This window comes from Pseudophaeobacter arcticus DSM 23566 (genome assembly GCF_000473205.1).
Classification (GTDB): Bacteria; Pseudomonadota; Alphaproteobacteria; order Rhodobacterales; family Rhodobacteraceae; genus Pseudophaeobacter; species Pseudophaeobacter arcticus.
On the sequence record NZ_KI421507.1, the window covers coordinates 3,521,922 to 3,746,166 of the forward strand.

At 58.9% G+C, this 224,245-nt stretch carries 224 protein-coding genes, 1 tRNA gene and 1 pseudogene (2 of these 226 only partly in view); 120 read left to right on the top strand and 106 right to left on the bottom strand.

Features of this window, described 5'->3' with window-relative positions; translation table 11 throughout:
• On the bottom strand, positions 1-294 hold the 5' end (the start) of the coding sequence (locus tag ARCT_RS0121495) for an N-formylglutamate amidohydrolase (RefSeq protein ID WP_027241911.1). Its footprint begins 573 nt before the window's first position; the window shows 294 of its 867 coding nt (coding positions 1-294); its start codon is at positions 292-294; the stop codon falls past the left edge of the window.
• Positions 295-451: 157 nt separating this feature from the next.
• On the opposite strand from ARCT_RS0121495, the gene ARCT_RS0121500 reads away from it, so the two are divergent.
• The 6 genes from ARCT_RS0121500 (at position 452) to ARCT_RS0121525 (ending at position 4,216) form a co-directional block, all read left to right on the top strand.
• Positions 452-526, top strand: a tRNA-Val gene (locus ARCT_RS0121500).
• An 80-nt stretch (positions 527-606) separates the two neighbouring features.
• Positions 607-732 carry a type B 50S ribosomal protein L36 gene (ykgO, locus tag ARCT_RS0121505; protein WP_008205324.1) on the top strand — a complete coding sequence of 42 codons (126 nt, stop codon included), beginning with the start codon at positions 607-609 and terminating at the stop codon, positions 730-732.
• 285 nt (positions 733-1,017) lie between these two features.
• Positions 1,018-2,034 carry a Fe(3+) ABC transporter substrate-binding protein gene (locus ARCT_RS0121510; protein ID WP_027241912.1) on the top strand — a complete coding sequence of 339 codons (1,017 nt, stop codon included), beginning with the start codon at positions 1,018-1,020 and terminating at the stop codon, positions 2,032-2,034.
• Between the two features lie 114 nt (positions 2,035-2,148).
• Complete coding sequence (locus tag ARCT_RS0121515) at positions 2,149-2,697, top strand: helix-turn-helix domain-containing protein (protein WP_027241913.1); 549 nt, start codon at positions 2,149-2,151, stop codon at positions 2,695-2,697.
• The gene (locus ARCT_RS0121520) at positions 2,694-3,239 is read left to right on the top strand and encodes a GNAT family N-acetyltransferase (protein WP_027241914.1); all 546 of its coding nucleotides are present in this window, start codon (positions 2,694-2,696) and stop codon (positions 3,237-3,239) included. The genes ARCT_RS0121515 and ARCT_RS0121520 overlap by 4 nt, the downstream gene beginning before the upstream one ends.
• A 113-nt stretch (positions 3,240-3,352) precedes the next feature.
• Positions 3,353-4,216: a CobW family GTP-binding protein gene (locus ARCT_RS0121525; RefSeq protein ID WP_027241915.1), complete on the top strand. Its 864-nt coding sequence runs from the start codon at positions 3,353-3,355 to the stop codon at positions 4,214-4,216.
• Between the two features lie 19 nt (positions 4,217-4,235).
• Here ARCT_RS0121525 and ARCT_RS0121530 read toward each other — a convergent pair whose 3' ends face one another.
• The 8 genes from ARCT_RS0121530 to ARCT_RS0121565 form a co-directional block, all read right to left on the bottom strand.
• Positions 4,236-5,912, bottom strand: a complete 1,677-nt coding sequence (locus tag ARCT_RS0121530) for an ABC transporter permease (protein WP_027241916.1) — start codon at positions 5,910-5,912, stop codon at positions 4,236-4,238.
• 227 nt (positions 5,913-6,139) lie between these two features.
• Positions 6,140-7,357, bottom strand: a complete 1,218-nt coding sequence (locus ARCT_RS0121535; RefSeq protein ID WP_027241917.1) for a phenylacetate--CoA ligase family protein — start codon at positions 7,355-7,357, stop codon at positions 6,140-6,142.
• Positions 7,358-7,375: 18 nt separating this feature from the next.
• Entirely contained in the window at positions 7,376-8,212 is an 837-nt protein-coding gene (locus tag ARCT_RS0121540) for an ABC transporter ATP-binding protein (protein ID WP_027241918.1), read from the bottom strand.
• Positions 8,213-8,342: 130 nt separating this feature from the next.
• On the bottom strand, positions 8,343-9,626 hold the full coding sequence (locus tag ARCT_RS0121545; protein WP_027241919.1) for an ABC transporter substrate-binding protein: 1,284 nt from the start codon (positions 9,624-9,626) through the stop codon (positions 8,343-8,345).
• Positions 9,627-9,725: 99 nt separating this feature from the next.
• Positions 9,726-10,802, bottom strand: a complete 1,077-nt coding sequence (locus ARCT_RS0121550; RefSeq protein WP_027241920.1) for a branched-chain amino acid ABC transporter permease — start codon at positions 10,800-10,802, stop codon at positions 9,726-9,728.
• A 3-nt stretch (positions 10,803-10,805) separates the two neighbouring features.
• On the bottom strand, positions 10,806-11,060 hold the full coding sequence (locus ARCT_RS0121555; RefSeq protein ID WP_036785291.1) for a hypothetical protein: 255 nt from the start codon (positions 11,058-11,060) through the stop codon (positions 10,806-10,808).
• Positions 11,061-11,171: 111 nt separating this feature from the next.
• On the bottom strand, positions 11,172-12,167 hold the full coding sequence (locus ARCT_RS0121560) for a branched-chain amino acid ABC transporter permease (protein WP_027241922.1): 996 nt from the start codon (positions 12,165-12,167) through the stop codon (positions 11,172-11,174).
• A 29-nt stretch (positions 12,168-12,196) separates the two neighbouring features.
• Entirely contained in the window at positions 12,197-13,015 is an 819-nt protein-coding gene (locus ARCT_RS0121565; protein WP_027241923.1) for an ABC transporter ATP-binding protein, read from the bottom strand.
• An 88-nt stretch (positions 13,016-13,103) separates the two neighbouring features.
• On the opposite strand from ARCT_RS0121565, the gene ARCT_RS0121570 reads away from it, so the two are divergent.
• Positions 13,104-13,289, top strand: a complete 186-nt coding sequence (locus ARCT_RS0121570) for a hypothetical protein (RefSeq protein ID WP_027241924.1) — start codon at positions 13,104-13,106, stop codon at positions 13,287-13,289.
• Positions 13,290-13,342: 53 nt separating this feature from the next.
• On the opposite strand, the gene ARCT_RS0121575 is transcribed toward ARCT_RS0121570, so the two are convergent.
• Positions 13,343-15,307 (bottom strand): AMP-binding protein, encoded by a 1,965-nt coding sequence (locus ARCT_RS0121575; RefSeq protein ID WP_027241925.1) that lies wholly within the window; start codon positions 15,305-15,307, stop codon positions 13,343-13,345.
• Positions 15,308-15,581: 274 nt separating this feature from the next.
• Here ARCT_RS0121575 and ARCT_RS0121580 point away from each other — a divergent pair, with 274 nt between their 5' ends.
• The 4 genes from ARCT_RS0121580 (at position 15,582) to ARCT_RS0121595 (ending at position 20,893) form a co-directional block, all read left to right on the top strand.
• On the top strand, positions 15,582-17,885 hold the full coding sequence (locus ARCT_RS0121580; RefSeq protein ID WP_027241926.1) for a caspase family protein: 2,304 nt from the start codon (positions 15,582-15,584) through the stop codon (positions 17,883-17,885).
• 68 nt (positions 17,886-17,953) lie between these two features.
• Positions 17,954-19,855, top strand: a complete 1,902-nt coding sequence (locus ARCT_RS0121585; RefSeq protein WP_027241927.1) for a hybrid sensor histidine kinase/response regulator — start codon at positions 17,954-17,956, stop codon at positions 19,853-19,855.
• Entirely contained in the window at positions 19,852-20,556 is a 705-nt protein-coding gene (locus ARCT_RS0121590) for a response regulator transcription factor (protein WP_027241928.1), read from the top strand. Before ARCT_RS0121585 ends, ARCT_RS0121590 begins: the two co-directional genes overlap by 4 nt.
• Before the next feature lie 109 nt (positions 20,557-20,665).
• Positions 20,666-20,893 carry a WGR domain-containing protein gene (locus ARCT_RS0121595; protein ID WP_027241929.1) on the top strand — a complete coding sequence of 76 codons (228 nt, stop codon included), beginning with the start codon at positions 20,666-20,668 and terminating at the stop codon, positions 20,891-20,893.
• A 19-nt stretch (positions 20,894-20,912) separates the two neighbouring features.
• Here ARCT_RS0121595 and ARCT_RS0121600 read toward each other — a convergent pair whose 3' ends face one another.
• Positions 20,913-22,106 carry a hydantoinase/carbamoylase family amidase gene (locus ARCT_RS0121600; RefSeq protein ID WP_027241930.1) on the bottom strand — a complete coding sequence of 398 codons (1,194 nt, stop codon included), beginning with the start codon at positions 22,104-22,106 and terminating at the stop codon, positions 20,913-20,915.
• A gap of 308 nt (positions 22,107-22,414) precedes the next feature.
• Between ARCT_RS0121600 and ARCT_RS0121605 the strand changes: the two genes are divergently transcribed.
• The 8 genes from ARCT_RS0121605 to ARCT_RS0121640 all read left to right on the top strand — a co-directional run bounded on the left by ARCT_RS0121605 (position 22,415) and on the right by ARCT_RS0121640 (position 29,098).
• Complete coding sequence (locus tag ARCT_RS0121605) at positions 22,415-23,065, top strand: histidine phosphatase family protein (protein WP_027241931.1); 651 nt, start codon at positions 22,415-22,417, stop codon at positions 23,063-23,065.
• Between the two features lie 74 nt (positions 23,066-23,139).
• Positions 23,140-23,754, top strand: a complete 615-nt coding sequence (locus tag ARCT_RS0121610) for a glutathione S-transferase family protein (protein ID WP_027241932.1) — start codon at positions 23,140-23,142, stop codon at positions 23,752-23,754.
• 11 nt (positions 23,755-23,765) lie between these two features.
• Positions 23,766-24,818, top strand: coding sequence for a saccharopine dehydrogenase (locus ARCT_RS0121615; RefSeq protein ID WP_027241933.1), 1,053 nt, complete (start codon positions 23,766-23,768; stop codon positions 24,816-24,818).
• On the top strand, positions 24,818-25,066 hold the full coding sequence (locus ARCT_RS0121620; protein ID WP_027241934.1) for a SemiSWEET family sugar transporter: 249 nt from the start codon (positions 24,818-24,820) through the stop codon (positions 25,064-25,066). Before ARCT_RS0121615 ends, ARCT_RS0121620 begins: the two co-directional genes overlap by 1 nt.
• A gap of 12 nt (positions 25,067-25,078) precedes the next feature.
• Entirely contained in the window at positions 25,079-26,221 is a 1,143-nt protein-coding gene (locus ARCT_RS0121625; protein WP_027241935.1) for a saccharopine dehydrogenase family protein, read from the top strand.
• A gap of 149 nt (positions 26,222-26,370) precedes the next feature.
• Positions 26,371-26,964: a Crp/Fnr family transcriptional regulator gene (locus ARCT_RS0121630; RefSeq protein ID WP_027241936.1), complete on the top strand. Its 594-nt coding sequence runs from the start codon at positions 26,371-26,373 to the stop codon at positions 26,962-26,964.
• Between the two features lie 88 nt (positions 26,965-27,052).
• Positions 27,053-27,244: a YgaP family membrane protein gene (locus ARCT_RS0121635; RefSeq protein WP_027241937.1), complete on the top strand. Its 192-nt coding sequence runs from the start codon at positions 27,053-27,055 to the stop codon at positions 27,242-27,244.
• Positions 27,245-27,466: 222 nt separating this feature from the next.
• A complete protein-coding gene (locus tag ARCT_RS0121640) occupies positions 27,467-29,098 on the top strand; it encodes a U32 family peptidase (RefSeq protein WP_240476361.1) in 1,632 nt (543 codons plus the stop codon).
• A gap of 108 nt (positions 29,099-29,206) precedes the next feature.
• On the opposite strand, the gene ARCT_RS0121645 is transcribed toward ARCT_RS0121640, so the two are convergent.
• From ARCT_RS0121645 to ARCT_RS0121680, 8 genes are all read right to left on the bottom strand, one after another.
• Complete coding sequence (locus tag ARCT_RS0121645) at positions 29,207-29,530, bottom strand: DUF3775 domain-containing protein (protein ID WP_027241939.1); 324 nt, start codon at positions 29,528-29,530, stop codon at positions 29,207-29,209.
• Between the two features lie 106 nt (positions 29,531-29,636).
• Positions 29,637-30,923 (bottom strand): adenylate/guanylate cyclase domain-containing protein, encoded by a 1,287-nt coding sequence (locus ARCT_RS0121650; RefSeq protein WP_027241940.1) that lies wholly within the window; start codon positions 30,921-30,923, stop codon positions 29,637-29,639.
• On the bottom strand, positions 30,920-32,134 hold the full coding sequence (locus tag ARCT_RS0121655; RefSeq protein ID WP_027241941.1) for a DNA recombination protein RmuC: 1,215 nt from the start codon (positions 32,132-32,134) through the stop codon (positions 30,920-30,922). Before ARCT_RS0121655 ends, ARCT_RS0121650 begins: the two co-directional genes overlap by 4 nt.
• A complete protein-coding gene (mutL, locus tag ARCT_RS0121660) occupies positions 32,134-34,053 on the bottom strand; it encodes a DNA mismatch repair endonuclease MutL (RefSeq protein WP_027241942.1) in 1,920 nt (639 codons plus the stop codon). The genes ARCT_RS0121655 and mutL overlap by 1 nt, the downstream gene beginning before the upstream one ends.
• A 122-nt stretch (positions 34,054-34,175) precedes the next feature.
• Positions 34,176-35,105, bottom strand: a complete 930-nt coding sequence (locus tag ARCT_RS0121665; protein WP_027241943.1) for a metal ABC transporter permease — start codon at positions 35,103-35,105, stop codon at positions 34,176-34,178.
• The gene (locus ARCT_RS0121670; protein ID WP_027241944.1) at positions 35,102-36,307 is read right to left on the bottom strand and encodes a metal ABC transporter permease; all 1,206 of its coding nucleotides are present in this window, start codon (positions 36,305-36,307) and stop codon (positions 35,102-35,104) included. The genes ARCT_RS0121665 and ARCT_RS0121670 overlap by 4 nt, the downstream gene beginning before the upstream one ends.
• Positions 36,308-36,319: 12 nt before the next feature.
• Positions 36,320-37,138 (bottom strand): metal ABC transporter ATP-binding protein, encoded by an 819-nt coding sequence (locus ARCT_RS0121675; protein ID WP_027241945.1) that lies wholly within the window; start codon positions 37,136-37,138, stop codon positions 36,320-36,322.
• Between the two features lie 2 nt (positions 37,139-37,140).
• Positions 37,141-38,109 carry a metal ABC transporter solute-binding protein, Zn/Mn family gene (locus tag ARCT_RS0121680; RefSeq protein ID WP_027241946.1) on the bottom strand — a complete coding sequence of 323 codons (969 nt, stop codon included), beginning with the start codon at positions 38,107-38,109 and terminating at the stop codon, positions 37,141-37,143.
• 202 nt (positions 38,110-38,311) lie between these two features.
• Between ARCT_RS0121680 and deoC the strand changes: the two genes are divergently transcribed.
• Genes deoC through ARCT_RS0121690 form a run of 3 tightly spaced genes read left to right on the top strand, consistent with a single transcriptional unit; the run spans position 38,312 to position 41,902 of the window.
• Entirely contained in the window at positions 38,312-39,301 is a 990-nt protein-coding gene (deoC, locus tag ARCT_RS0121685; RefSeq protein WP_027241947.1) for a deoxyribose-phosphate aldolase, read from the top strand.
• Positions 39,288-39,563 (top strand): DUF1272 domain-containing protein, encoded by a 276-nt coding sequence (locus tag ARCT_RS27695; protein ID WP_240476362.1) that lies wholly within the window; start codon positions 39,288-39,290, stop codon positions 39,561-39,563. Before deoC ends, ARCT_RS27695 begins: the two co-directional genes overlap by 14 nt.
• Complete coding sequence (locus ARCT_RS0121690) at positions 39,560-41,902, top strand: aldehyde dehydrogenase family protein (protein ID WP_027241948.1); 2,343 nt, start codon at positions 39,560-39,562, stop codon at positions 41,900-41,902. The genes ARCT_RS27695 and ARCT_RS0121690 overlap by 4 nt, the downstream gene beginning before the upstream one ends.
• 126 nt (positions 41,903-42,028) lie before the next feature.
• Here the strand turns inward: ARCT_RS0121690 and ARCT_RS0121695 are convergent, their stop codons facing one another.
• From ARCT_RS0121695 to ARCT_RS0121725, 7 genes are all read right to left on the bottom strand, one after another.
• Positions 42,029-43,351, bottom strand: a complete 1,323-nt coding sequence (locus ARCT_RS0121695) for a M16 family metallopeptidase (RefSeq protein ID WP_379575498.1) — start codon at positions 43,349-43,351, stop codon at positions 42,029-42,031.
• Positions 43,351-44,715 carry a M16 family metallopeptidase gene (locus tag ARCT_RS0121700; protein ID WP_027241950.1) on the bottom strand — a complete coding sequence of 455 codons (1,365 nt, stop codon included), beginning with the start codon at positions 44,713-44,715 and terminating at the stop codon, positions 43,351-43,353. Before ARCT_RS0121700 ends, ARCT_RS0121695 begins: the two co-directional genes overlap by 1 nt.
• A gap of 363 nt (positions 44,716-45,078) precedes the next feature.
• Positions 45,079-45,600, bottom strand: coding sequence for a DUF3035 domain-containing protein (locus ARCT_RS0121705; protein WP_027241951.1), 522 nt, complete (start codon positions 45,598-45,600; stop codon positions 45,079-45,081).
• A 55-nt stretch (positions 45,601-45,655) separates the two neighbouring features.
• Positions 45,656-46,141: a signal peptidase II gene (lspA, locus tag ARCT_RS0121710; RefSeq protein ID WP_027241952.1), complete on the bottom strand. Its 486-nt coding sequence runs from the start codon at positions 46,139-46,141 to the stop codon at positions 45,656-45,658.
• 18 nt (positions 46,142-46,159) lie between these two features.
• Positions 46,160-47,749 (bottom strand): bifunctional phosphoribosylaminoimidazolecarboxamide formyltransferase/IMP cyclohydrolase, encoded by a 1,590-nt coding sequence (gene purH / locus ARCT_RS0121715; protein WP_027241953.1) that lies wholly within the window; start codon positions 47,747-47,749, stop codon positions 46,160-46,162.
• Between the two features lie 31 nt (positions 47,750-47,780).
• Positions 47,781-49,535, bottom strand: coding sequence for a heparinase II/III family protein (locus ARCT_RS0121720; RefSeq protein ID WP_027241954.1), 1,755 nt, complete (start codon positions 49,533-49,535; stop codon positions 47,781-47,783).
• A 106-nt stretch (positions 49,536-49,641) separates the two neighbouring features.
• Positions 49,642-50,904, bottom strand: a complete 1,263-nt coding sequence (locus tag ARCT_RS0121725) for an RsmB/NOP family class I SAM-dependent RNA methyltransferase (RefSeq protein ID WP_027241955.1) — start codon at positions 50,902-50,904, stop codon at positions 49,642-49,644.
• Between the two features lie 115 nt (positions 50,905-51,019).
• Between ARCT_RS0121725 and ARCT_RS0121730 the strand changes: the two genes are divergently transcribed.
• Complete coding sequence (locus tag ARCT_RS0121730; protein ID WP_027241956.1) at positions 51,020-51,232, top strand: DUF1674 domain-containing protein; 213 nt, start codon at positions 51,020-51,022, stop codon at positions 51,230-51,232.
• A gap of 28 nt (positions 51,233-51,260) precedes the next feature.
• Positions 51,261-51,605, top strand: coding sequence for a putative quinol monooxygenase (locus tag ARCT_RS0121735; RefSeq protein WP_027241957.1), 345 nt, complete (start codon positions 51,261-51,263; stop codon positions 51,603-51,605).
• A 138-nt stretch (positions 51,606-51,743) separates the two neighbouring features.
• Here the strand turns inward: ARCT_RS0121735 and dapB are convergent, their stop codons facing one another.
• Positions 51,744-52,553, bottom strand: coding sequence for a 4-hydroxy-tetrahydrodipicolinate reductase (dapB, locus tag ARCT_RS0121740; protein ID WP_027241958.1), 810 nt, complete (start codon positions 52,551-52,553; stop codon positions 51,744-51,746).
• Between the two features lie 110 nt (positions 52,554-52,663).
• Between dapB and rbfA the strand changes: the two genes are divergently transcribed.
• From rbfA to ARCT_RS28155, 8 genes are all read left to right on the top strand, one after another.
• Positions 52,664-53,059, top strand: a complete 396-nt coding sequence (gene rbfA / locus ARCT_RS0121745) for a 30S ribosome-binding factor RbfA (protein WP_027241959.1) — start codon at positions 52,664-52,666, stop codon at positions 53,057-53,059.
• Positions 53,060-53,103: 44 nt separating this feature from the next.
• Positions 53,104-53,823: a phosphodiester glycosidase family protein gene (locus ARCT_RS0121750; protein WP_154665417.1), complete on the top strand. Its 720-nt coding sequence runs from the start codon at positions 53,104-53,106 to the stop codon at positions 53,821-53,823.
• A gap of 150 nt (positions 53,824-53,973) precedes the next feature.
• The gene (truB, locus tag ARCT_RS0121755) at positions 53,974-54,888 is read left to right on the top strand and encodes a tRNA pseudouridine(55) synthase TruB (protein WP_027241961.1); all 915 of its coding nucleotides are present in this window, start codon (positions 53,974-53,976) and stop codon (positions 54,886-54,888) included.
• Between the two features lie 81 nt (positions 54,889-54,969).
• Positions 54,970-55,476: a DUF1643 domain-containing protein gene (locus ARCT_RS0121760; RefSeq protein ID WP_027241962.1), complete on the top strand. Its 507-nt coding sequence runs from the start codon at positions 54,970-54,972 to the stop codon at positions 55,474-55,476.
• 128 nt (positions 55,477-55,604) lie between these two features.
• Positions 55,605-56,768: a calcium-binding protein gene (locus ARCT_RS0121765; protein ID WP_240476363.1), complete on the top strand. Its 1,164-nt coding sequence runs from the start codon at positions 55,605-55,607 to the stop codon at positions 56,766-56,768.
• A 376-nt stretch (positions 56,769-57,144) separates the two neighbouring features.
• Entirely contained in the window at positions 57,145-57,414 is a 270-nt protein-coding gene (gene rpsO / locus ARCT_RS0121775) for a 30S ribosomal protein S15 (RefSeq protein WP_027241964.1), read from the top strand.
• A 135-nt stretch (positions 57,415-57,549) separates the two neighbouring features.
• Positions 57,550-57,855 (top strand): DUF6525 family protein, encoded by a 306-nt coding sequence (locus tag ARCT_RS26720; protein ID WP_051360946.1) that lies wholly within the window; start codon positions 57,550-57,552, stop codon positions 57,853-57,855.
• A 169-nt stretch (positions 57,856-58,024) separates the two neighbouring features.
• Complete coding sequence (locus ARCT_RS28155) at positions 58,025-58,192, top strand: hypothetical protein (RefSeq protein WP_154665419.1); 168 nt, start codon at positions 58,025-58,027, stop codon at positions 58,190-58,192.
• A 102-nt stretch (positions 58,193-58,294) separates the two neighbouring features.
• Here the strand turns inward: ARCT_RS28155 and ARCT_RS0121790 are convergent, their stop codons facing one another.
• The gene (locus tag ARCT_RS0121790; protein ID WP_027241965.1) at positions 58,295-59,650 is read right to left on the bottom strand and encodes a pyridoxal phosphate-dependent decarboxylase family protein; all 1,356 of its coding nucleotides are present in this window, start codon (positions 59,648-59,650) and stop codon (positions 58,295-58,297) included.
• A gap of 58 nt (positions 59,651-59,708) precedes the next feature.
• Here ARCT_RS0121790 and ARCT_RS0121795 point away from each other — a divergent pair, with 58 nt between their 5' ends.
• The gene (locus ARCT_RS0121795) at positions 59,709-60,035 is read left to right on the top strand and encodes an ArsR/SmtB family transcription factor (protein WP_027241966.1); all 327 of its coding nucleotides are present in this window, start codon (positions 59,709-59,711) and stop codon (positions 60,033-60,035) included.
• Here ARCT_RS0121795 and ARCT_RS0121800 read toward each other — a convergent pair.
• Positions 60,032-60,460: a PACE efflux transporter gene (locus tag ARCT_RS0121800; RefSeq protein WP_027241967.1), complete on the bottom strand. Its 429-nt coding sequence runs from the start codon at positions 60,458-60,460 to the stop codon at positions 60,032-60,034. The two genes, ARCT_RS0121795 and ARCT_RS0121800, sit on opposite strands and share 4 nt — an antisense overlap.
• 306 nt (positions 60,461-60,766) lie before the next feature.
• Here ARCT_RS0121800 and pnp point away from each other — a divergent pair, with 306 nt between their 5' ends.
• On the top strand, positions 60,767-62,899 hold the full coding sequence (gene pnp, locus ARCT_RS0121805) for a polyribonucleotide nucleotidyltransferase (protein ID WP_027241968.1): 2,133 nt from the start codon (positions 60,767-60,769) through the stop codon (positions 62,897-62,899).
• Positions 62,900-63,023: 124 nt separating this feature from the next.
• Here pnp and ARCT_RS28160 read toward each other — a convergent pair whose 3' ends face one another.
• Positions 63,024-63,164, bottom strand: coding sequence for a hypothetical protein (locus ARCT_RS28160; RefSeq protein WP_154665420.1), 141 nt, complete (start codon positions 63,162-63,164; stop codon positions 63,024-63,026).
• 158 nt (positions 63,165-63,322) lie between these two features.
• Here ARCT_RS28160 and ARCT_RS26725 point away from each other — a divergent pair, with 158 nt between their 5' ends.
• Entirely contained in the window at positions 63,323-64,072 is a 750-nt protein-coding gene (locus ARCT_RS26725) for a glycosyltransferase family 25 protein (RefSeq protein ID WP_051360948.1), read from the top strand.
• Between the two features lie 19 nt (positions 64,073-64,091).
• Here ARCT_RS26725 and ARCT_RS0121820 read toward each other — a convergent pair whose 3' ends face one another.
• Positions 64,092-64,751: an FkbM family methyltransferase gene (locus tag ARCT_RS0121820; RefSeq protein WP_027241969.1), complete on the bottom strand. Its 660-nt coding sequence runs from the start codon at positions 64,749-64,751 to the stop codon at positions 64,092-64,094.
• Positions 64,752-64,969: 218 nt separating this feature from the next.
• Complete coding sequence (locus tag ARCT_RS0121825; protein WP_027241970.1) at positions 64,970-65,623, bottom strand: peroxiredoxin; 654 nt, start codon at positions 65,621-65,623, stop codon at positions 64,970-64,972.
• Positions 65,624-65,898: 275 nt separating this feature from the next.
• Between ARCT_RS0121825 and ARCT_RS0121830 the strand changes: the two genes are divergently transcribed.
• Positions 65,899-67,338 (top strand): aldehyde dehydrogenase family protein, encoded by a 1,440-nt coding sequence (locus ARCT_RS0121830; protein WP_027241971.1) that lies wholly within the window; start codon positions 65,899-65,901, stop codon positions 67,336-67,338.
• 366 nt (positions 67,339-67,704) lie between these two features.
• Here ARCT_RS0121830 and ARCT_RS0121835 read toward each other — a convergent pair whose 3' ends face one another.
• Positions 67,705-68,157 carry a glyoxalase superfamily protein gene (locus ARCT_RS0121835; RefSeq protein ID WP_027241972.1) on the bottom strand — a complete coding sequence of 151 codons (453 nt, stop codon included), beginning with the start codon at positions 68,155-68,157 and terminating at the stop codon, positions 67,705-67,707.
• A 286-nt stretch (positions 68,158-68,443) separates the two neighbouring features.
• On the opposite strand from ARCT_RS0121835, the gene ARCT_RS0121840 reads away from it, so the two are divergent.
• Positions 68,444-68,980, top strand: coding sequence for a VOC family protein (locus ARCT_RS0121840; protein WP_154665421.1), 537 nt, complete (start codon positions 68,444-68,446; stop codon positions 68,978-68,980).
• A 110-nt stretch (positions 68,981-69,090) separates the two neighbouring features.
• Positions 69,091-69,939, top strand: a complete 849-nt coding sequence (locus ARCT_RS0121845) for an alpha-1,2-fucosyltransferase (RefSeq protein WP_027241974.1) — start codon at positions 69,091-69,093, stop codon at positions 69,937-69,939.
• A 36-nt stretch (positions 69,940-69,975) separates the two neighbouring features.
• Here ARCT_RS0121845 and ARCT_RS0121850 read toward each other — a convergent pair whose 3' ends face one another.
• On the bottom strand, positions 69,976-70,629 hold the full coding sequence (locus ARCT_RS0121850; RefSeq protein ID WP_027241975.1) for an RluA family pseudouridine synthase: 654 nt from the start codon (positions 70,627-70,629) through the stop codon (positions 69,976-69,978).
• A gap of 158 nt (positions 70,630-70,787) precedes the next feature.
• On the opposite strand from ARCT_RS0121850, the gene ARCT_RS0121855 reads away from it, so the two are divergent.
• Positions 70,788-71,198: a nuclear transport factor 2 family protein gene (locus ARCT_RS0121855; RefSeq protein WP_027241976.1), complete on the top strand. Its 411-nt coding sequence runs from the start codon at positions 70,788-70,790 to the stop codon at positions 71,196-71,198.
• A 70-nt stretch (positions 71,199-71,268) separates the two neighbouring features.
• Here ARCT_RS0121855 and rarD read toward each other — a convergent pair whose 3' ends face one another.
• The 5 genes from rarD to ARCT_RS0121880 all read right to left on the bottom strand — a co-directional run bounded on the left by rarD (position 71,269) and on the right by ARCT_RS0121880 (position 76,463).
• Positions 71,269-72,174 (bottom strand): EamA family transporter RarD, encoded by a 906-nt coding sequence (rarD, locus tag ARCT_RS0121860; protein ID WP_027241977.1) that lies wholly within the window; start codon positions 72,172-72,174, stop codon positions 71,269-71,271.
• Between the two features lie 115 nt (positions 72,175-72,289).
• Positions 72,290-73,084 carry an IclR family transcriptional regulator gene (locus ARCT_RS0121865; protein WP_027241978.1) on the bottom strand — a complete coding sequence of 265 codons (795 nt, stop codon included), beginning with the start codon at positions 73,082-73,084 and terminating at the stop codon, positions 72,290-72,292.
• 10 nt (positions 73,085-73,094) lie between these two features.
• On the bottom strand, positions 73,095-74,453 hold the full coding sequence (locus tag ARCT_RS0121870) for a TRAP transporter large permease (RefSeq protein ID WP_027241979.1): 1,359 nt from the start codon (positions 74,451-74,453) through the stop codon (positions 73,095-73,097).
• Positions 74,453-75,121, bottom strand: a complete 669-nt coding sequence (locus ARCT_RS0121875; RefSeq protein WP_027241980.1) for a TRAP transporter small permease — start codon at positions 75,119-75,121, stop codon at positions 74,453-74,455. The genes ARCT_RS0121870 and ARCT_RS0121875 overlap by 1 nt, the downstream gene beginning before the upstream one ends.
• A gap of 109 nt (positions 75,122-75,230) precedes the next feature.
• Positions 75,231-76,463: a TRAP transporter substrate-binding protein gene (locus ARCT_RS0121880; protein WP_027241981.1), complete on the bottom strand. Its 1,233-nt coding sequence runs from the start codon at positions 76,461-76,463 to the stop codon at positions 75,231-75,233.
• A 110-nt stretch (positions 76,464-76,573) separates the two neighbouring features.
• Between ARCT_RS0121880 and ARCT_RS0121885 the strand changes: the two genes are divergently transcribed.
• The gene (locus ARCT_RS0121885; protein ID WP_027241982.1) at positions 76,574-78,178 is read left to right on the top strand and encodes a GMC family oxidoreductase; all 1,605 of its coding nucleotides are present in this window, start codon (positions 76,574-76,576) and stop codon (positions 78,176-78,178) included.
• Positions 78,179-78,237: 59 nt separating this feature from the next.
• Here ARCT_RS0121885 and gyrB read toward each other — a convergent pair whose 3' ends face one another.
• From gyrB to mutM, 8 genes are all read right to left on the bottom strand, one after another.
• Complete coding sequence (gyrB, locus tag ARCT_RS0121890; RefSeq protein WP_027241983.1) at positions 78,238-80,655, bottom strand: DNA topoisomerase (ATP-hydrolyzing) subunit B; 2,418 nt, start codon at positions 80,653-80,655, stop codon at positions 78,238-78,240.
• A gap of 144 nt (positions 80,656-80,799) precedes the next feature.
• On the bottom strand, positions 80,800-81,420 hold the full coding sequence (locus tag ARCT_RS0121895) for a LysE family translocator (RefSeq protein WP_027241984.1): 621 nt from the start codon (positions 81,418-81,420) through the stop codon (positions 80,800-80,802).
• Positions 81,417-82,514, bottom strand: a complete 1,098-nt coding sequence (gene recF / locus ARCT_RS0121900) for a DNA replication/repair protein RecF (RefSeq protein ID WP_027241985.1) — start codon at positions 82,512-82,514, stop codon at positions 81,417-81,419. The genes ARCT_RS0121895 and recF overlap by 4 nt, the downstream gene beginning before the upstream one ends.
• Positions 82,515-82,670: 156 nt before the next feature.
• The gene (dnaN, locus tag ARCT_RS0121905) at positions 82,671-83,792 is read right to left on the bottom strand and encodes a DNA polymerase III subunit beta (RefSeq protein WP_027241986.1); all 1,122 of its coding nucleotides are present in this window, start codon (positions 83,790-83,792) and stop codon (positions 82,671-82,673) included.
• A 370-nt stretch (positions 83,793-84,162) separates the two neighbouring features.
• Positions 84,163-85,620 carry a chromosomal replication initiator protein DnaA gene (gene dnaA, locus ARCT_RS0121910; protein ID WP_027241987.1) on the bottom strand — a complete coding sequence of 486 codons (1,458 nt, stop codon included), beginning with the start codon at positions 85,618-85,620 and terminating at the stop codon, positions 84,163-84,165.
• Between the two features lie 566 nt (positions 85,621-86,186).
• Complete coding sequence (gene rpsT, locus ARCT_RS0121915) at positions 86,187-86,450, bottom strand: 30S ribosomal protein S20 (protein ID WP_009810156.1); 264 nt, start codon at positions 86,448-86,450, stop codon at positions 86,187-86,189.
• A gap of 271 nt (positions 86,451-86,721) precedes the next feature.
• Positions 86,722-87,498, bottom strand: a complete 777-nt coding sequence (locus ARCT_RS0121920) for an enoyl-CoA hydratase (protein ID WP_027241988.1) — start codon at positions 87,496-87,498, stop codon at positions 86,722-86,724.
• A 63-nt stretch (positions 87,499-87,561) separates the two neighbouring features.
• A complete protein-coding gene (gene mutM / locus ARCT_RS0121925) occupies positions 87,562-88,413 on the bottom strand; it encodes a bifunctional DNA-formamidopyrimidine glycosylase/DNA-(apurinic or apyrimidinic site) lyase (protein ID WP_027241989.1) in 852 nt (283 codons plus the stop codon).
• 236 nt (positions 88,414-88,649) lie between these two features.
• On the opposite strand from mutM, the gene ubiE reads away from it, so the two are divergent.
• Together ubiE and ubiB are read left to right on the top strand one after the other, a co-directional pair.
• Positions 88,650-89,402, top strand: a complete 753-nt coding sequence (gene ubiE / locus ARCT_RS0121930; protein WP_027241990.1) for a bifunctional demethylmenaquinone methyltransferase/2-methoxy-6-polyprenyl-1,4-benzoquinol methylase UbiE — start codon at positions 88,650-88,652, stop codon at positions 89,400-89,402.
• 3 nt (positions 89,403-89,405) lie between these two features.
• Positions 89,406-90,935, top strand: coding sequence for a 2-polyprenylphenol 6-hydroxylase (gene ubiB, locus ARCT_RS0121935; RefSeq protein ID WP_027241991.1), 1,530 nt, complete (start codon positions 89,406-89,408; stop codon positions 90,933-90,935).
• A 112-nt stretch (positions 90,936-91,047) separates the two neighbouring features.
• Here ubiB and ARCT_RS0121940 read toward each other — a convergent pair whose 3' ends face one another.
• Positions 91,048-92,223, bottom strand: coding sequence for an acetyl-CoA C-acyltransferase family protein (locus ARCT_RS0121940; RefSeq protein ID WP_027241992.1), 1,176 nt, complete (start codon positions 92,221-92,223; stop codon positions 91,048-91,050).
• Between the two features lie 122 nt (positions 92,224-92,345).
• Between ARCT_RS0121940 and ARCT_RS0121945 the strand changes: the two genes are divergently transcribed.
• From ARCT_RS0121945 to tdh, 3 genes are all read left to right on the top strand, one after another.
• A complete protein-coding gene (locus ARCT_RS0121945) occupies positions 92,346-92,912 on the top strand; it encodes a helix-turn-helix domain-containing protein (RefSeq protein WP_027241993.1) in 567 nt (188 codons plus the stop codon).
• Between the two features lie 280 nt (positions 92,913-93,192).
• Entirely contained in the window at positions 93,193-94,395 is a 1,203-nt protein-coding gene (locus tag ARCT_RS0121950) for a glycine C-acetyltransferase (RefSeq protein WP_027241994.1), read from the top strand.
• On the top strand, positions 94,392-95,450 hold the full coding sequence (gene tdh / locus ARCT_RS0121955) for an L-threonine 3-dehydrogenase (protein WP_027241995.1): 1,059 nt from the start codon (positions 94,392-94,394) through the stop codon (positions 95,448-95,450). Before ARCT_RS0121950 ends, tdh begins: the two co-directional genes overlap by 4 nt.
• A gap of 163 nt (positions 95,451-95,613) precedes the next feature.
• On the opposite strand, the gene ARCT_RS0121960 is transcribed toward tdh, so the two are convergent.
• The gene (locus tag ARCT_RS0121960; RefSeq protein ID WP_027241996.1) at positions 95,614-96,345 is read right to left on the bottom strand and encodes a metallophosphoesterase family protein; all 732 of its coding nucleotides are present in this window, start codon (positions 96,343-96,345) and stop codon (positions 95,614-95,616) included.
• A 156-nt stretch (positions 96,346-96,501) separates the two neighbouring features.
• Here ARCT_RS0121960 and ARCT_RS0121965 point away from each other — a divergent pair, with 156 nt between their 5' ends.
• Positions 96,502-98,100: a hypothetical protein gene (locus ARCT_RS0121965; RefSeq protein WP_027241997.1), complete on the top strand. Its 1,599-nt coding sequence runs from the start codon at positions 96,502-96,504 to the stop codon at positions 98,098-98,100.
• A 67-nt stretch (positions 98,101-98,167) separates the two neighbouring features.
• Here the strand turns inward: ARCT_RS0121965 and serA are convergent, their stop codons facing one another.
• The gene (gene serA, locus ARCT_RS0121970) at positions 98,168-99,763 is read right to left on the bottom strand and encodes a phosphoglycerate dehydrogenase (protein WP_027241998.1); all 1,596 of its coding nucleotides are present in this window, start codon (positions 99,761-99,763) and stop codon (positions 98,168-98,170) included.
• Between the two features lie 156 nt (positions 99,764-99,919).
• Positions 99,920-101,065 (bottom strand): phosphoserine transaminase, encoded by a 1,146-nt coding sequence (locus ARCT_RS0121975; RefSeq protein ID WP_027241999.1) that lies wholly within the window; start codon positions 101,063-101,065, stop codon positions 99,920-99,922.
• 256 nt (positions 101,066-101,321) lie between these two features.
• Here ARCT_RS0121975 and ARCT_RS0121980 point away from each other — a divergent pair, with 256 nt between their 5' ends.
• The 3 genes from ARCT_RS0121980 (at position 101,322) to ARCT_RS0121990 (ending at position 103,652) form a co-directional block, all read left to right on the top strand.
• The gene (locus ARCT_RS0121980; RefSeq protein ID WP_036785319.1) at positions 101,322-101,777 is read left to right on the top strand and encodes a hypothetical protein; all 456 of its coding nucleotides are present in this window, start codon (positions 101,322-101,324) and stop codon (positions 101,775-101,777) included.
• Between the two features lie 234 nt (positions 101,778-102,011).
• Positions 102,012-102,887, top strand: coding sequence for a phosphoserine phosphatase SerB (gene serB / locus ARCT_RS0121985; protein WP_027242001.1), 876 nt, complete (start codon positions 102,012-102,014; stop codon positions 102,885-102,887).
• Positions 102,888-102,893: 6 nt separating this feature from the next.
• Positions 102,894-103,652, top strand: coding sequence for a TSUP family transporter (locus ARCT_RS0121990; RefSeq protein ID WP_027242002.1), 759 nt, complete (start codon positions 102,894-102,896; stop codon positions 103,650-103,652).
• A gap of 167 nt (positions 103,653-103,819) precedes the next feature.
• Here the strand turns inward: ARCT_RS0121990 and ARCT_RS0121995 are convergent, their stop codons facing one another.
• Complete coding sequence (locus ARCT_RS0121995) at positions 103,820-104,818, bottom strand: asparaginase (RefSeq protein ID WP_027242003.1); 999 nt, start codon at positions 104,816-104,818, stop codon at positions 103,820-103,822.
• Positions 104,819-104,989: 171 nt separating this feature from the next.
• Here ARCT_RS0121995 and ARCT_RS0122000 point away from each other — a divergent pair, with 171 nt between their 5' ends.
• From ARCT_RS0122000 to ARCT_RS0122010, 3 genes are all read left to right on the top strand, one after another.
• Complete coding sequence (locus tag ARCT_RS0122000; RefSeq protein WP_027242004.1) at positions 104,990-105,523, top strand: invasion associated locus B family protein; 534 nt, start codon at positions 104,990-104,992, stop codon at positions 105,521-105,523.
• A 218-nt stretch (positions 105,524-105,741) separates the two neighbouring features.
• Positions 105,742-106,929 (top strand): 23S rRNA (adenine(2503)-C(2))-methyltransferase RlmN, encoded by a 1,188-nt coding sequence (rlmN, locus tag ARCT_RS0122005; protein ID WP_027242005.1) that lies wholly within the window; start codon positions 105,742-105,744, stop codon positions 106,927-106,929.
• A 263-nt stretch (positions 106,930-107,192) separates the two neighbouring features.
• On the top strand, positions 107,193-107,414 hold the full coding sequence (locus tag ARCT_RS0122010) for a hypothetical protein (protein WP_051360950.1): 222 nt from the start codon (positions 107,193-107,195) through the stop codon (positions 107,412-107,414).
• A gap of 47 nt (positions 107,415-107,461) precedes the next feature.
• Here the strand turns inward: ARCT_RS0122010 and ARCT_RS0122015 are convergent, their stop codons facing one another.
• Entirely contained in the window at positions 107,462-108,310 is an 849-nt protein-coding gene (locus tag ARCT_RS0122015) for an LOG family protein (RefSeq protein ID WP_027242007.1), read from the bottom strand.
• 172 nt (positions 108,311-108,482) lie between these two features.
• Between ARCT_RS0122015 and ARCT_RS0122025 the strand changes: the two genes are divergently transcribed.
• The 3 genes from ARCT_RS0122025 to dapD all read left to right on the top strand — a co-directional run bounded on the left by ARCT_RS0122025 (position 108,483) and on the right by dapD (position 110,998).
• Complete coding sequence (locus ARCT_RS0122025) at positions 108,483-109,415, top strand: threonine/serine dehydratase (RefSeq protein ID WP_027242008.1); 933 nt, start codon at positions 108,483-108,485, stop codon at positions 109,413-109,415.
• A gap of 38 nt (positions 109,416-109,453) precedes the next feature.
• Complete coding sequence (locus ARCT_RS0122030) at positions 109,454-110,053, top strand: GntR family transcriptional regulator (RefSeq protein ID WP_027242009.1); 600 nt, start codon at positions 109,454-109,456, stop codon at positions 110,051-110,053.
• A 117-nt stretch (positions 110,054-110,170) separates the two neighbouring features.
• Complete coding sequence (dapD, locus tag ARCT_RS0122035) at positions 110,171-110,998, top strand: 2,3,4,5-tetrahydropyridine-2,6-dicarboxylate N-succinyltransferase (protein WP_027242010.1); 828 nt, start codon at positions 110,171-110,173, stop codon at positions 110,996-110,998.
• Positions 110,999-111,111: 113 nt separating this feature from the next.
• On the opposite strand, the gene ARCT_RS0122040 is transcribed toward dapD, so the two are convergent.
• Positions 111,112-111,657, bottom strand: a complete 546-nt coding sequence (locus ARCT_RS0122040; protein ID WP_027242011.1) for a HutD/Ves family protein — start codon at positions 111,655-111,657, stop codon at positions 111,112-111,114.
• Positions 111,658-111,775: 118 nt separating this feature from the next.
• On the opposite strand from ARCT_RS0122040, the gene ARCT_RS0122045 reads away from it, so the two are divergent.
• On the top strand, positions 111,776-112,123 hold the full coding sequence (locus tag ARCT_RS0122045) for a hypothetical protein (RefSeq protein WP_027242012.1): 348 nt from the start codon (positions 111,776-111,778) through the stop codon (positions 112,121-112,123).
• Positions 112,124-112,173: 50 nt separating this feature from the next.
• On the opposite strand, the gene ARCT_RS0122050 is transcribed toward ARCT_RS0122045, so the two are convergent.
• From ARCT_RS0122050 to ARCT_RS0122060, 3 genes are all read right to left on the bottom strand, one after another.
• Positions 112,174-113,229 carry a transporter substrate-binding domain-containing protein gene (locus ARCT_RS0122050; protein WP_051360952.1) on the bottom strand — a complete coding sequence of 352 codons (1,056 nt, stop codon included), beginning with the start codon at positions 113,227-113,229 and terminating at the stop codon, positions 112,174-112,176.
• A gap of 78 nt (positions 113,230-113,307) precedes the next feature.
• Positions 113,308-114,405 carry a Hint domain-containing protein gene (locus ARCT_RS0122055; protein ID WP_027242014.1) on the bottom strand — a complete coding sequence of 366 codons (1,098 nt, stop codon included), beginning with the start codon at positions 114,403-114,405 and terminating at the stop codon, positions 113,308-113,310.
• A 4-nt stretch (positions 114,406-114,409) separates the two neighbouring features.
• A complete protein-coding gene (locus tag ARCT_RS0122060) occupies positions 114,410-115,981 on the bottom strand; it encodes a Hint domain-containing protein (protein ID WP_027242015.1) in 1,572 nt (523 codons plus the stop codon).
• 199 nt (positions 115,982-116,180) lie between these two features.
• Here ARCT_RS0122060 and ARCT_RS28165 point away from each other — a divergent pair, with 199 nt between their 5' ends.
• The 5 genes from ARCT_RS28165 (at position 116,181) to rnr (ending at position 120,865) form a co-directional block, all read left to right on the top strand.
• The gene (locus ARCT_RS28165) at positions 116,181-116,333 is read left to right on the top strand and encodes a hypothetical protein (RefSeq protein WP_154665422.1); all 153 of its coding nucleotides are present in this window, start codon (positions 116,181-116,183) and stop codon (positions 116,331-116,333) included.
• Between the two features lie 28 nt (positions 116,334-116,361).
• On the top strand, positions 116,362-117,507 hold the full coding sequence (dapE, locus tag ARCT_RS0122065) for a succinyl-diaminopimelate desuccinylase (RefSeq protein ID WP_027242016.1): 1,146 nt from the start codon (positions 116,362-116,364) through the stop codon (positions 117,505-117,507).
• Positions 117,504-117,929 (top strand): GNAT family N-acetyltransferase, encoded by a 426-nt coding sequence (locus tag ARCT_RS0122070; protein WP_027242017.1) that lies wholly within the window; start codon positions 117,504-117,506, stop codon positions 117,927-117,929. The genes dapE and ARCT_RS0122070 overlap by 4 nt, the downstream gene beginning before the upstream one ends.
• Positions 117,926-118,504: a TIGR04282 family arsenosugar biosynthesis glycosyltransferase gene (locus tag ARCT_RS0122075; RefSeq protein ID WP_027242018.1), complete on the top strand. Its 579-nt coding sequence runs from the start codon at positions 117,926-117,928 to the stop codon at positions 118,502-118,504. Before ARCT_RS0122070 ends, ARCT_RS0122075 begins: the two co-directional genes overlap by 4 nt.
• Before the next feature lie 66 nt (positions 118,505-118,570).
• Positions 118,571-120,865: a ribonuclease R gene (gene rnr / locus ARCT_RS0122080; RefSeq protein WP_027242019.1), complete on the top strand. Its 2,295-nt coding sequence runs from the start codon at positions 118,571-118,573 to the stop codon at positions 120,863-120,865.
• 302 nt (positions 120,866-121,167) lie between these two features.
• Here rnr and ARCT_RS28710 read toward each other — a convergent pair.
• The 6 genes and pseudogenes from ARCT_RS28710 to ARCT_RS0122110 all read right to left on the bottom strand — a co-directional run.
• A pseudogene (locus ARCT_RS28710) lies at positions 121,168-122,013 on the bottom strand (ABC transporter permease); the annotation flags it as partial.
• Between the two features lie 15 nt (positions 122,014-122,028).
• Positions 122,029-123,300, bottom strand: a complete 1,272-nt coding sequence (locus ARCT_RS28715; protein WP_027242021.1) for an ABC transporter permease — start codon at positions 123,298-123,300, stop codon at positions 122,029-122,031.
• Between the two features lie 91 nt (positions 123,301-123,391).
• Positions 123,392-124,498, bottom strand: a complete 1,107-nt coding sequence (locus ARCT_RS0122095; RefSeq protein WP_027242022.1) for an extracellular solute-binding protein — start codon at positions 124,496-124,498, stop codon at positions 123,392-123,394.
• An 87-nt stretch (positions 124,499-124,585) separates the two neighbouring features.
• Positions 124,586-125,686 (bottom strand): ABC transporter ATP-binding protein, encoded by a 1,101-nt coding sequence (locus tag ARCT_RS0122100; RefSeq protein WP_027242023.1) that lies wholly within the window; start codon positions 125,684-125,686, stop codon positions 124,586-124,588.
• Between the two features lie 296 nt (positions 125,687-125,982).
• Positions 125,983-127,377, bottom strand: a complete 1,395-nt coding sequence (locus ARCT_RS0122105) for an aspartate aminotransferase family protein (protein WP_027242024.1) — start codon at positions 127,375-127,377, stop codon at positions 125,983-125,985.
• 66 nt (positions 127,378-127,443) lie between these two features.
• Positions 127,444-128,133 (bottom strand): GntR family transcriptional regulator, encoded by a 690-nt coding sequence (locus ARCT_RS0122110; RefSeq protein ID WP_027242025.1) that lies wholly within the window; start codon positions 128,131-128,133, stop codon positions 127,444-127,446.
• 145 nt (positions 128,134-128,278) lie between these two features.
• On the opposite strand from ARCT_RS0122110, the gene ARCT_RS0122115 reads away from it, so the two are divergent.
• From ARCT_RS0122115 to ARCT_RS0122135, 5 genes are all read left to right on the top strand, one after another.
• On the top strand, positions 128,279-129,364 hold the full coding sequence (locus ARCT_RS0122115) for a polyamine ABC transporter substrate-binding protein (RefSeq protein WP_027242026.1): 1,086 nt from the start codon (positions 128,279-128,281) through the stop codon (positions 129,362-129,364).
• Between the two features lie 114 nt (positions 129,365-129,478).
• Positions 129,479-130,606: an ABC transporter ATP-binding protein gene (locus ARCT_RS0122120; protein ID WP_027242027.1), complete on the top strand. Its 1,128-nt coding sequence runs from the start codon at positions 129,479-129,481 to the stop codon at positions 130,604-130,606.
• A complete protein-coding gene (locus ARCT_RS0122125) occupies positions 130,606-131,487 on the top strand; it encodes an ABC transporter permease subunit (protein ID WP_027242028.1) in 882 nt (293 codons plus the stop codon). The genes ARCT_RS0122120 and ARCT_RS0122125 overlap by 1 nt, the downstream gene beginning before the upstream one ends.
• Positions 131,484-132,299, top strand: a complete 816-nt coding sequence (locus tag ARCT_RS0122130) for an ABC transporter permease (protein ID WP_027242029.1) — start codon at positions 131,484-131,486, stop codon at positions 132,297-132,299. Before ARCT_RS0122125 ends, ARCT_RS0122130 begins: the two co-directional genes overlap by 4 nt.
• Positions 132,299-133,618, top strand: coding sequence for an NAD(P)/FAD-dependent oxidoreductase (locus ARCT_RS0122135; RefSeq protein ID WP_027242030.1), 1,320 nt, complete (start codon positions 132,299-132,301; stop codon positions 133,616-133,618). Before ARCT_RS0122130 ends, ARCT_RS0122135 begins: the two co-directional genes overlap by 1 nt.
• Here the strand turns inward: ARCT_RS0122135 and ARCT_RS0122140 are convergent.
• From ARCT_RS0122140 to fliK, 3 genes are all read right to left on the bottom strand, one after another.
• Positions 133,591-134,451, bottom strand: a complete 861-nt coding sequence (locus ARCT_RS0122140) for a phosphotransferase family protein (protein ID WP_084300928.1) — start codon at positions 134,449-134,451, stop codon at positions 133,591-133,593. The two genes, ARCT_RS0122135 and ARCT_RS0122140, sit on opposite strands and share 28 nt — an antisense overlap.
• Before the next feature lie 90 nt (positions 134,452-134,541).
• A complete protein-coding gene (locus ARCT_RS0122145) occupies positions 134,542-135,246 on the bottom strand; it encodes a flagellar hook capping FlgD N-terminal domain-containing protein (protein WP_027242032.1) in 705 nt (234 codons plus the stop codon).
• A 3-nt stretch (positions 135,247-135,249) separates the two neighbouring features.
• Positions 135,250-137,130 (bottom strand): flagellar hook-length control protein FliK, encoded by a 1,881-nt coding sequence (fliK, locus tag ARCT_RS0122150; protein ID WP_027242033.1) that lies wholly within the window; start codon positions 137,128-137,130, stop codon positions 135,250-135,252.
• A 130-nt stretch (positions 137,131-137,260) separates the two neighbouring features.
• On the opposite strand from fliK, the gene ARCT_RS0122155 reads away from it, so the two are divergent.
• The 6 genes from ARCT_RS0122155 (at position 137,261) to ARCT_RS0122180 (ending at position 140,657) form a co-directional block, all read left to right on the top strand.
• Positions 137,261-137,557 carry a rod-binding protein gene (locus ARCT_RS0122155; RefSeq protein ID WP_027242034.1) on the top strand — a complete coding sequence of 99 codons (297 nt, stop codon included), beginning with the start codon at positions 137,261-137,263 and terminating at the stop codon, positions 137,555-137,557.
• Positions 137,550-137,930, top strand: coding sequence for a flagellar biosynthesis protein FlgN (locus ARCT_RS0122160; RefSeq protein WP_036785329.1), 381 nt, complete (start codon positions 137,550-137,552; stop codon positions 137,928-137,930). The genes ARCT_RS0122155 and ARCT_RS0122160 overlap by 8 nt, the downstream gene beginning before the upstream one ends.
• A 226-nt stretch (positions 137,931-138,156) precedes the next feature.
• The gene (locus tag ARCT_RS0122165) at positions 138,157-138,981 is read left to right on the top strand and encodes a flagellin N-terminal helical domain-containing protein (protein ID WP_027242036.1); all 825 of its coding nucleotides are present in this window, start codon (positions 138,157-138,159) and stop codon (positions 138,979-138,981) included.
• Between the two features lie 79 nt (positions 138,982-139,060).
• Positions 139,061-139,447, top strand: coding sequence for a flagellar biosynthesis regulator FlaF (gene flaF / locus ARCT_RS0122170; protein WP_027242037.1), 387 nt, complete (start codon positions 139,061-139,063; stop codon positions 139,445-139,447).
• Positions 139,448-139,449: 2 nt separating this feature from the next.
• Entirely contained in the window at positions 139,450-139,854 is a 405-nt protein-coding gene (flbT, locus tag ARCT_RS0122175) for a flagellar biosynthesis repressor FlbT (protein WP_027242038.1), read from the top strand.
• Positions 139,788-140,657 carry a DUF1217 domain-containing protein gene (locus ARCT_RS0122180; protein ID WP_240476364.1) on the top strand — a complete coding sequence of 290 codons (870 nt, stop codon included), beginning with the start codon at positions 139,788-139,790 and terminating at the stop codon, positions 140,655-140,657. The genes flbT and ARCT_RS0122180 overlap by 67 nt, the downstream gene beginning before the upstream one ends.
• 190 nt (positions 140,658-140,847) lie before the next feature.
• Here the strand turns inward: ARCT_RS0122180 and ARCT_RS0122185 are convergent, their stop codons facing one another.
• Complete coding sequence (locus ARCT_RS0122185) at positions 140,848-142,176, bottom strand: FliI/YscN family ATPase (protein ID WP_027242040.1); 1,329 nt, start codon at positions 142,174-142,176, stop codon at positions 140,848-140,850.
• Between the two features lie 88 nt (positions 142,177-142,264).
• Between ARCT_RS0122185 and ARCT_RS0122190 the strand changes: the two genes are divergently transcribed.
• The 9 genes from ARCT_RS0122190 to ARCT_RS0122230 are packed head-to-tail and all read left to right on the top strand — an operon-like array spanning position 142,265 to position 146,865.
• The gene (locus tag ARCT_RS0122190; RefSeq protein WP_027242041.1) at positions 142,265-142,651 is read left to right on the top strand and encodes a FlgB family protein; all 387 of its coding nucleotides are present in this window, start codon (positions 142,265-142,267) and stop codon (positions 142,649-142,651) included.
• A gap of 14 nt (positions 142,652-142,665) precedes the next feature.
• Complete coding sequence (flgC, locus tag ARCT_RS0122195; protein ID WP_027242042.1) at positions 142,666-143,058, top strand: flagellar basal body rod protein FlgC; 393 nt, start codon at positions 142,666-142,668, stop codon at positions 143,056-143,058.
• Between the two features lie 23 nt (positions 143,059-143,081).
• Positions 143,082-143,381: a flagellar hook-basal body complex protein FliE gene (gene fliE / locus ARCT_RS0122200; RefSeq protein WP_027242043.1), complete on the top strand. Its 300-nt coding sequence runs from the start codon at positions 143,082-143,084 to the stop codon at positions 143,379-143,381.
• Between the two features lie 4 nt (positions 143,382-143,385).
• The gene (locus tag ARCT_RS0122205; protein ID WP_027242044.1) at positions 143,386-143,658 is read left to right on the top strand and encodes a flagellar biosynthetic protein FliQ; all 273 of its coding nucleotides are present in this window, start codon (positions 143,386-143,388) and stop codon (positions 143,656-143,658) included.
• Complete coding sequence (locus ARCT_RS0122210; protein WP_027242045.1) at positions 143,658-144,371, top strand: flagellar hook-basal body complex protein; 714 nt, start codon at positions 143,658-143,660, stop codon at positions 144,369-144,371. Before ARCT_RS0122205 ends, ARCT_RS0122210 begins: the two co-directional genes overlap by 1 nt.
• A gap of 13 nt (positions 144,372-144,384) precedes the next feature.
• Positions 144,385-145,170: a flagellar basal-body rod protein FlgG gene (flgG, locus tag ARCT_RS0122215; protein WP_027242046.1), complete on the top strand. Its 786-nt coding sequence runs from the start codon at positions 144,385-144,387 to the stop codon at positions 145,168-145,170.
• A complete protein-coding gene (gene flgA / locus ARCT_RS0122220) occupies positions 145,170-145,586 on the top strand; it encodes a flagellar basal body P-ring formation chaperone FlgA (protein ID WP_027242047.1) in 417 nt (138 codons plus the stop codon). Before flgG ends, flgA begins: the two co-directional genes overlap by 1 nt.
• Positions 145,587-145,591: 5 nt before the next feature.
• Entirely contained in the window at positions 145,592-146,326 is a 735-nt protein-coding gene (gene flgH, locus ARCT_RS0122225; protein WP_379575500.1) for a flagellar basal body L-ring protein FlgH, read from the top strand.
• 8 nt (positions 146,327-146,334) lie between these two features.
• Positions 146,335-146,865 (top strand): flagellar basal body-associated FliL family protein, encoded by a 531-nt coding sequence (locus tag ARCT_RS0122230; RefSeq protein WP_027242049.1) that lies wholly within the window; start codon positions 146,335-146,337, stop codon positions 146,863-146,865.
• A gap of 93 nt (positions 146,866-146,958) precedes the next feature.
• On the opposite strand, the gene ARCT_RS0122235 is transcribed toward ARCT_RS0122230, so the two are convergent.
• Positions 146,959-147,876: a DMT family transporter gene (locus ARCT_RS0122235; RefSeq protein WP_027242050.1), complete on the bottom strand. Its 918-nt coding sequence runs from the start codon at positions 147,874-147,876 to the stop codon at positions 146,959-146,961.
• A gap of 70 nt (positions 147,877-147,946) precedes the next feature.
• Between ARCT_RS0122235 and ARCT_RS28515 the strand changes: the two genes are divergently transcribed.
• Together ARCT_RS28515 and ARCT_RS26730 are read left to right on the top strand one after the other, a co-directional pair.
• On the top strand, positions 147,947-148,285 hold the full coding sequence (locus tag ARCT_RS28515; protein ID WP_205855543.1) for a LysR family transcriptional regulator: 339 nt from the start codon (positions 147,947-147,949) through the stop codon (positions 148,283-148,285).
• Positions 148,215-148,850 carry a LysR substrate-binding domain-containing protein gene (locus ARCT_RS26730; RefSeq protein ID WP_205855544.1) on the top strand — a complete coding sequence of 212 codons (636 nt, stop codon included), beginning with the start codon at positions 148,215-148,217 and terminating at the stop codon, positions 148,848-148,850. Before ARCT_RS28515 ends, ARCT_RS26730 begins: the two co-directional genes overlap by 71 nt.
• Positions 148,851-149,000: 150 nt before the next feature.
• On the opposite strand, the gene ARCT_RS0122245 is transcribed toward ARCT_RS26730, so the two are convergent.
• The 9 genes from ARCT_RS0122245 to ARCT_RS0122285 all read right to left on the bottom strand — a co-directional run bounded on the left by ARCT_RS0122245 (position 149,001) and on the right by ARCT_RS0122285 (position 158,966).
• Positions 149,001-149,405, bottom strand: a complete 405-nt coding sequence (locus ARCT_RS0122245; protein ID WP_027242051.1) for a hypothetical protein — start codon at positions 149,403-149,405, stop codon at positions 149,001-149,003.
• Positions 149,405-150,487: a flagellar type III secretion system protein FlhB gene (flhB, locus tag ARCT_RS0122250; protein ID WP_027242052.1), complete on the bottom strand. Its 1,083-nt coding sequence runs from the start codon at positions 150,485-150,487 to the stop codon at positions 149,405-149,407. Before flhB ends, ARCT_RS0122245 begins: the two co-directional genes overlap by 1 nt.
• Entirely contained in the window at positions 150,484-151,263 is a 780-nt protein-coding gene (locus ARCT_RS0122255) for a flagellar biosynthetic protein FliR (RefSeq protein ID WP_027242053.1), read from the bottom strand. The genes flhB and ARCT_RS0122255 overlap by 4 nt, the downstream gene beginning before the upstream one ends.
• Positions 151,260-153,359 (bottom strand): flagellar biosynthesis protein FlhA, encoded by a 2,100-nt coding sequence (flhA, locus tag ARCT_RS0122260; protein ID WP_051360954.1) that lies wholly within the window; start codon positions 153,357-153,359, stop codon positions 151,260-151,262. The genes ARCT_RS0122255 and flhA overlap by 4 nt, the downstream gene beginning before the upstream one ends.
• Before the next feature lie 457 nt (positions 153,360-153,816).
• A complete protein-coding gene (locus ARCT_RS0122265) occupies positions 153,817-156,387 on the bottom strand; it encodes a hypothetical protein (RefSeq protein ID WP_205855545.1) in 2,571 nt (856 codons plus the stop codon).
• Complete coding sequence (gene motA / locus ARCT_RS0122270) at positions 156,384-157,253, bottom strand: flagellar motor stator protein MotA (RefSeq protein WP_027242056.1); 870 nt, start codon at positions 157,251-157,253, stop codon at positions 156,384-156,386. Before motA ends, ARCT_RS0122265 begins: the two co-directional genes overlap by 4 nt.
• Before the next feature lie 76 nt (positions 157,254-157,329).
• The gene (locus ARCT_RS0122275) at positions 157,330-157,959 is read right to left on the bottom strand and encodes a MotE family protein (RefSeq protein ID WP_036785334.1); all 630 of its coding nucleotides are present in this window, start codon (positions 157,957-157,959) and stop codon (positions 157,330-157,332) included.
• Complete coding sequence (locus ARCT_RS0122280) at positions 157,959-158,432, bottom strand: hypothetical protein (RefSeq protein WP_027242058.1); 474 nt, start codon at positions 158,430-158,432, stop codon at positions 157,959-157,961. Before ARCT_RS0122280 ends, ARCT_RS0122275 begins: the two co-directional genes overlap by 1 nt.
• A gap of 9 nt (positions 158,433-158,441) precedes the next feature.
• On the bottom strand, positions 158,442-158,966 hold the full coding sequence (locus tag ARCT_RS0122285; RefSeq protein WP_027242059.1) for a flagellar basal body-associated FliL family protein: 525 nt from the start codon (positions 158,964-158,966) through the stop codon (positions 158,442-158,444).
• A gap of 119 nt (positions 158,967-159,085) precedes the next feature.
• On the opposite strand from ARCT_RS0122285, the gene fliF reads away from it, so the two are divergent.
• The 5 genes from fliF (at position 159,086) to ARCT_RS26735 (ending at position 162,900) form a co-directional block, all read left to right on the top strand.
• Positions 159,086-160,756: a flagellar basal-body MS-ring/collar protein FliF gene (gene fliF / locus ARCT_RS0122290; protein ID WP_027242060.1), complete on the top strand. Its 1,671-nt coding sequence runs from the start codon at positions 159,086-159,088 to the stop codon at positions 160,754-160,756.
• A complete protein-coding gene (locus ARCT_RS0122295) occupies positions 160,756-161,358 on the top strand; it encodes a FliH/SctL family protein (protein WP_027242061.1) in 603 nt (200 codons plus the stop codon). The genes fliF and ARCT_RS0122295 overlap by 1 nt, the downstream gene beginning before the upstream one ends.
• Complete coding sequence (locus tag ARCT_RS0122300; protein ID WP_027242062.1) at positions 161,351-161,647, top strand: FliM/FliN family flagellar motor switch protein; 297 nt, start codon at positions 161,351-161,353, stop codon at positions 161,645-161,647. Before ARCT_RS0122295 ends, ARCT_RS0122300 begins: the two co-directional genes overlap by 8 nt.
• The gene (gene fliP / locus ARCT_RS0122305) at positions 161,644-162,387 is read left to right on the top strand and encodes a flagellar type III secretion system pore protein FliP (RefSeq protein ID WP_027242063.1); all 744 of its coding nucleotides are present in this window, start codon (positions 161,644-161,646) and stop codon (positions 162,385-162,387) included. The genes ARCT_RS0122300 and fliP overlap by 4 nt, the downstream gene beginning before the upstream one ends.
• 159 nt (positions 162,388-162,546) lie before the next feature.
• Positions 162,547-162,900 carry a LysE family translocator gene (locus tag ARCT_RS26735; protein WP_051360957.1) on the top strand — a complete coding sequence of 118 codons (354 nt, stop codon included), beginning with the start codon at positions 162,547-162,549 and terminating at the stop codon, positions 162,898-162,900.
• Between the two features lie 108 nt (positions 162,901-163,008).
• Here the strand turns inward: ARCT_RS26735 and ARCT_RS0122315 are convergent, their stop codons facing one another.
• From ARCT_RS0122315 to ARCT_RS0122360, 10 genes are all read right to left on the bottom strand, one after another.
• Positions 163,009-164,109: a flagellar basal body P-ring protein FlgI gene (locus tag ARCT_RS0122315; protein WP_379575446.1), complete on the bottom strand. Its 1,101-nt coding sequence runs from the start codon at positions 164,107-164,109 to the stop codon at positions 163,009-163,011.
• A gap of 2 nt (positions 164,110-164,111) precedes the next feature.
• Complete coding sequence (locus ARCT_RS0122320; RefSeq protein WP_027242065.1) at positions 164,112-165,116, bottom strand: flagellin; 1,005 nt, start codon at positions 165,114-165,116, stop codon at positions 164,112-164,114.
• A 3-nt stretch (positions 165,117-165,119) separates the two neighbouring features.
• Positions 165,120-166,565, bottom strand: a complete 1,446-nt coding sequence (gene flgK / locus ARCT_RS0122325) for a flagellar hook-associated protein FlgK (protein WP_027242066.1) — start codon at positions 166,563-166,565, stop codon at positions 165,120-165,122.
• 43 nt (positions 166,566-166,608) lie between these two features.
• Positions 166,609-167,910 carry a flagellar hook protein FlgE gene (locus ARCT_RS0122330; protein ID WP_027242067.1) on the bottom strand — a complete coding sequence of 434 codons (1,302 nt, stop codon included), beginning with the start codon at positions 167,908-167,910 and terminating at the stop codon, positions 166,609-166,611.
• A 124-nt stretch (positions 167,911-168,034) separates the two neighbouring features.
• On the bottom strand, positions 168,035-168,868 hold the full coding sequence (locus tag ARCT_RS0122335; RefSeq protein ID WP_027242068.1) for a flagellar motor protein MotB: 834 nt from the start codon (positions 168,866-168,868) through the stop codon (positions 168,035-168,037).
• A gap of 205 nt (positions 168,869-169,073) precedes the next feature.
• Positions 169,074-170,693, bottom strand: a complete 1,620-nt coding sequence (locus ARCT_RS0122340; protein WP_027242069.1) for a long-chain-fatty-acid--CoA ligase — start codon at positions 170,691-170,693, stop codon at positions 169,074-169,076.
• A 19-nt stretch (positions 170,694-170,712) separates the two neighbouring features.
• Positions 170,713-172,335: a GMC family oxidoreductase gene (locus tag ARCT_RS0122345; RefSeq protein ID WP_027242070.1), complete on the bottom strand. Its 1,623-nt coding sequence runs from the start codon at positions 172,333-172,335 to the stop codon at positions 170,713-170,715.
• Positions 172,336-172,509: 174 nt separating this feature from the next.
• Positions 172,510-174,012, bottom strand: coding sequence for a heme biosynthesis protein HemY (locus tag ARCT_RS0122350; RefSeq protein ID WP_027242071.1), 1,503 nt, complete (start codon positions 174,010-174,012; stop codon positions 172,510-172,512).
• A gap of 10 nt (positions 174,013-174,022) precedes the next feature.
• The gene (locus ARCT_RS0122355) at positions 174,023-175,327 is read right to left on the bottom strand and encodes a COG4223 family protein (protein WP_027242072.1); all 1,305 of its coding nucleotides are present in this window, start codon (positions 175,325-175,327) and stop codon (positions 174,023-174,025) included.
• Positions 175,328-175,381: 54 nt separating this feature from the next.
• A complete protein-coding gene (locus ARCT_RS0122360; protein ID WP_051360960.1) occupies positions 175,382-176,146 on the bottom strand; it encodes a uroporphyrinogen-III synthase in 765 nt (254 codons plus the stop codon).
• Between the two features lie 75 nt (positions 176,147-176,221).
• Between ARCT_RS0122360 and tsaD the strand changes: the two genes are divergently transcribed.
• The 5 genes from tsaD (at position 176,222) to ARCT_RS0122385 (ending at position 179,439) form a co-directional block, all read left to right on the top strand.
• Entirely contained in the window at positions 176,222-177,319 is a 1,098-nt protein-coding gene (tsaD, locus tag ARCT_RS0122365; RefSeq protein WP_027242074.1) for a tRNA (adenosine(37)-N6)-threonylcarbamoyltransferase complex transferase subunit TsaD, read from the top strand.
• Positions 177,316-178,278: an NAD(P)H-dependent glycerol-3-phosphate dehydrogenase gene (locus ARCT_RS0122370; protein WP_027242075.1), complete on the top strand. Its 963-nt coding sequence runs from the start codon at positions 177,316-177,318 to the stop codon at positions 178,276-178,278. Before tsaD ends, ARCT_RS0122370 begins: the two co-directional genes overlap by 4 nt.
• A gap of 1 nt (position 178,279) precedes the next feature.
• The gene (locus ARCT_RS0122375) at positions 178,280-178,552 is read left to right on the top strand and encodes a YciI family protein (protein WP_027242076.1); all 273 of its coding nucleotides are present in this window, start codon (positions 178,280-178,282) and stop codon (positions 178,550-178,552) included.
• Positions 178,552-178,974, top strand: a complete 423-nt coding sequence (locus ARCT_RS0122380; protein WP_027242077.1) for an EVE domain-containing protein — start codon at positions 178,552-178,554, stop codon at positions 178,972-178,974. The genes ARCT_RS0122375 and ARCT_RS0122380 overlap by 1 nt, the downstream gene beginning before the upstream one ends.
• Positions 178,975-179,043: 69 nt before the next feature.
• Positions 179,044-179,439 (top strand): DUF1761 domain-containing protein, encoded by a 396-nt coding sequence (locus ARCT_RS0122385; RefSeq protein ID WP_027242078.1) that lies wholly within the window; start codon positions 179,044-179,046, stop codon positions 179,437-179,439.
• 337 nt (positions 179,440-179,776) lie between these two features.
• On the opposite strand, the gene ARCT_RS0122395 is transcribed toward ARCT_RS0122385, so the two are convergent.
• From ARCT_RS0122395 to ARCT_RS0122410, 3 genes are all read right to left on the bottom strand, one after another.
• Complete coding sequence (locus tag ARCT_RS0122395) at positions 179,777-180,118, bottom strand: DUF2853 family protein (protein WP_027242079.1); 342 nt, start codon at positions 180,116-180,118, stop codon at positions 179,777-179,779.
• Between the two features lie 348 nt (positions 180,119-180,466).
• The gene (ahcY, locus tag ARCT_RS0122405; RefSeq protein ID WP_027242081.1) at positions 180,467-181,858 is read right to left on the bottom strand and encodes an adenosylhomocysteinase; all 1,392 of its coding nucleotides are present in this window, start codon (positions 181,856-181,858) and stop codon (positions 180,467-180,469) included.
• 119 nt (positions 181,859-181,977) lie between these two features.
• Positions 181,978-182,292 (bottom strand): hypothetical protein, encoded by a 315-nt coding sequence (locus ARCT_RS0122410; RefSeq protein ID WP_027242082.1) that lies wholly within the window; start codon positions 182,290-182,292, stop codon positions 181,978-181,980.
• 269 nt (positions 182,293-182,561) lie between these two features.
• Between ARCT_RS0122410 and ARCT_RS0122420 the strand changes: the two genes are divergently transcribed.
• Positions 182,562-183,158, top strand: coding sequence for an HD domain-containing protein (locus ARCT_RS0122420; RefSeq protein WP_027242084.1), 597 nt, complete (start codon positions 182,562-182,564; stop codon positions 183,156-183,158).
• A 48-nt stretch (positions 183,159-183,206) separates the two neighbouring features.
• Here the strand turns inward: ARCT_RS0122420 and ARCT_RS0122425 are convergent, their stop codons facing one another.
• From ARCT_RS0122425 to ARCT_RS0122435, 3 genes are all read right to left on the bottom strand, one after another.
• A complete protein-coding gene (locus tag ARCT_RS0122425) occupies positions 183,207-184,358 on the bottom strand; it encodes a glycosyltransferase family 61 protein (RefSeq protein WP_027242085.1) in 1,152 nt (383 codons plus the stop codon).
• An 8-nt stretch (positions 184,359-184,366) separates the two neighbouring features.
• Positions 184,367-184,921 (bottom strand): ActR/PrrA/RegA family redox response regulator transcription factor, encoded by a 555-nt coding sequence (locus ARCT_RS0122430; protein WP_027242086.1) that lies wholly within the window; start codon positions 184,919-184,921, stop codon positions 184,367-184,369.
• Positions 184,922-185,016: 95 nt separating this feature from the next.
• Complete coding sequence (locus ARCT_RS0122435; RefSeq protein WP_027242087.1) at positions 185,017-185,634, bottom strand: SCO family protein; 618 nt, start codon at positions 185,632-185,634, stop codon at positions 185,017-185,019.
• 141 nt (positions 185,635-185,775) lie between these two features.
• On the opposite strand from ARCT_RS0122435, the gene regB reads away from it, so the two are divergent.
• From regB to ARCT_RS0122495, 11 genes are all read left to right on the top strand, one after another.
• A complete protein-coding gene (gene regB / locus ARCT_RS0122440) occupies positions 185,776-187,167 on the top strand; it encodes a sensor histidine kinase RegB (RefSeq protein WP_027242088.1) in 1,392 nt (463 codons plus the stop codon).
• Between the two features lie 89 nt (positions 187,168-187,256).
• Complete coding sequence (locus tag ARCT_RS0122445; protein ID WP_027242089.1) at positions 187,257-188,813, top strand: PAS-domain containing protein; 1,557 nt, start codon at positions 187,257-187,259, stop codon at positions 188,811-188,813.
• A 110-nt stretch (positions 188,814-188,923) separates the two neighbouring features.
• Positions 188,924-189,457 (top strand): tRNA (adenosine(37)-N6)-threonylcarbamoyltransferase complex ATPase subunit type 1 TsaE, encoded by a 534-nt coding sequence (tsaE, locus tag ARCT_RS0122455; protein ID WP_084300929.1) that lies wholly within the window; start codon positions 188,924-188,926, stop codon positions 189,455-189,457.
• Positions 189,444-190,451, top strand: a complete 1,008-nt coding sequence (locus tag ARCT_RS0122460) for an aminoglycoside phosphotransferase family protein (protein ID WP_027242091.1) — start codon at positions 189,444-189,446, stop codon at positions 190,449-190,451. The genes tsaE and ARCT_RS0122460 overlap by 14 nt, the downstream gene beginning before the upstream one ends.
• The gene (locus tag ARCT_RS0122465) at positions 190,451-191,158 is read left to right on the top strand and encodes a nucleotidyltransferase family protein (RefSeq protein WP_240476365.1); all 708 of its coding nucleotides are present in this window, start codon (positions 190,451-190,453) and stop codon (positions 191,156-191,158) included. The genes ARCT_RS0122460 and ARCT_RS0122465 overlap by 1 nt, the downstream gene beginning before the upstream one ends.
• Complete coding sequence (gene addB, locus ARCT_RS0122470; protein ID WP_205855546.1) at positions 191,145-194,102, top strand: double-strand break repair protein AddB; 2,958 nt, start codon at positions 191,145-191,147, stop codon at positions 194,100-194,102. Before ARCT_RS0122465 ends, addB begins: the two co-directional genes overlap by 14 nt.
• Positions 194,099-197,467, top strand: a complete 3,369-nt coding sequence (addA, locus tag ARCT_RS0122475; protein WP_027242094.1) for a double-strand break repair helicase AddA — start codon at positions 194,099-194,101, stop codon at positions 197,465-197,467. The genes addB and addA overlap by 4 nt, the downstream gene beginning before the upstream one ends.
• A 62-nt stretch (positions 197,468-197,529) precedes the next feature.
• On the top strand, positions 197,530-197,850 hold the full coding sequence (gene trxA, locus ARCT_RS0122480) for a thioredoxin (protein ID WP_027242095.1): 321 nt from the start codon (positions 197,530-197,532) through the stop codon (positions 197,848-197,850).
• A 70-nt stretch (positions 197,851-197,920) separates the two neighbouring features.
• Entirely contained in the window at positions 197,921-198,139 is a 219-nt protein-coding gene (locus ARCT_RS0122485) for a DUF6500 family protein (RefSeq protein ID WP_027242096.1), read from the top strand.
• A gap of 160 nt (positions 198,140-198,299) precedes the next feature.
• The gene (locus tag ARCT_RS0122490; RefSeq protein WP_027242097.1) at positions 198,300-198,650 is read left to right on the top strand and encodes a Lin0512 family protein; all 351 of its coding nucleotides are present in this window, start codon (positions 198,300-198,302) and stop codon (positions 198,648-198,650) included.
• Complete coding sequence (locus ARCT_RS0122495) at positions 198,647-199,012, top strand: Lin0512 family protein (protein ID WP_027242098.1); 366 nt, start codon at positions 198,647-198,649, stop codon at positions 199,010-199,012. Before ARCT_RS0122490 ends, ARCT_RS0122495 begins: the two co-directional genes overlap by 4 nt.
• Before the next feature lie 69 nt (positions 199,013-199,081).
• On the opposite strand, the gene ARCT_RS0122500 is transcribed toward ARCT_RS0122495, so the two are convergent.
• Positions 199,082-199,273: a DUF1127 domain-containing protein gene (locus ARCT_RS0122500; RefSeq protein WP_027242099.1), complete on the bottom strand. Its 192-nt coding sequence runs from the start codon at positions 199,271-199,273 to the stop codon at positions 199,082-199,084.
• A 257-nt stretch (positions 199,274-199,530) separates the two neighbouring features.
• Between ARCT_RS0122500 and hslV the strand changes: the two genes are divergently transcribed.
• The 4 genes from hslV to ARCT_RS26740 all read left to right on the top strand — a co-directional run bounded on the left by hslV (position 199,531) and on the right by ARCT_RS26740 (position 203,751).
• Complete coding sequence (hslV, locus tag ARCT_RS0122505) at positions 199,531-200,121, top strand: ATP-dependent protease subunit HslV (protein WP_027242100.1); 591 nt, start codon at positions 199,531-199,533, stop codon at positions 200,119-200,121.
• 1 nt (position 200,122) lies between these two features.
• Positions 200,123-201,193 carry a hypothetical protein gene (locus ARCT_RS0122510; protein ID WP_027242101.1) on the top strand — a complete coding sequence of 357 codons (1,071 nt, stop codon included), beginning with the start codon at positions 200,123-200,125 and terminating at the stop codon, positions 201,191-201,193.
• Positions 201,194-201,206: 13 nt separating this feature from the next.
• Positions 201,207-202,520 (top strand): ATP-dependent protease ATPase subunit HslU, encoded by a 1,314-nt coding sequence (hslU, locus tag ARCT_RS0122515; RefSeq protein ID WP_027242102.1) that lies wholly within the window; start codon positions 201,207-201,209, stop codon positions 202,518-202,520.
• 106 nt (positions 202,521-202,626) lie between these two features.
• Complete coding sequence (locus tag ARCT_RS26740; protein WP_036785342.1) at positions 202,627-203,751, top strand: alpha/beta hydrolase; 1,125 nt, start codon at positions 202,627-202,629, stop codon at positions 203,749-203,751.
• 10 nt (positions 203,752-203,761) lie between these two features.
• Here ARCT_RS26740 and ARCT_RS0122525 read toward each other — a convergent pair whose 3' ends face one another.
• The 3 genes from ARCT_RS0122525 to ARCT_RS0122535 are packed head-to-tail and all read right to left on the bottom strand — an operon-like array spanning position 203,762 to position 206,090.
• Positions 203,762-204,361 (bottom strand): Smr/MutS family protein, encoded by a 600-nt coding sequence (locus ARCT_RS0122525; RefSeq protein ID WP_027242103.1) that lies wholly within the window; start codon positions 204,359-204,361, stop codon positions 203,762-203,764.
• Positions 204,361-205,437: a murein transglycosylase A gene (mltA, locus tag ARCT_RS0122530; protein ID WP_027242104.1), complete on the bottom strand. Its 1,077-nt coding sequence runs from the start codon at positions 205,435-205,437 to the stop codon at positions 204,361-204,363. The genes ARCT_RS0122525 and mltA overlap by 1 nt, the downstream gene beginning before the upstream one ends.
• Positions 205,434-206,090: a Tim44/TimA family putative adaptor protein gene (locus ARCT_RS0122535; protein ID WP_027242105.1), complete on the bottom strand. Its 657-nt coding sequence runs from the start codon at positions 206,088-206,090 to the stop codon at positions 205,434-205,436. The genes mltA and ARCT_RS0122535 overlap by 4 nt, the downstream gene beginning before the upstream one ends.
• 116 nt (positions 206,091-206,206) lie before the next feature.
• On the opposite strand from ARCT_RS0122535, the gene ARCT_RS0122540 reads away from it, so the two are divergent.
• The gene (locus ARCT_RS0122540) at positions 206,207-206,737 is read left to right on the top strand and encodes an FxsA family protein (RefSeq protein WP_027242106.1); all 531 of its coding nucleotides are present in this window, start codon (positions 206,207-206,209) and stop codon (positions 206,735-206,737) included.
• A gap of 90 nt (positions 206,738-206,827) precedes the next feature.
• The gene (secB, locus tag ARCT_RS0122545) at positions 206,828-207,313 is read left to right on the top strand and encodes a protein-export chaperone SecB (RefSeq protein ID WP_027242107.1); all 486 of its coding nucleotides are present in this window, start codon (positions 206,828-206,830) and stop codon (positions 207,311-207,313) included.
• A 76-nt stretch (positions 207,314-207,389) separates the two neighbouring features.
• On the opposite strand, the gene dnaQ is transcribed toward secB, so the two are convergent.
• From dnaQ to ARCT_RS0122565, 4 genes are read right to left on the bottom strand one after another with little or no spacing between them, the layout of a single operon-like run.
• Positions 207,390-208,118 (bottom strand): DNA polymerase III subunit epsilon, encoded by a 729-nt coding sequence (gene dnaQ / locus ARCT_RS0122550; RefSeq protein ID WP_027242108.1) that lies wholly within the window; start codon positions 208,116-208,118, stop codon positions 207,390-207,392.
• Positions 208,111-208,734: a dephospho-CoA kinase gene (gene coaE, locus ARCT_RS26745; protein WP_051360961.1), complete on the bottom strand. Its 624-nt coding sequence runs from the start codon at positions 208,732-208,734 to the stop codon at positions 208,111-208,113. Before coaE ends, dnaQ begins: the two co-directional genes overlap by 8 nt.
• On the bottom strand, positions 208,731-209,564 hold the full coding sequence (locus tag ARCT_RS0122560; RefSeq protein WP_027242109.1) for a shikimate dehydrogenase: 834 nt from the start codon (positions 209,562-209,564) through the stop codon (positions 208,731-208,733). Before ARCT_RS0122560 ends, coaE begins: the two co-directional genes overlap by 4 nt.
• Positions 209,561-210,160, bottom strand: a complete 600-nt coding sequence (locus ARCT_RS0122565; RefSeq protein ID WP_027242110.1) for a Maf family protein — start codon at positions 210,158-210,160, stop codon at positions 209,561-209,563. Before ARCT_RS0122565 ends, ARCT_RS0122560 begins: the two co-directional genes overlap by 4 nt.
• Before the next feature lie 411 nt (positions 210,161-210,571).
• Between ARCT_RS0122565 and ARCT_RS0122575 the strand changes: the two genes are divergently transcribed.
• From ARCT_RS0122575 to ARCT_RS0122605, 7 genes are all read left to right on the top strand, one after another.
• Entirely contained in the window at positions 210,572-211,027 is a 456-nt protein-coding gene (locus tag ARCT_RS0122575; RefSeq protein WP_027242111.1) for a CopD family protein, read from the top strand.
• 185 nt (positions 211,028-211,212) lie between these two features.
• Positions 211,213-212,484 carry a transcription termination factor Rho gene (gene rho / locus ARCT_RS0122580; protein WP_027242112.1) on the top strand — a complete coding sequence of 424 codons (1,272 nt, stop codon included), beginning with the start codon at positions 211,213-211,215 and terminating at the stop codon, positions 212,482-212,484.
• Positions 212,485-212,516: 32 nt separating this feature from the next.
• The gene (gene mnmE / locus ARCT_RS0122585; RefSeq protein WP_027242113.1) at positions 212,517-213,803 is read left to right on the top strand and encodes a tRNA uridine-5-carboxymethylaminomethyl(34) synthesis GTPase MnmE; all 1,287 of its coding nucleotides are present in this window, start codon (positions 212,517-212,519) and stop codon (positions 213,801-213,803) included.
• A 12-nt stretch (positions 213,804-213,815) separates the two neighbouring features.
• Entirely contained in the window at positions 213,816-215,690 is a 1,875-nt protein-coding gene (gene mnmG, locus ARCT_RS0122590; protein ID WP_027242114.1) for a tRNA uridine-5-carboxymethylaminomethyl(34) synthesis enzyme MnmG, read from the top strand.
• Positions 215,687-216,307, top strand: coding sequence for a 16S rRNA (guanine(527)-N(7))-methyltransferase RsmG (rsmG, locus tag ARCT_RS0122595; RefSeq protein ID WP_027242115.1), 621 nt, complete (start codon positions 215,687-215,689; stop codon positions 216,305-216,307). The genes mnmG and rsmG overlap by 4 nt, the downstream gene beginning before the upstream one ends.
• Positions 216,300-217,109 carry a ParA family protein gene (locus ARCT_RS0122600; RefSeq protein WP_027242116.1) on the top strand — a complete coding sequence of 270 codons (810 nt, stop codon included), beginning with the start codon at positions 216,300-216,302 and terminating at the stop codon, positions 217,107-217,109. Before rsmG ends, ARCT_RS0122600 begins: the two co-directional genes overlap by 8 nt.
• Before the next feature lie 14 nt (positions 217,110-217,123).
• The gene (locus ARCT_RS0122605) at positions 217,124-218,020 is read left to right on the top strand and encodes a ParB/RepB/Spo0J family partition protein (RefSeq protein WP_027242117.1); all 897 of its coding nucleotides are present in this window, start codon (positions 217,124-217,126) and stop codon (positions 218,018-218,020) included.
• Here the strand turns inward: ARCT_RS0122605 and ARCT_RS0122610 are convergent, their stop codons facing one another.
• Genes ARCT_RS0122610 through rph form a run of 4 tightly spaced genes read right to left on the bottom strand, consistent with a single transcriptional unit; the run spans position 218,021 to position 220,870 of the window.
• Entirely contained in the window at positions 218,021-218,374 is a 354-nt protein-coding gene (locus ARCT_RS0122610) for a YbaN family protein (protein ID WP_027242118.1), read from the bottom strand.
• Between the two features lie 24 nt (positions 218,375-218,398).
• Positions 218,399-219,553 (bottom strand): radical SAM family heme chaperone HemW, encoded by a 1,155-nt coding sequence (hemW, locus tag ARCT_RS0122615; RefSeq protein ID WP_027242119.1) that lies wholly within the window; start codon positions 219,551-219,553, stop codon positions 218,399-218,401.
• The gene (gene rdgB / locus ARCT_RS0122620) at positions 219,546-220,160 is read right to left on the bottom strand and encodes an RdgB/HAM1 family non-canonical purine NTP pyrophosphatase (protein ID WP_027242120.1); all 615 of its coding nucleotides are present in this window, start codon (positions 220,158-220,160) and stop codon (positions 219,546-219,548) included. The genes hemW and rdgB overlap by 8 nt, the downstream gene beginning before the upstream one ends.
• Positions 220,157-220,870, bottom strand: a complete 714-nt coding sequence (rph, locus tag ARCT_RS0122625; protein ID WP_027242121.1) for a ribonuclease PH — start codon at positions 220,868-220,870, stop codon at positions 220,157-220,159. Before rph ends, rdgB begins: the two co-directional genes overlap by 4 nt.
• A 142-nt stretch (positions 220,871-221,012) precedes the next feature.
• Between rph and hrcA the strand changes: the two genes are divergently transcribed.
• A complete protein-coding gene (gene hrcA, locus ARCT_RS0122630) occupies positions 221,013-222,080 on the top strand; it encodes a heat-inducible transcriptional repressor HrcA (RefSeq protein ID WP_027242122.1) in 1,068 nt (355 codons plus the stop codon).
• 11 nt (positions 222,081-222,091) lie between these two features.
• Positions 222,092-222,652, top strand: coding sequence for a nucleotide exchange factor GrpE (locus ARCT_RS0122635; protein ID WP_027242123.1), 561 nt, complete (start codon positions 222,092-222,094; stop codon positions 222,650-222,652).
• 108 nt (positions 222,653-222,760) lie between these two features.
• On the opposite strand, the gene mutS is transcribed toward ARCT_RS0122635, so the two are convergent.
• Positions 222,761-224,245, bottom strand: the 3' portion of a protein-coding gene (mutS, locus tag ARCT_RS0122640; RefSeq protein WP_205855567.1) for a DNA mismatch repair protein MutS. It continues 1,134 nt past the right edge of the window; 1,485 of the gene's 2,619 nt are visible here — the last part of the coding sequence; its start codon lies beyond the right edge, outside the window — the gene reads right to left on this strand; the stop codon is at positions 222,761-222,763.

Consider the following 224,245-nt stretch of genomic DNA (forward strand, 5'->3'; position numbering starts at 1 on the left):
CGGTCCCCGGCGCGACACCCCCTCGATCAGGGCCGGATCCAGCTCTTCTATGGCACGATTGAGATCCAGAAAGGCGCGCGGCTTATGTGCCGTAAGCAAAGGCGCCCCGAATCTGGTAACATCCGCAAAAAGCTGATCGACAAAGGCATCTTCCGAGCTGCGAATCTGCTGGGCATCTAGAATAGAGGTCTGCAAAAAGGCAGAATCGTAGTCGGATCCGCTATGAGGCGAGGCAAAAACCACCGATGACGTCAGTTCAACCGGCGAAAAAACGGAAAATGCTTGCTTTGACATAGGTGCGTCTGCCCTTGGTTTCTTGAAATCACCATAGAGCGAAAATTCTAGCATCAAAAGCTCTTGCACCCCTTCGCGACTCTGATTATAGACCCCTTCACCGGCGCGGTTCTCCGCGTCCCATTCATTTTGGGACAGGGGGGCGCAAGGGTTTCATGGGCGCTTAGCTCAGCGGTAGAGCACTTCGTTGACATCGAAGGGGTCACAAGTTCGAACCTTGTAGTGCCCACCATGAATTAACTGTTTTGGCCAATCGGTCAGGACATCCGCAAACCTAGGCGCTGGTTCGCGCCGCAGAACAGGAGAATGACTATGAAAGTCAAGAACTCGCTCCGCTCGCTCAAGAACCGGCACCGTGATTGCCGCATTGTGCGTCGCAAGGGCCGCGTATACGTGATCAACAAGACACAGCCGCGCTTCAAAGCACGCCAGGGCTGAGACTAAGATCTCGCTCTCATCGAAAGAACCGCATCCTCGGATGCGGTTTTTTTGTGTTTGGACAATGCCATGCCTTCACTTGTCCTATCTTCACCTCGTCACGCTTTCACTTGCGTCCTTTCCCTGCCGTAACGGGCGGGTGCAGCTCCTGCAGGGTATCTGTCTGGAATTTTTCTGATGGTTTTTGTCAGTTTTTGCTTTCCTTCTCTGGTTTTTTCTATAATTGACAAAATCAGTCGGAAACTCCGCAGACCCAACGCGGACTATTTGTAGATCGGAATCGCCATGTTGAAAGCCACAACCATCCTTGCAGGCGCTCTTGCAGCTGCCGTTGCAACCTCCGCCGCAGCCGAAGGTGAGTTGAACCTCTATTCTTCACGTCACTATGACACCGACGAGCGCCTCTATTCCGATTTTGAGGAAGCCACCGGCATCACCATCAACCGGATCGAAGGCAAAGCAGATGAGCTGATCGCCCGCATGTCCGCCGAAGGCGCCAATTCTCCTGCCGATATCCTGCTGACCGTGGATACCTCGCGGCTCGCACGTGCCAAAAATGCAGGCATCTTGCAGCCCGTCGACAGTGCGATTCTGGAAGCCAGGGTTCCCAGCTACATCCAGGATAGCGACAACCAGTGGTTTGGCTTCTCGCAGCGCGCCCGGATCATCTTTTATGACAAAAACGATGTCGCCAACCCGCCGCGCACCTATCTGGATCTCGCCGATCCGGCCTACAAAGGTCAAATCTGCATCCGCTCCTCGAGCAACACCTACAACCAGACTTTGCTGGCTTCTATCGTGACCCACCACGGCGCCGAAAAGGCTGCTGAATGGGCCAAGGGCGTTGTCGCCAATATGGCCCGCGCGCCCCAGGGCGGTGACACCGACCAAATGCGCGGTATCGTTTCTGGTGAATGCGAAATTGCGGTTGGCAACAGCTACTATTTTGCCCGTTCGATCCGTAAGAACGTCAAGGGCCTGTCCGACAGCCGTGACATGATCGGCTGGATCTTCCCCTCGCAGGATGCCGAAGGTGCACACATGAACCTTTCTGGTGCGGGCGTTGCAGTCCATGCGCCAAACCGCGACAACGCCGTGAAGTTCCTGGAATATCTCGCCTCGGATCAGGCGCAGCAGTATTTCTCGGCGGGCAACGACGAATATCCCGCCGTTCCCGGTGTTGGCCTGGCGCCAAGCATCGCCGCGCTGGGGCACTTCAAACCTGATGATGTGAACCTGTCAGAGGTCGCCAAGAACATCCCCGAAGCGCAAAAAATCTTTGACCAGGCCGGCTGGGAATAAACCCCCTCCGCTGAATGCAATGCACCCGGAGCAGATAGACCTGCTCCGGGTGTTTTTTTCTTGCGCGAATCTCAAATATGGGAATTATTCTCTAATTGTAGATGGGTGAAACAGATGAACAACTTTAACAGCCGTCTGGCCAACCGGCTGGCGTCACTCAGACAGGACAGGGGCTGGTCATTGGACCAGTTGGCCGAGGCAAGCGGTATCAGCCGGGCCAGCCTGTCCCGGTTGGAGAAGGGCGAGGTCAGCCCCACCGCCGAAAGTCTCGGCCAGCTGTGTGCCGCCTATGCGCTGCCAATGTCCCGGCTGATGATGCAGGTCGAAGACAGCCATGCGCCGCTGGTAACCGCCGCGCAACAACAGCTATGGCGCGACCCAACCACCGGGTTTGAGCGGCGACAAATCTCGCCTCCAGCGCCCACTTTGGCTGGCGAGGTCATTGCGGGCTATTTGCCGCCCGAACAGACCATCACCTATGAATCTCCGTCGCGTCCTGGCCTGGAACATCACCTGATCCTGCAACAGGGGGCGCTGCAGCTTACCCTCTCCGGGAAAACCCATGCGCTGCAGGCCGGCGATTGCCTGCGCTATCACCTGACCGGATCATCCCAATTTTCATCAGGCCCCCAGGGGGCCCGCTACATTCTGGTGCTGATATGACAATCGAAATACGCCCGGTGACAGCTGCCGAACTACATAGCCTGACGGACGCGCTGGCCGAAATCCTATGGGCCTGCGTCCAGGCCGGTGCCAGCGTCAGCTTTGTCCTGCCGTTTTCGCACCCAGACGCCGCCCGGTTCTGGAGCGATCAGATCTTTCCAGCGGTGCAGCGCGGCGACATCATCCTCTTTGGCGCCTTTGTTGACGGCGAGCTGCAAGGCACCGCGCAGCTGGCGGTCGCCCAGCCTCCCAATCAGCAGCACCGGGCAGATGTGGCCAAATTGCTTGTCCACCCCAAGGCCCGTCGCGGCGGGCTGGGCCGGGCGCTGATGCTGGCCTTGGAGACCGAGGCCCAGCATCACGGCAAGACGCTGTTGGTTCTGGACACCCGCTCTGGCGATCCTTCGCAACGGCTTTATGAAAGCCTCGGCTATCAGGTTGCCGGTGCCATCCCCGGATATTGCCGCAACCCCAGCGCCGATGTTTTTGAAGCCACCACCTATCTGTACAAGGTCTTGGACCCGGCGGCTATCGCCCCCTAGACCCGGTCCTGCCTGCTGGCCTATAGCTGCAGGAATTCTACTGACTGGCTGGAGGGTCCTATGGTTCAGATCACGGTGGTACCCCTACAGGATGCTCTCTCAGGAGGCGCGCGATGACTCGCCTGCCTGTCACCGTGCTCAGCGGCTATCTGGGCGCGGGGAAAACCACCCTGATCAATCGCCTGCTGGCCGAAGACCACGGGTTGCGGCTGATGGTTGTGGTGAATGATTTTGGCGCGGTGAACATTGATGATGCCCTGATCAAAGCCGAAGAGGGCGAGACCCTGGCGCTGACCAATGGCTGTGTCTGCTGCAGCATGGATCAGGATCTGCAGATGGCGCTGCGCAAGATCGCCCTGCAGGCCGACCGACCGGATCATATCCTGATCGAGGCCAGCGGCGTGTCAGATCCTTCTGCGATCGCGGCCACCATCCAAAACATCCCCGACCTCAGCTATGGCGGTATCGTCTCATTGGTGGATGGCAAAAACGCCCCTGACCTGTTGGCCGACCCGGCCGTCGCAGGCCTGGTGCGTCAACAAATCAGCAGCGCCGACCTGGTGCTGGTGAGCAAAACCAACGCGCTTGACGCGGATCTTCAGGCGCAGCTTTCCCAGATCGGAGCGCGTGGTTTGCGCCTGTTGGATGCGACGCCATTGGCTGATCTGCTGTTTGATGTGCTGCCTTTGCCGCAAAGCCGCAGCAGAGCCACAGCGCATCCGGCCTTTACCACCTGGCAATTTTACAGCGAAACGCCCCTTGATCGCCGCGCTCTGGGGGACAAGCTGGCAGCGCGTCCACAGGGGCTTTACCGGATGAAGGGGTTTGTGCTGACCACCGGCGGCGCCTATGCGCTGCATATTGTCGGCCAGAACGTCGAGGCCAGGCGCTGCGACGCGACCCAGACCCAGCTGGTGGCCCTGGGGCCAAAGGATCAGATCAGCCGGGATCAGATCGAAGCCTGGTGGACCAGCTGAGGGGGCGCTTGGGCTTTCCCTAGCGCCGTCCCACCTGGCGACAGATCAGGATCACCGGCAACAGCCCAATTGCAACAATCACCAGCGACGGCACCGCCGCGCCTTCCAGCCGCTCATCCGAGGCCAATCGGTAGGCCTGCACCGCCAGGGTGTCATAGTTGAAAGGCCGCATGATCAGGGTGGCCGGCAGCTCCTTCATCACATCGACAAAGACAATCAGCAGGGCGGTCAGCAAACTGGGGGTGAGCATCGGCAGGTGCACCCGGCGCAGCATCCCCAAGGGCCCCTGCCCCAAAGAGCGCGCCGCCAAATCCATATTGGCATGAACGGTAGACTGGCCGCTTTCATAGGCGCCAAGCGCCGCCGCCAGAAAGCGCACCATATAGGCCGCCACCAACAGCCAGATCGAGCCGGAAATCAACAGCCCGGTGCGGATCTCAAAATTGGCCCGCATCCAGGCGTCCAGCGCATTGTCAAAGGCGGCAAAAGGCACCATCAGCCCCACCGCAATCACCCCGCCGGGAACCGCGTAGCCCAACCGGGAAATATAGGCCGCCGTCGAGGAGGCCCGCCCGGGGCGCAGCCGCAGGTAGAATCCCAGACAGATCGCCGCCAGTACCGTCAGCAACGCAGCCAGTGTCGCCAGGGTGAGGGAGTTCTGCAAAAAGGCCAGATAGCGGCTGCTGAACAGGTTTTGTTCGGACTGTAGCCCCATATTGAACAGGATAATGACGGGCAGCAAAAAGCCCAGACAGACCGGCAGAGCACAGAGCACCCAGGCACCGGCAGACTGCCAGCCTTTGAGCTCAGCCGGGGGCATCGCCGCGTGCTGTTTGCCAGCCTGATGATAGCGCGCCTTGCCACGGGTCGAGCGCTCCACCACGGCCAGCGCCAGCGCAAAACTCAGCAAGCACAGCGCCAATTGCGCCGCCCCGGCCCGGTCCCCCATGGAAAACCAGCTGGTGTAGATCCCCGTGGCAAAGGTCTGCACGCCAAAATAGGACACGGTGCCAAAATCCGCGATGGTCTCCATCACCGTCAGCAATACGCCCGACGCAATTGCCGGACGCGCCATTGGCAGGCTCACCAGCCAGAAGGCCTGAAAGGCGTTCTTTCCCAACGCCCGCGCCGCCAGAAAGGCACCGCCGCTTTGCTGCAGAAAGGCTGCCCGCGCCAACAGATAGACATAGGGGTACAGCACCAGCACCAGCATCACCGCTGCCCCCCCCAGCGAACGGATCTCGGGGAACCAGTAATCGCGCGGCCCCCAGCCGGTCACCTGACGCAAACTGGTCTGTACGATGCCAGGGTGGTCCAGGACAAAGGTATAGGCATAGGCCAGAACATAGGCCGGAAAGGCCAGTGGCAGGACCAGCGCGATTTCAAACAGCCGCACGCCGGGAAACCGCGTCATGGTGACCAGCCAGGCGGCGCCAACACCAATCCCCAGGGTCCCGACCGAGACCAGCGCCACCAGCCCAAAGGTGGTCAGCGCATAGCCGGTCAACACCGTATCGACCAGATGCCGCACCGTATCCGTACCGCCGGTCAGCGCCGCCAGAGCAACCGCAACCATCGGCAGGATGCAGGCCAGCGCCACAGTCCAGGCGAGAAAGGAAAACACCTCGGTTCCCGAGCGTCGCCCACGGCGGTTGCCCTTTGGGGCGTATTCTTCAGTCTCGCTCACGGCAGTCATTCTTCCGGCTCTTAGCTGTCAATTGGCTCTGCCCCCCTTATGCGATCATTTTGGTCAGAAACTCCAGCAGGAAACCAAACGCGGCAGGATCTGCACCGCAGGGCTTTGGGGTCTGAGCAAAAAATCCCCCCGACGGCCGTCTGGCGCATCGGGGGGAAAGGACACCAACAAAAGCGGTGCGGGGATAGGGGAGCCCAGCGTCAGGCGGCCTGGTGCGGGTGTATGGGTTAGTCGTAGCTGCGCTGGTCCTCGATCACCAAGCCGTCCTTGGGCAGAGCACCAGGGGCAACAACTTCGATCTTGCCCTTCATCTTCAGCACTTCGATAACTGACTTACCAAAGGTGATCTCATCGCCGGCATTGGCCTCGATCTGCACCGTCATGGTGTCCATCTCGCCATCACGGGCAGCAATCACACGGGCCTTGACGATCTCATCATGCTTTGCAACCAGGGCCGCGACCTGTTCGGGACGGACAAACATGCCCTTGATCTTGGTTGTCTGATCCGCGCGGCCCATCCAGCCCTTGATCCGCAGATTGGTCCGCCCACAGGGGGAGACACCAGGCAGGATGGCCGACAAATCACCCGTGGCAAACCGGACCAGCGGATAGTCTGGATTGAGCGTAGTCACCACCACCTCGCCCACTTCACCGGGCGCAACAGGGGTGCCAGTGCCGGGCGTGACGATCTCGACGATGACGTTTTCATCAACAATCATGCCATCCATCGCGGCGCTCTCATAGGCGATATTGCCGAGATCCGCAGTGGCGTAGCTTTGCAAGCAGGTGATGCCGCGATCAGCATATTCCTGACGCAGCGACGGAAACAGCGCACCGCCACCAACAGCGGCCTTGGTAAAGCCCAGCGTCACCCCCATGGCTTCGGCCTTGTCGAGAATGACTTTCAAATAGTCAGGTGTGCCCGCATAGGCAGTGGCCCCCACATCCCGTGCGGCTGTCACCTGCAGCTCGGTCTGGCCAGTGCCGGCCGGTAGAACCGCAGCGCCAACAGCGCGGGCGCCGTTTTCAAAGATCATGCCCGCAGGCGTCAGATGGTAGCCAAAGCAGTTCTGCACCACATCGCCCTGACCGATACCAACCGCATGCAGGAACCGTCCCATGCGCCACCAGTCGTGATCGACGCCGCCCGGCTCATAGATCGGACCCGGAGATTGGAAAATATGGGCAAAACCAGAGGCCGGTTTCACAGTAAACCCACCAAAAGGCGCATTGCCGCCCTGAGCCTTGCTGAGGTCAGATTTGCGCAGCACCGGCAGCGCCGCCAGATCAGCAGCCGAGGTAATACTGCCGGCCTCAATCCCGCTCAGGCTGTCCGCGTAACCCGGGGCCGTTTGGGCTAGCGCAATCTGTCCCGGCAAAGCGGCTGCAAGATCACTGGCGCGTTGGTCATCGGACCGCGTTTCTAGGGTATCAAAATAGGTCATTTGTTCACCATCACTCCCTTAGCTCAACCACCGCTTACGACGGCGATACGAACGCACATCCCGAAAGCTTTTGCGGCCCTCATCGGACATGCCAAGGTAGAACTCTTTTACATCGGGGTTTTCGCGCAGTTCGGCAGCAGGGCCATCCATCACCACCCGACCGGATTCCAGAATATAGCCATAGTGGGCATAGCGCAGTGCCACATTGGTGTTCTGTTCAGCCAGAAGGAAGGTCACGCCTTCCTGTTCGTTGATGGTTTTTACGATCTCAAAGATCTGTTCCACCAGCTGTGGTGCCAGCCCCATCGAGGGCTCATCCAGCAGGATGGTTTCAGGGCGGCTCATCAGGGCGCGGCCCATGGCCACCATCTGCTGTTCCCCGCCCGAGGTATAGCCCGCCTGGCTTTTGCGGCGTTCTTTCAAGCGTGGGAAATAGGTATAAACCATTTCAAGATCTTGCTGGATCTTCGCGCCCCGGTCTGTCCGGGTATAGGCGCCAGTCAGCAGGTTTTCTTCAACCGTCAGGTGCTCAAAGCAATGGCGGCCCTCCATCACCTGGATCACGCCGTTGCGCACCAGTTCAGCAGGGTCTGCATCGTGAACATTCTTGCCACGGTATTTTACCGATCCCTTGGTCACCTCGCCACGTTCAGAGCGCAGCAGGTTAGAGATCGCCTTGAGCGTTGTTGTCTTTCCGGCACCGTTGCCGCCCAAAAGCGCGGTAATGCCGCCTTTGGGAACATTGAGGCTGACGCCTTTCAGCACCAGGATCACGTGATTGTAGATCACCTCGATATTGTTGACCTCTAGCAGGGTCTCGGCCTGCACATCAGTGGTGTTGGCTGCATCCAGCATCAAAGCTTGTCCTCATACGGTCCAGGGCGCTTTTGTTGGCGCATCCGGGTCTGGTCGGTGTGGCGCGGCAGCCAGGCCGCCGCGCCGGATTAAGGCCCGACCCCACGCAGATGTGGGATCGGATTAGTCTTTAGTTACACTGAGGCTCGATGTTGTTTTCAGTCGCATAGGAGGCAGAGTCGGCCTCGATCAGCGGCTTGATCACCTCATCGTCGGTTTTCTGGAAGTCAGCAATCAGGCTCCAGGTTTTGGACTCCGCATCCCACTGGGTCACACCAACAAGACCAGGGCCACCGTGGTTTTCACAGGACACGTTGAACGACGGACCAAAGTAAGGCATGCCAAGCGCCGACATCCGGGCTTCGGGCATTTCCAGAGCTTCCATGCCATCGCGCATCATCGCAGGGGTGATGTTAGCTGTGCCGTGGATTTCCTGAGCGGTTTTGGCGGCTTCAACGGCCAACATCGCCGCGTAAAGACCACGGTTATACAGCACGTTGCCGATCTGATCGCCAGCACCGGCGGCCTTACCTGTATCAACAACATATTTCTGGATGTCGTCAAATACCGGGAAGTCACGGCCAACATTGTGGAACGTCACTGCTTTGTAGCCATCGGCAGCTGCACCCGCAGACAGAACGTCATGCTCGGCACCGGACCACCATACACCAATGAAGTTTTCCATTGGGAAACGGATGTTTGCGGCTTCCTGGATAGCAACCTGGTTCATCACGCCCCAGCCCCACATCAGGACAAAGTCAGGACGCTCGCGGCGGATCTGCAGCCACTGGGATTTCTGCTCCTGACCAGGGTGGTCAACGGGCAGGGTGGTCAGCTCAAAACCGTGCTTTGCAGCCAGCTCTTCCAGGGTGCGGATAGGCTCTTTACCATAGGCGGAGTTGTGGAAAACCAGGGCAATTTTCTTGCCTTTCAGGTCGCCACCGTTTTCATCCAGCAGATAGTTGATGATACCCGAGGCGCCGTCCCAGTAGTTGGCAGGGTAGTTGAACACGTTGCCAAAGACATTGCCATTGGCAGCCGAGGTCCGGCCATAGCCCATGGTGTGAAGAGGGATGCCGTCAGCCGCAGTTTTTGGGATCAGCTGATAGGTAATACCGGTGGAGAGCGGTTGATACACCAGGGCGCCTTCGCCTTTGGTGGATTCGTAGCATTCCACACCTTTTTCGGTGTTATAGCCGGTTTCGCATTCGATCAGCTTGGTCATCACGCCGCCGATACCGCCATCACGCTCGTTTACGAGGGTGAAGTAGTCAGCGTAACCATCCGCAAACGGGATACCGCTCGCAGCATAGGGCCCGGTACGATAGCTCAGCGATGGGAACACCAGATCCGCCATTGCCGGACCCGCAGCCATCATGGCGCCCAGCGCCAGAGTGGTAAGTTTCATTTTCATCGGTATTCTTCCTCCCTTGGTCTCATCCGATAGTCGTCTTGGGTAGGCGGGGCTGTAATATTGATCTTGTCCCCGCCGCTCTTCTCGAACCTTGCCGCGTTAGTGCGGGAAGGGCCATAGCCTCAGTTTCTCTTTTGCGACGCGCCAGAGCTGCGCCAGCCCATGTGGTTCCACGATCAGGAAAAACACGATCAGCGCCCCGACGATCACCAGCTGGAAGTGGGCCACGATATCAGTGGGCCACCCCAGCACATCCACGCCAACCACCTTCAGGATTACCGGCAGCAGGACCAGAAAGGCCGCGCCGGCAAAGGAGCCAAAGATCGAGCCCAAGCCGCCAATGATCACCATGAACAAGACCTGGAACGACTTGGTGATGCCAAAGGCCTCACCCACTTCTACCGCGCCGAGGTACAGCGCAAAGAACAGCGCGCCAGAGATGCCGATAAAGAAACCCGACACGGCAAAGGCTGTCAGTTTCGCCTTCAGCGGGTTCACCCCGATGATTTCGGCTGCGATGTCCATGTCGCGGATCGCCATCCAGCTGCGGCCAACGGTGCCGCGTGTCAGGTTGCGGGCAACCAGGGCACAGAGGGTCAGGAAGACTAGGCAGAACAGATAGGTTGCCCAGGCAGGTGCATTGGGGCCGGTGATCATAATGCCAAAGACATCACGCTCTGGCGCATTGATTTGGCCAGAGGCGGAGTAGTTGTAGAACCATGGCACCCGGTTGAACAACCAGACCAGGAAGAACTGCGCCGCCAGTGTCGCCACCGCCAGATAAAAGCCCTTGATACGCAGGCTTGGCAGGCCAAACACCACGCAGACCAGACCGGTCACACCGCCCGCCAGCAAAACATGTACAAACATGCTCACGTCGGGAAAGACGGTCATCAGCTTGTAACAGGCATAGGCCCCTACCGCCATAAAACCACCGGTCCCGAGGCTCACCTGCCCAGCGTAGCCAACCAGGACATTGAGGCCGATCGCAGCGATCGAATAGATCAGAAACGGCAGCAAAATGGCGCTGGCCCAGTAGTCGTTGATAAGGAAAGGAACGACCAGAAAGGCAATGAGCAGCACAAAGTAATACCGATAGCGATCAAACTTGATCGGGAAGGTCTGGCTGTCCTGTTCATAAGAGACTTTGAAGTCTCCGGCTTCGCGATAGAACATGCGTTAGATGCTCCCCTGTTGGTGCGCGCGATTACGATCCGCTGCGCTCATTTGATTGGATTTTTTTGCATATCCGCTCAACTCAGCCGAACGGGCCAGGCGCAGATAGGCAATGATGCCGGTAAAAAGACCCGCCGCAGCCAACAGCGCCGAGGTGACAACCTGAGCTTCGGAAAAACCACCGGCGCTGATGGCCAGGTATCCAAAGGCCCAGAAACCGGACCAGGCAATCACGTTGATGATGGCTATGAGCTTCATCCTGCATGTTCTCCTAATTTACGGTGCGCACGGACATGGCGCAGGCTGCGAGGGTTTCCTTGATGCCTCCCCATCCAGATCAGAGCGGGGAGGCCAGTCTTGCTTATGGGGTCAAACCCGTTCGATGATCTTTTCGCCAAACAGACCCTGTGGTCTGAACACCAGGAACAGGAGCGCCAGTACATAGGCAAACCAGTTCTCGGTGGCACCGCCCACCATGGGGCCGATGGCAAATTCAAAGAGCTTTTCGCCAACGCCGATGATCAAGCCACCAACGATGGCGCCGGGGATGGAGGTAAAGCCACCCAGCATCAGAACCGGCAGGGCCTTGAGCGCGATCAGGGACAGCGAGAACTGTACCCCCGACTTGGTGCCCCAGACGATCCCGGCCACCAGGGCAACAAAACCCGCAACCGACCAGACCAGAACCCAGATGAAGTTCAGCGAGATGCCAACCGACAGCGCCGCCTGGTGATCATCCGCCACGGCCCGCATGGCGCGGCCCTGTTTGGTATATTGGGCAAAGAGCACCAGACCGACCACCAGAAGCGCCGCAATCGCAGTTGCCACAATGTCGAGCTGGTCGATGAAGAAGCCGTAGAAATTGTCAGAGCCAAGGCCCGAGGTCATGTCTTCGATCCAGAAAGACCCACCCTGGGGCAGACCCACATCCAGTTTCTTGATTTCGGAGCCCCACATCAGATCCGAAAACCCTTCGAGGAAATAGGCCAGGCCGATGGTCGCCATGAACAGGATGATCGGCTCCTGGCCGACCAGATGACGCATGACAAGGCGCTGCACCAGCCAGGCAAAGACCACCATCACCCCAACCGTCAGCAGGATGGCCAGCAGCGCCGGCACATGCCAGCCAAAGTGGTGCACCTCGGTGCCGAACATCGCGTTGATGATATGGCTGAACGGCACCTGCCCCTGCATGATGCCCACCAGGGTCATGGCTGCAAACAGCGCCATAACGCCCTGGGCATAGTTGAAGATGCCGGAGGCCTTGTAGATCAGCACAAAGCCCAGTGCCACAAGCGCATATAGCACCCCGGCCATCAGCCCGTTGAAGAAGACTTCGGTTGTAAAAAGAAACTGGTCAGACATCAGTCGCTCTCCTCATATCTGTCAGAACTTTAGTCATGTGCCACCCCCAGATAGGCGTCGATCACATCCTGATTGTTGCGCACTTCGTCCGGTGTGCCGTCACCAATTTTTTTGCCATAATCCATCACCACCACGCGGTCAGACAGATCCATCACCACACCCATGTCATGTTCGATCAGGGCGATGGTGGTGCCAAATTCGTCGTTCACATCAAGAATAAAGCGGGACATGTCCTCTTTTTCCTCGACGTTCATCCCCGCCATGGGTTCGTCCAGCAGCAACAGCTTGGGCTCCGCCGCCAGGGCGCGCGCCAATTCCACCCGCTTTTTCAAACCATAAGGCAGGCGCGACACAGGCGTTTTGCGGATGTGCTGAATCTCAAGAAAGTCGATAACCTTTTCAACCACTTCGCGGTTGGCGGTCTCTTCCTTCTCGGCCTTGCCCTTCCACAGCGCCTGCTGAAGCAAGTTGGTCTTCATGTGGTTCAGACGGCCGGTCATGACATTGTCCAGAACGCTCATACCTTCAAACAGCGCGATGTTCTGGAAGGTCCGGGCGATGCCCTGCTGTGCCACCTCATAGGGGCGCATCTGCGGGCGTGGCTTGCCGTGAAACTCCACAGTGCCTTCTTGCGGCACATAGAAGCCCGAAATCACGTTCAGCATCGAGGATTTCCCGGCGCCGTTGGGGCCGATGATGGCGCGAATTTCACCTTCGCGGATATCAAAAGAGATATCCTTGATCGCCACCACGCCACCAAAGCGCAGGGTGATGTTTTTCATTTCCATCACCACACCGCCGATGGTGCGACCGTCTGCGGTGACATAGCTATCGGATTGGTCAAGCATATGCGACGTCTCCATTTTTTCGCCACACTAAAATGTTAACCAAATTAGCGGACACTTGAGAAAGATGAGCAGCAAGGAGATCCCTGCAATGTTTAGCGAATTCGAGCACAGTTGCCTGTTGGACATGGCGCTGGAGTGCAGACGCAAAGGCCTGTCTCAATCCGAAAGCCGCGCCACTCTCAAACGCCAAACCCGTGGGTTCAGCGCGCCGTTTATGATCCGCCAGGTGGTGCATACCGCCTTTCATCCCGAACACTGTCCCGACCTGATCTGAGATCCGGGCGCGTGGTTTGAGACGGGCACTATGCCAGTCTGAGTTTTGAAGGTTCATTCTGCGGCCACCCGCTGTTGGGCCGTTGGCGACAGATCCGCGTCAATGATGGTCAGCGTAGCACTGATGGCGCCTTTACGGCCGTCCTCATAGGTGACTTCGGTGGTGGTCGAAATCTCGCTCGAACCATCATAAAGCGCGCCGATGATATCCGCGAATTTCTCTTCGACGATCCGGCGACGCACCTTGCGGGTCCGGGTCATCTCGCCATCATCCGCATCCAGTTCCTTGTGCAGAACCACAAAGCGGTGCACCTGACAGCCCGACAGCATCGGGTCAGCAGCAACTGATTTGTTCACCTCCGAGACATGCTCCCGGATCGACTGCAGCACCTTGGGATGGCCAGCCAGTTCCTGATAGGACGCATAAGCGATGTTGTTGCGTTCCGCCCAGTTGCCCACCGCTGATAGGTCGATGTTGATAAAGGCAACGCAGCGGTCCTTGCCATTGCCAAACAGCACCGCCTCCAGAATGTCGGGATAGAACTTCAGCTTGTTCTCGACAAACTTGGGGGCGAACATGCCGCCATCAGCCATCTTACCCACATCCTTGGCCCGGTCGATGATGCGCAGGTGGCCAGAATCTTTTTCAAAGAAGCCCGCGTCACCCGTTGCAACCCAGCCCTCGGCGTCCTTGGTATCTGCGGTGCTTTCGGGGTTCTTGTAATATTCCACAAAAGTGCCCGGGCTACGGTAGAAGATCTCACCATTGTCGGCGATGCGGATTTCCACATCCGGAGCCGGCACGCCAACGGTATCGGCGCGCACTTCGCCATCTGGCTGCACGGTGATGAAAACGGTGGCTTCGGTCTGGCCATACAGCTGTTTGAGGTTGATCCCCAGCGAGCGGTAGAACTCAAAAATCTCCGGGCCGATGGCTTCACCAGCGGTATAGCCAACGCGGACATTGCCAAAACCCAGCGTGTCTTTCAGCGGGCCATAGACCAGCAGATCGCCCAGCGCATATTTCAGCCGGTCCATCATGCCAACGGGCTTACCGTCGAGAATATCCGGGCCAACCTTTTTGGCATGCGCCATAAAGTGGTGGAACATATTGCGTTTGAAATTGCCCGCGTCTTCCATGCGGATCATCACATTGGTCAACTGGGTTTCAAACACCCGTGGCGGAGCAAAGTAGTAGCTGGGGCCGATCTCACGCAGATCGGTCATCATGGTCTCGGGGCTTTCCGGGCAGTTCACGCAGAACCCGCTCCAGTAGGCCTGACCAATCGAGAAGATAAAATCCCCAACCCAGGCCATCGGCAGATAGGCGAGGATCTCATCCGTCTGCTTCAGCTTGTCAAACTCGCAAGCGTTTTTGGCACTTTCGATAATGTTGCGGTTGGACAGAACAACGCCCTTGGGCTTGCCGGTGGTGCCCGAGGTATAAAGCATCACGCAGGTGCTGTCATAGGTCAGCTTGGCGCGGCGTTCGTTCAGATCGGTGATCCACTCGTCATAGGTGGCGCGACCCTGCTCCTGAATATGAGCATACTCATGCAGCGTGTGGTGGTCGTATTTACGCAGGCCCCGTGGATCCAGGTAGATCAGATGTTCAAACTGGTGCAACTGGTCCTGCACCTCGATCACCTTGTCGACCTGTTCCTGATCAGCGGCAATCACAAAGCGTGCCCCACAGTGATCCAGCACATAGGCCATCTCTTCGGCGTTGGCATCCTGGTACAGCGGCACCGGAATGGCGCCCACGGATTGGGCTGCAACCATCGACCAGTACAGATAGGGGCGGTTGCCGCCGATGATGGCGATAAAGTCACCTTCATTCACACCAAGATTGATAAGACCAAGCGCCAGTGACTCGATCTCCTTGGCGGTCTCCGCCCAGGTCCAGCACTGCCAAATGCCAAATTCTTTTTCCCGGTACGCCGGTTGATCACCGAATTCCGCAACGTTGCGTTCAAGCAGCGCCGGCAGGGAGAGTTTCCCCGCAGCGCCTGACTGCATCTGAGCCAATGTCTTTCTCCTCCCATTCCGGCCTTCCCCGACCGGCAGATCGCTGTCACACGATTCTGGTCCCGATTAGGGACTGCATCATGCTAGCCGGTCAACTTTTTCGTGAAGTTTTCACAAATCTAACGAATTGTAACAGCGGCATCCGAGGCCCTGTTTTTTAGGCTCCTGCAAAAAATGACAGGCGTTTGGAATCACAACACTTGCCAAGACGGGCAGCGGTCAGCCAACATTGTAGCAGTGCGTGCGTTGTGTAGCGGAGGTTGAAATGCGACAAATTCTGGCTTTGTTTCTGGCCCTTTTGCTCGCCGCGCCTGCATCTGCGGCGCGTCATGCTTTCATACTGGGCAATTCCGACTACGCAGAGTTGGGAGATCTTGCCAATACCCATGCCGATGTTGAGGCCTATGCGGAGGCGCTACAGGACTTGGGCTTTGCGGTGACGCTGAACAAGGATCTCGACAGACGTCAGACCCTGCATGCCTTTTACAGTTTCCTTAATCAGGTCGCCCCCGGCGATGACGTGGCCTTTGTCTATTCCGGGCATGGCTGGAGCAATGGCCGGGTCAACTATATCGTTCCAACCGAAGTGCAGCGGCCACAGCCAGAGTTTCAAAAGCTGCTGGAGGACGCCACCATTCCGCTGCAGAACGGCCATAACGGCCTGCTGGATGAGCTCGAATCCAGGGGCGTTGCCCTGACCATTGCCGTCATTGATGCCTGCCGCGACAGCCCCTTTCTGCAGAGCCCCGGCACAAAATCCATTGGCGTGACGCGCGGGTTGACGCCCGTTTTGCCCAGTACCGGCACCTTTATTATCTATTCCGCCGGCAAGGGGCAGCAGGCCTTGGACCATCTGCCAACAGACAGTCCGGATCAAAAGCTCTCTGTCTTTACCCGCAATTTTGTCCAACATCTGAAACCGGGCACCTATCTTCAGGATGCCATTCTGGACGCTCGCAGGCAGACCACCCGGCAAGCGGCCTCCTATGGCGGACACCAGCAACTGCCCGCCTATTACGACCAAACAACCGAACGCATTTGTCTGGCCGGGCAATGTGGCACCCAGCCCCCGTCCTCGCAGGACGAAACAGAAGCAGAAGCAGAGACTGCTGAACTGGATCAGTGCAGCGCCTTGTTCAAGGTCGCCCAGCAGGCCGACCAGTGTTACGCCTATTCGGCCTATCAGACCACCTGTGCGGATCATACCTTTGCCCCCATAGCCGAGGCCTATTTGCGTCTGCGATGTGGACCTGCTGCGGTGCCCACCGCAACCGGTACGCAAACCCGAACGCAGACAACCCCTGCTGCTCCGGCCGTGACAGCCGCGCAGCCAGTTCCTGCGCCCAATGCCCCCACCCAGTTGGACCAACCGGCAGATCAACCGGCAGCCGGTTCGGCCCTGGATCAGTTTGCGGCGCTCCTCTCCAAAGGCAAGGGCAATACCCCGGCAGCCGCTGCCCCCCTCTCCCCGCAGCCCAGTTCGCCGCCAGCCGCGTCACTTTCTGCCCAGCAGGCCGCCTTGCGGTCCTGCGCTGATGCCGCCGGCCATCCTCGCCACCCGCACCTGATGGGCCAACGCATCCGGTCTGCTGGGGTAGACTGGGAAGACCTGAATGCGGCCAGCGCAATCGCCACCTGCAAGCGGGCAGTGGCGCTCAACCCCGACACCCCGGCGGTTCAGGCCTTTTTGGCGCGGGCCTATGACAAGGCCGAAGATCTGCAGCAAGCCCTGTCTTATTACCGCACCGCCTCTGCGGCGCAGGATCCCATGGCGCAAACCAATCTGGCGCTGATGTACCGCAGGGGTCAGGGCGTGACCCAAGACGATCAGATCGCTGTAGACCTGCTCAAACGCGCCGCTGATCAAGGCTATCCAATTGCCGAAACCCAGCTTGGCTGGATGTATGAAAAAGGCCGCGCAGTGCCGCAGGATGATGCGCTGGCCGTGTTCTGGTATCGCAAGGCCGCCAACCGCGATCACCCCCGCGCCCAATATAACCTGGCCTGGATGTATGAAAATGGCCGCGGCGTCAGCCAAAGCTATTCGCGCGCCTTCAGCTGGTATCAAAAGGCGGCGCAGGCGGACCATCTCAACGCGCTGTACAAGCTCGGCATCTTTCACCGCGAGGGGCACGGAGTGTCGCAGGACGACGTCGAAGCGGTGCGCTGGTTCCGCAGAGCTGCCAATCGTGACCTGGCAACGGCACAGACTTCGCTGGGGTGGATGTATGAAAAGGGCCGCGGCGTTCAGCAAAGCTACAGCCAGGCCCTGGACTGGTACCGCAAGGCGGCGGCGCAGGGAAATGCAACGGCAACCGTCAACATCGGGGTCCAATATGAACTCGGGCGTGGTGTGTCGCAAAGCGACCAGAGCGCTGTATCCCATTACATCGACGGTCTGAAGCTGGGCAGCGAAACTCCGCTGGGCTGGTCCAGCGATTCATGGCGCCAAAGCACGCTGATGGCGATGCAACGCAGGCTGCGCGATATGGGGCTTTATACTGGTGCGATCGACGGCAAAGTCGGACCGGGCACCCGGTCTGCCATGCGCGCGCTCATAAACGGATAAGCCCCCGCGTCAGCGCGCCGCCCTTGCTCTTTTGGGCCAAGATGGTACCCCATGAGCGGGGAGGCACCATGAACACATCCGACAAGACACGCGCCGCGATGACAACTGCTGGACTGAACCTGATTGCCCAGGCGATCTCGATCTATGACAGCGATCTGCGGCTGGCGGTTTGCAACAGCCGTTTTCAGGAAATGTTCAACCTTCCCAATGATCTGGTAAGCCCCGGCGCACGCTTTGACGACACCATTCGCCATATCGCCACCAGCGGCGAATACGGACCGGTGGAGGATATCGAGGAATTTGTCACCGCCCGGGTGGAGCAGGCGCTGGATTTTGAACCCCATTATATCGAACGCACCCGCGCCAATGGTCAGGTGATCTCGATCGAGGGGGCGCCGCTGCCACAGGGAGGCTGGGTTGCGGTCTATACTGACATCAGCCGCACCAAGCGGGTGGAACAGTTGTTGCGGGCCAAATCCGAGGAAATGTCAGACCGGCTGATCTCTCACACCGAGGAGCTCTCGGCGACCAACCGCAAGCTGGCCGCCACCATCACCGCCCTGGAAGAGGCAAAACGCCAGCTCACCGAGATCGAAGGGCGCACCCGGCTCACCACCGAGATGATGCCGGCCCATATCGCCCATGTCGACGGCGATGGCTATTACACCTATACAAACCGGCGGCTGAGCTCGGTGTTTCCAAGCCGCCCCTCCGATATTCTCGAGATGCATATCTCCGACGCGCTTGGGCCGCAGGCCTTTGCCAAGATCGAGCCGCATCTGATGGCGGCCTACAAGGGCGGCAGCCCGGTGTTTGAATTCACCGAGGCCCATGACAGCCGCCGCATCCGGGTAGCCTTTACCCCCGACAAAAGTGGCGGCGTCTATATTCTGTCGATGGATGTCACCGAAGAAACCCAGGCCCGCGTTGCCCTGCAACAGGCGCGGCGGCGCGAAATGGCAGCGCAGATGACCTCGGGGCTGGCACATGATTTCTCCAACCTCCTGACCATTATTCTTGGCATGCAGGGCAAGCTTGACAAGATGCAGCTGCCGCCACAGGCGCAGGACATGATACGCGGCACCCTGGCGGCGGCACGGCGCGGCGGGCGGTTGCTGAACCGGATCGCCGAGATGACCGGTCAGCGCAGCCTGCGCCCGCAGGCCACCAATATGCACGCGCTCCTGTCCGAGCTGAAAATCCTCGCCACCCCCTCGCTGCCACAGGGCCTGGGGTTAAGCGTGCTGGACAATACCCCCGATGTCTTGTTGCTGCTGGATGCCGGCAAGCTGCAGGACGCGCTGTTGAACCTGATCCTCAACGCCCGTGATGCCTGCGGCATCAATGGGCAAATCACCGTAAGCGCCCATGTGGTTGGCCAGATCTGGCTGGAGATCAGCGTCATAGATACCGGCCCCGGTTTCTCTGGCGAGGCGCTCAAGAACGCGCTCAATCCGTTTTTCACCACCAAGGGCAGCGAAGGATCGGGCCTGGGCCTGCCCATGGTCTATGACATGGCCAAATCGGCAGGGGGCGACATGCGGATGGGGAACACGGTTTCAGGGGCCAGTGTCACCCTGCGCCTGCCCTATCGGCTGGCTCCCGAGTCCAAAGGCGGCCTTGCGCTTTTGGTCGAGGACAGCGAAGAGCTGCGCGCCACCTTCCGCGATATGCTGATTGATCTTGGCTATTCGGTGATCGAAGCCACCAGCGTCGACGAGGCCTCAGCCCTGGCGGCGGACCTGCCGGATATCGCGCTGGTGCTGTCAGATGTGCGGTTGGAAGGCGAGGCAACCGGCATTGATCTGGCGCAACGCCTGAAAGGCACCCATTTGCCTATTGTGCTGATGACCTCTTTGCCGCCCAGTGATCCGCAGTTCCGCATGGCTCTCAAGTCTGCACCGCTGCTGCAAAAACCCTTTACCACCCAACAACTGTCGGCTCTCATCACTCCGGAGACACCAGCATGACCGCGCCCCTTGTCACCATTCTGGATGATGAACCCGAAATTCGCCAGATTCTCACCGATTGCCTGCAGGATGCCGGGTTTCGCACCCAAAGCTTTGCCCGGGCCCGCGAATTTGAGGCCTCGTTAAAACGGGTGACGCCAGATGTCTGTCTGGTCGATCTGTCGCTGCCGGATGTGGATGGGCTGGCCCTGGTGCATCGCCTGGCACTGGAACAGGGCGCCGCCGTCATCATCATTTCAGGCCGCGCCCAGGTGCAGGACCGCGTCACCGGGCTGGAGCTGGGGGCCGATGACTATATCACCAAACCCTTTGATCCCACCGAAGTGGTTGCCCGCATTCGTGCCCGTCTGCGTTCTGGTCCCCGCAGCCAGCCAGTCAGTGGCAACTCCGCCGAGTTTGCCGGCTGGACCGCGTATTTTGACCGCTACCTGCTTGAAGATGACAAAGGCGTCGAAGTGCCGTTCTCCCATGCCGAGGGTGAAGTTCTGCGGCTGTTCCTCGACAGTCCAAAGCGGCTGATCTCGCGGGCGCAGATGCAAGAAAGCCTTGGCGGTGGTGCCGGTGACAGCTTTGACCGGGCAATGGATGTGCGGGTGTCCCGCCTGCGGACCAAACTGCGCGAAGATCCCAAGAACCCGCGCCTGATCAAAACCATCTACGGGGCGGGCTATATTTTCCTCGGGGATGTGACCTGGCGCTAATGGGCGCTAATGGGCGCTAGTGGGCGCTATCAGGCGCTAAGCCAGTGCCATAAAAATCCTGACAGTCCCAGTCTTGCCGTAGCGATTCGCTTTGGTATAGAATCGCCCCATGGCCACCTGTCTGCTGTATAACCAAATCCAAAACCGCCGCTCTCGGTTTTACCGGATCGAACTGGCGCTGAACCTGTTTTCCGAGGTCTCGGTGCTCAGGGAATGGGGCATTGCAGGCAGCAACGGCCAAAGCACCATCAACATCTATGACAACCTTCGCGAGGCATCACTGGCGGCGGACAAACACCGCAACCGCATGCTGAAACGGGGCTACGCCCGCGGCTGACCCCAGCCAAAGGCTTGGCTCACAAAGACAAGGCCGCCTGATTCAGGACTTCCAGCCCCTTCACCAGGTCCGCCTCTTTGGTGTCCTCATCAAAGGCATGGCTGATGCCGCCAATCGAGGGCACAAAGAGCATCGCGGTGGGCATCACCCGTGACACATTGGCCGCGTCATGCAACGCCCCCGAAGGCAGCTCCCGCCATTTTCCCGGCGCAAGGTCCTGTGCTGCGGTGCACAGAGCCCCCTTCAGTCGTGGGTCCATCGCCGCAGGTTCAATACCGCCAACCTCTCCCAGTTCAATCTTGACCCCCTGATCGCGGGCGACCTGCTCTGCGACCTCTCGCAGGATCTTTTCCATATTGACCAAACGCGCGGGATCCCCGTCGCGCCATTGCAAAGAAAACCGCGCCAAACCTGGTACAACCGAAGAGGCATTGGGGCTGAGCTCAGCATGGCCAAGCGTCCAGACTGTTTCGGGGGCGGCCACCACCGAGAACCGCGCATTGATCTGCTGGTTGAAACTGGACAGCGCCTGAAACGCATCCTGACGCAGCGCCATCGGCGTGGTGCCTGCATGATTTTGACGACCTGTTATTTTGATCCGGACTTCGCGGATGCCAACAATGTCGCTGACCACACCAATTTGGTCCCCCGAGGCATCCATGCCCGGCCCCTGTTCGATATGCATCTCGATAAAGCCGGTGAACATGTCATGGGGCAAAAACTCCCGGGCACGCCCCGCCATCCGAGAGCGGGCCACGCTCAGCGTCAGGCCACCTGTGTCGGTCAAGGCATCCGCCTCTGCCAGCGAGATTTTTCCTGTCCAGACATCGGACCCGGTGAGAATGCCAAACCGCCCCTCTTCGTCCTGAAAATTCACCACGGAAATGGGCGGGCCACCTGCCTCTTTGGCGGCGCGGGCGATTTCAAGGCCTGCCACCACACCCAGAGCCCCATCCAGCCAGCCGCCTTCAGGCTGACTGTCACTGTGGGATCCGATCAACAGAGATTTCTCGCCGTTTAAACCAAAGAGATTGCCAACTGGATCAAGGTGGGTTTTCAGGCCTGCCTCCTGCATCCGCGAGGCCAACCAGCGTCGCGCCGCAATCTCCACTGCCGTAAAGGCGGGGCGGACAACGCCCTTGCCCTGCCCAGACGCACCAAAGGACCGCAACCGGTGTAGATCTTCGAGAAAGCGATCTGGGTTCAGGGTCATGGGCCTACCTCTATTTGTGGATGTCAGGTATTTGTGGATATCAGGCGCCGCGCACCAGTCTTCTCGCCGTTTGCGATAGCTCAACTAATTCATGGCTTGGCCCGCAGCGCAATGGCCAAGGCGCGGATCTGTGACATTTACCCCTGACTGCGACGAAATAGCCAAATCGAACATTTTTACCCCAAAATCGCCCCTTGACGCTTCAATAATTTCCATCCCATCAAAAAGTTGCGCCCGTCCCAAACCCACTCTTCCATGTCGCTGCTGGCTCACCTATGAAATTGAGGAACAGGAATAGGATGCGTCGCATGACACATATCACCTTGGTCCGCCATGGGCAGGCCAACACCGAGGCCCGCGATGAAATCAGCTATGACCAGCTGAGCGATCTGGGACATCAGCAGGCCGCCTGGCTGGGGAGCTATCTGGACAGCAGCGGCGCCCAGCATCCCCGCGTCTATTGCGGCACCCTTCGGCGCCATATCGAAACCGCCGCAGGCATGGGCTGCGCCGAGGTCATCCAGGATGCCCGCCTCAACGAGATGGAGTATTTCACCATGGCCCAGGCCATGGAGGCCCAGCATGGGCTTGCCATCCCGCAAGAGCGCGAAGGCTTTATCGCGCATCTGCCAAAAGTGTTCAAAGCCTGGTCAGCGGGTGAAATTGACACTCCCCCCGAAAGCTGGGAAGACTTTGAAAGCCGCACCCAATCGGTTCTGACCGAGATTGCGGCCGGGGATGGCCCCGCCCTGGTGGTCACATCGGGTGGCTTTATCTCGATGGCCATGCGTCAGGCCATGGGGCTTGATACCGACGGTATGGCCCGTATGGCCCTGGCGATCATGAACACCTCGATGCACCGGTTGTTTCCCATCGGCGGTCATCTGAGCCCGGTGCTGTTCAACGCGGTGCCGCATCTGGACACTGCGGATCGGCTTTACGCGCAAACCCATCTTTGACCACTCGTTTTGACCCCCAGTCCCCAAGCTGACCCCAAAGCTGCCCCCAACCTAGCCCCAACAGGAGATCTGACATGCAACTCTATTACGCCTCCGGGACAATTTCGGTTGCTGTCGCAATCGCGCTGGAAGAAGCCGGGCTCGACTATGAGGCCATCAAGATTGATTTTGCCAGCAAGGAACAGCTGAGCCCCGCCTATGCCCAGATCAACCCCAAATCGCGGGTGCCTGCCCTGGCGGTGGATGGCGGCATCCTGACCGAAACCGGTGCGCTGCTGGAGTATATTGCCGATATCGCCCCTGACGCGGGTCTGCGACCCTCAGACCCGATACTTTTGGCCCGGATGCGGGAGGTGATGTATTACCTCGCCGCGACCATGCATGTGAACCACGCCCATAAGCTGCGCGGCAGCCGTTGGGCCAGCAAGACCTCCAGCTACAAGGACATGCAGGCCAAGGTGCCAGAAACCATGGCCGCCAGCTGCGCCCATATCAGCCAATATGGGCTGCGCGGGCCTTTTGTTCTGGGTGACGGCCTCAGCCTTGCCGATTGTCATCTCTATGTGATCTGCACCTGGCTGCAAGGCGATGGTGTCGCCCTTGCAGATTTCCCCAAAATACAGTCCTTCATGACAGCAATGGAACAGCGCGACTCGGTGCGTGCGGTCTATGCCAAGGACATGCTCTAAAGGATCCCACAATGACACATCTCTGGGTACGGGCCGAACAGCGCCCCAATGAAGACCGCGTTGGCCTGACGCCCGAAGGCGCCAAGGCGCTGCTGTCAGGCGGCATCAAGGTCACGGTGGAGGAGAGCTCGGTGCGGGCGATCCCCCTGCAGGGCTATATCGATGCCGGCTGCGAAATCGCAGCCGAAAACTCCTGGCCCAGTGCCCCTGCAGATGCCATCATATTTGGCCTGAAAGAACTGCCCGAGGATGGCACCCCGCTGCCGCATCGCCACATCATGTTCGGCCATGCCTTCAAGGGCCAGCATTCGGGCAAGGCGCTGCTGGACCGGTTTGCCGCTGGCGGTGGCACGCTGTATGATCTGGAATACCTGGTGGACGAGGCTGGCCGACGGGTTGCCGCCTTTGGCTATTGGGCTGGCTATGCCGGCGCTGCCGTCACCCTGAAAAGCTGGTGCGCCCAGCAGCGCGGCGAAATCTGCGGCCCCGTGGGTGTCTACCCCGGCAAGGATGCGTTGCTGGCGGAATTGAGCGCCGAGCTGAAAGCGGTGCAGGCGGATGTGCCCTCTGCAATTGTCATCGGCGCCCTGGGCCGCGTTGGCACTGGCGCGGCTGATCTATGCGAGGCGATGGGCATCACAGTGACCAAATGGGACATGGCCGAGACCGCAAGCGGCGGCCCCTTCCCACAGATCCTCCAACATGATCTGTTTCTCAACTGTATCTTTGCCCGCCCCGGCACCCCGGTCTTTGTGCCTGCCGAAGCGCTCTCAGCTGCGCGCAGGCTGACGGCGATTGGCGATGTGGCCTGCGATCCCGACAGCGATTACAACCCGGTCCCGATCTATAATCAGGCCACCAGCTGGGAGGCCCCGGCGCTGCGCGTTGCCAGTGATCCGGTGATGGATGTGATGGCAATCGACAACCTGCCCTCAATGCTGCCGGTCGAAAGCTCGCAGGACTACGCCGGACAGCTGCTGCCCTCGCTGCTGACGCTGACTGATCTGAAAACCGGCGTCTGGGGCCGGGCCGAGGCCAAATTCCGCGAATTTGTGCCCGCCTGATGGAACTTTATGTGGGATATTTCGCGGCCTTTATGGGCACCATCTGCTGGCTGCCTCAGGCCTGGAAGGCCTGGGCGAGCCGGGATACATCTGGCCTGTCTCTGGCTGCAAATTTGATGTTTCTGCTCACCGTCAGCCTGTGGTTCTTATACGGAATGATGGTCGGCGACTGGCCGATCATCATTGCCAACATCTGTGCCATTCTCATTGTGGTGAGCATAGTTGCCGCCAAACTGCGTTATAAATAAGGGAGATCTCTCATGACTATTCACTGGTGCGGCACCGGCCTCTCCGCCATTCCCGGCCTGCGTCGCCTGCTGGAGGCCGGCCACGATGTTGCCGTCTGGAACCGCACGACCGACAAGGCGCGCGAGGCAGTCGGCGATCTGACCTCCAATATCCATGTCTTTGACATCAACAACCTGGGCGAGATGCTGAGCCCAGCGGATGTTGTTGTCTCGATGTTGCCCGGCGACTGGCATGTGCCGCTGGCAGAGCTGGCGATCTCAAAGGGCGCTCATTTTGTGTCGTCCTCCTACATCGCGCCAGAAATGCGCGCGCTGGATGGCAAGGCAAAAGACGCCGGCGTGGCGCTGGTCAACGAGGTGGGTCTCGACCCTGGTATCGACCACCTGATGGCCCATGCGCTGGTGGATGACTACAAGGCCTCAGATGCCTTTGATCCTGCCAATGAGGTGAGCTTTCTGTCCTATTGCGGCGGCATCCCAAAGACCCCCAACCCCTTCCGCTACAAATTCAGCTGGTCGCCCCTGGGCGTGCTGAAGGCGCTGCGCTCGCCCTCAAAATCAATCCGCGACTTCAAGGAACTGGACGTCGCCCGCCCCTGGGATGCAATCTCGACCTTTGACGCGCCGCTGCCCGCGCCTGAGAGCTTTGAAGTCTATCCAAACCGCGATTCCCTGCCCTTTATCGGCCAGTATGAATTTGGCGCCGACTGGAAGGTGAAAGAATTCGTGCGCGGCACCCTGCGCCTGAATGGCTGGACCGAGGCCTGGGGCCCTGTGTTCAAAGAGGTGGAAACCCTGGAGGGCGCGGCTGGCGATGCCCGGCTCAAGGAAATGTCGGACCAGTTCTGGGAAGAAAACTCCTACGACGAAGGCGAGCCCGACCGGGTGGTGCTCTGTGTTGATCTGAAGGCGGAAAAGGCGGGTGAAACCGTCTGGCACAAGACCTATGTGATGGACGCCTGCGGCGATGAGCGTGGCACCGCCATGGCGCGTCTGGTCTCCTACCCGGTGTCCTTTGCCATTGAGGCGGTGATGAACGGCAAGATCGCCCCCGGTGTACATGCCGCCCCCAGCGATGCTGGACTGGTCGCAGACTGGATGGGCAAAATCGGCGCCCTGGCGCAGCATCTGGATGTCACCGACCGCCTCGCCTGAGACCTCGGATAAGCGACTTTCAAAGGGCCTGCGCAAGCGGGCCCTTTTTTGTTTCTACCCTGGTGTCGCCTGGCTGCGGCTCTGGATGTCGCTTGCACTTGCCAGCCTGCTGGTGTCGGGTAGACCTATTGGTGGTAGGAGTGGCCCTGGTGAATATCGGTAGAAAATTCTCGGCCCCAAAGGGCACAACACTGTTCAGCCCCGGACAGGAGTGCCCCGGTTTCCTGATCCTGAAGCAGGGCTGTATCAAGGTCACCCTGACCGGCAGCAGCGGCCGCGAGGTGGTGCTGTACCGGGTGCACCCGGGCGAGGTCTGCCTACAGACCTTTACCTGCCTGATCGAAGATCAAACCTATGCCGCCGAGGGCGTGGTCGAAGAGGATCTACGCGGAGACCTGATCCCTGCAAGCCAGTTTCGACAGGTGATCGAACAGGATGAAGCCTTTCGCAATGACGTGCTGACCTCCGTCGCGCTGCGGTTCGGCGAATATCAGCAACTGATCGAAGACATCGCGCTGACAGGATTTGACGCCCGCCTTGCCAAGGTGCTGCTGCGTCTTGTCGATGCAACTGGGGTTGTGCCTGTCACCCACACAGCCCTGGCCGCTGAAACCGCCTCGGGGCGAGCCTATGTTTCGCGTCGCCTGGCAGAATTTTCCCGCCGTGGGATTGTCGAACAGCTCGCAGACGGTATTCGCATCTGCAATGCACCTGAGCTGGCGCAGATTGCCGAACAAAAGTAGATTTCTGGCCATTGTGGTGACTCTGTCACCGCCCCTCACATCTTCGTTTTGCTATACTCTTCTCAGCACCGCAAAAGGAGATCTTCCCATGACCAAGAACGAAGGCAAAATTGACCGCATCCTGCGGGTTATCGCCGGTATCGTCCTGCTCTCGCTTGTCTTTATCGGCCCTCAAAGCCTGTGGGGTTTGATCGGTATCGTGCCTCTGGCCACTGGCCTGCTGGGCAATTGCCCGCTCTACTCTATACTGGGTATCAATACCTGCCCGCTGAAAAACTGACGGCAGAAGGCGCGCCATTTGGCGGAATGCTGCGCCCCCAGGCCAGCCTGGTTTTTTCCCGGGCTGGCCTGGGTACATATGCGCCTATTTGCGCTAGATCATATCTTTCTGTCCCGGCCCGTTCTATAGGCGCGCTTCCCCATCCCCGGTGAAGAGACCCAGCCTATGACCCGCCCTGCGACATCTCCCATGCCATCGCCTATGAAACGCTCGGAGCTTTTGATGCCCGCAGGAAATCTGCGCAAACTCAAGCTGGCCATTTTATACGGGGCGGATGCGGTCTATCTGGGCACGCCGGATATGTCCCTGCGCACCAAATCCGAGTTCTCGCTGGAAGAGGTGATCGAGGGCGTCGCCTTCTGCCACGCCCATGGACGGCGCGCCTATCTGACGCTGAACCTGTTTTCCCACAACAAAGACATCGACAAGCTGGACGAATATATCGACACCGTCCGCAAGGTGCGCCCGGACGGTTTGATCATCGCGGATCCCGGCGTTTTTCAATACGTCAAGGACCGCGCCCCCGAACTGCCGCTGCATATTTCAACCCAAAGCAATATCTGCTCCTGGCTGTCGGTCAAATTCTGGCAGGATCAGGGGGCTGAGCTCTGCGTGCTGGCCCGCGAAGTTTCGTTTTCTGAGCTGAAAGAGATCCGCGAGAAATGCCCGGATATCAAGCTGGAGGCCTTTGTGCATGGGGCCATGTGCATGACCTATTCCGGCCGCTGCCTGCTGTCGAACTTTATGGCGGAACGCGGGGCCAATCAGGGCAATTGCGCCAATTCCTGCCGCTGGAACTACAGCTTCCGCATGCGTCTGAAGGACGGCACCGTGCAGGACCTTCAGATCACCGATGACAACGCCGATATGTTCGAATTCCTGCTGGAAGAAGGCTGCCGCCCTGGTGAGCTGATGCCGATTGAGGAAGACGCGCGCGGCTCCTATATCCTCAACTCCAAAGATCTCTGCATCATGCCCAAGCTGAACGAATACCTTGAGATTGGCGTGGACAGCCTCAAGGTCGAGGGACGCGGCAAGTCTGAATACTACTGCGCCATCGTCGCCCGCGCCTACCGCATGGCGATTGATGACTACTACGCGGACCCGGAAAACTGGGACCCCAAACCCTATATGCGCGAGCTGGAGGCAGTGGGCAATCGCGGCTACACCCTGGCCTTCCACGAGGGACGCCTGACCAACTATGCCCATAATTATGAACACACCGCCTCGCTGGCGCAGTGGGAATATGCTGGCGTCGTCACCGAGGTGACCGAGGATGCCTTTCTGGTAGAGGTGAAGAACAAGCTGGTCGCCGGTGAGGTGCTGGAGTTTGTCTCTCCCATCGCCCGCGAGACCGTGCTGTTGCGGGTCTATGACTTTGAGAACGCCGCCACTGGCCAAAGGGCGCAAGTGGTGCAGGGCAGCACCAAGACGGTGATCCGCCTGCCCTTCACCCTGTTCGACCACGAAGACATCGACGCGCTAAAGCTGCGGTTCCCGCAGTATTCCGTGATGCGCAAGGAACGCGCCCTGACCGAGGAGCAGTGGAACCGGGTGCGGTTTGACAAGCTCACCCAGGGGTTGGAGATCAGCGGCACGGAAAACCCCGCAGCCTATGCCAAACGCCGCGATGCGCTGGCCAAAAGCATTGAGGAAGACGGCAATACCCGCCGGTTCAAAACCAATCGTGTTGGTGTCGAGGGCTGCTGCGGCAAGGGCTGCAACGGGTGCATGATCTTCTGGCAGGATGATCAATACGCCCGCGCCCGCGAGGTGCTGCTCAAGCGCAAACAGGGCCAGCAACTCAGCCGTGCCGAGGCGACCGAATTGAAACGGGCGGTGCCGCAGCTGTGATTGCACTACGCGTCAATCCCTGAGACTACTGGCCCCCGGATTGCTGGGTCCTGGATTACTGAGTCCTGACCCTCAGGTGTACTGGGTCCTGACTCTCCGTTGATCGGCCTAACGGCCGATCACATCATCCTCAACATCCTGCACATCGACGCCCAGCGCATCCAGGCCGGCCTCAATGTTGTCGGCCAGATGTGGGGTGCCAATCAGGTAGTCAGCCGTCGGAGTAGAGGCCTCAGACTTGGCAGTCTCTATTGCTTCGGCCAGTTCTTCCGGCTCAAAACTGCCGCGGCCAATCCACATGATTGCGGTGATTTCAGCCTGTTCATCCATGCTCAGGCGATCAATAAAGGCGCGCAGCTCGCCCTCCGCACGTCCCAGTTCCCGCGCCATCAGGGCCACCTGTGCAACCTTGCGTGTGGAAATCTCCAGCATTGTTCGTCTCCTTCTGTTCGCCGTTGCAACCATCAGACAGCAGCATGACACAGGGGTCTTTGATCTGGGGCAAGAAACCTGCGATGGGGCTGATGGCCTGGCGCCCTCAACCGGCCACCGCCTCACGTCCGAAGATTTCGACCCAGCTGCTGCGCCCGCGCAGGTGCTCCGCCGGCAGCGCAGACCACCCCTCGCGCGCGGGCTCGCTGCCCGCCGCCTGCAGCACTGCCGCCGAGGCAATGACATCCACGCCTGCCGACTTGGTCAGCTCTTCCAGACGTGCCGCCGTATTCACCGTATCGCCAAAGACCGAATATTCCAAACGCTGGGCATCGCCGACCACACCGGAAAAAACCTCACCCAGATGCAGACCAATCCCCACACGCACCGGTTTGCGGCCCTCAGCCTGGCGGTCCTTGCCCCAGTCCTGCAGTTCCGCCAGCAGGTCATCGATGCAGCCAAGGGACCGGATTGCAGCCCTCTCACCTTCAAACAGGATCATGGCGGCATCGCCGATGAACTTGTCGATCATGCCCTGGTTCTGCCCCACCGCCCGCTGCACACGGCGGCGAAACTCGCTGATATAGGCACCAACTTCTTCTGGTGCCCGCCCCTCGGACCAATTGGTAAAGCCGCGAATATCGACAAACATCACCACCATTTCCTGCTGACGGCCCTTGCGCAGCTCGCTCAGCTCTCCGGCTGCCAGCCGATCTGCGATCTGGGCAGGCAGATAGCGGGTGAGATTGGCCCTGGCCCGGGCATCTTCGATCGAGCTGTGCAACAGCTTGCGGGTCCGATAGGCCGCAACAATCAGCACAACGCCGCCCATGGCGATCATGACCACCCGCACCATATTGGGCGGCTGCATCACCATGATTTCAACCCGCGCCGTGATGAAAGGTGTCACCGTTTCCGGTTGCCAAAACGTCAGAAAGGCCAGGCCACCCACAACCAGCGCAACGCAATAGGCCTGCAGATAGGGGTTAAAGCGCAACACCGCAAAGGCCAGAATGACCGGCACCAGCCAGGTGGGCGGCAACAGAAAGGTCAGCTCCCCTGGCAGGCCGGTATTGCGAAGCCCAGCCCAGGTGTTCACCAGCATGAAGACACAATCCAGTGTCACCGCCGGCCAGACCATCCAGCGGCGAAAGCGCCCAGAGACGGCAAGCCAATAAGACACCCCGCCCAACAGGAAGTAAAAAACCAGCGTCATAAAGGCGAGCAGCCACTGGATCCGCAGATAAGGCTGATCCGCGCCTTCCCCCTGCACCAGAAACAAAAAGGCACTCAGCAGACAAAAGGCGACACCGATCCGCAGCACCGCCACGATCCGTTCTACTTTCACCTCTGCCTGGTGCAGCAATCGGGTGTCCAGAGATGTGGATGTCATGGGGTCTTTTGCTCCAGGGGCACAATATTGCCGGGCGACTCCGCCGCCAGATCCTCAAAATCAAAATTGTCCAACCGCTGTGCCCGCCGTCCAGCCTTTTCGGCGCTGACCCGGATCTCAGCGATATCCTTGGCGGCCTGCCCAAAGTGGCGGTCCAGATTGCCTACCCGCTCACCTAAGCGTTCCATATCGCGATACAAGAGCCCCAGCTCAGAGCGTATCGCCCCGGCTTGTTCCCGCATACGCGCATCCTTGAGGATTGCGCGCATGGTATTGAGTGTCGCCATGCAGGTGGTGGGGGAGACAATCCAAACCTTGGCGGCAAAGCCTTCTCGCACCACGGCGGTGAAATTTGCATGCAGTTCTGCATAGACCGCCTCTGAGGGCAGGAACATCAGCGCGCCTTCGGCGGTTTCGCCCTCAACAATGTATTTTTCCGAGATCGCACTGATATGCGCCCGCAAAGCCGCCTTCATCTGCCGAATGGCATAGGCTTTTTCGTCGCGGGTTTCAGCCCGGTGCAGCGCCTCATAGGGTTCCAGCGGGAATTTGCTGTCGATGACAATTGGCCCCGGAGGATTGGGCAGATGCACCAGACAATCGGCACGTTTGCCGTTACTCAGGGTCGCCTGCATCGTGTAGCTGCCCGCCGGCAGCGCCTTGGAGACGATATCGTTCAGCTGGATTTCCCCAAAGGCGCCGCGGGTCTGCTTGTTTGACAGAATATCCTGCAGTGACAGCACATCGCCTGACAGTTTGGTGATATTGTCCTGCGCCTTGTCGATCACCGCCAGACGCTCCTGCAGCTGGGTGAGCGAGGTCACCGTGCGTTTGCTGCTGCCATGCAGGCTTTCCTGCATGCGCTCCTGCATCTGCGCCATGGACTGCGCCTGGCGTAATGCATTGTCCGCCAGCCGGTCATTCATATGCTGCTGCACCGCAGTGAGGCGCGCCTCGACCGTCTGCACCATTTGCACCTGTGCGCTCGCCTGGGTGTCGGAAACATGCTGCAAGCCACCCTGCAACTGATGCACCGATTGCCCCAGCTGGCCAATCTGCCCCGAAAGCGGCCCCATGGCCCGTGCCACCCGCGCCGAGGCCCGCAGCGACAGGAGCAGCAACAGCAACAGCAGAGCGGCAAAACCAGCCGCCAGAAGAATCAGCAGCCCAACCTCATTCATTGCCTGAACTGCGTCATCCATTCCCTCCATCAGCTGCGCCCAAACAGCCGTTCGATATCGGCAAGCTTCAATTCCACATAGGTGGGGCGACCATGGTTGCATTGGCCGGAATGCGGCGTTGCCTCCATCTCGCGCAGCAGCGCATTCATCTCTTCGCCGCGCATGCGCCGGCCGGACCGGATCGACCCGTGGCAGGCAACCCGGGACAGGATGGCCTCCAGCCGCGCCTGCACCAGCTGGCTTTCGCCCTGGTCGTCCAGCTCATCCAGAATGTCTTTCACCATGGCCTCTGCGTTCACCTCTCCCAGCAAGGCAGGGGTTTCACGCACGGCAAGGGCATTTCCGCCGAAGGCTTCCAGCCCAAGGCCAAATTTTTTCAGCTCCTCCGCATGGGCGAGGATGCGGGCGCAGTCATTGCTGCCCAACTCGACGATCTCGGGGATCAGCAAGGCCTGGGCGGCCACGCCATTCTCCGCCATTTGCTGCTTCAGCTTTTCATAGACCAGCCGCTCATGGGCCGCATGTTGATCGACAATCACCATACCATCCGCGGTCTGGGCAATGATGTAGTTTTCGTGCACCTGCCCGCGTGCCGCCCCCAACGGCAGATGCTCGGCCCCGGGCGCGGTGGTCTCGGGCGCATCCGACACTGGCCCCGGGGCCTCGGTTATGCGGCCACTGTATGCGTCCTGCAGCTCGGCAAAGCCTTCGGTCACCGGCGCACCGTATGTCGGCGACGGTGCCGGGGTGAAATCCGGGCGCTGCCCGGCATAGGACGCAGTGCGCGCCCCCATGGAGGGGCGGTCCATCTGATAGACCCGCGCCGCGCCTGTTGCAGTGGGCACCTCTGGACGCATCGCCCCCAATGTGGCCCCGGCCACCGTGGTCGAGGCCCGATGCCCGGCCTCGGCCAGGGCGTGCCGCAGCGCCGAGACAATCAAACCACGGGCCAGACCAGGATCGCGAAAGCGCACTTCGGATTTGGCCGGATGCACATTCACATCCACCAGGGTTGGATCACAGTCGATAAACAGCGCCGCCGCCGGATGGCGATCGCGGCTGAGAAAATCAAAATAGGCACCCCGCAGCGCCCCTGTCAGCATCTTGTCCTTCACCGGACGTGAGTTCACAAACAGGAACTGCGCCACTGCCGCGCCCCGCGAATAGGTCGGCAAGGCGGCATAGCCAAACAGGCGAATACCCTCGCGGGTGGCATCAATACGCAGCGCGTTTTCCGCAAATTCCCGCCCCAGCACCGCAGCCAGACGCCCATGCAGCGCATCAAACAGATCGCCGGTCAGTGGATCCGCACGAAAGGTCACCCGCCCTTCGCCGCCGCCAGAGACATCGCGCAGGGTGAACCCCACCGAAGGTTCCGCCATGGCAAGCCGCTTGACCACATCGCCAATCGCCTGGGATTCCGCCCGGTCGGTGCGCATGAACTTCAGCCGTGCCGGGGTGGCATAAAACAGATCGCTCAGCTCGACGATGGTGCCGGATCGCAGCGCCGCTGGCCGCACCGGTTCCATCTTGCCGCCCGCCACCCGGATCTGCGCCGCATCATGGCCTGCCGCCCGGCTGGTGATGGTCAGCCGCCCCACCGCGCCCAGACTTGGCAGCGCCTCACCGCGAAAGCCAAAGGTATGGATATTGAGCAGATCCGTGCCGTCAATTTTCGAGGTCGCATGGCGCGACAGCGCCAGGGGCAGATCGCGGGAGGTCATGCCGCAGCCATCATCGGTCACCCGGATCAGGGTCTTGCCGCCATCTGCGATCTCGATGGTTATCCGCTGTGCACCGGCATCAATGGCGTTTTCAACCAGTTCCTTGACCGCCGAGGCCGGGCGTTCCACCACCTCGCCAGCGGCGATCCGGTTGATTGCACTGTCATCAAGCTGACGAATGGTCGGGCGATCATGATCGCTGATATGGGGGCTTTGGCTGCTCATACCGCTAAATTTAGCAGTTTCCCACGATTCTACCACAGGTTCTGGTGGAAAAATCGAACAAGAGGGGAACAAAAATAGGCTCCGCCTCCGTGTCCTGGCTCGTCACCTTCCTGCCGCCTGCTTCAGACGCCCACTGGAGCGCCGGAACGACCCCGACAGGGGCCAAAACGGGCCGCAATTGCCAGGATCACACCAGAAACTGTGGCAATCATGCCCGCTGCGCTGACCGCATCCGTCGCACCCAGCCACAGCGGACCAAAACCCGCCAGAACATAGCCCAGCACCGCCGCGAGCACCGCAAAAACCACACTCCAGGCAATCTGCCCTTCCAGCCGGTTGGTCATCATCCGCGCCGCTGCGGGTGGGCAGATAAACATCGCAATGACAATGATTGACCCAACCGCATCAAAGGCGGCAACCGCGGCAACTGCCGCCGTGATGACCAGCGCCAGCCCCAGCAGATTGGTGCGGATCCCCATGGTGCGGGCAAAACCTTCGTCAAAGGTTGAGATCTTCAGCGCCCGCCAAAACAGCGCCGTAAAGAGGCAGACCCCCAGTAACGTCAGTGCCATACGCGGCAGCTCGGCCGGCAGGAAGCGCAGCGCCTCCGGATCCAGCAACGAGGCCCAGCCAGTGGCATCCAGCCAGATCAGACTTTCCAGGTTTCCATACAGCGCATGTTCCACATCCAGATGCACCGCCGAGGTATCGGTCTGCTCCAGCAGCAGCACGCCGCCGGCAAACATGGTGGTAAACACCACCCCCATAGCCGCGCCCGGTTCAATCCGGCCCAGACGGCGGATCGCCTCAATCATCACCACGGCAACAACCGCCGCCGCTGCCGCGCCCAGCATCATTGGCCAGGCGGCGATCATGCCAGTCATCAAAAAGGCCAGCACAATGCCCGGCAGCACCACATGGCTGATGGCATCGCCAATCAGGGCCTGCCGACGCAACAGCAGGAAATTCCCCGGCAAGGCGCAGGCCACGGCGGCAAAGATGCCAATCAGCATTGGCGTCAGCGACAGGGGGACAAACTCTTCACCGCTCATGACACAACCTCGCGTGGGCCGCCGATCTGGCGGTCGATTTCCTGGATTTGGTCCTGCGTCAGCACCGTCTCGATATCGCGCAGACCATCATAAAGCGCCGCTGCTGCCTCATGGGAGATATCGCTGCGCACCACCTGCCAGCGGTGCTCGTCGCGCAGAGCCTTGGCGGCGCGGGCACGGCCCTTGGCGGTTGCCACCCCATCGGCACGGGTCAGGCCCGCGCGGCGCAACAAGCGCAGGGTCAGGCTCTCGTAGATTGCCTGGCCCTGTGCCAGCGCCAACAACCCCTGCCGCAGATGCACCCGGCGCTGGAACCGCAGATGGCGCAGCACCGCCGCCAACACACCCCGGTTGGGCGCCAGAAAGAGCGAGAGGGCAAAAAGGGAAAAACTGACCAGAACAATCAGCGGCCCCGTCGGCAGATTGGGCGCCGAGGCGGACAGAGCCGCCCCCAGATAGGCAGCGACGCCGCCAAACAGACCGGCCAGAAAAACCACATGGTCAGATCGTTCCGACCAGAACCGCGCAGTGACGGCGGGAATGATCAGCAAGGCCACGATGAGGATCAGTCCGACAATTTTCAGCCCCACAACAGTGACCGCCATGACCAGCCCCATCATCAGCATGTCGATGCGATCTACCGGCAGGCCACGGGCGGCGGCATATTCGGGATCAAAGGCCACCAGAGTCATTGGCCTGCGCGTCAACAGAACCAAGAACAGCGTCACAGCTCCGCCTGCCGCAATCACCACCGCATCGCTATACAGCATGCCCGCAGTAGAGCCGAGCAGGAAACCCTCCAGCCCCGCCTGACGTCCTATGCCGAGCGTCTGAATGACCGTCAGCAGCACAATGCCAAAGCCAAAGAACACCGACAGAACAGCACCAATGGCCGCATCCTCGGCCAGGCGTGTGTTGCGGGTCAGCCAGTTCATGCACCACAGACCGATGCCGGCAGAGACCGCCGAGCCCAGCAAAAGCCCCGCCAGATTGCGGCCATCCCCCCCCGCAAGAGCCATCACCAGAAAGGCGATGCAGACACCGGGCAGGGTGGCATGGCTCACCGCGTCCGAGACCAGCGCGCGTTTGCGCAGGAACAGGAAGGTTCCGGTGATCCCCGCAGAGGTGCCCAAAAGAGCGGCCCCAAGGGCGACAAGCGTGGCGTTATAGCCGAGCTGCAGCAGCAGAGCGTCCAGTAACATGGGGTGCTCCTCTCAGGCCTTGGCCAGTTGATCAATTTGCGAAGTTGCCAGCCGCCCGCCATAGGCCGCCTGCAGGTTCTCTTCGGTAAAGGTCTGGGCCACCGGACCTTCGGCAACGCGGCGGGTGTTGATCAGGAAGACACTGTCAAAGTATTCCGTCACGGTGGCCAGGTCATGATGCACCACCACCACCGTCTTGCTGGCTTCGCGCAGGGATTTCAGAACCGCGATAATCGCCTTTTCCGTCGCCGCATCCACCCCGGCAAAGGGTTCATCCAGCAGATACAGATCAGCCCCCTGGGCCAGCGCCCGGGCCAGAAACACCCGCTGCTGCTGGCCGCCCGAAAGCTGGCCAATCTGGCGGGTTGCAAAATCGGCCATACCAACGCGGTCAAGACAGTCCAAGGCTTTGGCGCGATGGGTGCTTTTGACCCGTCCCAACAGGCCCAGCTCGCGGTACAACCCCATCAGCACCACATCAATCACCCGTGTCGGGAAATCCCAGTCAACGCTGGCGCGCTGCGGCACATAGGCGATCCGGGCGCGCTGGTCTGCCAAAGTACGGCCAAAAACCGTCACCCGGCCAGAGACAGGCGGGACAATGCCCAATGCCGCCTTGAGCAGGGTGGATTTCCCCGCCCCGTTGGGGCCGATGATCGCCGTCATCTGTCCCGGTTCAACCGTCATATCCACCGAAAATACCGCCGGTTTTTCGCCATAGGTGACGGTGAGGCCGCGAACGGCAAGCGGGCTTTGTGCGATCTGTGCGCTCTGCGCCTGGCCGCTGTCCAGGTTGGCCTCGGCTGGTGTTTTTACAATTTCTACTGTCATGGTCATAGTCCCGCCGATAGCTTTCCATCCATGCCACGGGCCGGGGCATCCACCGCTCCAAGCGCCCTGGAGATGCTTGTTATATTGTGATCCAGCATCCCGAGGTATGTCCCCTCATAGGTGCCCTCTGCCCCCATCGCATCCGAAAACAGCTCCCCGCCGATCGAGACCTCATGCCCCTGGGCCTCAGCCCCTTCGATCAGGGCGCGCATAGACCGATCCGAGACCGAGCTTTCGACAAAGACCGCCTTGATATCGCGAGCGACCAGCAAATCGACCAGTGCGCCAATCCGGTTCAACCCGGCTTCTGACTGGGTGGAAATGCCCTGGATCCCCAGCACCTCAAACCCGAAGTCACGGCCAAAATAGCCAAAGGCATCATGGGCGGTCAGCAGGACACGGTTGTTTTCAGGCACCAGGGACAGAACCTCGGTCCCATAGGCGATCAGCCGGTCCAGATCCGCCTGATGTATCGCGGCATTGGCAGCAAAAACCTCAGCTGCTTCGGGGCGTGCCGTGGTCAGGGCCTCTTGCACCTCTGCGACAACCAATTTCCACAGAACGGGGGTCATCCAGACATGGGGGTCATATTTGTCGGCATAGTCATCATGGCTCCGCAGCAGATCCTTTGACAGACCTTCGGCCACCGCCACCACTGGACGCTTGCGCTCCAGGTCATGGAAGAAATCCTCCATCTGCGCCTCAAGGTACAGACCATGCCACAGCACCAGATCGGCGCGGGTCATGGCCACAATATCCGAGCGCGTTTGGCGATAGCCATGCGGGTCCACCCCGGGCCCCATCAGGGCCTTGACCTCGACCTCATCGCCACCAATCTGGCGCGCGGCATCTGCGATCATTCCAGTGGTCGCCACCACTTTGAGCGGCGTCTCGGCAAGCACCCGGCCTGCGGTCATCGGCAGGGCCAGAAGCATCATCAGGCCCAGATAGGCAAAGTGTCTCATACGCATGGGCCGGAGCCTCCAAAAAGAACTGTTGCGGCGAATATGAGAATGATTCTCAACTTAGTCAATGTAATTGCGACTTATTCGCAAGAAAATATGTTGGAGTTTGTCCAAAAGGTCAAAATCAGGCCGGTCTCCTGCGTGGTTTACTTGCCAAGATGCCGCACCCGTGCGACTTTTGCCCGGAACTCTGTTGAGGACCCCCGGAATGGAAAGCCAAACCTTGCAAGATACAAAGCCGCTGGTGCTGGCGCAGGAGCCCCGCAACCCCGGCATGGCTCTGGACCTGGACTGGGTCACGGGCGTGCAGGCCAATACATCTGCGATCGAGCGCCGCTGCGCCACGCTGCCCGCAAGGCGCAGCGTCAAAAAGGACAATCAGGCCGCCTGGTTGCTCAAGGCGGTGACCTGCATCGACCTGACCACCCTGTCTGGGGACGACACCGAAGAGCGCGTGCGCAGGCTCTGCGCCAAGGCGCGCCAGCCGGTCCGGGGCGATATCCTGCAGGCGCTCGACATGCCGCCAATCACCACCGGGGCGGTTTGTGTCTATCACGAAATGGTCGCGGCGGCCGTCCAGGCGCTGAAGGGCACCGACATTCCCGTCGCAGCGGTCTCGACCGGCTTTCCCGCCGGGCTGTCGCCCTTTCATCTGCGGGTCGCCGAGATCGAAGAGAGCGTCAAGGCAGGCGCCAGGGAAATCGACATTGTGATCTCGCGCCGCCATGTGCTCGCGGGCAACTGGCAGGCCCTATATGATGAGATGCAGGCCTTCCGCGCCGCCTGTGGGGAGGCCCATGTCAAGGCGATCCTCGCCACCGGAGAGCTGGGATCGTTGCGCAATGTGGCGCGGGCCTCGCTGATCTGCATGATGGCGGGGGCTGATTTCATCAAGACCTCCACCGGCAAGGAGAGCGTCAACGCCACCCTGCCTGTCAGCCTGGTGATGATCCGCGCCATCCGCGACTATTACGACCGCACCGGATTCCGCGTTGGCTACAAACCTGCCGGCGGCATTTCCAAGGCCAAGGACGCGCTGGTCTACCTGTCGCTGATCAAGGAAGAGCTGGGAGACCGCTGGCTACAGCCAGATCTGTTCCGCTTTGGCGCCTCTTCCCTGCTGAACGACATAGAACGCCAGTTGGAGCATCACACCACCGGCGCCTACTCTGCCAGCTACCGCCATGCGATGGCCTGAGCAGATGCTGGAGTTGAGACCAAATTGTGAGTGCTGCGACCGCGATCTGCCGCCGCAGAGCCCAGAGGCCCGTATCTGCACCTTTGAATGTACCTTTTGCGCCGATTGTACCGACAATATCCTCAAAGGCACCTGCCCAAACTGCGGTGGCAATCTCGTGCCGCGCCCTCTTCGTCCCGCAGCGGCCCTGCTGCGCCATCCTGCCTCCACTCACCGGGTGCTAAAGCCCCAGGGCTGCACGGCCAAGGAACCGATACAATGACCATCAAAGAGAAGTTTGACGCCATGGATTACGGCCTTGCCCCCGAAAATGCCGCCGAGGCCTTGGCCTGGCTGATCGACCAGGGCGACCGTTTTGGCCATTTCATCAACGGCAGCTTCACCCCGCCGCGCGATGGCTTTGACAGCTGCAACCCCGCCACCGGCGAGGTGCTGGCCACCCTGAGCCAGGCAACCCAGGACGATGTTGATGCCGCCGTAAAATCCGCGCGTCTGGCACAGCCAAAATGGGAAAAGCTCGGCGGGCCGGGACGGGCCCGCCATCTCTATGCCATTGCCCGGCTGTTGCAAAAACATGCCCGCCTGTTTGCGGTGCTGGAAACGCTCGACAACGGCAAACCCATCCGCGAAAGCCGTGATATTGATATCCCGCTGGCGCAGCGCCATTTCTACTATCACGCCGGCATGGCCCAGCTGATGGAAAGCGAACTGCCCGAGGCCCAGGCGCTTGGGGTCTGTGGCCAGATCATCCCCTGGAACTTTCCGCTGCTGATGCTGGCCTGGAAGGTGGCCCCTGCTCTGGCCATGGGCAATACCGTGGTGCTGAAGCCGGCGGAATATACCTCGCTCACCGCGCTGCTGTTCGCGGATATCTGTCAACAGGCCGGCCTGCCCAAGGGCGTGGTCAATATTGTCACCGGCGATGGCGCCGTGGGGGAGATGATCGTCGCCGCAGATGTGGACAAGATCGCCTTTACCGGCTCCACCTCTGTTGGGCGCCACATCCGCACGGCCACCGCAGGCACTGGCAAGGCGCTGACCCTCGAGCTGGGGGGGAAATCGCCCTATATCGTCTTTGACGATGCTGATCTGGATTCCGCGGTTGAAGGCCTGGTTGATGCGATCTGGTTCAATCAGGGGCAGGTCTGCTGTGCCGGCTCGCGCCTGTTGGTGCAGGAAAGCATTGCCGACCGGTTCTACAGCAAGCTCAAAGCCCGCATGGACAAGCTGCGTATCGGCAACCCGCTGGACAAATCCATCGACATCGGCGCGGTGGTGGATCCGGTGCAGCTGGAGACCATCACCGCGATGGTTGCCGGCAATCAGGCGGGTGAGACCTATCAGCCCAGCCTGCGCCTGCCGCCCCAAGGCAGCTTTTTCCTGCCCACGCTCATCCAGGGCCTGGCCCCGTCGGATCCGCTGATGCAGGAAGAGATCTTTGGCCCGGTGCTGGTCTCCTGCACCTTCCGCACCCCGGCCGAGGCGGTGGAGCTGGCCAATAACAGCCGCTACGGGTTGGCCGCCACGGTCTGGAGCGAGAATATCAATCTGGCGCTGGATCTGGCCCCAAAACTGGTGGCCGGCGTGGTCTGGATAAATGGCACCAACATGTTTGACGCCGCCGCCGGTTTTGGCGGTGTCCGTGAAAGCGGCTTTGGCCGCGAAGGCGGCTGGGAGGGGCTCAGCGCCTATACCCGCCCCAAAGGCAAAACCAAACCGCTGGCGCCTGTCACCGCCTTTGTCGGCAAACAGGATAGCCACAGCGCTGATCCGGTGGATCGCACCGCCAAGATGTATATCGGCGGCAAACAGGCGCGGCCCGACAGTGGCTATTCAAAGCCTGTCTTCAGCAGCCACGGCGCGCTTTTGGGCCATGTGGGCATGGGCAGCCGCAAAGACATCCGCAACGCAGTTGAGGCCGCCGCCGGGGCCAGGGCCTGGTCCAAAACCACCGGCCATCTGCGGGCGCAAATCCTGTATTACATCGGTGAAAACCTGTCAGCGCGGGCGGATGAATTTGCCCATCGCATCGACACGATGACCGGCAAGAAAGGCGGCGCCAAGGAAGTTGCGGCCTCGATTGACCGGCTGTTCACCGCTGCCGCCTGGGCCGACAAATACGACGGTCAGGCCCATGGCGTGCCAATGCGGGCGGTGGCCCTGGCCATGAAGGAACCTGTCGGAGTGATTGGCGCGCTCTGCGCCGATGAGGCACCGCTGCTGGGGCTGGTCTCGGTCATGGCGCCGGCCCTGGCCATGGGCAACCGGGTGGTGCTGGCCGCCTCTGGTCCCTTCCCGCTGGCTGCAACTGATTTTTATCAGGTGCTGGAAACCTCGGATGTGCCCGCCGGCGTGGTCAATATTCTGACCGGCGAGGCCTCTGATCTGGCACACCCCCTGGCCGCCCATATGAATGTGGATGCGGTCTGGAGCTTTTCCTCAACCGATCTGGCGCAGACCATCGAAGAGGCCTCGGCGCTCAACCTCAAACGGACCTGGGTGGCCCATGCCGACTCGCTCGACTGGAGCCTCGATCACAGCCGCAAGTTCCTGCTGGAATCCACCGACGTGAAAAACATCTGGGTACCCTACGGCGAATAGGGCGAAAGCCCTAAGCGCAGGAGCCCAAAAACATCAGGGCCGGGAAATCCCCGGCCCTGAAATCTAGGGTTTGTCGTCTTGTCTCCTGTTGGCCCAGCGCCTGAACGCTTGGCCCGTCTTGGCCCGTCAGGGGCTGGCAATCAGCCCCTCGGGTCGGCCGACCACAACAAAATGCAGCGCCTCGGGCAGCAGGATTTCACTGGCCACCTGGTTGATCTCCTCTAGGGTGACCGCATTGACCTTGTCATTGCGGGTCTGGACATAGTCGATCGGCAGATCATCCATCTGCATCCCCACCAAAATTGAGGCAATCTGGCCATTGCCGTCAAAGCGCAGCGGATAGGCGCCGGTGAGATAGGTCTTGGCGTCTGTCAGCTCTTTTTCGGTGACACCTTCGCTGGCCAGCCGCTGCCATTCGCCCTGAATGACCTCAACCGCCTCGGCCATTTTGCTGTTCGCAGAACCCAGCTGCCCCATATAGACCGAGGCCAGATCCTGCGGCACAAGATAGGAATAGACCCCATAGGTCAGGCCACGCTTTTCGCGCACCTCTTTCATCAGACGACTGTCAAAGGAGCCCCCACCGAGAATCTGATTCATGATATAAGCGGCAAAAAACCGGGGATCATCCCGGGTGATCCCCATATGGCCAAACAGCGCCACCGATTGCGGCGTGTCGTAGTCAACAATGCTGACGCCCCCGGAAATCGTCACCTCAGCCGGACCAGGCAATGGCGCGCCCGTGGCAGCCATGTCCCCCAGAAGCCCGTCCAACAGCCCGCCCAGCTCATCTGGGGTGATATCGCCCACAGCGCTGACATAGAGCCTGTCGCGGGCAAAAACCGCCTCATGGGCGGCAAAGATATCCTGACGGGTCAGCGCGGAGATACTGTCGATGGTCCCCTTGCCCGAGCTGCCATAGGGGTGGTCGCCATAGGCCATCTTGGCAAAGGCCTGACTGGCGATCTTGTTGGGGTCTTTCAGATCCGAACGCAGCCCGGCCAGCACCTGTGCACGCACCCGGTCAAGCGCATCCTGATCAAAGCGCGGCTCTTGCAGGGTCTGGTGCAGCAATCCCATGGCTGCATCGCGGTTTTCACTCAGAAACCGCGCCGAGACCGACAGGCTGTCACGGTCGGCATCATAGCCAAAGCTGGCCGCCAGATTTTCAACCGCGCGGGTATAGACCTGCGCCTGCATCTCGCCTGAGCCCTCTTCCAGCAATCCGGCCATCAGATAGGTGGCGCCGCGTTTGCCCGGCGCATCCAGCGAGGTGCCGCCGCGAAAGCGCAGCTCAAGCGCGGTAAAGGGAATTGAGTGGTCCTCGACCAGCCAGGCGGTGATACCACCGGGAGAGGTCACCTCGTTGATTTTGATTTCGGCCTGCGCAGGCAGGACCAGCAGGGAAACCCAGGCAAAAACTGCCGCTGTCAGTGCTGTAAGACGCATCATTCGCCCTCCTCCTGTCGCATCATCCATCCGGTCACCGACGCCTCGGGACGGAGCAAGTTTTGCGCGGCGGCAATGATTTCATCCGAGGTGACAGACTGCAGGATCTGCGGCCAGTCCTGTACATCCTGCACCGTCAGGCCCGAGGTCAGCGCCCGGCCATAGCGATTGGCAATACCCTCCACATTGTCGCGCGCATAGATTTCCGAAGCCCGCAGCTGCAGCTTGATCCGCTCCAGCTGTTCGGCATCCACACCCTCGGTCAGGAAGGCACTCACGGTGGCATCCAGCGCCGCTTCAGCCTCTTCCAGGGGGACGCCCTCGGCTGGAACAATCAGGAAGTCAAAACTGGTCTTATCCAATGACACACCGGAATAAAACGCCCCGGTATAGACCGCGACCTGCTGGTCAAATTGCAGCGCATTGGACAGGTAGGAGGTGGAACCGCCGCCCAGAAGCTCTGCCAGCAGGTAAAGCGCTGCCGCCTCTTCCTGGGCCCCGGCATTGCGCTCGGTTGCCAGATAAGAGCGCTGAACATAGGGCTGGGCCACGCGCGGATCGCGAAAGATCAGCCGTCGCTCGGCGTTTGGGGGCGGTTCTGTGCTGCGCGCCCGCACCTTTGGCAGATCCGGATTGGCCGGAAGGGCGCCGTAGTATGTCTCGGCCAGGGATTTGACCTCGGCGGGGTCAACGTCACCTGAAACCACCAAAATGGCGTTATTTGGCGCGTAGAATGTTCCGTAAAAGGACAGGGCATCGTCGATGTCCAGCGCCTCCATCTCGTGGCGCCAGCCGATCACCGGCTGACCATAGCGATGGTTGAGATACTGCGCCGCGTTCAGTTGCTCGCCAAACAGGGCGCGTGGATTGTTATCCGTGCGCTGGTTGCGCTCTTCCAGAATCACTTCGCGCTCGGTGGCGATCTCACTTTCGGACAGGCGCAGATTGACCATGCGATCGCTCTCCATCCGCATCATCAGCTCCAGCCGATCCGAGGCAACGCGCTGATAATAGGCCGTGTAATCGTAGCTGGTAAAGGCGTTGTCGCGGCCACCATTGGCAGCCACGGTTGCAGACAGCTCACCGGGGGCAAGGGTATCCGTGCCCTTGAACAGCAAATGTTCCAGAAAATGCGCCACCCCGGATTGGCCAATGGGCTCATCCGCGGAACCGGCGCGGTACCAGACCATATGCTGCACCACGGGCACCCTGTGGTCCTCGACGACCACGACCTCCATGCCATTGTCCAAGGCAAAACTGGTCACCAGATCATCCGGTACTGACACACCATCCTGCGTTTTGGCCAGAGCGGCTGTCAGGCTGATGCTCAGCACAGTGGCCGCCAAAGCAATCCTTGGGAACATTCGGCACTCTCCTTATTGTTGACCTCACGGCCTTTGGGTCAGGGCCCATATTTGGGTCAGCCCTGCGCTGAGTTCAACCTACGCACCTGACATCTGGGCGCAAGCAACACTGTCGCAAACGTGAATACTGGCAAATCTGATTTTCCCGGCTCCATTCCCAGCCCCTGATCGTAGCAAGGCCGGTTAAACAAGAGATGACGCACGGATTAAGATTGGGAAAGACAGGGAGAAAACCGGGGCAAGGCAAGAAAACGGCGCCAACCCAGCCCCTAAGCGACAAAATCCCAATAAGCAAAACCCAACAGGGCCGCCACAGCAGCCATGTCAAAGCCGGTCCATCAGCCCCGCAGCAGCAGAAGGTTGCTATTCTTCGTTGCGGGGTGGTGCCGAAGGTGTTGCAACCCCAGCCCGGCGGAAGGCTTCATTGACCGCAAAGGGATCAAGGGTCTGTTTGGAATAGATCTGCTCGTAGCGATCAACAGGCGCAATCTTGATCCGCCCGCCGCGCCGTCTGCGCTTGAGGAAGGCAGCGTCTTCGCTGGCCAAGACCTGGCGCACATCCGGCGATACCCCATAGCGGCTGGAGGCGGTGACCAGACCAGAATCGCTGGCAGGGATCGCCCGGCCGGGCAACAGGGCATCAGGTTTGCCCCCCAATGCGACAACGGCCTCGGCCTGCGGATTGACGTCACTGCGGTTCTGACCCCCTGGGGTGGGAGGCGGCAGGGTGGCATAGTTGTCAGGGGCGCTCAAAGGTTTGGGCGGCAAGACAAGGAATTCATCCGGTCCCGTGCCGGTGCCGCGGATATCCCGCAGCTCTTTTTGTGCGCAGCCAGATACAGCCACAGCACAAATCAGACCGATAATCGCCAGAGGAATTCGCATTTCCCCAATACTCCCGACAGTTTCAACGCGGTTTTAGCCTATTTCCCAAAGGAGGTCACGCAGGCTTTTTGAGGCGCCCCTCAAACAGGATCAATCCCGCAGCTCCGGCAAAGATGAACACATCCGCCAGATTAAAGACATATGGATTGTTCACCCCGCAACAGGACATGTTGAGAAAGTCGAGCACGTAGCCATAGAGCAGGCGATCGGCGACATTGCCAAGGGCACCGCCAATGACCAGCCCCGCCGAGATCTGCATCAAGGTGCCCTTGTCGCGCCCGCGCCCAATCCACAGCACCAGCGCCAGGCAAATCGCCAGCGACAGGCCAATCAGCAGCCAACGGGCGCTCTCTGCGCCATCGCCAAACAAGCCAAAGTTGATGCCGGTGTTTTCCCCATAGCGGAAATTCAGCAGCGGCGGCAGCACATCAATGCTGAGACGACGCGACAGGCCCATCCAGTGGATGACCAGGTATTTGCTGGCCTGATCCAACAGAAAGGCCCAAAAGGCGCCCCAGAATATCATGCGTGCTGCTGCCATGTTTTTCTCGTCTCTTATCTAGTGGCGGAAGTGGCGCATGCCGGTAAAGACCATGGCGATACCCTGCGCATTGGCCGCCGCGATCACCTCGTCGTCACGCATCGAACCACCGGGCTGGATCACGCAGGTCGCTCCTGCCGCTGCTGCTTCCAGCAGACCATCGGCAAAGGGAAAGAACGCATCCGAAGCCACGGCTGACCCTTTGGCAAGGCTTTCGTCCAGACCCAGCTCATCCGCCATGCGCTGCGCCTTGGAGGCCGCCACATTGGCACTGTCCAGGCGGCTCATCTGGCCGGCGCCAACACCGACGGTGGCATTGCCTTTGACATAGACGATGGCGTTGGATTTGACGTGTTTGGCAACCTTCCAGGCAAAGAGCAGATCCTGCATCTGTTCCTCGGTCGGCGCCTTTTCGGTGACAACCTTCAGATCATCCATGCCGACGTAGCCCACGTCCTTGTCCTGCACCAGAACACCGCCGCCCACCTGTTTGTAGGCGGTGATGGCCGCGCGAGGATCAGGCAGACCATCGGTCAGCAGCAGGCGCAGGTTTTTCTTGGCCGCAAAAATCGCCTTGGCCTCATCCGAGGCACCGGGGGCAATCACCACCTCGGTGAAGATCTCGACGATCTTGCTGGCGGTGTCTGCATCCAGCGGCTGGTTCAGCGCCACGATGCCCCCAAAGGCCGAAGTCCGGTCGCAATCAAAGGCCTTTTGATAGGCCTCTGTCAGAGTTGCTCCCTTGGCCACACCGCAGGGGTTGGCGTGTTTGATGATGGCCACGGCTGCGGTTTCAGCCGGGTCAAACTCGGCAACCAGCTCATAGGCGGCGTCGGTATCGTTGATATTGTTGTAGGACAGTTCCTTGCCCTGCAACTGCTGGGCTGTGGCAACACCGGGGCGGTTGCTGCCATCGGTGTAAAAGGCGGCTTTCTGGTGGCTGTTCTCACCATAGCGCAGGGTCTGCTTCAGCTCGCCGGCAAAGGCGCGGCGACGGGGGGCTTCCAGCTCCAGCGCGCCCGCCAGCCAGGTCGAGACCGCGGCATCATAGGCTGCGGTGCGGGCATAGGCGATCTGCGCCAGCTTGCGGCGGAACTTGGGACAGGTGGCCCCCCCGTGCTGATCCATATCGCCCAGCAGCTTGTCATAGTCGGCCACATCCACAACCACGGTCACATCGCCATGGTTTTTGGCAGCCGCGCGAATCATTGCCGGGCCGCCAATGTCGATGTTCTCGATGCAGGTGTCGTAATCGGCGCCCTTGGCCACGGTTTCCTCAAACGGGTAGAGGTTCACCACCAGCAGGTCGATGGGGGCAATGCCGTGCACATCCATGGCCTTGACGTGATCGGCATTGTCGCGCAGCGCCAGCAGCCCGCCATGCACCATCGGGTGCAGGGTTTTCACCCGGCCATCCATCATTTCAGGAAAGCCCGTGATATCAGCCACATCTTTCACCGTGAGACCCGCTTCGCGCAGGGTCTTGGCAGAGCCGCCGGTGGACAAAAGCTCAACGCCGCGGGCGCTCAGCGCCTTGCCCAGGTCGATAAGACCGGTCTTGTCGGATACGGAAAGCAGGGCGCGGCGGATGGGGGTCTGGTCGGTCATGGCAGGGTGGTCCTTTACAGGCTCTGTGGGCTCAGTCAAAAATTTCGGGCTCATCCCGATTCAGGTCGCGCACGGCAATCGCAGTCTCCTGCGCCTTGCTGAGCGTCCACCGGACGCGTGTCGCATACTCGATTGCGCGGCCAGATAAAACGATCTGCTTTGCCGCACGGGGTTTTAATCGCGTTTTTTCCAGATAAACACTGGGTTCCAGCTTCAATTCACAGCTGCCATCGTGGCGAAACACCCAAATCTCGCCGCTCTTCAGCGCCATCGACACCGCAGAGCCCCCCAGATCCAGCGCTGAATCGACTTCCGGGTGGAGATGCAGCCGCAGTTCAAACTCGACGCCCCTGGCGCCCGAGTGATCCAGCACCTTAGAAAAGACCCGCCGGGCCGGGTCTTCGATGGCCACCAACAGATCTTCGCCAGACAAGCCGCGCCCATCATCCGACAGCTCCAGTGTGCGCGCATGGGTCAGGCCAAAATCCCGCAGATAGCCGTCATGCCCGCCCTGAAAGCGATGGCCATCGCTGCGCTCATCCAATGCGACCTGTACCTCCCTGGGGCCTTCCACCAGCAGTTCCTGGCCGGTGGTGCGATCCGGTGCAGCAAGCCGCGCGCTGGAATGCCCCGCCAGACAGAGGGTCGAATGAGACGGCGTTGCCCGCCCGGCGCGGCGCCATTCCAGGCCAAAGGTCTCTCCCGAGCCGCAATTGACAATCAAAGGCCGCCGCCCCGAGGTGAGCTCAAACGCCAGCGACGATGCATGGCCGTTGCCGGAGGCCGCGCCCTGTGGTGGCACCGCTGCATCAATCACCACCGAGGTGCGGCGCGCCGCCAGACGGGCATAGCCCATGGCCAGCCCATCACGATGATCTCCCGCCACGTGGCTGGCCGCCAGGGCATGATCCAGCCAGCCCTCCAACCCACGTCCGCCGCCATGAAACCGCGCCAGCCCGCCATCCGCATGACGCAGCGTGCGCAGCGCAGGCGCAATCCGCGCGATCGCCGCCGTCTGCGCGGCAGGCACCGTGCGGCCGACCTCATGCAGGGCGGCTGCGGCCCAGGTCAACAGGGTGAAGACTTCCAACAACTCTTCGGGATTGCGCGTTGGCACACCGCCCTCGGCATCAATCTGGCTCTCGCATTCCGCCGCCAAGGCCCGGATCGCCGGATCCGCCAGCTCCTCGCGACCCTGCAGCGCCAGGCCGGCATAGATCAGCCCCGTCAGGGCCTCAAACCGGGGCAGTCCCGGCGAGGCCCCCTGCCAGCGCTGGGACAGGAACCAGGTCTGCTGCGACAGGGACTGATAAAACACTTCGGTCTCGGCACGGTCTTTGCTGCTGAGCAGGAACAGAGCATGGTTGATCCAGCGGATCACCCGGCGCCCGGTCAGATCCGGAGACCAGGCCAAAGCCGCCCCCCGCCCGTTGCCAGCGCCATGGGTTTCGATCCAGCCCCAGACCCATTTCTGCGCCTTGAGCCGTGCCTTGATATCCCCAACCGCCGCCAGATCATCCAGCCAGCCAAAGCCCTGACGTTCGGCCTCAAAGGCCGCATCCGGCGCGTTGACGTCCCATAGGCCGGTGGTTTCTGATTCGACCAGATAGCCGGCAAACAGCAGATTTCCCGCCACCAGCTGACGACCACGGGCAAAACTGCCAATGGTGCGCGGTTCGGGCTGCGAGACAAACCCGGTGGCGGCTGGCTGCCTGCGGGCGCGCCAGGCGTATAGCCTATTCATCATGCGAGTCCCGCGACCCGCTACTCTGTCGTATCTGGACATGCTCTCTGCCTCACGCCTTTGTGCCTGTGATTGGCCGACGTTTTGGCAAAAGGATAGCCGCCTTGCTGCGTCAAGTCACCGAAGAAAGCGATCTGCCGGCGCGGCCCTAGGCAGATTTACGCAAAAGAGCCATGTAAAACCCGTCCATGCCGCCCTGCTGGGGCCAATAGTCTGGCCGCAGACGCAAGCCCCCTTCTTCGGTGATCCAGGCCGGATCAATCCCCAGCGGCGGCAACACATCGCGATCCACGGACATATCCGGGAACATCTCCAGCGCGTCTTCTATTTGGCACTCGCCCTCGTCCGGCAACAGCGAGCAGGTGCAAAACACCATGCGCCCACCGGGTTTGACCAGGCTCCAGGCATGGGCCAGCATCTGCGCCTGCAGCTCAATCAGCGCGCCAAAGGCACTGCCGTCCTTGGCATGGGGCAGGTCCGGGTGGCGGCGAATGGTACCGGTTGCCGAACAGGGTGCATCCAGCAACACCGCATCAAACTGCCCCCCCTGCTCCAGCGCATCCCCCACCACCAGATCAGCTGTCAGCCCGGTCCGGGTGAGGTTTTCCTGCAGCCGCTCCATCCGACTGGCTGAGGTATCCACCGCAGTCACGCTGGCACCGCTGGCCGCCATCTGCATGGTCTTGCCACCCGGAGCAGCACAGAGATCCAGCACCCGCTCGCCCGGTTTGACCCGCAACATCTGGGCGGGCAAGGCTGCGGCAGCATCCTGCACCCACCAGTCCCCGGCCGCATATCCGGCCAGGGCCGAAACCTGACCGGCATCCGTCAACCGGTGTGATCCCGTCGCCAGGACGGCCCCTCCCAAGCCACTCAGATCCGCGCCCGGCTTGCCGGTGATATCCAGTGGCGCCCCGGCGTAATGTGCCGCCTCGATCTCCAGCATCGCCTCCCCTCCCCAGGCATCCGCCAGGGGCTTGCGCAGCCATTTGGGCAGGCGCGGCACCCGTAGCTTGGCCCATTCAGCCGGGCCCTGGTCGGCCACTTTGCGCAGCACCGCATTGACCAGACCTTTCAGCTGTCCATGGCGGCGGTGCTTGGAGATGATTGCCACCATATCGTTCACCACACCATGCGCCGCGGCCCCGTGGCACAGCTCAACCGTGCCCAGACGCAGGGCATTCTGCACGGTTAGTGGTGTCGCTTTTTTCAGGTGTTTTTGCAGCACACGATCGGCGCGTTCCAGGCTGCGCAGAGTCTGCAATGTCAGGCGCTGGGTCCGGGCGCGATCCTCGGGCGTCAGTCGCTCCAAGGCGCCCGCCGCATAACATTCCGCCAGAAGGCGCCCCTCACCCAGAACCTGATCCAATAGGTAGATCACCGTACGGCGGGCCTGAGTTCCATCGGACATTGCTGCTCTCCTTGGCATAGACGCGCGCCCCACTGACCACAGCGCAGGCACCTGAGGTGGCTTGTCCCCACCAAAAAGGGGCGTATATCATGGCCACAGCATAAAGGAACCCGCCATGAGCGCCGAAACCCCGCCCGCCAAACAGGCTGAACCCGCCATTGATCCCGGTCTGCCCCCCGCCGCCCAGCGCGCCCTGGCAGAAGCCGCCGAACGGCGCAAAGCCGCAGAGGCCAAGGCCAAACCACCGGTAGAGCTGGGCGGACGCGACGGCCTGGACCCGGCCCGCTACGGCGACTGGGAGAAAAAAGGCATCGCCATCGACTTTTGACCCCCCATTTTTGTGAGGTCTACCACTGATGATTCCAGAAATGCGCCGCTACACCCTGCACCCCGGCCTGCGCGAGACCTTCATCCGCCACTTCGAGGAGGTGAACCGCGCCGCGCTACGGGATGCAGGCATGTTGGTCTTTGGCCCGATGCGCGGCCTCGAAGACCCAGACAGGGTGCATTGGATGCGCGCCTTTGAAAGCCTGGAACAGCACGAAGCGCTCAAACAGGCCTTTTATGACAGCCCGGTCTGGACGCAGGACGCCCTCCCCCTGGTGATGCCGCTGGTGATGCCGCTCATCGCCCATTTTGAGGCTTCCCTGGTAGCAACCACCGAGGATTTTCAGGGCTTTGACCAAACCGCCAGTCTCTGACCATGCCTGAACAAGGCCGCCGCCTACCCCTAGCTCCCCGTTTTCATCTTTCTAAAAATACCTCCGCCGGAGGCAGCGGCCTTTCAAGGCCGCTCTTCCAAGCCCCGCTGTCACAGTCCCGCTGTCACAGTCCCGCTGTCAAAGCCCCAGAACGTCCAACATGTCATATTCTCCCGGCGCCTTGTTCTGGCCCCAAAGCGCGGCTTTCAAAGCCCCTCGGGCAAAGATCGCCCGGTCGGTCGCCATGTGACGCAACACGATGCGCTCCCCAGCGGCGGCAAACATCACGTCATGTTCCCCCACGATGTCACCACCCCGGATGGCGCTGAACCCGATGTCCCCACGTTTGCGGGCCCCTGTGATGCCATCACGACCAGAATCAGTAACATCTGCCAGGCGCACACCGCGGCCCTCGGCGGCGGCCTCGCCCAGCATCAGCGCGGTACCCGAGGGTGCGTCGACCTTGTGATGGTGATGGGCCTCGATCACCTCGATATCAAAATCCTCATCCAGGGCTGCGGCAACCTTTTTGGTCAGCTGCACCAAGAGATTCACCCCCAGGCTCATATTGCCGGCCCGCACCAGAACCGCGTGGCGCGCAGCGGGTTCCAGCTGGGCAATCTGTGCCTCGGACATGCCAGTGGTGCCAATCACATGCACCGCCCGCGCCTGCGCCGCCAGTTTCGAGAAGGCCAGCGTCGCCTCCGGCGAGGTAAAGTCGATCACCGCCTGGGCTTTGGAGAAAGCCTCCAGCGGATCATCGGTGACCACAACACCAATGGCGCTGCCGCCCATGGCAAGCCCCAGATCCTGACCAACCCAAGCATGACCCGCCCGTTCCACCGCGCCAACAAGCCGTGCCTTGTCGCTGTCCAGAACCGTCTTGATCAGCATCTGCCCCATACGGCCAGAAGCCCCTGTAATCACGATGCCTGGTGTCTCGGTCATGGCTGTGGTCCTCGCCCTTGGATGGATGGATCGTTAAAAATTCTTCTGGTTTTCTCCTACCCGCTTGGCGATGACTTGGCAAAGGGATGGTTTGGGCTTAGATCCAAGATATGGCAAAGAACAAATCTCCCGAGGGGCGCGCCCCCTCCCAACGGCAGCTGCGCGTCGGCGAGCTGATCCGCCGGACCCTGTCCGAAGTCCTGTCCCGTGGCGAGCTGCACGATCCCGAGCTGAATCGCATGTCCATCACCGTTGGCGAGGTCCGGGTGACCCCCGATCTGCGCATCGCGACAGCCTATGTGCTGCCGCTGGGCGGCAAGGGGCAAGAGGATCTGCTAAAACTGCTGGCCCGCAACAAATGGGAGCTACGCACCCTTGCGGGCAAGAAACTGGGGATGAAATACGCCCCGGATCTGCGGTTTCAGCTGGATCTTACCTATGATCAGATGGATGCCACCCGGCGGATGCTGGAACAGGACGCGGTGCGCCGCGATATCGAGGATTGATCCTCAGGGCCCTCATACTGCTGGCCGCCCTCTGGGTCCTGCCAGTGGTTGGGCCTGCAATCGGGCCAGTGCATGCGGCCGACAGCGCTGCGGTCAGCTGCGATGATCTCACCTTTGACGGCAATCGGTATACGGTCTGTGAAGTCGATGCGACCCGGGCCCAGTTGAAGCTGTTCCTGCGCGACGACAAAGGTCAAGTCTTTGGCCATTTCTCCAGCATCGAAGCCGCGCTCGAACCTGAGGGCAAAGAGCTGGTCTTTGCCACCAATGCCGGCATGTATCACGCCAATCGCGATCCGGTTGGCCTGTATATCGAAGACGGCAAACAAGAGATGCGACTGATCCCCAACGCCGGTCCCGGCAATTTTGGCCTGCTGCCCAATGGGGTGTTCTGCCTGCGCCAGGGCCGCGCCGATGTGTTTGAAACCCTGGCCTTCCGCGATGCCGGCACAACCTGCACCTCGGCCACCCAATCGGGGCCGATGCTGGTGATCGACGGCGAGCTGCACCCGCGGTTTCTGCCCAATTCGACCTCTGCCTACATCCGCAACGGTGTCGGCACCTCAGCCGATGGCAGCCGCGTGGTTTTTGCCATTTCGCGCAATGCGGTGACCTTTCACCAGTTTGGCAGCCTGTTTCGCGACCACCTGAAGCTGCCCAGCGCGTTATATTTTGATGGCAACATCTCGCGGCTGCATGCGCCGCAGATCGGGCGTTCCGACGCCGGGTTCATGATGGGGCCGGTTGTTGGCGTGGTTGAATAACCGTTTGCCCACCAACACGAGGCCCGCCAACACGAGGCCCACCAACACGAGGCCCACCAACACGAGGCCTGTCGCAAACCGCTTTCGCAGAATTGACAGTGCTTCCTCCTTGGGATAGGCCGCGCGCCTCACTTGAATTTGGGGACGGACATGGCACGCAAACGCAAAGGCCGCGATATTTCGGGTTGGCTGGTGGTGGACAAACCCGCCGGGCTGACCTCCACCGCCGTCGTGAACAAGGTGCGCTGGGCGCTGGAGGCCAAAAAGGCCGGCCATGCGGGGACCCTGGATCCCGAAGCCACCGGCGTGCTGGCCATTGCCCTGGGTGAGGCCACCAAGACCGTTCCCTATATTACCGATGCGCTGAAGGCCTATACCTTTACCGTGCGGCTGGGACAGGCCACCAATACCGATGACGCCGAGGGGGAGGTCATTGCCTCCAGCGAGATGCGCCCCAGTGACGATGAGATCAAAGAGGCGCTGTCGCAGTTTATTGGCGACATCCAGCAGATCCCACCCAAGTTTTCAGCCGTGAAAATCGACGGCCAGCGCGCCTATAAGCTGGCCCGCGATGGGGATGAGGATTTTGAAATCGCCGCGCGACCGCTGTGGGTCGAAGAACTGGTTTTGGTGGACCGCCCCGACGCCGACCACGTGGTGCTGGAAATGACCTGCGGCAAGGGCGGCTATGTACGCTCCATCGCCCGTGATCTGGGCGCCGCGCTGGGCTGCCATGGCCATGTAAAAGTGCTGCGCCGCATCTGGTCCGGCCCCTTTGAGGCCGCTGACGGGCTGACCCTGGATGAGGTATTGCGCATGGAACGCACGCCCGAGCTGGACACCCATCTGCGCCCACTGGAAGAGGGGCTGGCCGAGCTGTCCGAGCTGAAATGCACACCCGAAGGCGCCACCCGTCTGCGCAATGGCAACCCCGGCATGGTGCTGGCCTCAGATCTGGAATACGGCGATGAAGCCTGGGCTTCGCTGAATGGCAAGGCCGTCGCCGTGGGCATCTACAAGGCGGGCGAACTGCATCCCTCGCGGGTGTTTGTACAGCCCGACTGAGCCCCCCCCTTCTTGCCAGGCAAGCCCGCTCTTTCAACGGCTGGGCTTGCCTCGTGACGACGGGACTGGCAGGACAGAGCCATGATCACTCGCAGCCATACCAAGGGCGACGCGCCCTCCACCGCCGTCTATTCCGATTGCGAGATCTTTCGCTACAGCCTCACCCGTGTCTGGGATCCGGCGGGGCAGCGGGTGATGTTTGTGATGCTGAACCCCTCCAAGGCCACCGAGGTGCAGAATGACCCCACCATCGAGCGCTGCGAACGGCGCGCCCGCGCCCTGGGCTTTGGTGGGTTTCAAGCCACCAATATCTTTGCCATTCGCGCCACCGATCCAAAGGTGATGCGCAGCGCCGCAGACCCGGAAGGCCCCGACAACAAGGCGGCGATCCTACAGGGGCTGGACTGGGCCGATATGGTGATCTGTGCCTGGGGCACCCACGGCGCCCACCGTAACCAGGGCGCCGCGATCGAGACCCTGCTGCGCGCCAGTGGAAAACCCTTGCACCATCTTGGTCTCAGCAAGCACGGCCACCCCAAACATCCGCTCTATATTGCCTACAGCCAGCGCCCCCTACGCTGGAATTAATGCATTTTTAACGGTGGCTCTATCACCGGTATTTCGCCAAGCCATTGAAGTCTGGCGAAAAGTGGCGTTAACCGATGTTCTCTATTTGTTTGGATACAATTAGGGAAAATATGGCAAACTGATCACAAATGGACGGTCTGGTTGCGCTCTGCCCTGGCCGGTTTTGGAGATATGCCATGTTGTGGATTGCAGGCCTGTTGGGCCTCATGGGAATCGGCGGGGCCGCCCTGCTGGATTTTGGGGACGACGGGTCCACAGATGCGACCGACGAGACCCAGACCTCTGGCGATGGGTCGGGTCCCAATTCTTCCGACGACGTCCCAACCACGCCTGCAGATGAATTTCTGGATGACGCGACCGGCGGCTCCGATCAGGGGATTGAAATTTGCGATTTCATCGACACGGAAAGTGGCGATTCAACCGACCCTGATGACACTGGCGACACCGGCAGCGATACAGGACGGCGACTGATCTATGATGGTGACCAGCTCACCGGTTCCGAGATTGCGGATATCCTTGGCGGCAGCAACTTCGACGACGAACTCCTCGGAGAAGACGGCGATGACCAGCTCAACGGATATGACGGCAGTGATTACATTGATGGCGGCGGCGACGACGACAGCCTGTATGGCGGGGCGGGCGACGACACGCTGATTGGCGGCAGCGGCAATGACCTGCTGCATGGCGAATATGGTGACGACAGCCTGGCAGGCGGAACGGGGGACGACAGCCTGTTTGGCCATTTTGGCGCCGATACGCTGATGGGCGGCGATGGCGCGGATCAGGGGCATGGCGGCCAGGGGGATGACTCGCTGAACGGCGAGGGCGGAAATGACGCCCTGCATGGCAATGACGGCAACGACAGCCTGCAGGGGGGGGCTGGTCAGGACAGCCTGTTTGGCGGCAATGGCAATGATTTTGTCTGGGGCGCCGATGACGGAACCGACGCGGATTACCTCAATGGCGGGGCGGGCGACGATACACTGGTTGCCGGGGCGGGCGATATCGTCACGGCCGGTGACGGGGCCGATGAGATCTGGGCCGAGGATCTGGCCGGCAGCGGTGAGGCTGTCCAGTTGATGGATTTTAACCGCGATGAGGATCAGCTGGTGGTGTTCTGGAACCCAGACAGCGAGGCAGAACCAGAGATTTCGATCGAACCCGACAGTGACGACCCCGACCAACAGGTCATTCGCGTCAACGGGACCGAGGTCTTGCGCCTTACCGGGGCGGAAGGGTTGAGCGTCTCGGATATTGCCCTGATGGATGCCCAGCTTGGCCTTTCCAGCTAAAGCATGACCCGATGGCCAACCTGGTGACCAAATGGCGGCCAACCTGGTGACCAGCCTGGTGAGCAGCCTGGTGAGCAGCCTGGCGGCAAAAAGGCGGCAAAAAGGCGGCAAAAAGGCGGCAAAAAGGTGGGATGGGAAAACCTGCCCTGGACGGTGATCGACCATTAGGGACCCCCTGTGGGAACATTTGTGCGCAACTTTGAGCGGGCCATGTCCCCGCCTCTGCAGTTCTTCTTTGCCTTTTGTGCCATTACCGCCTATACGCCCGCATCTACCCCGGATCCACAAAGGATTCGCGGTGGTTTCTACTCCATGGGCCTGTGCTGGACGACATCCCGGCCTGTGCCATCACTCTAACCTTTTAAAGGAGACCCCGATGTCGATCACAGCTGAAGAAAAAGCACGCCTGATGAAAGAATTTGCAACCAAAGAAGGCGACACCGGTTCGCCCGAAGTACAGGTTGCTATCCTCACCTCGCGCATCAACACCCTGACCGAGCACTTCAAAACCCACAAGAAAGACAACCACGGTCGTCGTGGCCTTTTGAAAATGGTTGCTCTGCGTCGTAAGCTGCTGGACTACACCAAAGGCAAAGATGAGGCCCGTTACCAGGACCTGATCAAACGTCTTGGCATCCGCCGCTAAGAATACCAATCCTTTTGGGATTATCAGCGCCCGCTCAGATTTGAGCGGGCGTTTTTTTGTCCATGGCTCGGGCCCGCTTGCACCTGATGGAACCAACAGGTAAGAGATTTGCTACGTTATAACATATGTGTACTCATGCAGCCTTTCCCTGTCCCCCACCGGTCCAAACGCAATCTTGGCGAAACCCGCGTAAAACGCCGTAAACGCAGCGAAGATCCGATGCAGGCCTATGATCAACTACCGCGTGACCTGCGGCTGTGGATGCAAAGCGCCAAACTGCCTTGGTCGCCTGCCTCCTGCCGCAGGCTCTGGCTCAAGACCAAAGTCAGGGGCGACAGTCTGGAACAGGCGCTGGCAAGTCTCGACCGGGCAGAGGCCGCAACGCTGGCACGCGGCGACGGGCCGCGCCGGGTGCCAGCGTTGCCAACAGTGGAATTATAGGGGGCGCAGGGTGGCATGGCGTTGCAGGACATCTCCCAATGGGCGTTCTTCACCTACACTTTTGGATATGCCCTGCCCCTATCGCACCCAAAACCCTCCCCCTGCATATCTTAGCCAGCGCCGGGAAATCGGATAAAAAGGTCATACAACAACCGCGAGGATACTTACCTTGACCTATTCACTTAGCCTGCACAGATCCATGGAACGGGGGGAATTCAAGCCTCTGAACCTGAAACGCACCGCGATCAAGCCCAGCACCGCCCAGTCCTCGGCCCCTGTCGCGAGCGCCGCCACACGCAAAGTGCGTCTGCCAATTTTCAAACAGCCCAGCGCCTAGGGCTTGTCCTTCAAATCAGATCAGGCCGAGCCAAGGATTCCTGAATGGCCCGCCCAGCCGCCGCGCAATCGGTTTGTGCACTGCCCCTCTGCATATTGCCGATCAGCCGTCTCCCCTGGCGCCAATCCCCAGCAAGAGAGTGATGAGCTGGTCCACATGGCTGTCCTGTGTGCGAAAGGAGGATAGGCTGATGCGGAATGCCGGGCGACCTTGCCAGAGGGTGCCACCAAACCAGGAGGTACCACTTTGCTGAACTTTCTGCAAAATGGCCTCGGTTGCAGCATCATCCCTGCCGCGCACCAGGACCTGATTGAGCACCACCCGGTTCAACACCTCAAACCCCGCCTCCTCCAGGGCCGCACAAATGCGCCGGGCCTGATTGTGATGGCCTGCGACCAGATCTGCCACCCCCGCCTTGCCCAGGCTGCGCAGCGCTGCCCAGACCGGAATGCCGCGCGCCCGACGCGAGAATTCCAGCGTCAGGTTCTTTTGCGCCTCCGCCGAAGCGGTGGAATAGGCGGCATCGCTGTTCATCACCCGGGCCAGCGCCTGCGGGTCCCGGCAAATCGCCATGGCACCGTCATAGGGCGTGTTGAGCCATTTGTGGCCATCGGTGGTCCAACTGTCGGCGCCTTCGATCCCCTTGGTCAAATCGCGCAACCCCGGCGCGGCACGGGCCCAGAGCCCAAAGGCACCATCCACATGCACCCAGGCCCCGGCGGCCTTGGCACCGGGAATGAGCCTGGCAAAATCGTCAAACTCGCCCGTGTTGACCTCGCCGGCCTGCAACACCAGCAGGGTTGTGGCATCCATGTCCGGCAACTGGTCCGGCAGGATCCGCCCCTGGTCATCCACCGGCGCCTTGATCACCCGGTTCCAGCCAAAGCCCAGCACCTGCAGCGCTTTGCGCACCGTGACATGGGTGCTGGCCGCCACCACCACCTTGACCTCGGGTGCGCCATGCAGCCCATCATTCACCACATCCCAGCCCTGCCGCGCCAAGAGTTCGGCCCGGGCAGCAGCCAGACAGCTGAGCCCACAGGCAGTGGCGGAGGTGCCAAAGGCCACGGCACTGCTGCGCGGCAAGTCCAGGATCTCCAGCAGCCACTTGCTGGCCTGCTGTTCAAGGGCATAGGCCGCCGGGCTGCCATCCTCGGCCGAGGCGCATTGATCCCAGGCAAGCGCCAGACGTTCCGCCGCTGCCGCCACCGGCAGGCTGGCACCAATGACAAAGCCAAAATAGTTCGGCCCGTTGGAGGCCACTGTGGCCGGTGAGCCAAGATCATCCATCAAGGCAATGGTTTCCGCAGCGGCGCGCCCCTGGTCGGGCAGAGCCTCATCAAACCCTGCAAGCGCGGCAATATCCTGGTCACTGGGAAAAACCCGACGGGTCTCGGCACCCGCCACATAGGTGCGGCCACGCCTGTCGGCTTCCTGTAGCAACTGATCCTCATCCATGGCAGTCTCTCCCTATCCGATTCAATATCGAGAATAATCTATATAGAAGATTTACTATATGAACAAGCCGCTCGTCACCCATCTTGCCGCGCTGCGCGCCCTGGCCAATCCTCACCGGGTTCAGATCATGGATTGGCTGCTGGACCCCCCAAGCCATTTCCCGCCGCAGCGCGATGGTGATCTGGTGGAGGATGGTGTGTGTGTTGGCTTTATCACCGACAAAACCGGCCTCAGCCAGCCAACCGTGACCAGCCACATGAAAAGCCTGGAGCAGGCCGGATTGGTGAGCTCAAAAAAGATCAAGAACTGGGTATTCTACAAGGCAAACCAGGCGGCGCTGAAACAGATCGCCACCAGCTTCACCAGCGCCAGCGAGGCGCGTTAGTCGGTGGTCAGCTGCGCCGGAATTGGGAACAGCAGATCGTAGGCCCAGTTGTAGACAAAGGCATAGACGAGATAAAACCCGGCAAAGCCAAGGTCCATCATCAAGGCGGTCCACAGCCCGATCTGCAGATACCAAGCGATAAACGGCAGCGATATTGCCAGCAGGCCGGTCTCAAAGAGCACCGCGTGAAAGATACGCAACAGGACCGATTTCCCAGTGTGACCCAGCCAGCGCATCATGGCGCGATCAAAGCAGAGGTTGAAGGCATAGTTCCACAGGGTCGCCACCGTCGCCACCACCAAAGCCACAACACCAATTGCATGCATTTCAAGGCCAAAAGCCCAGGAACCCAGGGGGGTAGCGGTCAACAATCCGACGATTTCAAAACTCACCGCGTGGCGGATCCGATCTGCTGTGCTGCGCATATGCTGCCCCTGTCCTCTGGCCAAGATGGCGTTGAACCGGGCCGTCCCGTGCGCTGTCCCGCTGTCGCGGGGGAGGTCGTCCTCTCACCCCGGCACTATATCGCGGGTTGTTTTGACCGCAAGACCACCCCCGGCCCCTCTTTTACTTTCTTTTGGCAGCTTTCTGCTGTATGGGCGGCTTATCTGAGACACGTGCCCGGCTTCGGCACGCGAAAGCAAGATGGAAGAGGCCGGCGGCAATGGGGCCGCTATATGCAACGGGAGACCCGGGATCCGCCTGGGAGTGCTCCCAATTAGGATGCTGACATGTTCAACGTTACGAAAAAATCTATGCAGTGGGGCGAAGAAACGCTGACACTGGAAACGGGCAAGGTTGCCCGTCAGGCAGATGGCTCGGTCATCGCCACGCTGGGTGAGACCAGCGTTATGGCCAACGTGACTTTTGCGCGCAAGCAAAAGCCCGGTCAGGACTTCTTTCCTCTGACAGTCCACTACCAAGAAAAATACTACGCCGCAGGTAAAGTACCCGGTGGTTTCTTCAAGCGCGAAGCGCGCCCAACCGAAAAAGAAACACTGACTGCGCGCCTGATCGACCGTCCGATCCGCCCGCTGTTTGTTCCCGGCTTCAAAAACGAAGTTCTGGTCATGTGCACCGTGCTGAGCCACGACCTGGTCAATGACCCGGACATGGTTGCAATGATCGCGGCCTCCGCTGCGCTGACCCTGTCTGGTGCGCCTTTCATGGGTCCAATCGCAGCGGCCCGCGTTGGTTTTGAAGGCGGCGAATACGTCCTCAACCCAACCGTCGACGATATGCAGGACCTGCGCCTGAACCCAGAACAGCGTCTGGATCTGGTTGTTGCCGGCACCAAAGACGCGGTGATGATGGTTGAATCCGAAGCCTATGAGCTGTCGGAAGCCGAAATGCTGGGCGCGGTCAAATTCGCCCATGAAGCCATCCAGCCGGTGATCGACCTGATCATCTCGCTGGCGGAAGAAGCGGCAAAAGAGCCCTTTGACTTTGCTGCGCCTGATTACTCGGACTTGTATGAGGCTGTGAAAGCCGCAGGCGAAACCGAGATGCGCGCCGCCTTTGCGATCAGCGACAAGCAAGAGCGCACCAGTGCTGTTGCTGCCGCCCGCGAAACCATCAAGGCCGCTCTGAACGAAGAGCAGCTGGACGATGCCAACCTTGGCTCGGCGATGAAAAAGCTGGAAGCTGGCATTCTGCGTGGCGATGTTGTCAAAACCGGCAAGCGTATCGATGGCCGTGCCACCGACGAAATCCGCGATATCGTCTCGGAAACCGGCCTGCTGCCACGGACCCACGGTTCCGCCCTGTTCACCCGTGGTGAAACCCAGGGTCTGGTTGTGACCACTTTGGGCACCGGCGACGACGAGCAGTTCATCGACGCGCTGCACGGCAACTTCAAATCCAACTTCCTGCTGCATTATAACTTCCCTCCCTATTCGGTTGGTGAAGTTGGTCGTGTGGGCGGCCCCGGCCGTCGTGAAATTGGTCATGGTAAGCTGGCATGGCGCGCGCTGCAGGCGGTTCTGCCTGCGGCAACCGACTTCCCCTACACCATCCGCGTGGTCTCCGAGATCACCGAATCCAACGGCTCTTCCTCGATGGCTTCGGTCTGCGGTGGCTCCCTGTCGATGATGGATGCGGGTGTACCGCTGAAAGCACCGGTTGCTGGTGTTGCCATGGGTCTGATCCTGGAAGACGACGGTTCTTATGCGATCCTGTCCGACATCCTGGGTGACGAAGATCACCTCGGCGACATGGACTTCAAAGTGGCCGGTACCGAAGCAGGTATCACCTCTTTGCAGATGGACATCAAGATCGCAGGCATCACGCCCGAGATCATGGAAAAAGCCCTGGAGCAGGCCAAAGCTGGCCGTATCCACATCCTGGGCGAGATGAACAAAGCACTGTCCGGTGCTGCGGAATTCTCGGTCCACGCGCCCCGCATCGAGACCATGCAGGTGCCCACCGACAAGATCCGTGAAGTCATCGGGTCCGGCGGTAAAGTCATCCGCGAGATCGTCGAAGTTTCCGGCGCCAAGGTTGATATCAATGACGAAGGCATCATCAAGATCGCATCGCCCAACGGCGACTCGATCAAGAAAGCCTACGACATGATCTATTCCATCGTGGCCGAGCCCGAAGAAGGCAAAGTCTACACCGGTAAAGTTGTCAAAATTGTCGACTTCGGCGCCTTTGTGAACTTCTTTGGCAAGCGCGACGGCCTGGTGCATGTGTCCCAGATCGAAAACCGCCGCCTGAACCACCCTTCGGATGTTCTGAAGGAAGGTCAGGAAGTGAAAGTGAAGCTCTTGGGCTTTGACGATCGCGGCAAGGTCCGCCTGTCGATGAAAATGATCAATCAGGAAACCGGCGAAGAAATGGCTCCTGAGCAAAAAGAAGACTAATCTCGTCTTCTGACCATTGCGAAAGGCCCCGGAGTTCTGCTCTGGGGCCTTTTTTTTCGGCCCAAACCCTACCTGTCCGGGCGGGCGCCTAGCACAGGCGCTAGTACAGGCCCTAGTACTGGCCCTAGCACAGGCAGTCTGGCGAGGCCGCCACACCCGCATCAATCACCACGCCATCTTCTTCGATCAGCGGCAGGCAGGCGCAGTCCTTTGGCCAGGTGAGCCAGATCGCAATCCCGCCTGCGGCCAGGACCACAGCTGCCATACTCAAGATCCAGCGCATTGCTCTCCCTTCCCGCCTGATAAAGTCACCCCTACCCTAGTTCGACACCGCGCCCACACTCCACAGGAAAACCGCCGCGCCCGCATCTGGCAACGGCCAGAACGCTTTTCTAACGCAGCATTCTGCGGTAGATGCAGCCCATGCATTCACTGATCATTCATATGCCGGACAGCGGCAAACGTGCCGCCAATGTGGAGCACCTGCTGTTTGCGCTCCCCAATGCCGAAGTCGTCGAGGCCGTGAACGGGCGCGCGGTGGCTGCGGATCTCAGTGAAATCCTGCACCCTGGTGATCTGCACAAGCCAAGCTACCCCTTTCGCCTCTCCCCCGGAGAAATCGGCTGCTTTCTGTCGCATCGGCGCTGCTGGCAGCGCATTGTCGATGCCGGTTGGGACTATGCGCTGATTGTCGAAGACGATCTGGCGCTTGATCCGGCTCTCTGGGCCGATGTGCTGATGCTGATCAAAGACCAGGCCAGTACCGATAGTTTTATCCGGCTGCCAGCCAAGCGCCGGGAGGTGCCTGTGGCGCAACACGCGCAGCAGGGGGAGAGCAAGCTATTCCTGCCCAGGGTCATCGGCCTGCAAACTGTTGCACAGGTGGTGGGACGCGCCGCCGCACAACGGTTGCTGGCCACCACCGAACAGCTGGATCGCCCCGTTGATACCTTTTTGCAGATGCACTGGATTCACCAGCAGCAAATCCAGACCATCCTGCCCAATGGCGTCTCGGAACAAACCGAGGCGCTCGGCGGCTCCACCATTCAAAAACGCAAGTCCGGCAGCAAGCTGGCGCGCGAATTCAAACGCAGCCTCTACCGGGCAAAGGTCTCTGCCCGGCCGCAAATAGACGGACCTGGGAAACCGGGAAACCTGGGAAAACCGGCCTGAAAGATTGTCTGGACGGCGCCTATTTCAGGCGCCACTCCTCCCAGACGAAGGTATAACACCAGGCACAGGAATGGGTGGCGGCAAGCTGGGCGCGAATTGCGTCCCGATCGGCGCTCCAGGAGGGATCAAACAGGTGAAACTGCACCTGAAGGCGTTTGATCCGCCCGATGAGCCCGGCATCAATCAATCCCGGCAGCAGGTCGTATTCCCCGCCTTCGATATTGATCTTGGCCAGATCGACGCTTTGCAATTCCGAGGTGGCAAAGAAATCGGCAACAGAGCGGACTTCGGCAACATAGGTCTGGCCTGACTTTGCCCCAAAGGCAGAGGAGGCATCCGCAGAATCGCTCAGTGTTATCTGTCCAGGCTCTGAACCAATGGCGCATTCGTGGACCGTGATGTTTGAATTGGTCGAAAACTTGCGGCGCAGCTCTTTGGCAAAGCCCGGATGGGGCTCAAAAATATGAATGATCGCCGCAGGCCGAACCGCAAGGACAACGTCGCTCCAGCCGCCTTCATAGCCGCCGATATCCAGAACAACCGGCTGCTGTGGCAGGTCATCATATTGCAACAGATGACTGTCCGAGGCCTTGTCAGCCTTCCAGGCCTTCATCCCCTTGTGCAGCGGCGCCTTCCACGGGTTTCGCTTGAGATCGATCCAACGCTTAAGAGATGCCACCTGTTTTCCTCTTCCAGATCACTTCAGAGCCACATCCCCCCGGATAAGCGGTTTTGCGGCAGATGCCAACCAAACAGGCGCTTCCAGGGGGCTCGGCACAGGTGCCGACATGTGGCGAACTGCCCAAGTGAGAACAGCGCAGGCCAGCCAAAAGATGACTGACCCGCCCATTTTTATTTATTGCTCGGCTTGCTTGCCCAGCTTTGTTAACCGGCGGCTTATTCAGGCGCTTTGGTTTTGCGCAGATAGGGGAAGATGGTTTCAAACGTACCAAACTTCGCCGTGGCGTCCTCGTTTGACACGGTGGGTGGGATGATCACATCTTCGCCGGGCATCCAGTTGGCCGGGGTGGCAACGCCATTCCCCGTGGACATCTGCAAGCCATCCAGGGCACGCAGGATTTCGGCAAAGTTCCGGCCCACGGACATCGGGTAGGTCATCGACAGCTTCAGCTGCTTGTCCGGCCCAATGATAAAGACCGACCGCACAGTGGCGCTGTCGGCAGGGGTACGACCGTCGGGCAGATAGGCTTCGGCGGGCAGCATATCAAAGGCTTTGGAGACCGCCAGGCCTTCATCCGCAATGATCGGAAAACCCGCAGCCGCATTGCCGTATTTCTCAATGTCGCCCTTCCACTTTTTGTGATCCTCAACCCCATCAACGGAAACGCCAATCACCTTGGTGCCGCGCTTGGCCCATTCCTCGCTCAGCTGTGCAACAGCCGAAAACTCGGTGGTGCAGACCGGGGTGAAATCCTTGGGGTGGGAAAACAGAATCGCCCAGCTGTCGCCGATCCAATCGTGAAAAGTGATCTCTCCCTGGTCGGTGTCAGCCGTGAAATTTGGAACTACATCATTAATACGCAAACCCATGACGGTCTCCTCTCATGTCTATTGCCGACCGCAAGGCAGCCCGCAGTCAGTGATGCCGCAACGTTACAGCCCGAGGCTGGATTGGCCAGCCCAAAAGACAATGAGCATGGTCAATTGGCCCTATCCCTGCGGAACTCTGCCTGAGTTTCGTTGCTCTCGAATAATTTGATCATATTATTGCACGTGACCGCTTGCCCCGCCGGAACCGCGATGACAAAGTACTGAATGACTTCCGGCCTGCGCGCCGGATACTGCGTCTGACTGGGAGAGTGGACATGATTGAGAAACGCGACTTTTATATCAACGGTGCGTGGGTTGCCCCCGCGCAGGCAAATGATTTTGAGGTAATCGACCCCTCAACCGAAGAGCCCTGTGCGGTGATCTCGCTGGGGGGGCAGGCGGATACTGACGCAGCTGTTGCCGCCGCCAAGGCCGCCCTGCCAGGCTGGATGGCCACCCCGGTGGCCGAGCGTATCGCGCTGGTCGAAAAACTGATCGAGATCTACGGCAAGCGCAGCGAAGAGATGGCGCAGGCCATCTCGGTTGAGATGGGCGCCCCCATCGATATGTCGCGCAGCCAGCAGGTTGGCGCCGGCAGCTATCATCTGCAGAACTTCATTGACGCCGCCAAGGCCTATGCCTTTGACGCGCCACTGGGCGACCACGCCCCCAACGACCGCATCATTCACGAAGCCGTTGGCGTTGCGGCGCTGATCACCCCTTGGAACTGGCCCATGAACCAGGTGACGCTGAAAGTCGGCGCTGCTGCGGTTGCTGGCTGTACCATGGTGCTGAAACCCTCCGAGCAAAGCCCGCTCAACGCGATGCTCTTTGCCGAGATGATGGATGAGGCCGGCTTCCCCAAGGGCGTGTTCAACCTGGTCAACGGCGACGGCGTTGGCGTCGGCTCTCAGCTGACCGCGCATCCTGATGTGGATATGGTCTCCTTCACCGGCTCGACCCGCGCCGGTACCGCGATCTCCAAATCGGCAGCGGAAACCTTGAAGAAGGTGCATCTGGAGCTCGGCGGCAAAGGCGCCAACGTGATCTTTGACGATGCCGATGACAAGGCGGTGAAGCGTGGTGTGCTGCATATGATGAACAACACTGGCCAAAGCTGTAACGCTCCCAGCCGGATGTTGGTTCAGAAAGGTATCTACGATCAGGCGGTTGCCACCGCAGCCGAGGTTGCCTCCAAGATCACCGTTGGTCCCGCCTCCGAAGGTGGCCGCCATATCGGCCCGGTGGTGAATGAGCTGCAGTGGAACAAGATCCAGGATCTAATCCAAAAAGGCATCGATGAAGGCGCCAAGCTGGTCGCCGGTGGCACCGGACGCCCCGACGGGTTGAACAAAGGCTTCTACGTCAAACCCACGGTCTTTGCCGATGCCAACAACCAGATGGTGGTGGCCCGCGAAGAGATCTTTGGCCCGGTTCTGACCATGATCCCCTTTGACACCGAAGAGGAAGCCATCGAGATCGCCAATGACACGCCCTACGGTTTGACCAACTACGTGCAGACCCAAGACAGCGCCCGCGCCAACCGTATGGCCCGTGTGCTGCGCTCTGGCATGGTTGAAATCAACGGCAAATCCCGCAGTGCTGGTGCGCCCTTTGGCGGCATGAAACAGTCGGGCAATGGTCGGGAAGGCGGCAGCTGGGGGATCGAAGATTTCCTTGAGGTAAAAGCCGTCGGCGGCTGGACACCAGAATAAAGACCGTCTCGTCAGAGACGGACATTTTAGAAGGTCGCCCTCCGGGCGGCCTTTCTTTTTGTCCCCTCTGTTGCCTCTGGCGCCAAGCTCCAGGCCCGATCTCCAGGCCCAAGCTTCGCAAATCCCAGAACCAATTTACGTAAAGCGAGCGCTCCCGCGTCCCGCCCCCGTTCTGGCGCTGCCAGAACAGGGACGGATCTTGGGCCCGGCGCCGCGCTTTAGCGCGGCGCCGGGCCCAAGGGGAGGAAGGGTTTCGCCAGAAACACTGCCGACGCGCGGGAGCCCCCCCCTGCAATGAGGCCGCTCTCATATCCCTGCTCCCTGTTTTGCTCAGATTTGATCACAAAGCAGGAGAGCGGCGCATCCTCATGGGTGTTTTTCTGGGGCTGGCCCTTCGACAATCAGCTGCGGCACCCCATCCGAGGTTTTCTGCACAGAGCAGCCATCCCAGCCGATCACCCCTTTGACCCGTTGGCGCAGGCTCGAAAAGCTCTCGAACTGCACCACATCGACGGGGCTGTCAAAATGCAGCGTGATCTGGCGGTGCTCACCATCTCCCATCAGGGACAGCCCGCGAATCTCACCCCTAAAGGCCTGTCCCAGATAGCGTCCACGCACCCGGTCCCCAACCCGCAGCTGCAACCGGTTTCCCGCCCGCGCCTGCAGGGTGTTCCAGTCGCGGGCTCCATATTGCTGCGCCACCAGTTCCAAGGATTTGGAATGGCCAACCACAACACCACTGCTGTGCAATTGCTGTCGCAGGCGTTTTGCCTGCAGTTTCAACACATCCGTTGACGGTAGATTAGAAAAATCAGTCATCTGTTTCTCGTCCCAAAAGGGCACGCAAATTACGATGGGCACCGCATTGCCATCCAGCGCACCATGGTTTGAGCGATAGATGTCGTCTTGATCGTCTCAGGGTTTCACCATGGCCCTCAAACGGGCTGCGGCAGGCAGGAGACCCAAACCTTGCGCCTCGCCTACGGCAGTTTCCCCCGATCCGTCAAGTCCTGCAGATTTTTACAAGGACCCTGCACAGCAAGCCTTGACCTAAAGCCGGGTTGAGAAAGCAGGGTGCAGATATTTCGCAATCAAGGACACTCTCATGACATCAACTCCCCGGCAAAACCCTGCCCCCAAAAAACATCCCAATCAGATCACCCCCCAGATCACTGCCCAGATTACCGGGCTTTATGAGACCCATCTTCCGGTCGCCGATCTGACCCGCTCCCGTGCTTTTTATCACGACATGCTCGGCCTGCCGCTGGCCCATGAGCTGGCTGAACGCCGGGTCAGCTTTTATTGGGTGGGCAGTCCGGAAACCGCCATGCTGGGCCTCTGGGAGATGGGCAGTGCGCCCTTGGCCATGCGCCTGCATATTGCCTTTCGCATGGCTGCCGCAGATATCCACCGGCTCTGTGACCAGCTCAGTCAGCGGGGCATTCAGCCCCTCAACCTGATCGGAGAAAAGATCAGCGAACCCATCGTTATTGGCTGGATGCCCGCCCTCTCGGTCTATTGCACTGATCCCGACGGCCACTCGATCGAGTTCATCGCCAAGCTGCCAGAACCGCCAGACCCGGACTTTGGCCAGGGCCCCTATAGCCGCTGGCAACAGCGCACCGCCCCCGCGCGCGGATAGTGTTTCGCGCGCGAAACATCAGGGTGCGCGCGCAAACTGGTCACGGGATCAAAAGCACTCTATGGAGAACAGGCATCCCCTATTGCCTGCCATCTGATGAGGAACCCGCCATGATCACTGCCCGTCTGCACGGTCGTCTCGGCAACCAGATGTTTCAATATGCAGCCGCCCGCGCGCTGGCGCATCGGCTGCACACCACCGTCGCGCTGGACAGCCGCGGGGCCGAGCTGCGCGGCGAGGGGGTGCTCACCCGGGTCTTTGATCTTGATCTCTCCCCTGCCGACAAGCTGCCGCCGCTCAAACAGCAGGCGCCGCTGCGTTATGGGCTCTGGCGTGGGCTTGGGCTGGCACCACGGTTTCGCCGCGAGCGCGGCCTTGGCTACAATCCAGCCTTTGAAACCTGGGGAGATGACAGCTACCTGCACGGCTATTGGCAAAGCGAGAAATATTTTCACCGCATCGCTGATCTGATCCGGTCGGAATTCACCTTCCCCGCCTTCAGCAACAGTCAGAATGCTGAGATGGCCGAGCAGATTGCAACGGGGACAGCCATTTCCCTACATGTGCGGCGCGGAGATTATGTTGCACTTGCGGCCCATGTGCTGTGTGATCAGGCCTATTACGAGGCCGCCCTGGCCCGCATTCTCGATGGGCTGCCCGATGCGGCACCAACCGTCTATGTCTTCTCGGATGATCCCGATTGGGCCAAGGCCAATCTGCCGCTGCCCTGCCGCAAGGTGGTTGTGGATTTCAACGGGCCGGAAACCGATTTTGAAGACATGCGCCTGATGAGCCTGTGCACTCACAACATTATCGGCAATAGCTCGTTTTCCTGGTGGGCGGCCTGGCTCAACCAAAATGCGCAAAAACATGTGGCAGGGCCGACCAATTGGTTTGGAACCCCCAAGCTCAGCAACCCCGATATTCTCCCCGACGACTGGCTGAAAATCACTGCATAGGCCAAGGAGGGCCCGGCTGGGATACGGCGGCGGCTGTCAGAAAGGCGCCTTGGCGCGGAACTTCATCGATTCGCCGCTGTCAGGGTGCTTGATCCGCAATTCTTCTGAGTGCAGCATCATCCGGGGAAACGCGCGCGCGGCACCAGTGGCATACAGCGGATCGCCCAGGATCGCATGGCCCAATGCCATCATATGCACCCGCAGCTGATGGGTGCGGCCGGTCTTTGGCGTCAGTCGCACACGGGTCTCATCCTCACCGTATTTCACCACCCGGTAATCGGTGACAGCGGGCTTGCCACTGTCGTGGCAGACCATCTGCCGGGGGCGGTTGGGCCAGTCCACGATAAGCGGCAGATCAACCTCGCCGGCGCGTGGCGCCAGATGGCCGGTGAGACGCGCAACATAGGCTTTGCGGGTGGTGCGTTTTTCAAACTGCATCGACAGATGCCGCTGCGCATGGGGCGTCACCCCAAAGACCAAAATGCCCGAGGTATCCCGGTCCAGCCGATGCACCAGCAAGGCCTCGGGAAAGGCCAGCTGTAGGCGACTGAGCAGGCAGTCGGCCAGATGGTCACCGCGCCCAGGAACACTTAGCAACCCGGCCGGTTTGTTCACCACCAGGATCTGGGCGTCATGATGCAGGATCTCCAGCGGATCCTGCGGCGGGGTATAGTCACTTGAAACAGCCATAGGCGCCTGCCTACTGTGCCTTGCCCGCCACGGCAAGTTCCCGTGACGTCGCGCTTGCCCTGATTGGAGAGGAACCGCAGAGTTCAGCCCAGCAGTGACATGCCAAAAACTGGCCAAACACTGGCCAAACACATGTCAATACTCAAGGGAGAGAGACCATGCATCCAACCATCACCCGCATGCAGGACGTTGTCGCCAAAGGCGACGAGAGCCTCATCGCCGATCTGCTGGCCGAAGACGTGACCTTCCTGCCGCCAACCTATTGGAAAACCTGGACAGGACGTGCGCCCGTTGCCGCCGTGCTGGGCCATGTGGGCAAAGTCTTCTCCGAGTTCCGCTATCGCCGCATCATGGGCGAGGGCAAGGACTGGGCGCTGGAGTTCCAATGCAAGGTGGGCGATCTCGACACCGTTGGCGTTGATCTGATCACCCTGAATGACGCAGGGCTGATCCAGACCTTCGAAGTGGTTATGCGCCCCCATAAAACCATTGGCGCCCTGCGCGATGCCATCAATGCCCGGGTCAAGACAGATGCCCGCTTTTTGGAGTTCCGCAAAGCCCTGAGCTGACCAACCCCTTCAGCTGACAAGGCTGCGCTGCGCCCGCTGCAGCGGCGGCGTGGCAGCCCAAGACCCCGACCTAAACGGCGGGTTTTGGCTGGCCACGCAGCTGTCGGATCAGGGGGATCGAATAGATCACCAAAGCCATCCAGATCATCGGGAAGGCAATCATCCGGGCGCGGCCGAACTCCTCACCAAAGACAAAAACCGCGATCAGAAAAATCATCGTCGGCGCGATATATTGCAAGATGCCAATGGTCGAGAGCCGCAGCAGTTTGGCCCCATTGGCATAGACAATCAGCGGCACCGCCGTCACCAGCCCGCAGCCCATCAACAGCCAGATATCAGCGCCGTGGAAATGGGTTCCGCCAGTTGCAGAGGCATAGGCGAGATAGCCCAGCGCCGGAGGTGTCAGGATCAGCACTTCCAGCATAAAGCCCTGATTGGGGCCAACCGGCAGCTGTTTCTTGAAGAAGGCATAAAAACCCCAGCTCAGCGTCAGCGCAATTGCCACCCAGGGCAGCCGCCCGGCCTCGACCGTCAGCACCACCACAGCGGCAGCGGCCAGGGCAATGGCAACCAGTTGCGTCGGCGTCAGTCGCTCGCGCAGCAGCAAGGACCCCAGGGCGATGCTGAACAATGGGTTGATGTAATAGCCAAGTGCGGCATCCAGCGCATGACCCGAGGCAATCGACCAGACGTAGATCCCCCAGTTCACCGAGATCAGCGCCGCCGTAACACAGGCCATGCCCAGCGTGCGCGGGCTTTTGAGCGCGGCGCGCAGATCCCTGGTCCGTCCCAAGAGCACCAGCAGCAACCCCGCCACCGGCACCGACCAGAGCACCCGATGCGCCACCACCTCAGCCGCTGGAATATGGGACACCAGTTTCATGTATAACGGCAGGAACCCCCACAAAACATAGGCCGAAATGGCAAAGGCCAACCCCTGAGGGGTATCAATATTCTCGCGCGGTTCCTGGGTCATCTCAAAGCTCCTCTGACGCATCTTTATGGCGCTCACACAAAAAGGAGAAGCATGGTTTCTGTTACACTCCCATCACCAATGGTGATGAATGGCAGCCCAGCCAAATCCAGGCCCGTTAGGGGCGCTCCGCCTGCTCGCTGTTGAGCCGGGTCAGCCGGGCAGCGGCCTGTTGCAGGGGCTCCAGAAACTCGAGGATCTGCCCCAGCGCGCGGCGCTGGACCGGCGCGTGCACCGACAGGGTTGCCATCAGCCGCCCCTGTGGATCCAGAATCGGCACCGCAATCGCCGCCATGCCGGTCATGAATTCCTCATCATCCGTTGCATAGCCGCGCGCGCGGGTTTTTTGCAGCTCAGCGCGCAGCGCCTCCGGCGAGGTGATTGTCTGCTCGGTCTGCGGCTCCAGCGCCCGCGCCGATAGAACGCTGTTCAGCGTCGCCGGGCGCAGTGTCGACAGGTACATCTTGCCACTGGCGGTGCAATGAAACGGCACCTGGGTGCCAATCGGCAACTGAATGCGCAGCGGCCATTTTGTCTCAACCCGGTCCAGATAGGTCATGCCCTCGCGATCCGGGGTTGCCAGATTGCAGGTCTCACCAATTTCTTCGGCCACGGCCTTGAGAATGGTCAGCCGCGCCGTACGCAGATGTTCGGAAGAGATAGTATTCACCGCCAGCGCCCGTAGCCGCGGGCCGGGACCATAGGACCGCCCATCCAGATCTCGTTGCAAAAAACCTTCTTCCTCGGCGGTTTGCAACAGCCGGTGCAGGGTGGGTTTGGGCAGGCCCAAGGCCTCCACCAGCTGGGCCGGTTTGACCGCGACGCCACGCCGGGCGACCTCCTCCACGATCAGCAACAATCTCAAATTGGTTGGGATCTGCGTCTCTTTGGCGGCGGGCGTCTGGTCGGGCATGGCGTCACATCTATCTGTTGGGCAGCAGGATCAGCGCGAGGTCGGGCACCAGGGCAACCAGTATCCAAACGCCGATCAAAGCCGCTAGGTAGGGTAGGGTATAGCGCAGCAGGCGAAAGTAGGGAACGCCCGTCACACCCGAGGCAACATAGAGGTTGAGCCCATAGGGCGGCGTAATAAAGCCAATCGAGGCCCCCACCAGGAAGATCACCGAGAAATGGATTGGATCAATCCCAACCGAGGCGGCAATCGGCGCCAGGATCGGGGCAAGGATGATCGTCACTGGCAGGCTTTCCAGCACCATGCCAGAGCAAAACACAATCACCATCGAGGTAAAGAGCACCGCATGATAGCCCCCCATGGAGGTGACAAAATCGCCAATGGTCTGCTGCGCCCCCAGCAGCGACAGGATCTGCTGCATCACCACCGATATCGCAATCAAGGGCGCCAGAATGCCGGTGATCTGGGCCGAACGCACCACCACCGAGGGAATCTGTGACAGGGTGAAACCTTCGACCACCAGCATCTCGGCGTAGGATTTCTCTGCTATTGGCCGGTCCCTGCGCGATCCCATCAGGCGGTTGAGCGGATAGCTCACCAGCCCGGCAATCACGCAAAAGCCCACAGTGACGCCAGCCGCCTCGGTTGGGGAGAACTTGCCTGTATAGATACCCCAGAGCACCAGGCCGATGGCAAAGAACCCCAGCCAGGCGCCAAAGGCGGTTTTCAGCACCCGGGTCAATTGCAGCGGGATCAGATGGCCCCAGCCGTTGATCCGGCAAATGATCCAGCAGGCCAGTTGCATGCCGATGACCATCAAGGCTCCGGGCAGGATGCCTGCCACGAACAGCTCTGATATCGGCAGGTTCAGCAGAAAGCCATAGACAATAAAGATGATCGAGGGCGGGATGATAATCCCCACCGTTCCCCCGGCTGCCGCCGTGGCCGCCGAAAAGCGCTCATCATAGCCGCCTTTGACCATTTCCGGATGCAACATCGACCCGATGGTGGCTGTGGTCGCCGAGTTAGAGCCGGATATGGCGGCAAACAACCCACAGGCGCCCAGTGCTGCCATGGCCAGACCACCGCGCAGCCAGCCCAGGCAGGCATAGGCAAAATCCGATAATCGCCGGGCTATCCCCGACTGGTTGATCAAATCCCCGGTGAGGATAAACAGTGGCATCGCCAGAAGGGCAAAGCCCTTGTTAAAGACGTTCAGCAGCTCTGCCCCCATATTGTCGAGCGTCAGCCCCAGCACAAAGGAGCAGCCAATCACCCAATAGGCAATGACCAGCAGCACCGGCACGCCCAGCATGAACAAAAATGTGACCCCCAGCGAGATCAGCGTGACCCAGGATCCATCCGTCATCAGATATCCCCTCCGATCACTGCCTGTTTGATCAGCGGCGCGCCAGAGCGCCAGTTGGCGATATCCTCGATCAGGTTTTCAAACACCCGCGCCACCATCAGCACAAAGGACAAGGGGGCAGTGATCAGGAACCACCACTGCATGACATTGTCAGTGCCCAGCACAATCTGAAAATTCGACGCCGAAAGCGCCGTTATCCGCGAGGTGGTAACCAGCACAATCACCGCAAAGACAAACCACAAAACCGCATCCAGCATCAGGCAGGCCAGCTGCCCGGCCCGCGGCATCATGGTGCGGAACTCGGCAAAGCTGAGATGGGTGCGCAGTCGCACGTTAAAGGCGGCACCAAACCAGGCCATGATCATGAACAACAGCGGCGGGATCGTGGTCGACCAGGGCTGCTGATTGGAGAAAATGAAGCGATCAATGACGCCCCAGAAGATGATAAGGGCAATCGCCAGATAGCTGTAAACCATCACCGTGCGCTCAAGATGCCGGTCCAGCCAGGGCAGCAGCTTGTAGATCCACAGCATGATCAAACCGCTTAGCGCAGTGGCGATTGTGCCAAAGACCCAGGCGCCTTCGGTTTTCAGCGCATTGCGGATTTCCCAGCTGTCTTGTGATGCAAATGCACGAAATATATCGCTGATCTCAGACCAGAGTGCCATCTTTTCCTCCCTGTTGTCCGCCCCGTGACCCACCCGGTTACGCCGGTGTGTCTGGACAAGTGAAATCGGCGCGCGGCTGCACGCCGATCCGCGTTCATGGTTCTGGATCTTAGGTTTTCCACCAGCGGCGCGGTTCGACATTCTCCGGCTTCATATCCTTGGGCACCTGGCGCGCGATGTCATAGATCTCCTGATAGGTATCAATGCCACCGGCCCAGTTGTTCAAACGGTCCCGCCACTGCTCCCAAAGCTGCGGTTGGAACTCGGGCGAGCACATTTCCTCGGCCATTTTGATCTGATCATCCGCCAGGAAGGCGTTGCGCACGTTGTTTTTGGCAAAGATCGTGCCGGGCATCTGCGGATCGGAATGACCCACAGTTTTGATCAGCGCCGCCTCGTTTGCCGCCTGCACATGGGTCTGCGCCCAATAGGCGCTCTCCATCACCGCATCCTGCAAATAGCCCTCAAGACTGTCAAAGACAGCGGCGCTCATCGAGGTATGTTCGGTGCCACAGAAGAATTTCAGATCCACCGACTGGCTGACCACCGGCGCCATATTGGCGTAGGCCACAGCCGAGGCCCAGGTTTCGGCGCCGTCAATCAGCCCCTGTTTCAACCCGTCCAGAGTTTCTTCCCAGGCGACAGGCACCGGGTTGAGGTTCAGCGCCTGCATGGCAATGCGGCCCAGCTGGGTGCCGGTGACGCGGTTCTTGGTGCCAAAAAGCTGCTCCAGCTTGGTCACGGTTGGCTTGCCCTCCCAACCCAGACCCAGCTGAATGCCGCGCAGCTCACAATGGCTGAACAGGAACTTCAGCCCGTGTCGTTTTTCCAGCGGTTCGCGCAGGATGCGCTGCGATTCGGGGCTATAGAGAAAATGATACTGCGCGGCCCGGCCAGGAAACATATAGGCGTAGTCGAGCACATTGAGATAGGGCGCGCCCCCTGCGGAATTCTGAGTTGAGGCGGCATAGATATCCACGATGCCCTGTTGGGTTTTTTCCACGCAGGAGGTCTGGCCGCAGATCTGGTTATTGCCAATGAACTCGATACGGATCTCCCCATCCGTGCGGCTCTCCAGATCGCGGGCGAACTCCAAACCACCAGCCCGTTCAATCAGCAGGTTCTGGGCATTAAACCCAGAGGCCCCAAACTTTAACGTGTGCTTGGCCGGCTTGGAAAACCGCCTTTCATAGGTCGATTCCGCCGCTGACGCCAGATTGGCCAGGCTCATGGCCCCTCCAAAGCCCCCCGCCGCCAAAAGTGTCGAGCTCATGCCATATCGTCCTGCAACCCGGAACAGCTCTCGCCGTGAGATATGGTTAAGATTCTCCTTGAGTCCCATAGTCTTCCTCCCTAAATGATCATTATTGAGACGTTTTATCTCAAAAAAAGCTAGCCCAAATCATACAATCTGCATAGAGTTTTTTTCGTGAGCAACCGGAGGAGCGTGTTTTGGAGGCTGATTATATCATCGTGGGTGCCGGTTCTGCGGGCTGTGTCATTGCCAATCGGCTCAGTGCGGACCCCAGGACAAAGGTCGTCCTGCTTGAGGCCGGCGGGCGTGATATCAACCCCTGGATCCACATCCCTGTTGGCTATTTCAAAACCATTCACAACCCAAAGGTGGACTGGTGTTACAAGACCGAACCGGATCCGGGGCTGAATGGGCGCTCGATTGAATGGCCACGCGGCAAGGTGCTGGGAGGCTCTTCCTCGCTCAATGGGCTGCTCTATGTGCGCGGCCAATCGCAGGACTATGACCGCTGGCGGCAGATGGGGAACGAAGGCTGGGGCTGGGACGATGTATTGCCCCTGTTCAAACGCTCCGAAAACAACGAGCGCGGCAGCGACGCCTTTCACGGCGATCAGGGCGCTCTTTCCGTGTCGAACATGCGCATTCAGCGCCCGATAACCGATGCCTGGGTGGCCGCAGCCCAGGCCGCTGGTTACCCCTTCAACCCCGATTACAACGGTGCCGACCAAGAGGGCGTTGGCTTTTTCCAGCTCACCGCGCGCAATGGGCGGCGTTGCTCGGCTGCGGTGGCCTTTTTGAACCCGGTCAAATCGCGGCCAAACCTGCAGATTATCACCCATGCCCATGTGCAACGTGTTGTTTTGGAGGGCATGCGCAGCACCGGCGTCGCCTATCGCGATCGCACCGGCGCGACCCATTTCATCAGGGCAAACCGCGAAGTTATCCTCTCAGGCGGGGCGATCAACTCACCACAGTTGCTGATGCTGTCGGGCATTGGCGAGGCAGAGCACCTGTCCGAACATGGCATCAAGGTGGTGGCCGACCTGCCAGGCGTCGGCAAAAACATGCAGGACCATCTGCAGGCGCGGCTGGTCTATAAATGCAACGAACCCACCCTGAACGACGAGGTCAGCACGGTGCTGGGACAGGCCAGGATAGGGTTGAAGTACCTGATGTTTCGCGCCGGCCCCATGACCATGGCCGCCAGTCTGGCCACTGGTTTTCTCAAAACCCGCCCCGAGCTGGAAACCCCCGACATCCAGTTCCACGTCCAGCCCCTGTCAGCGGAGAATCCCGGCAAGGGCGCCGACAGGTTTTCGGCCTTTACCATGTCAGTCTGTCAGCTCCGCCCCGAATCCCGTGGCGAAATTCGGCTGAACTCCAGCGATCCCGGCAGCTATCCCAAGATCATTCCAAACTATCTGTCGACCCGGACAGACTGTCAAACCCTGGTTGCGGGCGTGAATATCGCCCGCAGGATTGCCCGGCACTCGCCTTTGAAATCCAAGATCTCGCAGGAGTTCCGCCCCCATGCCGACCTTGATATGGCGGACTATGAAGCAACCCTGCACTGGGCCCGCAACAACACCGCGTCGATCTATCACCCCACAGGCACCTGCAAGATGGGCCAGTCCGGTCAAGCGGTAGTTGATGCGCAGCTGCGGGTTCACGGCATATCTGGCCTGCGGGTTGCCGATTGCTCGATCATGCCCGAGATCGTCAGCGGCAACACCAATGCCCCGGCCATCATGATTGGTGAAAAAGCCAGCGACCTTATTCTTGCGGCCCAGCGGGCTTCTTAGCAAGCATAGCCACAGCACTGCGGGGGCTCCGCAGTGCTGTGGGGTTTAGAGATCAGGCCCTAGAAATCCAGGTTTTCGACGCTCAGCGCGTTTTTCTGAATGAACTCCCGCCGTGGCTCAACCACGTCGCCCATCAGTTTGGTAAACAGATCATCTGCCTCAACCATATCGTCGACACGGACCTGCAACAGGGTGCGGGCATCCGGGTCCAGGGTGGTTTCCCACAGCTGATCGGGGTTCATCTCGCCCAGACCTTTGTAGCGCTGCAGCGACAGGCCTTTTTCGCCCTCTTCCATGATGGCCTTCAACAGATCAAGCGGCCCATGGATTGCCTGGACACGGTCCCGTCGAACCAACTGGCCCGAAGTCGCGTAAACCTCCTGCAAGCTTTTGGTAAAGCTGCCAGTTTTACGAGCTTCACCGGATCGTAGCATGGGACCGTCCAGAGTGCGGACCTCTTCGACACCGCGCAGAATACGGGCGAGGCGAATGCCATGATCCTGGGTGATCCGGCCCTGCCAGCCCTTTTCATATTCCAGCGCAATCAGATCAAGCCGGGTCGCAACCCGGTCGGCAACGCCTTGCAAATCGGCATCAACGGCACCGGGTACAAAGGCGCCGGCCACGGCTGCCTGTTCCAGAATATGGCGCGGATAATGGGTTGGGAAAGCGTCCAGAACCCGTTTCAACTGACGCGCCTCATCAACGACGCGGATAAGATCCTGACCAACCAGCTCTTCGCCGGAGCCCAGTTTCAGCGTGGCCCCTTCGACACCCTGGTTGACCAGATAATCCTCCATTTCGGCCTGATCTTTCAGATAGACCTCGGATTTGCCACGCGCCACTTTGTAAAGCGGCGGCTGGGCGATGTAGAGATAGCCACCTTCGATCAGTTCAGGCATCTGACGATAGAAGAAGGTCAACAGCAGCGTGCGGATATGGGCACCATCAACATCCGCATCGGTCATGATGACGATCTTGTGGTAGCGCAGCTTGGCGATGTTGAACTCATCCCGACCAATGCCAGTGCCCAGGGCCATGACCATGTTGCCAATTTCCTGGCTGCCCAGCATCCGGTCAAACCGCGCCCGCTCGACATTCAGGATTTTACCCTTCAGCGGCAGGATCGCCTGGGTTTTCCGGTCCCGCCCGGTTTGGGCAGAGCCGCCAGCGGAATCACCCTCCACCAGGAAGATTTCGGTGTTGACCGGATCTTTGTCCGAGCAGTCTTTCAACTTGGAGCTCAGGAAGTTGAGATCCATAGGGTTTTTCCGCCGGGTAAGCTCGCGCGCCTTGCGGGCGGCTTCGCGGGCCAGCGCCGCCTCGACGACCTTGCCAACGATCTGCTTGGCCTGGTTTGGATTTTCCTCAAACCATTCCGCCAGCTTTTCATTCACCAGGCTCTCCACCACCGGACGCACCTCAGAGGAGACCAGTTTGTCTTTGGTCTGGCTGGAGAATTTGGGATCCGGCACCTTGACGGACAGAACACAGGTCAGCCCTTCGCGGGCATCATCGCCGGTGAAAGAGATCTTCTCTTTTTTGGCAATGCCGCTGGACTGGGCATAGTTGTTGATCGTCCGGGTCAGTGCGCCGCGGAAACCCGCCAGATGGGTGCCACCGTCGCGCTGTGGAATGTTATTGGTAAAGGGCAGCACCGATTCATGGTAGCTGTCGTTCCACCACATCGCCACCTCAACACCGATGTCATCCTTTTCGCCGGTGATATAGACCGGGGTATCCATCACCGGGGTTTTTGACCGGTCCAGATATTTGACAAATTCTTTGACGCCGCCTTCATAAATCAGCTCTGATTCCAGCCGTTCCGCTGGGCGTTCGTCAATCAGGATGATCCTGACGCCCGAGTTCAGGAAGGCCAGCTCGCGCAGGCGTTTCTCCAGAATCTCAAAGGAATATTCCAGGTTCGAAAAGGTATCCGTCGAGGCCATAAACCGGACCTCGGTCCCGGTTTTGTCGCCACAGTCCTGCACCACTCTCAGGTGCTCGGCGGTATCGCCATGTTCGAACCGTGCGACGTGCTCTTTGCCTTCGCGCCAGATCCGCAGCTCCAGCCAGTCGGACAGGGCGTTTACAACCGAAACACCCACCCCGTGCAGACCGCCGGAAACCTTATAGGAGTTGCTGTCAAATTTGCCGCCCGCGTGCAGCTGAGTCATGATGACCTCAGCCGCTGAAACGCCCTCTTCTTCGTGAATGCCAACCGGGATTCCACGCCCGTTGTCATAAACCGAAACGGAACTGTCCGCATGAATTGTGACCCGAACGTGATCGGCATGATTGGCCAGGGCCTCATCAATTCCGTTGTCCACCACCTCATAGACCATATGGTGCAAACCAGAGCCGTCATCGGTGTCACCGATATACATGCCAGGACGTTTGCGAACTGCCTCCAACCCTTTGAGAACCTTAATGGAATCGGCACCATATTCGGCTGGGCTCTGTTCGTTATCAGACATTCGCGACTTCCTGTTTTAACTTTGTGATTTTATACGCAACTTGGCCCCGAATGTCACCCACGACGGGGCTTTTTCTTGGCCCAGGACAGGGAATAGAACAAAGCCGCCGACGCGCCGTCAGATCGCAGAAAATCGCAGGCAAAATCAGGTAAAGGGCAGCAGCAGTCCCACCCCGATCAGCAATGCCCCCGAGGTCAGGTTGAGCCGCCGCAGGGCCGCGGGCGAGGCAATCACCTGGCGCAGGGAATGCACCAGCGCCGCCATCACCAGGTTTCCCAAAAGCGGCACCGTAAAGGACAGGCAGATGATCACCACAACATCGACCCAGCCAAGCGCCCCGAGGTCAAAAAAACCGGGCAACAATCCCATATAGAACAGGATCGCTTTGGGATTGCTCATGATCACCGCAACGCCCGCCACAAATCCGGCCCAGGCGCCCGGTCGGGTCAAAGCCCGGTTCTCGGCAATCTTTCGCCCGGCCGCGCGGATCACCCGAACCCCCATGAGGACAAACATCAGGCAGGCGCCCCAACGCAGCACCAACATCACCTCGCTCAGACTGGAGGCCAGCCAGGACATGCCGCCAATCGCAACCAGCGGCCAGATCAGATCGCCCACAGCCACGCCCACAGCCAGGGGCCAGGCCGCCTGAAACCCACCAGAGACCGCCCGCGCCATCAGCGCCAGCCACACCGGCCCCGGCGTCAGAAACAGCACAAACAAAGCCGCCGCATAGAGCAGCAGATCCCAGACAGAGAGGCTCATTCGCTGACCACCTGCGATACCCCATCCAGGTCGCCAATCTCGAAAATCTGGGCGCGGCTTCCCAGTTCCGCAAAAAGCTCCGGCCCGGTGCCCGTCATCCAGGCCTGCGCCCCAAGAGCGCAGATTTCATCATATAATGCGGCGCGACGATCAGCATCCAGATGCGCCGCAACCTCATCCAGCAGCAAAATGGGTGGCGCCCCCTCGCTGGCGGCCAGGGCGCGCGCATTGGCCAAAATCAGCGAGACCAACAGTGCCTTTTGCTCTCCGGTGGAACATTCCTTGGCTGCGATGCCTTTGCGCGCATAGGTGCCAATAAGATCGCTTCGGTGTGGCCCAACCAGGGTTCTGCCAACCGCCATGTCCCGCATCCGCCCCTCGGCCAGAGCCTGAACCAGATCCGCTTCGCTTGTCGGCATCTCGCCTTCAGACTGCACCAGCTCCAGCTGCGCCGTGGGAAAGGCGGTCTCAGCCGTGTCCTGCGCCGCCTCCAGCCGTTGCACCGCAGCGCGCCGCGCGCTGTGAATCCGATGGCCAGCAGCGCCCATCTGGGCCTCCACCACCCGATACCAGGCGGCATCGCGGACCTGATCCTTCAACAGCCTGTTGCGCTCGCGCATGGCCTTTTCATAAATCAGCGTGGCCTCGGCATGGCTGGGATCAAAACTCAGCGCGATGCGGTCGAGAAACCGGCGACGCCCCTCTGCGGCCTCAACCCAAAGCCGATCCATCACCGGCACCAGCCAGACCACCCGGCAGATCTGCCCCAGGGCAATCTGGTTCGAGGCCTTATTGTCGATCCGCACCTGGCGTGCTGCGCCCTCGTCCGACCAGGTCTCGATCTCATAGGCCTGATCCGGTGCCTGCAAGACCGCTTTCAGCTTCCAGCCAAGCCCCTCGGGACGGCGCACCATATCCGCGGCACTGGCCCGCCGCAGACCCCGCCCCGGAGAAAACAGCGACACGGCCTCGAGGATATTGGTCTTGCCAGCACCGTTATTGCCATGAATGGCAACGGGGCGCCCATCCAAATGCAATTCCGCCCGCAAATGCGAGCGAAAGTGGGACAATGTCAAAGAGGTCAAAGCCAGCATGGGGACACTTCCGGTTTTATCTTTCCCCAAATATTCCCGTCCCGCTGCCCGGCAGGCGGCCTTGCCGCCGAGAGGGGGGCCGGGCCGAAAGGCCGATATATGCCAGTCCGGAGCAATCTGGGCCTGGCATATCCCAGGTCACCAGATCCTAAGGCGTCAAACCCGCATCGGCATCACGACATAGACAGCGCTTTCATCATTGCCTTCGCGCATCAAGGTCGGATCCCCAGAGGAGTTGAACATAAAGACGGCGTTCTCGCGATCAACCTGATTGGCGATCTCCAGCAGATATTTGGCATTAAAGCCAATCTCCAGCCGCTCATCCGCATAGGCCACCGCCAGTTCTTCCTCGGCGGCGCCGCTGTCCGGTGCATTGACCGACAGGATCAGGCGATCCTCTTCCAGCTGCAGCTTCACCGCGCGCGATCGCTCGGAAGAAACCGTAGCAACCCGGTCCACCGCGCGGGCAAACTCATCGGCGTCCACCTCAAGCCGACGGGTATTGCCGACCGGAATGACCCGGGTGTAATCTGGAAAAGTGCCATCAATGACCTTGGAGGTCAGGGTGATATTGGGTGTGGCAAAACGGACTTTGGTTTCTGAAACAGAGACCGCAATATCCATCTCGTCATCATCCAGAAGCTTGCGCATCTCACCGACGGTTTTGCGCGGCACAATCACCCCCGGCATGTCCTCGGCCCCCATTGGCAGCGGTGCGTCGATGCGGGCCAGACGGTGACCATCGGTGGCCACACAGCGCAGCACCTTCCCACCCTCAGTAGCATCCGAGACATGCATATAGACACCATTGAGATAATAACGGGTCTCTTCGGTTGAGATGGCAAATTTGGATTTATCAAAGAGTCGGCGCAGCATGGCCGCATTGGCGGTGAAGTTCGAGTGATACTCGGAACTCGCCATAACCGGGAAATCTTCGCGTGGCAGGGTGGCCAGCGAGAAGTTCGAGCGCCCGGCCTCTACCGTCAGACGACCGGTTGCCGCATCCGCCGTGAGCGTCACCAAGGCACCATCCGGCAGCTTGCGCACAATTTCATGCAGGGTTGTGGCAGCGACGGTGGTGGCGCCTGCGCGCTCGACCTGCGCCGGGGCCTTATCGACAACTTCGATATCAAGATCGGTGGCGCGGAACTGGGCCACGTCGCCTTCGGCCTCGATCAGAACATTGGCCAGGATCGGAATGGTATTGCGACGCTCCACCACTGACTGGGCCTGCGCAACCGCCTTCAGCAGTGTGCCGCGTTCGATGCTGATCTTCATGTCGCTTTCCTCTTCGTCGCGCCCGTCTAGCCAAAGCTGTTTCGCCGTACCTGCGGGCTTCCGCCCAGGCCCTGAACCAGGCCCTGAAATAGCAAGGGTCGGGACAAGCAAAGTAGCGGTTTGCCCCTCATGTACAAGGCTTTTATTGAGTTTTCTAAGGGAATCCCGGCAGCGTCAAGAGGTGAGATCCCACAACGGCCTGAAACCCACAGAATCGTTGCGATTGAACCCGATTGCGCGGCGAGACACGGCGCCAAATGCAGGGCAAGACACCGGACAAGACACTGGGCAACAGGCCTGACAGCAAGCCCAACAAAAACGGCCCCGGAAATCCGGGGCCGTCTGCGGATCATGCGATCAGGTCGACAGATCAGGATTCAAGCGCGCGGCGCAGCATTTCCACATCTTCGGCGATCTGACCGTCGGTCGACTTCAACTCCTCGATGCGGCGCACCCCATGCATGACGGTTGTATGGTCCCGCCCCCCAAAGCGACGGCCAATTTCTGGCAGGCTGCGGCTGGTGAGCTTTTTGCACAGATACATCGCCACCTGCCGTGGCCGCGCGTAAGAGCGCAGGCGTTTGGGGCCGATGATGTCCGACATCCGGATGTTGTAATACTCAGAGACCTTGCGCTGGATTTCCTCAACGGTGATCTTGCGCTCAGAGGCGCGCAAAACATCCGCCAGGCAATCCTGCGTCAGATCCATGTCGATCTCGCGCCCCACCAGCGAGGCAAAGGCAAACAGCCGGGTCAGCGCGCCTTCGAGAACGCGTACGTTGGTAGAGATCCGATGCGCCAGGAACTCCAGCACCCCATCGGCAATTTCCAGATCCGGGTAGGTCTTTTGTTGCAACTGCACCTTGGTCTGCAGAATGCCCAGACGCAATTCGTAATCTGTTGGATGCAGATCCACCACCAGGCCACATTGCAAACGCGATTTAACCCGGTCTTCCAGATCCTTGATCTCACCCGGAGCGCGATCAGCAGAGATAATGATCTGCTTGTTCTGATCCACCAGGGCGTTGAAGGTATGGAAGAATTCTTCCTGGGTTGAATCCTTGCCAGCGATGAATTGCACATCATCGACCATCAGCACATCAACCGAACGGAACAGGTGCTTAAAGTCCATCATCTTGCGTTCGCGCAGAGCCTGCACAAAACGGTACATGAACTGTTCAGCCGACAGATACAGCACGTTGAGATCAGGGTTTTGGGCGCGGATTTCCCAGGCGATTGCATGCATCAGGTGGGTTTTACCCAGACCCACACCGCCATATAGGACCAGCGGATTGAAGGTCACAGGGCCGCCTTCGGCAACCCGGCGCGCCGCAGCATGGGCCAACTCGTTTGGCTTACCAACGACAAAGTTGTCAAAGGTAAACCGCGGATCAAGCGGTGCTGCCTGCAGCGTATCCATCGGCGCAGCGGCAGCTGCTTTGGCAGACAAAGGTGCGCCGGTATTTGCCGGGCGCGTCGTCTCCCGCCCCCATTGGGCCTCGCCATTGTCCCGCCCAGAGCTTTCCTGCATCTCAGCAAAGGGCTCTGCGGGCTGTTCGACCTGGCGCACCGGTCGCGCAGGTGAATTGGCAGCAACCCGAAAGGCCAGGCGTTGAACCGATTCGCCAGAGATGCTGAACTCATGCAGAATGAGATCGGCAAAGTTCTGGCTAACATAGTTGCCCATAAAATTGGTTGGCACGTGAAACACCGCCACACCATCGTCAACTGAATTGAACTCCAACGGTTCGATCCAGGTCGTAAAGTTATTTTGGCCAACAGTCTTCAAAAGCCGAGTTCTGAGCTGTCCCCATTTTTCTTCCGTCATGTGCTGCGCCTCATGCATCCCCAAAAACAAGCAGCGGCCTGTTTATCTTTCGCCTATCATTCTTTCGCGCCCATTTCAGAGCTGCGCTTCACCCATAACTTCTGCGCATGCGGACAGGAGTATCCTGACCACATTCCCCTATGGGGCAACGGATTGTCCAACAAAAAGCCACGAATATGCGGTGGCCTTATCCTGAAACTAAAAACCGTTTCTGCACACAAATGAGACAAGGCTGCTGATTGAAAACCCAATACAGCAGGGCGCAGAATCATTGAGAAGCCAAAGTGGCCTCCCGTGAACTCTTACGCCGTAAAGCAACCTTGATGCCCGTCAAGATTACCGTGAGCAGCCTGTCCCCCCAGCGAGTGAATCGCTGTATATGTGGTAGCAATTTGCGGGGGGCAGCGGCAATGAAACTCTGTTGTTGACTCATGCTTTGGCCGTAAAGAATCTCTCGCAACTGCAGAAGGTATCCGTCAGATAAGGAGAAAATCAAAAGGCGCCGCAAAAATGCGACGCCTTCATTTTTTTCAAATTCTTACTTGCAGGAAATTCCCGGCAGGGAATCAACCCAGAGCTTTGACTCGTGCAGTCAGGCGGGACACTTTCCGCGAAGCCGTGTTCTTGTGGTAGACGCCTTTGGTCACGCCACGCATCAGCTCAGGAGCGGCCAGACGCAGAGCTGCGGCTGCATCTTCTTTGTTGCCAGATTCGATGGCTTCTTCAACTTTACGCAGGAAGGTGCGGATGCGCGAACGGCGAGCTTTGTTTACTGCAAAACGCTTTTCGTTCTGACGGGCGCGTTTTTTTGCTTGGGGGCTATTTGCCATGTCTCTGTGACCTTATCTTCGGGTTCGTGTTTATATGTCGGCGCAGGCCAGCCAAACCCGGATCGGATCTCGGAGTGATTCTAGCCAAGCGGGCTGCACGCGCATGTATGGCTGCGGTCTTTAATGGGATGGGCTGCAATATGCAAGCAGATTGCCACCTGGCCCAGGTGAGGCTCTTACGGCGACAGCCAAATCACCGTGAAACTGCCGGGGCCATTCCAAAAGAACCGCCCCGATCTTGGGGCAGACCCTGGACACAGGCCCCAACAGATTACTTATCGCGGAACTGGGCTTCGCGTTTTTCCAGGAAGGCGGCCATGCCCTCTTTCTGGTCTTCGGTTGCAAACATCGAGTGGAACACCCGGCGTTCAAACAACATGCCTTCGCTCAGCGGCAGCTCGTAGCTGCGATTGACCGTTTCCTTGACCGCCATCGCGGTGAGCAGGGATTTCTCGGCAATCTTTTGCGCCGCGCCCATGGCTTCTTCGATCAGTTTCTTGGCAGGCACCACCCGCGACACCAGACCGGCGCGCTCGGCTTCTTCTGCACCCATGAAGCGACCGGTGAGGTTCATGTCCATGGATTTGGATTTGCCGACAAACCGCGTCAGACGCTGGGTGCCGCCAATGCCGGCCACAACGCCAAGGTTGATCTCTGGCTGGCCGAACTTGGCCGTTTCCGCCGCAATGACAAAATCGCACAGCATCGCCAGCTCGCAGCCACCGCCCAGCGCATAGCCCGCAACGGCCGCGATGATTGGCTTGCGAATCGCCACGATGCGGTCATTCACCTGCGCAAACAGGTTGCTGGTATAGACATCGGTAAAGCTCATCTCCGACATCTCTTTGATGTCAGCACCAGCGGCAAATGCCTTTTCCGATCCGGTCAGCACGATGCAACGCACCTTGTCGCTGGCGTCGGCTTCTTCCAAAGCAGTGCAAAGCTCGCTCACGAGCGCTGCATTGAGTGCGTTCAACGCCTCGGGGCGATGCAGTCTGATTAGACAAACGTGGTCCTGCACATCGACGTTGATCGTCTCATAGGCCATGATTATTGCTTTCGTTGTTCCGTTCAGAACCGAGTCATTACCACGACAAACATCGCATTCAAGCTATCTTTGACACTTGCCACAGTAGAAAGAGGATCGCCCCGACTGGGTGATTCTGGCAATAGTGCCGCTACAGCCCTCCCGTTTGCAGGGCTCTCCTTCGCGGCCATAGACGTCAAAGCTGTGCTGAAAATATCCAAGCTCGCCATTGGCTTGGCGGAAATCTTTCAGCGAAGATCCCCCGGCTTTGATGGCCTCCTCCAGCACCTGCCGAATGATGGGGACCAGGCCTGCAACACGGGCTGCGGCGAGTTGCCCCGCCTTGCGTTTGGGCGAAATTTCAGCACGAAAAAGCGCCTCGCAGACGTAGATGTTACCCAGGCCCGCGATGATTCCCTGATCCAGCAGCGCCGATTTCACCGGGGAGTTCTTGCCTTTGAAGGCGGCAATCAGGTGGTCCTCATGAAAGTCATTGCCTAAGGGTTCCGGCCCCAACACCCGCAGCAGCTTGTGCTCGGCCAGCCCGGCTGTGTCGATCAGATCCATGGCGCCAAAGCGGCGCGGATCATTAAATGTCACCCGCGCGCCATTCTCCATGTCAAAAACCACATGGTCATGTTTGGCCGCCTGCGGGTGCTCATGCACAAACTGCCCCAAGGGATCACCCGAAACCGTCATCCGCCCCGACATGCCCAGATGCACCAGCAGCGTCTCACCCCGGTCCAGCTCCGCCAGGATGTATTTTGACCGCCGCCGCAGCGCCACAACCCGCGCGCCGGTCAGCCGCTCTGCCATGTGATCTGGAAAGGGCCAGCGCAGATCCGGCCGGTTCACATGGGCCTGTGCAATCACCGCCCCCTCCATCGAGGGCTGCAATCCCCGCATCACGGTTTCAACTTCGGGCAGTTCAGGCATTCTCATTCCTAATCAAGCAAGCATCCCAAGCATGGTCATGGGAGTAATACTGCGCAGCGACAAGAAGAATCAATTGCGTGCCTGTCATATGGGATTTCCGAACAACCGAGCGCTTGCCAAAACCTGCCTCGCCAAAAGGTACCTCGCATCCCTGCCCCGCTGCTGCACATTCGCCCAATTGTCTTCCCGGCCTTGGTCTCTATAAGAGGGGGCGGTATCGGCAGAGGCAAGTCCCCATGGCAGACAGATCAGACAGCACCACCCATTTTGGCTTTGAAACCGTCCCTGAGCACGAAAAAGCAGGCCGGGTGCAGGGCGTCTTCAATTCCGTGGCCTCCAAATATGACATCATGAATGACGTGATGAGCATGGGCATCCACCGGATCTGGAAAGACGCGATGATGGATTGGCTGGCGCCGCGCCCCGGCCAGCGCCTGCTGGATGTGGCCGGTGGTACGGGCGATATCTCCTTTCGCTTCCTGAAACGCGCCGGTCATGGCCATTCCACCGTGCTGGATCTGACCGCACCGATGCTGGAAGAGGGCCGCAAACGGGCCGAGGCCGAACAGATGGCCCAGAGCCTGGATTGGGTCACCGGCGACGCCATGGCCCTGCCCTTCAAGGACAATACATTCGACGTCTACACCATCTCCTTTGGCATCCGGAACGTCACCCGCCCGCAAGAAGCCCTGAACGAGGCCTACCGGGTGCTGAAACCCGGTGGTCGCCTGATGGTGCTGGAGTTCAGCCAACTGCCCAATGACGGCATGCAAAAACTCTATGACCTCTACAGTTTCAACGTCATCCCGCGCATGGGTAAGCTCATCGCCAATGATTACGACAGCTATCAGTATCTGGTGGAATCGATCCGCAACTTCCCGGATCAGGAGACATTTCTGGAGATGGTGAAAGCCGCAGGCTTTACCAATGCCAAATACCGCAACCTGTCGCTGGGAATCGCGGCGCTGCATTCCGGCTGGAAAATCTAGGCGATGCGCGGCCCTCACAATATCATCCGCCTGATCCGCACCGGCGCCACCATGGTGCGCACTGGCGCCATGGACGTGGTGCTGGACGCCTTTGAAGCGCCGGCACCGCTGCGCGCCCTGGCCTATACCCTGGGCTGGCCCTTTCAGTGGCTTGGCTACAAGGGCGATCCAAACATGCCCCCGGCAACACGCGCCCTGACAGCACTGGGTCCGGCCTATATCAAATTTGGCCAGGTGCTCTCGACCCGCCCGGATGTGGTCGGCGAAGAGATGGCACAGCAATTGCGGGTGCTGCAGGATCAGCTGCCTCCCTTCTCCCGCGCCGAAGCCATGGCCGAAGTCGAACGCGAACTTGGCCGCCCATTGGCAGAGGTATTTTCCGAATTCAGCGACCCAATTGCGGCTGCCTCCATTGCACAGGTGCATCGCGCCCGGCTGGCGGAAACCGGCGAAGACGTCGCTGTCAAAGTCCTGCGCCCCGGCATTGAACGCGCCTTCAACAAAGACGTCGACGCCTTCTACTTTGCCGCCCGCATCGTCGATCTCTTTGCCCCCGGCGCCCGCCGACTGCGCCCGATGGAAGTGATCGAACATTTTGACGGGGTGGTACAGGGCGAGCTGGATCTGCGGCTTGAAAGCTCCGCTGCCTCCGAATTTGCCGCCAACACCAGCGCGGACGAAGGCTTTCAGCTGCCCCGCATCCGCTGGGAGGCCTCAGCCCGCCGGGTGATGACGCTGGACTGGGCCGATGGGGTGGCTCTGGGCGACAATGCAGCCCTGGATGCAGCGGGCCATGATCGCCATGCGCTTGGGGAACGGGTGCTGTCGCTGTTCCTGCGCCACGCCCTGCGCGACGGTTATTTTCACGCCGATATGCATCAGGGAAACCTCAAGGTCGCCGCAAATGGCAATATCATTGCCTATGACTTTGGCATCATGGGCCATATTGATGAATACACCCGCCGGGTCTACGCCGAGATCCTCTTTGGCTTTATCCAACGCGATTACAAACGCGTCGCCGAGGTGCATTTCGAGGCCGGCTATGTGCCCGCAGATCGCGACGTCGATGAATTCGCCCGTGCCATTCGCGCCGTGGGCGAGCCAATCTTTGGCATGGATGCCAGCCGGATCTCCATGGGCAACCTGCTGAACTACCTGTTCGAGGTGACCGAACGCTTCGGCATGGAAACCCGTACCGAGCTGATCCTTCTGCAACGCACCATGGTGGTGGTCGAAGGCGTCGCCCGCTCGCTGGACCCCAGGATCAATATCTGGGAAGTGGCCCAGCCCGTGGTCGAGGATTACATCAAGAAAAGCATCGGCCCGCGTGCCATTGCCTCGGATCTGATGAAAACCGCCAAGGTCATCGCCCGCTTTGGCCCGCGCCTGCCCGCCCTGATGGAACAGGCGCTGATCGCGCAATCCCAGCAGCCCAGCGGCGATAAAAAGAACCGCGCCTGGCAAACCCCCGCCGCAGTTGGCGCGACCGCTGGAATTCTGCTCACCCTCCTCGTCAGCCAACTGCTGAGCTGAACAAGAACGGGCGCCGCAAGCACGGCGCCCCTCCTTTCATCTTACCCCAAATACCTTGGGGTGAATGGCCCAAAGGGCCAGAGGGGCAAAGCCCCCCGACCCCGTCTCGACGTCACAGACGTTCGATCGCCAGGGCAATGCCTTGACCGCCACCAATACACATGGTGATCAGCGCCTTGGATCCACCAATCCGTTCCAGCTCATAAAGCGCCTTCACGGTGATCAGCGCACCGGTGGCACCAACCGGGTGGCCCAGGGCAATTGCGCCGCCATTGGGGTTCACCTTTGCCGGATCCAGACCCAGCTCCTTGTTCACCGCCAGGGCCTGCGAGGCAAAGGCTTCATTGCTTTCGACCACATCAAAATCGCTGGCTTTGAGGCCGGTTTTGGCCAGCAGGTTCAGCACCGCAGGCACCGGACCAATACCCATCACCTCGGGACGCACACCCGCATGGGCATAGCCCAGAACCCGCGCCTTGGGCTTCAACCCCGCCTTCTCGGCGGCCTCCGCCCGCGCCAGCACCAGGGCGGCGGCGCCATCATTGATGCCGCTGGCATTGCCCGCGGTCACCCGGCCATCTTTCTTGAACACCGCCCGCAGACCAGCCAGTGCCTCCAGCGAGGTGCCCTTGGGGTGCTCGTCCACCTCAAAAGGCACCATGTCGCGCTTGACCTTGACCTCGACCGGCGTGATCTGGCTGTTGAAATGGCCCGCCGCGATTGCGGCCGCCGCGCGGGTCTGGCTGGCGAGGGCAAATTCATCCATCTGTTCGCGGGTGATCTGATGCTCATCCGCGACATTCTCTGCCGTTACCCCCATATGGCCGGTACCAAAGGGGCAGTTCAGCGCCCCCAGCATCATGTCGAGCGATTTTACATCGCCCATCTTGGCGCCCCAGCGCTGCTGCTGCATGATATAGGGGCTGCGCGACATGTTTTCCGCACCACCGGCCAGGGCAAACTCCGCATCCCCCAGCATCAGCGACTGAATGCCCGACACCAGCGCCTGCGCCCCCGAGCCACAGAGACGGTTCACATTCATCGCCGGGGTGCCATGGGGTACACCGGCCTGCATCGCCGCCACTCGCGACAGATACATATCCCGCGGTTCGGTGTTGATCACATGACCAAAAACCACATGGCCGATCTGTTCCGGGTCCACACCAGAGCGCTCCATCGCGGCCTTCGAGGCCACTGTCGCCAGATCAATAGGCGCGGTATTGGCAAGCGCGCCACCAAAGGTACCAATGGCGGTGCGGGCACCATCCAGAATGACGATATCAGTCATGATCTCTCTCCTCACGAGTCAGTTGCGCGCATTATGCAGTCGCAGCATCCTCCTGTCTGCCCCTGCACCGATTAGACGTCCCGTCATTGACAAATTGCCTCAGGACCCGCAGGACATCTGTTATGACGGAAAACCCAGACGATATCCTGACACTGCTGCCCGCCCGCCTGAAAGCAGCCCGCCGCGCCCAGGGGCTTTCCCTTGAGGCGGTGGCCAATCTCTCCGGCGTCAGCCGCTCGATGGTCAGCCAGATCGAACGCGGCGAAAGCAGCCCCACCATTGCGACGCTGTGGAACCTCACCCGTGCGCTGCAGGTGGATTTTGCCGGCCTGTTGGAATCCGGCGACCAGCAGGACCACATCGAGGTCTTGCGCGCCGTCGATGTGCCCAAGATCGAAAACATCGGCGAAGGCTGCCGCATCCGCATCCTGTCACCGCCGGAAGAGGCCGGCGGTCATGAGGTCTATGATATCCGCTTTGACAAGGGCGGCGCCCTGACCAGCCAGCCCCATACCCGCGGCGCGCATGAACAGCTGACGGTGCTGGAGGGCGAGATCGAGCTCACCTCGGGCAGTGCCAGGGATCACCTGCAGGCTGGCGACACCGCCCGCTATGCTGCCGACGTGAGCCATGCGATCACCGCACCAAACGGGGCTGCGCGGGTGTTTCTGATTGTGAAAGATGCCTGATTTCAAATCCTGACAGGACGTTTTTCTAAACGCCCCGTGATACATCGGCGGCCGGGTGATTTGAAACCCACCCGCCAGATCCCTTGCAATATAGCGCTGCAACCCCACCTTGGTGTGGACTGTCAGGCCCTGTATTGCAATGCGCCCGCGCCATGGTGGGGGCGGCCCTCTCCATGAAAAATCCATTTTCACGGATTTTTTTCCGAGATAGTGAAATCTTCTATTTGGGAATTTCTTCCGTTATGATAGATGCGATTCCACGGATAAGGAGTTTCCCGCCATGAGCACTGCATTTCTGAACGATATCTCTGAGACGCTGGCACAGATTGAGGCCGATGGCCTGTACAAGCGGGAACGAATGATCACCTCCCCACAAGGGGGCGAAATTGAGGTGCAGGATGGCACGGGCGGCACCCGCGAGGTGATCAACCTCTGCGCCAACAACTACCTGGGCCTTGCCGATCACCCGGATCTGATTGCAGCGGCGCGTGGCGGGATGGATGACAAAGGCTTTGGCATGGCCTCGGTCCGCTTTATCTGCGGCACGCAAGACATCCACCGTGAGCTGGAGCAACGCCTGGCCAAGTTCCTGAACAAGGATGATGCCATTCTGTTTGCCGCCTGTTTTGACGCCAACGGCGGGTTGTTCGAGCCGCTGCTGGGGCCAGAGGACGCCATTATCTCGGATAGTCTGAACCATGCGTCGATCATCGACGGGGTGCGCCTGTGCAAGGCCAAGCGCTATCGCTACCTCAACAGCGATATGAGTGATCTGGAGGCCTGGCTGAAACAGGCCCGCGCGGATGGCGCACGCCATATCATGATTGCCACCGACGGGGTGTTCTCGATGGATGGCTATCTGGCCAAGCTGCCGGAAATTCGCGCCCTGGCGGATAAATATGACGCGGTGGTGATGGTGGACGATTGCCACGCCACCGGGTTCATGGGGCCAAATGGCGCCGGAACACCGGATCATTTTGGCGTCGATGTGGACATCGTCACCGGGACTTTGGGCAAAGCACTGGGAGGGGCCATTGGCGGTTATATCGCCGGGCCGCAGCCAGTGATCGACCTGCTGCGGCAGCGGGCGCGGCCCTATTTGTTCTCCAATTCGCTGCCGCCTGCAATTGTCGCTGCCGGGTTAGAAGCCATCTCATTGGTTGAAAAAGGCGCCGACCTGCGCGCCCGGCTGTTTGAAAATACCCGTTTCTGGCGCCAGGGCCTCAGCGATCTGGGGTTTGATTTGTTGCCCGGCGAACACCCCATCGTACCGGTGATGCTGGGCGAGGCGCAGCTGGCACAGGATATGGCGGCAGCGCTGTTTGACCAGGGCGTCTATGTCTCGGGGTTTTTCTTCCCCGTGGTGCCGCGCGGCCAGGCCCGTATTCGCACGCAGATGAACGCCGCCCTGACCCGCGCGGAACTGACCCGCGCGCTGGCTGCCTTTGGCAAGGTGGGCAAAGACCTGGGGATCCTCACATGACACGACCAAACACCATGACGGCGCTGGAAAAGTCGCATCCACGTGAAGGCCTGTGGAAGGTGCAGGCACCGGTGCCGGAAATCGGCCCGGATGAGGTGCTGATCAAGATCAACAAGACCGGCATCTGCGGCACCGATGTACATATCTGGAACTGGGACGCCTGGGCGCAAAAGACGGTGCCCGTGCCGCTGATCACCGGGCATGAATTTGCCGGTGAAATCGTCGAGCTGGGGCGCAATGTCACTGATCTGGCGATTGGCCAGCGCTGCTCGGGCGAGGGGCATTTGATTGGCCATCATTCCCGGCAAAGCCGCGCCGGGAAATTTCACCTGGATCCCGAAACCCGCGGTATCGGCGTCAACGAACAGGGCGCCTTTGCCCAGTATCTGGCGCTGCCGGCCTTTAATGTTGTGCCGCTGCCGGATGATATTTCCGACGACATCGGCGCGATTCTCGACCCGCTTGGCAATGCGGTGCATACTGCGCTCAGCTTTGATCTGGTGGGCGAAGACGTATTGATCACCGGCGCCGGCCCGATTGGCATCATGGCCGCTGCGGTGGCGCGCCACGCCGGCGCCCGCCATGTGGCGATCACCGATGTGAACCCCGGTCGGCTGGAGCTGGCCGCCAAAGTGGCCAATGTGCGCCCTGTCAATGTGGCCCACGAAGATCTGAATGACGTCATTGCCGAACTTGGCATGCGCCAGGGCTTTGATGTCGGGCTGGAAATGTCGGGCAACCAGAGCGCGCTGGATCAAATGGTCGAAGCCCTGGTGATGGGCGGGCGCATCGCCCTGCTTGGCATCCCGCCGGGAAAATCTCCGGTCGACTGGAGCCGCATCGTGTTCAAGGCGCTGACGCTCAAAGGGGTCTACGGCCGCGAGATCTTTGAAACCTGGTACAAGATGATCGCCATGTTGCAAAATGGTCTGGATGTGAGCGCCGTCATCACCCACCGGTTTGGCGTCGAAGACTTTGCCGAGGGATTCGCGGCGATGAAATCGGGAAATAGCGGCAAGGTGGTCCTGGACTGGAACCAGATCAATCAGCCCTGAGCCAATTAAAGCTGGTAATCGGCGGCAACAAAGACAACTTGGGCCTCAGCCAAAGGGAACTCACTACCGAACCGCCGATCACACTTCCAGCATACACAAAATTTCTTTACTGAATATGTGCAATTTACGCACAATTGTCACTTTCCCGGATCAGCTGGTGCTTTTAAGGGGCCAAAAGAGGACTGCGCCCCTCAGCACCAAGCACCCAGCAGTCCCGCCCCTCAAACACAGCTGCCGTGAGTGCGCGACCAAAGCCGGCGCCGGAATCAAGGTTGACCCGATTGCCACGATGTTCCGGCGCGGGGATCTGTGTATGCCCATGTACCACCAGCCAGGGATGGTCGCTCTGATCGTTCAGGAATTCCTGGCGGATCCAGATCTTGTCATCCTGGCTTTGGTCCTCCAGTGCCACACCCGGGCGAATGCCGGCATGGACAAACAGCAGCTCGCCCTCCTGGTGATAATCCGGCAACGCATTCAGAAAGCGGCGATGGTGCTCGGGCACCACCTTTAACGCCTGAGTGTGCAGCTCGTAAATCCGGGTGCCCTCGGTCACCTCGGCGCCGTAGGATTGCAGCGTCTCAGCCCCGCCGATGCGATCATGCAGCCAGTGATAGCCCACCAGCAGGCGCGCATCATTGCGCGGGTAATCCTCCATGAACATGGAAAACATCCGGTCGTGATTGCCCATCAGACAGACCCAATTGCGCCCTGCTGCCAGCCCCTGTGACAACAGCTCAATCACCCCGCGCGACTCCGGCCCGCGATCAACGTAGTCGCCCAGGAAGACCACACGCGCATCCGGCCCGCCATCCGCCTCGATCCGCGCCAGCGCCTCCTCCAGCATGCCTAGCTGGCCGTGAATATCACCAATGGCGTAGATCGGTTGGGTCATGGGGCATCTCCTTGGCTCAGTTGCGCAATTGATGACCCAAGCCGCCGCACATCACAAGGGCAGAGCTGCGACAGTGCCAAGGGAGCCCCCACAGAGGCGCGCTTGCCTCGCCGCGAAGCAGATCCTAGGCTTGCAACCATTGGTTAAGGGGATTTCATGCGCAACATTCGGACATGGGCGGATATCAAAAAGGCCCGTTGGGCTAAAGAGCTGACTGCGGCTGAAGAACAATTGATTGAGTGCTGCCAAGAAGGATGGCTTTGCAAATTAGGCGACGGCACCTTGCCCACCGCCCCCAGCGATACCCGTACAGTCGGCGCAGATCTGTTGCGCTATCTGATATTGGGTGGTTGCAAAAAATATCGGGTTCACAACAGTGGTATGCAGCTTTGTGGTGCATACGTTCAGCACTCTCTGGATTTGCACTACGCAAAAACCAGCGGTGCAACGATGTTGGTGAACAGCTTCTTTGAAGAAAAAATTGAGGCCCATCGCTGCAGATTTGACGGCCTAATTCTGCAAGGTAGCACTTTGCAAAACGGACTCAATGCACATGCCGCAGAGTTCAAAGGAAATGTCGTTCTCAGAGAAGGTTTTCGCTCCTTGGGATTTGTGAATCTTATGGGAGCTGAGATTGGGGGCCAGCTCAATTGCAGCAATGGCTTTTTTTCTTCAGACGGACAAATAGCATTTTCGGCTCAAAGCGCTTCTATTGCAGGCAGCCTGTTCATGAACGGTGGATTTTGCGCAACCGAAATTGTTGATCTAAACAACGCTGTCATCGGTGGGACGCTTGACTTCACAAATAGCTCATTTTTTGGAGATGGAATTCGTGCTCTTCATTTGCAAAGCACAAAAGCGAATAGCCTTTTTTGGCGCGGTGTACACGAATGCAGAGGTTTACTGGATCTGAATGGTGCATATTTCTCAACAGTAGCTAGCGACATAGAAAGCTGGGACAAAACCCAAGAGTTTCTATTAGATAATTTCACCTACGATCATCTTGTAACAAATGCCCACGCTTCTGAACTCATCTCTTGGGTTCAAAGCGGATCAACTATGGATGGAAAATTCTCACCACAGCCCTACACACAACTGGCCAAGGTGCTGCGCGAGATGGGGCATGATCATGGGGCGCGGCAGGTTTTGCTGGCGAAGGAAAAGCGACTCGCCCAGGCTGAGAAACAGCGGGGGCGGGATCGCATTGCGGCGCTGAAGGCGGAACACGCCAAGCCCGCGTTTCGAGACCAATCCCAGCAGGCGCAGCAAAACAGCCAGGTTGAACTGGCAAAGCTGTGGGAGGAACAGTTTTTCGCGACCCTTTGGAGCGGGACCCTGCGCAGGCTGGTCGGCTATGGCTACAAACCAAGGCTGATCTTTTATTGGACCGGCGGTGTTATTCTGGCCATGGCGATTCTGTCGTCGCTCACCTACAGGCTAGGTGGCATGGTGCCGAACGCCCCGGTGGTGCTGTTGTCGGACGAATGGGGACGGGCCGTTATTGAACTCAACCCGGCAGAGGCTTGGCTGGCGACCCCGGCCGGACAACACTACGAGACCTTTTGCGCCCTCGCATATGCCGCAGATGTCTTCATCCCGCTGGTGCCATTAGGGCAAGAGGTCGCCTGGGCGCCAACAACCGCAACCAAACTGGGGGCAGTTCTCTGGGTGTTGAACTGGCTGGTAAAACTCGCGGGCTGGTTCATCACCGCCCTGGGCGCGGCGGCGATTGCTGGGGTTATTCGGCGGGAATAACAACAGACATGAAAAAGCCGCCGGGGGGGTCCTTCCGGCGGCTTTCTTTTTTTCGCGTTAGCCTTGATCAGGCAACGTCAAAAACCAGCGGTTTGATCTGGTTGAACAGATCGCTTTCGGCCAGTTTGGCGCGGGCTTCGGCGGGGACGACGTCGTCCACATAGAGCAGCGCGATGGCCTCGCCACCGGCCTCAGACCGGCCCAGGGTAAAGTTGGCGATGTTGACGCCGTGCTCACCCATGGTCTGACCCAGGGTGCCGATGATGCCGGGCACGTCGTTGTTGGTGGTGTAGAGCATATGTGCACCCACCTCGGCGTCGATATTGATACCCTTGATCTGGATAAAGCGCGGCTTGCCATCCGAAAACACCGTGCCCGCAACCGAGCGTTCGCGCTTGTCAGTGACGGCTGTCACCTTGATATAGCCATCAAAGGCACCGGTTTTGTCCTGATTGGTGGTGGAGATCTGGATGCCACGTTCCTTGGCCACCACCGGGGCGGAGACCATGTTCACATCCGGGTTCACCTTTTTCATGATGCCCGCAACCACGGCGCAGTTCAGCGCGTCCAGGTTCATCTCGGCGGCGACACCATCATAGAGGATGTTGATCGCCTTGATCGGCTCATCCGTCATCTGCCCCACAAAAGAGCCCAGGTGTTCAGCCAGTTTGATCCAGGGCCCCATGACCTTGGCTTCTTCGGCAGTGACGCTTGGCATGTTGAGCGCGTTTTCAACGGCACCAGTCAGCAGGTAGTTCGACATCTGCTCGGCCACCTGCAGGGCGACGTTTTCCTGTGCCTCGGTTGTTGCCGCGCCCAAATGGGGCGTGCAGACCACGTTGGGCAGGTTGAACAGGGTGTTTTCCTTGGCAGGTTCTTCGGAGAACACGTCAAAGGCCGCACCAGCCACATGGCCCGAAGTCAGCGCCTCGGCCAGGGCCTCTTCGTCCACCAGGCCACCACGGGCACAGTTAATGATGCGCACGCCTTTTTTGGTCTTGGCGAGGTTTTCACGGGACAGGATGTTGCGGGTCTGATCGGTCAGCGGCACATGCAGAGTGATAAAGTCGGCGCGGGCCAGCAGGTCGTCCAGCTCGACCTTTTCAACGCCCATCTTGTCGGCCTTTTCCTGCCCCAGGAAGGGATCATAGGCGATGACTTTCATCTTCAGCCCACGGGCGCGGTCACAAACGATGCCACCGATATTGCCGGCGCCAATAACGCCCAGGGTTTTATTGGTCAGCTCGGTGCCCATGAATTTGGACTTTTCCCATTTGCCGGCATGGGTCGAAGCAGAGGCCTCGGGGATCTGGCGCGCCACGGCAAACATCATCGCAATCGCGTGCTCGGCAGTGGTGATCATGTTGCCAAAAGGCGTGTTCATCACGATCACACCTTTTTTCGACGCGGCTTCCTTGTCGATGTTGTCGGTGCCGATGCCGGCCCGGGCAATGACCTTGAGGTTGGTGGCATTGGCGAGGATCTTGTCCGTCACCTTGGTCGCCGAGCGGATGGCCAGACCGTCATACTGACCAATGACTTCGGCCAGTTTGTCTTTGTCTTTGCCCAAATCGGGCTGGAAATCCACGTCGATGCCGCGATCACGAAAGATCTGTACGGCGGCTTCGGAGAGTTTGTCGGAGATGAGTACTTTGGGAGCCATGTTGGGAGGTCCTTTGAATATCGGGGGCCGGAGGTGCGATAGGGCAGCAACCGACCGAGGGAAGGGGGCGATGCGCCCGCCCGTCAAACCAAAGGTTTGCCTTTGGCAATACGGGGCGGTTGGGCGCTACCCGGCCTATCGGCCGGGCAAAATACTTTAGCCTTGTGCGGCAATCTCGGCCTCAAAGGCCCAGGCAAGCCAGGGCAGCATGGCCTGGATGTCAGCGGTTTCCACCGTGCCACCACACCAGATCCGCAGACCGGCCGGCGCGTCACGATAGGCACCGATGTCCAGCGCGATGTTTTCCGCTTCCAGACGCTTGGCCACGGCCTTGGCAAAGGCAGCGCCGTCCTGAATGCGCGCGTCAGTGAACTTCAGACAGACCGAGGTATTCGAGCGCGTCGCCGCGTCTTCGGCCAGATTGGCGATCCAGTCGTTGGCTTCGCAGAAATCAAACACGGCCTGCGCATTGGCATCAGCCCGGGCGATCATGCCTGTCAGGCCACCCACCGAGCGGGCCCAGTCCAGCGCAAAGAGGTAATCCTCGACCGCCAGCATCGACGGCGTATTGATGGTGGCACCGGTAAAGATACCCTCGATCAGCTTGCCGCCTTTGGTCATCCGGAAGATCTTGGGCAGGGGCCAGGCCGGGGTGTAGCTTTCCAGCCGTTCCACAGCGCGGGGCGACAGAACAATCATCCCATGGGCCGCTTCACCGCCCAGAACCTTCTGCCAGGAAAAGGTGGTCACATCCAGCTTGTCCCAGGGCAGATCCATCGCAAAGGCGGCGCTGGTCGCGTCGCAGATGGTCAGACCGGCGCGGTCATCGGCAATCCAGTCGGCGTTGGGAACCCGCACGCCAGCGGTGGTGCCATTCCAGGTAAAGACCACATCGTTGGTGCAATCGACAGAGGCCAGATCAACGATCTGACCGTAGTCGGCGGTTTTCACCTCGGCGTCGATCTTCAGTTGCTTCACCACATCGGTGACCCAGCCTGCACCAAAGCTTTCCCAGGCCAGCATCTCAACCCTGCGTTCGCCCAAAAGCGACCACAGGGCCATTTCAACCGCGCCAGTGTCAGACGCGGGAACGATGCCGATACGATAGTCAGCGGGGATGCCCAGGATTTCGCGGGTGCCTTCGATGGCATCCTTCAGCTTGGCCTTGCCAATGCTCGCGCGGTGGCTGCGACCCAGGGGGGCGTCGGCCAGTTTGGACAATTCAAATGTAGGGGGTTTGGCGCAGGGGCCAGAGGAGAAACGCGGGTTGGCCGGCCGCGTTGCCGGTTGCTGAGTAGCCATAAATGCTATCCTTACAGATATCTGCCCTTCGTTGGGGAAGGGTGTCCCGCTGCTAGAGCTAGGGGGCAGACAGGCATGCCGCAAGCACAAAATGGCCACTGAGCGCCGCTTTGGATTATTTTTGCGACACATCGTGACGCCTTTCGGAAACTTCTTGGCGATCACCACTTCCGTGTTAGGTTTTGAACCGTGAATTCATTGCAGCTCTGGTCACCACATCCGGCTGCGCAAGACCTTTGATTCTGGAGTAATGGAAATGATTCGTTTTCTGTTTGTCGCCTGCCTCGGCCTGATCATTTTTGGGAATACCGCCCAGGCACAGTCCTATCCCACCTGCTTCAATGCACAGAACATTCCGGTCAGCTATTTTCCGGATCAGACAATTCCTGACATTGCGATTGCGAAAAACGCGCCAAACGGGATGCCCGTTGTGCTGTGGAACCCCAGTGTCACCGCCAACATGCATCCCGCGACTGTCGAATTTTTCTATTACCACGAATGCGCCCACCATGCGCTGGCCCATACTCTGGGCAATTACTTCCCTGGTGCCGAAGCGCAGGCCGATTGCTGGGCCAAAAAGACCATGATCGGCATCGGGGTGCTGACGCCTCAGAAATATCAGGTCGTTGCCCAGCAGCTGTTTCAGAATTCAAAACCTGGCATGGACTGGCCCAACGGCGCGGTGCGGGTGCAATATCTCAACAACTGCTGACGCTTCACCCGCAGTCGGGTTCTTGGCAGTCTGAACTGGCCTCTGGGGAGCAATTATGGCGCCATGGTGAGGGTCATCCTGGCAGAACTCCCCCACAACCGCTGGATCGCTGTGGAGTTGTTCAAATTGGGCGAACTCTAGCGGCACCCCCGCAGGTCCAAAAGTTTGGGGGCTGGTTCCCACCGGCTCCGGAGGCTATGAGAGCGCGACCCACGCGCCAGATGGAACTGTCTCATGTATATAGCCACGCTGCTTTGCAACCCTGCCAAACCCTGCCTGGATCCTGCCCTGGTCGACTCCCTGCGCAATGCCTGGGGCGGCGGCGAGGTCCTCTGGCTTGCCCCTGATATCGCAGCAGAATTCGCGCTCGAAGCCCGGCCTGACAATCAATGGCAAGTCTGGGAAGACCTGCAGAATATCGGCGTGGATCTGGTGCTGCAGCCCGCCGCCAACCGGCGCAAAAAGATGCTGCTGGCCGATATGGATTCGACCATGATCGAGCAGGAATGCATCGACGAGCTGGCCGAAGAAGCAGGCGTTGGCCCCAGTGTAAAAGACATCACTGCCCGCGCCATGAACGGTGAGCTGGATTTTGACGGCGCCCTGATCGAACGGGTCAGCCTGCTGAAAGGTCTGCCCGAAACCGTCATCACTCAGGTTCTGGACACGCGCATCTCGCTGATGCCCGGCGGCCCAACTCTTTTGGCCACCATGAAGGCTGCGGGGGCCTATGCCGCCCTGGTCTCCGGTGGCTTTACCGCCTTTACCACCCGCATCGCAGCCGAGCTTGGCTTTGACGAGAATCGCGCCAATACGCTGCTGGTGGCGGATGGGAAGCTCACCGGCAAGCCAGGTCTGCCGATCCTCGGGCGGGCGGCCAAGGTGGAAGCGCTCGAACAGATCACCGCCAAGCTCTCTCTCAGCGAGGCAGATGTGATCGCTGTCGGCGATGGCGCCAATGATCTGGGCATGTTGCTGCGCGCCGGGTCCGGCGTGGCGCTGCATGCCAAACCCTCGGTTGCGGCCCAGTGTGAAATCCGCATCAACCACGGTGATCTGACCGCGCTGTTGTACATTCAGGGCTATGCCCGCTCCGATTTCAAAGGATAAAATCAGATGCTGGAAGTGGGTATTGAAACCCTGCTGTTGTTGATGGCAGCGGGGTTTGTTGCCGGGTTTATCGACGCGGTTGCGGGGGGCGGTGGCTTGATCACCGTGCCTGTGCTGCTGCTGGCCGGCGCCAATCCGGTAACAGCCCTGGCCACCAACAAGATCCAAGGCTTGTTTGGCGCCGCAACCGCCGCCCGCGCCTATGCCAAAGGCGGCCATGTGACCCTGCGGGATCAGGCGGGATCGGCGCTGATTGCCTTTGTGGCCTCCATCCTTGGCGCCCTGCTGATCACCATATTGCCCACCGGTTGGATCCGGATGATCCTGCCGGTTCTGCTGATCGGCATTGCTCTGTTTTTTGCCTTCAAAAAGGGGCTTGGCGATCAGGATCGTGCCCGCCGCCTCAGCCCTGCTGTTTTTGCCATGACCATGGTGCCGCTCTGCGGAGCCTATGACGGGCTGCTGGGACCGGGAGCTGGCAGCTTCTATATGCTCGCCTTTGTCTCGCTTGCGGGCTACGGCATCCTAAAGGCAACCGCCCATACCAAACTGCTGAACCTGGCCTCCAACGCCGGGGCGCTTTGTGCCTTTGCGCTGATGGCAACGCCCTGGTGGATCACCGGGTTGTGCATGGGCGTTGCGCAAATTGCCGGCGCACAGGCTGGCGCAACCCTGGCCCAGACCAAAGGCGCCACGCTGATCAAACCCCTGCTGGTGCTGACCTCACTTGCCTTGGCGATCAAGCTGATCTGGGACATGCTTTAGCCCCAAATCCGCATCCCCAGTTTTCCGCATCCCCAGTTTCAGGCGCTGCCGCGCCGCGCGATAGCGCGGCGCCGGGCCCAAGGGTCGGCGTTTCGGCCCCGAAACGCCGACGGGCGGGAGCCCCCCCCCTTTGCCCTGTCTGTCACCGGCCGCGCAAATAGCTCTGGCTAGAACAGCATCTCGGCGCTGGGGCGCACAGAGCCGCAATTGATACCGCGCCGGTTCAACAGGGGCGCATTGACATATTTACGGGTCTCGGGATGATCCGCATCCAGCACCCCCAGCCCCACCAGGATAGAGGCAATGACACATTCGCTGGCGCGGGTGGCGCCATCGACAATCTTCACCGCGACCCCCAGTTTCTTTTCGGGAATGATGGCAACAAACACCGCCTCGGCTCCGGTTTTCACCGCAACTTTGCCCCCCATGGCCCGCATCAGATTGGTGCAGGCGCGGGTTTCCCCCGCCACCAGATCCGGATGTGTCACCATCGCCGAAACCAGCTGCGCCGCCGCATCCGAGGCACGATCAGAGCGATCCGCAGCCGAGGCAAACCAGGACATCGCTCGCGCCAACCCATGCACCGTGGTGGCAAAATTCGGCGCCGAGCAACCATCAATGCCATAGGTGGGGCTCGCCATATCCGTCGCCTCTTCAAAGGCCGTGAGGCAGGCCTGCTGCACCGGATGGTCGATCTCGACATAGTCAGGCCCAGCGCCCAGATGCTGATTCAGGGTCAAAAATCCGGCGTGTTTGCCGGAGCAATTGTTATGCACCTGGCAGGGGCTGCTGTCGGTCTTGATCAGTGCGTTGCGGGCCGGGATATCGTCCGGCTCTTGCGGTCCACAGCGGAAATCATCATCGCCCAGCCCCAGCTGCGCCAGCCAGGAATTCACCCGGTCGGTATGGATATGGGCGCCATTATGCGAGGCACAGGACAGCGCCAGCTGCTCGGTGTTGAGACCATATTTGGCCGCCGCCCCAGAGGTGATCAGCGGCAGCGCCTGGATCATCTTGGCCGAGCTGCGCGGGTAGATCACCGCATCCGCATTCCCCCAGCTGCGCACAATCTGACCGTTGTCATCGCAGATCACCGCATGGCCCAGATGCAGGCTCTCCAGCAGGGATCCACGCCAAACTTCTGCCATTGGAACCGGTTTTGTCATCGTTTCAGCCTCTTTTGTTGGCGAATTCCTGCCAAACGCACTTTCGCCCGTAGCGCTTGTTACGTTAATGTGCTTGTGTATGGCAAGCGAGAGCATCTGGTAGAGACGGCGGTCTAAACGCTGCTCGCTCTCACAGAAATTGAGGTAGAGACAGTCTTGGAGTCGGGACAAATGGCATCGAAACTCGCCCGTATCATCGCGGGCCTGTGTCTGGCCGCTATGGCCACAACTGCAACCGCGCAGCAAACCACCACTGACAATCGCGTCGGCGCCAATGTGGATTGGAGCGTCTTTCAGGGTGACAGCCCAAAAGAATGCTGGGGCGTGTCTGCCCCCAAGGAAAGCGTCAACACCCGCGACGGCCGTGTGGTCGCCGTGCGCCGCAGTGAAATACAGCTCTTTGTCTTTTACCGACCCGACAATGGCGGCAAGGGTCAGGTGACCTTTACCGGTGGCTACCCCTTTGCCCCCGGATCGACAGTCAACATGACCATTGGCGATACCGAGTTTGAACTTTTCACCGAAGGCGAATGGGCCTGGCCTGCGACGGCAGCGGATGATTCCAAGATCATCACCGCCATGAAACGTGGCGCCGGTGCGGTGCTGACGGCGCGTTCGGCGCGGGGCACCCAGACCAAGGACTCCTTCTCGCTGCTCGGGTTTACCGCTGCAATCGAAGACGCGGAAAAGCGCTGCGGCAGCTGATCACCCATTACCAGCGGTCTTGCCAAGCGGACCTGCCCTGCACCCTGGCCACTGGCCGGGGTTTTGCATTTGCACCCCGCCCTACTATGGTGGTCCGTACAAAACGGACCAATATCAATTGGGCCTCTGCATAGCCGGTCTGCGAAGGAATCTTTTGATCTTTTGCCGATCTCCTATATAGACCCGCATTCACCCTCCAAACCTAGAGTCGAGCTGCCATGACTGCCAACGCGCCGATCACCCAAGACGTCCTGACCCTGCCGCGCAAGCTGCCCGAGGGTGGCAAGACCAATCTCGTCGGCATGACCCGTGACCAGATGCGTCAGGCGCTGATTGATATTGGCATCCCTGAAAAACAGGCAAAAATGCGGGTTGGTCAGATCTGGCAGTGGATTTACCAGTGGGGCAAACGCGACTTTGCCGAGATGACCAATCTCTCCAAGACGCTGCGCAGCCAGCTGGAAGAGGGTTTTGAGATCGCCATCCCCGAGGTGGTCAGCAAACAGGTCTCCGAGGATGGCACCCGCAAATATCTGGTGCGCATTGCCGGCGGTCACGAGGTCGAGGTGGTCTATATCCCCGAAACCGATCGGGGCACGCTGTGCATCTCCAGCCAGGTGGGCTGCACCCTGACCTGCTCCTTTTGCCACACCGGCACCCAGAAGCTGGTGCGCAACCTGACCGCAGCCGAAATCATCGGTCAGGTGATGATGGCGCGTGACGATCTGGACGAATGGCCCGTACCCGGCACCCGCAACACCGATGAGGCACGCCTGCTGTCAAACATCGTGCTGATGGGCATGGGCGAGCCACTGTATAACTTTGACAATGTCCGCGACGCGATGAAGATCGCCATGGATCCCGAAGGCATCCAGCTCAGCCGTCGCCGCATCACCCTGTCGACCTCGGGCGTGGTGCCGGAAATCGCCCGCACGGCGCAGGAAATCGGCTGCCTGCTGGCGGTGTCTTTCCATGCCACCACCGATGAGGTCCGCGACAAGCTGGTGCCGATCAACAAACGCTGGAATATCGAGGCCCTGCTGGAGGCCCTGCGCGCCTATCCTCGCCTGGCGAATTCCGAACGCATCACCTTTGAATATGTGATGCTGGACCATGTGAACGACAGCAAGGAAGATGCCCACCGGCTGGTCAAACTGATCGAGGGCATTCCGGCCAAGATCAATCTCATTCCCTTTAATGAGTGGCCCGGCGCGCCCTATAAACGCTCCTCTGGCAACCGCATTCATGCCTTTTCCGATATCATCCACGCTGCCGGCTATGCCTCTCCGATCCGCAAACCTCGCGGCGAAGACATCATGGCCGCCTGTGGCCAGCTGAAATCCGCAACCGAACGCGCCCGCAAAAGCCGCAAACAGATCGAGGCGGAGACCGGGGTGAAACCCTGACGGCCCGCTAGACTGATCTTCTGACAGCGCCCTTTTGAACAATCAAAATGCCTTGGGACCAGATGGCCCCGAGGCATTTTTTTAGCACCGTTTGCTGTGACGTCGGTTTTTGTGGCCCTGTTCTCTGTGGACCCGTTTTCTGTGGCGCCAGGGTGACACCGGGATTGGTGCCACAATCTTTCCTCAAACTGGATATATTCCGGCCACAGGACAACAACAGTTTCGTCAGCAGAGACAATCAAGAGAATCTGTAAGGACTGAACATGACCCTGGAAACACATATCCCCCACCCGGCCAACAGCAACCTGGAGCCCTATGTGCTGGACCTGATCCGCGAAGAGCGTGAAAAAGCGCTGAGCCCACGTGAATGGCAGTTCCGTCTGCGCGGCTATGGCTACGCAATCAAAGATGTCGATGGCGCCCAGATTGTAACCAGCCTGCCCAAGGGTATCGAGATTGGCGTTCTGCCGCCAGAATTCGCCTAATCCGGCGCCTCCCTCAGATTGAGGGAAACGCCGGTCATGGTTAGACCCTAACGCTCGCGGCCAGGCAGGCTGTCGCGGGCAGGTTCGGGCGACCAGTTGTGAATGATCTCAGCCGCCTCTTCCGCAGTTTCGACAAATTTGAACAGGTCGAGATCCTGCTCAGAAATCGTCCCGGCATCCGCCAGCGCCTCCCAGTTGATGATCTTCTCCCAGAAGGCGCGACCAAACATGATAAACGGCACCCGCTCCATCCGGCCCGTCTGAATCAGGGTCAGGCTCTCGAACAGCTCATCCAGGGTGCCAAAGCCCCCCGGAAACACCGTAATTGCCGCCGCCCGCATCAGAAAATGCATCTTGCGGATGGCAAAATAATGGAAGTTAAGGCTGAGCTCAGGAGTCACATATTCATTGGGTGCCTGCTCATGTGGCAGCACAATGGACAGGCCAACAGATTTGCCCCCCACATCCTGCGCGCCCCGGTTGCCCGCCTCCATCACACCGGGACCACCCCCGGTGACAATCACATTCTTGCGCCCACCGCTTTTGATCGAGCTCTGCGTCATCATCCGGGCAAATTCCCGCGCCTCATCGTAGAAATGCGACAGATCCGCCAGCGTCTGTGTCCGGGCGCTCTCTTTGTTGGCAGGGCTGGGAATACGCGCGCCGCCAAACATCACGATGGTGCTTTCGATCCCCTGCTCGTCGAGGATCAGCTGTGACTTTAGCAATTCCAGCTGCAACCGGACCGGACGCAGCTCCTCTCGGTATAGAAAATCCTCATCCGCAAAGGCCAGCCGATAGGCCGACGAGGCAGACTGCGGGGTCTGCGGCACATGTTCGGCGCGATCTCTGTCAGAGTGGGCGTCCGGGAAGCGGCTGTGGCGATCTTCACTCATGGTGTGTCAGGCAATCCTGTTTGAAATTCTGGAGCTTCAGCTTAGCCTCCTTGGACCCGGAGGCACCAGCCCTGCTGATGCCGGTTGAACAGAATTGATGCGCCACTGCAAAGGCTTGTATCAGCATCGACAATCGCTAAGGTCTGGCCCGCGCAACCAGGAGAGACTGCACATGGACTGGACCACCGAAATCAAAGCCGCTGCTGGCCGCATCGCAGGCCATATTCAGATCACGCCGGTGATGCAGACGATGGGATTTGGCCTGGGCTATCCCATTGAGATGAAGCTGGAACACATGCAGCATACCGGCAGTTTCAAGGCGCGCGGTGCCTTTAACACGCTGCTGAGCCAGGATGTGCCAGCCGCCGGTCTGGTCGCCGCATCAGGGGGCAATCACGGCGCCGCTGTCGGCTATGCAGCCCATCAGCTGGGCCACAAGGCGCGGATCTATGTGCCCGAGATGGCAGGCCCCGCCAAGATTGCCCTGATCCGCAACACCGGTGCCGATCTGCAGGTGGTGCCTGGTGCCTATGCCAATGCGCTGGAGCAGGCCCAGGCCTATGAGCAGGAAACCGGCGCCGGACAGGTACATGCCTATGATGCCCCCGGCACCGTCGCCGGTCAGGGCACCTGTTTTGCCGAATGGCAGGACCAGGGCCTGGCGGCTGATACCGTGATCATCGCAGTTGGCGGCGGCGGATTGATCTCCGGGGCCATGGCCTGGTTTCAAGGCGCCAAAAAGATCATCGCGGTGGAACCCGAAACCTCCTGCGCCCTGCATGCCGCTCTCGATGCTGGGGCACCAGTGGATGTTGAGGTTTCCGGTGTGGCCGCAAATGCCCTGGGGGCGCGCCGGATCGGTTCGATCTGTTTTGATCTGGCACAGCAGCAGCGCCAGGCCGGGCATCTGACCTCGCTCACCGTCACTGATGCGGCTATCACCGCGGCCCAGACCGCCCTGTGGCGCGAACGCCGGGTGCTGGTTGAACCCGCCGGCGCCACCGCCCTGGCGGCGCTGATCTCGGGTGCCTATCACCCTGCCGCGGGCGAAAGAGTGGCAGTGTTGCTGTGTGGCGGCAATATTGCCCCGGATCCGCTGGCCTGAGGCTTGCACCAACATCGCAGCCGCCCTATCGACCTGTCATGAGCGCAACAATCGCAGATACAATCTATCAGGCCCTGAGCGAGCGGATCGTGACCGGCGCGCTGCAGGCCGGGGAAAAGCTGCGACAGGACCATATTGCCCGGGATTTTGACACCAGCCATGTGCCGGTGCGCGAGGCCCTGCTGCGGCTCGAAGCCCACGGGCTGGCAATTTCCGAACCCCGGCGCGGCACCCGTGTCAGCGCATTGAACCCCAGTGAAATCCGCGAGGTGATCGAAATGCGGGTCGCTCTGGAGATCCTGGCGCTCACCCATGGCTTTGCCCGCATCTCCAAGGCGGATCTGGACGCGGCAGAGGCGGCGCGCATCGCCTGCGACGCCGCCGAGGACATGGCAACCTGGGAACGCTGTAACCGGGCCTTCCACCGGGCCATCCTGGCGCCCTGCCAGATGCCCCGCTTGCTGGCGTCGATTGATGATCTGCATATTGCCTCGGCCCGGCATCTGTTTGCCAATTGGCGGCACCAGTGGCGCCCCCGCATAGATCAGGATCACGCCGCCATTGTGCAGGCAATGCAGCGCCAGGACGCCGCTGCCGCCTGCGAAATCCTGCGCCGCCACCTGCGCCGGGTCGGCTAAAGACGTCAAAACGCCGGGCGGGGCGTCATTTTGGCCGCAATCCGGGCATGACCTGCGTGCAGATTGCCGTTAGAAAGCTGCGAATCCTAAATTTACACACACGCCGGAGTACCCCCAATGTCCAACGCTCAGCTGGAAACCGCGATCGAAGCCGCCTGGGAGGCCCGTGACAGCATCACCCCCGCCACCACAGGCGCGCAACGCGAGGCCATCGAGGCCACATTGCACGCATTGGACTCGGGGTCGCTGCGGGTTGCCGAAAAACAGGAGAGCGGCGACTGGCATGTGAACCAGTGGGCCAAAAAGGCCGTGCTGCTGGGCTTCCGTATCAAGGATATGGAAATGCAATCCGGTGGTCCGCAGGGCTCTGGCTGGTGGGACAAGGTCGACAGCAAATTCATGGGCTGGGGCGATGCCGAATGGAAAAAGGCCGGTTTCCGCGCCGTGCCCAACTGCATCGTGCGCAAAAGCGCCTATGTTGCGCCTGGCGTGGTGCTGATGCCCTCCTTTGTGAACCTGGGCGCCTATGTCGATGAAGGCACCATGGTTGACACCTGGGCCACCGTTGGCTCCTGTGCGCAGATCGGCAAGAACGTGCACCTGTCGGGCGGCGTTGGCATTGGCGGCGTGCTGGAACCCATGCAGGCCGGTCCCACCATCATCGAGGACAACTGCTTTATCGGCGCCCGTTCCGAGGTGGTCGAAGGCTGCATCGTGCGCGAAGGCTCGGTTCTGGGCATGGGCGTCTATATCGGCAAATCCACCAAGATCGTCGACCGCGAAACCGGTGAAGTGATGTATGGCGAAGTACCGCCCTATTCGGTGGTTGTGTCGGGCTCGATGCCATCAAAGAACAACGTCAGCCTGTATTGTGCGGTGATCGTCAAGCGCGTCGATGCGCAGACCCGCTCAAAAACCGGCATCAATGAATTGCTGCGCGACTGATCCCGCTGCTCTGAGTTTACATGCTGCGCGTCTCCTTGATCCCAAGGAGGCGCGCATTTTGTTTGGAGCGGTTATTCTGGACTGTCTATTGATTGGACTGTCCATTGACCTGTCTAGAGGTGCCACAAGCGCAGCAGCACCGCCCTGCCATCCTGCACAATATCCACGGAACCACCGGCGACACCCTGCCATCCCTCGCCGGTGCTGAGCTGCTCAACACCCGCAGAAGTCTCCAGCTGCAGGGATCCCTCCAGAACAAAGATCAGTTGGGGTCCATCGTCAAAGTGGTGCAGGCCCGCGTCGCAGATTTGCATCTCGGCGCCAATGCGCTTTGGGTCATAGATCAGATTAAAGGCCGCGCAGGCGCCCTGTCTCAGCTGCGCGGTGAGATCCAAACCACCGTCAAAATGCAGCGGTTTCAGGGGATCTGCCGCAAGCTGCACATCGGGATTGGACAGCTGCAACCCGGCGCCCGAAACGATACAATGAATGCGCGACAGGCCGGGGAAAGCAGAGAACGCGCCGTCCTGATCGATCCGGGCCAGACTGGCGCGCCAGATCATATGCCCTCCGGCGGCCTCTTCGCGGGCCAGTTCACGCGTAGAGCCACCACCGTTTTTCCAAACCTGGGGCGAAATCTGGGAGAGCGAAAACCGCATGGGGTCTCCTGTAGCTGACTATGGGTCCTACAGGTTTGAAACCTTTGCAGACCCGCCGCAAGCCTGATCAATCTGAATTCGATTGACCCCAAGGCGCCGACAGGGCTATGGCGACGATATGGAAAAAAAGAAGATATCCCGCCAACAGGTCTATACGCTCCTGGTTCAGATCGGTCGCAAAGAAGGCGATGGTCTGCCCGAGGGGGCAACCGGGGCTGCCTTGATGATCTATGCCTCTGGCGTGGATGAGGCAGAGGCCGTCCGCGAGACAGTCGCCATCCTGAAACAGGCGGACACCGCACCGCTGGATGTCACCGGCTACGGCACCCTTGCCGAACGTCAGGAAGAAGGCCACGAAATTGGTGAAGAAGAACACGCGCTGATGCAGCGTGCGCTGGAAGAGAACGCCGTGATCGTTGCCCAGATGACCCCCTTCTTTGAGGGCGAAGAGCCCGTTTTTCACTAGCGTCCCGGCAGCGGGGCAAGGCCGGAAGAAAGCTATGGCCAGGTTTGCCGTTAGTGCAATCGGCCAAACCAGCTATGATAAAGCGTTTCATAGCTGCCATCTTCCTGCATTTCCAACAGGCTGCGGTTGACCTGCTCGGTCAGCTCAGAGCCCTGCGGGAAGACAAAACCGTAATATTCACGCAGGAAGACTGATCCGATGGTGCGGCCATACTCGCTGCCGCCCTGCTGCACATAGTAGTTCAGCACCGGCGCATCAAAAACCACGACGCGAATATCCCCTGCCTCAAAGGCCGTCAGCAACTCATCCAGGGTTTGGAAGCCGCGATAATCAATGTCACGGCGCTGCAAAAAGTTGGCGGCGGTGGAGCCGGCGATGGTGCCGGTGCGTTTGCCATAAAGGTCATTCACCGAGGAGACCGAGCCGCTGATGGCCTCAACCGTCATCACGGCAGTGATCTTGGCGACAAAAATCGACACGATGAACAGGGAAGACAGCACAAGCAGCACGCCAAACATCCGCCCGATGGCGGTGCGGGGCACCCGTTCTTCAAAGCCGCCATTTACCACCAGGTTGAGCGCCCACCAGAAGGAGGGGAACCAGGCTTCTTTAAGGGGGCGGTCAAAATAGGGCTGGGCACGTCGTTCCAGTGCCCACATGAACATCCCGCCCACCAGCAGCAGCAAAAACGCCAACCCGATGGCCAGGGCCAGGTCCCAGGACAACAGCGCATTCATCAGCGAGGGTTCCCGTACATCCGCAGCCTGCACCAGGATCTGCAGCCCGCTTTCAAACACTGGCTGACTAAAATCCATCTCTGCCTCACGGGCCGAGGTGATCGAGATATTCGCTGCGGCCAGATCCACCTCTGCATCCCGAACACCAGTCAGCATCTCGGCAAAGGTGTCCTTGCGGTGAATGGTAAGTTCCCAATCCAGGCGCTTGCCAATTTCGCGCAGCAGCTCGATGGTAAAGCCGGTCTCGCGCCCGTTTTCAATCATTGAAAAGGGTGGCCGGGTCACCGTATTGACATCTACCACCTGCGCCGCCAGCGCATTTCCCCAAAGCAGGAACAGAAACGGGGGGATACAGCGAAGAGCACGCAAATCAATACCTCAGGATCGGATACATCATTTCTGAATAGGTCTTAGGTGGTTCAACAGGCTCAGGCAAGCTTGAACCCCTCAGGCCACCCGTCGTTCTGCGAGAACAGCCGCATCAAAGGCCCCCAGAACCGGATATCTGGGTGACCCCTGTTCCGGCAGAGTGCTGCGATCGACGCCAGCCAATTGACTGGCGTTGAGACGCGTCGCATCGCGCCGCAGGCTGCCCAGATACAGGCTTTCAAGGACCGCGCCCGCGGCCAGCAAAGGGGCGTGATCCGGCAGCACCAGTTGCGTGTAGCGGGTGGTCAGCCCCTTGGCCTGCCCCTGCGTCGCCACAGGTGTCGCCACAGATGTCCCCATCAGATGGCGCGCCGGCACCAGAACTGCTGGTCGTCCAAACAGATATTCCACTTCACTGCCGCTCAGCACCAGCCGCTGCGAGGCCGAAACCTGAATCGCCTGCTGCAAGCCAAAAAATGGGGTGCGCAGGGCAACCGGGCGGAACATCCCCATGGCTGGCACCTCGCGGTGCAATACGTGCAAAATGGGCAGGCTTGCGCCTGTTTCACTGAGGACCAGATCGCCACGCTGCAGGGTTTCAACCGAACGATATCCCTGTGGTGTCGCCACCGGTGTCGCCGGATCAAGGCCAGGCATCAGCCCTACGGGCTCCAAGGCGTTGGAAACCGCCAAAGAGGTCAGGGCCACCGAGGTGAACCGCAACGATCCCGGAGAGAACAGCGTTTTGAGATCCTGATAGCGCCAGGGGCGCGGCGGTGGCAGCAAGGCCATCTGCACCCGATCGCTGTCGGCGCATTCCAGGGCGAGGCGCGCATATCCTGCAAGACTGTCCCAGGCATAGGACAGCCTGACCTGGCCGGTGCGCCCTGTCCCGCTGGGATTGAGCACCGCATGGGCAAGACTGCCGCTGTGTTGCAAAACAAGGCTCACACCGCCGCCCGGTAGCACCTGGATCCCCAGATTGATCGGCCAGTCGCCATCCTGGGCAAATTGCAACAGGGGTTCAGGTCGGTGGCAGTCGGGGATCGACATCTCGGCCACCAGGGTACCGCGCAGCATCAAAGCGTCGCCACCGCCCTCTGCCCGCAGAGCTTGAACCAGCCCGGACAGGTCCGAACATCCACGCTCCAGATCGTTGATGCCCAGCCAACACATCGGATCAGGCAGCCTGCATTGCCGCGAGAAGCTTCCCCTCAAAGCCTCTCAGCCCCGGCCGGACAGAGGCGCCATAGCCAAAGCCGGTTTCCGGGTCCAGCTCGGGGAAGAGCGCATAGATCTCTTGCAAGATCGGCTGGTCAAACAGCTCTGCGGTCTGCGGGCCGGGCAAAAAGCTTTCGGTTGTCAGCCCTTCGGAATAGATCACCTGATGTTGGTCAAACAACAGATGCACATAGGTGATCTCGCCGCCGACCTGGCGGGAAATACTGCCCCCGTTTAGCAGATCCTTTGCCGCAACCAGCACCTCCCCCTCGCCGAACAACAGTTCGGCATAGGCGTCACGCAGCAGGATACGGTGTTGCGGAGAGACCCAAAGGTCGCGATGCGATCCAAAGCAGCCCGCACGGATGAGGATCGGCGCAAAATCTCCTTCAGCAAGGACACTGCGGGATCCGATCCAACGCAGTGGTTGCGCCCCCTGGTCTCTGGTTGTCACCAGATCGCCGGGTTGCAGGGTCTCAACCGGCACTTCCCCATCTGGTGTGCGGATCAACGTTCCGGCCACAAAGCAGGGGATCGAACTGGCGTTCACAAAGCCGGTATCGCTGTTCACCCCGTTGCTGGTCGTATAGGTAAAGTTGAAATCTTCGATATCACCATCACCGTGCAACGTCAGGGTGCCATCTTCATTCACCTCGACCTGCTGCCCCGTGGAAAGCGTCACCACGGACCCTGCGGTGACCTCCACCCCGTTGACATGGGTGATCGTCAACACCCCGCCCGAGGTATTGATATCATTGCCCAGCACATCGACAACCTTGCTGCCATCCGCTGCAACATGGGCCTCGTCCGTCTGAGCCACCAGATCGGTCTGCACCGAATTGGCTGCAATCAACAGGTTACTGTCGTAGCTGCTATCCCCCACATCCGCGATGCCGATGCGGATGTCGTTTACCTCGCCGGGATTGACATGCATGGTCAGCGTCATGGTGATGGTCAGGCCATCCATCTCGGTATTGAAGTCGTCGCCCGTATTGTCGAGGTAGAGGTTTTCATTGATCGAGGCACTGATATTGCCCGGATTTGCGGTGCCGCCGCTGACATCCATTTCGACCACCGAGCCATTGACCCAGACCGCCACCACATCCTGGTAGATAGACTCCTGATATTCCGGGAACTCTTCGGAGGAGAACACAAACTCCACCGTCATGACCGCACTGTCGGGAACAAAGCTCACATCCAGATAGGAGGCGTCATAGGTTCTGGCGCCCGCTACAGAGTTGAACTCGGAGTTGTTGTTTTCGCCACTGGTATTGCGCGTGGTATCACTCACCCGGTTTGGATCACCGCTGGAATTGGTATAGCTGTTGGCCCGCCCCGTTGACAGGATAACACCTGTATCCCCTGGCGTGGCGCCGGGGGCCAGGGCGTCTCCGTTTGAATAGATCGCCGATGATCGGCTGTCGCCGGTGTAATCGGCACTGACCACAGTAACGCCGTCGCCAAAAATCGTTTCGGCCATCTCGGTCGCGGTCGCACCTGTATCGTATCCCAGCTCTGATGCTGTCGCCATTTGCCTCGCTCCAATCCTCAATTGGAGAGACAGCTCACCCGTCACGCCACAGCGGAAGATCCACTGCGCTAGCCTGGACCTTTTGGCCCTTTATATATTGGCAAAATCCACGCTTTGGTGGTTCCGCTCTCTGGATGACCTGCCTCTGGTCTTTTTTTATTAACTTTTTCTTAACACGTGATTTTGCGAAGTGTCATCCATGAAGTTTTCTCAAAACGAAGCCGCAGCTTTTGCGCCACAAGGCCCAATACAGGCAGAGCGGCGTCGGGTATCTCGTTTCATCGTGATCTGCCGCGGTTTGCACGGCATCCAAAAGCGCGCTAAATCATTAAAAACACTCATACAGGCCTGATCTCCCAGCGCCGCATAGGAGCACCCAGATGACCCATATCGACCCGGTTCGCCTGACCGCAGATCTCATCCGCTGTCCCTCGGTCACCCCCGAAGAAGGCGGTGCCCTGCAGCTGTTGGACGCGGTGCTGTCGCAAGCCGGGTTTACCTGCACAAGGGTGGATCGCGGCGGCATTGCCAACCTCTTTGCCCGCTGGGGCGCCAAGGGCCATGCCCGCAGCTTTGGCTTTAATGGCCATACCGATGTGGTGCCGCTGGGGGAGGAGAGCGCCTGGACCATGCCGCCCTTTGGCGGTGAGATAAAGGACGGGGTGATGTATGGCCGGGGGGCAACCGACATGAAGTCAGGCGTCGCGGCCTTTGCCGCTGCGGCCATTGATTTTGTCACCGACACCCCGCCCGACGGCGCGGTGATCCTGACCATCACCGGCGACGAAGAGGGTGATGCGGTCGATGGCACCACCGCCCTGCTCGACCATATGGCGGCGACGGGGGAAAAGATGGATGTCTGCCTGGTGGGCGAACCCACCTGCCCCAATACCATGGGCGAGATGATCAAGGTCGGCCGGCGCGGCTCGATGAGTGCCTGGTTCACCGTCACTGGCAAACAGGGACATTCCGCCTATCCACACCGCGCCAATAATCCGCTCAGTGCCATGGCGCGGCTGATGGACCAACTGGCCAGCCATCAGCTGGACCAGGGCACCGAACATTTTGATCCCTCGACCCTGGCCATTGTCACCATCGACACCGGCAACCCCGCGACCAATGTGATCCCGGCCCAAAGCAACGCAACGGTGAATATCCGCTTCAACGACAGCCACAGCGGCGCCATTCTCAGCAGCTGGTTGCAAAGTGAGGTGGACAAGGTCACGGCGGAATTTGGCGTTATGATCGAGATGAAAATCAAGATCTCCGGCGAGAGCTTTATCACCCCACCCGGCGCCCTCTCGGATCTGGTTGCCAGGGCCGTGGAAGCCGAGACCGGGATTACGCCCGAACTGTCAACCACCGGGGGCACCTCGGATGCGCGCTTTGTCAAACATCACTGCCCGGTGGTTGAGTTTGGTCTGGTGGGCAAGACGATGCACCAGGTTGATGAATGCGTGCCGGTTGAACAGATCACCCAGCTGAAATCCATCTATGCCCGCATCCTGAAAGACTATTTTGCATGAGCATTAAAATCACCGAGACCCGGGATTTAGCGACCTGCTTTGCTCTGCGCCACACCGTTTTTGTCACTGAACAGGGCGTGCCGGTTGAGGAAGAACAGGATGCGCTGGACGCGGATGCCACCCATCTGTTGGCGCAGGACGGCAATTTTCCGGTGGGAACCGCCCGCATCCTGTTTCAGGGTGATGTGGCCAAGGTGGGTCGGGTCTGCGTGCTGCAAAGCGCCCGCGGCACCGGCCTGGGCGCGGATATTATCCGCGCAGCCATCGAAATTGCGCAAAAAACACCCGGCATCGCCCGCGTCAAACTCGGCGCCCAGACCCACGCGCTGGGATTCTACGAAAAGCTTGGCTTTCAGGCTTTGGGCCCTGTCTATGATGATGCCGGCATTGATCACCGCGATATGGTGCTGGAGCTGGTGTGAGGCCGGTTCTGATCATCATGGTGAAAGAACCACGCCCCGGCCGGGTCAAAACCCGGCTCGGGCGTGACATTGGCAAGATTGCCGCCACCTGGTGGTTTCGTCACCAAACTGCCCGGCTGATCCGCCGTCTGCGGGATCCACGCTGGCAGATCATTCTGGCCGTGGCCCCCGACAGGGCCGTCACGTCGCGCGTCTGGCCTGCCGATCTGACCCGCCATCCCCAGGGGCGGGGCGATCTGGGCCAGCGCATGGGGCACCTGTTGCGCAGCTTTGGACCCGGCCCGACCTGCCTGATTGGCTCTGATATTCCCGGCGTGACCCGCGCCCATATTGCCCGCGCCTTTGCCGCGCTTGGGGACCATCAGGCGGTTTTTGGCCCAGCACTGGATGGCGGCTATTGGCTGGTTGGGGCCAAACACCCCAAACGCCTGCCCCGCAGCCTGTTTCGCTCTGTGCGCTGGTCCAGTGAACAGACGCTGGCGGATAGTCTGCGCAGTCTGCCTGGCTATAGAATCGCGCTGACAGATCTGCTTGGGGATGTGGATACCGGCGCCGACCTGCGCCGCCAGCAATAGCAGGATTGCGTAGACCGCAGTGCTTTTGCTCATGACCTCTCGCCGCAGCCATGCTAGGCGGGGTATATGACCCGTATTCCCTCCAAGGCCGAGATCCTCGATTGGATCAGCGCCCACCCGACCCAGACATCGAAACGCGACATTGCCAAGGCTTTTGGCATCAAGGGCGCGGACCGGATTGATCTCAAGCGCCTGTTGAAGGAGCTGGAGGCCGAAGGGCATTTGCAAAAGCGCCACAAGACCTACCGCGACCCCGAACAGTTGCCCCCCGTGACAGTACTGCTGGTCAAGGCGCCGGACGAGAATGGCGATCTTTATGCCCAGCCGCTGGAATGGCACGGCGAAGGTATTGAGCCCATCGTGCTGGTGGTGACCACGCCTGCAGGCCCGGCCCTGGGACAGGGCGACCGGATACTGGCCCGGTTGAGCAAGGTCGAGGGTGTGGAGGCGGATCATCACTACGAGGCGCGGATCATCCGCCGGATTGGCGTGAACCCCAAACGGGTTATCGGCATCTTCCGCAAGGGCGCCGAGGGTGGCCGCATTGTGCCGATTGAGAAATCATCCTCAAATGAATGGATCGTGCTTGAGGACGCCATGCAGGGCGCCCGCGATGGCGAGCTGGTAGAGGCCGAGCAGGCCGGGCCCAAGGGCCGGATGGGCCTGCCCCGCGCCCGCGTGATCAACCGGCTTGGCGATCCCTCTGCCCCCAAGGCGGTGTCGCTGATTGCCATTCACCAGCATGGCATTCCCGATGATTTTCCCAATGCGGTGGTGGCCGAGGCAGATGCCGCCAAACCCATGGGCCTGAAGGGTCGCAAAGACCTGCGCGACATGCCGTTGATCACAATCGACCCGGCGGATGCCCGCGACCACGATGACGCCTGCTACGCCGAAGCGGATACCGACCCCAATAACCCAGGCGGCCATATCATCTGGGTCGCCATCGCCGATGTTGCCGCCTATGTAAAAACCGGCGGCGAGCTGGACCGCGAAGCGCGCAAGCGCGGCAACTCTTCCTATTTTCCGGACCGCGTGGTGCCAATGTTGCCCGACCGGCTGTCTGGCGATCTGTGCTCGCTGCACGAGGGCGTGCCGCGCCCCTGTCTGGCAGTGCGCATGCAGATAGATGCCGAGGGCAACAAGATCTCGCACCACTTTGTGCGCGGGCTGATGCGCTCCGCTGCCTCGCTGCATTACGCCGAGGTACAGGCAGCCATGGACGGGCAGGTGACGGACCGCACCGAACGCTTTTTGGAGCCGGTGATCAAACCGCTTTATGCCGCCTACGGCGCCTTGAAAAAGGCCCGTGCGCGGCGCGAGCCGCTGGATCTGGACCTGCCGGAACGCAAAATCGTGCTGAGCGACAGCGGTCAGGTCACCTCGGTCGCCTTCCGCGATCGGTTGGATGCGCATAAGCTGATCGAGGAGTTCATGATCCTCGCCAATGTTTCTGCCGCCGAAACCCTGATCAAGAAACGCTCGCCGCTGCTGTTCCGGGTGCACGAAGAACCCGCACCCGAAAAGCTGGAATCCCTGCGCGAAACAGCCATGGCCGCCGGCTTTCCGCTGGCCAAGGGGCAGGTCTTGCAGACCAGGCATCTGAACACGCTGCTGAACAGCGCCGCGGGCACCGATGACGCCGAGCTGATCAATATCTCCACCCTGCGGTCGATGCAGCAGGCCTATTACACACCGGAAAACTTTGGCCACTTTGGCCTGGCCCTGCGCAACTACGCGCATTTCACCTCACCCATTCGCCGCTATGCTGACCTGATTGTGCATCGCTCGCTGATCTCGGCTCATGGCTGGGGCGACGATGGCTTGCAGCCGAGCGAGATCGACCGACTGGAAGAAACCGCCACCCATATTTCCGAGACCGAGCGCCGCTCGATGATCGCGGAGCGCGACACCACCGACCGCTATCTGGCCGCTTATCTGTCGGAACGGGTGGGCAGCGAGTTCACCGGCCGGATCAGCGGCATTGCGCGCTTTGGCGCCTTTGTCAAAATGGATGAAACCGGCGCCGATGGCCTGGTGCCGGTGCGCACCATTGGGCGCGAGTTCTTCCACTTTGATGCCGAGGGCGGCACCTTGATGGGGGCAGATACCGGGCTTATCATCTCGATTGGGCAACGGGTCACCGTACGCCTGACACAGGCCGCACCGGTCACCGGCGGGCTGGAGCTGGAACTGCTGTCCCTTGGGGACAAAGCTCTGCCCAAGGGGGACTATAGCGGCGGACGGGGCGGCGGCACGCGTCGCAGCCCTGCGGGGCGCAACGTCAAACGCAAGAGCAACAAATCCAAACACAAGGCCGCCAAGGTCAAACGCAAGGTCGAGCGCAAACGCAAGACCTGACACTCGCCCCCTCCCTTTGCCCGCAAAGGCCACAGGGCGGAGGGAGGATGTATCTGCTCAGGGCTGCGGCACTGCCTCGTCAAAAACCCGGTCGATATATCGGTTCAACACCGTATCGCTTGCACATCATCGCTTGCACATTTCGCAGGTGTCGCTGGACCGGCCAACACCCCAGGAACGGCAGTCCCTGAAACCGGTTAGGTTTTACCCTGATCGCAGACACCGCCTCAAAGCCCCCCAAGACGTAAAAAGGCCCCGAAGAAAACTCCGGGGCCTTGATGTTTCTGCAGACTGGCTGCGGCTTAGCTTGGGCTCATGCCGCGCAGGCGCTCGGACCGGCGCCGCAGCATTTCCACGGTCGCCAGCAGCACGATGGAGATCGCCACCAAGATTGTCGCAACCGCCAGAATGGTGGGGGAAATCTGCTCACGCAGGCCGATAAACATCTGCCAGGGCAGTGTCTTTTGACCGGCCGAGCCGACAAACAGAACCACCACAACCTCGTCAAACGACGTGATAAAGGCAAACAGACCACCAGAGATCACGCCCGGCAAGATCAAGGGCATCTGGATGCGGAAGAAGGTGGTTACCGGATCCGCTCCCATATTTGCCGCCGCACGGGTCAGCGAGCGGTCAAAACCCACCAGCGTTGCCGTTACGGTGATGATCACAAAGGGAATACCCAGGGCCGCGTGGGCCAGAACCACACCAAGATATGTCCCCTGCAGGCCAATACGGCTGTAGAAGAAATACATGCCCGCAGCCGAGATGATCAGCGGAACGATCATCGGCGAGATCAGAATCGCCATGATCGCCCGGCGAAACGGCACATGGGGCTGGCTAAGACCAATTGCCGCCAGGGTTCCGAAGCTCACAGAGACAATCGTCGCCATCGGGGCAATCTTAAGCGAGTTCCACATCGCGCTTTGCCAAGAGTCGTTGCTGAAGAAATCACGATAGTGTTTCAGCGAAAACCCGTCCGGATCCAGCCGCAGCATCTCCGGTGTGAAGGTAAAGAAGTCCTGCGCGTTAAAGCTCAGCGGGATGATCACCACGATCGGAGCAATCAGGAAGAAGAAGATCAACCCACAGATCACCCGAAAGGAGTAGTACCAGGCCCGCTGGCCGGTGGTCGCATATGGAGGAAGTGCACTCATTGTCGGTTACCCCAGCTTCACGTTGTCGATGCCGACAATCTTGTCATAGACCCAGTACAGCAGCAGAACCACCGCGAGAAGGATCGAACCCAGCGCCGCGCCCAGACCCCAGTTGCCCGATGTCGAGATATGATAGGCAATCAGGTTAGAGATGAAGGTACCTTTGGTCCCCCCCACCAGGGCAGGTGTGATATAGTAGCCAACCGCCAGGATGAAGACGAGGATCGAACCCGCGCCGATGCCTGGAATCGACTGGGGGAAATAAACCCGCCAGAAGGCTGTCCAGTTGGTGGCGCCCAGCGATTTGGCCGCCCGCAGATAGGTTGGCTGGATTGTCTGCATCACCGAATACATCGGCAGGATCATAAAGGGCAGCAGGATATGGGTCATCGCAATGATGGTGCCCAGTTCGTTGTTGATCAAGACAAGCCTGTTGTCATCACTAACCAGCCCTATCCAGACCAGGACGTCATTGATAACACCTTGTTGCTGCAGCAGGATTTTCCAGGACGAGGTTCGCACCAGCAGCGAAGTCCAGAAGGGCAGAAGCACCAGGATCAGCAGCATATTGGCAGAGCGCGTGGTGATATTGGCCAGCAGCCAGGCAACCGGATAGCCCAACATAATGCAGCTGAAGGTGATGATCATCGACATCCGCATGGTGCGGATCAGCATGGTGTTGTAAATGCGTTCCGTTTCAGGACGGACCTCGGCGCCATCAGCGCCCAGTTTCATGTCCACCGCGTTGAGGAAATACCCCATGGTACGGGGACCGGAATATGTCTTGATGGTGCGCCACAGTTCGATATCAGCCCAGCCATCGTTGAGCTCGATCAGGCGCTCCTTGTAGGGGCCGTCGTTTTCAACATCCCATTTTCTGATCTGGCGGCCGGATTTACGAAACACCGAGGACAGGCCAGGATTCTCATAGTTCAGGCGTTTGGCCACTTTGGTGTGAACCTTGATCTCCGCCGCAGCCTTTAGATCCACCGCCAGCGCGGCAAAAACTGCCTCGTCCGGCAATTCCGATGTGGCGGGATCCCAGCTTTCAAGCGCTGCCACCGTTTTGGGCAGAACTTCCTGAACGATTCGGTTGTCCACCGAACGGAACAGCATATCGCCAACAGGCAGGATGAAGGTCAAAAGGATAAACAGGAGCAGCGGTGCAATCAGCATCAAGGCCCTGATCTTCTGCATCCGCAGTGCCTTCGCGAGGCTACGCTTTAGCGGCGTGCCATCAGCGGCCAGCACTGGGCCGTTTTGGGTAGTGTCACTCATGGTGGGGGTCCCCGTCGGGTCGTTTTTTTTGGTGGAGAAAGGGCCCAGAATTTGGATCCGGGCCCTTTCCCGTTGTCACAACGAGGTCAGATTATTTAACCAACCAGGCCTGGAATTTCGCATCCAGATCGTCGCGGTTATCTGCCCACCACTCATAGTCATAGGTGTGCACGTTGCCAGAGTTGGCAGGGTCGGTTGGCATGTGAGGCGCCATTTCGATACCCAGTTCAGCGTGCTTACCAACCAGCGGTGCCGAGGAGGCACGAGCAGGACCGTAAGAAATGTAAGCAGCCTGATCAGCCAGACGCTGGGTGTCGGTTGCAAATCTCAGGAAGTCCATTGCGCGGGCTTTGCGGTCCGCAGGCAGACCGGCGGGAACGATCCAGCCGTCAAGGTCAAAGGACTGCATGTCCCAGAGCATACCAATTGGCTGGTTCTGCTCGGCAATCGCCGAGAACAGACGACCGTTGAAGGTCGAGCCCATGACAACTTCACCATCGGCCAGCAGCTGAGGTGTTTCCGCGCCGGCAGACCACCAGACAACGCTGTCTTTGATGGTGTCAAGCTTGGCCAGACCACGGGCTACGCCTTCGTCGGTACCCAGAACGTCATAGATTTCGTCCTTGGCAACGCCGTCGCAGTACAGAGCCCATTCCATGTTGTCGATTGGGCGCTTCTGCAGCGAACGCTTGCCTGGGAATTTTTCCAGGTCAAAGATGTCGCAAACAGAGGTTGGTGCTTCGGCGCCAACCAGATCGGTGCGGTAGCCAAAGGTGGTCGAGTAGACGATCTGTGGTACAAAGCAGTCAGAAACCAGCAGGTCGCCAAAGTCCTCGGACGCCAAGGTGCCATCGGGGGCAGCGGCCAGATCTTCGTCGTGGTTGATTTCTTCGGCCAGACCTTCGTCACACAGGCGCATGGCGTCAGATGCAACAACGTCAACCAGATCCCAGGTTACATTGCCGGCTTCGTTCATGGCGCGCAGCTTGGCAACCGCTTCCGCCGAGCTTTCGTCCCAAACGGCTTTGACGCCATCGTTGGCGGCCAGATAGGGCTCAACATAGGCTTTGTTCTGGCTGTCCTGATAGGCACCGCCCCAGGATACCAGGGTCAAGTCATTGGCCATGTCCTCGGCAAAGGCCGCTGGCGCGATCAACGCCGTAGTCATTGCCAATGCTGACAGTTTTGTCATCTTCATAAGAAGTCTCTCCTTGTTGTATGTCGTTCGTTCGTTATTGCCCTCCCGGTCATATTCGCCGGGAGTTGTGCCTTTGTGCAGTATGGATCAGGCGTCCAGGGCGTGGCAGTCATCGGGCAACCAGCCGATTTCGATCTGCTGACCCGGCTTAAGACGGACCTGATCCGGAGCATTCCGTGTCTTGATGACAAAATCCTCATTGCCTGCAACCCGCAGACGGGTGCGGAAGATGTCACCCATATAAATGAACTCAAGCACTTCTGCCTTCAGGGTGTGAACCCCCTCGGCAAGACGGTCCTTATTGTATTCAACGCGCTCTGGGCGAATGGAAACACGGGTCCGTTCGCCAGGTTTGCTGACATTGACAGGCCGACAGTCGATCAGCTCACCATCGTCCAGCTGCACCAGGGCGACACCATTGCTGATCTCTTTGACGGTGCCTTCCAGCGTGTTGTTCTCGCCAATGAACTGCGCCACAAAACTGTTTTGCGGTTCTTCATACAGCTTGTCTGGCGGCGCCAGCTGCTGAATGCGGCCATCTTCAAACACCGCAACCCGGTCAGACATGGTCAAAGCTTCGGTCTGGTCGTGAGTCACATAGACAACGGTAATACCCAGGCGGTGCGCCAGGTGGGTGATTTCGAACTGCATCTTTTCCCGCAGCTGCTTGTCCAGCGCGCCCAGGGGCTCATCCATCAAAACCAGTTCAGGTTCAAACACCAGCGCCCGCGCCAGGGCAATACGCTGCTGCTGACCACCAGAAAGCTGCGAGGGACGGCGACCACCAAAGGCGCCCATTTCCACCATGTCCAGCGCGCGCTTTACTTTCGCTTCACGCTCGGACTTGCCGATCTTGCGGACTTCCAGCGGGAAGGAGAGGTTTTCGGCAATGGTCATGTGGGGGAACAGGGCGTAGTTCTGGAACACCATGCCGATGCCGCGTTTATGCGGCGGGATATTGTTGATCGAGGTGCCACCGAGACGAATATCGCCATGGGTTGCCGTCTCAAATCCAGCCAACATCATCAAGCAGGTGGTTTTACCAGAACCCGAGGGGCCCAGCATGGTGAGGAACTCACCTTTGGGCATAATGAGGTTCAGGTCTTTTACGACTAGATTTTCGCCGTCGTAGCTCTTTTGCACGCGTTCGAATTCTACGAACGCGTCAGTATTAGACGCATCAGCCAAAGCAGGCTCCCCGTTTTATTATAATCGGCAGATTGGTTCTGCGCTTCTATCGTGATGTAAGCATACCCTTGGCAAGGGATGCAACCGCATCATCACTATAAATCATTAGACCAGCTTAGGCCGCAACGATAGACAGTTCGGACTCGCAGCGACTCCCAGCGATAGATTTGCGACAGATTTGTGCAGTTTCCGCTAACACTGGGGAGCTCTTGAAGCGCCATATGCCAAAAGGCCTCACACCGGGTGAGGTGCAAGGCCTAAGTCGTTTTGGCAAGAGTAGGCGTCGAAATGCGGGATCAGGCGCTGTGCAGCAGGTCTTTTTCCTGCAAGATTGCATAGCATTCGTCCAGCGAGGTCCGCGCCCGCGCGATCAAGAGGTCGATTTCCTCAGGGGTGATCACCAGCGGTGGCGAGATAATCATCCGGTCGCCCACATGCCGCATAACGAGGTTATTGGCAAAGCAGCGCTCGCGGCAGATAAACCCAACCGTTCCCGCCTCAGCGGCAAACCCCGCCCGGGTCGCCTTGTTCGGGACCAAAGCAATCGACCCCATCATACCAACAATCCTGGCTTCCCCCACCAGCGGGTGATCGACCAGGGATTCCCATTTCTCTTTCAGATAGGGACCAGCGACATCCTGAACATGGCCAACGACATTCTCTTCTTCGAGAATACGCAGGTTTTCCAGCGCCACAGCCGAGGATACGGGATGACCGGAATAGGTATAGCCGTGGTTGAACTCATCCGAGTCAATCACCGATGCAATCTCATCGCTGACAATCGACCCGCCGATGGGCGCATAGCCTGACGACAGCCCCTTGGCGATGGTCATGATATCCGGGCGGATACCCACGGTTTGTGAGCCAAACCAATTGCCGGTGCGGCCAAAGCCACAGATCACCTCATCCGCGATCAGCAGGATTTCATACTTGTCGCAGATCCGCTGGATTTCAGGCCAATAGGTGGCAGGCGGCACGATAACACCACCAGCACCCTGAATGGGTTCGGCGATAAAGGCCGCAACCCGGTCCTCGCCCAGCTCCAGAATTGCCGCTTCCAGCTCCTGTGCCCGCGCCAGGCCAAAATCATCCTCTGGGGTGTCGCCGCCTTCGGCCCACCAATGTGGCTGATTGATGTGGTGAATGTCAGGGATTGGCAGACCGCCCTGCGCGTGCATCGCGCTCATCCCCCCCAGGGAACCACTGCCCACCGAGGAGCCGTGATAGGCATTTTTGCGGCTGATAATGATGGATTTTGTCGGTTTGCCTTTGAGCGCCCAATAGTGCCGCACCATGCGGATATTGGTGTCATTGGCCTCGGACCCCGACCCGGCAAAGAACACATGGTTCAGATCCCCCGGCGCCAGCTCAGCGATTTTGGCGGCCAGCGCAATGACAGGCACATGGGTGGTTTGGAAAAAGGTGTTGTAATAGGGCAGTTCCCGCATTTGGCGCGCGGCCACATCGGCCAGCTCATCACGGCCATAGCCAATGTTGACGCACCACAGACCCGCCATGGCGTCGAGGATCTCATTGCCCTCGCTATCGGTCAGGGTCACGCCCGAGGCGCGGGTAATGATACGGCTGCCTTTTTCAGCCAATTCGCCGTTGGCGGTAAAGGGGTGCATATGGTGGGCAGCATCCAAAGCCTGCAATTCGGCTGTGGGCATGTGATTGGTGATCGCGTTCATCAGGCAGACTCCATCAGTGATGAGATTGGCCCCAGAATATGATCAAATTCCGCCATGTCAATCGAATCAGTTACTGCTGCCCAACCCCAGACTCACTTGCTCCATGCCCTGTTCGACATCTTTTTCCATCGCCAGCGCCACTTTTTCTACCTCCCCCCGACGCATGGCCTCGATGATGTCCTTGTGGCGGTCAGGGAAGCTCTGGGTTCCAAAGCGACCGCAGACCACCCGCAGCGATGGACCAAAGCGCAGCCAGAGCCGATCTGCCAGGTCTGACATTATGGGGGCGTCGGCGCAGGCATAGAGTTCGGAATGGAAGCTGTAGTTCTGCACCAGATAGCCCGTCACATCCCCCGCAGAAATGGCCTGATCCAGGACGGTATCAATCTTTTCCAAACGGGTGATCTGGTCGGCAGAGATGCGCAAAGCCGCCCGGCGCGCTAGCTCGGTTTCTATTGTTTTCCTTACAAAACTTAGCTCATCTATGTCCTCTGGCCGCAGCAAAGGTACCGAGACCCGACGGTTGCCTTGAAACATCAAAGCGCCATCGGAAATCAACCGGCGAATGGCCTCGCGTACCGGGGTCATTCCGGCCCCTAGGGACTCGGTCAGACCCTGGATGGTGACCGCCTGTCCCGGGGCCAGTTCCCCAAAAAGAATCTGCGCGCGCATCTTTTGATAAACGGTCTCATGGGCGGGCAATTTGGGCCCGTCATCCGGGGCGGCCTGGCCTGCCTGAGATGCTGATTTGGTCACCAACACTTGCGATTATCCTCCTAAATTTTGGGCAGTTTGCACGAAGTTCTGCCCAGTGGAAACATAAACAGTATTGCCGAATGAGGCAAAACTTGATCAAATCTAGCTCAGCCGGGCAGACACCGGTACCCACAGGGAGATTTCCATGACACTCAAAATGATGACAACGACCGCCATCGTCGCCTTGCTCGGCTCTGTCGCCATGGCAGATGAAGTGCGCGTCTACAACTGGTCCGACTATATTGATGAAGCGCTGCTGGAAAAGTTCGAAGCTGAAACCGGCATCAAACTGATCTATGATGTCTTTGACAGCAATGAACTGCTGCAAACAAAAATGCTGGCCGGTGGATCTGGGTATGACGTGGTGGTGCCAAGTGGCACTTTCCTGCAGCGTCAGATCATCGCCGGGTCCTTTCAGAAGCTGGACATGTCCAAGCTGCCCAACCACAAGAACATGTGGGATGTCGTGGAATCCCGCACCGAACAATACGACCCGGACAATGCCTATTCCATCAACTACATGTGGGGCACCACCGGCATCGGTGTAAACCTCGGCAAGGTCAAGGAACTGCTGGGTGACGATGCTCCGATCAACTCGCTTGATCTGGTCTTTAACCCCGCCAATATGGAAAAGCTGAGCGAATGCGGCGTGCATTTCCTCGACGCTCCTGCCGAGATGATTCCGGCGGCGCTGAAATACATCGGCGAAGACCCCAACAGCCATGACCCCGAAGTGCTCGCCAAGGCCGAAGCTGTCTTCTTGGCCATTCGCCCCTATATCCAGAAATTCCACTCTTCCGAGTATATCAATGGTCTGGCAAACGGCGATATCTGCGTGGCCGTTGGTTGGTCCGGTGACGTCCTGCAGGCCCGTGATCGCGCCGCCGAAGCCAATAACGGTGTTGAAATCGCCTATCATGCGGCGATCGAAGGCGCGCAGATGTGGTTTGACCAGATGGCCATTCCAGTCGATGCCCCCAATCCAGATGCGGCGCATGTGTTCCTGAACTTCATCATGGATCCGCAGAATATGGCTGACGCGTCGAACTATGTTTACTACGCCAACGGCAACAAGGCATCGCAAGAGTTCCTGGTCGAAGACGTGATCGGCGACCCGGCGATCTACCCGGATGAGGCCACGCTGGCCAACCTCTTCACCACCACGCCCTATGCCCCCAAGGTGCAGCGTATCGTGACCCGGATGTGGACCAAAATCAAATCAGGCACCTGATCTCAGACGCCTGATCCGGCAGGGTGCCCAGCGCGCCCTGCTTTTCCTAGTTGCGACAAACCTCTGACAGTGCGGCATGCAGCCAGCGCCTTCAGAAATTGCGAGGGACCCAGTTTGACCATTCCTGTATTCGAACCCTGGAACGATCCCGAGGCCAAGCCCTTGATCCAGTTTCAGAACGTCACCAAACGATTTGGCGACTTTACGGCGATCGACGATCTCAGCATCGGCATCTATGAAAAAGAGTTCTTTGCGCTTCTGGGCCCGTCGGGCTGTGGCAAGACCACCATGATGCGGATGCTCGCCGGGTTTGAAACCCCCTCCGAGGGAAAGATCTTTCTGGCCGGTCAGGATATGGCACCGGTGCCCCCGAACAAACGCGCCACCAATATGATGTTTCAGTCCTATGCGTTGTTTCCGCATCTGTCGATCTGGGAAAATATCGCCTTTGGCCTGAAACGCGAAGGTATGGCCAAGCCCGATATCAACAGCCGCGTTGACGAGATGCTGCGCCTCACCAGGCTGGAGAAATTTGCCAGCCGCAAGCCGCATCAGATCTCTGGCGGCCAACGTCAGCGGGTTGCACTGGCACGCTCGCTTGCGAAGCACCCCAAATTGCTCTTGCTGGATGAACCTCTGGGGGCGCTGGACAAAAAGCTGCGCCAGGATACCCAGTTTGAATTGATGGATATTCAGGAAAAAACCGGCACCACCTTTGTCATCGTGACCCACGACCAGGAAGAGGCGATGACCGTCGCCAGCCGCGTCGCGGTGATGGACAACGGCAGGATAATTCAGGTTTCGACGCCGGACCGCATCTACGAAAACCCCAATTCTGTTTATGTCGCGGATTTCATCGGCGAAGTGAACATCATCGACGCCACGGCCAGCCCGAATGGGTCAGACAGCTATGCGCTGAGCTGGAAGGAGGGGCAGCCGCCGCTGAATGTGGTGTCGCAGAACACATTTTCGGAAGGGCAGAAATGCCATCTCGCCATCCGCCCCGAAAAGGTCACCATCAATGCCGACAAACCTGTGGATGTCGACAATGTGGTGCAGGGCAAGATCCTGGATATTGCCTATCTTGGTAATATTTCGACCTACCATGTTGAACTGCCCTCGGGCGATGTGATCAAGGCACAAAGCGCCAATACCCGCCGTATCTCGCGCCGGGCCTTCACTTGGGAAGACACTGTCTGGCTGTCCTGGACCGCCACGGCAGGCGTTCTCTTGGCGACCTGATGCGCCGCTTTACCCTGATCGCTGTCCCGTATCTTTGGCTGCTGGTGCTGTTCCTGGTGCCTTTTGTCATCGTGTTCAAGATCTCGCTTTCCGATGTGGCCCTGGACCGCCCGCCCTATACGCCGCATTTTGACTGGGCCACCGGCATCTGGACCTTCCTGTCAGAGTTGGATTTTGAAAACTTCGTCTGGCTGACCCAGGATGACCTCTATTGGAAAGCCTATCTCAGCTCGCTCAAGATCGCTCTGCTCTCGACGGTGCTGACGCTGCTCGTGGGCTATCCGATGGCCTATGCCATGGCCCGCGCCCCGTCTGAGTGGCGCGCCAGCCTGATGATGTTGGTGATCCTGCCGTTCTGGACCAGCTTTTTGATCCGTGTCTATGCCTGGATGGGGATCCTGTCGAACGAGGGTTTCCTCAATCAGTTCTTGCTGTGGACCGGGGTGATCTCTGAACCGCTCACCATTCTCAACACCAATACCGCCGTCTATATCGGCGTCGTGTACACCTATCTCCCTTTCATGATCCTGCCGATCTATGCCGCCCTTGAACGGCTGGACGAATCGCTGATCGAAGCAGCCGAGGATCTGGGCTGTTCGCGTCTTTCGGCCTTTTGGTTGGTGACCATTCCGCTGTCCAAAACCGGCATCATCGCCGGCTGTTTCCTGGTCTTCATCCCGGTGCTGGGGGAATTCGTCATTCCATCGCTCCTGGGGGGGTCTGACACATTGATGATCGGCAAGGTGCTGTGGGAAGAGTTCTTCTCCAACGGCGATTGGCCCGTGGCATCGGCGGTGGCCGTGGTTCTGCTGCTGTTGCTGATCATTCCCATCGTGCTGTTCCAGCGCAATCAGCAAAAACAGCAGGAGGCCGAACAATGAGACGCATGAGCTGGTTCAATACCGTCTCGCTGACGCTTGGGTTTGCCTTCCTCTATGTGCCGATGCTGATTCTGGTGATCTACAGTTTCAACGAGAGCAAATTGGTGACCGTCTGGGCCGGATTTTCGACCAAATGGTACGGCGAGCTCATGCAGAACGAGGCCTTCCTTGATGCTGCCTGGGTCACAATCAAAGTGGCGATAGCCTCGTCAACCTTTGCAACCGTGCTGGGCACCATGGCCGCCTATGTCCTGGTGCGCGGTGGCCGGTTCAAGGGGCGCACCCTGTTTTCCGGCATGATCTATGCGCCCCTGGTGATGCCCGAAGTCATCACCGGCCTGTCACTGCTGCTGTTGTTCATCGGCATCGGGTTGGATCGCGGCGTGTGGACCATCGTTCTGGCCCATACCACCTTTTCCATGTGCTATGTCTCAGTGGTGGTTTCCTCGCGTCTGATGACCTTTGACAGATCCCTGGAAGAAGCAGCGCTGGATCTGGGCTGCTCCCCCTCCGAAGCCTTTCGGCTGGTTACCCTGCCAATTATCGCGCCTGCGGTGATCTCGGGCTGGCTCTTGGCCTTTACCCTGTCACTGGACGATCTGGTCATCGCCTCCTTTACCTCCGGTCCTGCGGCCACAACGCTGCCGATCAAGATCTACTCGGCGGTGCGCCTCGGCGTCTCTCCTGAAATCAATGCGCTTTCGACCCTGATGATCGCGGTTGTCACCATCGGCGTTCTCACCGCCTCACTGGTCAACAAACGCCAGATCGTGCGGCAACAACGCGACGAACAAGCCGCGGAGCGCAGCTGATGCGGCGGATCTTTTCCGCCTATGCCTATGGTCCTGGCCCCCGCGAAAATTGCTGGTGGGATGAGACAATAGCTGCCCCTCTCTGGCCTCAGCAGGCCGGAGAGATGCAGGTTGACGTCGCGATCATCGGCGGTGGCTTTACCGGCATGTCAGCAGCACTGCATCTGGCAGAGAGTGGCGCCCGCGTGGCCGTACTGGAGGCTGAGACCCCCGGCTGGGGCGCCTCCGGGCGCAACGGCGGCTTTTGTTGCCAGGGCGGAACCATGCTGTCCGGCAGCACCATGCAGCGCAAATTCGGCAGCGATGCCACCAATACCTACATGGCCGGAGAGCTGGCAGCCATTGATTTGGTTCACGGCCTGCTGGACCGTCACGGGATTGAAGCAGACATCCATTCCAAGGGCGAAACCCGGATGGCGCATAGCCCACGCGCCATGGCAGCCCTGCGCCGCGAAGCAGAAGAGATCACGGCGGCGGGTGGCACACCTCATCTCTTGGAGCAACGCGATCTCGCAGATCAGGGTCTGAACGGAAAGTTCCATGGTGCGTTGACGACCCCCGTTGGTTTTGGCCTCAACCCGCGCAAGTACCTGTTTGGGATCGCCCGCGCCGCTGAAAACGCGGGCGCCAGGCTGTTCCAGAACAGCCCGGTGACCAACCTGACCTCCGGGTCTGGCGGTCATGTCCTGACCACCCCAGGCGGGCAGGTTCGCGCCAAGCAGGTGATCATTGCCACCAATGGCTACTCCTGGGACGGGCTGCCAAAATGGCTGTCAGGTCGGTACCTGCCGGCGCAATCAAGCGTCATGGTCACCCGCCCGCTGCGTGAAGACGAATTGCAGGCGCAGGGCTGGTTCAGCGATCAGATGGCCTATGACACCCGCAACCTGCTGCACTATTTCCGCCTGATGCCGGACCGTAGGTTCCTGTTTGGCATGCGCGGCGGGCTGTTTTCCTCCCCCCGCGCAGAGGCCGCTATTCGCCAACTTTTGCGCAGCCATTTTGAGAAACTGTTCCCCGCGTGGCGCAGCGTAGAGGGCACGCATTTCTGGTCGGGGATGGTCTGCATGTCGCGCAACCTTGTGCCCTTTGTTGGTCCGATCCCGGATACTCCGGGGATGTTTGCAGGGCTGTGTTATCACGGCAATGGCGTCGCCATGGGCAGCTATGCCGGGCGGTTGCTCGCGGATCTGGCACAGGGCCAAGAGCCCGATCTGCCCTATTCGCCCATCATGCAGGGCATGGCCCGGTTTCCGTTTGGCCCCGCGCGCCGCATCGTCATGCCGCCGGCCTATGCTGTGTTGGGGATGCTGGATTGATCCATTGCTGCCAGTTCCAGCTCATATCCCTGCTGGTCCAACGGGTTGCCATCCGCGCAGCGCCACAGGCAATATCCTGCCATACGCCAGTGAAACCAGGGCTTTAGCGACAGGTAACGCCCAACCACACGTGGATCTGGATAGGCCGCAAGAAAGGCCTCCACTTCGGTCGCAGACAGCACAGCCCCCCGGTACAGGACCTGCATGGCCGGCGACAGAAACAGCGCCAGATCCTCACTTGGGTCGCCCATTTGCGGACATTGCCAGTCAATCAGGGTCAGCGTGCCGTCATGCGCCAACAGATTCCCCGGCACCGGATCCCCGTGGATCAGTGCCAACTGACTCAGCGCGGGCACCTGGCCAATAGGGCGCAGTTGCCGCAGCTGAGCGACACGATCGGGGTCGGTGGTGCACCGGTTGAGAATCACCTCAACCTGCGCCTCCAGGGCGGCGCTGCCGTTGACACCGCGGGGCAAGCCGCTGAATTCGGGCTGATCGTGCAACCGCCCCAAGAGCTGGGCGACATGGCCGCTGTCCTGCTGCCAGGGCGCTCCGGTGATATGTCCGTAAATCAGCCAGTTATGGCCCTCAAAGCGGCCCGAGCCCAGCAGCGAGGGTACCATGCCAGTCCCCGAAAGAGCCGCAAGCGCGGCAACTTCCCGCGCGGGATCATTGGCAAACAGCGGATTGTCCCTGTGACGCAGATAGAGCTTTACCACCCTGTCACCACAGCGCCAGACCCGGTTAGAGCGCCCCCCCCGAAACGGCAAGGGCGCAGCGACATCTAGCCCCTGCGCCTTGAGCGATCGAAAGAACCGCTGATCAAAATCCATATCCAGGCCTTGCAGGGCGTCATACTCCGGTCTCTGCCCCCTATTTAACCACAGAAGGCACCTTCTCTAGACCCCGCGACGCCCGGCGAATCAAGCCTCTTCTGGCGCTGCTGGCTCTGCTGTCGCAGCGCCCGGATCCCGCAACGCGGTCACAGAGGTCGCCAGAATCGCAAACCCGGTCTCGTTGATCAAGACCACATCATTGCCCGCCAACTGGGTTTCCTTAACGGTGGTGTAGACCTCTGCCATCTCTGACAGGACAACCTCACCATCGACTGAGCTTTCAACGATAAATGTATAGTCCCCTGCCGGGGCCATATCACCGCTGAAATTGGTTCCATCCCAATCATAGGGCTCGGCACTGACCGGCAGCGAGATACGGTTGACCTCATCACCATCGGCATTTCGGACCACAAGAGTAACCTCATCCGCAGCAGCTGCGGGGTTGGGCGACACATTGACGGGGTTGGTGCCGTCGAAACTCGCCGCCGTGGCTGCACGCACCTGCATGCCCACCCAGCCGGTCAGCGCCGCCATATTGCCTAGTCCCAACTGCTCCAGCGCCGAGCCAAGATTGTCATTGGTCAGAACCTGCTGTTCAACCATCGAGAATTCCGCCAGCTGTGAGGCGTATTCCGTGTTGTCCATCGGCTCTGTTGGATCCTGATATTTGGCCTGCGCCGTCAACAGCTTGATGAAGGTGTCAAAATCAGATGTCAGGTTCGTGCCGCCACCGGCGGAGGAACTGTTAGGAGTTGCAGCATTGTAGTTGCTGCCGGAAACTTCGGTTGTCATCAGTTAGACCCTCATGTCCACGCCGGCATTTCCAAGCCGGAGATGTTGCACCTGTTTTTCTGCAAGCTCAGTTGCAGTCAGGTCGTCCAATTCTTCTGTGCCGGATCTGCCCAATCCGGACGGGCTGCCGCCTTCGCTTCTGGTTTCACCGCCCGAGGCACCGCCACCGCTGAATTCAAAAGAGACGTTTTGAAAGCCCATTTTACGGAACTCATCCGCCAGCTCGTTGATATGGCGGCGCATCAAATCGCCGGTTTCCGCACGTTCGGTCTGGATCACCACGGTAATGCCTGTCTCGCTGGTGGAGACCCGCATCTTGACCCGGCCCAGTTCCTCTGGGTTCAGCGCCACATCAACATTGCGATCCCCCTTGGCAACAATGGCCTGGGCCAGTTGCACCGCAACCATGCGCGGCGTTTCGGGGCGATGCACAGTTCCGGGCTGAGCAACGGCCTCAGTCAAGAGCTGCGACAGGCCCGGGAGATTCGACGTCAGATCCAAGCTCAGCACCTGGGTATCAGCACCTTGACCACCCGCAGCTGTGGCATCTCCGGCCAGCACCTGGGCCGCAAAGGCCTGTTGGACGGCGCTGATCTGCGCAGTGGCGGCGGTTGGTTTTGTGGCTGGTGTTGCGGCTGCATTGCCTGTCACCACCGCCTGTGCTTCACGTGATTCGCGGGCACGCCCCTCGGCCCGACGGCCAGGTTCAGTGGCCGTCGCTGTGCGGGTTTGACCTGCAACTGCTGCCAGAACCTCGCCAGAGCTCGCGGATTTTCCAGCTACCTCGGGCTCGGCGGTATCTGCCGTGACCTCCGCTGCGGGATCATCCGCCTGCATGACCTTGGCCTGCGCGACCTTGGCCTGGGCCGCGTCATTTGCGCCGGCAGCCTGTGATGCAATGACAGATTTTGCAGTGGCGCTGCGGGAATCACCCGGACGAAGCGCCCCGTTCTGCGATGCGGCGGCGCCGGTGGCAGCCGATGCGACGACCTGCGCCCTGTCACTTTGCTCCGGGTCCGCAGTCACATTCTGATCCGGGTTCACAGCCGTGGCTGCAGCGGCTTTCTGTTGGGCATCAGCCTGCGCTGCGGCCTGAACTGCGGTTTGTGGCGCCCCTGCCGCCGCCGTCGCAGCCCCTGCTGCAGACTGAGCAGATTTTCCAAATGCAGTTTCAGCATCACCCGTAATTCCATCATCCATCGAATCTGGAGCGGCCTCTGCAAGTGTCACCTGCGCTGCAACCTCAGTGCTTTCGCCTGCGGCAACGGCAGCCTCTGTGCTCCCTGTCATCGGGGATTTTGAGGCCTGTCCGGAGGTCCCAGAATCTGCTGTGGCGCTTGCAGCGGTTGGTTTTATGTCAGTTTCCTGGTGCAGGCCCAAAGGCGGCACCTCGGTTCCCTGCGCCGCAATCTCGGTTTCACCATTCACATCTGTGTCGGAGGCGGTGTCACTGTCTAATACATCGGTCTCAGCGACCTCTGCTGCATCCACGCCTTCGGGCGTTTCTTCGGTTTGTTGGGAAATAGTGGCTTCTGTCGCGTCTGGGTCAGCAACGGCTGCGGCGGTTTTCGCCCCCTCTTTGGAGGCGGGCACATCTGCGCCCTCAGCTGTCACCTTGGCGGCATTGGGTTTTCCGGTATCGGATTGGTTTTGATCAGCGGCTTTGGATCGCGCTTTTGCATCCTGCTGCTCATCTGCCTTGTCCGCCCGAATGGAGCGCTCTCTTTCAGATGCAGATCTCGCCTCTTCCCTTCTGGCACGATCATCCACGTGGTCAGAAAAGCTACGATTTGGGTGCTGCCGCGACGGGCCTTCCGTCGCCTTGACACCGACTGGGTCTGCAGCGCCTGAGCGCACCTGACCAAAGAGTACATTTGTAAGCATGAGGATTCCAGACGTTCTATCTCGATACCCCCAGCTCTAGCGCAAAGCGGTTACGGTAATTTTAACCGCTCCTGGGGCAGTCTCTAAAAAATCAAGCAAATCCGAATTAAACCCGGAGAAGAGGTGCAGGATGCCCAATCTAACAACAGTTCATCAGGCGGCACCAACGCCGCCCAAGCTTCAGGCAGCCTCGCAGGATGCTGCGATTCGCGATGCTGCGAAACAGCTAGAAGCTTCTTTTCTTACGGAAATGTTGAAATCCGCGGGGCTTGGGAAAAGCCGCGAAGGGCTTGGCGGCGGAGGCGAGGGCGAAGATCAGTTCAGCAGCTTTCTGGTCCGCGCCCAGGCCGAACAAATTACCGAAGCCGGCGGCATTGGCCTCGCCGAATCACTTTATCACGCAATGAAGGATTCCTCTAATGACTGATCTGAACGCACAACTGACCCATCAGACCCCACAAAGCCTAATCGAGGAGCTGGACAAAATTCTGGACCAGGAACGCAGCGCGCTGGTGCGCGGTGAGCTGAACCAGATTCAGGAACTGCTGACCCGGAAAGAGGCAATCATCGCGCGCCTCAATGAGATCGGCAGTCTCGAACGCGCGGACCTCGCGCAGGTACAGACAAAGGTCTCGCGCAATCAGGAGCTGCTCAACAGTGCCATGGAAGGCATCCGCAGCGTCGCCACACGTATGGCTGAACTGCGCCGGGTGAAAAAGGGTCTGGATGTATATGATCGTGCCGGACGCAAGGAACGCTATGGCACCACAATGGGCCAACGTCTGGAGAAACGCAGCTAAGGCAGGCGAGCTAAGTCGCGCCAGGGTTTAGTAAAATTCTACGGATTGTAGATTTTGACATTAGCACTCCCTTAGCAACTTTCGCCGCAATGTCTCCTTGCATCTCATCACTGAGGTGGCGCGAAAGCCGACAGGCTGAACGCATTGTCAGAAAGACGCCGTAACGCCCTTAGGGGCAGGGAAAATACAGAGACCAAAGTGTCTCAATCGCTAAAGGAATAAAGCTATGACCAGCATTCTGACAAACAATGGCGCAATGGTTGCTCTGCAGACGTTGTCCTCTATCAACAGCAGCCTGACAGACACCCAGAACCAGATCTCTACTGGTAAAGAAGTCGGCGCGGCCAAAGACAACTCTGCCATCTGGGCGATTTCCAAAGTTATGGAATCGGATGTCGCTGGCTTTGAAGCCGTATCCGACTCGCTGTCGCTGGGTGAATCCACTGTTGCGGTTGCAACTGCGGGCGCTGAGCAAATCACCGAACTTCTGAAAGAAATGAAGGAAAAAGTTGTTGCGGCAACTGGTGAAAACGTTGACCACAGCAAACTCGAAGCTGACGTAAACGAGCTGAAAAACCAGATCACCTCGGTGATTGGTGCTTCTCAGTTCAACGGTGCCAACCTGCTGAACACCGCAGGCGGCGACATTACTGTTCTGTCTTCGCTGGACCGTGATGCATCTGGTGCTGTGACTGCTTCCAACATCACCGTTGCTTCGGTTGATTTTGAAGCCGGCCTCTCGCTGTCCACCGTTGTGATGACCGATGCGACAACTGCTGAAGCCTCGATTGATGACATCGAAGCACTGATCCAGGCTGCCGTTGATGGCACTGCGGCTCTGGGTGCCTCGGCTGCACGTATCGAGCGTCAGAACGAGTTTGTCACCAAAGTGACCGACGCCATGAAGTCCGGCATTGGTTCGCTTGTTGACACCAACATGGAAGAAGCATCCGCCCGACTGAAAGCTCTGCAGACACAGCAGCAGCTTGGTGTTCAGGCGCTGTCCATTGCCAACTCGGCTCCGGAAACTCTGCAGCAGCTGTTCCGTTAAAAGACCTAACCCAGGGCGTGTCTTCACGCCCTGGGCCCCTTCTCAGAGAATCTGAAGAAATAATACGTTAGGAAAACACGTGAACGCACTTCTGAAAGCGAAGAGTGCCTATTCCGCGGCAAATGCCCCGACCAGAACAACCAAAGACCATGAGTATGATATCGTTGCTCGTGCGACCCAAAATCTGCTTGCCGCCCACAAGACCGCTAGTGCGAAAAAAGGCGCCGAAGGCTTTGCCGTATTAGCCGAAGCACTGCATAAGAATCGCAAGATGTGGACCATCTTCGAAGTTGATCTCGCTGCAAAAGAAAACCAGTTGCCGCAAGATGTTAAAGATAATCTGTTTTACCTAGCCGAATTCACCCGCCAACACACCAGCAAGGTCCTATCGCGTAAAGCGAATGTGAGAGCGCTGATTGAAGTCAACATGGCCGTCCTGCGCGGCCTCCGTAGCGGAGCAACCTAAATATGAGTGGACTTGTTCTTAAACTTGCCCCCAAAGAGCGGGTTTTGGTAAATGGTGCTGTCATCGAAAACGGTGATCGGCGGAGCCGCCTTTCTATCGTTACCCCGGATGCCAATATCCTGCGTCTGCGCGATGCCATCCATCCAGAAAATGCCAATACGCCTGTGCGCCGCGTGTGCTATGCAGCGCAGTTGGTACTGACCGGCGACAGCGATCCCAAAGAAGATCGTCTGCCTATGCTGCGTCGGATCGAAGAGCTGAGCCAGGTCTTTGTTGACCCCGATAGCCGTTCGGCCCTGGCCGAGGCAACAGAAGCCCTGTTGGACGACAATCATTACAGATGTTTGAAATCCCTGCGCACCCTGCTGCCACGGGAAGAACGTCTGATGGCGATCCGTCCGTCATGAGCTTTGAACCCACCATCCCTTCAACTGGCTTGACGGGTTGGGCCTTCTTACAGGCCACCTATGACCGCCAGTTTGAGCACTTCAACAAGGACCCGATCCTGGAGCGCGACAACGAGTACTTCATGGAAAACATCAGCAAGGTCAAAACCGCAGAGGACTTGGTTTCTGACTATCGCCTGTTGGATGTTGCCTTGAATGCCTTCGGTCTCGCCAGTGAGATCGATTCAAAGGCGATGATTCAGAAGGTACTGGAAGATGGGAGCGAAGCGGATGATGCCTTGGCCAACAAGCTGGGCGACGACCGTTGGATCGATTTCACCAATGCCTTTGGGTTTGGCCCCGGCCTCGTTCCCGTGACCGGCCTGACCTATAGAATGCAGGAGATCGCCGACAAGAACGTTGTGCAGTCTTTTGAAGACGCGGTCGGGCAGCAGGACGTTTCCATGCAGATCTCTCTGTATGCCGAACGGGAACTGGTGGATCTGGTCACCTTCGATGACGAAGGCGAAGAACTGTCAATCACGGGTCAATGGCTTAACATCATTGGTCAGCCGCAGCTTCAAACCATGATGCAGACTGCACTTGGATTGCCAAGTGATCTGGCGCTGCTTGATATCGACCAGCAGGTGGGCATCATGCAGGATGCTGCAAAAAAACGGTTTGGGTCCGACGATCTCACCATGTTTTCTGATCCGGAACAGTTAACAAAACTGGTCAACACCTATCTGGCACGGACCGAGTTGGATGCCTACTCAGGCTCCACGTCCTCTGGAGCTCTGGCGCTTTCGCTCCTGCAAGCCTGAGCAAAGCCTGCCAAACCGATAGGTTGAAACTGAATAGAGGGCGATCCAGGTAGACTGGAAGGCGCCCTTTTTTCTGTTTGAGACCTGTCTTTCTGTTTGAGATCGTCTTTTGGCCGATGTGAGGCTCAAAAAATGCAGGCCTTTGGGCCCGCATAATGGGCAAGAGGCTGATAGCCCCTTGCCGCCGTTGTTAGCGCCCCTTCGACGCGCGGCGCAGCATCAATTGCAGGCGGGCAAAGCTGTTTTCTATCCCGCTTGGATCGTCCTTGCCAAAGAAGGCATCCAGTTCCGGCCAGATCTTCACCGCCTGATCCAGAACCGCATCATTGCCTTCGGAATACAGTCCAGCGCGGATCATCACTTCGGATTGCTCATAGGACCCAAGGAACTTGCGCACCTCCAGAATGATGGCGTTCTCTTCTGCTGTCGCCGCCGCTGGCAAGCTCCGCGAGACCGAACGCGAGACATCAACCGCCGGGAAGCGTCCCCGCTCGGCAATCTCCCGGTTGAGCACGATATGCCCGTCCAGAACACCGCGCAGGATATCTGCAATGGGTTCATCCATGTCAGAGCCCGCCACCAGAACACTGAACACCGCCGTGATGTCGCCCTGCCCCTCAGCGCCGGGACCAGCCCGTTCGCAGAGCCCGGTGATCAGAGGCGTCACAGAGGGGGGAAAGCCACGTAGCGAGGGTGCCTCGCCTGAGGCGGCAGAAATCTCGCGGTGGGCCTCGGCAAAACGCGTCACCGAGTCAGCCATGAACAGCACGTTTTTGCCCTGGTCGCGAAAATGTTCAGCGATGGTCATCGCAGCCCAGGCGCTGCGGCGGCGCACCAGTGCCGATTGGTCAGAGGTGGCAGCCACAACAACCGCCCGTTTCATGCCTTCTGGCCCCAGAACCTCTTCGACAAAGTGATTCACTTCCCGTCCACGTTCGCCAATCAGCGCCATGACAACCACATCGGCCTGCATAAATTGCGCCATTTTTGCGAGCAAAGTTGATTTACCAACCCCCGAACCCGCAAAAAGACCAATACGCTGGCCCTGCACGATGGGGAGAATCGTATTGAACACCGACAGTCCGGTCTCCAGACGCCCCCCCATATGACGCCGCCCTGCCGCTTTTGGAGGCGGCGCCATCAGATCCCGCGCCTTCTCTCCGCGCAGCATCGGCCTGCCATCCAGAGGTTCCCCAAAGGGATCAATCACCCGGCCAATCCAGTTATCCCCCGGGGCAAATTCTGGCGCCGGGCGCAGCATCACACGATCATTCATCGCAACACGATCCGGTGCACGATCAGGTAACATGCTGATTTTACTGTTACTAATTTTCAGCACTTCGCCGTGCAATTCATCACCCGGCCCCCGCACAAGAACCAGGCGATCGCCGATTCGCGCTTCGCGTTCCAGGCCGGATATTTCGATTTCTCCCCCAGAAATTCCGCTGACGCGTCCCATGGAAGTTGCCAATTTCTTACTGGCGATTTGTTCGGTCAAAGCTTTCAGCTCTGGAATCATGGCCTGAGGCCTCCAAGTAGTTCCTGAAACAATTTCTAAAGGAATCAGGGTTAAGCCTTGATTGAAATTGATCGAGGGAGAAGCCCCGGTGTTCACCGAACTGAACGTTTTTAAAATCGCATATTCGATGGCCAGCCATGCCGGCAAGCGTCAAGCGCTGGTGGCTGAAAACATCGCGAATGCTGATACGCCTGGTTATCACACCAAGGATATCAAACCTTTTAAAGAGGTCTATGCCGCCGGGCCGCGCCCGGGCGACATGGTGGCCTCACGCGGCTCGCATCTGAATGGCATCAACGGATCCCACATGGATTGGGCCGTGACCACATCGCCCGATGGCGCCGACCCCAACGACAATACCGTCTCGCTCGAGACCGAGATCTTCCACGGGGTTGAGGTCAAGCGTCAGCACGACCGCGCGCTCGCTATCTATAAATCATCGATGAACATTCTGCGCACCAGTCTGGGACGCTAAAGGGGACATGACCAATGAGTGAATTTTCCAATTCTCTGAGTGTGACCGCCAGCGGCCTGAAAGCACAGGCCACCCGGCTGCGCCACGTTTCTGAAAACATCTCCAACGCCGATACCCCCGGGTATCGCCGCAAGAGCGTCCCGTTTGAGGCAACGCGCGATCTGGAGAATGATGTGGAACGGGTCAAAACCGGCCGCGTTACCCTGGACCGCAGCGATCTGGACGACATCTATGATCCCTCACATCCGCTGGCAGATGAAAGCGGACACTACGAAGGATCGAACGTCGATCTGATGATCGAAATCGCTGACGCCCGCGAGGCCCAGCGCAGCTATGACGCCAACCTGAAAATGTTTGAACAAACCCGTGGTATGTCAGCCTCGCTGATGGACCTGCTGAGACGTTAATCTAACACCCGAGGAGATCCAGAATGGATATTCGCTCTATCACTGCCGCCGCTGGTGGCTATGCCGCCGCCCGTCCCGCCACCAAGGTGGATCCAGAATTCACGGGCCCCAGCCCCACCGAGCAGCTGCGCTCAAGCTTTGCCAGCTTTGCCAACACCATGCAGGTTGGTGAGCAAACCGCCGTTCAGTCGATGACAGGCGATGGTGATCCCCACGCGCTGGTTCAGGCGCTGGCCCAGACCGAGCTGGCGGTTGAGACCGCAGTGACCGTGCGCAACAAAGTGGTCGAAGCCTATCAAGAAATCCTGCGGATGCCGGTCTAAGCCAATGATGAGCGAGGGCCAATTCTACGACACCCTACGGCAGGCTCTTTGGGCCGCGGTAACCATGTCATCGCCGATTCTGGCGGTGGCCCTGGTTGTCGGCCTCGCCATTGGTCTGTTTCAGGCCCTGACATCCGTACAGGAAATGACCCTGACCTTTGTCCCCAAACTGGCGGCAATTGTTGTCGTGTTCTGGATGTCCATGGGGTTCATGACTCAAACACTCGTGGCCTTTTTTAACGGCCATATCATTCCTTTGATCGCAGGAGTTTCGTAATGGGAAACGCAGGCTACGCAACCCTCTCCCGTCAAACCGGTTTGATGCGCGAAATGCGCGTGGTGGCGAATAACATCGCCAACTCTGCCACCACCGGCTACCGCTCTGAGGGGTTGATTTTTTCGGAGTTTGTCCAATCCTCGCCAGGCCAGCAATCGCTGTCGATGGCGCGGGCGAATATTTTCAACACCTCGATGGAACAGGGGCAGTTGACCCAGACCGGTGGCACCTTTGACTTTGCAGTCGAAGGTGACGCCTATTTCATGATTGAAACCCCGCTGGGGGAACGGCTGACCCGATCAGGCGCCTTCTCTCCCAATGCTGCGGGCGATCTGGTGACCATGGACGGCCATAAGGTGCTGGATGCGGGCCGCGCGCCTGTCTTTATTCCAGGCACCGCTGAATCCATTCATGTCGGGGCAGATGGCACCATTACCGCCGATGGCAATACCGTCGGTCAGATTGGCCTGTTTCAGCCAGACGAAGGAACCGTCTTGATGCGCGAGGATGGCGTGATGTTCCGCGCCGAGGGCGAGATTGTAGAATCCGAAACCGCCAAAATGGTGCAGGGGTTTCTGGAGGGATCCAACGTCAATGCCATCACCCAGGTGACCCGAATGATTGAAATCCAGCGCGCCTATGAAATGGGCCAGAGTTTTCTGGAAACAGAAGACCAGCGCATCCGCAACGCCATTGAAAAACTGATCAAGTAATAGGAGACCACCGATGCGTGCCCTAAAAATCGCCGCAACAGGTATGAGCGCGCAGCAGCTGCGTGTTGAAACCATCGCGAACAACTTGGCCAATATGAACACCACGGCCTACAATCCCCGCCGCGCCGAATTTGCCGATCTGCACTACCAGCAGGTCACCCGCGCCGGCACCGTGAATGCCTCTGATGGGACCATCCTGCCAACGGGTGTTCAGGTGGGTCTGGGTGTGCGCCCTGCCGCCATTTCCGTGCATCTGCAACAGGGTGCCCTGGAACAGACCGGCAATGACCTTGATGTTGCCATCGAAGGCAAGGGCTATCTGGAAGTCACCCTGCCCTCGGGTCAAAGCGGCTATACCCGCGATGGCGCGCTGAAACGCTCTGCCGAGGGGCTGGTTGTCACCTCGGATGGCTATGCGGTAGCGCCGGATGTGACCATTCCCGACGATGCGGTCAGCATCTCGATCAATGGCTCTGGCGAGGTCTACGCCTACTTTGATGAAACCGCCGAGGGACAGCTGCTGGGCCAGCTCAGCCTTGCCAGTTTCACCAACCCCAAGGGGCTGGAAGCCATCGGCAGCAATCTTTTCACTGAGACCGAGGCCTCAGGTGCGCCCAATGTGTCAACTGCTGGCGAAGATGGGCTTGGCACCTTCCGCCAGGGTTATCTCGAAGGCAGCTCTGTCGATTCGGTTCGCGAAGTCACCGAGCTGATCGAGGCGCAGCGCGGCTATGAAATGAATTCCAAAGTCATCTCTGCTGTCGATCAGATGATGTCTGCGACGACACAGATTCGCTAATGAAACACATTCTCGCCCTTCTCATCGCCCTGACAGCCCAGACCGCCTGGGCCGAAATACTGGTGCCCCTGCGGACCATTCGGGCCAAAGAGATCATCCTTGCCACCGATCTGACCTTCAAACAGGTCAATGTGGCAGGTGCATTGTCAGATGCAAACGAAGTGGTGGGAATGGAAGCCCGTGTGCCGCTCTATCCCGGTCGCCCCCTGCGGCCCACCGATATCGGCCCACCCGCGATCATCGACCGAAACGACCTTGTTACACTCGCCTTTCGCCACAATGGGCTGACCATCTTGGCAGAGGGCCGCGCCTTGGGGCGGGGATCCGAAGGGGAATGGATCAAGGTTATGAACTTGGCATCACGGAACACCGTGACCGGGCGTGTAAACGCAGACGGGTCAGTAGAGGTAAAATAATGAACATGAAATCAATTGCCACCAAACTTGCACTGACTGGCCTGGTCTTGCTGGGGGCCTGCGCCCGCATGGATCATCTCGGGAAACCACCAACCCTGTCAGAAACCAGCGAATCGCCGGAACATGTCGCCATGCTGTGGCAGGGCCTGCCGACGGAGGTCCAGAACCAGCGCGCAGTGGACGGCTCTTCCCTGTGGAGCGGCTCGCAGAACTCACTGCTGGGGGATCGTCGTGCCGTGAACCGCGGGGATATCCTTACCGTTGTGATTGAATTTGACGAACAGGCCGAAATCTCCAATGGCACCAGCCGATCGCGATCAAGTGCCGAAAGCATGGGGGTTCCGCAGCTCTTTGGCCTGCCGCAGCGCATTGATGGCAAACTTCCCGAGGGCGCCTCGATGGCGAACGCCGTTGATCTGACCGGGGCCAGCACCTCCAAGGGCAACGGATCGGTAAAGCGGAACGAAAAGCTGGAAATGCGCGTCGCGGCAACCGTGGTTGATGTGCTGCCCAATGGTGTGCTTGCCATCAGCGGCAAACAGGAGGTTCGGGTCAACTTCGAACTGCGTGAGCTTTTGGTCTCGGGCTATGTGCGTCCCCAGGATATCAGCCGTCAGAACCAGATCACCTATGACAAGATCGCCTCGGCGCGGATCTCGTATGGTGGCCGTGGTCAGATCACCGATGTGCAACAACCCCGATACGGCCAGCAAGTGCTGGACGCGATCCTGCCATTCTGAGGTGACTTATGATCGCTAAATTACTTCCTGTCATATTGCTGATTGTTGGCACCGCTGTCGGCATTGGGGCTGGCCTCATGCTGGCCTCCACCCCCGCCCCCCCAGCGGAACACGCCAGCGGTGACAACATGGGCGATGACATTGATCACCCCGATGAAGAAAGCGGTGATCACGCGGAACATGAGGCCGGTGAGGATGAGCTTGGGCCCGATCCAAACCGGGAATACATCAAGATCGACAACCAGTTTGTCATCCCCGTGGTGGAGCGTGACAACCTGTCCTCGCTGGTGGTCATCGCGCTTAGTCTTGAGGTCAAGACCGGCATGACTGACAAGGTCCACCTCTATGAACCCAAGCTGCGCGATGCCTTCCTGCAGGTGCTGTTTGATCATGCCAATATGGGTGGCTTTCGCGGGGCCTTTACCCGCTCAGATGTTCTCAACCCGCTGCGCACCGCCCTGCGTGAGGCCGCGCAACGCGAGTTGGGCAAGGGCGTCTATGATGTGCTGATCGTAGAGATCTCCCGCCAGGACGTATAATAACTGACTGGGAATCCGGAATGCTACAACGGGCCTGCTATCTCCAGCGGGCCCGTTGCATGTATGGGTTATGCGCCTAAGCGAACTTGCGATCTACCCCTGTCTGCAACTGCGCCTCCGGGTTTGGGATAAAATCCAGCGCATAGTCGGCTGTCCGACAAGTATCACTGCCAGCCCCAGCGTCACAACAATCGCCGAGACAATTGCCCCGGCACTGGCCGTTTCGCCAAGCAGCATGAAACCAAGGCCGAGTGTGACAACGGGTATGAGCGCGGGGAGGCTTGCCCCTGCAACCGGCCCCAGAAGCTCAGCGGAGCGATTGAAAGAATAGATGGCCACGACGCTGACTAGAACGCCCTGAAACCCAGCTTGCAGCAAGATGTCCGGCAACGGGGCCACGAAGATTTTCTTTGGCAATGCAATAAGATAGACCGGCAAGAAGAAGATCGCCGAAAACACCGCAACAAGCGCTGTTGCATTGAGGGCCGGGACAGCAGCCTGGCGGACGATCAGCGCATAGACCGCCCACATAATACCGGTCACGATCAGGATGAAATGACCAGTTGTGACGGCACCTCCCGCCAGAACGAACAGGGCAATCCCCGCAGCAGCCAGCGCCAGTCCCACACCCCGGGCAACCCCAACCTTGTCTCCAGAGACAGCGCGCGCCAGCAGCACCGAGGCAATGGCCATGACCCCCGGATTAAGTGCGCCTGCGACCACGGCTGGTGCGGTCTTCATGGCAAGTGAAATCAGCATGACATAGGGCGCGCCAAAGGCAATCACCATCGCGACTACCCCCATCGGTCTCAGCCGGTTCGTCCCTGTCCCGCGCCCTAGGGCAACAGGAGCCAAGAGCACCGCCGCCACGCCAAACCGCAACATGGTCAAATCATAGGCATTCAGGTTTGTCGTCATGCCAAGCCGTAGCATCACCAAAGACCCGGACCAAACCATGATCGCAACAATGGCCCAGCCAAGACCCACCAGAATATTTCGCGATTTGCTCACAACATTTCTCCCGTTCAGGCGGGAGAATAGGCTTTGAAAAATATTTAGAAAAACGATATGAACTCATCCTATGATGCAAAAAATCGAAACCTTAGAGGCAGCAGAAAACAGAACATTGAATCTGGACGCGTTGCGAAGCTTTGTTACGATTTGTGAAACCGGATCGTTTCGGCGTGCGGCGGCGCGGGTGAATAAGTCTGCTTCGGCTGTCAGCCTTCAGATCGCAAAGCTCGAAGATCTGTTGGGCGCACGATTGCTGGAGCGGGACGCCCGAAACGTTGCGCTGACGGCGCAGGGTGAAACATTGCTGCGGCAAGCCCGCCGCCTGTTAAGTCTGAATGACGAAACGCTTTCGATCTTTCGAGCCTCTCCACTGGCGGGGGCTGATCGCGCTGGCGGCGCCGCATGACCTTGGGGTATCGCTCGTTCCGGGCCTGTTGCGGCGTTTTGCCGAGACATATCCGGATGTTCAGGTCGATGTGCGTCTTGGCACCAGCGACGCCGTTCTGCGCGGCCTCGCGAACGGCTCGGTCAATCTGGCACTGTTCAATGATGTCGGCCCGTCAAGCCTGCCTACGCACGATCTTTTTTCGGAGCCGCTGAAATGGCTTGCGCTCGATGGCGGTAGCGCCGGTCAGCACGATCCTCTTCCACTCGCCGTCGCGCAGGTCGGATGTGCCTGGCGCGAAGCTGCGCTAACATCCCTTCAAAAGGCCGGTCGCGATTATCGCGTGGCCTATTCCAGTGACACCTCGATGGGTCAGGTCGCTGCGTTGAGGGCAGATCTCGCCATCGCGGCCTTGCCAGTATCTTTGTCAGATCGCGATTTGGTTGAAGCGCCTTCACATTATGGCCTACCGGACTTGCCATCGACCCATATCCGCATTGCGGATGATGGCAGTAAGCTTGCCGGAGCCTTCGTTGCCCTGGCTTTGGCCAACCTGCGCCCGCATGCGCGTGTTGCCGCAAAATAGGTTCGCAACCAGAGGCAACCCTACAAACCTGCCGTTCACGGCACATGGGGCAAGGCGCCGCTGCTGATCTCTTCAGACCTGACAGAGTGCCCTGGCGCTTTCCATCTGAGTAGAGCGTTGGCCCCTGCCCCAACGGGGCATCACAAAATATCAAAGACCAAGCAGCTGCGCCTCCAGGGATTTTGCACGGGCTGTTTTGAGCCGCAGTTTTTCGGTCTTTTCCATCTCGCTCACAGCGGTTTTGCGGCCAAAGGTTTTACGCAGACGATCCATCGCCATCAGCTTGCGGGCGGTGACCTGCGCCAGCTGCATGTTGAGGTTCCGACGCGTGTTCAGATGCCAGCCCTCCCACAGCAGATCCGCCCCCAAAGCCTTCATTGGCATGTCGCCATCGGCCTCAATGCGGGCCTCGTTGACCTGTGCCTCCAACCTGGTCAATTGACCGCGCAGCCGCGCCTCGTGATCCAGGATCGGTTTAATTTTGGCGTGTTCCTTCAGGTATTGGGCTTCGGTGACTGCAGCCATCTGTTTTAGCATTGCCATCTTCTGTTTCATCAAAGACCTCCCTTGGCCCGCTCGCGCATCTCATCGGCAAAGCGGATCGCCGCTGCCACCGGCGCATAATACTCTTCCTCAACCTCGTCGCCGATCCCGATGGTGGCATAAAGCGCCCGCGCAGTTGGCGGATCACTGTGGATTGGAATGGCGTTTTCATTGGCGATCCGGCGGATGGTCGCGGCGACCTCATCCACACCCTTGGCCACGCAGATCGGCGCCGTGCCGGCACCACCTTCCCATTTCAGCGCCACCGCATAGTGGGTCGGGTTGACGATCACAACGCTGGCCTCTGGCACCGCAGCCATCATCTGACCCGTGGCGATCTGCATGGCTTTTTGACGCCGTTTGCCTTTCATATGGGGATCACCCTCGGCATCCTTGGTCTCGTCCTGGATTTCCTTACGCGACATCATGTTCTTGCGGCGATGTTCATCATGCTGGAAAATCGCATCCACCACCCCGATGGTAATCGAGATCAGCAAGGCAATCACCAGGAACTCCATTCCCAGCTCTGCCAGCATCTTGATCACCGAAGAGGCCCCGGTTGCCGCCGAAGCGATCATCTCGGGCATCCGGTTCTTGAGGTAAACACCAAGGCAAATCGAATAAATCATCAGCTTGAAGGCGCTTTTGCCAAACTCGAACAACCCGGCGCGACCAAATTTGTTCTTGGCGTTGGAAATCACCGAAAGCCGCGAGATCTTGGGTTCAAGCTTGCTGGGCGCAAAGACCAGTGCTCGTTGGCCGACGATTGACAACAGGACCAACACAAAGGGGATTAAAAACAGCGGGATCAAAGGCCAGACCAGGGCCACAATCATACCGCCAATAGGAGGCGTGCCATTGCCGGAAAACAGCTGTTTCGCCAGCCGTTCCGGCTGGTCGATGATCGACATCAACACAGTGCCAAATTCGGTTACCATACCATGGCCAGCCCCATAGAAGGCGACGACCAGGCCCATATAGGCGGCCGCCACGGAAAGATCGGCTGATTTGGCAACCTCGCCTTTCTCCCGTGCCTTGCGCAGTTTGGAATCTGTTGGTTCAAATGACTTGTCTGAATCGTCGTCGTCGCTCATGGCAAGCCACCTCCGGGATCAGAAAAGAAGGTCATCATCTCGCGCATCCAGACATCCAGGATCAACGGGCTGGCCACCATCAGAATGAACAGGCCACCAAAGGTGATCACCGGCGCACCGACAAAGAACACCATCAACTGAGGCATGGCACGGTTGATCACGCCCAGCGCCAGATTGTAGATCACCGCCGTGATGAGAAATGGCGCCGCCAGGGTGAAGGCCATATAAAAAGCCCGGGAGATCCGGTGCAGACCCCATTCCGAAAAACCGGCGGGGGCAGGGTAATCGCCGAGCGGAAATATCTGGTAGGAATAGATCAGAAACTCTGCCACCCGGACATGCAGCCCCATCATCACCGCCAGCGCCAGACCTGACACCAACAACACCCCGCCTATTGCCGGCAGGGCATCAATGCCGATATTGCCCAGAACCTGCGACAGGGAGGTGCTTTGCGCCGCAATTATACCAGCCATCTGCAACCCCATGAGAAACAGTCGGACCGACATCCCCAAAGCCAGGCCAATGATGGCCTCGCTGGCGGCCAGACCGGCAAAATGCAGCGGTGTTGTGGGCTCGGGAAACAACGGCAGCGCCGGCGCCACGACAAAGGTAAAAGCAACGGCAATCGCCAGCTTCACATTCATCGGGACATATTGTTCACCAAAGGCCGGCAACAGGGCTGTCATCGCGCCGACCCGCAAAAAGACAATGGCAAAATGCCAGAAACTCGCCCCAAGAAACGCGCGCAGCTCTGGAGGGAGATCCAGCAGTGTCATGCAGCAACCATTCCGACCAATGCGGGGCGGGCCTCCAGACCGATTTCCTCGAAGGAGAGCACCGGATTGGTGAGACCACGGGATTTCAGAATAGTCCGCAGATAGCGGCGGCGGCGGGTAGAGGTCACCACGGCGGCAAAGATGCCCTGCTCGGTCACTGTGTTCAGACGCTCGCTCAGACCCTCTGCCAGCCGGTTGAACATATCGGGGGGCAGGGCCACGTCCAGATTGCCGGCGCTGACATCCACCTGATAGGTCGAGAAGGTATCCTCCCATTCCGGCGCCAGCTGAATAAGCGGGATGGTACCATCCGCGCGCTTCATCTCGGCAACCAGCTGGAAGCCCAGGCGCTGACGCACCTGTTCGCAGATCACCTCTGGCTGGGTAGAGTGGATACGTGCCTCTGCAATGGCCTCCAGAATCAGAGGGATATTGCGGATCGACACACGCTCTTCCAGCAGCAGACGCAGGACCGAATGCAGGGTATCCAGTGGCACCTTGTCGGGCACCAGATCCTCCAGCAGCTTGCGGTTGGCTTCGGCGCGGAATGGATCAGACAGCTCGCTCATTTCATTCAGAAGACGGCGCAGTGATTTGAAGGTCAGCAAGCGGGCAAAGTTCTGCTTGATGACTTCCAGAAGATGTGTCGCCAGGATTTCCGGCGGGGTCACAACCGTGGCCCCGGCAAGGACGGCATCCTGTTGTTGCGCCGCATTGATCCAGCGCGCTGGCGCTCCATAGACGGGCTCGGTTACATCCGTCCCCGGGGGCAGGGCACTATGGTTGTCGGGCATCAAGGCCAGAACCATATCCGGGTGCAGCGTGCCGCGCACCTGTTCAACCCCCTGCACTTTCACCACATAGGTTCCGCGCACCAGATCCGCCTGATCCGTGAGACGAATTTCGGGGAGAATCAGGCCAAAGCTGGTGGCAATATGGGTCCGCATATTGGCGATACGCGCGTCCAGTCCGGTGCCGGCATCCAGAACCATGCTGACCAGATCCGGGGCGAACTCCAGGTGCAGATCGTCAAGATCAAGGATATCACCCAGCGCCTTGCTCGGCGTTGGATTGGCGGTCTCCTCCATCTCATCTTCGATCTCGGCGTCTTCTTTTGCCTTGATCTTTACCTGGATACGGTAGGCGGCAAATCCCAGGACCCCACCCCCAAGAACAAAGGGCAGGAAAGGCAGGCCAGGGACCAGTGCAAACATCACCATCAGGACCGCAACCGTGGCCAGGGCCGCCGGGTGTTTGCCAAACTGATCCATCAGCGCGATATCTGTCGCTCCGGTGGCACCCCCACGGGCCAGCAAAAGCGCTGCAGCAATCGAGATGATGACCGATGGGATCTGCGAGACAAGACCGTCACCGACGGTCAGGATCGCATAGGTTTCAAAAGCGGTAGAGACCGGCATCCCGTGGACGATAACGCCCATCACCAGACCCATCACCAGGTTCAGCAGTGTAATAAGCAGACCGGCAACCGCGTCACCTTTGACAAATTTCGAGGCCCCATCAAGCGAACCAAAGAAGGTGGTTTCCTTCTGGTCGTTCTCACGGCGCTCCTTGGCGGTGGCATGGTCGATCGCGCCCGCCGCCATGTCAGCGTCAATCGCCATCTGTTTGCCCGGCATCCCGTCCAGCGCAAAACGTGCGCCAACTTCGGCCATCCGGGCCGCGCCCTTGTTGATGACCATGAAGTTTACAATGAGCAAAACGCCAAAGGTCACCAGACCCAGAAAAACGCTACCGCCCATGACAAACTGGGCAAAGCCCTGGATCACGTCGCCGGCCGCATCCGTACCGGTATGGCCTTGCCCGATGATCAGCTTGGTTGACGAAATGTTCAGCGACAGGCGCAGCATCAAAGAGGCCAGCAGGATCGTCGGGAAGGACGAGAAATCCAGCGGCCGCTCGATGAACAGGGTTATGGTGAAAATCAGGATCGCCAGGCCAAAAGACGCGGCAAGGCCCACATCCAGCACCCAGGCTGGCATTGGCAGGATCATCATCACGATGATCGCCATCAGGGCCAGCGCCAAAAGCACTGTCGGGCTAAAAAGCTGTTGAGCGGTAAATTTAGGCACGAGCATTCTCTTGTTCTGGAGCAATCAGGCAATTGATGACGATGTGATCTTTGGGGACATGCCAAAGCCCCCCACACATGGTGGAGCTCCCGGCCCAGGCCGTGCGTTCAAAACGAGTGGGAGGCGGCCTGTTCAAGACCGCAGCAGGTCTTACCCTGGCCAGGGAAGCACGGGATATCGCCCCAGCCTGCCACCCTAAGGCCGCAGGGATTGACCGATAATGCAAAGACCGCGACATGCGCCGATCTGAAGTTCTGATAGCTAACGGCATTCTGCCTGTCCAATCCCGGATTCATCTAAAATCCAAGGTAGTTTCAGACAGTTGACAAAGTGTTAGCAGGACAACAAAAGGCCGCCCCTGGGGCGGCCTTTCGTAAATTCATCCGAACTCTCACACGGCCCTGCACTCTCACACGGCCCTGCACTGGCTCCGATTCAACCTGGCTCCAATTCAACCCGGCGCCTATTCGGCCGGGGGAGCGTTCGCCGAGTCGACCCTGTTGAGCAGGTCGAGAATATTGTCACGGGTGCCGATGCTGCTCTCAACCAGAGCCCGTGCATGGGCCAGCGGCGAGAGACCTTCGGGATCCTGGCTGGCTTTGGAGATCTGGCTGGTCACCGTGGCAACCTGCCCAAAGGGCGCATCTTCGGCGGGAGTCATGGTCTCGATCGCCTCCATGTTCTCAGAGTGCCAGAAGCCACGCGCCGCAGCATTTGCGTCTTCTTCCAGCATATATTCGCCAGAGCGGCCATATTCACCGTTGCGCCACAGGGCCTCGGCCCGCATCCGGTTGGCTTCCGATCCGTCCAGGCCCATCAACTCGACCAGCGCGTTGTGGGGCTTGCCCAGCGCCAGCGCGGTTTCGGCCATCATCAGGCGGCGGTCTTTGTTTTCAGGCTCCAGCGCCAGTTTCTGCAGCAAGGATTGCGCCTGTTCCGCAAACCCCAGATCCAGCAGGCGACGCGCCATCAGCTCGGCCACCGGGCCAGCTTCGGCGGCGGTCGATTGACCGGCAAACACCAGGCTATACTGCAGGAATGTCACATCATCCGCCCGTTCGGTCAGCAGGGTCATCAGCGGGTCAATCACATCGGCCCGCGCCGCAGGCCCGTCCCGTCGGGTCACCTGTTTCAGCTCGTCAAACGCCTGGGAAAACTCTCCGGTCAATGCCAGAGACACCACACCGGCCTTGCGCAGAGACCCACCCAGTGCGGTATCGCGGCTTTCCAGTTCATACGAGGCGATCAGCTCTGGTACATCCGGAGACAGCGCTTTGCGTTCATTATAGCTGAGCTCAATCAGATCAATCAGCGCCGTTGGTGCGCTTTCAGTACGCTCGGCGACCTCGTCGGTGAGCTTCTCTGCCACCACCTCGGTATTGCCTTCCAGCTCTGCGATTGCAGCTTCGGCCAGGTTGAGCTCCGGCACAAATTCCATCCCGGTCAGGCTAACAGAGCGCAAAATTGCCTCGGCAATATGAAGATCGCCAGATTCAGCAAACATGGAGCTGAGACGGGGGCCAAAGTTCACCCGCAGATGGACAGGCAATTTGGCAAAGGCCTGTTGGATTGCATCGGTATTGGCCGTCTTGCGGATGTTGCCATCCGCCAGAACCGACCAAAGCGCCGTTTGCCCATTGCAGCCCTGCTGCCCCGAAAACGGATGATTGATGCCAATCTCTTTGCCGTCCATCAGATCTGCCATCGCCATAAGCGTGGCCTGTTGCTCGGGATCAATCCGCTCTGTGGGCAGCATGGACAGCATGCCTCGGGCCTCGGCGCCAAAGCCAAAGTAGAGGTAAAGCTTGGCAAGAGCGCGCACACCGGCTGGGTTGATATCATCAAACTCACGCACCAAGGCACCGCGCAACGGGCCAAGCTGATCTGCAAAGGGGCTGTCATTGCCCCAGGTGTGAATGGCGATCCGCCGATCCGGCATGCAATGGTCATCGAGATTGGATTCCGTGGTCGCGCGCGCAATCAACCCTGTCTCACGGTCGATAGCCGAGGTCACAGAAATGTTGTTCAGCGCGTTCAAGGGCCGATCCGACCGCCCCAGCGGCTCTAGCGGCCGATGTCCATCGGTGTCACGTTCTGACTGTGCCACCTCCAGCAAACCCTGGTTGGCTGCTCTGCCAATCTGTTGCAGCAATCGCTGCTCGGAGGCATTCACCGCAGCAGCCCGCGCCGTCTCCTCCATATTGAGAAGCAGATTCATCTCGGGAAGTTCCTGCGGGTCCGCCATAGGTTCCTGCGCTGCGGTCTCGTCCTCTGCCATCGGCTCTGGGCTGACCGGAGATTGGTTCAGACCCAGCTCAGCGTCCAGCCCGGCGGCCAGAACCGCAGATCCACGCGACCCTACGGGTTCGGGCTCTGCCAGACCTGCAGATTCTGCGATCAGTTCCTGGGTTGTCCTGACAGGCACCTCGGCAGGCTCTGCCTGCTGTTGGCTGACTTGCCCGCCCTGATCAGCGCGGATCGCAGATTTCAGGTTCAACGCCAGACGGGCATCCGCAACAGCCCCCTGGGCCAGGTTGAACCGGTATCCGGTTGTTGCTGAAGGGACCCTTGGCTCCTGTGCGACAGAATCCACCGGAGAGCCAAGCGACAGCGCGCCAAAATTGCCCTGTAGCGGGTTGGACAGCACCGGATTGGACGGCAACGGCGTCCCACGGCCATCGGTAATATCGACAACCAGATAGCCGTCGCGCTGCAGGTAGGACTTGATTTCACAGTCACAGCCCAATTCGAACCGCAGGGGCTGACCGGGACCACTTTGTGTCAGACGCTGCAAACGATCGCGGGGGATCAGATCCCATACCCGCGAGGTGTCATATACAGCAGTAGACGAATTAATTTTTAGGCTTGCGGTACGCCCAGATTGGTTGAGCGTCCATTGCGCCCCATCGGGCAGGCGCATGACCAGGCGCGAGAAGCCATCATGCTCGCCTGAGCGGGTCACGATGGTTTCAGCCTGGGCAGAGGTGCCCGCCGCCAACGCTGTGGCGGCTATCGCAAATGCGCGCCAAATCATGCTGCGTCCTGTTTTACCGATCTGAGGGCTTCTTCCAGTTCAGAAAAGCCGGGGCGAATATGCGAAGGCGTGTTTTGGCGACCAACTTCGATACAGATGGCGGCCGCATGGTTGTGAAGGTTCGCAACCAGCACTTCGCGGATCAATTTGTAAAAGTGAGAGTCTTCTTCGGTGATGGTTTTCACCTTGTCGGCAAAAGGACCAACCAGACCATAGGCCAGAAAAATCCCCAGGAATGTCCCAACAAGCGCGCCACCGATCATTTTACCCAAAACCTCTGGCGGCTGGTCGATCGCGGCCATGGTTTTGATAACACCCATAACAGCGGCAACAATCCCAAGCGCCGGAAGCCCATCTGCAACAACCTGCAGGGCGTGGCTCGAATGCTGCGCATGTTGGTAGTTCGCCTCCATGCGCTTTTCCAGCACCTCTTCGACCTGATGCGGATCATCATAGTTCATCGAGGCAGAGCGCATGGTGTCACAAATCAGGTTCACCGCTTCGCTGTCCCCCAGAATCTTGGGGTATTTATTGAAAACCGAGGAGTTCTCGGGGTCTTCGATATGCTGTTCCACCTCAACCGGGTTGGCCCGGGCGATACGGATCAGCGCGAACAATAGGCACAGGAGATCCCGATAATCATCAGACTTCCATTTCGCCCCCTTAAAGACTTTCCCGACGTCTTTAAGGGTGTGCTTGATACTACTCATATCGTTGCTGATCATGAAGGTACCAACAGCGGCGCCACCGATGATCATCATCTCAAAAGGCAAGGCCTTCAAAATGATTCCCATCTTGCCACCGGCCAGGATGTAACCACCGAAAACCATGACAAAAATTACGACTATGCCAATCACACCGATCATGCGGCCACTCCAAATTACGTTGCTTCATCTAAACTTAGGTGAGTCTGATTAAGAAAGGCTGAGCATGAGGCCCAAGTTATTCCTTGGGAACTCCGCTATTGCGACCTGCCATCACAACGCTGATTGTATAGGCGGCTTCCGGGCTCAGGCCGGCCATAATACCAGCCGCAGCCTCTGGCCGCATACGCGCCAGGAAACCGGCTGCAAAATTGGGATCCATTTCTTCAAACAGCGCAGCCGATTCTTTTGGCTTCATCTGTTCGTAAACCGTGGTCAGGCGATCAACATCAGCCTCTGTGGCGCCATCGGCCAATGCCAATGTCGTCCGCAGCTCTTCTTCTGCCTTCTCCAAAGCCGCCAGTTTCCGGTCAATGGCCTCATCAGCGATTCCCAGAGCCTTCATGCGGTCTTCGATCTCGGCTTCCCGCAGCTCTAGCGCCGCTTCGCGCTCCTTGAAGGCTGCCAGCATCGCTTGCAGCTCAGCAGAAGACGGCATGCCCTGGCTTTGCATCTGGCCACCGTGATTGGACCCTTGTTCTTTGCTGTTCTGAAGATTGGAGACTTCCCGCGCAATTGCCGGACCTGCCTCCAGACCCAGGCGCACCAGCGCCGAGCCAATCAAAAGCAGCGACAACAAAAGCAAGGCGCTGCTACGGCTGCGTCCTGGCTTCTTTTCCTTTTTGCTCTTTGGCTGTTTAACAGTCATCACGCCACCCGATTCTTATCGCGGTTGTGGCGTACAAACATGACGCCGGCTGATTTGTTTGGATCTTCTGCCTGGACCTCAACCGCTGCCTTGGGGGCTGCTTCGGTCTCATAGGCAACAGCCAGAGCATCATTTTCTTCCGCCCGGGGAGGAACGGCCCGTTGTGGCTGCGGTGCTGCGGCATTTACTTCCGGCATGTCATGCATCGAGGCCATCATCAGCTCCAGCCGCTGCGCCACCGATTCGGCCCGCCCGGTGAGCTGATCCAGCGCCTGGCTGGAGCCCTCGGTGATTTGCCGCGCCGAGACAAAAGATTTGTTCAAGTCATCTACTTGCGAGGAAAGCACGGCTACGGCTCCGCCGACGCCCTTTTCCAGGTCATTGAACCGTTTCAGTCGGCGCGAAAGCACCAAACAATAAAATCCGGCCCCAAGGGCCCCCGCCGCAAGCAGGATATCAGCAATAAGGTCCATCCCGTTCTCCTAGTTCAGTACGAATTCCATAATCAGCAAATCACGCACACGCCCCTGTCCGGTGGCTATGTTGATTCGCCGCAGCATCTGCGCGCGCAGCTTTGGCAGCGCCATCGGATCAGACAGATCCTCAAGCTCCAAAGCGCGAAGATAGCTATTCAGTACATCGACTACACGGGGGAGGACTTTTTCGACCTCGGCCTGGTGGATCAGATCCACCTCTAATTGTGCGTTGAACCGCAAGTGCTTAATGCCGCTGGCTTTGCGCAGCGAAATCACAATTGGTTCCATCTCGATGAAGGCAAGCTTGGCGATATCCTCCGCCGTCTCACCACTATCTACGCCTTCTGGCGCTTCTACAGCCGCATGAGTCTCTTCGGACTCTGCGGATTTACCAAAGGGAAGAAGCCCTGACGAAACTGCAAAAAATCCGCCACCGCCGCCTGCAATTGCAAGGACGACCCCAATGACGAGGGGCAGTTTGCTTTTTTTACCCGGTGCGTTTTCTTCCGCATTCACTACAGCGTCTGTCATGGCTTTCCCTAAAACGTCGTGCAAGGCCTTCATAACCCCCGAGGAACTAACCGAATGTTAAGGCCCCTCAGTCAAAAAGAGCTCACGCCGGACAGAATGCCGGTGCGACGGAGGTTAAATTGCAGCAGATCAAGAATGTCTGGACCGGTTTGGATACGCGCAAGCGGCTCATTGTGGTTGGCGCCACAGTTGCAGTTATTGCGAGTGTGCTTGCCATGTCCCATGTGGCGAGCAAGCCAACCATGAAATTACTCTATGCCGGGCTCGAAAGTGGCTCAGCTGGGGATGTAGTACGGTCACTGGAAACGACCGGCACACAATACGAAGTCCGCGGTGGCTCTATTTATGTCCCCGCTGATCGCCGCGACGAACTGCGCATGACGCTGGCCAGCGAAGGCCTGCCGGCAAATGGCGGTCGCGGCTATGAACTGCTCGATTCGCTTACCGGGTTTGGCACAACATCGCAGATGTTTGATGCAGCCTACTGGCGCGCCAAAGAAGGAGAGCTGGCCCGTACCATCGTTGCCAGCCCCCATATCAGCCAGGCCCGTGTTCATATTGCCAATACTGGCGTCAATCCTTTTCAGCGCACCGTGGATCCAACAGCCTCCGTATCCGTCGTGCCTCTGGGATCGCCGATCACGCCGGCACAGGCCAATGCAATTCGCTTTTTGGTTGCCTCCGCCGTCACCGGACTGGCGGTTGATAATGTTGCCGTGATCGATGCCAATGGCTCTTTGATCGGATCTCCCGAAGCTGCGGCTGCTGCCGGCGCTGGAACCGATGATCGCTCGCAGTCGATTCGCGAACGGGTCATGCGCCTGGTCGAGGCCCGCGTGGGTCACGGCAATGCCGTGGTCGAAGTCAGCGTCGATACCGTCACCGACACCGAATCGATCCGCGAAAAACATGTTGATCCAGCCAGCCGTGTCGCCATCAGTACAGATGTCGAAGAACGTGCCGATGTGTCCAGCAACCAATCCGGCGAGGTCACCGTGGCCTCGAATATCCCGGATGGTGATGCGGCCTCGGGCCAGGGATCAAAAAACAACACCACCGCGACTCGCGAACGGGTAAACTATGAGATCTCCGAGACCGAAAAAGAAATCATCCGCGGCCCAGGTGCAATCAAACGCCTGACCGTTGCGGTGCTGATCAATGGCCAGACGGTGACCAATGACGCTGGCGAAGCCGTGTTTGAACCGCGTCCCGAAGAAGAGCTTGGCGCCCTGCGCGAGCTGATCTCGGCGGCAATCGGATTTGACGAGGCCCGTGGCGATGTCATCACCTTGAAATCCATGGATCTGCCCGTCATCGAACCCGCAGGTACCGCAGCCACCTCGTCCTTTATGGATAACCTTTACTTTGACGCCATGGGACTCATTCAGATGGCAGCGCTTGCCATTGTGACCCTGGTGCTTGGTCTCTTTGTGGTGCGGCCAATTCTGGCAGGCAAAAGCGAAGGTCTTCCTGCCCTTAGCGCCCCGGATATGGATCCGATGGGCGGGCTGCCTGACCTTCCCGTCATGGGCACCGCGCCTGGCATGGGGGACTTCATGATGAACCCGGATCTTGGCGCCAATATCGCCCTGGATGGTGAAATCCAGGATGGCGGCCAGTTCGGCGGCATCGGAGACATGGGTGGCATGGGGGACATGGGTGGCCTCCCCGCCATCGGCCGCGGCGGCGAAAACCCAGTTGATCGTCTGCGTGAAATGATCGGCGAACGCCAAGAAGAAACCGTCCAGATCCTGCGCGGATGGCTGGAAGAAAATGAGGAACGGGTCTGATGGGAATTACTCACCTGCTAGAAGATTTTGGTCCCGCAACCATCGTACAACCATCTTCTTTCCCGGAAATCTCGGAAGAGGCGATGGAGGAAGAACGGGCTGTCTCTTATGAAAACGGATACAGCGCCGGCTGGGACGATGCGGTAACGGCCAAGGATAAAGAGACGGCTCATATTTCAGCCACTTTGACAAGTTCGCTGGAGGATCTGAACTTTACCTACAAAGAGGCGCAGGCGCAGCTGATCGAATCTCTGGACCCCATGTTCAAGGTTCTGACCAGTGCCGTACTGCCCGATACCATGGCCGCGACCTTTGGCCACCATATCGTCGATCAAATGACCGACATGGCCAAGTTGCACACGCAGCAACCGATGAGCATCTTTGTGTCGCCAGGCGAAGGCGCCGCAGTGCGCGCCCTATTGCCCGATTCTTTTGCCACTCCGGTACAGGTTCAGGAAGACGAAAACCTGTCAGCGGGGCAGGCCTATCTGCGTGCCGGAACTTCGGAACGCGAAATCAACAGTTCAGGGCTGGTTGAGTCCATTCAGGAATCAATTGAAGCCTTTACCTACCACGTCAGAGAGGACAGCCAGTATGGATGACGCCGACGATCTCAAAATGAAGGCCACCGACGCCAGCAACCCGTTTGTTTCCGTTCCCGTCGAAGTTGTCGTCTCGGTTGGCAAAGCCCGACCGCTGGTCCGCGATCTGGTGGGCCTGTGTGAAAATGCGGTTCTGGCGCTGGATAAACGCGTCGAGGATCCCGTTGATCTTTATGTTGGTGATCGGTTGGTCGCCCGAGGTCAGCTTGAAGAAATGGAAGGCGATCAGGCCGGTCAATTGGCGGTTCGCCTGACCGAGATCGCCGATTTGCAAAACGGTCTGGGATGACACGCACAGCCCTAATCCTCACTCTTGTTGTCTCCTGCGCAGCCCTGATGCTGCCGCAGGCGGCAATGGCGCAGGAGCTGAGCCTGTCGCTCGCCGAGGGGCAATCCATCTCGGCCCGCTCGATCCAGCTTATCCTGCTGATCACCGTGCTCAGCCTGGCTCCTGGCCTGCTGATCATGATCACCTGTTTCCCATTCCTGGTGACGGTTCTGTCGATTCTCCGCCAGGGTCTGGGTCTACAGCAGGCGCCCCCCAATATGATGATGATCAGCCTGGCGCTGTTTCTCACCTATTTTGTCATGGAGCCCGTCTTTACCGAGGCCTGGCAGGTCGGCATCAGCCCATTGATCGAAGAACAGATCGACATTGAAACCGGCCTGACGCGTGGCCTGGAGCCCTTTCGGGCCTTCATGGCCAATCGGCTGGATCCGGATACCTTCTATGCGATTTCCGATCTGCGCCCGGACATGGAAGCCATGAACCCCAGTCCCGAAGCGCCGCTTTCGGTGCTGATTCCCAGCTTCCTGCTGTCTGAAATTGCCCGCGCCTTTCAGATCGGCTTTCTGGTCTTCCTGCCCTTCCTGGTGATCGACCTTGTGGTGGCAGCTGTGCTGATGTCGATGGGGATGATGATGGTGCCCCCGGCGGTGGTCTCCCTGCCGTTCAAGCTGGCTTTCTTTGTCGTTGCCGACGGCTGGAGCCTGATCGCAACCGCCCTGGTGCGCAGCTATTATCCCTAGCCGCTAAAATAAGATACAAACTGCGTCCTTCAGAGCAGATCCACAAAAATGATCTAACCCCCCATACCTTTTGGTACGGGGGGTTTTTTGCATGTCTCTCGCCTATGAAAACGCAGGCTGTCTGTCCAAATTTCACAGGAACTGGAATTGGAGTGTGCGATGACTTGGTCAGAAATTCTAGCATTTGCCTTTGTGGCCTCACTGCCGGTCATGTCGCCCGGCTCCAATGGCGTTCTGATCACCAAGGCGCTCAACCCGAAGGTTTCGATGTTCGACCTCGCGGCCTTTCGGCAGTTCATCAATCTGGGCGACGCAACGGTCAGCGTCTCTCTGATGCTTGTCTCAGTACAGGCCTTGATCAACGCGCTTTGGTTTGGCGCCATGGTAATGCTGTTTTCCCAGCTCAGCTCAATGGCAAAAAGCGGTCGTTTTCAGCGCTGGCTGAAAGCTGTGACCGGAGTGGTGTTTATCGGCTTTGGCGCTAAACTCGCTAGCTACCGGGTCGAGGTCTGATACCCAGCACAAGGCTGTGCTCCCCTTTGAGATCTGGCACTGCCAAATAAAAACCCCGGCCGCCTGTGGCGATCCGGGGTTTTTAGCGAGTACCGTCAGTTTTTTGCTTTAGCGCACCACAAACTCAGCGTGCAATGCACCTGCGGCTTTCAGGCTTTTGAGGATGTCGATCATGTCGCGGGGCGACACACCCAAAGCGTTCAGACCGGACACCACCTCGGACAGCGAGGTGGTTTCGTGCACCTCGGCCAGCTGGATACCTGCTTCTTCGTCGATCGCAGCAACCGTGCGCGGCACCACAACGGTTTCGCCATCAGCAAAGGGGTTCGGCTGTGATACCAGGGGGGCCTCTTCGATGCGCAGGGTCAGGTTGCCCTGGGCCACCGCAACCCGTGAGATGCGCACATCGCTGCCCATCACAATAGTGCCAGAGCGCTGATCGACCACCACACGCGCCTTGCGCTGAGGTTCAACCCGCAGGTTTTCCATCCGTCCAACAGCATGGGCCGTTGACCGGGCATTGGTACGTTTGATGTCGATCTCAACAGTGCCGGAATCGCGCATCAGGGCAACGCCACGGCCAAACTCTTCGTTCACCGCGCGCTCGATCCGTTCGGCGGTGGTGAAATCCGGCTCCCGCAGGGCCAGACGCATGGTGGTCAGCGATGACAGATCAAAACCGATCTCGCGCTCAACCCGCGCCCCTGCCGGAATACCACCCGAGGTCGGAACCCCCTGGGTGACCTTGGCTCCGTCCCCTTCGGCTACTGCGCCGCCGGCCAGGACCGTGCCTTGCGCAACTGCATAGATCTGACCATCCGCCGCATTCAGCGGCGTCATGATCAGGGTCCCGCCCAGCAGGCTTTTGGAATCGCCAATGGCGGACACCGTGACATCCACAGTACCGCCAACACGCGCAAAGGGCGGCAGGGTTGCCGTCACAAAGACCGCCGCCACATTTTTGGGCCGGAACTGTTCGCCGGTCACATTGACACCAAGACGTTCCAGAATATTGGTCATGATTTCTTCGGTGAAGGGCGAGTTTCGCAGCCCGTCCCCAGTACCATTGAGCCCGACCACAAGGCCGTATCCAACCAGATCGTTGCCGCGTACTCCGTCGAATTCGACAAGATCCTTGAGGCGAATTGCATTGGCCTGCGCCAGGGTCGGCAGCAGCAGGCAGGCGATCAAAAGGCGAAAGAATTTCATCATCACATGTGCTTCACAAGGCTGAGTTGGGCGCTGCGCGCAGTCACCGTATAAAGGATTTCCAGCTGGGTCTCTGTCGATTTCAGCTTGGAGGAGACTTCATACTGATCGGCCAGAACAATGTCGTTGAAGGCAAGGCTGAGGCTGGTTTTGCTGGCCTCATTGCGCGTGCTGACCCGTTCAAGCTGAGCTTCCATAAAGCCGATATCCGCCTGCACCCCAATCAAACGAGAGCTACTGTCAGCCATTTCGGTCATCCCCGCACGGGTCAGGCCGACCTTGGCTTCATCAGACAGTGCCAGAGCCGGTTCATCCAACAGGGCAAGAATGGCAAAGCTCTGCAAGGCATGGGTCAGGTCCGGGTCATCGGCGCGCAGGGCCAGCGATACCGTCTCGCCATCGCCAATTTCGACGGGAGAAAGATCGGTGGTCGACCCATTGTACATCACCGCGTCAAAACCTGCGGGATCTGCAAACCAGTCTTTCACCGCCTGAACGATGTCGGCAGCATCGGTCAGACCGGCTGTTTCGAGCACCAGTTCGCTCATCAATGTGTCGGCGCTATTCAGCGGCGATGTTCCCGTCGCCGTGCCGGAAAACAGGCTGCGCCCACCGGCCCAACCATTCAATGAGCTGATTGCAGCATCCAGCTGACGGTCAGCCTCTTTGGCGAACTGTTCCGCATCTACTGCATTCAGCGTGGTCGAGACCGAGATGATATCGTCACGCATCAGCTGCGTCCCTTCCGCAATGCGCGACAGATTGCTCTGCATGCTCAGCGCGAAGAGTTTGGTTTCGTTGGTGGCAACGGTTTGGCTGTTAATCCGGTTCAGATTGTTTTCGATATCCGCCAGATAGGAAAAGTCCCCCCCCAACTCTTCGGTCAGGTTGGACTTTTTGCCGGTGGAAACTTCTTGCGACAGCGTCGCCAGATCCATCTTGAGTTCCGCATTGCGATTGCGCAGGAAACTATGTGTGGTCAGGTCGCCGTAGGAATTATAGATCATACGTTATATCCTCAGAAGAGATTCCATCATCGCATCAATGGTCGACAGCATGCGTGCATTTGCTGCGTAGGCATTCTCGATGAGCATCATGTTTTGCAGCTCGGCGTCCGAATCCACACCCAGGGCCAGCTCTGCTTGAGCCAGCTCGGTATAACTGGTGGCAGCATAGCTTAGCGAATTGCTGGCGCTGTCACTGTCTCGGGCAAACCGCGACATGAGAGAGGCGCTAAGGGTGTTGAGATCCGAAGAAATGGTGCCCAATTTGGTGGTTGATACAGTCCGGTTTTCGCTGATCGCATCGGAATATGCGATCAATTGGCTGGCATCACCAGGATCGCCTTCGGCGGCAGCATACAGGCCATCCCGCAGACGCCAGGTTTCTGCCTGACCGTCCATGGCAATCAGATCGTTCAATTCCAGCCGCGCGGCCAGGCCAACTGTATCGGCGACATCAAAGGCGCCGCCACCATCGGTAAAGATCCCTGCATCGGTAAGGCCAATAGTGGCATCCAACGCCGGATCCTGGAAACGCTCCACCAGATCACGGGCCACAGCATCCAGATCATTTTGCGCCTCAACCGCGACATTGTCGCGAATATCAAAGGCCGCAATCAAGGTCCCGCCCCGCAAAGGCCCCGTGATAGAGGTATCCATCGCCAGACCATTGATCTCCAACCCCGACAACAACCCGTTGTCCTGGGTCATCTGTGGCTCGATTGTGCGCTTGACGTCAAAGCTCAGCTCTGATGCCCTGCCATCCAGCAGGGCGACACCGCCAACGGTAAACAGGGCAACCCGGCCCTGATCCCGCTGTATGACATTGACCGGGATCGCCTGGTTGACTGTATCAATCAACAGATCTCGCTGGTCTTCCATCGCTGTGGTGCTACCGCCTGTCGCCTGAGCAACAACAATACGAGCATTCAGCTTTTCCAGTTCTTTCAACTGGCTGTTCAATTGATCAACCTGCAGATCAATCGAGGATTCAGCCGCAAGACGTTGCTGATTCAACCCGTCCGCAGCATTGGTAATGGATTGAACAATCAAGCCCGCCTTGACCGAAAGGTCATGCAGCCGCTCGGTCGAATCCGGACGCGATGTTGCCTCAACCAGCGCAGCGTCAAAGTTCGAGATTTGGGTTGAGATCGACATATTGTCGTCCACGGTGCCAACATAGTTGGACATCCTGGAATAGAAATCCGAGTAGACTCCGACCTTTGCATATTCAGCCTCAGCCTTGCGGGTTGTAGATTGCAATGCCGGATTGATGTTGCGCTCCACGTCGCCGATCCTGACACCAGCCGCATATTGGCTGGTGGACAGGTTCAGTTTTTGAGAGGAGTAGCCAGGCGTCAGCGCATTGGCCAGGTTCTCCGAAGTTACTTGGGACAGCCGCGCATTCGCAGTCAGTCCGGTCATCGCGGAGTTAAGTGCACTTGTGATAGACATGTCAGGCGCTCTTTCTAAGCCGGAGTCAAGGTATCAGCGACGCTTATCGCTTGATGTTGGTGGTTTCCTGAAGCATCTCATCGACGGTCTGGATCACTTTGGCGTTGGAAGAATAGGCCCGCTGCGTCTTGATCATATCCGTCAGTTCGGTCGCCACATCGGTGGCTGATTCTTCCTGCGAATAAGAGGCAACTTCCCCTGTTGGTCCGTCCCCCGCGTCCCACAGGAAGTAGGATCCACTGTCCGACGAGGGCAGATAGGTCTGGTTATCAAGCGATTTCAGGCCATTCAGATTGGGAACATCCACCAGTGGGATCTTGTAGATCACACGGCTTGCACCAGAATCGTAGTTGGCGCGGAGATAGCCCTGCGGGTCAACTTCAACACCAACCATGGTCCCAACTTCAGAGCCGTCTTTGGTAACCGAAGCCGGCGCAAAGGTATCTGATAGCTGGGTGAAACCATCGCTTTCACCAATCATGCCGACGTTGATTTCCATCGGTCCACCATCAACGTTGACAATAACACTGCCAGTGGCCGGATCATAAGCACCGCCCGAAATCGCAGTGACCGAAGCAAGCGAACCACCTGCGGCGCGACTGTCATTGAATGTCATGGTATATTCACCGATCACCGCGCCACCAGAGGCGCTGTCGGTGATCTGCATGGTCCATTCGTTCGAGCTGCCAGTTGCAGGCACCGTTGGCGTATAGGTAATCCCCAGCGTCTGCGAGCTGCCCAGGTTGTCATAATATTCAACCGTCATGTTGCGCACGGTGCCCGCGCTGCCTGCCTCGGTATCAGTGGCGGGAAGGTTCACGCCCAGGCCAACAGTTGTTGTCGGCTCACCAGTCAGCTGGTTCATGTTATACTGCACCGGCTCCAGCCCTTCGGCTGTGTCGCGTGGACCGTCGGACACAGTGCCATCCGGGTTGGCAGGCCAGCCGAGCAGCACCAGACCTGATGCTGTTGTCAGGTAACCTTCGTCATTGGTGCGGAACGACCCGGTGGTGGTCATCAGCATGGTTGGAGTGCCATTGTCGCCCTGCACTTCGGTCAGGGAGGCGACGGGCAACATGCCACGGCCACTCACAGCCAGATCGGTGGCGTTGTTGGTTCCGACAAGAGGGCCGCGCTGGTCAATCAGGCGCATATTGCTGGCGGAGACACCACCCGCAGAATATCTGCCGCCAGAGGAGCCAACCACCATAGATTGGAAATCCGTCTCTACTCTCTTGTACCCGCTTGTGGAGGAGTTCGCGATATTGTCCGAAATTGCGGCCAACGAGCTCGCGTTTGCGCTCAATCCGGAAACACCGGCATTCAGGGCGGAAGAAATGGTCATGTTGCGCCTTTCTGCTGCAATAAGTCGTTCTTGGAGCAACAGCTAGCGCATCAGCACTTAACGGGCGGCTAACAGATAAAATGCAATTTATACTGCGCCGCCCGAGGGTAGAATTACATGGGGTTCATTCACGCAGAAGGATGATTTCCACGCGGTTATTCCTGACCGCCATGGGATTGTTCGCCGCCAGTTTGCGGTCCGCATGGCCGGTAACCCGATTGATTCGGCTGGATTTCATACCACCTGATTCGAGCAGGGTCCGGGTAACATTTGCCCGGGCATGGGACACTTCCCAAACCGGGTTCTGCGCCAGAACAACCGGCTGCGACTGAATGTGCCCTTCGATCGCAATGTTATTGTTCACACTACCACTAACCCGCGCCACCATACGCACCAGATCCCGGAACAGCGGAGTTGGCTCCGCACCACCAGCCGTGAAGAGACCGACCCCCTCTGTCTCGAACAGCTCGATAATCAGACCTTCGTCGGTGACACGCGTAATGATGTGGCGTGACATCTCAACCGAGACCATGCTTTCACCGCCGCGGCCCTGAAGCTGCTCTTCGATGGCGCGGTACTTGCTGTCTTCCTCGGCCTTCTCGGCATCACTGACGCCCGTCTCACCCTGGGCTTTCTGCGCATCCATCGGATTGATGTCAGAAGCACCGGTGCCGGATTGCGGCTGGATATCTTCGGTAAACATGCTGTCGCCCTGAAAGGCGCCATTGCCGCCGCCGGAAATCCGGCTGAGTGGGATGGATGGCGAAAAGTAATCCGCCAAACCCTTACGTTGCTTTTCAGTTGTTGCGTTCAACAGCCACATCAACAAGAAGAACGCCATCATGGCTGTCACAAAGTCAGCATAGGCCACCTTCCAGGCGCCCCCGTGGTGGCCACCGCCACCGCTGACTTTTTTCCTCTTGATGATAATAGGCGCCATTCCATCTTTTGCGCTCATATCCACCACCACTAATTTTCACCCACTGTTGGGATATCAGGTGGGGTCCTAACTGGCCCTTAACAATTAAATTTGCCGGCAGTTAAGACTTATAAATAGAGGGTTTCAGCCCTGCGCCCTGCTGAATTCCCAATCAAAACGCCAGGACTGCGGATAAAATAGGGCAACCGACCTGCGCCCCGGCTTGGGGCGCAGGTCAGCTGTGTCAGGATTCAATCAGGATAGAGCCAAACGATTCGCGCAGCTTATTCTTCAGCACTTTACCGGTGCCACCCAAGGGCAGTTCAGTCACAAAAACCACCTTGTCCGGGATTTGCCAGCTGGCGACACGGCCTTCGTAATGGGCCAGCAGATCAGCCTCAGTCAGATCCGCGTCTGATTTGATTGCGATCAGCACCGGGCGCTCATCCCATTTGGGGTGCTGAGCGGCAATGGCAGCGGCCTGCGCCACACCGGGGTGCGACATGGCAATATCTTCCAGTTCCACCGTCGAGATCCACTCGCCACCGGACTTGATGATATCCTTGGAGCGGTCGCGGATGATCATGTACCCATCGCCATCAATGGTGGCGACATCGCCGGTGTCAAACCAGCCATCCATGGTCAGGGCACTTTTGTCCTGGCCAAAGTAGGTGTCGATGATCCAGTGACCACGGATCTGTAGCTCACCCTGGGTTTCCCCGTCATTGGCCAGCACATGGCCTGCTTCGTCGACAATGCGCAGCTCAACCCCATAGGGCGGACGGCCCTGGCCTTCGCGAATCGCGCCTTTTTCGGTGTCGGACAGATCCTGATGCTTTTGCAGCAGATGGTTCAGCGTTCCCAGCGGGCTGGTTTCCGTCATGCCCCAGGCATGGATCAGCTCAACCCCGTATTTGTCGCGGAAGGCCGGGATCATCACCGTTGGCAGCGCCGAGCCACCAACAACGGTGCGAGTCAGGCTCTCGGCCTTGCTGCCGGTCTTTTCCAACGCCTGCAACAGACCCATCCAGATGGTTGGAACGCCCAGCGCCAGGGTAACCTGCTCGCCGTCGATCAGCTTGACCAGGCTTTCGCCATCCAGGTTCGGCCCCGGCAGCACCAGTTTGGCGCCAACGGCCGCAGCAATATAGGGTACGCCCCAGGCATTCACATGGAACATCGGCACCACTGCCATCACCGTATCACGCGCCGAAATCGCCAACCCATCCGGCTGGTTCCCCCCCAGCGAGTGCAGCACTGTGGTGCGGTGGGTATATTGCACGCCCTTGGGATTGCCCGTGGTGCCCGAAGTATAACACAGGCTCGACGGCATGTTTTCGTCCAGCTCGGGCCAGCTGTAATCATCGCCTTCCGCAGCGATCAGCTCGTCATAAAACAGGATTCCCGGTACGGCCTTTGCAGCAGCTTCATCGCGCGGCCCCATCAGGACGATGTGTTTCAGCGTTTTCAGATGCTCTTTCAGTTGGCCCACGGCGGCCACAAAGGTCGCATCAATGAACAGCACCTGATCTTCTGCGTGATTGATGATATAAATCAGCTGCTCTGGTTTCAGGCGCGGATTGATGGTGTGGCAGATCATACCGGCGCCGGCGACACCAAAATAGATCTCCAGATGGCGGCGGTTGTTCCAGGCGATGGTGCCGCAACGGTCCCCCTGGGCCACGCCCAAACGCTCCAGTGCGGCGGCCAATTTACGGGCGTTGGCCTCAATCTCCCCCCAGCTGGAATGCACCACCTCACCAGAAGTCTCGACCGAGGTCACTGTAGTTGCGCCGTGATAGCGTCCCGCATGTTCAACCAAAGAGCTGATCGTCAGCGGTTTGTGCATCATCTTGCCAAGCATTTCGCCTGTCTCCTCCAAATTATTCCGCAGCCAGCGCTGCATGGCCACGGATCAGATCCGCAGCCTTTTCTGCAATCATAATGGTGGGCGCATTGGTATTGCCCCCGATCAGCCGTGGCATGACAGAGGCATCAACAACGCGCAGCCCCGCCAGGCCCCGCACCTTCAATTCCGGATCGACAACAGCCATGTCGTCCTGCCCCATCTTACAGGTTCCCACCGGATGATAAATCGTATCCGAGCGCGCCCGGATGTGCTGCTCCAACGCTGCGTCATCCGGCTCCTCTTTGATGAAGAGTTCTTTGTGGATGTAGCCCGACAGTGGCGCAGACTGCATCAGCTGCCGCGTCTTGCGCGCACCCTTGATCAGCACCGCCAGATCTTCGGGGTCTGACAGGAACTGCGGGTCAATGCGTGGCGGCGCCATGGGATCACCAGAGGTCAGCCCAACCGAGCCGCGCGATTTTGGCCGCAACACACAGACATGGCAGCTAAAGCCATGCCCCAGATGCAATTTGCGGGCATGATCATCGACGATTGAGATGACAAAATGCAGCTGAATATCAGCGCGCTTCAGATGGCTCTCGGTCTTGAGAAAGGCGGCGCCCTCGGCAAAGGGGGTGGCGATCATGCCCCGGCCTGAAGACCGCCAGTTGGCGATATGTTTCAGCAAAGACAGGCTGCCCGGCAGCGAGATGCCAAAGTTATCGCGATCCTTGCTTTTATAGGCCAGAGTGAAGTCCAGATGGTCCTGCAGGTTCTGCCCCACACCGGGCAGCTCATGCAGCAGCTTGATGCCATGTGGCTCGATATCCTCAGCCCGGCCGACGCCCGACAGCTGCAACAGTTGCGGCGAATTGAACGCCCCGCCACAAAGCACCACCTCGCGCCGCGCCGCGACCTCTTTGTCCTGCCCCCCCTGACGATAGGCGACGCCAGTGGCGCGCTTGCCCTCAAACAGCACCCTGGTGGCATGGGCTTTGGTCAGGACCGTCAGGTTGGGGCGGTCCATCACCGGATGCAGATAGGCCGCCGCCGCCGAGCATCGCTCGCCATTCTTGTCCTTGGCATGGAACTGGGTGACCTGGTATTCACCGATGCCCTCGTTATCGCCCGCGTTGAAATCGGCGACTTCACGGATCTGCAGCGCCTGACCGGCCTCAACAAAGGCGCGGGTGATGGGGCGTGGGGATTTCTGGTTGCTGACCTGCAGCGGCCCGCTGCCCCCGTGTACCGCATCGCCGCCGCGCTCATTATTCTCGGCGCGCTTGAAATAGGGCAGCACCGCATCCCAGTTCCACCCCTCGCAGCCCAGATCGGCCCATTCGTCGTAGTCCTTGGCGTGACCACGGACATAGAGCATGGCGTTGATGGCGCTCGACCCGCCCAGCCCCTTGCCGCGTGGTTGATAGCCTTTGCGACCATTCAGCCCCGGCTGCGGCACCGTTTCAAAGGCCCAGTTGTTGATCTTGGGTCGCCCCGGCAACATGGCAACAACCGCTGCCGGGGCGCGGACCAGAATACCGTCGCCTTTGCCGCCGGCCTCTATCAGGCAGACCGTGGTGGCAGTGTCTTCGCTCAGCCGCGCCGCCAAAGTCGCCCCGGCAGAGCCCCCTCCTACGATAACATAATCAAATTGCATTGCTTCCCTCCCCATACACCCCATTGGGTTTCAGCAGAGCCAAGCCAACTGTATCTGTCCAGACTTACACAGCGTAATTCAGCACCATATCAAATCACACGGCACCAGTTACTTATGGGTCCAGAGACCCGCAGCTGGCACCTGATAGCCACTGCGGTCCCCGGTTTACGCTTCTCAGGCCTTGGCTGAGTCGTCTTGTTCCGTCGAGGCGCTCTGCTCAGCCTCGGCGGTGGCATCGAGCTCTTCGACATCAACAATGTCTTGCACAACCACAGCCTCAGACACCGCGTTGGACGCAGAAGCCACGCCGGTGATCAGTGGCAGCATATGCACACCGGTGGCGCGGGCCACCTCTGGGGTTTCCGGGCGTTGCCAGCTCAGGGTGTCAAAGCTGGTGCAATGTTCGCAGACCGGCGCCCAATCGGCGTGGATGTGGTTACAGTTGCTGCACAGCCACTGCGGCCCACGCGGCGCCGTCAGGGCCCGCGCCAGCCAGGCCTGGGTCACCGCATTGTCAGCCCCCTCGCCCTTCTCAATTGCCGCCATCAGCGTCAGCACCCGGGCATCCGGCGCCCGTTCCACCAGATCCCCCAGGGCGCGGCGCGCTTCGGGGAAGTCTTCGGCAACGATATGCAGCTCGGCCATGACCAGCCGGGTTTCATCATCCTGTGGTTTCAACCGCGCCAGCTGGTCAAAGCGTTTCACCCGCTGCGCCGGCGTCTCGTCTGGTTCGACCTCGGCAAAAACATGGGCAAGGTCCGGGTGCGGCTGTGCCTCCCAGGCCTTTTTCAGCACCTTGACGGCGTTGCGTTTCTTACCCTGCGCCAGATAGGCCCGCGCCGCCATCGCCGCCGCCGGAACCAGATCGGGCGACAACCGGTTGGCCTCGATCGCCTGCTCGCGCTGCTCGAGTGTCGCCTCTTCGTCGATGATCCCACGAGAGGCCGAAAGCGCCAGAACCGCATCGCGACGTTTAAACACATCGCGCGGCAGCGTGCCGGATTTCAGCTTGGCGGACAGGGTTTTGCGCGCACCCGCCCAGTCCTCGGCCTGGGCCTGAAGCTGCAACAGGGTGTCCTGAACTTCTTCGTGTTTGGGACGCAGCGCCAGGGCCTTTTCAGCCAATTGCAGCGCGGTATCCCTGTCCCCCTCCGAGAGTTTTTGCTTCATGATGCCGCGCACCCCGACAAAGCGGGTGGTCTGATTGCTCAGCAAGCGCTTGTAGGCCTCTGCCGCCTTGTGCGTGTCCCCGGCCATCTCTGCCGCCTGGGCGGTCAACAGATCGGTGAGTTCGGGGTTATCCAGATACCGCGCCGCCTTTGACGCCTTGGTCAGCGCCAGACGTCCCTCGCCAGAGGCCAGCGCCATCATGCCATCAGACAGCGCCTGGTAGCCCTTGCGCTCGCGCCCCTTGTCAAAGTAGCGCGACATCGCAGTTTCGTCCCCATTGAGGAACTTGAGCGTGGCGACCAGCAGGGTCAGCAGTTTCAGGAAGATCCAGACCGACAGGACCAACAGGCCCAGCGCCAGCACGGATTGTAGCGCCCCAAGGGTGTATTCGGTGCCCGCAACGGTGATCTGCACCCCGCCTGCGGTTTCCATCAGAATACTCGCTCCAAAGGCAAGCAAGGCCACGAGGGCAACAAAGACCAGAATTTTCAACAATGACCAGAGCATGGCGGCTTCCTTATTTTGCGTTCAGGCTTTGGGCCAGTTGATCAACAGCGGCGATCGCTGCCAGACGCGTTTGCGCTGAGGCGAGCCAATCTGCAAAGACTGCGCGGGCGGGCGCGGGCAGGGTCTCTACCTCAGCCAGCGCATCGACGATTGAGCCGGACTGCAACGCAGCCTCGGCGCGGGACAGCACGGCATCCGCCCCCTCGCCCTCTTGTGGGGTCACCGAACGGGCCCCCAGATGGCGATTGACATAGTCCATCAAGCTACCGCTTTCCTTGCTGTCCTGCCGCGCCAGAGCCAGGGCCTCGCGGGCCAGGGCCGGGTAGCTGGCCTGCAGGCCAGACAGCGTGGTCACACCGGCATCGCCGCTACCAGACAGATCAGCGGGAACCGCAACCTGTAGCCCCTGCAACTCGGCCAGTGGCGCCGCATAGCTGCCCCCCGCATCCAGCGAGATGCGGATTTTTGCCAGCGCCAGTTGCGCCGAGGCAATGCGCGCCGATTCCAAACTGGCCTGTTCCGTGAGACGGGCCTCCGCCAGCATCTCTTCGACTTCGGACCGCTGGGTCGCCAGGCTTTGTTGCAGCTTGGCCAACTCGCCCTCAAAGGCGGCGACCGCCTCGGGGGAGGCGGCATCGGTGAGAGGGCGCGATTCAATCTGGTCCAAGCGGGTGGTCAAGGCGGCGATTTCATCTGCAGTTGCAGACCCGGAAGCGGGTACATCGCGCAGGGCTGTTACAGTAGTTTCAAGTTCATCAAGCCGTGTCTTCAAAGGCGCCAGATCGGCCTGATCAAGGCTGCCAAGTTGCCCCTGCAGTGCGGCAAGCTGCGCTTTCAAAGCTGCTTGTTCCTTTGCATGGGCCACCATGTCGGCCTCATAAGAGGCCTGATCAAAAGCAGCGGATCCCTGCAGGCTGCTCGGCAATACCGCGTTGAGAAGCCCGCCCTGGCCAACAACAAAGCCTAAGACAGCCGCCACGGCTCCACCAAGGAGCGCCGAGCCGAATCCACCGCGTTTTTCGATTATGCGTTCAATTTCGGGCTGAGGTGCAGATTGCGCGGCCAGGTCTGAAGGCACGTCTCCCTGGTCTTCGGCCTCGACGGGATCTTCTGAAGTCTCAGTCTCAGTCTCAGTCTCAGTCTCAGTCTCAGAGGAGATCACCGCGTCTTCCGCGTCCTGATCAACCCCCTCGGATGTGATCTGATCCTCGGCAACCGGGTTCTCTGTCTCAGAGATTGGTGCCTCTTTTGCCCCAGGGTCCTGCGTACCAGCCGCAGGCTTGGTCACGTCATCCGCAGTTGTCTTGTCAGCCACACCGGCCTCCCCTCGATTCTCAAATCACCTAAACGCCCTACAATGCCCCCGACCCTACTGTGCCGGATTGCCACCCTCAAGGTGCGCCAAACGAACTGCGGCATCACGGACCATCACAGCCATACTGTTGGCATCTGGCGTCTTACTTACCTGCAGGTCCTTGTAGTTCAAGCCCTTCAGCTCAGCCGCCACGGCCTGACTTAACGCAATCAAAGACAAATTAACTTGATCCAGCCCCAGACAGGCAAAATGCCGCGCAGTCCGCGGTGAAAAAAGCGGCGCAATCACCGCATCTTGCGCCAATATGCGCTGCGTTGCCTCATCACTTGGCGACAAGAGTTGCTGATCGTAGATCATCTGCCCCTCACAGGGCAGACCTGCCGCAGACAGGGTTTGGGCGATATCGCCACGGGTATGGCGCCCATGCAGGTGCAACAGGGGCGTGGCGGGTCTGACCTTGGCAAGATGCGCGATCAGCTCTGCTGCGGACGCGCCACAATACTGCGCCTTCCACCCTGCCTGTTCAGCCGCTTGGGTCGTGCGCTGCCCAACACAAAAGGCTGGCAGCACGGTGGGCGCGCTGCGGGCGGCAGACACCCCATTGGCAGAGGTGAAAATTACGCCCTGGTAGCCCGTGAGATCAACCTCTGCACCAAACGGCGTCACCTGCATCAGCGGCGCATGAATCACCTCTAGATGCGCCAGGATCTTTGCAGGCAGCTGTGCCACAAACCGCAAAGAGCCCTCCTGTGGTCGCGTCATCAACAGGGCGACCTTTGGCGGTTCAGCGCGGCTGCTAAAGACCGGGGCGTCACTCATGCTTTGGGCTCCTGGGATTGTTTGCAGCACCCATAGGTGCTAGCTCCACCAGCAATCTGATGCAACGGGTAGACCATGACACAAAGCCTGACACTTTTGGGGCTGGAAAGCAGCTGTGACGATACCGCCGCCGCCGTGGTGCGGCAAGAGCCGGGTAAACGCGCCCAGGTGCTTTCTTCCATTGTCTTTGGCCAGACCGAACTGCACAGCGCCTTTGGTGGCGTTGTCCCCGAGATTGCCGCCCGCGCCCATGCCGAAAAACTGGACCTCTGCGTTATAGATGCGCTGGAGGCTGCCGGGGTGACCCTGCAGGAACTTGATGCCATCGCCGTCACCGCCGGGCCGGGGCTGATTGGCGGGGTGATGTCTGGCGTGATGTGCGCCAAAGGCATCGCCGCGGCCACGGGCCTGCCGCTGGTTGGGGTCAACCATTTGGCCGGTCATGCCCTGACCCCGCGACTGACCGATGATGTGGCCTATCCCTATCTGATGCTGCTGGTCTCTGGCGGTCACTGCCAATATCTGATCGCCCGCGGCCCAGAGGATTTCACCCGTCTGGGCGGCACCATTGATGACGCCCCGGGCGAGGCCTTTGATAAAACCGCGCGGCTGCTGGGCCTGCCGCAACCCGGTGGTCCTGCGGTGCAAAAAGAGGCCGAAATGGGCGATCCCAAACGCTTTCGCTTTCCCCGTCCGCTGATCCAACGGCAGGATTGCAACCTGTCCTTTTCCGGGCTGAAAACCGCGCTGATGCGGATGCGCGATCAGATTGTCGAAGAAAAATCCGGCCTGACGCGGCAGGATCGCGCCGATCTTTGCGCCGGGTTTCAGGCTGCTGTGGCCGATGTCCTGGCCTCCAAAACCCGTCGGGCATTGGCCATTTACCTGGCGGAAAATCCTGCCACACCAACATTGGCCGTGGCGGGTGGTGTGGCGGCAAATACTGCCATTCGTGCCGCGTTAGAGACTGTTTGTGACGAGCTGAACACCAGTTTTACCGCCCCTCCGCTAGCGCTGTGCACGGATAATGCCGCGATGATCGCCTATGCTGGTCTCGAGCGGTTCCGCGCCGGGGCGCGTGACGGCATGGATCTGACCGCCCGCCCCCGCTGGCCACTGGATCAAACCAGCCCCGCCATGCTGGGATCCGGCCGCAAAGGAGCCAAGGCATGAGTGTTTCCGTGCTTGGCGCCGGGGCCTTTGGCACCGCTCTGGCCATTTCCCTGATCAAGGAAACACCGGTCACCCTATGGGCGCGCGACAGCGCCCATGTGGCGCAGATGCAAAGGCAGCGTTGCAACACGACCCGGCTGCCAGACATCCCACTGCCTGCGGATCTGGCACTGACCAGCGACTTTGCCACCGCCGCCCAGGCCGAGGTGCTGCTGCTGGCGGTTCCGATGCAGAAACTGCGCCTGACCCTGGAAACCCATCGCGCCGATTTGGCGGGAAAGGTGCTGGTGGCCTGCTGCAAGGGGATTGAGCTGAAAACCGGCCTTGGCCCCATTGCGGTGATCACCGAAGTCCTGCCCAGCGCCAAACCCGCCTTGCTGACCGGCCCAAGTTTTGCCGCCGATATCGCCCGTGGCCTGCCAACCGCCCTGACCCTGGCCTGCGCTGATGCCGAGCTGGGCCGCCAGCTGCAACAGCAGCTCACCACCGCCAATCTGCGGCTCTACCGCACCACCGACACCAGCGGCGCCGAGCTGGGCGGCGCATTGAAGAACATCATCGCCATTGCCTGTGGCGCGGTAATTGGCGCCGGGCTGGGCGAGAGCGCCCGCGCCGCCCTGATGACGCGAGGCTATGCCGAAATGCAGCGCATGGCGCTGGCCTGTGGGGCTAAACCGGAAACCCTGGCCGGGCTCTCAGGCTTTGGCGATCTCACCCTGACCTGCAGTTCAACCCTGTCACGCAACTATCAATTGGGGCTGGCCATCGGCCGGGGCGACGGGTTTGACCCAAACATCACCGTCGAAGGTGCCGCCACCGCCCGCGCCACCGCCGCCAAGGCAAAAACCATGGGGCTGGATATGCCCCTGACCGAGACTGTCGTTGGATTACTGAATGGTGACTTGACGATTGCCACTGCCAGCGCTCAACTGCTGGCACGCCCTTTGAAAGAGGAATAAAATGCTGATTGCCCTGATCGCCCGCGACAAACCCGGTCACCTGCAAACCCGTGTCGACAATCGCGCGGCACACCTTGCCTATATCGAAGAAACCGGCGTTGTGGCGCAGGCAGGACCGCTGCTGGACCAAAACGGCGAGATGGCTGGATCGCTGGTTATCCTCGAGGTTGAGGATATGGCTGCCGGTGAGGCCTGGGCCGCAGGTGACCCCTACAATAAGGCCAACTTGTTTGAGTCGGTCGAGCTGATCACCTGGAAGAAAGTCATCGGCTGATGCGCTATTGGCTGTTCAAATCGGAACCTTCGACCTGGAGCTGGCAAGACCAGATCGACAAGGGCGAACAAGGCGAAGAATGGGACGGCGTGCGCAATTACCAGGCGCGTAACTTCATGCGCCAGATGGCCCTGGGCGACCGGGGCTTTTTCTATCATTCGCAAAAGGAAAAAGCGGTGGTGGGTATCGTTGAGGTCTGTGCGCAGGCACATCCCGACAGCAGCACCGATGACGACCGCTGGGACTGTGTGGATATCAAGGCAATACGCAGCTTTACCCAGCCTGTGACATTGGAGCAGATCAAGGCCGACCCTCGCCTGGCAGAGATGAGTCTGGTCAAGAGCTCCCGCTTGTCGGTGCAGCCTGTCAGCCTCGAGGAATGGCAGCTGGTCTGCGCATTGGGGCAGACAGATCCGGACTGATCTGCCAGTCTGGTTGTGATCCAAAGACAGGATCCAAAGCTAGACCGGTGAGAAGACTGGGAGGAAGAAATGGAAATACTCAATGTTTTGGCTGCAACGCTTGCGGGGTTTGCCCTGGGCGCGGTCTATTACGGGATCCTGGCAGAGCCCTGGATGGTCGCCGCCGGCATCAAGCGTGGCACCGATGGCAAACCTGAAAGCAGCCAGACCCCGGCGATATTTGCGCTCAGCTTTTGTCTGCAGCTGATTGTGGCCGGCATGATGCGCCATGTCTTTGCCCTGTCGGGGATTAGCAGCGCGGGATCAGGTCTGGTTGCTGGTCTTGGCGTGGGGTTGTTTTTCATCACGCCCTGGATTGCGCTGAACAACCTATACGCAGGCCGCCCGGTCAAACTGACGCTGATTGATGGTGGCTATGCCACGCTGGCCTGCGCTGCGATTGGCCTGGTGCTGTCACTGTTCTGACCATCATACCCGGCACCCGCAACCTAGACTTGGCTGTCAAAGATCGGCCTCTGGAGGTCCAAAATAAAAAAAGGGAAGATCCAACTGAACAGTAGGATCTTCCCTTCCACCCCGCGTGCTCCACAATCCACCACACGCGTATGAAAATTCCGTCCTAGCCGTCCTGGCTGGTATATCTTTGATAGCCTGCTTACGGTTGTTTTGGCAAACCCTATGCGCGGACAATACCATTCAAATGCAAAACACCCGGCAATTTTGCCGAGTGTTTGAAGCCTAAAAAACCTAATATTTCCAAATGAAAACCGGTAGTTAGACCTTCGTGTTTTTTGAACTCGGCTCAGCCGTAGACGGCTTCTTTGCCAAAATGCTTGGTAAGCATATAGTAAACGACTGCGCGATATTTATTGCGCTCGGACTTGCCATAGATCTCGACGACTTTGCCAATGGCTTCCATCAGCTCTGGCCCGTCCGCCAGACCCAGTTTTTTGATCAGGAAGTTGTCTTTGACAGTTTCCAGCTCGCTCTCCTGGCTGGAAGCTACGGTGGAGGCATCCGCGTTATAGATCGCAGGACCACAACCAATGGTGACCTTGGTCAACAGGTCCATATCGGCTTCCATACCGCATTTGTTTTTCAGATCATCAGCGTATTGTGCGATCAGGTCATCTCTTTTGCCCATAAAAGGTCTCCAGCTCCATGTCAGGTTGATCAAAGTTGCAAAATAGTAGCAGCTTAACAAAAGCCTAACGCCTGAAACCCAAGAGACAAAGGAAAAGATTCGCTGGCTTTTCCCCGCTGACCGCGACCAGCGCCCGTTGCGATACTGAGCAGGATCTGCGTAGAGGTCAAACATGGTGCCAAGCAACAGAGGCATCGCAATCGGGTATTTGGATTCAGAGGTCCAGCCGATCCAGAAGATAGAGGGCGAACAGTATAAACATGGGATAAACTTGGGGGTGCCGAGTAACGCAAAACGCCACCCAAGGTTTCCCTTGGATGGCGCCTTTACCCGGATCTGGATCAGATCTTAGTAGCGGTAATGCTCGGGCTTGAAGGGGCCTTCTGGGGTCACACCAATGTAGGCGGCCTGCTCTGGGCTCAATGTCGACAGTTTCACGCCAATACGCTCCAGGTGCAGGCGGGCAACTTTTTCATCCAGATGCTTGGGCAGGATGTAGACCTCGTTTTTGTACTCGTCGCCGCGCAGCCACAGCTCGATCTGAGCCAGAACCTGGTTGGTGAAGGAGGCCGACATCACAAAGGACGGATGACCGGTGGCATTGCCGAGGTTCAGCAAACGACCCTCAGAAAGCAGGATCAGACGGCTGCCCGAGGGCATCTCGATCATGTCGACCTGTTCTTTGATGTTGGTCCACTTGTGGTTCTTCAGGCTTGCGACCTGAATTTCGTTGTCAAAGTGGCCGATGTTGCCAACGATCGCCATGTCCTTCATCTCGCGCATGTGCTCGATGCGGATCACATCCTTGTTGCCGGTGGTGGTGATAAAGATATCGGCGCTGGCAACGACATCTTCCAGGCGCACAACTTCAAAACCGTCCATGGCGGCCTGCAGGGCGCAGATCGGGTCAACTTCGGTGACTTTGACGCGGGCGCCGACGCCGGACAGCGAGGCCGCAGAGCCTTTGCCAACATCGCCATAGCCACAGACCACGGCAACCTTGCCGGCCATCATGGTGTCGGTGGCGCGGCGGATACCGTCAACCAGCGATTCCTTACAGCCGTATTTGTTGTCGAACTTCGACTTGGTGACCGAATCATTCACGTTGATCGCAGGGAAGGGCAGCTGGCCATTTTTCTGCAGTTCATAAAGACGGTGCACACCGGTGGTGGTTTCCTCGGAAACACCCAGGATGGCTTCGCGGGTCTTGGTGAACCAGCCGGGGCTTGCCGCCATACGCTTTTTGATCTGGGCAAAGATGGCTTCTTCTTCTTCCGAAGTTGGCATTTCGATCAGATCGGTTTCGCCGGCCTCAACACGGGCCCCCAGCAGCACATAGAGTGTCGCATCGCCGCCATCGTCGAGGATCAGGTTGGCGCCTTCGGGGAACATGAAGGATCTGTCCAGGTAGTCCCAATGCTCAACTAGGCTCTGGCCCTTGATGGCAAAAACCGGTGTGCCACCGGCTGCGATGGCCGCAGCCGCGTGATCCTGGGTCGAAAAGATGTTGCAGGAGGCCCAGCGCACATCGGCGCCCAGCGCCACCAGAGTTTCAATCAAAACAGCTGTCTGAATGGTCATATGCAGCGAGCCGACGATGCGCGCGCCTTTCAGCGGCTTTTCTTCACCGTATTCAGCACGCAGCGACATCAGGCCCGGCATTTCGGTTTCCGCGATGTCCAGTTCTTTGCGGCCAAATTCAGCCAACGCAATGTCTTTTACAATATAATCCTCGGCCATGGTCCGCTCCATTCAGGTTACGAGTTCGCTTGAGCGCAGCAAGTAACACCGCAAAGGTTTAGAAGCAACGAAGATGGCAGCTGTGATGAAATGACGAAGCGGTTACGGAACATCCGCCATCAGCTTGGCAATCCGGACTGGGACCCCGACGTTGTCACGTTGAAATAATTCTGACCGGCGGCGACGATACAACTGATACCCGAAGGATAGGTCACCAGCACGGTAAAGGTCCCGTTATCAGCGGAACTCCAGATCTCGATCATCGTATCAACAGGCTGGGAGTTCTGCAGGCCAGCCGATGACAGGCTTTCGGAAAAGGCGGTTTGCAAGTGTTGCACCAACCCTTCGCGCGGCGCACAGGTTACGGCCAAGGCAGGCGGTGCCATTGCAGCCATGCCAAAGACCAAAGCGGATGAGAAGAGACGTTTAAACATGATAAGCTCCTATTTGTTGAGGTTTCTCTCAGCTCTAGGGGTGCTTACTCCGGGTGGATAACACCCCTGCCATGGTATATAACTTAGGACTTTGGTCGGGATTTTCAATCTCACGGCGGATCACCTTTGCGTCGGAACCCCTGGCGCCAGGCAGCCAAACACCCAGGCAATTAGCGGCAAAAATCCGGCTTTGCTGCGCTTCGCGGTTTACCTCCGGGCCACCAAACAGATAGGCAGAGAAGGTCTGTTGATCACCGGAATTTCGCCCGATGCCCCCTAAACCCGCCCGCGCCTGGCAACGTATGCTTTCTGGTCGTCGTCTGGATCTGCTGGATCCAACGCCGATGGATATCGAAATCAGCGATATCGCCCATGGGTTGGCCTTTGTGGCCCGCTGGAACGGCCAGACGCGCGGTGATTTTGCCTATTCGGTGGCAGAACATTCGCTGCTGGTAGAGGTGCTGTTTTCGCGCATGTATCCCAAGGCTCCGGTGAAATGGCAGCTGGCAGCCCTGCTGCATGATGCACCTGAATATGTCATCGGCGATATGATCTCTCCGGTGAAAGCAGCCGTGGGGCCGGGCTATAGCGAGCTTGACCAGCGCCTGACCTCAGCCATTCACATCAAATTTGGCCTGCCTGCCCAACTGCCCAAAACCATCAAGGCGCAGATCAAACGGGCGGATAAGGTAAGCGCCTGGATGGAGGCGGTGCAGATCGCCGGGTTTTCCGAAACCGAGGCCAACAAGCTGTTTGGTCGGCCCAAAAGCGAAGTGATCGCCGGGCTGGCCATTGATCTGCGCCCGCCCCTGCAGGTCCGTCAGGCCTTTGTCGCCCGCCATGCGGATCTGTTGAGCCGTCTGTGACGGCCAAAGCTCCGGTCAGGCGGCTTTGACAGCGCAAAAACCTCTGGATCAGGAGGCCTTGTTACGCTTCTTCTTTGGCTTGGCCTCGACAAAGCCATTCTGCCCGCCGAGACCTTTTTCTTCCAAAATTTGGTTGCGCTCAGCCTCGGACAAGGCCTGCCATTCGGCTGTTTCTGCGATAAAACCAAGGCGCGACAGGGTTTCGCCGATAATCTGGTGATTCAACTCACCAAAGCTCAGCCGGTTGGATTTTCCGCCTTTTTCAGGCACCCATTCGGCGCGCAGCCCGCCAATCACCACTGGGTTGCATTTGCAAAAACTCTCAACATGCTTTGCCAACAGGTTGTTGGCGCCAGAGCTGCGCCGCAGGATCATCGCCACCTGCTGATCTGGCCGACCAACCATGGCAAAAAGATGCAGGGCTGATCCATCGGCGGCAATCACCTTTTTGGCGGCCTTGTAGCGGGCCACCTGAACCGTAAGACTGTGTTCCTGGGGATGAAAAACCTCATAGCCTTCGGCCTCTAACAGGGTTTCCAGCTGTTCCTCGCCCAAAAGCCCGCCTTTGCCGAGGCCAAGTTTAGAGCGAGAGATATAGATCTTTTCCGGGCCTTCGGCCTCTATATGGCTGGCAAAACGGTCATGCACCGTGCGGCGAAACTTGCGCGTCCCCACGGTGATCTTACCCAGGCCAAAGCCCTGCCCCGGCACCACCAGCTCTTCGACGCGGGTTGGCCTGTCGACCACCCGTATTGGCAGATCAGAGCCAAACAGCGACAGAAATTCGCGGTGGTAGCCACGTACCTCTTTCCCCACTTTGGGGCGTTTGGGGATAAATATGATCCCTTTGATATCCGCTTCGACACTGGGCAAAGCCCACAGACGCGAAGAGCTTTCCACCAGGAAATGGCCAAAATGTGCCCAAAGCACCCCGCCCCAGAGCCAACGACCCTGTAGGGTCTCCCTGACCCTTGCTGGCCGCTCCGGTTCAATGGAAATGGGGCGAAACTTGCGCCAAAGCGCCGCCTCTGGGCAATAGCTGCCATCCGCATAAAGAACCCCCGCAGGCTGCACCAGGGCGCTGATCTTGGGGGGCACCACGCAGGCATCCACCAGGGTCAGCATCTCTTCGGACCAGCCCCCCGTGGGCAGAGGCTGGCCATCCGGATCTATCTCCGGTGCGCTTGCGTTTTGTGACATGCTGATTCTTACCGGGGGCTGCGTTTTGCCAGAATGCGCTGCAGCGTCCGGCGGTGCATATTGAGCCGCCGCGCGGTCTCGGAAACATTGCGGTCACACAGCTCATAAATACGTTGGATGTGTTCCCACCTGACCCGGTCAGCGCTCATCGGGTTTTCGGGCGGCGGCGGCAACTCATCATCACCGCTCAGCAGCGCATTCATGATATCCGCCGCATCCGCTGGTTTGGACAGATAGTCCGTCGCGCCAATTTTGACAGCAGCAACTGCGGTGGCAATGGCGCCATATCCGGTCAGGACCACAACCCGGCTGTCGGGGCGTTTTTCACGCAGCACTTCGACCACATCCAGCCCATTGCCATCCTCCAGCCGCAGATCAACCACGGCAAAGGCCGGGGGGCGGGCGGTGGCGATAGCGCGGCCGCCGGCGACTGAACCGGCGGTTTCCACTTCAAACCCGCGTTTTTCCATAGCCTTGGCCAAACGCCGCAGAAAAGGTTCGTCATCATCGACAAGCAAAAGTGACTTGTCTGGTCCAATGTCCTGCAGTGCATTCTCGGCCATGCCCGGTTCTCCGCCAATTTTGCGCGTATTTATAAGCACATTCTTGAATTTGATACTAGCGACCCGGCCAGGAAGGTCAAACAGCTCGTCCGTTGTTACATGTTTTCGACAAAGCAGCTGACCTTGTCCGCAATCTGTTCGGGGGTTTCATCACGGCGGAAGAAATCGACAAAGCCAATCTCGGGAAGCACCAGATAGGCAAAGGTCGAGTGATCCACCAGATAATAGTCTTCATCGCCGGGCTGGCGCTTGAAATAGGTTTTGTAGGCCCGGCTCGCTGCCTTGATCTGCTCCAAAGATCCAGTCAGGCCGATCATCTTTTCATGCATGTTATGGGCAAAATCGCCCACCACTTCGGGGGTGTCGCGCTCGGGGTCGATGGAGACAAAAACCGGCGTGGCGCTGATGCCGCGTTCAGCCAGCACATCAATGGCCTCGGCATTGCGCGAGACATCCAGCGGGCAGACATCCGGGCAGAACGTATAGCCAAAATACAGGATCGACGGTTCGGTAAAGACCTTGGTGTCGGTCACCGTCTCGCCCTTGCTGTTGATCAGTTCAAACGGGCCGCCAATGGCGTCGCCACCGCTGGCAATCGTGCTGCCACGGCACTGGGCGAACTGATCCGCCTCACCACCACGCGTTAAAAACCAGGTGCCACCAGCCAGAGCGGCGACAAATGCGACAGCGAGAATTGAATAAAGACGGGCCATGTGATCACACTTTTGGTTAAAGGAGGAGAGTTGATCGTTTTCGCCGCCAGACCTATCAAGAAACTCAGGCAATGCAACTGGGCGAGTTGGTCACAGGTCTGCGAGCCGCCGTGAAATATCTCAAGCTCCAGGAGCTTTCGCATGCCCGACACAGAATTTGGCCTCATGCAGGGTGAAGACCGCAGTCACTGGATTCGCCTGCGGACCCTGATTGTGTTGCGCTGGTTTGCCATTGCGGGCCAGCTCATCGCGATCACCGTGGCGCAGCTGCTGTATAATCTGCAACTGGAGCTCGGCCTGTGCCTATTGGCCATTGGCGTCTCGGTGATCAGCAATCTGCTGGCGATCTTTGTCTTCCCGGAAAACAAACGCCTGTCAGAGTTTGAAAACTTTCTGATGGTGCTGTTCGACCTGCTTCAGCTTGGGTTCCTTCTTTATCTCTCGGGTGGTCTTCACAATCCCTTTGCCCTGCTGGTGCTTGCCCCGGTGACCATTTCCGCTGCGATGATGGGCCTGCGGTCAACCCTGATCATTGGCGGCACTGCGATCATTCTGGTCACGCTGATGGCCGAATTCCACATGCCGCTGCACACGGCGCAGGGATTTATCCTGCGTATCCCCGATGTTTTCATCTTTGGCAATTGGACCGCCATCGTCATCGCCATTTTGTTCATTGGCGCCAATTCCTTTCGCATCAGTACGGAAATGCGGCGCATGTCTGATGCGGTTGCCGCCACCCAGCTGGCCCTGTCGCGGGAACAAAAGCTCACCGATCTGGGGGGTGTTGTCGCCGCCGCCGCGCACGAGCTGGGAACCCCGCTTGCCACCATCAAGCTGGCCAGCGGAGAGCTGATTGACGAATTGGAGGACCAGCCCGAACTGCGCGAAGACGCCCAGCTTATTCGCGAACAGGCAGAGCGCTGCCGCCATATTCTGCGTGACATGGGCCGGGCTGGCAAAGACGATCTACATCTGCGCCAGGCGCCGTTGTCGACGGTTATCCACGAAGCCGCCGAACCCCATCTTAACCGGGGCAAGGACATCATATTTGATGAAGGGCCGCTGGCGGATGGCAGTTTCCAACACCCGACTATTCTGCGCAAACCCGAGATCATTCACGGGCTGCGCAATCTGGTGCAAAACGCCGTCGATTTCTCCCGCACAAAGGTGTGGATTGATGCCGCCTGGAACGACGATCAGATCTGCCTGCATATCTACGATGACGGGCGCGGGTTCCCTCCGCATCTTATTGGCCGCATTGGCGACCCGTTTATGCGACGGCGACGCAGCGAAAGTGATCGAAAACAGCGCCCCGAGTATCAGGGCATGGGTTTGGGATTGTTCATCGCCAAAACCTTGTTAGAGCGTACCGGAGCCGAGCTGACCTTTACCAATGGCGCCAGCAAACCACTGCCACATCCGCAGGAGCGGCGCGGGGCCATTGTCGAAGTGACCTGGCCCAGAGAAAAAATTGACGCGCTGGTAGGGGAAAATGCCGTACCCAAGGGAGAAAACAAATGGATAGAAGTTTAACTATTCATTTTTAGGTAATTAATTAAACTACAGTTAACCATTTCCGCGCCATCATAGGGAAAACGAGTAAAGACTAGAGGCAGAACAATATGCAGAACATCATCTCGATCGAGTGGTTGATGCTGGCCGCACTTTGTTGCGCCACTGCAGCCGTAGCCGTCTGGTGGCTATCGCCCGAGCAGCGCTCCAAAGGAATGGAGCAGGATCTGTTGGTCGGAGACGGGCGCACGGATGCTGTATTTCTTTTTGATGATACCAACCTGATCGGCTGGTCCTCTGGTGCGCGCAAATTCATCGGTGAACACGCCGAGCATTTCAGCTGGAACATGCTGCGAGATCAATTGGCCCGCAATTACCCCGGCCTGCCGCAAAGCCCCGGCTTTCTCAAGGATGTTGGCCCGCTGGTTCTGTCCGGCACGGCCTCTGCCGAAAGCCGCGAAGCGCATTGCGAATGGATTGACGGTATCACCCGTGTCCAGCTGCGCCGCAGTACTCTGGAAGAACAAAACAAGAGCCTGGATCAAGAGCTCACCACCCTGCGCGCTGCGGTGCATCAGGCCCCCTATCCGGTCTGGCTGCAATCCGAAGAGGGTGCCGTGACCTGGTCGAACCTCGCCTATGATGATCTCAGCCATAAGCTCCGCGGGCGCGATGCCGAATTCTCTGAACCCCTGTTCGACAATCTGGATGAGCCTAAAAAAAGCGGCAGGGCTGAGCGGATCTCAATCCCGATGCCAGAGAGCAGCAAACGCCTGTGGTACAATATCTCGACCACCGAAACAGAGGCCGGCTGGCTGTGCCATGCGGTGGATGTAAACGCCGTGGTCGATGCCGAGGTGGCCCAGCGCAACTTTGTGCAGACACTGGCAAAAACCTTTGCCCAGCTCTCCATCGGTCTGGCGATCTTTGACCGCAACCGTCAGCTGGTGCTGTTCAACCCGGTTTTGATTGATCTTACCGCCCTGCCTGCCGGCTTTCTCAGCTCGCGACCCACACTGATGACCTTCTTTGACCGGCTGCGCGACCAGCGCTTGATGCCCGAGCCAAAGAACTATTCCAGCTGGCGCCACCAGATCGAAGATCTGTTGGAGGCCGCCGCCGAAGGTCGCTATCAGGAAACATGGTCCCTGCCCTCGGGCTCTGTCTATTCGGTGTCGGGACGTCCCCACCCCGATGGCGCCATTGCCTTTCTGTTTGAAGACATCACCGCCGAGGTTACGCTAACCCGTCAGTTCCGGTCTGAGCTGGAAATGGGTCAGTCGATCATGGACCAAATGGGCGAAGCGATTGCAGTTTTTGCCAATGACGGCACCATGACCTTCTCGAACGAGACCTATCATTCGCTGTGGAAAATGGATCCTGACGCCAGTTTTGCCAAGGTCTCCATCATGGATGCGGCCCGCGTTTGGCAGGATACCTGCAGCGCCACGCCGGCCTGGGGAGAAATCCGCGACTTTGTTGCCGGCAGCGATGGCCGCACCCCCTGGTGGGCGCGGGTGCAACTGCGAGACGGCACACCGCTGCTGTGCAAGGTGACTGCAATCCAGAATGGCGCAACCATGGTTAGCTTTCGGACCCCAGAGCCAGGCCTTCCACCGATGGAACAGCAAAAGTTCGCCATCACGGATCAAAGCAGCTCTGCCTGAAACCCAAGGCAAATTTTTAAAACCCCAAACCCAGAAGGGGCGCGATCATCAGCCAGGTGATTGCGCCCTTGGCGCTTGCAGCCCGTGCAACCCAGATGCATTGTGCAGCCATGACCAAACCCAGTGATCCCGCCCGTTCTGACCCGCGCTCTTCAACAGCGGCACACAGCCCGATTTCCTGTCAGCTGACCTCGCCCGAGGCGACGGCAGATCTGGCGCAGCAGCTTGCCGCACAGCTGCAGCCCGGCGACTGTCTCTTGCTGGAGGGGCCGATTGGGGCAGGTAAAACTCATTTTGCCCGGAGCCTGATCCAATCGCTGATGTCTCATCCCGAAGATGTCCCCTCCCCCACATTCACTTTGGTGCAAACCTACGAGGTTCCATCGGGTGAGCTGTGGCATGCGGATCTCTACCGTCTTTCTGCCCTTGAAGAGATTGAAGAACTTGGCCTGTTTGAGGCCTTTGACGACGCCATCTGCCTGATTGAATGGCCCGATCGCCTGGCCGAGCTGACACCGGCACATGCCCTGCATCTCAAGCTCACGCTGGATCCCGCAGAGGAAGATTGCCGTCACCTGACCCTGACCTGGAGCGATGCCAAATGGCAAAGCCGTATGGATGAGATAGCACATGACAGACCGTGACAGCCAGATTTCGGCATTTTTGCACCGCACCGGACGCGGCGACTGGAGCCGTGAGCCACTGGCCGGCGATGCCTCGGCGCGCCGGTATGAGCGACTGACGAGCCCGGATGGCCGCACCTTGATCCTGATGGATGCCCCTCTTGGCAGCGGCGAGACCATTCTCCCCTTTGTCCGTATCGCCAACTACCTGCGATCCCTTGACTTCAGCGCCCCTGCCATCCTCGGCGAGGATGCAGATAACGGCTTTTTGCTGACCGAAGATTTTGGCGATCAGCGGTTCTACGAGGTGCTCGAACAGGATCCCCGTCAGGAGAAAGCGCTCTATTCACTGGCCACCGATTTTTTGGTCCAGCTGCACAAAGTCTCAGGATCAAAGGCACTGCCCGGCCTGGATCATCTGGGCCCCCGCGTCATGGCTGAAATGTCCGGCCTGGTGATCGAGCGCTATTGCGACGCCATCAACGGCAGGGGCGATTCGGATCTGAAAACCCGGTTTGAAAACCAGTTTGAGGATATCCTGCGCCAGACCGTGAAAGAGGACATGGTTTTTGTGCATCGGGATTTTCACGTGCAAAACCTGATGTACCTTCCTGATCGCGAGGGTCTGGCACAGGTCGGCGTGATTGATTTTCAAGACGCCCGCATAGGCCATCCCGCCTATGATCTTGTGTCCCTTCTGCAAGACGCCCGCCGGGATGTGCCTGCCGCCATCGAGTCCCGCATGATCAACCGATACCTGGATGCCTCTGGACTGGATGAATCCGGGTTTCGCGGTGCCTATTCTGTGATCGGCGTCCAGCGCAACCTGCGTATTCTGGGCATTTTCGCCCGGCTGTCGCAGGACTTTGGCAAACCCCAATATCTGGAGTTGATACCACGCGTCTGGACCCATGTTATCAACGGGTTGGAGCATCCGGCCCTTGCTCCTTTGGCGGAATTCTTGTTGCCAGAACTGCCTGCTCCCACCCCTGAAAACCTGGCAAAGCTGCGCTGATGAGCCTCACCATTCCTCCCCGCAGCTGTCCCAATGTGATGCTCTTTGCCGCCGGTTTTGGCACCCGCATGAAGGCGCTGACCCAGACCTGTCCCAAACCGATGATCCCGGTCGGCGGCCAGCCGTTGATCGACCATACGCTACAGCTGGCCCAGGCAATCCAGCCACAACGGATTGTCGCCAATCTGCATTACCTGCCGCAGGTACTGGAGGCGCATCTTGCGCCCAAGGCGGTGCTGCTGAGCCATGAAAGCCCACAGGTGCTCGATACCGGCGGCGGGCTGCGTCAGGCGCTGCCTCTGCTGGGGGCCGACCCCGTCTTTACCGCCAATACCGATGTGATCTGGAAAGGGGAAAACCCGTTTCAGGTGGCGCTCAACGCCTGGGATCCGGCGCGGATGGATGCGCTATTGGTCTGTATCCCGACCAGCCGCTGCCGCGGCCGCAAAGGCGGTGGAGATTTCACCTGCGACAGCCAAGGCCACATCAGCCGGGGTGGTGATCTGGTCTATGGCGGCGTGCAGATCCTCAAAACCGAAGGGCTGCACGGGATTGAAGAGAATATATTCTCTCTCAACCTTTTGTGGAACGATATGGCCAGCCAGGACCGGCTGTTTGCGGTAGAATATCCGGGCCACTGGTGCGATGTGGGCCATCCCGAAGGGATCGCCATTGCCGAGGATCTGATTGCCGATGATATTGTTTGACCCTCAGGACAGCCCACGCGTCTTTGCCGTTCCCAACGGAGTTGATTTCCCCCGCGCCCTGGCCCAGGGGCTGATCAGTCGCAGCAGATCGCTGCCACCCGAAGCTTTTGCCCGCGTTGAGGTGATCCTCAACACCTCCCGGATGATGCGCCGCTGCCGCGCGCTGTTTGAGAAGGGACCGGCCCTGTTATTGCCGCGCATGCGTCTGCTCACCGATCTGGCACGCGAGGCCAGCCTGCAGGGGCTGCCCCCGGCCCTGCCACCGCTGCGGCGCCGGTTGGAGCTGTCGCAGCTGATCGCCAAGCTGCTGGAGGCCCAGCCCGACCTAGCGGCGCGGTCCTCGCTTTATGATCTCTCGGACAGTCTGGCCAATCTGGTTGACGAAATGCAAAGCGAGGGTGTCAGCACCGAAGTCATCCGCAACCTGGATATATCCGATATGTCAGGGCATTGGGCGCGGGCACAGCAGTTCATCGGCATCGTGGACCAATTTGTCGATCTGCATAGCGACACCGTCGACACCCAGGCCCGGCAACGCCAGATGGTCGAAAACCTGATCGCCAAATGGGAGGTGGATCCGCCGCAGCATCCGGTGATTCTGGCCGGCTCCACGGGCTCACGCGGGACCACGCATCTTTTGATGGAAGCCATTGCCCGCCTGCCCCAGGGCGCGGTGGTTCTGCCCGGCTATGATTTTGATCAACCCGTCGAGGTCTGGCACCACCTGCGCGATGCACTCACCTCCGAAGACCACCCGCAATACCGCTTTGCCAAACTGGTGTCGGATCTCGACATGGAGCCCAGCGATGTACAGCGCTGGAGCCCGGATCAGCCGGCCTCTGCGGCGCGCAACCGTCTGGTCTCGCTGGCCCTGCGCCCGGCCCCCGTCACCCACGCCTGGATGAGCGAAGGCCCAGAGCTCACCGAATTGGACAAGGCCTGCGCCGATGTCACCCTGGTGGAGGCTCCAAACCCACGTGCCGAGGCCCTGGCAATTGCCCTGCGCCTGCGGCAGGCGGCCGAGGATGGCAAAACCGCCGCGCTGATCTCGCCGGATCGGATGCTCACCCGACTGGTGTCAGCCGCATTGGATCGCTGGGGTATCTTGCCCGATGATTCCGCCGGCCTGCCGCTGCAACTGACGCCTCCGGGGCGTTTCCTGCGGCATGTGGCAGAGCTGTTCTGCCGGCCACTTACGGCGGATGCGCTGCTCACCCTGTTGAAACATCCGCTCACCCATGATGGCGACAGCGCCGAGGCGGCGCGCGGCGAACATCTGCGCCATACCCGTGATTTTGAGCTGAACCTGCGCCGCAATGGGCCGCCCTTTCCCGATACGGCAAGCTTTGAAGCCTTTGCTACGGACCGCGCCCTGATGCCTGGCTGGACAGATTGGCTGTCGCAAAACTTTGCCGACCAGCAGGTCACCAAAACGCTGCATCTGACCAATTGGGTGGCGCTGCTGCGCACCCGCGCCGAAGCGATTGCCGCCGGCAGTCAGGTGCTGGCAGAGGGTCAAAGCGGCACCCTGTGGGATAAGAAAGCCGGACAAGAAGCGCGCACAGTCTTTACCAACCTGGAGGCTGAGGCGGCCTATGGCGGCGAGATGTCGGCGCGTGATTTTGCCGATCTTTTGTCCGCCATCCTGTCTCAGGGAGAGGTGCGGGATCGCGACGCGCCCTATGGCTCCATCATGATCTGGGGCACGCTAGAGGCCCGTGTGCAGGGCGCCGATCTTGTAATTCTGGGCGGTCTGAACGAGGGCAGCTGGCCCGAAGCGGCCAAGCCCGATCCCTGGCTTAACCGACAGCTGCGCCATCAGGCGGGGCTGCTGCTGCCCGAACGCCGCATTGGCCTGTCGGCGCATGATTTCCAGCAGGCCATTGCTGCGCCCGAGGTCTGGTTGACCCGTGCGGCCCGCTCGGATGAGGCCGATACCGTTGCCTCGCGCTGGCTCAACCGGCTGACCAATCTGCTCTCCGGTCTGCCGGATCAGGGGGGCAAGGATGCACTGGACGCGATGACGGCGCGTGGCCAGAAATGGCTGGGCTGGGCAGAGGCGCTGGAACGCCCCAGTGAAATCCCCGCCGCGCTGCGCCCTTCTCCACGGCCACCTGTCGCCAGTCGGCCACGTCGGCTGACCATCACCGAAATCCCACGCCTGATCCGCGATCCCTATGCGATTTACGCCAAACACGTGCTGCGCCTCAGGCCTTTGAACCCGCTGGTGCAAGAGCCTGATGCGCTGCTGCGCGGCACCGTGGTGCATGAGATCTTTGAGGTGTTCATCCGCGACAGCCTGGAGGATCCCAGCCGCCTGACGCCCGAATATCTGATCAAAACCGCCCGCAGCCTGCTGGACCGCGATGTGCCCTGGCCGGTGGCGCGGATGCTCTGGCTCAGCCGGATCCAACGGCTTGCAGCGGAGTTCATCCTTGCAGAGCAGTCCCGTCAGACCCGCGCCAAGCCCCTGAAACTGGAAGCCATGGGCGAGGCCCGGCTGGAGCCTTTGGATTTCACCATCGCCTGTCGCGCTGACCGCATAGACCAAGACGATCGCGGCTTTTTGCACCTTTACGACTACAAAACCGGCGCGCCGCCCTCGGAAGCGCAGCAAAAGAAGTTTGAAAAACAGCTGCTGATCGAAGCCGCCATGGCCGAAGAAGGCGCCTTTAAGGAGATCGGCCCCGCCGAGGTCGCCCGCGCCGCCTTTATCGGGCTGGGCAGCACCCTGAAAGAAGTCCCCGCGCCGCTACAGGATCAGCCCCCCACCAAGATCTGGGAAGAGTTAAAACAGTTGATCGGCGCCTATTTTGAACAGGACCAGGGCTATTCCAGCCGCCGCATGGTGCACCGGGATGACATCGCCGGCGACTATGACCATCTTGCCCGGTTTGGCGAATGGGACCGCAGCGCCACGCCCGAACCCGAGGATCTGACATGAGCAGCAGTGCCCCAAAACACCGCGATGCCGCATCCGAAGCCCAGTTTCGCGCCGCCCGACCCGATGCCTCGACCTGGCTGGCGGCCAATGCCGGTTCGGGCAAGACCAAGGTGCTGACCGACAGGGTGGCGCGACTGCTGCTCAAAGGTGTGCAGCCCCAGCATATCCTCTGCCTCACCTATACCAAGGCCGCCGCCAGCGAGATGCAGAACCGCCTGTTTCAGCGGCTGGGGGAATGGGCGATGCTGCGCGATGACCAGCTTATCGCCGCGCTCAGCGAATTGGGGGAGACCAATACCAACTCTGAGGATCTGGCCCAGGCGCGCACCCTGTTTGCCCGCGCGATTGAAACTCCCGGCGGGTTGAAAATTCAGACCATCCATTCGTTCTGTTCCTCGCTGCTGCGCCGTTTCCCGCTGGAGGCCGGCGTCAGCCCGCAGTTTTCCGAAATGGAAGACCGCGCCGCATCCCTGCTGCGGGCCGAGATTGTCGAGGACATGGCCAAGGGCGGTCTGGCACATCTGATAGAACCGCTGGCGCGCCATGTTGGCGGCAGCGATTTTGAAGATCTCACCGCAGCCCTGTGTCAGCGCCGGGCCGAATTTGAAACAGAGCTGGATTGGCCCGCATTGCTGGCCCGGTTTGATCTGGCCGACGGGTTTGACCAGGCCGCGCTTGAGGCGCTGGTCTTTTTGGGTGGCGAGGCAGAGCTGCTGTCGCGCACCCGCACTATGCTGAAAACTGGCGGCACCACCGATCAACGCGCCGCTGCCAAGCTGGCGGGGATTACCACGCCGACACTGGGCGACCTGGCCATATTGGAAGACATCTTTCTGACCGGGGCCAGCGCCGCTGAGCCGTTTTCAGCCAAGATCGGCAAGTTCCCCACCAAGAAACTGCGCGAAGCAAATGTCAGCCTGATGGACCAGCTAGAGCCTTTGATGCTGCGGGTAGAGGACGCCCGCGCCAAGCGGCTGGCCCTGGTGGCGGCCCGAAAATCCCACGACCTGCATCAGTTTGCCCAGGCCTTCCTGCCGGAATATGAGGCGCGCAAACAGCAGCGCGGCTGGCTCGACTTTGACGATCTGATCCTCAACGCCCGTCAGTTGTTGAACGACCCCGCAGTGGCCGCCTGGGTACTGTACCGCCTGGACGGGGGGATCGACCATATTCTGGTGGACGAGGCCCAGGACACCAGCCCGGTTCAATGGGATGTCATCGAAAAACTGACGCAGGAATTCACCGCCGGGGAAGGCGCGCGCTCAGATGTGGAGCGCACTATCTTTGTGGTCGGCGACAAGAAACAGTCGATCTATTCCTTTCAGGGCGCTGACCCGGATGCCTTTGACCGGATGCAGGTGGAATTTGCTGACCGTCTGTCCGAATCCGGCTCAAACCTGCAAAACGCCGCTTTGGAGTTTTCCTTCCGCTCCTCTGCCGCAATCCTGCGGTTGGTGGATCTGGTGTTCAAGGACAGCCCCCGCGCGGGGTTTCACAGCGACGCCCTGCACCGGGCCTTTAAATCTGACCTGCCCGGCCGGGTGGATCTGTGGCCCGCCGTGGATAAAACCGACGACGACGATGACAGCGACTGGACCGATCCGGTGGATCGCCCCGGCAGCCGTCATCACACGGTTATTCTGGCTGAACGCATTGCCCGCCAGATCAAGGAGATGATCGACAGCGGGGTGACCATCCCCGAAGATGGCCCCACACGCGGAACCTTTCAGCGCCGTCCGGTACATGCGGGTGATTTCCTTATTCTGGTGCAGCGCCGATCCGAGCTGTTTTCCGAAATTATCCGCGCCTGCAAAAACGCCGAGCTGCCCATTGCCGGCGCGGATCGGCTCAAGGTGGGGGCGGAACTGGCGGTCAAGGACATCGCCGCGCTCCTGTCCTTCCTGGCCACACCGGAGGATTCGCTGGCCCTGGCCGAGGTGCTGAAATCACCGCTCTTTGGCTGGTCCGAACAGATACTGTTTGATCTGGCCCATCGTCGCAGCGGCAAACATCTGTGGCCGGCGCTGCGGGACCGGCGCCAGGAGTTTCCCGACACCCTGGCGGTGCTGGATGACCTGCGTGATCAAACCGACTTCCTGCGGCCCTTTGATCTGATCGAGCGCATCCTGACCCGCCACCAGGGGCGGCAGAAATTGCTGGGCCGATTGGGACCTGAGGCCGAGGATGGCATCAATGCGCTGCTGTCTCAGGCGCTGGCCTATGAACGCTCTGATATTCCCAGCCTCACCGGGTTTCTGGTCTGGATGCAGACCGATGATCTGGAGATCAAACGCCAGATGGGGGCCTCGGGTGATATGATCCGGGTGATGTCGGTACATGGCTCCAAAGGATTGGAAGCGCCAATTGTGATCCTGCCCGATACCGCCAAACGCAACGCCCCCAGTGATGCGGAAATCATGGTGGCGAATGGCACCCCTGTGTGGAAATTGCCCAAGGATCAGATGCCAGAACTGTTGTTTTCTGCCCGCGAGGCGGCGCAGGAAAAACAGCAGAACGAACGGCTCAGGCTGCTCTATGTGGCGCTGACCCGGGCCGAAAAATGGCTGATTGTGGCCACGGCGGGCACGCTGTCAAAAGACGGTGACAGCTGGTATCAGCGGGTTGAGGCCGCCCTGCGCGAAGGCGGCGCCACCGCCTGTGATCTGCCCGGCGGCGAAGGTCTGCGGATGGCCCATGGCGATTGGGACGGGCTGGAGCTGGTTGCGCGCGAGGTTCAGGAAAAGTCCCGCCCCATTTTGCCCGAGCTCTTTACCCTGCCAGCGCCGGCCTATGTCGCACCTGAACCGGCATTGACGCCTTCGGATCTGGGCGGCGCCAAGGCGCTGCCCGGTGAGCAGGGACTGGACGAGGAGGTCGCAAAGGCGCGCGGCAGCCGGTTGCACCTGTTGCTGGAACATCTGCCTGCCCAGCCAGACGCTGAGTGGGCCAAACTGACGGATCTGTTGTTGCCTGAGGCCCCGGATGGCGCCGATCTGTTGGCCGAGGCCCGCGCTGTTCTGGAAAACCCTGAACTGTCCCATATCTTTGCCCCCGAGGCCCTGGCAGAGGTGCCGATCACCGCCCAGCTGGGAAAGCAGCGACTGTATGGTATTATTGACCGGCTCATCGTGACGGCGGACAGGGTGCTGGCGGTGGATTTCAAATCCAATGCGCAGGTTCCCAAAAGTGCCCGGCACTGCCCCAAGGGCCTGCTGCGGCAGATGGCGGCCTATGGTCATGCGCTGGCGCAGATCTACCCGGACCGCCAGATTGAGACCGCGCTTTTGTGGACCCGTAACGCCAGTCTGATGAGCCTGCCGCACGATCTTGTGACAGATGCGCTCAAGGAGGTGTTGGAACCTTGACGATCTGTTAAGCTCTACCTAGGTTCCAACTCCAGTTGCCATAGATCTCAGGAGACATTCCCATGTCCACCGTAGCCGTCACCGACGAAACATTTGACGCCGAAGTCAAGAATTCCGCAGTCCCCGTTGTGGTGGATTTCTGGGCCGAATGGTGCGGTCCCTGCAAACAGATCGGTCCCGCTCTGGAAGAGCTGGCGGCCGAATATGGCGACAAGCTGAAAGTTGTCAAAGTTGATGTCGACAGCAACCCGAATTCTGCTGCAGCCATGGGCGTACGCGGCATTCCGGCGTTGTTCATCTTCAAGGACGGCCAGGTTGTGTCTAACCGCGCCGGCGCCGCCCCTAAGGCCGCGCTGCAGAGCTGGATCAACGAGTCCATCTGATCCGACGATCACTGCATTTTTTAAAGGCGTTCCCGGGTGGGGGCGTCTTTTTCATTTCAAGGACGGTTTTATGACCCCAGAGTTTCGCCAAAAGGCCATTACAACCTGCAGCGAGAAGATCGCCAAGAAAGGGGAGGGCGTAGGCCTGTCGTTTTATGCCTTTTTCAAGAACCGCAACGATGATCCGGAGCTGTTGATGCAGGTGGCAACCTGGTGGATCCGGGACCATCAGTTGGACCATTTTGAGAAGGCCGTAAAAATCCGCGACATGATGCAGGCTGGTGCCTAGCTGATCTGACCGGATCGCGGAGCACCTTAGCCAAGCAGGGGGCGCTGCCCCCGTCGCCACGGGCGACTCCCCCGGGATATTTTTGGCCAAATGAAGATATGGGGTTTTCTTTTGAGCTGGGCTGCGGAGAGTGACAGGCAAAAGAGACCGGGAGACAGGCATGGGAAAAACACGGGTATTGGTGGAATTCGGCATGGGCAGCTCGCTCAGACGACAGGATTACACCGAGGCGGCAAAGCGTGCGATCAAGGATGCGCTTTGGCATAATTCGGTGAGCATTGCAGAGCTGTTTGATTTCCCAAAAGAGGCCATGATCATTGATGCAGAAATTGGCCTGGCAAAGCCGGAACTGGTGGATGTCGAGGCCTTGAAAGCAATTTTTCCCTATGGCCAGCCCAGTATTACGGTGACAAAGGGCGGATTGGACGTGGCAAAACCTCAGGGGGAGGGTGTCACGATCATTGCCAATGCTGCGGTGATTGTCTCGTTCGATATGGAGGAGGCGTCATGAGCGAGAAACGCATCATTCTGGAAATGGGCACTGGCAACGATCTATATGGTCAGGACTACACCAAGGCGGCGCGCCGTGCGGTGCAGGATGCCTTGCATCATTCCTCGATCACCCTGTTTTCCAAGCTGGGCATTGATCATGGCGAGATGCGGGTTGAAGTCACCATAGCGGTGCAGGAGCCGGCGCAGGTGGATTGTGATCTTGTGGCACAGGATCTGCCACGCGGGCGGGCCACCGTGCGGGCTGTCAAAGGGGGATTGAATGTTGCTGACCCCGAGTCCGATGGTCTGCATGTAGTGGCCACTGCCGCTATTGAGGCCTGGTTGCCGGATCAGTCTGCCGCCTACAAGCTCAGCTCCTGAAAAAGACAAAGCCGCCCCAAACTGGAGCGGCTCATCGTCTCTGGTGCTTCTGCACCCGGTCTTTGGGTCTTACAGTTTGTCGATATCCGCGCGGGTCATACCGATGTCTTCCAACTGTGTCGCAGAGAGCTGAGACAGCGCCTTGCGGGTCTGGCGGGATTCATTCCATTCAACCAGGTTGGTTTTGAAATTCATGATTCCGTCTACCAAACGAAGAACGGAGACTGCGCCCAGCGGCGCATGGAGGTTTGCGGTCGTCATTGCACTAGTCCTTTAAGTTCGTGTGTATTCACGTTGTCTGTTTGTAAGCCTCATGTAGGAGAGCTTGCTGAGTCCTACAATTGCCCATTAAACAGCCCCGATTTGCGTGCCGCGCATAGCAAGTAAGCACTTTGTTAACGCACCCGTCAGGGACCCGGGGCTAAAAGGCTGTCGGCCGCAGAAACAGGCCGCCCGACCGAGACTTGTACAGGATCGGAGATGGATCCATATAGAAGGCAACAAAACTGGAGGCATAAATGGCAGATGATCAATTCCCCGGCTGGCACGGAACCACCATTATTGGTGTCAAAAAGGGTGGTGAAGTGGTCGTTGCCGGCGATGGGCAGGTCTCGCTGGGGCAGACCGTGATCAAGGGCACCGCCCGCAAGGTGCGTCGCCTGTCCCCAGGAGGGTTTGACGTGGTCGCCGGTTTTGCCGGATCCACCGCAGATGCCTTTACCCTGCTGGAACGGCTGGAGGCCAAGCTGGAAGCCTCGCCGGGTCAGCTGGCCCGGGCCAGTGTTGAATTGGCCAAGGACTGGCGCACCGATAAATATCTGCAAAAACTCGAAGCCATGCTGATCGTCACCGACGGGACCGAGCTTTTGGTGATCACCGGGGCAGGGGATGTGCTGGAGCCAGAGAATAACGTGGCCGCCATTGGCTCGGGCGGGAATTTTGCCCTCGCCGCCGCCCGTGGTATGATGGACAGTGACCGCAGCGCCGAAGCCATTGCCCGCGACGCCATGGCGATTGCCGCTGATATCTGCGTCTATACAAATGGGCGACTGACCGTCGAAAGCATCGCTGCCGAGACTGGCACAGACAAACCCACCTCGGAGAGTTGATGTGAGCCAGATCGACCAGAATGATATTCGCGCTGCCGTTGGCTCTGGCCTGATCAGCGAGGCCCAGGCTGCCTCATTGTTGGCGATGTCTCATAGTCGGCGTGGTGCGCGCGAGGATCTGGCACCGGGTGATGAGCCCTTTGAGCTGTTCAAAGGGTTCAACGAGATTTTCATCGTCATTGGGATGCTCATTCTGGCCTCGGGCTGGGCAGCTGTCACCGCTGCCTTTATCGCTGGCGGCCTTGGCGGATATGTCGAAAAGACCATCTCCTCTGCGGCGCTGGGTGCGGTCGTGCTGTGGATCTTTGCCGAGTATTTTATCCGCCGCCGCCGCATGATCGCCCCGGCCATTGCCCTGTCTTTGTTATGGGCTGCAAATGCCGGGACCGGTATTACCGCCTTGTTTTCGGAACCCTTCATGGTGGCGCAGAACGATCTCTCCAGTCTGCCGCTGCCGATGGCGCTGACCACCGCTGCGGTGGCGCTGTTCTGGCTTCGGTTTCGTGTGCCCTTTGCCATGGCGCTGATTGCGCTTGGCGTCTTTGCGCTGACCCTGATGGTGGCTGCAGAACAAGCTGGTCGCCCGGATGGGATTAGCGACTTTTTCCTGTTTTCCGCCTCTGGTCCCTTCGCCTGGGTGACCCTTGCCGTTGGGATTGTCGTCTTTGCGGTGGCGATGCTGTTTGATCTCAGCGATCCGCATCGCGTCACCCGCCGCGCGGCACAGGGGTTCTGGCTGCATGTTGTTGCCGCCCCCGCCCTGGTCAATACCATCGCGCTGAGCCTGCTGGAAAGCGGCACCCCCAGCGCCCAGCTGATACTTGTTGCGGTGCTCCTGGGCTTTGCCCTGGTCGCCATTGTAATTGACCGCCGGTCCTTCCTGATTGCAGCGATCGGCTACAGCGTGACCCTGGCCGGCACCGTTTTTGACGGCGAAGGCGCTGCCATGACCGTCCTTTTGCTTGGCTTCTTCCTGGTGATCCTTGGCGCCTTCTGGGCCCGGATCCGGGCTGCCTTGCTCGCTCCTTTGGCCGCTGTGTTGCCGCTGCACCGCCTGCCTCCCTCTCACTGAAACGAGACATCCCATGACAGACCTGACCCCCCGCGAAATCGTTTCTGAACTGGACCGCTATATCATCGGCCAGAACGACGCCAAACGCGCCGTGGCCGTGGCCATGCGCAACCGCTGGCGCCGCAAGCAATTGTCGGACGATCTGCGCGACGAGGTATACCCCAAGAACATCCTGATGATCGGGCCCACCGGCGTTGGTAAAACGGAAATCTCGCGCCGGCTGGCAAAACTGGCCCGGGCGCCCTTCATCAAAGTAGAGGCAACCAAGTTCACCGAGGTTGGCTATGTCGGCCGCGACGTGGAGCAGATCATCCGCGATCTGGTGGACAGCGCCATCGTTCAGACCCGCGCCTTCATGCGCGAAGACGTCACTGCCAAGGCCCAGAAGGCCGCCGAAGAGCGGGTCATCAGCGCCCTGGCCGGTGAAGATGCCCGCGAAATCACCCGTGACGTATTCCGCAAGAAACTCAGAGCAGGGCAACTTGACGATGCGCTGATCGAATTGGATGTTGCTGATAGCTCCAACCCGATGGGCAATATGTTTGAGGTCCCCGGCCAGCCTGGCGGCGGTAGTATGGGGATGCTCAACATCGGCGATCTGCTGGGCAAGGCAATGGGCGGGCGCACGGTGCGCAAAAAGATGACCGTTGCCGAAAGCTATGAGGTGCTGATTGGCGACGAGGCCGACAAATTGCTGGATGATGAGGTCGTTACCCGCGCCGCCATTGAAGCCGTAGAGCAAAGCGGCATTGTCTTTCTGGATGAAATCGACAAGGTCTGCGCCCGCTCAGATGCGCGCGGCGGCGATGTCAGCCGAGAAGGCGTGCAGCGGGATCTGCTGCCTCTGATCGAGGGCACCACTGTCAGCACCAAACATGGTCCAATCAAGACAGACCACATTCTGTTCATTGCCTCCGGTGCCTTTCACGTCGCCAAGCCTTCTGATCTGTTGCCTGAACTGCAGGGGCGCCTGCCAATCCGGGTCAATCTGCGCAGCCTGAGCGAGGCCGATTTTGTCCGCATCCTGACGGAAACCGACAATGCGCTCACCCTGCAATATACTGCCCTGATGAAAACCGAAGATGTTGAGGTGACCTTCACCAAAGATGGCATTTCTGCGCTTGCCAAGATTGCAGCAGAGGTGAACCATTCTATTGAAAACATCGGCGCGCGCCGCCTTTACACGGTGATTGAACGGGTGTTTGAGGATCTGTCTTTCAACGCCCCAGACCAGGGCGGAGAAAAAATCATCGTCAATGCCAGCTTTGTCAGCAAACACCTGGGCGAACTGGCCAGCAAAAGCGACCTCAGCCGCTACGTGCTGTAGCAGGCTGGAACGCCGGTATTGCTCCCAGCAGAGACTTGTTTTCATCTGGCTGTAGGCTTGCTAGTCTATGGCCAGATCACCCGGCAGTTTTCACCAAAGGTTATTTATGATTTTCCTCCGTTTGGCTGCTGGTTTCAGCCTGTGTCTGACCCTTGGCTGTACGGATCGCAGCCTGTCTCCGGTCACCCCCGAGGCATTGGAGCTTGGTACCCCAAAAACCATATTTGTCGCCACAAACCGGGTTGAACTGCCGGATGGATCTTTTGGTCCGGAACGCAGCGAGGACAACAGCCTGCTAGAGCTGACAATATCTATTCCGCCAAATCACACGCTGGGAAAGCTGGAGTTTGGCTATGCGGACCCTGACCCTGCAACCGAATTCACCCTGGCCGCGCGTCACCAGTTTCAAGAACCTGCTGATTTTGACCGCCGCCTGAACGCTGTGCTTCGTCAGTCTCCTCCCGACAGCCGGGACGTGATTGTCTTTGTGCATGGCTATAACAGCACCCAGGCCGAGACTGCTTTTCGCGCGGCCCAGCTGACCCATGATCTGAACACGCCGGGCGCAACGGTGGTATATTCCTGGCCCAGCCTGGGCAGCCCCCTGGGCTATGCCTATGACGGTGATAGCATAATGTTTGCCCGCGATGGGCTGGAGCAGCTGTTGCGTCACCTGAAAAAATCCGGGGCGCGGCGGATCATTCTGGTGGCGCATTCCATGGGCTCTGTCCTGGCGATGGAGGCCCTGAGACAGATAGAGATCAGATCGCCCAATTGGGCGGATCAGAACCTTGCCGGCGTCATATTGATATCCCCGGACCTGGATCTGGATGTGTTTCGCAGCCAGATACGGCAGTTCAATAAAGTTCCCGAACCCTTTGTTGTCTTTGTTTCAAGCAAAGACACCATACTCAACATCTCCAGACGTATCCGCGGGACCTACAGCCGCGAGCGCCTGGGCAGTCTCAGCTCCATCGAAGCGGTGTCCGACCTGCCAATAGATATTGTCGACACAACTGCATTTTCTGAAAATGCGGAATCTGGTCACTTTGTTGCTGCCACATCGCCCACGCTTCTGACCTTGTTGAATGAGGCACAGGCAACCGAAAACGCCTTTGATGCCCGGCCGCATGATGTCGCCGAGTTTACCAGAGTTGTACCAAGCACTGGCCAGGATCAGAGAAAGAGGGGCGTGGCCATGTTGGTCACCCTTAGTGGTGGCGAGCGCTGAACCGGTTGGGCTACCGGGTGCGCCGCAAATAGACGTAATAGGCGCCTTCACCCCCATGGGTGACATGGGATTGGGTCACTTGCAAAACAGCCTGCGCCAGCGGTGGCAGCGCCAGCCATTGCGGCACGTGATGGCGCAACACACCACGCGGCACCGGAATAGGGCCGGGCTCATCGCGATCTTTGCCCTTGCCCGTGACCACCAGAACCAGACGTTTGCCCGAGGCCTGGGCTGACAGGATAAAGCGGGTCAGTGCCGGGTGGGCGCTATCGACCCGCATCCCGTGCAGATCCAGCTTCCCTTCTGGCTTCAACTTGCCGCGCTTCATCCGGCGAAAGGCTTTTTCATCCATCTGCAGGGGCGTCGCGGCCAGCGCCTTGGCTGGCGTTGATTTCAGACTATGCCGCTGTGGTTTTGGTTTGGCCTTGCTGCCCAGCTCAAACGCCTCCAGCAGGCTTTCAGCACGCACCTGAGGCGCCTTTTCTGGTTTTGGCTTGGGCAAGGGCAGGCTGGGCGGTGAGGAGTGACTGCCCGGATGCAGGCGCTCGGTGTGCGCTACCACCTGATGCCAGAGTTCAACCTCTTCAGAAGTCAGCTTGCGCCTGCTCATTAGTATTCATCCGGGACCAGCGCAAAGGCGCGTTGAATTGGCAACAGAACCACCATCCGTCCCGGATCGCGCAGCCGACCTGCCGCCTGGCCTGCACTGTCGCCGGTGCCGTAGAAAACATCGGCGCGTTGCGCGCCTTTAATAGCGGATCCCGTATCCTGCGCAATCATCAAGCGGTGCATCTTTGTCTCACCGCCCTTCTCCATCCAGACCGGCGCGCCAAGCGGCGTGTATTTGGGATCAACAGCCAGCGTGCGCAGCATCGTCACCGACCTGTTCATGGCACCAACCGGGCCTTTGGAAGGGCGGATTTTGCGGATTTCACGGAAGAAGACATAGGAGGGATTGTGCAGCAACAACTCGTGGCCGGCAGCCGGATTGCGCCGCACCCAGGCCTTGATCACCTGCGCGCTGACCTGATGCGCCTTGTAAATGCCACGCCGCACCATTTCGCTCCCGATTGAACGATAGGGATGCCCATTGGCGCCACCATAGCCAACCCTGATTGTACCGCCACCATTCAGGCGAATACGGCCAGATCCTTGAATTTGCAGAAAGAACAGTTCAACCGGGTCATCGACCCATGCTATTTCCAACCCACGCCCCTGCATCACTGGCCCGGTGAGGATATCACGACGTGGCAGCCAGGGAGTGCTGTTCTTTGCCTCTGGTGGCATTCGGTAAACCGGGTAGCGAAAGCGCGACGTGCGATAGCGAGAGCCCTCCAGCTCCGGCTCGAAATACCCGGTGAACAGCCCGGGCGTTCCATCCTCGATCAACACCGGCCGAAAGAACAATTCAAAGAAGCTGCGCGCGCCGACTGTGCCCTCTTCCTGGGACAAGGATTGAGCCTGAGACTGCGCCAGAGCACATAGGCTCTGCCAGTCCTGATCCTCGAGATCGGGGCAGGTCTCCAGAAATACCTTGAGAGCCGCGGCGTGATTGTCGTCCTCCCAGCCATTCAGCTGAGAGAAATCCAACATCTTATAAGTGGTTTCGGCGCCTGCGCCGGAGGCCGTCATCGCAGCCCCCGCAAGAGCCGCTGCCCGGAAAAAATCCCGGAGCACTGCACTCATCCGTCCGTGGCCACCAACTGCCAGTTCGGATCATCCACGCCCATGCTGCGCGCAAAGACCCAGGTGTCTTTCTGGCGTTTGACCGCTTTGGCATCGCCTTCGACAATTTCACCCTCGCGATTGCGCACCACCGAGGTCAGCTCTCCGACAAACCGCATGGTCAGTTCTGCAACACCGCTGGTCTCATCAAAGATTGCATCAACAACGTTGGTTTCCCGCACGCCAATGAACTCAGCCTCAATGGTCAGGCCCTGATCTTCGCGCTGTGCAACGGCTTCGACAAAGCTGTCAAAAACATCTTCGGCCAGGAAGCCCTGAAGATCGTCCAGCTCGCCGCGCTCAAATCCCATCAGGATCATTTCATAGGCGCTACGGGCACCCTGGACAAATTCACCCACGTGAAACCCAGGTTCCACCCGCTTCATCGCCGCCAGAGCCTTTGCCGCCTGCGATCCTTCTTCGACATAGTCAGTAATGTCGCGGTCGGGTCCGCCCTCAATCACCTCGAGATCAGGCCCACTGCTGCGCTTTTGCGTGGGGGCAACGGCTGGTTTTTCAAAACCCTCACGTGTGCCCAGAACGCTTCTGAGACGCAGGATCAAAAACACTGCAATACCGGCCAAAACCAAAAGACTAATCAAAGGGGACTCCATAAGAACCTCTCGCTGGATATTCCAAGCCCGGTTTGAAACCTGGGCGTTCTCTCCTTATGTAGGGTGTCAGGGGTGGCAAGTCTACCGTCCAGCGTATGTTCAGAGGAAACCGCTAAATGTATATTTTTCTCGCCTTTCTGATGGTGCCTCTTATTGAAATTGGCCTGTTCATACAGGTGGGTGGCGCTATTGGCCTATGGCCGACATTGGCCATTGTGGTGCTGACTGCGGTGCTGGGAACCGCCCTTGTGCGGTCGCAGGGGCGGCTGGCGCTGGGACAGATGCGAAACTCATTTCAAACCCTGTCGGATCCGGCTGAACCTCTGGCGCATGGCGCAATGATCCTGTTTGCCGGCGCGCTGCTGCTCACCCCCGGTTTTTTCACCGATGCCATTGGCTTTGCCCTGCTGATGCCGCCGGTACGGATCGCGGTTTACCGCTACATCAGCAAGCGGGTCACAGTGGCGCAGTTCCAGATGGGATCCGGGTCCATGCATGGGCAGCGACAGGGGCAGGGGCACGGGCAGGGACATCCCCACGGCAGCCCTCCTGCTGGAAGCGGCGACATCATTGATGGTGATTTTGAAGAAGTGACGCCAAAACAGCCCCGCAAGACGCCTTCGGGCTGGGTTGAAGGACCAAAATAGACCATCACGTCTTTGCCGATCTTCCTAGCCGTTGAGATACGGGAACCAAGCTGTTAAGCACGGACCAAACGTATTTTTAGGAGTATCTCAATGGCCGAAAATGGCGCAAACGGGGCCGCACAACAGCCCCAGGTCCAGATGAATATCCTGGGTCAATATATCCGTGACATGTCATTTGAAAACGTCATGGCTCAAAAGGGTACCGGTGGCGAAGTCCAGCCCGATGTCAGTGTTGCGGTCAACCTGGATGCCAAGAAACGCTCGGTCGAGAACCAGTATGAGGTCATGACCAAGCTGAACATCGAATCCAAAAACAAAGAGAGCGGCGACGTTCTGTTTGTGCTGGAACTGGAATATGTCGGCGTGTTCAACATTGAAGGCGTTCCAGAAGACCAGCTGCACCCCTTCCTGCTGATCGAATGCCCCCGCATGACTTTCCCCTTCCTGCGCCGCATCGTGTCGGATGTCACTCGTGACGGTGGTTTCCCACCACTGAATCTCGACAATATCGATTTTGTTGCCATCTACCGCAACGAACTGGCGCGCCGTCAGGCCGAAGCTGCTCCGCAGCAGTAATCTGCGCTGACAGCAAAACAAAAACGCCGTTGACCAAAGTCAGCGGCGTTTTTTGATGTTCTGCGGCGGGACCGACCTAGGCTGGCTTTTGGTTCCAAAGGGCCCCTTCACCCATCTTGGTGACAAAAGCCTCATGGGCCTCTGCCTCTTGCGCGGTCAGACGCGATGGCAGCGGGGTCGGGCGCGGGGCAGGGCGCCAATCTTCCACCATCTGCCCACCAGAGCTGGCATTGGTAGAAAGGCCAAAGTCCGGCTGACGGCCACCGATGAGCTCAAGATAGACCTCTGCCAGAATTTCGGAATCGAGCAGGGCGCCGTGCAAAGTCCGGTTGCTGTTATCAATCTGAAACCGGCGACACAGGGCGTCCAGCGTGGCCGGCGAGCCAGGGAAGCGTTTGCGCGCAATGGCCAATGTATCCAGCGCCTGTTCCATCGGCAGTTTTGGCAGGCCCATCCAGTCCAGCTCGGCATTGAGGAACTTCATGTCAAAGCTGGCGTTGTGGATCACCATCCGAGAATCACGCACAAAATCCAGGAAAGCCTGACCAAATTTGGCAAACACAGGCTTATCCCGCAGCGTGACCTGACCTTTTTCGGGTTTTTGGGGCGGCTCCAGCAGATCGGGGCCAATGCCATGCACGCCAAAGGCTTCCTGCGGCATGCTGCGTTCGGGGTTGATATAGACGTGAAAGGTCTCGCCGGTTGGCATGTGGTTGAACAGTTCAACCGCGCCGATCTCGACGATGCGATCGCCGGAAAAGGGATCAAAGCCGGTGGTCTCGGTATCGAGAACAATTTCACGCATCTGCTGATGTCTTTCCGCCCAGATCCGGTTTGGTCTGGGTCTGTCTGATCTGGTCCAATATCGCGCTCACCTGCGTCTTTGCATGGTCCAGCGTGTCCGTTTCAATGACAAAATCTGCACGCGCGCATTTCTCATCTATGGGCATCTGTTTTGCCAGAATCTGTTCAAACTGCGCCTCCGTCATGGTGCCCCGCTCCAACACCCGGGCGCGCTGCGTAGTGGCGTCGACCCGGACACAGGCCACGGCATCCATCGCGGCGTCACCGCCAGTTTCAAACAGCAGTGGGATATCAAAGACCAGAATATCACTGGTGGCGGTGTCCTTAAACTCCTGCCGATCCGCTGCCAGCAGCGGATGCACAATCGACTCAAGCCGCGCAAAAGCTGCGGGATCATCGGCCAGAATCTGTTTCAGGGCCTCCCGGCTGACCGCGCCGGCAACAATCGCGGCAGGAAAGGCCTCCTGCATTGGGGCAACAGCCGCGCCTCCCGCTGCATAAAGCCGGTGCACTGCGGCATCAGCATCCCAGACGGCGCAGCCAGCTTGCGCAAAAATTCCCGCGGTGGTGCTTTTGCCCATGCCAATGGAGCCCGTCAGCCCAAGATAAAATGTCATCGCAAAGCCGCCGCTCGGGTCGCGGCATCCACATCCGGGCGCTGGCCAAACCAGCGTTCAAACCCCGGCACCGCCTGGTGCAGCAACATGCCCAGACCATCAACCACGGTGCAGCCAACTTCTTCGGCGGTCTGCAACAGGTCGGTTTTGAGTGGGGAATAGATCAGATCAGTCACCACCATATGGGGTTTCAACCCATCCAGCGGCACCCGCAGACGCGGCTTGCCAACCATGCCCAGCGAGGTGGTATTCACCACCAGGGCTGCTTCTTCGATAATGTTGCCGGCCAGAACCCAGTCAACAACCTGAATACGCTTGCCAAAATCCTTCTGAAGCTGCTCAGCCCGTTCACGGGTACGATTGGTCAGCAGGATTTCCGGCACGCCGGCCTCAATCAGAGAGGCCACTACCGCGCGACAGGCCCCTCCGGCGCCAAGAACCACTGCCGGGCCATTTGCCGGAACCCAATCCGGAGCACCCTGATGCAGGTTGGTGATAAAACCATAGCCATCCGTATTATCGGCCAGGATACTGCCATCACTGCGAAAGATCACGGTATTGGCCGCGCCCATCAGTTTGGCCCGGTCGGTGACTTTATCCGCAATCATCATCACGGCTTCTTTGTGCGGTATGGTAACATTGACACCAACAAACCCAGCCTTTGGCAGGGTTCGGATCACTGTCTCCAGATCCTCTGGTTCCACATGCATCGGGATGTAGTGCCCGGCGATGCCATACGTCTTGAGCCAATGCGTTTGCAGCTGCGGTGATTTGGAATGCGCCACCGGACAGCCAATCACACCCGCCAGAGGGATTTTTTTATCACTCATTGTTCAATGACACCCTGTAATCCCAAGTAGTTGAGGAGTTCTACCAGAGGCAGACCCAGAACATTAAAGTAACTCCCTTCAATGTTAGAAAACAAGCGCACGCCTTCCTCCTCCAGCTTATATGCGCCAACCGCGTGCTGGATGCTCTGCCAGTTGCGAGCCACATAAGAGGACAGGTAGCTGTCCGAACAGTTGTGCATTCGCAGCCGCACCTGACCAACATGACGCCAGATCGGTTCACCATCGCGATAGATCACCGCAGCTGACAGTAACATGTGACGTTTTCCGCGCATGGCGCTAAGCTGAGCCAGTGCATCCTCTTCGGTTTTGGGCTTGGACAGCAGTTTGCCTTCAAAATCGAGTACCTGGTCGCAGCCCAGAACCAGCGGTCCGGGTGTCTTCATGCTTACCCGCCGCGCCTTGGCCTCGGCCAGGGCATCGGCAATATCACGGGGATCAGCGGCTTCGGCCAAAAGCGCCGCTTTGATCGCCTCTTCATCAACGCGGGCAACCTGAACCTCAAAGGGTACGCCGGCCTGACGCAAAAGCTGTGCTCGGATCTCAGAACCGGAAGCCAGCAGGATGTGGGCAGACATGTGGAAAACCCCATGGAAAAGATGCGCAAGTTTATAGGATGGTTTGTATGGTTTTCCCAGATTTTGGCAAGTGCACAGGGAAAGGGGAAATTCCACCAAACTGCTCGCTGATTCCTCCGCCGGGGATTGGGATAACTTCCAAAGCCGGGATATCTCCTTCGTCCCCGATTCCTCCAATGCTTATCCCCAAAGTAATCTAGGTTAACAAATTGTTAATTTCCCTTATTCTTAAGGGTGTTAACCAAAGTGTCACCAATGTGGCGGCAATCCGGCGGGTTAGTTATCCCTACTGGGGATAAGCTGGTGAGAACTGAATAATCCACCGAAATCCCTGTCCCTACAAAAACATCATCCTTTAAATCTTTCTTTATTATTATAAGGGTGGGTCATCTAAGCGTGAGAGAAAGACCGATGGACCTGACAGACTGGATGTTCACCCTCTACCCATATGCCAAATCGCTGCACATCATGGCGGTCCTCAGCTGGATGGCGGGTTTGTTCTATCTCCCACGGCTGTTCGTGTATCACGTGGAGCAGGCTGAGAAGGTTCCTGAAAGCCTGTCGATCTTTGTGACCATGGAGCATAAATTGCATCGGTTCATCATGCGCCCGGCAATGATGGCGACCTGGGGGGCAGGGTTGTTCATGGCAGCGACCCCTGGATTGGTTGATTGGGGCTCTGTGTGGCCCTGGAGCAAGGCTCTGGCAGTGATTGGCATGACCTGGTTCCACTATTGGCTTTTGATGCGTCAGCGGGACTTTGCTGCAGGAAAAAACAAACTCACAGGGCGGCGCTACCGGATGATGAACGAAGTCCCGACGCTTTTGATGGTGGTGATTGTGGTCTCGGTGATCTTCAAGTTCTGACCCATGCGCCTGCTGGCCGCTTTTGCAGGCGCACAGAGCGATGGTAAGCCACTGTGAGAGGGTTTGACTTACGAAGTCTCACCCCCTATGTATGGCCTCCAACAGGCCCGTCCGGGCCCTCGTGTTCTCCGAACTTGATAATAATCGCTCTCCCCAAATAGCCGGGGCAAAAAGGCCATATGTTAATGACCGTCGAATCCCTCAATCTTTCTGATCTCAAGGCGCAAAGCCCAAAGAACCTTCTTTCTATGGCTGAAGAGCTGGAGATCGAAAACGCCTCGACCATGCGCAAGGGCGAGATGATGTTCCAAATTCTGCGTGAACGCGCAGATGAAGGCTGGGAAATTGGCGGTGATGGCGTTTTGGAAGTGTTGCAGGATGGATTCGGTTTCCTCCGTTCGCCCGAAGCCAACTATTTGCCGGGTCCGGATGACATCTATGTTTCGCCGGAAATGATCCGCAAACATTCGCTGCGCACAGGGGATACCATCGAAGGCCAGATCAAGGCTCCGCTGGAGGCAGAGCGCTATTTTGCCATGACCAGCGTCACCAAGATCAACTTTGAAGATCCTGAAAAGGCACGTCACAAAATCGCCTTTGACAACCTGACGCCACTGTATCCGGATGAGCGTCTGAAGATGGAAATCGAAGACCCCACGATCAAGGATCGCTCGGCTCGGGTGATTGACCTGGTTGCCCCTATTGGTAAAGGTCAACGTTCGTTGATTGTGGCGCCGCCCCGTACGGGTAAGACGATGATTCTGCAGAACATCGCCAATTCGATCGAACAGAACCACCCAGAGTGCTATTTGATCGTTTTGCTGATTGATGAACGGCCTGAAGAGGTCACCGATATGCAGCGGTCGGTCAAAGGCGAGGTTGTCTCCTCCACCTTTGATGAACCTGCGACACGCCACGTTGCGGTGTCTGAAATGGTGATCGAAAAGGCAAAGCGCCTGGTCGAACATAAACGAGATGTTGTTATCTTGCTTGATTCGATCACAAGACTTGGTAGAGCTTTCAACACTGTTGTGCCCTCTTCTGGTAAGGTTTTGACCGGTGGTGTGGACGCAAACGCCCTGCAACGCCCCAAGCGATTCTTTGGGGCTGCCCGGAACATCGAAGAGGGTGGCTCGCTCACCATCATCGCGACCGCGCTGATCGACACCGGCAGCCGAATGGATGAGGTGATCTTTGAAGAATTCAAAGGGACTGGTAACTCTGAACTGGTTCTGGATCGTAAAATTGCCGATAAACGGGTGTATCCTGCCATCGACATCCTCAAATCTGGTACCCGGAAAGAGGAGCTCTTGGTGGACAAGGGCGATCTGGCCAAGACCTTTGTTCTGCGGCGGATCCTCAACCCGATGGGCACCACGGACGCTGTCGAGTTCCTGCTGGGCAAATTGAAGCAAACCAAATCCAACGCGGATTTCTTTGATTCGATGAACACCTAAAGCGCAAAGGCCAGCTATAGAGGAAGGCCAAGATGGACACGATCTTTGCACTGGCCTCCGCACAGGGGAAGGCTGGGGTTTCAGTCATTCGCATTTCTGGCCCTCTGGCATTGACCGCAGCCAATCAGATTTGTGACCGGCCTCTGCCTGCAAAAGGCCGGGGGCTGCGCTGCCTTTTGGATTTGGACGGCACGCATCTGGACGAGGCTTTGGTTCTTAGCTTTGCCGCGCCGGCCAGCTTTACCGGCGAAAACATTGTCGAGTTTCAGGTCCACGGCAGCACAGCCGTGGTTGCTGCTGTTCTGAACCGTTTGACCAAAACCCCTGACCTTCGTCTGGCAGATCCTGGTGAATTCACCCGGCGTGCATTGGAAAATGGCAAACTGGACTTGGCACAGGTCGAAGCCCTGGCAGATCTTATTGATGCCGAAACCGAGGCGCAGCGGAAGCAGGCTCAGGTGGTTCTGTCTGGTGGTTTGGGGCAGTTGGCCGAAAGATGGCGGGTGGATCTGATCAGGGCAGCCTCGCTGATCGAGGTGACCATAGATTTTGCCGATGAAGACGTCCCTGTGGATGTCACACCCGAGGTGACATCCCTGTTGAACGCGGTCGCCCGGGACCTACAGGCAGAGACCGAAGGCGTCAAAATTGCAGAGCGCATTCGAGACGGCTTTGAAGTTGCAATCATTGGCGCGCCTAACGTTGGAAAATCCACTCTTCTCAATATGTTAGCAGGTCGCGAAGCGGCAATCACCTCAGAGTATGCCGGTACGACGCGTGATGTGATTGAGGTACGAATGGATCTCGGTGGGCTACCTGTGACGCTGCTGGATACCGCCGGCCTCAGAGATACCGACGATCATGTTGAGGGCATTGGAATCGAGCTTGCCCGTAAACGCGCCGAACAGGCCGATCTTCGTGTCTTTTTGGTAGAACCGGATGAGGCGATTGATCTGGATATGAAGCCCGGTGATATTCGGCTTCGGCCCAAGGGCGATATGCGGCAGGATCCGGATGGGTCTATTTCTGGGAAAACAGGGCAGGGCATAGATCGCTTGGTTGCCCATATCTCCGATACATTGAAGGACCGATCCACTCAGGTTGGCGTTGCAACCCGGACACGTCACCGCGAGATGATGCTGGCCGCCTTGCACAGCTTGAACGAGGCTCAGCTTGTTTTGAAGCGAGGATCGGAGTTTTATGAAATAGCAGCTGAAGATATCCGCTCGGCTGTGCGATCCCTGGAAATGCTTGTAGGTCGCGTTGGTGTCGAGAATCTCCTTGATGAGATTTTCTCCAGTTTCTGTCTTGGAAAATAAGGAGTGTTTCACGTGAAACATTCAGATTTTGATGTCGTTGTCATTGGTGGAGGTCACGCCGGGGCCGAGGCAGCTCATGCTTCGGCGCGCATGGGCGTTCGGACGGCGCTCATCACGTTGACACGCGATGGAATTGGCGTGATGTCCTGCAACCCGGCCATTGGTGGTTTGGGTAAGGGGCATTTGGTCCGTGAGATTGACGCCATGGACGGAGTTATGGGGCAGGTGGCTGATCTTGCCGGCATTCAGTTCAGACTACTCAACCGCCGCAAAGGCCCCGCAGTCCAGGGCCCACGTGCGCAATCTGATCGAGGCATCTACCGGCGAGAGATGCTGAATCGTTGTGAATCGCAGGAAAACCTCAGGATCATTGAAGGCGAAGCCACAGACTTTCTGATGCAGGGCGCGCGGGTTTGCGGTGTGGTGCTGTCGGACGGAAGTGAAATTCACAGCAAGTTTGTGATCCTGACCACGGGCACCTTCCTTCGGGGGGTAATCCACATTGGTGATGTGTCAAAGCCCGGTGGCAGGATGGGGGACCGACCTTCGGTCAAGCTGGCGGAGCGGTTGGACAGTTTTGAACTGCCAATGGGTCGACTGAAAACTGGTACGCCACCGCGCCTGGATGGGCGTACGATCAACTGGGACATTCTGGAAGGCCAGCCTGGAGATGAGGATCCGACCTTCTTTTCTTTCATGACCAAGGCATTGTCCGCCAAACAGGTCGTCTGTGGTATCACCCACACGAATGAAAAAACGCATGAGATTATTCGGGAAAATCTTTCCCGATCCGCCATGTATGGTGGACACATAGACGGTGTTGGCCCTAGATACTGCCCCTCTATCGAAGACAAAATTGTTCGGTTTGCTGACAAAACCTCACATCAGATCTTTCTGGAGCCAGAGGGCGCCACAGATTTTACCGTCTATCCCAACGGAATTTCCACCAGCCTGCCGGTGGATGTACAGGAAGATTACGTTCGTTCGATCGTCGGGTTGGAAAAGGCCGAGATTCTTCAGCCGGGATATGCGATTGAATATGACTACATTGATCCACGGTCGTTATCACTGGATCTATCACTCAAGGATGTTCCGGGGCTATATCTAGCGGGGCAGATCAACGGAACCACAGGATATGAGGAGGCAGCGGCGCAAGGTCTGGTTGCCGGCCTGAGCGCTGCCGCCAAATGCCGGGATCAGGAACCGGTGATGTTCGGCCGCGCCAATAGCTATATTGGTGTGATGGTCGATGATCTTACGACGCATGGGGTTACTGAACCCTACCGAATGTTTACCTCACGGGCCGAGTTCCGCCTGTCGCTGCGCGCTGATAATGCAGATCAACGGCTAACGCCCCTTGCTATCGAAGCGGGTTGTATCTCTGAGGAGAGAACCACAGCTTTCACTGAAAAGATGGACCGCCTGGACGCGACGCGGACCAGCCTGGAAACTACGGTCTTCACACCAAAACAAATTTCCGAAGCGGGCATCCATGTTAATCAAGATGGCAACAAGAGAACGGGCTTTGAAGTTCTTGCCTTCCCAGATGTGTGTTTCGAAGATGTAATTGCTTTGCTGCCGGAATGTGAGGAGGCCGATGTTGTGACACGACGGCAGTTGGAGCGGGATGCGCTATATGTGCATTATATCGCGCGCCAGGAAAAAGAGGTTGCAGCGGTTAAGCGTGATGAAGGTCATGTAATCCCTGATGATTTTGACTACACATCCATCGAAGGTCTCTCTGCGGAGTTGCAACAAAAACTGTCTGTCGCACGACCGGGAACCCTGGCAAAGGCCAGTCGTATCAATGGGATGACCCCAGCAGGGCTGGCGCTGGTTCTGGCTCGGCTGCGAAAGAATATGCGTTCACAGGAGAAACTTGGATGAACGATAGAGCTTTGCTGGACCAGTTGAATGTTTCACGTGAAACAATAGAACGGTTGGAAAAGTTCGAAGAGGTTCTGCTCAAGTGGAATCCGCGAATCAATTTGGTGTCCAAAAATAGTCTCCCAGATCTTTGGCGGCGGCATATCGTCGATTCGGTTCAGGTTTTTACCTGTATCGAGGATGCGGGGGAATCATGGCTGGACATCGGGAGTGGCGGCGGCTTTCCGGGGATTGTTGTTGCTATCATGGCTGCAGAATCTTCACCACAAACCAAGGTTACTCTGATCGAAAGCGATCAGCGTAAATCGGCCTTTCTGCGAACGGCAGCACGGGAATGTGGTGTGCCAATTTCTGTGTTGACCGAACGGATCGAACAGGCTGCTCCGCAGAATGCTGGCATTTTGTCTGCTCGCGCGGTTGCTGATCTTGATACGCTTCTTGAATTTTCACAGCGCCATCTTGCCGAAAACGGCACAGCTGTGTTTCCAAAAGGGGCAAACTGGAAAAAAGAAGTGGATAAGGCTGCTCAGAGATGGAGATTCGATGTCGAACCAATTACAAGTTTGACTGAGACTGAAGCAGTTATTCTTAAGATCAAGGGAGTCACTCGTGCCTGATTTATCCCGCCCGGATGGGCCTCGAATTATCGCGGTTGCAAATCAGAAGGGTGGGGTGGGTAAAACAACAACAGCAATCAACCTCGCCGCAGCCTTGGTTGAAACCGGGCTGCGGGTTCTGGTGGTGGATCTGGACCCGCAGGGCAATGCTTCTACCGGTTTGGGAATCGATAGTGCTGACCGTGATGCCACTACATATGATCTGTTGGTAGATGATGCGCCGCTAAATGAAGTGATTCGCACTACAGAAATCGAAGATCTCTGCGTAATTCCAGCAACTGTGGATCTTAGCTCGGCTGATATTGAGCTTTTTGCCAATGAAAAGCGGAGCTTTCTGTTGCATGACGCGTTGCGGCAGACGGCAATGGACGAATACGATTGGGACTATGTGCTGATCGACTGCCCACCTTCGCTTAATCTTTTGACCGTTAACGCGATGGTTGCCTCCCATTCGGTGTTGATTCCATTGCAGAGTGAGTTCTTTGCGTTGGAGGGGGTTTCGCAACTGCTTCTCACCATTCGTGAAGTGCGGCAATCCGCCAATCCTGACCTGCGGATTGAAGGGGTTGTTTTGACTATGTTTGACCGGCGCAATAATTTGTCGCAGCAGGTTGAACAGGACGCGCGGGACAACCTGGGTGAGTTGGTTTTCCAAACCAAAATTCCGCGTAATGTGCGGGTCAGCGAGGCACCATCCTATGCTTTGCCGGTGCTCAACTATGATAGCAACTCTCTGGGGGCAAAGGCCTACCGTGCTTTGGCTGCAGAGTTGATATCAAATAACCAACCAGTCGTGGCGTGAGAGCGGAGTAAAAAATGTCAAACACCAAGAGAAACAAACCCCGCGGATTGGGCCGTGGCCTGTCTGCCCTGATGGCGGATGTAAATTCGGAACCGGTCAGCACAGAGGTGCAAGCGGCCCGAAATGCTGAGGTTTTGGTGCCGATTGAGAAGGTGATCGCCAATCCAGACCAGCCGCGTCGCCAGTTCCTGCAGGAGGATCTTGATGATCTGACGGCATCGATCAAGGAAAAGGGGGTTTTGCAGCCTCTGATCGTGCGGCCTCGGGACGGCGCTATGTATGAAATTGTCGCGGGTGAGCGGCGCTGGCGCGCGGCCCAGGCCGCACAACTGCACGAAGTACCCGTTCTTATTCGCGATTACTCCGATGTTGAGATGATGGAAGTTGCCATCATTGAAAACATTCAGCGCTCTGATCTGAACGCAATGGAAGAGGCTCAGAGTTACAAACAGCTGATGGAGCGTTTTGGCCATACTCAGGAACGCATGGCAGAGGCCCTGGGAAAGAGTCGTAGCCATATCGCCAATCTGGTCCGTCTGTTGCACCTGCCAGAGGACGTGCGCGCCCTGGTCAATGAGCGCAAGCTGTCGGCGGGCCATGCGCGGGCTTTGATCACCTCGGACAATGCCTCCGAACTGGCGGCGAAGATTGTCAAAGGTGGTCTCTCGGTCCGCGCAACCGAAGCTCTGGTGAAAAAGGATGCGGCTGGATTTCAGGCTTCGGCGCCGCGAAAACCACAGCAAGCAGCGGATAAGGATGCAGATACAAAGGCGCTGGAAGGGGATCTTTCAGCAATCCTGCGGATGAAGGTTTCGATTGATCACAAGGCCGGTGGTGAAAGCGGGTCTGTCACCATCAGCTATGAGACCCTCGATCAGCTGGATGAGATTTGTAATACTTTGAGCAAATAGTCAGGCGCCGGGGCGAGTCCAGATAAAGGTCAGGACTGCCGTCAAAACGACGATCTGAATAACTAGCACATGGGAGGGCGCTCCCAGGATCAGCGACAGAAGTAGAACGGCGGCAATCGACAGGGTTGCCGCCTTTTTTGCGGCGGGTCGGATGGCGCCACGTTCGTTCCAATCGAGGATCATGGGGCCAAACGTGCGATGGCCGATCAGCCAAGTATGCAGGCGCTCGGAGGAGTTGGCAAAGAAGAAGGTGGCCAGCAGCAGGAAAGGCACAGTGGGCAGAAGTGGCAGAACGATCCCTATGATGCCCATACCCAGTGACAGTAACCCAAGCGCGGCATAGAGAAATCTCATCAGCTTAATCCAACTTCAAATGGGTCAATCAACCAATAGTTCGCGCAGCACCGCGTTGAGCACTGCTCGGCCCTGATCTGTGGCGCGGATAACCTGATCCGAGATAGTCACCATGCCAAGATTAACAAGGTCATCAACTCGATCCTGTGGCAGATCCTGTCCCGAGAGCGCGGCATAGCGCGGGATATTCATTCCCTCTGCCAGACGCATCGACATCATCATGTATTCGATTGCGGTGTCTTCACGGGGTAGGGCCTGGCATAGGCTTTCGCCAGAGCCATCTGCCACGGCTTTAAGCCAGGCACCTGGGGCGCGATGGGTTTCGGTGGCGTAGCGCTGGCCGTTGAGCGTCACACGGCCATGGGCCCCCGGACCAATGCCAAGGTAGTCCCCATAGCGCCAATAGATCTGGTTGTGGCGAGATTCCTCGCCGGGGCGGGCATGGTTGGAGATCTCATAGGCGGGCATGCCATGGGCCGCGCAGATCTCTTGCGTGGCTTGATACATATCTGCGGCTGTGTCGTCTGTGGGCAGGTTGCGCAGCTTGCCCCGGGCGTAGCGGTCGCCAAATGCGGTGCCTTCCTCGATGGTGAGCTGGTAAAGCGACAGATGGTCAATCGCCATGTTCAGGGCTTCGGAAAGTTCGCTCTTCCAATGGGTCAGGTCCTGTCCCTGACGCGCATAGATCAGATCAAAACTGACGCGGTCAAAACAGTTGCGGGCAATGTCAAATGCGGCGCGGGCCTCGGCTACGGAATGAATGCGGCCGAGACGGCGTAGGTCTGCGTCATTAAGGGCTTGAATGCCCATCGAGACGCGGTTGACTCCGGCGTCGCGGTATCCGGCAAAACGACCGGCCTCTACCGAGCCGGGATTTGCTTCAAGAGTGATCTCGATGTCATTGGCAAAGGGCCATATTTCACGTGCGCCCTCGATCACGGCTGCAACGGTTTCGGGCATCATCAGCGAGGGGGTACCACCGCCAAAGAAGATCGAGTTCAAAACCCTGTCATCGACCCTGTGTGAGACTCTTTTGAGTTCACTAAGATAGGCTCTAACCCATAGTTTCTGGTCTATATTTGCGGTGACGTGACTGTTGAAGTCGCAATAGGGGCATTTGGCCTGACAAAAGGGCCAATGCACATATAGGCCAAAGCCCCCCTGCCGCCAATCATCCACTAAAGCAGCCCTTGATAAAGGCGCTGACTGCGCGGCCGCGATGGCTGATCTGATTTTTTTCATCCTTGTCCATCTGGGCGCAGGTCACGTCATAGCCTGTGGGCATGAACATCGGATCATAGCCAAACCCGCCCTCGCCGCGAATGGGCCAGACCAGATCACCCGTCATGACGCCTTCGAATACTTCGTCATGTCCGTCGGGCCAGGCCAGTACCAGGGTACAACGGAACTGGGCGCTGCGCGGGGCATCTGGACCCTTTGCGGTGATTTCATCATTGGCGCGGGTCATTGCCATCATAAAATCACGCCCATTGCCGGTCTCGGCCCAATCGGCGGTATAGACACCAGGGGCGCCATCCAGCGCATCAATGGTGATACCGCTGTCATCCGACAGGGCAGGGAGGCCGGTGGCCTGCGCTGCTGCATGGGCCTTGATGCGGGCATTGCCAACAAAAGTATCTTCGGTTTCTTCCGGTTCCGGCAGGTTCATCTCTGCCGCGCCGACAACCTTGACGCCAAAGGGCGCAAGGATCTCGGTGATCTCCTGCAGCTTGCCCTTGTTGTGAGTGGCGACCAGGATCTGGTCGCCTTCAAATTTGCGTCTCATGCGCAGGCTGCCTTTTGTAGTGCCGCCAGCTCGGCGGTGCCCTTTTCGGCCAGATCCATCAGCTGGTTCATCTGATCGCGCGAAAAGATTGACCCCTCTGCCGACATCTGAACTTCGATCAGTTTGCCAGAACCGGTCATGATAAAGTTGCCGTCAACGCCTGCTTCGGAATCTTCTGGGTAATCCAGGTCAAGCACTGGCTGGCCGGCATAGATGCCACAGGAAATTGCCGAGACCGGATCCATCAGCGGGTCAATTTTCACGTCGCCGGCTTTCATCAGCTTATTCACAGCCAGACGCAGGGCCACCCAGCCGCCGGTGATTGCGGCGCAACGGGTGCCACCGTCGGCCTGCAGGACGTCGCAGTCGATGGTGATCTGACGCTCACCCAGGGCAACGCGGTCAACGCCGGCGCGCAGGGCACGGCCAATCAGGCGCTGGATTTCAACAGTGCGGCCACCCTGTTTGCCGGCGGCGGCTTCGCGACGCATGCGGGTATTGGTGGCGCGGGGCAACATACCGTATTCTGCAGTGACCCAGCCCAATCCAGAGCCTTTGATAAAGGGCGGCACCCGGGGTTCCAGGCTGGCGGTGCACAGCACATGGGTGTCACCCATCTTGATCAGGCAGGAGCCTTCGGCATGTTTGGTGAAACCGGTCTCGATCGAGACGGGGCGCATTTCATTTAGATCTCTCTTGGAGGGGCGCATGGGCTATCCTTTTTTTGCTGCCCATCCGATAGCCGCCGAGATAGCGGGGATGCAAGCATGATTGACCTTTTCCCTTGTCGCTCTTTAATGCAAATTGGAGCCTGGGCTTCCCAAAATACAGAGCTTGACCGTAAAATCGCACATGACAAACGCCAAAGAAATTCTCAGTGACATGAATGACCGCTCCCGCGAGGTGTTCCGGACGGTTGTTGAAAGCTATCTTGAAAGTGGCGAACCGGTGGGCAGCCGGACCCTGACGCGATCCCTGAATGAGAAAGTCAGCGCCGCGACGGTGCGCAATGTGATGCAGGATCTCGAATTCCTCGGTCTGTTGGACAGCCCTCATGTCAGTGCCGGCCGTATCCCCACGCAGCGTGGCTTGCGGATGTTTGTCGATGGATTGCTGGAGGTCGAGGACCTGAGGGCCCATGACCGGGAAAGGATTGATGCCACTCTTGGCAAAAACGCTGGAGATGTTGGTGGTATGCTGGACCGGGTAGGTGCTGCCCTGTCTGGGGTGACCCAGGGCGCTTCGCTGGTGTTGACGCCCAAACAGGAAAGCGAAATCCGCCATATCGAATTTGTGTCGCTGGCACAGGAGCGGGCGCTGGTGGTTTTGGTGTTTTCCGACGGCCATGTGGAAAACCGCCTGTTTACCCCGCCACCGGGCCAGACCCCAAGTTCGATGCGCGAGGCGGCTAATTTCCTCAATGCGCTGATTGAGGGACGCACTTTGAGCGGGGTGCGACGCGACATGCAAAAAGAGATTGATGCCCGCCGGCAGGAGATTGACGTCCTGGCGCAGGACATGATCGAAAGCGGGCTGGCTGCCTGGGAGGAAGACGATAGCGAAAAGGCGCGCCTGATTGTGCGGGGGCGGGCGAATCTCTTGGGGGAGGGCGGTGGTGTGCCAGAGGAGCTTGACCTTATTCGCAGCCTGTTTGACGACCTGGAGCGCAAGCAAGATATTGCTGAATTTCTTGAACTGACCGAAGAGGGCGAGGGTGTGCGCATTTTTATCGGCTCAGAGAACAAACTTTTCTCACTTTCGGGTTCCTCTTTGGTGGTCTCTCCCTATATGAACTCTGATCGAAAGATCATTGGCGCGGTTGGGGTGATTGGCCCGACTCGCCTGAATTACGGACGGATTGTGCCGATTGTGGATTACACGGCGCAACTGGTTGGGAAATTGCTTTCTGACCGGAGCTAGAGGTTGAAAAAATGGCAGAGCCCAGAAACGACGATTTTTTGGACGATATCGCAAATGTCGAAGCTGAAGAGCTGGCGGCGGAAATGGCTGAAATGGACGATGCTGCGATTGAGTTGGATGAGCTGAGGGCAGAGCGCGACGAGTATAAAGACCGGTTTATGCGCGCACTGGCGGATGCCGAAAACTCTCGCAAACGCGGTGACAAGGCACGTCGCGAGGCCGAACAATATGGCGGTTCAAAACTGTCGCGTGACATGCTGCCGGTGTTTGACAACCTGAAGCGCGCGGTTGAATCGGCCACGGATGAGCAGAAGGAAGTTTCTGCAGCGCTTATCGAGGGTGTTGAGCTGACCATGCGCGCGCTTGTTGGTGTGTTTGAAAAACATGGGGTGCGGGTTGTGTCACCGCAGGTTGGCGATCGTTTTGATCCGCAGCTCCATGAGGCGATGTTTGAAGCTCCGGTGCCTGGCACCAAGGCCGGCGATATCATTCAGGTCTCGGCTGAGGGCTTTATGCTGCATGACCGGCTGTTACGGCCGGCCCAGGTTGGTGTGTCCTCCACCCCGGCCTGATGGCAGCTGCAAGGGAACGGGTCCGTTGGGACCCGTGCCTGCGGCGCAGGTATTTTTAGTAAGATGAAAGAGCGGCGCCCCATCGGCAGCCGCTCTTTCATTTTCTGGTTATTTGCTGGCCTCTTTCAGGCGGTAGAGGGCCTCCAGGGCTTCACGTGGCGAGAGTTCGTCAGGGTGAAGGCTGCTGAGCAGCTGTTCCACAGGAGACGGACCCGCAGTGGGTTTTGGCTGCGGTGGCGGGGCAGCAGCAAAAAGTGGCAGGTCGTCGATTTGGATCTTGGCGCCGGCCCCTTCGCGGCTGCCCTGTTCCAGCAGATCCAGCACATCGCGGGCACGGGCAACAACGCTGGCAGGAAGACCGGCCAGCTGTGCCACCTGCACCCCGTAGGAGCGATCTGCCGCGCCTTTTTTGACCTCGTGCAGGAAAATCACCTCGCCGTCCCATTCCTTAACCGAGACAGTGGCGTTTTCAACGCCGGACAGCGTGTTCGAGAGCTGGGTCAATTCGTGGTAATGGGTGGCAAAGAGGGCGCGGGACTGGTTCACCGCGTGTAGGTGTTCCAGCGTCGCCCAGGCGATGGAGAGCCCGTCATAGGTGGCGGTGCCGCGACCGATTTCGTCGAGGATGACCAGGGCACGGTCGTCCGCCTGGTTGAGGATGGCGGCGGTTTCAACCATTTCCACCATGAAGGTCGAGCGGCCCCGCGCCAGATCATCTGAGGCACCAACGCGACTGAACAGCTGGCTGACCAGGCCGATATGGGCGGTTTCGGCTGGCACGTAGCTGCCCATCTGGGCCAGGAGAGCAATCAGCGCGTTTTGCCGCAGGAAGGTCGATTTACCCGCCATATTGGGGCCAGTCAAAAGCCAGACAGCCGCACCGCTGGTGGCAGAGAGGTCACAATCATTGGCAACAAATGTAGCGCCGCCTTGCTGCCGCAGGGCCCGTTCCACAACCGGGTGACGTCCGCCTGTGATGGCAAAGGCACGGGAGGCATCAACGCGGGGTCGCGCCCAGTTCTCGCCGCGCGCCAAATCGGCCAGCGCGGTCAGGAGATCCAGCTCTGCCAGGCCCCGTGCGGCACCATTCAGGCGCGCAGCCTGGTCCAGTATTGCACGAGAAAGCGCAGAATAGAGCCGCTTTTCGATCTCTAGCGCGTGATTTCCGGAGTTCAGGATCCGGGTCTCGATCTCGCTGAGCTCGACCGTGGTGAAGCGGACCTGATTTGCGGTGGTTTGACGGTGGATGTATTTTTCCGACAGCGGTGCAGAGAGCATTTTATCCGCATGGGTGGCTGTGGTTTCAATGAAATAACCCAGCACATTGTTGTGTTTGATTTTCAGCGAGGTGATGCCGGTATGGGCGGCATATTCCTGCTGCATGCTGGCAATAATGGAGCGACCTTCGTCGCGCAGGGTGCGGGCCTCATCCAGGTCTTGATCATAGCCGGAGGCGATAAAGCCGCCATCCCGGGCCAAAAGCGGGGGCTCGGCCACCAGGGCGGCATCCAGCAGGTCCAGCAGAGCATCAAACCCGGTGAGATCGGTGGTGGCGGCCATGACCATCGGCGGCAGGTCTTCGCTGGCGTTTCT

What these genes read in the sequence shown, in the direction of transcription:
- ARCT_RS0121555 (WP_036785291.1), bottom strand. Translation starts at nt 11,060, where the DNA reads ATGAAGCTCATAGCCATCATCAACGTGATTGCCTGGTCCGGTTTCTGG.
- ARCT_RS0122605 (WP_027242117.1), top strand. Translation starts at nt 217,124, where the DNA reads ATGTCAAACACCAAGAGAAACAAACCCCGCGGATTGGGCCGTGGCCTG.
- ARCT_RS0122255 (WP_027242053.1), bottom strand. Translation starts at nt 151,263, where the DNA reads ATGACACTGCTGGATCTCCCTCCAGAGCTGCGCGCGTTTCTTGGGGCG.
- gyrB (WP_027241983.1), bottom strand. Translation starts at nt 80,655, where the DNA reads ATGTCTGATAACGAACAGAGCCCAGCCGAATATGGTGCCGATTCCATT.
- ARCT_RS0121855 (WP_027241976.1), top strand. Translation starts at nt 70,788, where the DNA reads ATGCATCCAACCATCACCCGCATGCAGGACGTTGTCGCCAAAGGCGAC.
- mnmE (WP_027242113.1), top strand. Translation starts at nt 212,517, where the DNA reads ATGGACACGATCTTTGCACTGGCCTCCGCACAGGGGAAGGCTGGGGTT.
- ARCT_RS0121675 (WP_027241945.1), bottom strand. Translation starts at nt 37,138, where the DNA reads ATGACAGTAGAAATTGTAAAAACACCAGCCGAGGCCAACCTGGACAGC.
- ARCT_RS0121765 (WP_240476363.1), top strand. Translation starts at nt 55,605, where the DNA reads ATGGACGGTCTGGTTGCGCTCTGCCCTGGCCGGTTTTGGAGATATGCC.
- flgK (WP_027242066.1), bottom strand. Translation starts at nt 166,565, where the DNA reads ATGTCTATCACAAGTGCACTTAACTCCGCGATGACCGGACTGACTGCG.
- recF (WP_027241985.1), bottom strand. Translation starts at nt 82,514, where the DNA reads ATGCTGGCTTTGACCTCTTTGACATTGTCCCACTTTCGCTCGCATTTG.
- ARCT_RS0122155 (WP_027242034.1), top strand. Translation starts at nt 137,261, where the DNA reads ATGCCCAATCTAACAACAGTTCATCAGGCGGCACCAACGCCGCCCAAG.
- addA (WP_027242094.1), top strand. Translation starts at nt 194,099, where the DNA reads ATGAGCAGCAGTGCCCCAAAACACCGCGATGCCGCATCCGAAGCCCAG.
- serB (WP_027242001.1), top strand. Translation starts at nt 102,012, where the DNA reads ATGTATATAGCCACGCTGCTTTGCAACCCTGCCAAACCCTGCCTGGAT.
- ARCT_RS0122540 (WP_027242106.1), top strand. Translation starts at nt 206,207, where the DNA reads ATGTATATTTTTCTCGCCTTTCTGATGGTGCCTCTTATTGAAATTGGC.
- rho (WP_027242112.1), top strand. Translation starts at nt 211,213, where the DNA reads ATGACCGTCGAATCCCTCAATCTTTCTGATCTCAAGGCGCAAAGCCCA.
- ARCT_RS0121865 (WP_027241978.1), bottom strand. Translation starts at nt 73,084, where the DNA reads ATGCCCGACCAGACGCCCGCCGCCAAAGAGACGCAGATCCCAACCAAT.
- ARCT_RS0121695 (WP_379575498.1), bottom strand. Translation starts at nt 43,351, where the DNA reads ATGCGTCTTACAGCACTGACAGCGGCAGTTTTTGCCTGGGTTTCCCTG.
- ARCT_RS0122460 (WP_027242091.1), top strand. Translation starts at nt 189,444, where the DNA reads ATGACAGACCGTGACAGCCAGATTTCGGCATTTTTGCACCGCACCGGA.
- ARCT_RS27695 (WP_240476362.1), top strand. Translation starts at nt 39,288, where the DNA reads ATGCGATGGCCTGAGCAGATGCTGGAGTTGAGACCAAATTGTGAGTGC.
- ykgO (WP_008205324.1), top strand. Translation starts at nt 607, where the DNA reads ATGAAAGTCAAGAACTCGCTCCGCTCGCTCAAGAACCGGCACCGTGAT.
- hslV (WP_027242100.1), top strand. Translation starts at nt 199,531, where the DNA reads ATGGCAGATGATCAATTCCCCGGCTGGCACGGAACCACCATTATTGGT.
- ARCT_RS0122130 (WP_027242029.1), top strand. Translation starts at nt 131,484, where the DNA reads ATGAGACGCATGAGCTGGTTCAATACCGTCTCGCTGACGCTTGGGTTT.
- ubiB (WP_027241991.1), top strand. Translation starts at nt 89,406, where the DNA reads ATGCGCGGCCCTCACAATATCATCCGCCTGATCCGCACCGGCGCCACC.
- ARCT_RS0121835 (WP_027241972.1), bottom strand. Translation starts at nt 68,157, where the DNA reads ATGACTGATTTTTCTAATCTACCGTCAACGGATGTGTTGAAACTGCAG.
- ARCT_RS0122010 (WP_051360950.1), top strand. Translation starts at nt 107,193, where the DNA reads ATGACCCTGGAAACACATATCCCCCACCCGGCCAACAGCAACCTGGAG.
- ARCT_RS0122280 (WP_027242058.1), bottom strand. Translation starts at nt 158,432, where the DNA reads ATGGACCTTATTGCTGATATCCTGCTTGCGGCGGGGGCCCTTGGGGCC.
- rpsT (WP_009810156.1), bottom strand. Translation starts at nt 86,450, where the DNA reads ATGGCAAATAGCCCCCAAGCAAAAAAACGCGCCCGTCAGAACGAAAAG.
- ARCT_RS0122125 (WP_027242028.1), top strand. Translation starts at nt 130,606, where the DNA reads ATGCGCCGCTTTACCCTGATCGCTGTCCCGTATCTTTGGCTGCTGGTG.
- flhA (WP_051360954.1), bottom strand. Translation starts at nt 153,359, where the DNA reads ATGCTCGTGCCTAAATTTACCGCTCAACAGCTTTTTAGCCCGACAGTG.
- addB (WP_205855546.1), top strand. Translation starts at nt 191,145, where the DNA reads ATGATATTGTTTGACCCTCAGGACAGCCCACGCGTCTTTGCCGTTCCC.
- ARCT_RS0122060 (WP_027242015.1), bottom strand. Translation starts at nt 115,981, where the DNA reads ATGGCGACAGCATCAGAGCTGGGATACGATACAGGTGCGACCGCGACC.
- dnaN (WP_027241986.1), bottom strand. Translation starts at nt 83,792, where the DNA reads ATGAAGATCAGCATCGAACGCGGCACACTGCTGAAGGCGGTTGCGCAG.
- deoC (WP_027241947.1), top strand. Translation starts at nt 38,312, where the DNA reads ATGGAAAGCCAAACCTTGCAAGATACAAAGCCGCTGGTGCTGGCGCAG.
- mltA (WP_027242104.1), bottom strand. Translation starts at nt 205,437, where the DNA reads ATGAGTGCAGTGCTCCGGGATTTTTTCCGGGCAGCGGCTCTTGCGGGG.
- ARCT_RS0121665 (WP_027241943.1), bottom strand. Translation starts at nt 35,105, where the DNA reads ATGAGCGGTGAAGAGTTTGTCCCCCTGTCGCTGACGCCAATGCTGATT.
- rpsO (WP_027241964.1), top strand. Translation starts at nt 57,145, where the DNA reads ATGTCGATCACAGCTGAAGAAAAAGCACGCCTGATGAAAGAATTTGCA.
- dnaA (WP_027241987.1), bottom strand. Translation starts at nt 85,620, where the DNA reads ATGACGGAAGAAAAATGGGGACAGCTCAGAACTCGGCTTTTGAAGACT.
- ARCT_RS0121830 (WP_027241971.1), top strand. Translation starts at nt 65,899, where the DNA reads ATGATTGAGAAACGCGACTTTTATATCAACGGTGCGTGGGTTGCCCCC.
- flgG (WP_027242046.1), top strand. Translation starts at nt 144,385, where the DNA reads ATGCGTGCCCTAAAAATCGCCGCAACAGGTATGAGCGCGCAGCAGCTG.
- ARCT_RS0121845 (WP_027241974.1), top strand. Translation starts at nt 69,091, where the DNA reads ATGATCACTGCCCGTCTGCACGGTCGTCTCGGCAACCAGATGTTTCAA.
- ARCT_RS0122205 (WP_027242044.1), top strand. Translation starts at nt 143,386, where the DNA reads ATGATGAGCGAGGGCCAATTCTACGACACCCTACGGCAGGCTCTTTGG.
- ARCT_RS0122410 (WP_027242082.1), bottom strand. Translation starts at nt 182,292, where the DNA reads ATGTTTAAACGTCTCTTCTCATCCGCTTTGGTCTTTGGCATGGCTGCA.
- ARCT_RS0121560 (WP_027241922.1), bottom strand. Translation starts at nt 12,167, where the DNA reads ATGTCTGACCAGTTTCTTTTTACAACCGAAGTCTTCTTCAACGGGCTG.
- ARCT_RS0122105 (WP_027242024.1), bottom strand. Translation starts at nt 127,377, where the DNA reads ATGAACGCGATCACCAATCACATGCCCACAGCCGAATTGCAGGCTTTG.
- ARCT_RS0122495 (WP_027242098.1), top strand. Translation starts at nt 198,647, where the DNA reads ATGAGCGAGAAACGCATCATTCTGGAAATGGGCACTGGCAACGATCTA.
- ARCT_RS0122135 (WP_027242030.1), top strand. Translation starts at nt 132,299, where the DNA reads ATGCGGCGGATCTTTTCCGCCTATGCCTATGGTCCTGGCCCCCGCGAA.
- ARCT_RS0121590 (WP_027241928.1), top strand. Translation starts at nt 19,852, where the DNA reads ATGACCGCGCCCCTTGTCACCATTCTGGATGATGAACCCGAAATTCGC.
- mutL (WP_027241942.1), bottom strand. Translation starts at nt 34,053, where the DNA reads ATGAGCAGCCAAAGCCCCCATATCAGCGATCATGATCGCCCGACCATT.
- ARCT_RS0121895 (WP_027241984.1), bottom strand. Translation starts at nt 81,420, where the DNA reads ATGAGCCTCTCTGTCTGGGATCTGCTGCTCTATGCGGCGGCTTTGTTT.
- ARCT_RS26725 (WP_051360948.1), top strand. Translation starts at nt 63,323, where the DNA reads ATGCATTCACTGATCATTCATATGCCGGACAGCGGCAAACGTGCCGCC.
- ARCT_RS0121875 (WP_027241980.1), bottom strand. Translation starts at nt 75,121, where the DNA reads ATGGCACTCTGGTCTGAGATCAGCGATATATTTCGTGCATTTGCATCA.
- ARCT_RS0121725 (WP_027241955.1), bottom strand. Translation starts at nt 50,904, where the DNA reads ATGTCCGATGGAACTCAGGCCCGCCGTACGGTGATCTACCTATTGGAT.
- ARCT_RS0121995 (WP_027242003.1), bottom strand. Translation starts at nt 104,818, where the DNA reads ATGACAAAACCGGTTCCAATGGCAGAAGTTTGGCGTGGATCCCTGCTG.
- fliP (WP_027242063.1), top strand. Translation starts at nt 161,644, where the DNA reads ATGACACGCACAGCCCTAATCCTCACTCTTGTTGTCTCCTGCGCAGCC.
- ARCT_RS0122285 (WP_027242059.1), bottom strand. Translation starts at nt 158,966, where the DNA reads ATGACAGACGCTGTAGTGAATGCGGAAGAAAACGCACCGGGTAAAAAA.
- hrcA (WP_027242122.1), top strand. Translation starts at nt 221,013, where the DNA reads ATGACAAACGCCAAAGAAATTCTCAGTGACATGAATGACCGCTCCCGC.
- ARCT_RS0121595 (WP_027241929.1), top strand. Translation starts at nt 20,666, where the DNA reads ATGGCCACCTGTCTGCTGTATAACCAAATCCAAAACCGCCGCTCTCGG.
- ARCT_RS0122370 (WP_027242075.1), top strand. Translation starts at nt 177,316, where the DNA reads ATGAGTGTTTCCGTGCTTGGCGCCGGGGCCTTTGGCACCGCTCTGGCC.
- ARCT_RS0122230 (WP_027242049.1), top strand. Translation starts at nt 146,335, where the DNA reads ATGATCGCTAAATTACTTCCTGTCATATTGCTGATTGTTGGCACCGCT.
- dnaQ (WP_027242108.1), bottom strand. Translation starts at nt 208,118, where the DNA reads ATGCGTGAAATTGTTCTCGATACCGAGACCACCGGCTTTGATCCCTTT.
- ARCT_RS0122425 (WP_027242085.1), bottom strand. Translation starts at nt 184,358, where the DNA reads ATGTCACAAAACGCAAGCGCACCGGAGATAGATCCGGATGGCCAGCCT.
- ARCT_RS0122265 (WP_205855545.1), bottom strand. Translation starts at nt 156,387, where the DNA reads ATGATTTGGCGCGCATTTGCGATAGCCGCCACAGCGTTGGCGGCGGGC.
- tsaD (WP_027242074.1), top strand. Translation starts at nt 176,222, where the DNA reads ATGACACAAAGCCTGACACTTTTGGGGCTGGAAAGCAGCTGTGACGAT.
- ARCT_RS0122275 (WP_036785334.1), bottom strand. Translation starts at nt 157,959, where the DNA reads ATGACTGTTAAACAGCCAAAGAGCAAAAAGGAAAAGAAGCCAGGACGC.
- ARCT_RS0122350 (WP_027242071.1), bottom strand. Translation starts at nt 174,012, where the DNA reads ATGCTCTGGTCATTGTTGAAAATTCTGGTCTTTGTTGCCCTCGTGGCC.
- ARCT_RS0121920 (WP_027241988.1), bottom strand. Translation starts at nt 87,498, where the DNA reads ATGGCCTATGAGACGATCAACGTCGATGTGCAGGACCACGTTTGTCTA.
- ARCT_RS0121545 (WP_027241919.1), bottom strand. Translation starts at nt 9,626, where the DNA reads ATGAAAATGAAACTTACCACTCTGGCGCTGGGCGCCATGATGGCTGCG.
- ARCT_RS0122395 (WP_027242079.1), bottom strand. Translation starts at nt 180,118, where the DNA reads ATGGGCAAAAGAGATGACCTGATCGCACAATACGCTGATGATCTGAAA.
- ARCT_RS0121975 (WP_027241999.1), bottom strand. Translation starts at nt 101,065, where the DNA reads ATGGCTACTCAGCAACCGGCAACGCGGCCGGCCAACCCGCGTTTCTCC.
- ARCT_RS0122330 (WP_027242067.1), bottom strand. Translation starts at nt 167,910, where the DNA reads ATGACCATTTCTTCCGCCCTGAATGCCGGTGTTTCCGGATTGAGCGCA.
- ARCT_RS0121570 (WP_027241924.1), top strand. Translation starts at nt 13,104, where the DNA reads ATGTTTAGCGAATTCGAGCACAGTTGCCTGTTGGACATGGCGCTGGAG.
- rbfA (WP_027241959.1), top strand. Translation starts at nt 52,664, where the DNA reads ATGGCAAAGAACAAATCTCCCGAGGGGCGCGCCCCCTCCCAACGGCAG.
- ARCT_RS0121615 (WP_027241933.1), top strand. Translation starts at nt 23,766, where the DNA reads ATGACACATCTCTGGGTACGGGCCGAACAGCGCCCCAATGAAGACCGC.
- ARCT_RS0121655 (WP_027241941.1), bottom strand. Translation starts at nt 32,134, where the DNA reads ATGGAGGGAATGGATGACGCAGTTCAGGCAATGAATGAGGTTGGGCTG.
- ARCT_RS0121565 (WP_027241923.1), bottom strand. Translation starts at nt 13,015, where the DNA reads ATGCTTGACCAATCCGATAGCTATGTCACCGCAGACGGTCGCACCATC.
- rnr (WP_027242019.1), top strand. Translation starts at nt 118,571, where the DNA reads ATGACCCGTATTCCCTCCAAGGCCGAGATCCTCGATTGGATCAGCGCC.
- mutM (WP_027241989.1), bottom strand. Translation starts at nt 88,413, where the DNA reads ATGCCTGAACTGCCCGAAGTTGAAACCGTGATGCGGGGATTGCAGCCC.
- ARCT_RS0121585 (WP_027241927.1), top strand. Translation starts at nt 17,954, where the DNA reads ATGAACACATCCGACAAGACACGCGCCGCGATGACAACTGCTGGACTG.
- ARCT_RS0122295 (WP_027242061.1), top strand. Translation starts at nt 160,756, where the DNA reads ATGGGAATTACTCACCTGCTAGAAGATTTTGGTCCCGCAACCATCGTA.
- ARCT_RS0122000 (WP_027242004.1), top strand. Translation starts at nt 104,990, where the DNA reads ATGGCATCGAAACTCGCCCGTATCATCGCGGGCCTGTGTCTGGCCGCT.
- ARCT_RS28515 (WP_205855543.1), top strand. Translation starts at nt 147,947, where the DNA reads ATGATGCAAAAAATCGAAACCTTAGAGGCAGCAGAAAACAGAACATTG.
- secB (WP_027242107.1), top strand. Translation starts at nt 206,828, where the DNA reads ATGGCCGAAAATGGCGCAAACGGGGCCGCACAACAGCCCCAGGTCCAG.
- ARCT_RS0121705 (WP_027241951.1), bottom strand. Translation starts at nt 45,600, where the DNA reads ATGCGAATTCCTCTGGCGATTATCGGTCTGATTTGTGCTGTGGCTGTA.
- ARCT_RS0121690 (WP_027241948.1), top strand. Translation starts at nt 39,560, where the DNA reads ATGACCATCAAAGAGAAGTTTGACGCCATGGATTACGGCCTTGCCCCC.
- ARCT_RS0122140 (WP_084300928.1), bottom strand. Translation starts at nt 134,451, where the DNA reads ATGGATTTTGATCAGCGGTTCTTTCGATCGCTCAAGGCGCAGGGGCTA.
- pnp (WP_027241968.1), top strand. Translation starts at nt 60,767, where the DNA reads ATGTTCAACGTTACGAAAAAATCTATGCAGTGGGGCGAAGAAACGCTG.
- ARCT_RS0121625 (WP_027241935.1), top strand. Translation starts at nt 25,079, where the DNA reads ATGACTATTCACTGGTGCGGCACCGGCCTCTCCGCCATTCCCGGCCTG.
- coaE (WP_051360961.1), bottom strand. Translation starts at nt 208,734, where the DNA reads ATGACATTTTATCTTGGGCTGACGGGCTCCATTGGCATGGGCAAAAGC.
- ARCT_RS0121540 (WP_027241918.1), bottom strand. Translation starts at nt 8,212, where the DNA reads ATGCTGGATGCAGCCAACACCACTGATGTGCAGGCCGAGACCCTGCTA.
- ARCT_RS0121670 (WP_027241944.1), bottom strand. Translation starts at nt 36,307, where the DNA reads ATGTTACTGGACGCTCTGCTGCTGCAGCTCGGCTATAACGCCACGCTT.
- tdh (WP_027241995.1), top strand. Translation starts at nt 94,392, where the DNA reads ATGACACGACCAAACACCATGACGGCGCTGGAAAAGTCGCATCCACGT.
- lspA (WP_027241952.1), bottom strand. Translation starts at nt 46,141, where the DNA reads ATGGCAGCAGCACGCATGATATTCTGGGGCGCCTTTTGGGCCTTTCTG.
- ARCT_RS0121635 (WP_027241937.1), top strand. Translation starts at nt 27,053, where the DNA reads ATGACCAAGAACGAAGGCAAAATTGACCGCATCCTGCGGGTTATCGCC.
- flgA (WP_027242047.1), top strand. Translation starts at nt 145,170, where the DNA reads ATGAAACACATTCTCGCCCTTCTCATCGCCCTGACAGCCCAGACCGCC.
- ARCT_RS0122465 (WP_240476365.1), top strand. Translation starts at nt 190,451, where the DNA reads ATGAGCCTCACCATTCCTCCCCGCAGCTGTCCCAATGTGATGCTCTTT.
- ARCT_RS0121800 (WP_027241967.1), bottom strand. Translation starts at nt 60,460, where the DNA reads ATGCGCAGCACAGCAGATCGGATCCGCCACGCGGTGAGTTTTGAAATC.
- flbT (WP_027242038.1), top strand. Translation starts at nt 139,450, where the DNA reads ATGAGTGGACTTGTTCTTAAACTTGCCCCCAAAGAGCGGGTTTTGGTA.
- ARCT_RS0121680 (WP_027241946.1), bottom strand. Translation starts at nt 38,109, where the DNA reads ATGCGTATGAGACACTTTGCCTATCTGGGCCTGATGATGCTTCTGGCC.
- ARCT_RS0121520 (WP_027241914.1), top strand. Translation starts at nt 2,694, where the DNA reads ATGACAATCGAAATACGCCCGGTGACAGCTGCCGAACTACATAGCCTG.
- ARCT_RS0121525 (WP_027241915.1), top strand. Translation starts at nt 3,353, where the DNA reads ATGACTCGCCTGCCTGTCACCGTGCTCAGCGGCTATCTGGGCGCGGGG.
- ARCT_RS26720 (WP_051360946.1), top strand. Translation starts at nt 57,550, where the DNA reads ATGCAGCCTTTCCCTGTCCCCCACCGGTCCAAACGCAATCTTGGCGAA.
- ARCT_RS0122315 (WP_379575446.1), bottom strand. Translation starts at nt 164,109, where the DNA reads ATGAAATTCTTTCGCCTTTTGATCGCCTGCCTGCTGCTGCCGACCCTG.
- ARCT_RS0122560 (WP_027242109.1), bottom strand. Translation starts at nt 209,564, where the DNA reads ATGAGTGATAAAAAAATCCCTCTGGCGGGTGTGATTGGCTGTCCGGTG.
- ARCT_RS0122320 (WP_027242065.1), bottom strand. Translation starts at nt 165,116, where the DNA reads ATGATCTATAATTCCTACGGCGACCTGACCACACATAGTTTCCTGCGC.
- ARCT_RS0122360 (WP_051360960.1), bottom strand. Translation starts at nt 176,146, where the DNA reads ATGAGTGACGCCCCGGTCTTTAGCAGCCGCGCTGAACCGCCAAAGGTC.
- tsaE (WP_084300929.1), top strand. Translation starts at nt 188,924, where the DNA reads ATGACCAAACCCAGTGATCCCGCCCGTTCTGACCCGCGCTCTTCAACA.
- ARCT_RS0122045 (WP_027242012.1), top strand. Translation starts at nt 111,776, where the DNA reads ATGGAAAAAAAGAAGATATCCCGCCAACAGGTCTATACGCTCCTGGTT.
- ARCT_RS0122025 (WP_027242008.1), top strand. Translation starts at nt 108,483, where the DNA reads ATGGACTGGACCACCGAAATCAAAGCCGCTGCTGGCCGCATCGCAGGC.
- purH (WP_027241953.1), bottom strand. Translation starts at nt 47,749, where the DNA reads ATGACCGACCAGACCCCCATCCGCCGCGCCCTGCTTTCCGTATCCGAC.
- ARCT_RS0121965 (WP_027241997.1), top strand. Translation starts at nt 96,502, where the DNA reads ATGCGCAACATTCGGACATGGGCGGATATCAAAAAGGCCCGTTGGGCT.
- ARCT_RS0121850 (WP_027241975.1), bottom strand. Translation starts at nt 70,629, where the DNA reads ATGGCTGTTTCAAGTGACTATACCCCGCCGCAGGATCCGCTGGAGATC.
- ARCT_RS0122525 (WP_027242103.1), bottom strand. Translation starts at nt 204,361, where the DNA reads ATGAGCAGGCGCAAGCTGACTTCTGAAGAGGTTGAACTCTGGCATCAG.
- ARCT_RS0121720 (WP_027241954.1), bottom strand. Translation starts at nt 49,535, where the DNA reads ATGTCCAGATACGACAGAGTAGCGGGTCGCGGGACTCGCATGATGAAT.
- ARCT_RS0122500 (WP_027242099.1), bottom strand. Translation starts at nt 199,273, where the DNA reads ATGACGACCGCAAACCTCCATGCGCCGCTGGGCGCAGTCTCCGTTCTT.
- ARCT_RS0121575 (WP_027241925.1), bottom strand. Translation starts at nt 15,307, where the DNA reads ATGCAGTCAGGCGCTGCGGGGAAACTCTCCCTGCCGGCGCTGCTTGAA.
- ARCT_RS0121990 (WP_027242002.1), top strand. Translation starts at nt 102,894, where the DNA reads ATGCTGGAAGTGGGTATTGAAACCCTGCTGTTGTTGATGGCAGCGGGG.
- trxA (WP_027242095.1), top strand. Translation starts at nt 197,530, where the DNA reads ATGTCCACCGTAGCCGTCACCGACGAAACATTTGACGCCGAAGTCAAG.
- ARCT_RS0122535 (WP_027242105.1), bottom strand. Translation starts at nt 206,090, where the DNA reads ATGGAGTCCCCTTTGATTAGTCTTTTGGTTTTGGCCGGTATTGCAGTG.
- ARCT_RS0122055 (WP_027242014.1), bottom strand. Translation starts at nt 114,405, where the DNA reads ATGTGTTGGCTGGGCATCAACGATCTGGAGCGTGGATGTTCGGACCTG.
- flhB (WP_027242052.1), bottom strand. Translation starts at nt 150,487, where the DNA reads ATGAGCGACGACGACGATTCAGACAAGTCATTTGAACCAACAGATTCC.
- rdgB (WP_027242120.1), bottom strand. Translation starts at nt 220,160, where the DNA reads ATGAGACGCAAATTTGAAGGCGACCAGATCCTGGTCGCCACTCACAAC.
- ahcY (WP_027242081.1), bottom strand. Translation starts at nt 181,858, where the DNA reads ATGGCCGAGGATTATATTGTAAAAGACATTGCGTTGGCTGAATTTGGC.
- serA (WP_027241998.1), bottom strand. Translation starts at nt 99,763, where the DNA reads ATGGCTCCCAAAGTACTCATCTCCGACAAACTCTCCGAAGCCGCCGTA.
- ARCT_RS0121795 (WP_027241966.1), top strand. Translation starts at nt 59,709, where the DNA reads ATGAACAAGCCGCTCGTCACCCATCTTGCCGCGCTGCGCGCCCTGGCC.
- ARCT_RS0121960 (WP_027241996.1), bottom strand. Translation starts at nt 96,345, where the DNA reads ATGACCCAACCGATCTACGCCATTGGTGATATTCACGGCCAGCTAGGC.
- regB (WP_027242088.1), top strand. Translation starts at nt 185,776, where the DNA reads ATGCCCGACACAGAATTTGGCCTCATGCAGGGTGAAGACCGCAGTCAC.
- ARCT_RS0121840 (WP_154665421.1), top strand. Translation starts at nt 68,444, where the DNA reads ATGACATCAACTCCCCGGCAAAACCCTGCCCCCAAAAAACATCCCAAT.
- dapE (WP_027242016.1), top strand. Translation starts at nt 116,362, where the DNA reads ATGACCCATATCGACCCGGTTCGCCTGACCGCAGATCTCATCCGCTGT.
- rarD (WP_027241977.1), bottom strand. Translation starts at nt 72,174, where the DNA reads ATGACCCAGGAACCGCGCGAGAATATTGATACCCCTCAGGGGTTGGCC.
- ARCT_RS0122210 (WP_027242045.1), top strand. Translation starts at nt 143,658, where the DNA reads ATGGGAAACGCAGGCTACGCAACCCTCTCCCGTCAAACCGGTTTGATG.
- ARCT_RS0121550 (WP_027241920.1), bottom strand. Translation starts at nt 10,802, where the DNA reads ATGTTCTATCGCGAAGCCGGAGACTTCAAAGTCTCTTATGAACAGGAC.
- ARCT_RS0121945 (WP_027241993.1), top strand. Translation starts at nt 92,346, where the DNA reads ATGACGGAAAACCCAGACGATATCCTGACACTGCTGCCCGCCCGCCTG.
- ARCT_RS0121790 (WP_027241965.1), bottom strand. Translation starts at nt 59,650, where the DNA reads ATGGATGAGGATCAGTTGCTACAGGAAGCCGACAGGCGTGGCCGCACC.
- ARCT_RS0121980 (WP_036785319.1), top strand. Translation starts at nt 101,322, where the DNA reads ATGATTCGTTTTCTGTTTGTCGCCTGCCTCGGCCTGATCATTTTTGGG.
- ARCT_RS0122335 (WP_027242068.1), bottom strand. Translation starts at nt 168,868, where the DNA reads ATGAGCGCAAAAGATGGAATGGCGCCTATTATCATCAAGAGGAAAAAA.
- ARCT_RS28715 (WP_027242021.1), bottom strand. Translation starts at nt 123,300, where the DNA reads ATGAGTGACACTACCCAAAACGGCCCAGTGCTGGCCGCTGATGGCACG.
- ARCT_RS0121645 (WP_027241939.1), bottom strand. Translation starts at nt 29,530, where the DNA reads ATGCTGGAGATTTCCACACGCAAGGTTGCACAGGTGGCCCTGATGGCG.
- ARCT_RS0122040 (WP_027242011.1), bottom strand. Translation starts at nt 111,657, where the DNA reads ATGCGGTTTTCGCTCTCCCAGATTTCGCCCCAGGTTTGGAAAAACGGT.
- ARCT_RS26735 (WP_051360957.1), top strand. Translation starts at nt 162,547, where the DNA reads ATGACTTGGTCAGAAATTCTAGCATTTGCCTTTGTGGCCTCACTGCCG.
- flgC (WP_027242042.1), top strand. Translation starts at nt 142,666, where the DNA reads ATGAGTGAATTTTCCAATTCTCTGAGTGTGACCGCCAGCGGCCTGAAA.
- fliK (WP_027242033.1), bottom strand. Translation starts at nt 137,130, where the DNA reads ATGCTTACAAATGTACTCTTTGGTCAGGTGCGCTCAGGCGCTGCAGAC.
- hslU (WP_027242102.1), top strand. Translation starts at nt 201,207, where the DNA reads ATGACAGACCTGACCCCCCGCGAAATCGTTTCTGAACTGGACCGCTAT.
- ARCT_RS0121640 (WP_240476361.1), top strand. Translation starts at nt 27,467, where the DNA reads ATGCCCGCAGGAAATCTGCGCAAACTCAAGCTGGCCATTTTATACGGG.
- ARCT_RS0121510 (WP_027241912.1), top strand. Translation starts at nt 1,018, where the DNA reads ATGTTGAAAGCCACAACCATCCTTGCAGGCGCTCTTGCAGCTGCCGTT.
- ARCT_RS0122575 (WP_027242111.1), top strand. Translation starts at nt 210,572, where the DNA reads ATGGACCTGACAGACTGGATGTTCACCCTCTACCCATATGCCAAATCG.
- ARCT_RS0122610 (WP_027242118.1), bottom strand. Translation starts at nt 218,374, where the DNA reads ATGAGATTTCTCTATGCCGCGCTTGGGTTACTGTCACTGGGTATGGGC.
- ARCT_RS0122385 (WP_027242078.1), top strand. Translation starts at nt 179,044, where the DNA reads ATGGAAATACTCAATGTTTTGGCTGCAACGCTTGCGGGGTTTGCCCTG.
- ARCT_RS0122165 (WP_027242036.1), top strand. Translation starts at nt 138,157, where the DNA reads ATGACCAGCATTCTGACAAACAATGGCGCAATGGTTGCTCTGCAGACG.
- ARCT_RS0122030 (WP_027242009.1), top strand. Translation starts at nt 109,454, where the DNA reads ATGAGCGCAACAATCGCAGATACAATCTATCAGGCCCTGAGCGAGCGG.
- ARCT_RS0122485 (WP_027242096.1), top strand. Translation starts at nt 197,921, where the DNA reads ATGACCCCAGAGTTTCGCCAAAAGGCCATTACAACCTGCAGCGAGAAG.
- ARCT_RS0122185 (WP_027242040.1), bottom strand. Translation starts at nt 142,176, where the DNA reads ATGATTCCAGAGCTGAAAGCTTTGACCGAACAAATCGCCAGTAAGAAA.
- ARCT_RS0122445 (WP_027242089.1), top strand. Translation starts at nt 187,257, where the DNA reads ATGCAGAACATCATCTCGATCGAGTGGTTGATGCTGGCCGCACTTTGT.
- ARCT_RS0122115 (WP_027242026.1), top strand. Translation starts at nt 128,279, where the DNA reads ATGACACTCAAAATGATGACAACGACCGCCATCGTCGCCTTGCTCGGC.
- ARCT_RS0121580 (WP_027241926.1), top strand. Translation starts at nt 15,582, where the DNA reads ATGCGACAAATTCTGGCTTTGTTTCTGGCCCTTTTGCTCGCCGCGCCT.
- ARCT_RS0122180 (WP_240476364.1), top strand. Translation starts at nt 139,788, where the DNA reads ATGTTTGAAATCCCTGCGCACCCTGCTGCCACGGGAAGAACGTCTGAT.
- dapB (WP_027241958.1), bottom strand. Translation starts at nt 52,553, where the DNA reads ATGACCGAGACACCAGGCATCGTGATTACAGGGGCTTCTGGCCGTATG.
- dapD (WP_027242010.1), top strand. Translation starts at nt 110,171, where the DNA reads ATGTCCAACGCTCAGCTGGAAACCGCGATCGAAGCCGCCTGGGAGGCC.
- rph (WP_027242121.1), bottom strand. Translation starts at nt 220,870, where the DNA reads ATGCGCCCCTCCAAGAGAGATCTAAATGAAATGCGCCCCGTCTCGATC.
- motA (WP_027242056.1), bottom strand. Translation starts at nt 157,253, where the DNA reads ATGATCGGTGTGATTGGCATAGTCGTAATTTTTGTCATGGTTTTCGGT.
- ARCT_RS0122145 (WP_027242032.1), bottom strand. Translation starts at nt 135,246, where the DNA reads ATGACAACCGAAGTTTCCGGCAGCAACTACAATGCTGCAACTCCTAAC.
- ARCT_RS0122435 (WP_027242087.1), bottom strand. Translation starts at nt 185,634, where the DNA reads ATGGCCCGTCTTTATTCAATTCTCGCTGTCGCATTTGTCGCCGCTCTG.
- ARCT_RS0122245 (WP_027242051.1), bottom strand. Translation starts at nt 149,405, where the DNA reads ATGAAACAGAAGATGGCAATGCTAAAACAGATGGCTGCAGTCACCGAA.
- flgH (WP_379575500.1), top strand. Translation starts at nt 145,592, where the DNA reads ATGAAATCAATTGCCACCAAACTTGCACTGACTGGCCTGGTCTTGCTG.
- ARCT_RS26730 (WP_205855544.1), top strand. Translation starts at nt 148,215, where the DNA reads ATGACGAAACGCTTTCGATCTTTCGAGCCTCTCCACTGGCGGGGGCTG.
- ARCT_RS0122430 (WP_027242086.1), bottom strand. Translation starts at nt 184,921, where the DNA reads ATGGCCGAGAATGCACTGCAGGACATTGGACCAGACAAGTCACTTTTG.
- ARCT_RS0121700 (WP_027241950.1), bottom strand. Translation starts at nt 44,715, where the DNA reads ATGTTCCCAAGGATTGCTTTGGCGGCCACTGTGCTGAGCATCAGCCTG.
- ARCT_RS26740 (WP_036785342.1), top strand. Translation starts at nt 202,627, where the DNA reads ATGATTTTCCTCCGTTTGGCTGCTGGTTTCAGCCTGTGTCTGACCCTT.
- ARCT_RS0121825 (WP_027241970.1), bottom strand. Translation starts at nt 65,623, where the DNA reads ATGGGTTTGCGTATTAATGATGTAGTTCCAAATTTCACGGCTGACACC.
- ARCT_RS0121535 (WP_027241917.1), bottom strand. Translation starts at nt 7,357, where the DNA reads ATGACCTATTTTGATACCCTAGAAACGCGGTCCGATGACCAACGCGCC.
- ARCT_RS0122375 (WP_027242076.1), top strand. Translation starts at nt 178,280, where the DNA reads ATGCTGATTGCCCTGATCGCCCGCGACAAACCCGGTCACCTGCAAACC.
- ARCT_RS0122340 (WP_027242069.1), bottom strand. Translation starts at nt 170,693, where the DNA reads ATGCTTGGCAAGATGATGCACAAACCGCTGACGATCAGCTCTTTGGTT.
- ARCT_RS0122635 (WP_027242123.1), top strand. Translation starts at nt 222,092, where the DNA reads ATGGCAGAGCCCAGAAACGACGATTTTTTGGACGATATCGCAAATGTC.
- ARCT_RS0122015 (WP_027242007.1), bottom strand. Translation starts at nt 108,310, where the DNA reads ATGAGTGAAGATCGCCACAGCCGCTTCCCGGACGCCCACTCTGACAGA.
- ARCT_RS0121950 (WP_027241994.1), top strand. Translation starts at nt 93,193, where the DNA reads ATGAGCACTGCATTTCTGAACGATATCTCTGAGACGCTGGCACAGATT.
- ARCT_RS0121880 (WP_027241981.1), bottom strand. Translation starts at nt 76,463, where the DNA reads ATGGGACTCAAGGAGAATCTTAACCATATCTCACGGCGAGAGCTGTTC.
- ARCT_RS0121620 (WP_027241934.1), top strand. Translation starts at nt 24,818, where the DNA reads ATGGAACTTTATGTGGGATATTTCGCGGCCTTTATGGGCACCATCTGC.
- ARCT_RS0122420 (WP_027242084.1), top strand. Translation starts at nt 182,562, where the DNA reads ATGCCCCCTAAACCCGCCCGCGCCTGGCAACGTATGCTTTCTGGTCGT.
- ARCT_RS0122300 (WP_027242062.1), top strand. Translation starts at nt 161,351, where the DNA reads ATGGATGACGCCGACGATCTCAAAATGAAGGCCACCGACGCCAGCAAC.
- rlmN (WP_027242005.1), top strand. Translation starts at nt 105,742, where the DNA reads ATGACTGCCAACGCGCCGATCACCCAAGACGTCCTGACCCTGCCGCGC.
- fliE (WP_027242043.1), top strand. Translation starts at nt 143,082, where the DNA reads ATGGATATTCGCTCTATCACTGCCGCCGCTGGTGGCTATGCCGCCGCC.
- ARCT_RS28160 (WP_154665420.1), bottom strand. Translation starts at nt 63,164, where the DNA reads ATGGCAGCTGTGGTCCTGGCCGCAGGCGGGATTGCGATCTGGCTCACC.
- ARCT_RS0121870 (WP_027241979.1), bottom strand. Translation starts at nt 74,453, where the DNA reads ATGACGGATGGATCCTGGGTCACGCTGATCTCGCTGGGGGTCACATTT.
- ARCT_RS0121760 (WP_027241962.1), top strand. Translation starts at nt 54,970, where the DNA reads ATGATCACTCGCAGCCATACCAAGGGCGACGCGCCCTCCACCGCCGTC.
- ARCT_RS0121730 (WP_027241956.1), top strand. Translation starts at nt 51,020, where the DNA reads ATGAGCGCCGAAACCCCGCCCGCCAAACAGGCTGAACCCGCCATTGAT.
- ARCT_RS0122565 (WP_027242110.1), bottom strand. Translation starts at nt 210,160, where the DNA reads ATGTCTGCCCACATCCTGCTGGCTTCCGGTTCTGAGATCCGAGCACAG.
- ARCT_RS0122345 (WP_027242070.1), bottom strand. Translation starts at nt 172,335, where the DNA reads ATGCAATTTGATTATGTTATCGTAGGAGGGGGCTCTGCCGGGGCGACT.
- ARCT_RS0122490 (WP_027242097.1), top strand. Translation starts at nt 198,300, where the DNA reads ATGGGAAAAACACGGGTATTGGTGGAATTCGGCATGGGCAGCTCGCTC.
- ARCT_RS0122070 (WP_027242017.1), top strand. Translation starts at nt 117,504, where the DNA reads ATGAGCATTAAAATCACCGAGACCCGGGATTTAGCGACCTGCTTTGCT.
- ARCT_RS0121600 (WP_027241930.1), bottom strand. Translation starts at nt 22,106, where the DNA reads ATGACCCTGAACCCAGATCGCTTTCTCGAAGATCTACACCGGTTGCGG.
- ubiE (WP_027241990.1), top strand. Translation starts at nt 88,650, where the DNA reads ATGGCAGACAGATCAGACAGCACCACCCATTTTGGCTTTGAAACCGTC.
- rsmG (WP_027242115.1), top strand. Translation starts at nt 215,687, where the DNA reads ATGAACGATAGAGCTTTGCTGGACCAGTTGAATGTTTCACGTGAAACA.
- ARCT_RS0121605 (WP_027241931.1), top strand. Translation starts at nt 22,415, where the DNA reads ATGACACATATCACCTTGGTCCGCCATGGGCAGGCCAACACCGAGGCC.
- ARCT_RS0121515 (WP_027241913.1), top strand. Translation starts at nt 2,149, where the DNA reads ATGAACAACTTTAACAGCCGTCTGGCCAACCGGCTGGCGTCACTCAGA.
- ARCT_RS0122380 (WP_027242077.1), top strand. Translation starts at nt 178,552, where the DNA reads ATGCGCTATTGGCTGTTCAAATCGGAACCTTCGACCTGGAGCTGGCAA.
- ARCT_RS0121735 (WP_027241957.1), top strand. Translation starts at nt 51,261, where the DNA reads ATGATTCCAGAAATGCGCCGCTACACCCTGCACCCCGGCCTGCGCGAG.
- ARCT_RS0121530 (WP_027241916.1), bottom strand. Translation starts at nt 5,912, where the DNA reads ATGACTGCCGTGAGCGAGACTGAAGAATACGCCCCAAAGGGCAACCGC.
- truB (WP_027241961.1), top strand. Translation starts at nt 53,974, where the DNA reads ATGGCACGCAAACGCAAAGGCCGCGATATTTCGGGTTGGCTGGTGGTG.
- ARCT_RS0121610 (WP_027241932.1), top strand. Translation starts at nt 23,140, where the DNA reads ATGCAACTCTATTACGCCTCCGGGACAATTTCGGTTGCTGTCGCAATC.
- ARCT_RS0122160 (WP_036785329.1), top strand. Translation starts at nt 137,550, where the DNA reads ATGACTGATCTGAACGCACAACTGACCCATCAGACCCCACAAAGCCTA.
- ARCT_RS0122095 (WP_027242022.1), bottom strand. Translation starts at nt 124,498, where the DNA reads ATGAAGATGACAAAACTGTCAGCATTGGCAATGACTACGGCGTTGATC.
- ARCT_RS0121940 (WP_027241992.1), bottom strand. Translation starts at nt 92,223, where the DNA reads ATGACTGATATCGTCATTCTGGATGGTGCCCGCACCGCCATTGGTACC.
- ARCT_RS28165 (WP_154665422.1), top strand. Translation starts at nt 116,181, where the DNA reads ATGAAGTTTTCTCAAAACGAAGCCGCAGCTTTTGCGCCACAAGGCCCA.
- ARCT_RS0121650 (WP_027241940.1), bottom strand. Translation starts at nt 30,923, where the DNA reads ATGACATCCACATCTCTGGACACCCGATTGCTGCACCAGGCAGAGGTG.